Raw genomic sequence first — 230686 nt, forward strand, 5'->3', positions numbered from 1 at the left:
TGATCAAAGACAACGACGCGGCGTTCACGTCCATTTTCCAGGGCGCGGTGCGCTTCAACAATTATGTAGGCGTCTCAGTGGTGGCCGGCTTGTTCGGCGCCCAGGGCATCGCGCTGGCTGCCGTAGCCAATGCGGCCATAGTGCCGACAGTGAACATTCTGTGTGTACTGGTGTTCGCCCGCTACGGCACAGGGGGCGGAATGTCTGTGTGCAAGGTTGCCAGGCAAGTGGCACTTAACCCACTTGTTCTGGCCTGCTTCGCAGGTATAGCGCTTCAGGCGCTGGGGTTGGGCCTGCCGGTTGGCATCGAGCCGGTGATCAAGGCTTTAGGGCAAGCGTCGTTGCCGTTGGGCTTGCTTTGTGTGGGGGCTGCGCTTGAGCTGGGCTCTGTACGCAGTTGGTTTCGACCCGTCGCGTATTCATCGGTGGTCAAGTTTCTGATCATGCCGCTGATGACGCTGTGCGCTTGTCATGTGGTGGGGCTGGGCGGCAAGGCCGCCATCGCGGCATTGCTTTTCCAGGCACTGCCGACCGCCTCATCATCCTACATCATGGCGCGGCAGCTAGGCGGGGATGCGCCCCTGATGGCAGGAATCATTGCCAGCCAGACGTTACTTGCAGCAGTGGTTCTGCCCATTGCTGTGATCGTCTTGATCCCCTGGATCTGATACCAGAACTGGCACGGCCCCTCAAGCACAGAGGGTCTGCACATCGCCAGCCAACATACCCGGCATGTGATCCATCAGATGATGGATCCAGGTGCTGGTGCGCACATCCGTCTGCTGCCGGCTCGGATAGATCGCATAGATAGCACCAGGCCGAGCATGGTAACTTGGCAACACCTGGAGCAGACTGCCGTTGCGCAAACCCTCAGCTGCCGCATATGCCGGCAGCAAACCTATTCCCAACCCCGCCACGATCGCCGATCGCATTGCGTCTTCCGAATCAACCCGTAGTGGCGTCTGCGCCAGCGGCACCTTGACTGGCCCAGAAGGGCCGTAAAGCTGCCAATCATCAGAGTGCCGCGCACCATCACAAAAGCTGAGACAGGCATGCGCACGCAAATCCTGCGCACCTTCCAAGGGAGCATGGCTCGCCAGGTAGCCTGGCGACGCGCAGAGAATCGCGTCTACGCTACCCAGTGCCTGCACACAGTACGCCACCTGAGGCGGTGAGTTCTGCAACAGGATCGACATGTCATAGCCATCCTTGTACAGGTCTGGCAATCGGTTGGATAGCGTCAGCTTGAACGTGACCTCGGGATAGCGTTTACGGTATCGGGTGATCAGGTCCACCACGTAGTGCTGTCCCAACCCGTGCATCGCGTGGATACGCAACTCCCCCATCGGCCGGTTGTGCTGTTGCTGCACCTCGCTCTCGGCCGTGTCTACCAACGTAAGTATCTGCTCGCAGCGTGCCAGATACCGTTTGCCTGCTTCTGTCAGGGCGACACGGCGAGTGGTGCGATTGAGCAGGCGAATACGCAGGTGTGCCTCCAGTTGCGTGAGCATACGGGAGATGTTCGCCGTGCTGGTTTGCAGTCGTTCAGCCGCGCCCGTCAGGCTGCCCGCCTGGACCACGGAACGAAACGCGCGCATGAATTGCAGTACATCCATCGTCAGAGCCTCGAAGTGGGTTGAATATCATGTCGCTGTCGGGCGAGCCCTCGGTCCGCCCGTGCAAACACACAGCCCTAGCCGGGCACTGGCAACCAACGCCGAAAGCTGACCGCACCTTTGCCACTGAGTGGGCTCCATGAGAAGTCCCACGGTGGCGACGGCAGTTGCTTGCTGTCTTCAAGCGTAAATGCGCCAGCACGCGCCCCCTGCTTCCACTCCACCACCACCTCGCCCATCGGTTGCCAAGCCAGTACCAGGCCACGGGCTTGGGAAACATCACTGGCAACCCACAACGCCGCCGCTGCGACTAGAAAAGCTTCGATGTGCTTATCGGTAACCTGGGCCTTGTAAGGCGAACTCAGCAGCCAGCGGCAGACGCTGACGTAATAGGTCCAGTCCAGTGACGGATGATTCCGATAGGCCCAGGTCATGAAACGACGAAATAGCTCCAGACCTTCAGGAGGGTCCAGTTTGAGCAAGCTCGGACATACATCGAACAACGTATGCCAGTACGGCAGCAGGCGTGCGTCAAGATGCACGAAACTGCGGGCATTGCAGGGGTAATCGGGAAACGGCAACAAAAAATCACCGTTGCGAGCTGCATTACCGGGGACCGGCACCGCCGGAGAGGTCAAGGCGCGAGACATCGCGTGCTCCTGAAATCATTAGCCATCGGCAGGCTCGCACGTCAGCAGAACGCTGAAGGGCGACAACCTGTATTCACTTCGGATCAGAGGATTGATGCAGGCGAGGCGCGAGGGTTGATCGATGGCCAGTCATGACGGGGCGAACGGTGTTGACCGCTGGCCTGAGGGACCTCAGGAGAAATTTGTGGCAGCCAGCGCGAGAGCAGCAGGCTAGCCGTAATCGGCACCGGACCGTTTGCCTGAGAACAACAGCAATGCCCCGAGTCCGACACTTGCGAGGAACTGACCGGGTCCTTGTCTACCGCCAGATACTGCGCGCCACCGGAAGCGCAGTAACTGCCGGAAAGCAGTTGCACCAAGCTCAGCTCACCCGCAACACTGGCCACGGACAAGGCGAACACCTTGAACAACATCGCCATCAGCGCTGCTATCCATAAATTGTCCCAGGTGGTTTTACTCATGCCGCAGCGCTGCACTGTCAAACCACTCTCGGGCGGGAGTCAACGCGCAGCGCTAGACCCGCCAGTACTGGCGAGATAATCAGATAGTTCATGGCTCATGCCCTTGACAGCTGACGATCACCTGGGCGCACCACCTACGTTCTGACGGACGTGAAAATGGACGATCAGGCGCCCTGGAGCATGAGCAAAAGCTCGCTCCAGCACTCGAGTGCAGATAGTCTCAGAGAGGGGATGCGCGTGGGTTGGCCGAGGGCCAACAATATCGAGGCGGCGCCTCAGTGCGCACCTCAGCATTGATCAGGCGTCGATTGGCGCGTGCCAATAACCAGAACACGCCAAATAGAAACAGCAGGCAAAAAAAGGATGCCGAACACAACGGGCAAGCGAATGGGCTGCTCAATTCTTCGGTTACAAGCGCGCTACCCTCCTCGGCCTGGAGCGTCGAGGTGTCGCCACCAAGACTGCAGAACACACCGCTGATCCCTATCAAGGCAAAGCCCAGCGCCTGACCGTGCCCCAGCCCACAGGAAAACACATTGAACAGGACACAGAAATACAGTGCCCAGGTAGTGAGAGGACGGTGGGAGTGGTTGCGATTCATGGCACGGACTCTAGCACCGAAAGCGCTCAGGTTGAAGCACACCTCCTGAGCAACCTGGGTGCGACACCCTGCCACAGCCATCAGTCTTCGCTGCGGCCAGATGCCGAGTGGCGCATGGCGCATGGCGCATGGCGGGGCAGATTGTCGCAGTTGGTGATGCCTGGCACGGTCTTTAAAGTGACGCCGCCGTCGCATCGACGACTTTGCACCATTCAAGAATTTACTGCCAGCAAGCTCGCCCAGGACCTGAGCGCTTATTCCAGCAACCGGCGCCGAAAGGTGCCGTCCCGTGAGGCTTAAACATTATGAGCATGTTCGAGGCGTTGGACCTGGCCCGAATCCAGTTCGCATTCACTATTTGATTTCACATCCTTTTCCCTGCCATCACCATTGGCCTGGCCAGTTATCTAGCGGTACTTGAAGGCCTTTGGCTCAAGACCCAGCAAAGCGTTTACCGCGACCTCTACCACTTCTGGTCGAAAATCTTTGCCGTGAACTTCGGCATGGGCGTTGTCTTGGGCCTGGTCATGGCCTACCAGTTCGGCACCAACTGAAGCCGCTTCAGCGACTTCGCGGGTGCTGTGACCGGGCCGCTGCTGACGTATGAAGTACTGACCGCGTTCTTCCTTGAAGCGAGCTTCCTCGGTGTGATGCTGTTCGGCTGGAACCGCGTGGGCCGTGGCCTGCACTTCTTTTCCACGGTGATGGTGGCGATTGGCACACTGGTTTCAGCTTTCTGGATTCTCGTGCGTAATTGCAGTCACTTGACCACCTGTTTGCATCCGACGTGACCAGTCATTTGCATCGACTTGACCAGTCGCTCGCGTGGGGGGCTTGCCAGTGGCTCACCGGTAATCGTTGGCCTGTTCCTTGGATGTCCATGCCCGACCTAACTCAAGGCAATGGAACGTTGCGATGGAGATCGGGCATTTTGCCCACCACTACTCAAGCCTGCTCACCCTGCTCATGAGGTATTACTCAACGCAGGCACCGCCCGCGAAACCGCTGAAAAATGGAATATCCGCGCAGAGGACATGGATTACATCTACAACTCAGACAGCTAACTCTTAACGCACAGACCAAGCCCTCAATCGCTGTCTGTTGGATGATGGCTGCTCCGGCAGGCACAGCCAGGAACTGATCTCCCGCCGACCTAGAACTTGAAAGCGAGGCTCAGCTCAACGCTTCGTGGAGCACCGAGGTAGATCTGGGTCGCTGAATAGCCTGAGTACTCGCCATAGAACCTATCGGTGAGGTTGCGCCCGCGAAGCGTCAGGGTCGCATTCTTCATTTCATAGGCAATCGACGCGTCGAGCGTCGTGTAGCCCTCAACGAAATAGGTGTTGGCGGTGTCGGTGTAGAAGCCGCCTGAGTGCCTGACGTATGCGCCGACTGTGATTGGAACGGATTCGAAACGATAGATCAGTGCTGCATTGGCGGTTGTTCGTGGGACGTTGACCGGATGGTTACCGGAGCGGTCAGCACCGCCTGCCTCGACAAGCTCTTCGTAATGCGCATCGACAACCGAACCCCCGAGGTCGGCCCGCAGTTGCGAGGTGAGCTGTGCCGAGCTCGTCAGCTCAACGGCGCGCGAGCGCTGTTTGCCGCCCTGCACGGTCCAGGTGCTGTCGTTGGGATTGCGCGTCAGAATATCTTCGAGGTCGATCTGGTACAGCGCACCAGTCAAGCTTGTCCGTCCGTCAAACATCGACGCCTTGAAGTCCACTTCCACGGACCGGCCCTTGGAGAGGTCGAAGTCGCCGTTGGCCGAGGAAATGAGCAAAAGCGACGAGACCGGCGTTACGGCGGTGCTGTACTGCGCATGGAGTTGGATGTCAGGGGTCAGGTTGTAGACGGTGCCTAGGCGCCAAGAGAACGGGTCATACGTGGGGCGAAATTTCTGTGCTGTGCCCAGAGTTACGTCTTCCACCGTGCGGCGCAGATTGATGTCCTCATAACGCATTCCGCCAATCAGCAGCCAGTCGTCCGTGAGGTTGAAGGCGTCCTCGGCAAAGACGGCGGTGTTGTCCATATTCGACTGATACAGCACGTTGCGCCCTGCGCCCGGCCAGTTTTGCGCGGCGCTTGAGGGGAAGCTGCCCACGTCGGGATTCCACGGGTCTACTGATGTGGTGGTCCCGTTCTGCCATGGATTGTTCAGATCGGTGTAGCTATACTCTGCTCCCACACTGAACCGGTTCCGGAATCCGCCAATAAGCTGATCAGTGCTGGCCGAGAGGCGTTCGTTCCAGAACTGGTGGTCGTAGCTGACCCGCTGCACGGTTCGGTTGAACATCCCGGTGCCGGCGTTGTAGTTCTGCTCGGAAGAAACGAAGAACTCCCTGTGAGCGGTGTAGTAGCTGATGATGTTGTTGAGGGTCCAGTCTTCGCTCAGGCGGTAGTCGGTGGTCCAGCGCCATGACGTGCTGCGCGCACCGGAGTTGGCACCGTCAGGGTTGTAGTTGCTGCGTCGCAGCGACTTGTCGATCACCAGGCCATTCTTGCTGCTCACGATGCCACTAGGGTTGCGAGCCACAGACGCCGGCACCAGTAGGGAGCCGTTGTAGGTGGAGTCGTATTCGTCATAGTCATGATCAAACGCGAAGATCATCGACAGATCGTCGTTGGGTTTGAACAGCAAGCTTGCGCTGATGTTGAGCGTGGTCGTTTCCTGGTCATCGACGTCGTAGAAACCGTCCGAATTCACGTAACTGACATCAGCACGCAGCGCCATGGTGTCGTTGAGAGGCTGATTGACGCCGATCGCAGCCCGCTTGGTTCCGAAACTCCCGGTGCTGATCAATCCTTCGAGCTTCTGCTCGTCCAGGGTCGGCTTGCGTGTGACCAGGTTCACCGCACCGCCCAGAGAGCCCTCGCCATACAGGACAGACGCGGGGCCTTTCAGTACCTCAATCTTTTCGTACTTCCAAGTGTCCATGTCGCGTGTGGTGACGGTTGAGGCAGCCACCCGCACGCCGTATTGCATAACGTTCACGGTGTTCCCGGTGAAGCCGCGCATTGAGATGACGGCCGGGTTGCCTGGCACGTTACCCACGGTCACGCCTATCACGTCGGCGAACGCCTCTTTGGTGGTACGCAGCCCTTTCTACTGCATATCGGCCTGGGTCTTGGTCTCGATGGATGCTGGTGTTTCACGGGCGGTCAGGCCCAGGCGGCTACCCACGGCATTCGGGGTGTCCAGGTGCAGGCGGTCGTCAGCTTCATTGATCGGCTGACCACTCACTTGGGTCGCTGGAAGCTCAAGGTTGATGGTTGGTGCAGGTTCGGCAAGTGCGCTTTTGCAGGCCAGGGGAAGCAGGCAGGCAGCAGCGATCTGCACGGCAAGTCGCAAAGAGTTCATGGATCGTCTCGATGTAAGGTCGGAATACACGGTAGCCTCACCGATGGTGAGTGAGTTGCTCGAACGGGCCTTTACGACATCGAGCCTGCAGGTGGGGCGTGACTCATGGCTCCGGGGAATACCGGGACATCACGCGCAGCGAGACGCAGGGAAAACGGATTGCCGTAGCAGGTAGCGACGGCTCGAAGATACAGCCCAGTCTGACTCTGTGGGATGCCTGGGGTGTGGAAAAACAGTGAGCAATACCCGCAAGCATCCAGCAGGTCATGCAAATGGGCCTTTGAATGCCCATAACCATGCTCTGTGGCTGGCATGGCCATGCAGTGATCAGGCACCTCAGCGGCTGTTACACGCTGCACCCATGCGCTGCCCTGGCCGATCAGCGGCCCGAGCACCACTATGAGCATGGCGAAGATCGCCAAACTGATTCCAGGTTGGCGTCCTGCCATACGCATCAGATCACGGGGTTTCATCCGCCGTCCTGGCGGTGGTTGCCCGTTGGGTCAGAACCAGATCAAGGGCCAGCAGCAACACTAGGCTGCCCCCCAGCACAGGCAACGCATAACCGAGCAGCGCACCGACCACGATCAGCCCATAACGACCAGGCGTGGGGATCTCGCACCACGCTGTGAGGAGTGTTGGCTGACGTGCGATGACCGGCCGGCGCCGCCACCACATCAGGTAGCCGAGAATCACCATGAGCGCCAAGCCCAGGCCTGTCACTACCAGGATCAACTGATTAAGCGGACCGAACAGCAGCCCCATGTACACGTCGATTCCCCACCGCGTCAATTTGGCTGCGAGGGGATAATCCAAGAATCTGGCGTCGTCCACGACTTGCAGATTGTGTGGGTCGATCGATACAGCGTCGACCTGGGTCGGCAGGCCGGGCGCGATCTCCCTGACAATCCAGGCACTGGCATCATCCCGGCCCGGCTTGATCTCAACCTTGCCGGCGTTAATCCCCGCCGAGCGTGCACTGTTGAGCACACCGAGGAACTGCTTGGCCTGCTGAGGTGACATGGACATGTTCATGTCCATCGCGTGGTGATTGTGCTCAGCATGCTGGTCGACCACTGCGGGTGATGTTTTAGGGCCAAGAACAGTACTGACAGTAGGCGTACCCCAACCAAACTGCGCGCGTAGTACGCCGATGTTGCCACCTGCAAAGCGTGACCAGGTGAGTCCAGTCGCCGAGAAGAACAACAACCCCAGCAGCAACCACAAGCCGGCGGTTCTGTGCAGACTGCGGATGCTTTTGCGACGCCCCGTAGCCGCAGGGTTGGCCAGCCAAAGCGCCAAGCCGCCGAGAGCGGCGACCCACAGCCAGGAAGCAGCCAGTTCGCTATAAAGACGCCCCGGATCGCCGAGCAACAGGCTTCGGTGGAACTGATCTATCGCGGTTCGCAGCGGCAACACACCGCTGGTGCCATACACATTCAGCTCTCCCAGCACCTCTGCCGTGACCGGGTCGACGAACACCGCCCGGCTCTCCGACGCCCCGTGGCTGGCGTCAGTGAACATCACCCGAGTGGTATCGCCTGCGCCCGGAGCAGGTCGCACGGCGGTGATGACCGCATGGTGCCCTGCAGCGTGCTGGGCACTTTGAATTTGTTCGTCCAACGGTTTGGCTGGACCTTGGCGCGACTTTGCAAGACATCTGCGTACAGCACGCTTTCCAGTTGCGGGGTAAATGCGTATGCCTGACTGCTGGCCTGACGCTGCATAACGTTGCGCTGGCGAGTGACACTGCCGTTGTCGCTGCTGCGCAAGCCACTCCCGCACAAGAGAGCAAGGCGAGCTGGACGCTGGAGCCTCTGATCGTTAAAGGACAGCGTACGAGTTATAGCGAAGCCAATTCGACATCGGCCACCCGCACCGATACACCGGTGAAGGAAGTACCGCAGTCAGTCCAGGTTATTACCCGCTCACTGATCGAGGAGCAGTCCAGTGCCACCCTGGGTGATGCACTGCTCAATGTATCCGGCGTCCGTCCGACCAAGCCGGAGGAAACGCTGTTCACCCAGCCCATCGTGAGGGGCTTTCCAGCAGAAATTTACATGAATGGCATGCCCGCTTTCGGCGGGACAGCCGCCTATATTGATCCCACCAGCATGATGGGTGTCGAACGTGTGGAAGTGCTCAAAGGGCCAACCTCGACACTGTATGGCGGCGGCCTGGGTGCCCCGCTGGGTGGCCTGATCAACGTGGTGAACAAGCGCCCCGAAGCCAAGCCGAGCGCATTGCTGTCAATGCGAACCGGCAGTTTCGACACCATCAACCCGGCGATTGATCTAAACACACCAATCAACGACAACAGCGCTGCCCGTCTGACTGCCGAGTACCAGAAAAACGGCAGTTGGATTGACCAAGTCGAGGGTGAGCGCTGGTCTATCCAACCGAGCATTGCCTTCAAGCTATCTCCTGACACAGAGCTGCTGCTGCGCGGCCAGTACGACAAACGCAGCCAGTTGGAGTACTCAGGCCTGCCGGCAGAGCAAGCGCTGCGCGGGCAGATTGACCGCAATGCTTTTCCTGGTGCAGGCCGTGGTCAGCCGCATACCACCATCGAAAACCGCCTGAGCGCTGCGGAACTGACCCACCACTTCAACGACGACACGCGCCTGACCGTCACCGGTCAGTCTTACGAAATGCAGGCACGGGACTATGGCAGTTGGGCCTTGGGTGCAACTGATCGGTAGCGGCTCCGACGACCTACTCGATCTACAAGCTCTACCTGCCGGGCAGTGTTCGTGAAAGTACCCTGGACGCCAACTTGGCGTTCAACGTCGACGCGCTCGGTGGAAAGCATGAGCTATTGGTAGGGGCAACCTACGACAGCACGCACTTCTGGTCAGCGATGTCGGGTGCCGAGTATGTCGGTGAGCTGGATCTGACCAATCCCATCTATGACTTGGACTACGGTACGACCCCGCTGCTTTCGGCGGGCAGCGCAACGACGAATGATTACCGAGCCAGCGCGCTTTATCTGCAGGATCAGGCCACCTATGGACGCTGGCACCTCCTGGCGTCCTTGCGTTTCACAAGTATCGATCTCAAACAGGAAGGAGTTGTCGGCGATATCGACAAGCGATACCACCGTGCTACGCCACGGTTTGGCGTCACCTATGACTTGACCGACAGCCTGGCCCTGTATGCTGCCTATGCGGAAGGTTTTCGCGGTGCGTTCAACTTCACCGGGCTGGAGGCACCCAAGCCCGAGCTTTCCCGCAACTACGAAGCTGGTGTGAAACTCGCGTTCACCGATATTGGCCTGTCTGGCACCCTCGCGCTTTTCGAGCAGACAAGACGCAACGTTGCGACCCTCGACCCCGACCCGGCCAACGCGGTGATGGGCTATAGCGTGCAGAGTGGAGAACAACGGGCCCGCGGCTTCGAAACGTATTTGACCTGGGAGCCGACGCCAGCCGTGTCGATTCTCGCCAACTACGCCTATACCCAGGCCGAAGTCCACGAGGACAACTCCATTCCCGCGGGTGACGGCCTGCCAAGGGTTCCGAAGCACAGTGGTCGCCTGGCCGCTCGCTACCGCATTCTCGATGGCGCCGCCAAAGGCCTTTCTTTCGGCGTGGGCGTCACAGCGCTCAGTGCCCGCGAACTGACCCTGCCCAACACCGTATCAGTGTCTGGTTACGCGCTTCTCGACGCTCAGGCCTCCTACGACTTCGACCGTTGCAGCGTGTCGCTGTCGGGTGTGAACCTGGCTGGACGCAAAGTCTTCGAAACTTACCAGTACTTGGGCTCGCCATTGGTGCTGCGAACGCAGCCTCGCTCGGCGTACGTCACCCTTAGTGCTCGCTTTTAAGGACCTCGACATGATCGACAACCAACGCCGCAACCTGCTGCTTGGCGCCTTACTGGCCCCGCTGATGAGCAATTCTACCCTGGCCGCCAGTGCATCCGGGTCGATGCCCCATGCACATGCCATTCCCAGCATGGGATCCGAGATGGACAAGGTGAAGTGGATGGGCGATGAGCAGATCGGCATGCTGGTGTATCCCGGCATGACGGTAATGGATCTGATCGGCCCGCACTGCATGTTCGGCTCGCTCATGAGCGCGAAAATCTACATCATCGCCAAATGACTTGACCCGGTGACCAGTGATGCCGGATTGACGGTAATTCCAGACACGACCTTTGAAACCTGCCGGCGCGATCTGACCGTGCTGTTTGCACCCGGCGGCACCGACGGCACCCTGGCCGCTGCATCAGACCCAGCGACCCTGGAGTTCTTCGCCGACCGTGGTGCCCGTGCCAAATACATCACCAGTGTGTGCTCGGGTTCGCTGATCCTGGGGGCTGCCGGATTGCGCAAGAGTTACAAGGCTACCTCGCACTGGTCCTGTAGAGATGCGCTGGCCGGGTTTGGTGCAATCCCGACTGATGCGCGCGTCGTTCGCGACCGCAACAGGATCACCGGTGCAGGGGTTACCGCTGGTTTGGACTTCGGCCTCTCCATGGTGGCCGAACTGCGGGACCAGACCTACGCCGAGTGCGCACAACTGATGAGCGAGGACGACCCCGAGCCGCCGTTCAACGCAGGCTCGATGAAGACGGCCCCGGCAGGCGTGCAAATGGCAATGATCGATCTGGTGGCTGACTTCAGCACAAAAGCTGCAGCGCTCGCCGCAGCGAGTAAAGGATAAAGGTAGCCCTTTCACGAAAGACGCCTTTCGAGACGCAGATAGACAAAAGCCGGGGCGGTACGCCATCCCGGCTTTTGTTTGACCCGATGAAAAACCCTGCCAAGAGTAAAACACCGGATCAGGTCCAACTTAGCACGGCTTCCGAGCGATGCAGGCCTGCGACACCCTGCCGCACCGCTCATCACAATCTGCCGGACCACGTTCCCCCCGCACCTGTGCGGCTGGAGGTCGCACCTGACAGATCCCACTGCCCTCATAGATTCTGGATTTCCGAAAAAACTTGAGAAATTGGTCATGAAAAAAACACTGACGCTGCTTGTTTGCCTGGCAATCGCCAACCTGGCCCAAGCGGCTCAAGATCCGGAGACGGTATTCAACCGCTCCTGCCAGATGTGCCACAACGGCCTGCTGCCCATGGCGCCAAAGAAAGGCGACCACGAAGCCTGGAAACCTCGACTGGCAAAGGGCGACGAGGTGCTGATCAAGCACGTGACTGAGGGGTTCAACGCGATGCCGGCACGCGGTTTGTGCGTGGACTGTACGGCAGAAGACTACAAGGCTGTCATCGATTATATGTCCAGATAACCCCGGAACCGGTATCCCCCTGGCGGTCAGCTGCACTAGGAGCAACTCAGCTGCGGCAGGCTGTCGCACCTGGCGTAAACGCGAAGCATTGCTAAAGTGCCCCATCGCCCCCAACAGCAGCGGCCATCGAGCAATGGATATGCATCGACAAACAGAACGCCGCCGCTCAATAGCCTGGACGCTCTACGCCAGCCTTCTGTTCGCCGTGCTTCATTGCGGCCTCGGGCATGGCCAGGTAATCGGCCTGATCCCAAATGGCATGGGCGGAACGTTCTGCGGCCAGGGTGTAGCGACGCTCAATCCCAACAGTGTCGCCCCTTGGCTTGGCGACACCTTGGCAAGCGGCAGCACGATCGACTGTCCACTGTGTAGCCCCACCGGCCTTGCGTTCACATCTCGGCTTCCAGTCCCTCCCGTCGCCCACCTAGACAACGCGTTACCCCTCACCTTGCCCGTGGCCTGGCCGCGCCAGCTTTGGCTTGCAGCCAACCCACGCGCCTCACCTACAGAAGCCTGACCAAGGCTCATACCCAATCGTGCACCGAGCTTGATGACCATGGCGAATAGTCATGCGCACAAGACAGGCCCGTCACGGCTGTATTTCGCAACAGGAATATCCAGAGCATGAATAACAAAACACTTTGCTGCGCTGCCGCACTCGCCTTTTCCAGTGGAGCCACGCTGGCTCAGACCAACACGATGGAGTTGGCCGAAACCTCGGTGGTCGGCACCTCGGTCATCGATCAGAACAACGTCGACAGCTTCGGCAGCCTGACCACTGTGGTCGGCCAGGAGCAAATCCGCGACCTCAATGCCTTGGACCTGTCCTCGGCCCTGCGTCGCACACCTGGTGTGGTCGTATCGCGCTTCAACCCGGTCGGCTCGTTCGGCGGTGCCGAGGGTGGAGCCGTGTACATCCGTGGCATGGGCGCCAGCCGCCCGGGCAGCGAGATCAAAACCTACATCGACGGCGTGCCGTTTTACATGAGTGTCTGGGGCCACCCACTGCTGGACCTGCTGCCGATCAACGCGATGCAGAGCATCAGCGTTTACAAAGGCCCTCAGCCGCAGAAGTTCGGCAACACCTTCGCGGCCATCGACCTGACGCCCAAGGTCGCCGAACAGGGCGACAACCACCATGGGGAGCTGCAACTCACCGGCGGCAGCTTCCGCACGGCCACCGAACAAGCCAGCCTGATTGGCCGGGAAGGCGATTTCGATTACCTGCTGGCCCAAGGTGCAGCCCACTCCGACGGTGACCGCAGTGACGGTGATGGCCGGCTGAACAATGGCATGGCGCGCTTGGGTTATCGGCTGAATGAGAACTGGAGCAGCGGGTTGCTGCTGCTGCATGCCAACAACCAGGTCTCCGACCCCGGCCAGAAGGGCCTGCCGGAAACCAAGAATGGTGAGTTCAATACCCGCGGCACGCTCGCTTCACTGTCCTTGGCCCACAATCACGAATGGGGCGATGGCAGCCTCAAGGTCTACCACAACGAAGGTCGTGGCTCAGCCCTTGACCAAACCGGCCTGGACGGCGACACCATCAGTGATTTCACCCTGCAGGGCATTCGCTGGGAAGAGCAATTGCGCCCGTGGCAAGGCGGCGAAGTGGCCTTGGGCCTGGACATCGACGAGAGCAAGGGCGAGGTCCACTTCAAACGCATCGCCCCGGCGCCACAAGCGAAGTTCGACGCGCCCACTCTACGCGTGACGTCGCCGCACGTCGCAGTCAGCCATGCCTTTGCCCTAAACGATACCTGGACCCTGACCCCGTCGGCGGGCGTACGCACGTATGAGCACAACGTGTTCGACAACGCCACCGCCCCGCACGCAGGCCTGCTGCTGTCATCGAATAATGTCGAATTCCGCGCCAACGCCTCGCGCGGCATCAACTACCCCGGCCTGGAAGCCTCGGTGATGTCGAGCCTGATCCCGGCGCTGGGTGAAACCTGGAAGGACCTGAAGCCCGAGAAAGTCGACCACCAAGAACTGGGCGTGCGCTTCAACCCCATCGACAGCGCCACCCTGGACCTGGCGGTGTTCAAGGACAAGCTGCAGGACCGCTACCTGTTCGCCTTCCCGCCATCGGTGTCACGCCCGTCGTATATCAACCTGGGTGACTACAACATCAAGGGCGCCGAAGCCACCTGGCAGCAACGCTGGACCAGCAACTGGAGCAGCTTCGTCGGTTTCACCTGGCTCGATCCATCGCTCAAGACCCTGCCCTACGCGCCGCAGAAATCGCTGTCGCTGGGCACCACCTACGAGACCGGGCCTTGGCGCCTGTCGGCTGATGCGCAGTACCAGAAGGACATGTACGTGCTGGCCGAGGAACGCACCGCCGGCGCCAGCAACTTCTCCAAAGTCGATAGCTTCACCGTGGTCAACATGCGCGTGGGCTATGCCGTGCCGGCGCTGGGCAAGGTCGGCGAAGTGTTCGTCGCCGTGGAGAACCTGTTTGACCGTGATTACGCCTACCGCACCAACTACCCGATGCCCGGCACTTCGGCGCAATTGGGTGTGAAGATGGGCTTCTGAGGCCCGCCACCGGACGCTGCCGACAGCCGTCGGCAGCCTTACAAGGAACAAGCACATGAAAGCACCGATCCTTGCCCTTCTGCTGGCCTGCAGTCCGCTGCTGGCTGTGGCCGATACCGCCAGCGAGCAGCAGAGTATCCAGCAACTGATGCGACACAACTTCGAACGCCCAGATTCGCCGCTGGACGTGGGCCCGGTTACCGTGCAGGACGACTATGCGGTAGCCGGTTGGTTACAGGACCAGCGCGGCGGTCGTGCCCTGTTGCGCAAAGGGCCTCACGGCTGGCGCGTGGTGTTGTGCGCAGGCGACTCACTGCTCGACCCGGCGACCCTGCGCAGCGCCGGGCTCAATGAACAGGACTCGGCCCAGCTGAGCCAGGCAGTACGCCAGGCCGAGAGTGAACAGCCAATCGAGCGGGTCAAGCAGTTCGCGCTGTTCCAGGGCGTGGTCAAGGTCGACAAGGGCGCCGCTCACGGCAACCACTGATCCACATCTCCCAGGGCCGGCGGGCTCTGTCTGCTGGCCCCGCCCCTTACACCTGAAGATTTACGAGCTACCCCATGCGCACCTTTCCCCTTTTCGCGGCAGCACTGGCCAGCCTGCTGGCTGGCTGCGGCGATCCACATGACAGGCCTGAGCCTGGCGAACACTTGCCCGGTGGCGCCACCACGGTACAACGTGCAGACAAGGATGCCTTCTCGATGCCTGCCGCGAACCTCTCGCCCACCAGGCGGATGGACTTCTTCGTCGGCAACGCCTTCTTTCGCGGTAGCTGGCATACGGCTCGCGATGATCAACGAAAAGGCGGCCGAGTAGGCCTGGGGCCTTTGTTCAACACCGATGCCTGCCAGAGTTGCCATATAAAGGATGGCCGTGGTTTCCCGCCTGGGGAGGCCAGCAGCACACCTGCGCTGTCCTCGCTGGTACGCCTATCGATCCCACCGAGCGCCGAGCAAGCCGCATTGATTGAGCGCCTTGGCGTTGTCCCCGAGCCCACCTACGGGGCGCAACTACAAGATGAAGCCATAGACGGACACGCGCCGGAAGGTCGAGTCCAATTGCACTATGAACCCTACGCCATCAAGCTTGCCGACGGCCAAACGGTCACACTGCGCAAGCCTTCTTTCACCATCGTCCAACTGGGTTATGGTCCGATGCATCCTCAGACGCAAATGTCATTGCGCGTAGCACCGCCAATGATCGGGCTTGGATTGCTGGAGGCTATCAACGACAGCGACCTGGAGCAGAACGCTGCGCTTCAGTCTGAGGCCAGAGGCCCGGTGCGTGGCCAACTCAACAAAGTCTGGGACGACTTGCACCAGCAAACACGCATTGGTCGCTTTGGCTGGAAAGCCGGCCAGCCTACGTTGGACCAGCAGAATGCCCACGCCTTTGCTGGAGACATGGGGCTGACCAGCAGCCTGCTGCCCACCGACGACTGTACCGAGCGTCAATCCGCATGCCGCGAGGCGCCCCAAGGGGGATCCCCGGAAGTCAGTGACAAGATTCGCGACCAAGTGCTGTTCTACACCCGGACCCTAGGCGTACCTGCGCGCAGAGATGCCGAGTCACCCCAAGTGCTCAAGGGCAAGAGCGTGTTCCATACCGCAGGGTGCGCGGCCTGCCATCGTCCATCCTATGTGACCGGGGAACACGCGCTACCGGAGCTTTCCGGGCAACGGATCTTCCCCTACACCGACCTGTTGCTGCATGACATGGGTGAAGGGCTGGCCGATCACCGTGGTGAGTTCCTTGCCAATGGCCGGCAGTGGCGAACGCCGCCGCTATGGGGGTTAGGGCTGACCGCCACAGTCAGTGGCCATACACAATTGCTGCACGATGGCCGGGCCCGCGATGTGCTGGAGGCGATCCTGTGGCATGACGGCGAAGCACGTAAGTCACGCGATGCGGTGATCGCCATGGATCGCGGGCGACGCGAGGCGTTGCTGGCGTTCCTGAATTCGCTGTGAAGTTTTGCCTTTGGGCGACGACTGTATCGGACGGTTCCGGTCCCTGAGGCCGGCGCCTACCGTATAGGCCAGTAGCATCGGCATCAGTACGCTGGCCAAAATCAACATTAGCCCCAACGTCTTTTCGCCGCTTGCGGCATTCCAAACGGTCAAACTGGCCGAGAGCTGCACACTGGACGGAATGATGAAGGGAAACAATGCCACGCCGATGCTGCACAACATCATGACGATGGTCAGCCCACTGCCGACCAAGGCCATACCTGCTCGACCTCGCACAATACTGTAAAGGCTCAGGACCGTGCCGCTGAGGGCCAGCAAGGGTGCCAGGCAAGCCAAGGGCCAGGCGCTGAAGTTGCCCTGCCAGCCTGCATTGCCCGGCAGTACAACGCTCTGGCCAGGGCTGCACAGCGTATGGGAGTGGACTGATGCTGCAAGCCTGTAGCCGCGTATATCCGCCGCTAGCCACAGCGCAGCTGCAGTGAAACAGACCAGGAACACGACACCCGCACGCCATGCAATTCGGCGAGACACTTTGCGCAAGGCGTTACTACCGCGCAGCATCACCCAGGTGGCGCCTAGCTGGCAGAACATGCTTAGGCTGATGACTCCGAGGAGCAGTGCGAAAGGCCTGAGCAGACCAGAGAACGTACCGTGAAACTGACTGGCTGCCAGCGCGCAGCGACTGAATGGCAATCCGAGGAAAAGGTTGCCCAACACGACGCCGATCAGCGCGGCGGGTATCAAACCGATTACCAGAGCACTCCAAGCCCCGAACGGTCGCAAAGACGACCCGTTGGATTGGCGCAACAATAAGAGCACACCCATGAGGCCACCCCCTACGCAAGGTAGTAAGCCCAGCGATGGCCAAATCACCACAATCGCGGAACACAGGGCTAGCAGCCAGAACAAAGTAATGTGCTGAGGCCAGTTGAACGGTCGAGTCTGTTGCGAAATAGCAGCACTCTGCGCTGCCATGAATGGCGTCAGGACACGCGCCCCCAGGTCCAGACCTTCAAGCAAAGCAAAGCCAATCAGCAGACCACCGATCAATAGCCACCAGACAAATTTCAGCAGTTCGTAGTCCATGGCTGGACTCCCCAGCGTAAAAAAAGCGGCCCGCCAATGGACGGGCCGCTGTCGTGTACCTGTACTGCACCGTGGATGGGAAAACGGCATATCAGGCACTTGGAGATGCTAGGCGTTGACGGCGACGCCCCCAACTGCGACGCGCCGCCGCACCCTGGATAAAAACCCAATGATTTGCGTATCGGTGCGTTGGCACAGCACTGCATGCGGCAGAATGTCGCACAGCAGGTCTTTGCAATGACCGACATTACACAGGATTAACAGCCACTATACTTTCTCCTTGGCAAAATTAATGACGGGATTCCGTCATAGATAATCGTTTAGGAGTTTTCGATGAAATCGATCCCAAGTTTCGGTCTGGAAAAGAGCAAACGTCTGATAATCGGCCTATTGCTGGCCGGTTTTGGCACTGTCGCGCTGGCCGATGTCAAAGTCACGGTAGAACACGCCTGGGTCAGGGCCTCTGTACCCGGTCAAGCTGCCACTGGTGCCTTCATGCGTCTTACCGCTAGCGAGGACGCAAAACTTACGGCAGCGAGTTCTCCAGTGGCAGGTACCGTAGAAATACACGAGATGCATATGAAGGGCGATGTGATGAGCATGGCTCAAGTCGCAAGTATCGACCTTCCGGCAGGTAAACCGGTGTCGCTCGATACTCACGGCTATCACATCATGTTGATCAACCCGAAAGCGCCGATCGAAGCCGGCGCGACAGTGCCGCTGACCCTAACGGTCGTTGACGGTGGTGGCAAGCAGACCTCGGTCAAGGTCGATGCGAAGGTACGTCCTCTAGCCAGCGGCGAAGAGGACATGGCGCACTAAAAGTGCACTTTGTGGCCAAAATGCACCGGGGGCTGGCGAGCCTGACCCAACATGGGCATCTCCAGCCGCTGCTGTAGCACTTCGGTCTCTGCAGTTTCCACCAATTCGAGGATCAGTAGGCAACGCCTGTGATATCGCATGCCAGCCTCCGTCAAGGCAATCCGGCGTGTGGTGCGATTCAGCAGCCGGGTTGTCAGGTGAGCCTCAAGGCTGGAGAGTATTCGGGAAACGCTGGCAGTGCTGGTATCCAGGCGCTCAGCCGCACTGGTCAGGCTTCCTGCCTGGACAACGCAACTGAACACCCGCATGGCTTGGAGTACATCCATAGTCGCTATCTCGGTTGAATTCGAGTTCACAGGTAGAGTGGGGCTGCTGAAGGCTGCCCCGAGCGTGATCAAGGCTTAGCCGGGCACTGGTAGCCAGCGCCGAAACCGGCTCCCTCCCTTGGCTCTAAGCGGACTCCAGGAGAACTCCCAAGGTGGTGGTGGCAGGTCCTCTACCTCGTCCCACGTCGACATCAGCGGCCGTGCGCCAGACTTCCACTCCACTATTCGCTCGCCCATCGGCTGCCACGCCAGGACTAGTCCACGAGCCTGCGACACGTCGGTGGTTACCCACAGCGCTGCGGCGGCCACCATAAGCGCTTCGATATGTTCCTCACTCACCCGGGACTTGTATGGCGAGCTCAGCAACCAACGGCAGACACTGATGTAATACGTCCAATCCAGCGTCGGATGGTGCCGATAGGCCCAGGTCATGAAGCGCCGGAACAACTCCAAGCCTTCTGGTGGATCAAGCTTGAGCAGGCTCGGGCAGACATCGAACAAGGTGTGCCAATAAGGTAACAGGCGCGCATCAAGGGTGACGAAGCTGCGGGCATTGCAGGGATAGTCGGGAAACGGCAGAAGAAAATCGCCATTACGCGAAGCGCGAACAGCGGGCTCCAGCAGAGCGGAAGATGTCATGACACGAGTCATCGTGTACTCCTGGATACAGATAGCCTTTGACATGCCGGTGTCCCCGTTCAGGGGGCACGGCATGGGTTCCTTGTCAGGTCAGGCGATCAGCATCGGGGAGGCACGTGGGTTTATCGACGGCCAGCAGTGCCGAGGCGAGCATGCCAGAGCGACCCGCACCAGCGCGGTCGGCAATGCCTGGACAGGTGCCGTGGGCAAGACCAATGCGGCAGGCAACGGCGCCGGGCCTCCCTGCGCGCAGCAGCAGTGTCCAGGATCGGATGCCTTCGGGCTGAGGTTCCCATCCTTGTCTGCAAGCGCTGGCTGCACACCACCCGACGAGCAGTAGCTGCCCGCCAGCAGTTGGGCCAGGCTCAAGTCGCCCAAGGTGCTGGCCATAGGCAACGCCAGCACTTTGAGCAACATAGCCAGCAGTGCCGCGACCCAGAGGTTATCCCAGGTACGCGGGCGCAGGCCGCAGCGGTTCATATTCACGCCTCGGCAGATTGCGAGGGCGTGGAGATCCAATCAGGCATGATGGTTTCTCTCAAACGACGGTGATGTCAGCCGCCAGGTCCGTGAGGGATATGCCGCAGGCATACGCCACGGACCCGCCAACCGGAAAGCGGGCAGAGGCCCGCCCCAGCGCCAGGGCGCAGGCAGTGTCAGAGAGGGGAAGCGCGGGGGTTGGACGAAGGCCAGCAATAGCGGGGAGGCGCTTGGCTGCGGACCTCGCGAATGATCGGACGGCTATGGGCACTGGCCAGTAGCCAAGCGACACCGATCAGGAATACCAGTGAGAGAAAAGCCGCCGAGCCCATCGGGCAACTGAACGGAATGCTCAAATCCCCCGTCAGGGCGCTGTCCTGCTTGGCCTTCAGTGAGGCGATGTCGCCACCGAGGCTGCAGAAGGCACCACCGAACCCATTCAGCGCCAGCCCCACTGCCTGCCCGTGGGCAAGGCCACAGCCAAGCACATTGAACAGGACACAGAAGTAGAGTGCCAAGGCAATGAGGGGTCGGTTTGAAGGCGGACGGTTCATGGGCAGCGACTCTAGCATCTAACACTGCCAGCTTGAAGCTCGACCTTTGACTTGCACCCAGTGCGACAGAGCGCCACACCACAAGCCAATAGCACCGTAAAAGACCCACAGGCCAGTCGCCGGGACAGATTGTCGCAGTTGGCCTCATGGGGCCCAGTCAATACAGTGGCGCCGCCATGGCGATGGCACAACTGAACCTTCCTTACACCCCCGCGCAGAACCGATCAGGACCCGGCCCCTGCATCCAGAAACTGGCGCTCTTGCGCACTGCCCCCGTGAGGCTTCTCATCATCATGAACGTGCTCGATGCGCTAGACCTGGCTCGAATCCAGTTCGCCTTCACTGTTTCCTTCCACATTCTGTTCCCCGCCATCACCATCGGCCTTGCCAGTTACCTGGCAGTGCTCGAAGGGCTGTGGCTGCGTTCGAACCAGCAGGTCTACCGTGACCTCTACCACTTCTGGTCGAAGATCTTCGCCGTCAACTTCGGCATGGGCGTGGTGTCCGGCCTGGTCATGGCCTACCAATTCGGCACCAACTGGAGCCGCTTCTCCGATTTCGCCGGCGCCATTACCGGCCCGCTGCTGACCTATGAAGTGCTCACCGCGTTCTTCCTGGAGGCAGGCTTCCTTGGCGTCATGCTGTTTGGCTGGAACCGTGTCGGCCGCGGCCTGCACTTCTTCTCCACGGTGATGGTGGCGATCGGTACGCTGGTCTCAACCTTCTGGATTCTGGCCTCCAACAGCTGGATGCAAACGCCCCAGGGCTATGAAATTGTCGATGGCCGGGTGATTCCGGTGGACTGGCTGGCCGTCATCTTCAACCCATCATTTCCCTACCGCCTGATGCACATGGCCACGGCCGCGTTCGTTGCCACAGCGTTCTTCGTCGGCGCCTCGGCGGCCTGGCACCTGCTGCGTGGGCGTGACAACCCGGCCATCCGCAAGATGCTGTCGATGGCCATGTGGATGGCCCTGATCGTGGCGCCGGTGCAGGCGATCATTGGCGATTTCCATGGACTTAACACCCTCAAGCACCAGCCGGTGAAAATCGCGGCGATCGAAGGCCACTGGGAGAACAAACCGGGTGAGCCGACACCTTTGATCCTGTTCGGCATCCCCGACATGAAGGCCGAAACCACTCGCTTCAAAGTCGAGATCCCGGCGCTCGGCAGCCTGATCCTGACCCATAGCCTGGACAAGCAGGTGCCGGCGATGAAGGAGTTCCCGCCTGAGGACCGGCCCAACTCGACCATTGTCTTCTGGTCGTTCCGGGTCATGGTCGGCCTCGGCTTGCTGATGATCTTCGTCGGTCTGTGGAGCCTGTGGCTGCGCAAGCGCGGCACGCTCTACACCTCGCGCCCGTTCCTGTACCTGACGTTGTGGATGGGCCCGTCCGGGCTCGTGGCGATCCTCGCCGGCTGGTTCACCACCGAAATCGGCCGCCAGCCGTGGGTGGTGTATGGCTTGCAGCGCACCGCCGATGGCGTGTCGAACCATGACGCCACGCAGCTCAGCATCACCTTGGTGACGTTCGTGGTGGTGTACTTCGCCCTGTTCGGCACCGGCCTTGGCTACATGATGCGCCTAGTGCGCAAAGGGCCGAAACCTGGCGAGGGCGACCACCACACCCCAGGCGGCCCAGGCCAGCAACATACCCCGGCGCGGCCGCTGTCCGCCGCCGACGATTATCAGGCAGAGGTGAACTGACATGGGCATCGACCTTCCACTGATCTGGGCGGTGATCATCATCTTCGGCGTGATGATGTATGTGGTGATGGATGGCTTCGACCTGGGGATCGGCATGCTCTTCCCCTTCGTCAAGGACGAGCGTGACCGGGATGTGATGATGAATACCGTCGCCCCGGTATGGGACGGCAACGAAACCTGGCTGATCCTCGGCGGTGCAGCCCTGTTCGGCGCCTTTCCGCTGGCCTACGCGGTGGTGCTGGAGGCACTCTACCTGCCGCTGATCCTGATGCTGATCGGCCTGATCTTCCGGGGCGTGGCGTTTGAATTCCGCTTCAAGGCCAAACCCGCCAAGCGCCACCTCTGGGACAAAGCCTTCATCTGGGGCTCGCTGGTCGCGACCTTCTCCCAAGGTGTTGCCCTGGGCGCCTTCATCGAAGGCATCAAAGTGGTCGAGCGCAAATACGCTGGAGGTGCGCTCGACTGGCTCACACCGTTCAGCCTGTTCTGCGGGCTTGGCCTGGTGGTCGCCTACACCCTGCTCGGTTGCACCTGGCTGGTGATGAAGACCGAAGGGCCGCTGCAGCAACGCATGCACGATGTTGCCAGGCCCCTGGCGCTGGTGCTGCTGGTGGTGATCGCCGTGGTCAGCCTGTGGACACCGCTGGCCTACCCGCAAATCGCCGCCCGCTGGTTCAGCATGCCCAACCTGTTCTGGTTCATGCCGGTGCCGATCCTGGTACTGGTGACGTTCTACGGGCTGCTACGTGCCGTGGCACGCAACGCGCACTACACGCCGTTCTTGCTGACCCTGGCACTGATCTTCCTGGGCTATAGCGGCCTTGGCGTCAGCCTGTGGCCAAACATCATTCCGCCGTCGATCAGCATCTGGGAGGCCGCAGCGCCGCCGCAGAGCCAAGGCTTCATGCTGGTGGGCACACTGTTCATCCTGCCTATCATCCTCGGCTACACGTTCTGGAGCTATTACGTGTTCCGCGGCAAGGTGACCCATGAAGACGGCTATCACTAGGAGCCCAACGTGATGACACCCAGTGTGAAGCAACCGATGTGGCGCCGCCTTGCCTGGCTGATGCTGATCTGGGCAGGCAGCGTTGCAGCGCTGGGTCTGTTCGCTTGGCTGATCCGACTGTTCATGATGGCCGCCGGCATGCGCAGCCATTGAGCCCTCGCCGTGGTGCGCCTGCGACAAAAAAGCGCACCACGGAACTTGTACAGCCCGCAACGGATGCGGCTTAATACGCGCCACATTCGTTCGGGTGACTCATGCTTACACGTGCACGTGCACATCTTTGTCTGTTCGCCTGCTTCGCCGTGCTGTTCAACCTGCTGGCGATGCCGCTCGACCGTGCCTTGCAAACACCCCGTATCGACAGCCAATCGCTGATTTTCGGCAGCTTCTGCAGCTTGCACGGCGCGCAGAGCCTGCCCAAGTCACTGCTGGCCCAGCTCAAGGCCGGGCTGCCGCAACTCGATGATCAGCCGGAAATGAAACACCAGGCTGGCGACTGCTGCTGTGGCCATGCCGGGCATGCCTTACTGGCCAGCGACTACTATCGTCACCTGTTCCCCCGCTTCTGGCCCGATGCACTCCTGCTCGGTGACAGCCACAGGTTGCCACTGCCACGCGAGCAGTGGCCAAAGCTGAACCCCCGCGCCTCTCCCCTGGCCTGACCCGTCGCTGATTGCCAACGGCTGCGCCGTGACCTGCGGTGCGTAGCCCTGCTCGACTGTCTAGCCAGGAAACCTTTCATGCCTGCGTTGTATAGCACCGCCCGTGCGGTATTCCCGCTGTTTGCCCTTACCTGTGTTACAACCCTGACCCCTCTGTCGATGGCTGTGGCCGAGACGTTGCCCAGCCAAAACGCGACCTTGATCCTCGGAGCGGTCTCCGTGACCGGCACGCAGAGCGGCCCGCTGGCCACCAGCAGCGTGCTCAGTTCGGTGGACATCCTGGGGGGCGATATCCTCGAAAAGATGCCCGTGACCTACAGCTGGGAACTGTTCAGTCGTGCGCCAGGGGTGCTGTTGACCGAGTTCAACCAGGGCACCACCTCGGGCAAGTTGTCGTTCCGCGGTTTCAATGGCGAAGGCGAAGTGAACGCGGTGAAGCTGCTGATCGATGGCATCCCCAGCAACACCAACGACGGCAACATGCCTTTCATCGATTCGGTGTTCCCCTTGGACATCGACAGCATCGAAGTGGTACGCGGTACGAGCGACCCGCGTTATGGCCTAAACAACATCGCCGGTAACGTCAACATCAATACCCGCACGGGTGGCAACTACAACAAGGCGCGTCTGCGCTACGGCAGCTTCAACACCCGCGAAGTGCAACTGGCCAAGGGCATCGAGACCAGCAACTGGACACAGAACTACTTCTTCGGCCGGCAGCAGGTCGACGGTTATCGCGAGCATGGCGACACCGAGCGCTACAGCTTTGGCGGCAAGTGGTTCTACACCCCTGACAATGGCAGCTACCGCGTCGGGCTGATCGCGCGTCATTACGAGTCCGAAGCCCAGGAGGCCGGTTACCTGACCGCGGATGACGCCCGCCGCCATCCGCGCATGACCAATGACTACAACGCCACGGACAAAGGTACTCGGCGAATGAACCAGGTCAGCGTGCACTTCGACACCGACCTGGCCGAGACCCTGTCCTGGTCGGCCAAGACCTACCTCAACACCTATGACGACCGTCGCTGGACGCAGTACTGGCGCACCAGTTCACAGCAGGAGCGCGACACCTACGAGGATCAGTACGGCGCCATCACCTCGCTGACCTGGAGGCCAGAGGTGGACTGGTTGCATGCGTTTACCCTAGAGGGCGGCAGCGATATGCAGAAGCAGGAAAACCGTAGCGAGCGCTATCGCACCGTCAGTCGTGTGCGCCAAGCGCAGACCCGCTATCAGGACTTCGATTTCAATACAGTCGGGGCCTACGTGCAGGCCGAAATCGAGCCGATCGAGTCGTTGAAAATCGTCCCGGCGTATCGCGTTGACAAGATCAGCGGTGATTTCACCAACAAGATGACCGGGCAGGGCTACGACATCAACGACTACGGGCTGATCAAGCAGCCCAAGCTCAGCATTGTCTATTCGCCGTGGACGTTCGCCAGCGTGTACGCCAACTGGGGACGCACCTTCCAGGTCGGGACAGGCGCTGCCGCCTACAAAGTGCCGCCGCGCAACGAGGACCTTGCCCCATCGATCAACGAAGGCTGGGAAACCGGCGTCAAGTTCACCCCGTCCAGTTGGGTCGATGGTCGCGTGGCTTACTGGCGTCAGGACGCGACTGGCGAAGTGAGCCGTCGTCTGAACGACCCGAGCGGCGAGTCTGACAACGTCGGCGAAACGCGTCGTTGGGGGTACGACCTGCAGGTAAATCTGCATCCTGACGAGCGTACCGAGGTGTGGATGTCGTACTCCTGGCAGTACTCGAAGATCCTTGAGCCCAGCAGCGCGCTGCCTGGCAGCAAGGGCAAGGAAATCGACCACGTGCCGCACCACCTTTGGAATACCGGTATCAGTTACCAGGCCACCCCGGCGCTGCAACTGACAGCCTGGGCGAACGGGCAAACCAACTACTACCTGGAACGCGAGAACACGCAGGGCACCTATGGCGGCTACGTGCTGATGAACCTTGGTGCGACCTACAAGCTCAGCGAGACGATGAGCGTGGACCTGCAGCTGAAAAACCTGACCAACCGTTACTACGAGTATGTCTGGTTTGACCCAGATGGGGCGGATGCCTCACTGCACTCACCCGGTGATGGCCGTGCAGTCTATGCCGGACTGACCTTCGATTTTTGAGTGGTGGGCGCTTTCGGTTTTCACTGAAGCGAGCTATGGTTGGATCGGTCGAGGCTCTCGGTTGGAGCCTCGTCTGCGGTCAGACCGAATCCACTCAAGGGAATGAGCAATGCAACGACGTGACGTTCTGAAGGCTGTTGTAGGGACAGCTGCCGTGGCCATGACAGCTTCAGTGGTGGCTGCCACTGAAAACCATGAACATCACCATGATCACGGTGCCTCTGGAGTTAAAGAGTTCGCCGGTATCATTGATAGCAGCAGCCCTCGAAAGCGCACTTTCACGTAACCAAATTGCCGTTTGATCACCCGAAACGGTTGCTCAACCTTGGCCCGTGTCTGAGCTTTGCAGTACTCAATTTGGCGCTTGGCTTTGTAAAGCAGGCTGCGTTTGTTCAGCTTGGAATACGTGCTGCGGCGCGCGGCGACTTGCCAGATCACCTCACGATTTTCATGCTCTTCGCGCTTCTCGACACCGGTGTACCCGGCGTCTGCATACACCGCGTTTTCTTCGCCATGCAACAGCTCGGCGACCTGTGTGACATCGGCCACATTGGCTGCGGTGCCATGGACGTGATGAACCAGGCCGGATTCAGCATCGACGCCGATATGAGCCTTCATCCCGAAAAAATACTGATTGCCTTTCTTGGTCTGATGCATCTCGGGATCGCGCTTGCCTTCTTCGTTCTTGGTCGAACTTGGGGCATGAATAATGGTGGCATCAACGATGGTGCCCTGGCGCAACGACAGGCCTTTCTCCTGCAAGTAACCGTTGATGACCGCAAGGATCGCAGGTGCGAGTTGATGCTTCTCCAGCAAGTGCCGGAAATTCATGATCGTGGTGTCTTCGGGGATCGGCGCACTCAGCGTCAGGCGTGCGAACTGGCGCATAGGCGTGATTTCGTAGAGCGCTTCTTCCATGGCCGGATCGCTCAGGGAGAACCAGTTCTGCAACAGATGGATGCGCAGCATGGTTTCCAGCGGGTAGGGTTTTCTACCGCCGCCGGCCTTGGGATAGAACGGCTCGATCAGCCCCAGCAGCCCAGTCCAGGGCACGACCTGATCCATCTCGGCGAGGAAGCGTTCGCGGCGTGTCTGCTTGCGCTTGCCGGCATATTCGAAGTCGGAAAAGCTCATCTGGCTCATGGGTGGCTCGGATCAGGTGGTCAGGCGTATTTCAGCACATTTGGGGACTTGATCGGAGAATCCCTAAGGAAGGTCTGAAATACCCACCGATTTTTTGATGGGCTTACTACTTGAGGCTCAAAAAATCATAAATCGGTCGAAAATCAGACCTCTTTGTCCTTAATTCACAGGGCTTTCCTCTGGTCGCGCTGTTTCAGGGCTATTGGCCCGCATTACAGGCGCACCTCGCCCATACCCATCAACCGTTTTCGCACCATCCACAAGTTTGACAACGCGAACAACGTTGTCTGCTGCGCGATGTTTTTGCCAGACCACGAAAGCGCACTTTCGTATAATCAAACTGCTGCTTGATCACGCGAAACGGGTGCTCAACCTTGGCTCGCACCTGCGCTTTCGCATATTCGATCTTGCGGCGCATGTGCCCAATCAAACTCTTTTTTCCGTGTTTTTTACAGCTGCTTGGGCGAGCCGCAATCGACCAGATCATCTTGCGGTCCTGATGCTCGGGACGTTTGTCCACGCCGGTGTAACCGGCATCGCCACACACATAAGTCTCCTCGCCGTGCAGTAATTGATCGACCTGCGTCACGTCGGCCACATTCGCCGCCGTGCCCACCAAGCTATGCACCAAGCCCGATTCGGCGTCGACGCCGATGTGCGCTTTCATCCCGAAGAAATATTGGTTTTCTTTCTTCGTCTGATGCATCTCAGGGTCGCGTTTACCGTCCTTGTTCTTTGTAGAACTCGGCGCGTGAATGATCGTCTCATCGACCACCGTGCCCTGGCGCAACATCAGTCCACGGTCGCCCAGATAACCGTTGATCACACCGAGAATTCCGTTCGCCAGTTCATGTTTTTCCAGCAAGCGACGAAAGTTGAGGATCGTGGTTTCATCGGGAATCCGATCCAGGAGCAAGCCCGAAAACTGGCGCAGAATCGATGTTTCATAGAGCGCCTCTTCCATCGCCGGATCGCTGTAGCCGAACCAATTTTGCAACAGATGAACGCGCAACATCGCCATCAACGGATAGGTCGGACGGCCACCCTCACCCTAGGGATATGCGGCTCGATCAAGGCAATCAAGCCCTTCCAGGGCACCACTTAATCCATTTCGATCAGGAAACGCTCGCGGCGGGTCTGCTTACGTTTGCCTGCGTACTCGGCATCGGCGAAGGACATCTGTTTCATCGGGGCTCAACCGTTCGATTCGTGTGAGACGGGTATTTCACCAGAGTTGGAAGTCTTTTCAGAGTTTCCCTAATGGCGAAATTTATTTTGAAATCAAGGCCAAAAGCGACGTCAGCAAAGTCGTCGTTTGTAACAAGGCACGTTACCTTAATCAAAACCACAGGTGCCCGCTCACAACTTTCTACTTGGTCGGAAGATAATCATCAACTGACTTTACAGCAGCATAGCCAAATTCAAACGCCGCCATTATTGCAGCGTGCACGTGAGCCGCAGGTACATTCACCCCTCCGAACGAAACGTCGAGCGTAGCGCATGCATCATGCAACACGGTTACAGGGTAACCCATATCAACCGCAGCACGCACAACTGCATCAATGCACATGTGGCTCATTGCACCTACAATCACAAGACGCTGGATGCCCCTCGCATCCAGTTGTTTTTTTAGTTCAGTTTCCCTGAACGCGTTTATATGATTTTTAACGATTACCGCTTCTTCACCAGTCGGCGAAACCGCAGGCTGCGTCTCCACGCCATGGGAGCCTTTAATAAAAAACCCAGCAGCATTATCGTCAGACTCATGCCGAATATGAAACACAGGAAGACCTGTACTTCGGGCGTGATCAATTACCCGTCTGGCACTCGCCACAGCGGCTTCGATGCCGGACAAAGGCAGCTTGCCAGCTGGCAAGTATTCATTCTGAAGATCAACTACAACAATACCCGTCTTCATTTATTATTTCCAAAGTAGATTTGAAGTAAAAGCAAAGATCCTTGTACCAGCACAGTGGACCATAACTGCCATTGCAAAAACCAACACCACCACTAAATTCTATTAAAAGCTCAGCGACTCCCCGTCTGCTGGGATCTCTACGCGGGAAGCGATCCCTTCCTTCCTGACATAGGCACGCAATGCTTCTCGGGTTAAAGACATATGATTCACGGCGTCCATATGCACTGCAATAATACGGGAATTTTTCGCAGCTCGAGTCGCATGCAGTACATCTTCCTCGCCCATGATTATCGCCCCCTCATACCCAGTCATTAGTGCCTTGCCGGCGTTGAGCACAATAATGTCAGGGTTATATTTCTCGATGGCGTGATCTACCTCTTTACGCCAAATAGTGTCACCGGCAACGTAAAGGGTTTTATAGCCGGGCGCCTGGAAAACTACACCCATCGCTTGGCCCAACGCCTTTGCGAGCGCTGGCGTAGCATACATTTCGTCGGTGCCGTGCTGGCCACCTGTCTTGCTGATTTTGACCCCGCCAAATTCAACTTCACCCTCAAGCACACGCACATTCTTGAAACCTTGCGAACGAATGAGTTGCGCATCTTCTTCGTGCTGTGTGAACAACGGGATATCTTTAGGCAAGGTTTTTTGAGCAGCATCGTCCCAGTGATCAAGGTGAGTATGAGTGACGATGACCGCATCAACGCCAGAAACAACCTTGTCAGCAGGCTCAGGCAGATCAACCAGCGGATTGCGAAGGTTGCTGCGATAGGTCTGCTCAAACCCTGGGTAAGATCCCTTTTTGGCCAACATGGGATCGATCAGGAACGTAGTGCCCGCGTAGGTGATTTTTACCGTCGCGTTACGAATCTGCTGCATTTCTACCGAATGAGATGCACCAGAGTCTGGGGTAGCGGCTGCCTGAGCAAATGCAGGGGTATTGATCACACCACAAGCAAGACAAAGGGCCAAGGTGAGCGATTTCAATCTCATAAGACAATCCTCTGGGTTCTGGGGTGAACCTATTGTTGCCGGATACTCGAAGAGGCAACAGTGGCCTAAATGACATAATTCGATATAATCGGGCCAACATCCCACAAACAAAGGCTTGCCCATGCCCTCCCTACGCGTTGCTGTCCTGGCGTTCAATGGCGTAAGCCTGTTTCACCTGTCTGTGCCAGGGATGGTGCTAGGCACAGTCGAAACTTCCCCCGACGAGCCTCATTATGAAGTCGGCTACTGTGCCGAAGTACCCGGGATGGTGACCAGTGACCAAGAGCTTGGTATCGCAATAACCCATGGGCTTGAACTCATGCACGCCTCTGACGTAATCGTTATCCCAGCGTGGAGCGATCCTGCCATTGCTGCATCCCCACAGCTTGTGAAAGCGCTCCAACTCGCCAACACCGAAGGCAAACTTATTGTAGGTTTGTGTTTAGGTGCGTTCGTGCTCGGCGATGCCGGCCTGCTTGATGATAAAGAGGCGACGACTCATTGGATCGCCCGTGACGCCTTTGCACAACGCTTTCCAAAGGCTCGCTTCAGGCCCGAAGTGCTGTATGTGAGTGCTGACAACATCATGACCTCTGCAGGCACCATAGCGGCCATAGACTGTTGCCTGCATCTGATACGTCAGCGGCACGGTGCTGATGCTGCGAACCGCACAGCTAAATTACTGGTGACCCCCCCTCACAGACAGGGTGGACAGGCACAGTTTGTGGAGCGGCCTGTGCCGAAGTTGGCGTGCGCGACCCATTTGTCGGATGTACTGACCTGGGCGAGAGGCAATCTTTCCAGCAATTTGTCGCTTGATTCACTCGCAGAGGCCGCCAGGATGAGCAGGCGGACGTTTACCCGCCGTTTCAAGCAAGCAACCGGGAGTACCGTGTCCGCCTGGTTGAATGCTGAGCGAGTGGTAATGGCACAGCAGTTGCTGGAAACGACTGACTTACCGATCGAATGCATCGCGAGCGAAGCAGGTTTTGGAACGGCCCTCTCTTTGAGACAACAATTCAGCGTTCATCTGGGCACATCGCCTTCTGAGTATCGGCGGATGTTTTTTCGTGAGAGGAATCCAAAAGCATGAAGAAAGTGCCATAACAGCCGGCGATCACATGCTCCAGCCGCTGCGACACCCCGTCGCATGCATCTGCCCGGCACCGAATACGCTCGCTGAAATAATACGCCCACCGACGACCTGCGTCACGCCGTCGCGCCTGCGGTTTGCTACGTACTGCCAATAGACTCTCTGAGACCCGCAAAGCCGCTGGGCATTCGAGAGGAAAGCTGTGAAAGCAATCTGCTTGCATCTGTTGAATACCGCCACACCGCACTGGCTACGAGCCCCCATATCTCCCCTCCTCGCTCTCACGCTATTCGGCTTGCTCGCCGGTTGTGGTGACCCTGATGCCAAGCCAGAACCGGGCGAGCAAATGCAAGGCGGCAGCACCACTGTGCAACGATTCGACAAAGATGCCTTTTCCATGCCCTCAGCAAACCTGACGCCGCTAAGGCGCATGGATTTTTTCGTTGGCAATGCATTCTTCCGGGACAACTGGCACGTTGCCCGAGAGGGTGCACATCAGAATGCCCGTGTCGGACTGGGCCCGCTATTCAACACCGACGCCTGCCAAAGCTGCCATATCAAGGATGGCCGAGGCTTTCCTCCCGTCGAAGGCAGCAACCAACCCGCACGGTCGTCGCTGGTGCGCCTGTCGATTCCGGCAACCGGGCAGATCGAACAAATCGAGCGCCTCGGCGCCATCCCCGAGCCCACCTACGGGCTGCAACTGCAGGACAGGGCAATCGATGGCCATGCCCCGGAAGGCCGCATCCACCTGCGTTATCAGCCACATTCAATCACCCTGGCGGACGGTGAACGGATCACCTTGCGCAAGCCGCTGATCGATATTCGCGAACTTGGTTACGGTCCACTGCACCCGCAGACACAGATGTCGCTGCGAGTAGCGCCGCCAATGATCGGCCTAGGCTTGCTGGAAGCTATCCGCGAGATCGACATTGAACATAATGCCGTGCGGCAGGCGCAAACGGGTGGCCCTGTGCGGGGGCAGTTGAACCAGGTCTGGGACGACTTGCATCAGCGCACCACGATCGGTCGATTTGGCTGGAAAGCGGGCCAACCCAACCTGGACCAACAGAACGCACACGCTTTCGCAGGCGACATGGGCCTGACAACCCACCTGCTACCATCAGACGACTGCACCGAACATCAGATAGCCTGTCGCAAAGCGTTACAGGGCGGTACTCCGGAAGTCACCGACAAGATTCGCGCGCAAGTGCTGTTCTACACGCGTACCCTGGGCGTACCCGCCAGGCGCGGCGTGGATGAGCCCCAGATACTCGCAGGCAAGGGAATATTCCATTCCGTAGGTTGCGCTGCGTGCCACCGTCCGTCATACGTTACCGGTGAACACCCGGCACCTGAACTGTCCGAGCAACGTATCTTCCCCTATACCGATCTACTGCTCCACGACCTGGGCGAAGGGCTGGCCGACCACCGCAGTGAATTCCGGGCCGATGGTCGCCAATGGCGTACCACACCGCTGTGGGGCTTGCGCCTGACCGCAACCGTGAGCGGTCACACACAACTGCTGCATGATGGACGTGCACGCAGCGTGCTCGAGGCCATTCTGTGGCATGGCGGCGAAGCCAGCCAGGCGCGCGATGCCGTTATCACCATGGGCCAGAAGCACCGTGAAGCCCTACTGAAGTTTCTTGAGTCGCTGTAATCAGCGTAACGCCATTGAATGCAGTATGTCAGATCAACACTATCTTAAATTCAATTTTATTGATACGAATTAAAGCGAGCACGATACTCCGCCGGGGTGACGCCGACATGCTTGACAAACCGTCGAATGAGCGTTGACTCGTTGCCAAACCCGCAGCTTTTGGCTATCGATTTTAACGGGCTATTTGAAGTAACGAGCAAATCGCGAACCGCGTCCAACCGCAGCAACTCGACCATCTTGCTGGGTGTGCACCCTGTGCTTTCAGTATAACGTCGGGCAAAGGTTCTCTCACCCATGTTCATGAAGTTTGCCAGTACAGACACCGAAAGATCGCCACTTATATTATTATTTAACCATGCATGAAGATCTGAGAAATGACTGCTCTTGGATTGCAGTGCCAAGGAGGAACTAAACTGCTCCTGCCCCCCTGGGCGCTTCAAGAAGACCACCAAGTGACGCGCCACTTCGAGTGCCGCCGCGTGCCCCAAATCTTTTTCGACGATGGCAAGCGCCATGTCAATCCCTGAGGTCACACCTGCCGACGTCCATATATCACCATCATTGATAAATATAGGTCCTCGTTTAACCAGCACGGAGGGAAAAGCACTTTCCAATTCATCATAGGCTGACCAATGTGTCGTGACGTTACGGCCCTCCAGCTTACCGGCCGCCGCAAGCGCAAAAATGCCCGTACACACCGAGACTAAACGCTGGGCAGTGTTAGCATGCTCAACAAAGTGGGAGAAAAATCTTGAATCTTTGCAAAATTCCAGTATCCCTGGGCCGCCCGGCACAATCAGAGTATGCGCAGGTGGTGTTTGAGCATCTAAAATTTCAGCATTCATTGAAAATCCAGAAAACACCTCCGGAGTATCCTGTAGAGCAATTATCGACGCCGAGTAGGGCGGATGTGTAGAACGTGCCAAATAATTGGCTGCAACGAAAACCTCCAACGGCCCTGCTAGGTCAAGAAGACTAATTCCAGAATAAACAAAAAATTGTATCGACTTAATCTGCATTCATAGACACTCCAAAAAACGCCCATTGGCACGCTAGCAATCTTGATCACTTTGACTGAAATCGTCAATGTTTTGTCATTCACAGCAGCAAGGATTAATTTACCCTTTCTCAACAAGTCACGTTGACCGACCAATCACCAGGCATGCCGCCCCCTGACGAAGGTGCTGAACAGGCCTTACCCAGATGCTGACTCGGGCTGCTAGACCGTTTCGCAACGCGCGAAAATCTAACGACTTCCCTACAGCCAAGACTCGAGGTTGGCTTCATGTCGAACAGTATAAAAAACACCCTAGCGTTCAACGCAACTTCAGGTGGCTTCACCCTGCCAACGTCTGCACACAATATCATTGAGTTCGATGCACAAATGGATGAGAGCTTGCCCCTCGAAATCCTGCTTCTCTTAAAGAACATACAACAGGTATCGCCCAACTGTGCTGGGTGTACACTCAAAAAAACTCAACAGCCTTGGAATTGGATCATTGCATTCAATTGGCGTGACGCGACCTCCATGCAGCGTCATTTTTCCTCCCGTGCGCTGCAAATCCTTCTGAAGCTATTAGTTCCTAGGTGTTCCAGGCTGCCTTTCGGAGATACGTCAACCACCGTAGCGTAATGGCCCCACTCAGCATAGACCACCACGCCATGTGGCTGACCGCCCTACTCACACCTATACCTTCAACCAATAAAAATTACCGCTCCGTATACAGGCAAACATTTCATTCAATGCAGATATCAACCGCCCACCCAAGATGAGGCCAATAATGCTCCGCACACACACCCGCTTAAACTTTAACTCAAAAAACATATCGATCCTACTCAAGCCAATGTTAACTGCCGCGCTACTTTTAATAGTTGCAGGCTGCGCAAGAACACAATCTTATGAAGACACTTACAACACAGCTTCGGCCCCTAGTGAATTGCCGTCCGGTCCTATTGCCCTCGTCATGTCTGACTCTGCAACCGAAATGATCAGAGAATTGACCACCTACCATGATCATTTCAAAAAAGGCTGGGCGGCACACCTGTACACACAAGCCATACGCCAAGCATACGTCGAAACTTCAGACCCCGACTTGAGCTTGGCCGGCGTTACGTTAATTCTCAAAAAGCGCTTTGGTGAAGTATATAATTTTCAAACCTTTGAAGATGCCTCACGCAGCGGGTTGCCTCTCGTTGTAAAATTGGACATGAAAATTCGGCTTATCAACAATCGTTCGTCGGAACCGGCATCCCGACTCTCACTGGGCTTTTACACGCCAGATCAACGTCATCTGGGAACCGTTAAATCCAGCACCTGGCGCGTACTTACACCGTTATGGGCGCACAACAAACGTGAGCTTGAGATCGTAGCGGACATACGACAACAGGAAGTAATCCAACGGCAATCGCTTGAGTTACTTGAGCAACGCCTGATGCACATACCTATGGAAGGCGTTAGGGATAATCTGAAATAGCTGGGTATATTGGTCTATAGAACGGTCAGCACTTCAAACCGACGCACGTGAAAACCAGATCAATCCGCTTCGATTTATCAGGCCATCGATCACTGCAAAACGCGTCGCTGACCACGTCCCGAAAGCGGATTTCTTCATAGCCAAACTGGCGCTTGATCCCCCGGATCGATTCATTGATCTTGGTGCGAATTTGCGCTTTTACGCTCTCGATCTTGCGTATCGTTCTTACAAAGCGTTGCGTTTTCCTCACCGTGCAGCAGTCTGCCGACCGGACAAATTGCCGCAGCCCTCACACAGGTATATCCAGCCAACGGCGCAGACCAACAAGGCCGGACTGCATGATTGGTGACCAGGCGAAATCCCGATTTTCAGGTACTTGAAGAGGGATCGTTGCTGAGTTCTCCGGTGCGCCACCCTTCCACTGTAAAAGCATGAAGGGGCAACTGGAACAGACCAATACGATCCCTTGTACCCGGTTTGCATCGGTGGCGGCCCAGTGCGTGGCGGCCCAGGCGAGCATTGCTCGCAACTGGTTCTCGGTCACTGTCTCGGCGTAAAGGGACTGCAGCAACTATCGGCACAGACTGATCGGAAATGTCCAGTCGTGGCGTGGACCGACTGTTGAACCCAGGCAACCAACTGCGGGATCAATTCCTTGCCAGCAACCACGTCAAGTTCAAGAAGCGTCGGACAGCAGCGCAATAACAACTTCCGATAGTGCTCCCATTAAGCACGGCTGTAGTTCAGGTCATATGTCGGCGCCAGATAAAAGCACTGACCAACCTTGCGCCGTGCCAGACCCGCGTATTTTTCTTGCATAGTGAACTCACTCCACCTCGGCAATCATCAACTTTCACGTGCGCCGTGAACTGCAACGCAATTTTCACAAAAAATGCCATTGACCCACATCAATAAAAATCATCTTTTAGCTTATAAACTAGCAATAACAACCATTATACGTAACCGCGACGATCAGCCACACCATTCTATTGTCAAGCTGAACAATAGGGAACGCGAGTGGCTACGCGCACTGGAACGGCAACGTAGCGTCTATAGAGTCACTACGTGCGTCATTGCGTCGCACTTGAGCTGCAATAACGAAAAAAAATAGAATAGCTGTTAATAAAACACCCCATAGAAAGCAGCCAGAAAAAGTGCTTCCGATTATTGGTTTTTCGATAACCGAAGATACATCGAACGTTCTAGATAAACGCCAGCCGTGCCTTGCTATGAGATATGAAATGAATTGTCAGTGCTCGTTTTATCCGGTCATCTATCGGGACCTTCGTGTTTACTCGCCGAATCTATGTGTAGCAGCAAGAGCGAGAAAGCCATGTTAGGTCACCAAGCACCGCGCTTCGGAGCCATTCTGCAAACCTTCGCGGCATTGTTCTGGCTTGCTCAGGCAGCAGCTATCGCCTGGGCGGTTCAAAGCCTGCTGGAAAATCGTGGTATGGCCGCAGTCTGGCCGGCTGCGTTAACTGTGCTGTTGGTCGGCGTGATACGTAGCCTGGTCGAAGCCTGGGGCGGGCGAGTTCTCTACCGCAGCGCGCGGGCCCACATTTCCTCACTGCGCCACGATGCACTCATCAGCCTGGCAACCCGCTCACCACAGGATACCCAGCGCGCCAGCTCTGGCGAGGCAGCCAGCGTGCTGGCCGAGCAGGCAGAAGCACTGCTGCCGTATCTGCTGCGCTACCTGCCCGTGCAGCAACGCGTGATGATCCTGCCACTGCTGATTGCCGCTGTTACCACCTGGTTCTCATGGATGGCCGCACTGGTGCTGTTGTTCGCAGCCCCGCTGATTCCGATGTTCATGGCACTGGTCGGCTGGCAAGCCAAGGCTGCAGCCGAGAAGCAGTGGGTGGAGGCAGGGGCCATGAACGGGTTTCTCCTTGACCGCCTGCGCGGCCTCACAACTCTGCGCGCCCTGGACGCCGTCGAACATACCGCCGAGCGCCTGCAAAACTCGACCCAATCGTTGCGCAAACGCACCATGCGCGTGCTGCGTATCGCCTTTCTATCATCAGCCGTACTGGAGCTGTTTTCAGCGCTCGGGGTGGCACTGGTTGCGGTTTATGTGGGTTTCCACCTGCTTGGCTATTTGAACTTCGGGGCATGGGGCGCTCGCTTGAGCCTTGGCGAAGGGCTTTTCATTCTGCTCCTGGCACCGACCTTCTTCGAGCCGCTGCGCGAGCTATCTGCGGTCTGGCATGACCGCGCTGCGGGCACCTCGGCCATCGACGCGATGGTCCGCCTCACTGAGCGCGGCGTCTCATTGCCTGAGCGCAGAACAGCGCCGCCAGGCAGCGCCCTGCTGAGCCTCAGTGAGCTGGCCGTACAACACGCAGGCAACCAGCAGCCGGTCTTCAGGGGCCTGTCGCTCATCCTGCAATCAGGTGAGCACCTGGCTGTTACTGGCACCAGCGGTTGCGGCAAATCCACCCTACTGGCAACCATCGCCGGTTTGCTGCCGGTCAGCGCTGGCAACCTGAGCACCACACTCAAGCCCGGAGAAATCGGCTGGATCGGCCAGCGGCAACATGTATTCGCCGGCACCGTGCAAGCCAATATCTCGCTGGGCCGGCCTACTGTGGACAACGCTGCAGTGCAACAGGCTCTAACGCTAGCTCGCCTGCACGCGGTAGACCAGGCACACCCCCGGCAGATGCTTGGTGAGGGCGGCGTAGGCCTGTCCGGAGGCGAAGCGTTGCGCTTGGCTCTGGCACGCATCGCTGCCGACCCCTCGATCCAGCTGATTCTGGCGGATGAACCCACCGCCCATCTCGACCGTCAGACGGCTCGCGAAATCACTCAGGCACTGCTCGAACTGGGGCGCGGTCGCACGCTGCTCGTTGCCACCCACGATCCGGCGCTGGCGGCAGCACTCGACAGGCAGATGAGCCTCGATGAGCTCTGTCTGCCGCACCAGAACCCTCGGCGAACTGAAGAGCAGCTGCAGCCATGTTAAGTCCTCGTCTGTCCTCCTCACTGCGCAGTCTGCAACCGCTAGTGAGATTGTTCTACACGAAACACCGTAGCTTGCTACTGAGCGGTGCAGTGCTGGCCTGCCTGACAGTACTGGCCGGCATGGCTCTGCTCGGGCTGTCTGGCTGGTTCATCAGCGCCACAGCGATCGCTGGCCTAAGTGCTGTCACTGCCTTTGCCTTCGATGTGTTCATGCCGTCGTCCGGTATTCGTCTGTTTACCTTGCTACGCACTTTCGCCCGCTTCGGCGAACGCCTGGTCAGTCATGACGCCACCCTAGCGGTACTGGCCGATCTGCGTGTACGCCTTTTCCGTGGCTGGGCGGCACCGCAAGCAGCGCGCAAGCTCGCCCTGCGCCCCTCCAGCTTGTTGTATCGCCTGACCGGCGATATCGACGCTCTCGATTCGCTTTACCTACGCCTACTGATTCCCCTCGGCGCGGCATCGGTAGCAACGCTCGCTGCCGTCATCACCCTCGCGATGATAAAGGTGGAGCTAGGCATCGCCGTTTTACTGGCCATGGCCCTGACCAGCCTACTGATTCTGCAGCGCACCTGTACAGCAGCGCTGCGCCCGGCACGCCTGCGCGCGCACGCCGTCGAGTCATTGCGCAGTGGCACTGCTGACTTGGTAGCCGGGCAGAGCGAATTGCTGCTGGCCAACCGCTTGGGTGCCCAGTGCCAACATATAGAGCGCATCGATGCACGACTGGCTACTTACGATGATCAACTGCACCGTATCGATACCCGCGCAGTGCTGGGGTTTGGACTGCTTAGTCATTTGCTACAGGCGACCACTCTACTGGTTTGCGGCTGGCTGGTAGTCAATCAGGTGATCGCTTTGCCGGTAGCTGTGCTCGCTATTCTCGTCACCCTCGGCATGAGCGAGCCACTGGCCGCCTTGCGACGCGGTGCATTGGAGCTGGGCCGCACCACGCTGGCGGCAAGCCGCCTTGGCCCGCAACTGAGTAACCGTGATGATTGGAGAAAACTGCCGTCAGTCACGGAAAAGGGCTCGAATGCGTTCATCCTGGACAACATTAGCGCCCGCTATGAAGGCAGCAGCAACGACTGCTTGCACGGAATCGACATGCAGTCGCAGCACGGTGAACGCATCGCCCTGATCGGGGCAAGCGGCGCCGGTAAGTCATCATTGTTAGCACTGCTGACTGGCGAGCTGTCGTCACGCTGCGGCAGTTTTCAGATTGCCACGCACGGCTGGCTGACTCAGCGCACCGAGCTGTTTCAGGACAGCTTGCGTGACAACCTACGCCTGGCCAACGCCACCGCAAGCGACGAACAACTCTGGCAAGCCCTCGAAATTGCGGGCCTGGCCAATAGCATCGCCGATTGGCCGCACGGTCTGGACACACTACTGGGTGAGGGCGGCATCGGCCTGTCTGGTGGCCAGGCCCGGCGCCTGGCCCTGGCACGCTTGTTATTGCGCAAAGCCTCGGTATGGCTACTGGACGAGCCGACCGACGGCCTTGATGCGCTGACCGCCAACGACGTGCTGAATCGCCTGGACGAATACGGCCGCGAACACACCTGGTTGCTGGCCACTCACCTGCGCCGCGAAGCCCGGCTGGCCGAGCGTCTCATACAGATTGAGCACGGTCGCATTACTGCCGATCACCAACGTGGTAGCCGGGATTATGACGAGCTGTTGCGCAGCTTGCGCGACGACTGACATGCCCTCGACGAATTCACTACACCAAAGGAAACAGCCATGGACTTAGACATAGTCAGCCTGTCGCGACTGCAATTCGCGCTCACTGCGCTCTATCATTTTCTATTCGTACCCTTGACGTTGGGGCTGTCCATTCTGCTGGCCATCATGGAGACCATCTATGTAATGAGCGGGCGGGTCATCTGGCGGCAGATGACCAAGTTCTGGGGCACCCTGTTCGGTATCAACTTCGTCATGGGTGTGGCCACCGGCATCGTCATGGAGTTCCAGTTCGGCATGAACTGGAGCTACTACAGCCACTACGTCGGCGATATCTTTGGTGCGCCGCTGGCCATAGAAGGGTTGATGGCATTCTTTCTGGAAGCAACCTTCGTCGGCCTGTTCTTCTTCGGCTGGGACAAGCTCACACAGGTAAAGCACTTGGCCGTTACCTGGCTAATGGCGCTGGGTACCAACTTCTCGGCGCTGTGGATCCTGATCGCCAACGGCTGGATGCAAAACCCGGTGGGTTCCGAGTTCAACCCACAGACCATGCGCATGGAGGTCAACGACTTCTTCGCCGTACTCATGAATCCTGTAGCTCAGGCCAAATTCGTACACACTGTGTCGGCCGGGTATGTCTGTGGTGCGATCTTCGTAATGGGCATCTCCGCGTGGTACCTGCTCAAGGGGCGGCATGTCGACCTGGCCAAACGCTCTATGGCGGTTGCCGCTTCCTTCGGACTGGCCGGCTCGCTGTCGGTAGTGGTGCTCGGTGACGAGAGCGGTTACCTGTCTGGAGAACACCAGCAGATGAAGCTGGCAGCCATCGAGGCCATGTGGGAAACCCAGCCGGCACCGGCCTCCTTTACCGCCTTCGGCTTCCCCGACCAAGAGGCGCGCGAGACCCACTATGCGCTGCACATCCCCATCGTCATGGGCTTGATCGGCACCCGCTCACTGACAACGGAGATGCCTGGTATCATCGACCTGGTAATCAGCGCCGAGGAACGCATTCGGCGCGGCATCCTGGCTTACGATGCACTGGAGCAGATCCGTGCCGAGGGTTCCACAATCAGCATCTCGCCAGTGCTCAAAGCGATGTTCGAGAGTACTGGAGTCGATCTGGGCTACGCCCTACTACTCAAGCGCTATGTCGATGACCCGCGTCAGGCGACCGACGAGCAGATCAGAAAAGCCGCGTGGGACACCGTGCCACAGGTGGCCCCGTTGTTCTGGACGTTCCGCATAATGGTCGCCCTGGGCATGTTTTTCATCGTGCTCACCGCCGTATTCTTCTGGCTGTCCACACGCCATCGCGTGGATAAGCACCGCTGGCTGCTGAAGGTTGCGGTATACGCCATCCCGCTGCCATGGGTCGCCATCGAGTGTGGCTGGCTGGTTGCCGAATACGGTCGCCAACCGTGGGTCATCGAAGGCGTACTGCCAACCGCACTGGCGGTGTCCAGTCTCGGTGTAAAAACGCTGCTGCTGACCATCGCCGGCTTCGTGGCGATCTACACCGTGCTGCTGGTCATCGAGATGAAGCTAATGCTCAAGGCCATCAAGCACGGCCCAGAAGACGAGGCAGAGCAGCCTGAGGTCATGCAGCCAACGCTGGCTTCAGTCGCAACTCACCAACCTCTCCACTCGTCTGCGGAGTACTTCCATGATCCTGCATGAACTATTGAACTACGACACCCTGCGACTCATCTGGTGGGTATTGTTGGGCGTCCTGTTGATCGGCTTTGCAGTGATGGGCGGGTTCGATTTGGGCACCGGTACCCTGCTGCCATTCATAGCAAAAACCGATCTGGAGCGACGCGTGGTGATCAACGCCGTCGGCCCTACATGGGAAGGCAATCAGGTATGGCTGGTTCTCGGTGGAGGTGCCATTTTCGCCGCCTGGCCGCAGCTCTACGCCGTATCGTTTTCCGGCTTCTACCTGGCCATGTTCATCATTCTGGTGGCACTGATCATTCGACCGGTGGCGTTCAAGTACCGCAGCAAGCTCGAGTCGAAGGCTTGGCGCAACAGTTGGGACTGGGCGCTGTTCGTTGGAGGCTTCGTGCCCGCCCTGATCTGCGGTGTAGCGGTGGGTAACGTTATACAAGGCGTACCGTTTCGCCTGACACCCGAAATGTACATCTACTACGACGGCAGCTTCTTCGAGCTGCTCAATCCCTTCGCAGTGCTCTGCGGCCTGGTTTCGGTGAGTATGCTAGTCGCCCATGGTGCGGCCTGGCTGCGCATCAAGACCGACGGCGTGTTGGCTGACCGAGCGCGCACCATCGGCAGTATCGCCATGCTGACCACCATCGTTCTATATGCATTGGCCGGAGTAGCGCTTTGGCATTGGATCGAAGGCTACAGCATCACCTCAGTGATCAACACGACCGGCCCTTCCAACCCCCTGTTCAAGACCGCCGCTGTCAGCCAGCACGCTTGGTTCACCAACTACGACAGCAAGCCCTGGACATTACTGGCACCGGCTCTTGGTTTCGCCGGCACGCTGCTGGCCTGTCTGTTGCTGCGTGCCCGCCGCGACAATCTGGCGATGCTCGCCAGCAGCCTGGGTATCGCCGGCATCATCACCTCGGTGGGCATGTCGATGTTTCCCTTCATCCTGCCGTCTTCGGTCGATCCTCGCTTCAGCCTGACCGTATGGGACTCCTCATCCAGCCACATGACCCTGTTTATCATGCTGGTCAGCACGGCGATTTTCCTGCCGCTCATCGTGGCCTATACCACTTGGGTGTACCGCGTGTTATGGGGCAAGGTCGACGCCAAGGCTATTGAAGGTGGCAAGGGCCACGCTTACTGATCACTTGTTAAATACAGAGGTTTTCACATGTGGTACTTCGCTTGGTTACTCGGTCTGCCTCTGGCGGCAGCGTTCGCCGTACTGAATGGTATGTGGTTCGAAATGACCGAAGACAATACGGTACGTCGCGCCCTGAAGAGTGAAATACCTTCGGAAGGCAGCGCCAACAGCGACGCCAGTTAATGCAAGTCGGCCAGTCATCTGTGCACGCGTGTACAGGCGACTGGCATCCTTGACAATCATCCCAAATCATGGAGCCGAAAGCGGCTTGGGAATAGATAGGGCTGCCCCCCAGCCGCAACCTCATCAACACCTCCATGATTTCACCTGTCTCGCGCGATAGCGGACGATACATGAAGGGATCTCTCACTCTCTCGAAGCATCCGCACCTGAAGCTACCAACTATGGAATATCACATGGCAACGATGCCGCGGTACAGGTCGACTTCGGCCTGCGCCTGGGAGTCTTCAGCCGCCAGGCGTTCGCGCTGGGCGTCGAGCAGCACCAGGAAGTCCACAGTCACTTTTCACGCGCCGTGTGGTATGCCCAGGGATCTGGCCCTTGGCCTGGTCACTGCTGGTGATGGTTGGCATGGCGTCATTGCTGGCGTCATCGCGAATCGCCCGGGCCGCCCGCAGCCGGGCAAAGGCGACCCGCAGTTCGCGGTTGCCCTGCAACGACTGGGTCACCAGTTGGTTGAGGATCGGTTCCTCGAATTGCTGCCACCAGATGCCTTCAAAGTGTGCCCGGTCAAAATTCTTTTGCCCGGCGGCGCCATCGGTGGCGGCCGTGATATGGGCCGCTTCCCGGTTCTGGGTCTTGTAGTCCGGGCCCACGGCGCAGGCGCTCAGCGCCACGGCAACAGGCTCGGCAGGAAGACTCTCAAGCTCATTGCTGCGCCTCCAGTTTCGGGGCGCGGGCGGCTTTGCGAGCCTCACCGCGTTCCACATAGTTGCGGATCAGGACGTAGAACACCGGGGTCAGCAGCAGACCGAAAAAGGTCACCCCCAGCATCCCGGAGAACACCGCAACACCCATGGCGTGGCGCATTTCTGCACCAGCACCGCTGGAGAGCACCAAGGGCACCACTCCCATGATGAAGGCGAACGAGGTCATCAGGATCGGCCGCAGACGCAAGCGGCAGGCTTCCAGCACCGCAGCCTGAGGGTCTAAGCCTTCCTCTTGTTTGTCCTTGGCAAACTCGACGATCAGAATCGCGTTCTTACACGCCAGGCCCACCAGTACGATTAAGCCGATCTGGGTGAAGATGTTGTTGTCACCCCCCGACATGATCACCCCGGCAATGGCCGAGAGCAAAGTCATCGGCACGATCAGGATCACCGCCAGTGGCAAGCTCCAGCTTTCGTACTGGGCGGCGAGCACCAGGAACGCCAGCAATACGCAGAGCGGGAACACGAACAGCGCGGTATTGCCCGAGAGAATCTGCTGGTAGGTCAGGTCGGTCCACTCGTAGGTCATGCCGTTGGGCAGTTCCTCCTTGAGCAGCTTCTCGATGGCTTTTTCGGCCTGGCCGGAGCTGTAGCCTGGGGCCGCTGCACCGTTGATCTCTGCGGTGATAAAGCCATTGTAGTGCATCACGCGGTCCGGGCCTGAGGTGTCGTTGACCTTGATAAAGGTCGCCAGCGGGATCATTTCGCCTTTGTTGTTGCGCACTTTGAGCTGGCCGATCTGCTCCGGTTCAAGGCGGAACTGTTGCTCAGCCTGGACGTTGACCTGATAGGTGCGACCGAAGCGGTTGAAGTCGTTGGCATACAGCGAACCCAGGTAGATCTGCAGAGTGTCGAAGATGTCGCTGACGGCCACTCCGTGGGTCTTGGCTTTTTCGCGGTCGATAGCCGCATCGACCTGGGGCACGTTCACCGTGTAGCTGGTGAACAGCCCAGCCAGTTCGGGCACGCCGTGGCTTTTGTTGATGATGTTCATGGTTTCTTTGTACAGCTCGTCGTAGCCCAGGTTGCCCCGGTCTTCGATCTGCAGGCGGAACCCGCCAATGGTGCCCAGGCCCTGTACCGGCGGCGGCGGGAAGATCGCCATGTAGGCTTCCTGGATTTCGCCGAATTTGCCGTTCAGCGCACCGGCAATCGCACCCGCGGACATGCTTGGGTCTTTACGCTCGTCGAACGGCTTCAAGGTGACAAATATCACGCCGTTGTTCGTGCTGTTGGTGAAACCGTTGATCGACAGGCCCGGGAGCGCCGCGGTGCTTTCCACTCCCGGCTGTTTCAGGGCGATGTCGGACATGCGTTTGATCACGTCTTCGGTCCGGTCCAGGCTCGCGGCGTCCGGCAGTTGCGCGAAGGCGACCAGGTATTGTTTGTCCTGGGCGGGTACGAAGCCGGTTGGGGTATGGGCGAAGCCGAACCAGGTCAGGACCATCAGTCCTGCATACAGGAACAGTGCAATGCCACTGCCGCGAATCACTCGGCTTACGGTGCCAACATAACCGTGGCTGGCTTTCTCAAAGAAGCGATTGAACGGACGGAATAACCAGCCACCGAACAGTTTGTCGAGCGCTTTTGAGACGCGATCCTTCGGCGCGTTATGGCTACGCAGCAACACGGCGGCCAGAGCAGGGGACAAGGTCAGGGAGTTGAACGCCGAAATCACCGTGGAAATCGCAATGGTCAGGGCGAACTGTTTGTAAAACTGCCCGGTCAAGCCGCTTATAAAGGCCGCTGGGATGAACACCGCACACAACACCAGTGCCGTGGCAATGATCGGGCCAGTGACTTCGCTCATGGCTTTTTGAGTGGCTGGGAGGGGCTCTAGACCCAGCTCAATGTTGCGTTCAACGTTCTCCACTACCACGATGGCGTCGTCCACCACGATACCGATAGCGAGTACCAAACCGAACAATGACAGCGCGTTAAGCGAGAAACCGAACATGTGCATGACCGCAAACGTACCAATCAACGAAACTGGCACGGCCACCAGCGGAATGATTGAGGCTCGCCAGGTTTGCAGGAAAAGGATCACCACAAGGACGACTAGAATCAAGGCTTCGAACAGAGTGTGTACCACCGCCTCGATAGAGCCACGCACGAAGACGGTCGGGTCATAGGCGATGGCGAAATCCATACCTTGCGGGAAGCTTTTCTTCAGCTCAGCCATTTTTTCACGAACGTCGTGTGATATCTGGATCGCATTGGAGCCAGGACGCTGGAAGATTGGCAATCCTACCGCCGGATTGTTATTGAGCAAAGACCGCAGGGCGTATTGGTTGGATCCCAGTTCCACCCGCGCGATATCCTTCAGTCGTGTGATTTCGCCGTTATCGCCGGAACGAATGATGACCTTCTCAAACTCTTCTTCAGTGACCAGTCGGCCCTGGGTGTTCACCGACAACTGGAAGGCGGTCGCATTCGGGGCTGGTTGCGTGCCCAAGGCACCAGCGGCCACTTGACGGTTCTGCTCGCGAATTGCGGTCACCACATCGGTAGCGGTCAGGTCGCGCGACGCGATCTTGTTCGGATCCAGCCAGACGCGCAGGGAGTAGTCGCCCATGCCAAACAACTGCACATCACCCACACCGCTAAGGCGGGCCAGCTCATCCTTGATGTTGAGAATCGCGTAGTTGGACAGGTAGAGCATGTCGTAGCGTTTGTCCGGCGAGGTCAAGTGCACCACCATGGTCAGGTTCGGGGAGGCCTTGTCCACAGTGATACCGATGCGACTCACTTCCTCAGGCAGTTTCGGCTGGGTCCGTGTTACACGGTTTTGTACCTGCACCTGAGCGTTGTCCAGGTCGGTGCCCAAGGCAAAGGTGATGGTCAGGGTCAGCTTGCCGTCGGCGGTCGACTGCGATGACATATACAGCATGTTCTCAACGCCGGTGATGGCCTGCTCCAGCGGCGCCGCCACGGTTTCACCGATGACTTTGGGGTTGGCCCCTGGGAAGTTAGCGCGTACCACCACAGTTGGCGGAACCACTTCCGGGTATTCGCTGATCGGCAGTTGGAACAGCGAAATTGCGCCGGCGATCAAAATCAGCAGCGAAAGCACCGCGGCGAAAATCGGCCGTGAAATGAAGAATTGGGAAAAATTCATCGGAGTTGTAGTCTCTTAGCCGCTTGGAGTCGCAGTGCTGGTCAGTATCGCTGCTGTACCAGGCGCGCTTTTGCCGGGTTTGACCTGAGGCAGGTTGCTGGCTTCCAGTGCTTGTCGTTGTCGTGCCAGAGCGGCGAGGGTTTCCTTGCTGGCCATGGGGACGACTTCAGGGGTGACCGGCGAACCTGGACGCACCCGCTGCAAGCCCTTGACGATGATGGTGTCATCCTTGTTGAGGCCGCTGCGCACGATGCGCAAACCTTCGATCTTCGGCCCCAACTCGACGGAGCGGTACACGGAGTTGTTGTCGGCATCCATTACCAGTACGAACTTCTTGCCTAGGTCGGTGCCCACAGCTTCGTCGTTGATCAGCACGGCGGAGTAGGTGCCGCTGCCCACCAGCTTCAGGCGGGCATAGAGGCCTGGGGTGTAGGCGCCGTCGCTGTTGTCGAACACCGCACGGCCACGGATGGTGCCGGTTTTCGGGTTGACCTGATTGTCGACAAAGTTCATCTGGCCCAGGTGCGGGTTGCCGTCTTCATTGGATAGACCCAGGTACACTGGGGTGGTGGCACCGCGTTGGCCTTGGCGCGCGAGTTGGGTGTACTTGAGGAACACACGTTCGTCGGCATCGAAGTAGGCGTAGACCTTGTCGGTGGAGACCACGCTGGTCAGGGCCGTGGTATCGGCCGTGACCAGGTTGCCGGCGGTGATTTCCGCACGGCTGACGCGGCCACTGATAGGCGAGGTGACGCGGGTGAAGCTTAGGTTGAGTTTGGCCAGGTCCAGTTGCGCCTGGACTGCGCCAACGGCGGCGCGGGCTTCCTGGGACGCACTGGTGCGCGAATCAGCCAGTTCGGCGGAGATCGCGTTGCTGGTGCGCAGGCGCTCACCGCGCTGGGCTTCGTTTTCACTGCGAGTGGCGTTGGCTCGGCCTTGGGTGACCAGGGCTTCAAGGCGGCGCACTTCAGCCTGGAATGGACGCGGGTCGATCTGGAACAACAAATCGCCCTTTTTCACCAGGGCGCCTTCGGTGAAGGCCACTTGATCGATCTGGCCGGAAACCCGTGGGCGGATTTCAACGGTTTCCGGAGCTTCCAGGCGCCCGGTGAATTCGTCCCATTCATTGACCGGTTGCTCCAGCACCTTGGCCACACTGACTTTGGCAGCCGGCATGCTGGCGGCGGTTTCTGGGGCTTTACCGCAAGCGCTCATCACCAACACAGCCAGGGCCGCGAGTGGATAGCGCAAGAGTTTGAGTGAATGGCCCATGGTTCATAAACCCTGTAATTGTATCGATTGAAAATGATTACTCATGGACTCTTACCCCAGCAACAAACAATAAGCCATCCACTTGGAACTCCTGCCCTCTTCAACTAGCCCCCTCGCGGAGCTCTGGCATTTACATACCAGGACGCCAAGAAAATTCATAACTTCAGTACCATGAGCGCCATCAATTTCCGCTAGGACACCAATTTTTAGTCAGCTCCGAACTCGTCAAAGTCAAGAAAACAAGGACAACACTTCACTCTAGTTATTTCCCACAAACAAGAAACCAACGCGACAAGCAAAGCATAAACTTACGAAAACACTGTAACTGAACGCCTAAGCTAACAAGGGACAAAACATTGACGATTTCAGCCAAAATGATCAGAACCCTCACTCACTGCTGCCAAGAAACCACCAAACATGCCTGCCAAGCCCATACAGTTTATTACCTGCCCTGAAGTCAGCTGACTTGACTTAGCTGGCCACTTGACGCACTTATCGCCGCTAATTATCTAGCGCCTATTGATCAGAGGCCGTATTAGTTTTCCATCCTTGCGTTAACGACAACCAATAAGATACTTCCAAACCTCTCAGTTGACGCAGAAGCTCTGCAGCAAGAAACGTTGCCAGCACATACCTTGACAGCACCCAGAAGACCCGGCTTATATAATTCCTGCAAGGATCAAAAATTCTTCAGACGTTGCAATCCATGCAGATAAAGCCACCTGTTAGACTCAGTATGAACAGGCATATTTTTCCTTGCCGCGACCGGAAAGCTGGACAGAACGATAAGTTACTAATTATTGGTCTACCTACGATTAACTAGAAAGATTCCCTTTCGCGAAGATCAACCGCGGGCCAACATTTATTAATAATGGGAACGTATGGATATCCGCCGGCGCCACATAAGGAATTTATTTAGCGTTGGCATCATAAGAAGAGAATCTGGTCGACGAAAATTATCGTTCAACAGTTTGAAAGTCGATTGCAGATGTTAAGACCGAAAGCACTCCAGATCCTTTGCACGGTAGCGGGTGATACATCTGCTGGAAAGCTCAAACTGCGCAAGCTCCACTGCGTGAAATTCTCAGGCAGGCGTTGAAGCGCTTGATTGACCCTGTTTTGCACTGGTTCATCCGAAACCATGGGTGGGCGGCCCGAGGGCGGGGCATCTATCAGGTCGTCAGACGAGTACACCTTAAATCGGAGGCACCTTTTCGAAACCATCTGAACGGTCGTGCACAGGAGCTCTAAAATGCTTGCTCCACACTATCCATCGGCCCATGCAAGAACGATCCGTATACGCATTTGTTCATTACTAGGCACCTTTCGGATGACCAAGTGGGGAAGTCACTTCCGACGTTTTCTTGCATGATGATCAAATGCTTTGGAGGGTGTCCTGTTCTGGGCATGTGCTCTACCCCATTGATAAGATGGCAACGAAAGCACTAGGAGCATTTTGAGATTCCACACCAAGTGAAAAAACAGGGGCGATGGAAGAACTCCACTGGCTACTCACCCCATGTCCCACAAAGACGTCGAGCAAGAAACGCATTGATCGCCACTATCGCAGCGATCATGGCTTTCTATTTCCGCAATCCGAAGAACAATCTAACCTAAAAACTTTCAATCTATCATCACATTCCCCTCCATCAAGACTGACAGATAGTAATTCACTGGAAACCCACCCTTGGATGATCAATATGGAGGCTGCATCATGGTCTCGCACAAAAATTTCTATCGACCAATTGAGGTGGCAATACTTTGGTCTGGACTCGCTGACCACGAAAAAGAAATCCTAAAACAGACCCTTACGCGCCCTGATGACCTTCTTAAATTATTTCCTCACTGGCCATCTCTTCAAACCTACTCTGAACGAATATATGACGCCATCGCTTGCCACCAGCTACCTGCCACATATTTGAACCGCCCAATAACTTCAGATACGGAATTCGAAAAAGCCTATCTTTCCATTCGCCACTCGGACCTGAGAATATGGGTAGAGTGTTATTACCCAGACGACAAACCGATTTTCTTATTTGGCAACGAGACCGACCACTCCCACTGCATCAGCATCGGTGCACATTTAGCTTTAAAAGCAGAATTAGAAGCTTCAGACCGCGAATTACAAAAAACCCGGAAAAATCTAGAAAATCTGCATGCTAATTCTGCGCAACAAAGAGAAAACCCCGAGTCCCCCCAACCTCAAACGGGAACACCTGGATCATACCTAGAGCAGTCCAACTCGATACTTTATGTCATTATTGGCGCTCTGCTAGATGTTAGCATCGGCAAGTCAGATGATGGAAAGGTTCAATCTATTTATAGCACTCAAACGATTCTAGTTGAAACGGTAACCAACCGTTTTTCTAATGTTCAAGGCCTAAGCAAACGGACCCTTGATCGGAAATTTGCAGAAGCGCGCCGTCATTTGGCTCAGGCCATACGGGCCTAGAACCAAATTGCCAGGCAATAGCGCACATTGCCTGGCAATGACTTTCCGCCCGAGCAGACCTTCACTGACTGTCACATCCCACTGCGCACCACATGGTGCTACGGAGTGACACCATGCAACCGACCAGCTCTGCCCCTCGGACTGCAGACCGCCACATCATGCGCCGCGATGAAGTGGAGCAGAAGACCGGCTTCAAACGTTCGCACATCTACAACCTGATGAAGGCCGGCCAGTTCCCGCAATGCCGGCGCATTGGCACCCGCGCCGTCGGTTGGGATTCGCTGGAAATCGAGCAGTGGGTTCAGGATCGACTGTCAGTCAGGGAGTAGCGCCATGCACGTCCTCTCACTGATTTCGACCAAGGGCGGCGCGGGCAAGACCACTGTCGCCGCCAACCTGGGCGGAGTACTCGCCGATGCAGGCTTTCGCGTATTGCTGCTGGACCTGGACAGCCAACCGACGCTGTCCAGCTACTACGCCTTGTGCGCACCTCGTGAGGCCGGCAGCTACGAGCTCATCGCCCAGGGTCTCACCGCGCCTGAGCAGGTCATCTCCACCACTGTCATTCAACATCTGGACCTGATTGTGTCCAACGACCGCGCCGGGCACATCAGCACCCTGCTCTTGAATGCCGCCGATGGCCGCTTGCGTTTACGCAACCTGCTGCCGGCCTTACAGGATCAATACGATGTGCTCATTGTTGATACTCAAGGTGCACGCAGCGTCGTGGTCGAGATGGTCATCCTCGCCTCCGATTGCGCCCTGTGTCCGGTCCCACCGGAGATGCTCGCCGCGCGCGAGCTGCGCCGTGGCACCCTGGGGCTGCTTGACGAATTGGAGCCCTACCGCTACCTGGGGGTGGCGTTACCATCGGTGAAGCTGTTGCTCAACCAGGCCAACGCCAACCGTCGCGATACCCGCTTGATCATGCAGAGCCTGCAAGCATCCTTTGAGGGCGATCCCCATGTCAGCGTGTGCACCACGGTCATTCCCGACCGCGTGGCCTATCCCAACGCCGCCTCGCTGGGACTGCCCGTTCACCGAGTCGAGCCCGTCCCGCCATCCGGTAGCCGCGGCCCTTGCGCCGCTGAGGTGATGCGCGCCCTGGCCCGTGAGTTGTTCCCACAGTGGACCGAGCAGCTGGTCGAAGCGGGCGCGCAAATGCCCGGTCAACCATCAGCAACCGAATGCCGGCTGATCCGTCGCGGCTGATCGGAGGATGTGTGATGAAACCGCCGACCTCCGAAGACATCACGCGTCAACTGCAGCAGGCGCACTTCCCGCAAAAACACGACCGTGAGGCAACGGTAGTGCCGATCGGTGACACACCGATGGTGGTCAGTCTCGAGCAATTGCGCCCCTACGAGCTCAACCCACGCATTGTCCGCAACCCGCTGTATAACGAGATCAAAGCTTCGATCCGGGAACGCGGCCTAGACCAGCCCCCTGCTATTACCCGCCGCCCGGAGGAGTCACACTTCATCATCCGTAACGGTGGCAACACGCGGCTGAGCATCCTCGGTGAACTCTGGCAAGAAACCCGCGAGGAGCGGTTCTTTCGCATCCATTGCCTGTTCCGGCCTTGGCAATCCGAAACCCATGCCCTGCTCGGGCATCTGACCGAAAGTGATTTACATGGCCAGCTCACATTCATCGAGCGGGCATTGGCCGTGGCGAAACTTCAGGACATGTTTCAGGAATCGGACAGCCCCCTTAGCCAGCGCGAGCTCTCCTCACGCTTGAGCCAGGATGGTTATCCCATTTCCCAATCCCATATCAGTCGCATGTTCGACGCGCTGGAGCACTTGCTACCCGCCATTCCACAGGTACTGTATGCGGGTCTCGGCAAACCCGCTATCGATCGTCTGATGACGGTAAGGCGTCGCGCCGAATCGAGCTGGAACCGGTACTTCGGTGACGACCAACAGTTCACGCTGCTGTGGCTGGAAGTGCTTTCAGCGTTCGACGGTGAAACACCCGAGCTGGATGCGAGCGAGCTGCAGGACGAACTGATTGCCCAGATGGCGGTGGCCCTACAGCAGACACCCCGTCTGCTGGCCTTGGAAATGCACCAGGAGCAACACCTTTCGCCTATCATGTCGCCCGCTCCTCAACCGGTGCCGCAGGATCTAGCAAGCAAGCCTGTGGAGTCGCCACCTCCCCTTGAGGTCGCGTTTGGAACAGCCACTGAGTTGCCCAGCCCAGATCCGGCAGATTCTGACAGTGATCCCTCGCTGGTGGTGGAACCACGCCTGCCCCACATTCGCCAAGCGTTGAGCGATGAGCCGCCCTCTGCGAAGCAACCCGATGGTGGGAAAGTGGTTCAGCCGCAGGTGGGCTCACCTCCATCGTCCCCCGCTTCGCCGGATGACATCCCCATCTTGCGTGCACGCTGTGCCGAATTGGCGGCCAATCTGGCCGATTATGCTGATGCCGCGGCCTTGGTCAGCCCGCACCCTGATGGACTCGGATTCACGTTGTCACCTGAACACAGCGATCGGCTTAGCCCGCGACACACCGGCATTCAGCTGATCCTCTCGGCCTTGCTACGCCTCCAGGATGATGTGAGCTGGAGCCAACGCCAGCAGTTGCCAGCCGCGTTGTTTGGTCAACTGCTGATCGGCGTCTACGACCTGCCCTTTGCCGAGCGCCCTGCCCTGACCGTGGGCCTCGAACGACTCCCCGATGCACAGCTGGAGCAGCTGTTCACGCTGATCCGCCACGCTCGGCAGTTGATCGAGCTGACGCTGTCGTCCACTCGTTAACGTGAGGAGCTGCCTCATGAGCACGACCTTCAATCTGTTGAACCATGCCATGTTGAATCAGGTGCTGCATGAGCTGCGCCATGGCCGCCTGCAACGCTGCAAAGCCCTGGGCCTGGCCGACGAGGACATCGAAGTGTTGCAGTCGCTGCCGCCGACCACCCTGTCGCACCTGGCGCATTCGTCGATCGCCTGGGTCGAGGTCAAAGTCGACACCACCGTGCTGCGCCGCTTGATTGTCCAGGCTGAACGCGATGAACAGAACGAGCGCTTGATAAACCGCGCGCTCAAGCTGGGTGCGAGCTCCAACATCATGTACCGCTGCTTCGGCCTGGACCATTCGGAAACCGCACTGCGGCGCCGCGTGCTGAAGATCGGGACCCACCGCGGCCGCCCGGTTCAGCTCAGTGAGGCGCAGGAACATGCGGTGTGGAACCGCTGGAGCCAGCTCCGGGCGGAAGATCCGGACAACGATCCGCTGGACACGATGATGATGCTCGCCGAGGAGCAGCAGATTAGCCTGACCCTGGTCTGGCAACAGGTCGAACTGTACGGAGGTGCCCCATGCTGAGCTTCTACGAGGTCGATTGGCAGGACGTGGTGCGCCAGTGCTATGAAGCACTCCGGCGGCGTAACGAGTGGCAGGCCGCGCAAGCCAAATTGGCCGCTGCCACCGAGGAGGCGCCGCTGCGCACGATCTACTACGGCGACAATAATCCGTTGCCGCAGGCCTTGCTGCTCGACCGTCGGCTGACGCCCTTGGAGCGCAACACCTGGCAGGTATTGCGCTGGTTGATCACCGAGCGCCAGGTTAAAACACCTCGCTACCAAGACCTGCAGCCCTACCTCGCAACCAGCCCCTGTGGCACCCAGGCATCGCGCGAAACCATCGCCCGTGCACTGAACGTCTTGCGGACCACCCGCTGGCTCAGCCTAGTCGACCGCTCTCGCGATACCCAAGGTTGCCTGCGCGGTTGCGTCTACGTGCTGCACGGTGATCCGCTGACCCCGGCCGAGCAGCTCGAGCTGGACACCGGCTATGCGCAACTGCTGCAGCAGAACCTCACCCATGCCGCCAAGGGCGTGCGTGATGTGGCGCAGCATGTGATCGGAGAAATCCTGGCCGACCCACAGGTCGCCCAGGCGGACAAGGACAAGGTCCATTCGACTTCCGTCGCGGCGCAGCAACAGGCGCTACCTTTGATTGACGCGGAGGATTCCGAACGCAGTCAAAACCTCCCCGTTCGGAATGCAGGCAACGCAGCCATCGAATCCGAACGCAGCAGCCATACCCCGATTTCCGCTGGGGTTCGGAATGCTGACGCCGGCCGTACAGTACAGAAAGACAAAAGCAAAAAAAGTACGGTACTGGCGCAGGTGGAGTTCGGTCGAGCGCGATGGCCGGAGGATCTACCGCTCAACCCGACCGAGCGGCGCATGGCCACCCAGGCGATGCGTCAGCTCGAGCCTGAACAGCAACAAGCGGTGATCAACGAAGCGGCGGTGCGCTGCGCTCGCGGCGAGATCCGAAAACCGGTCGCCTACTTGATGGGTTTGATCAAGCGCGCCTGCCAGGGCGAATTCACCCTCTGGGCAGCCCGCGCCGACGCGACAACGCCTGCGGCTGCGCCCTCACGCGCGTCAAGGCCGGAGTCAGTGTCGACGCCGGCCAGCGAACGGCCACGCCGCAGCGATCCGCGCACCGCCTCGCCACTCGCCCTCTCCTGCCTGGAGGAACTGAAGCAACGCTGTCGCGGCCTCGGTTCTGCGTCATAGGCGCTGGACGTCTGTGGATTTGATGCCACTGCCATCATATCCATACAGGTCCACTACCGGTAATGCGAGCAGCCCAGCTTCACGTTAATCCCCCTCGGCCTTCACCGTTCAGCCCATCGTCAGCCTCACTTCGACGGCGAGGTACTGGCGATGGCCGATCACTACCAGCTCAACCTGGGCTCCTTGCGCAGCAGCATCACCCTCACCCTGCACACTCATCACGCGGCGCGACTGTGGCAGGGCCGTAGCCGCGGCGACGGGGTGCACCCGATTCTGGGCATGCCCGGCTACATCGCGGTGACTAACCTGCTCAAACAGGCGAGTAGCCAGGACGATCCGTACGCCGACTGGTTCATGCTGCAGTTGGAAGAAAAGCTGCTACAGGCCAAGGCCCAGCTACGCACACTGACCCAGCAGGTCAGCCACGTCGAGCGCGCCCTGCCGCCTCAGGTCGATGTCGGCGACAACCTCAACATCCACCCCGTCACCCTGCCGCTGTTCATCGGCAGCCAGCTGGGCTTTCTCGCGATCTATTTGCTGACCGACTACGACGTCCTGGTCCGTCGGGTACTGCTCGCCCACCACACCGCGCTGATCGGGCGCATGGACATGGAATCCTGGATCGATGGTGGTGCGCATGTCCTGCGCAGCCTGTTGGGCCTGGCACAGCAGTACCGCGTGGCCGGCGTCAGCCGGGATGACATGGCTGCCAACAACGCCCGCGCGCGCGAGGCCATCGACAAATTCGGCCTGCCGCCGCAGGACATTCTGGAAGGGTCCCGTCGTTCCCAATTCGCCCCACCGATCGCCCGCAGCGCCGCTGCAGCGGTGACCGAAGCCCTCGAAGCGCCAGAGGCCGAGCCCCCGCCCACACCGGATGCGCCAGTCGACGGAGGTGACGTATGACCCTCGCTGACGCAATTGCCCGACGTTTGTCTGCAGAGGCCTATCGCGAGTTTGCACAAGGTACCTCCCTAAAAGGCCTTTTAAAGCCTTTTAAGGGTAAGGGGGAGCTGCAGCAGTTCGCCGGGACGATCCTGCGCCTGCGCACCCAGGTCGCCGAATTGATGGGCGTGATGCTGGCGATCATGGCGCAGCCCCCCTTCTCGCTGCTGGACCTGCGACTGGTGGTGCAGCACAGCGCGACCGGCACCGATTTTTTGCGCTGGCGCAGCCCAGACTTTCAGCGCATGGGCGTGGCGGTGTGGCAGGAGGCGATAGTTCATCCGCGGCTGCATACCGAGCTGCGGCAGGCGCTGTATCAGCTGGAGACCAACCGCGTAGTGCTGAACCTGCAGATGAGCAGCCTGCAGTCGCTGTATCGCCAGGCCATCGCCGGTGCCAGCAAGCTCGAGGTCGCCGAACTCGCTCTTTCCCGTTCCCCCACCGAGGAGTAGCACGCATGAGTACGTTCTTTGTTGGCGAAGGCAATATCGGCAGCGTTCCGGAATTTCAGGAGTTCAACAACAACCCAGAGGAACCACGGCGCCTGTTGCGCTTGAACGTGTATTTCGACAATCCGGTGCCGCGTGAAGGCGGCTACGAAGATCGTGGCGGCTACTGGGCCCCAGTCGAGCTCTGGCACCGCGACGCCGAACACTGGAGCACCCTGTTCCAGAAAGGCATGCGCATCCTGGTCGAGGGCCGGACGGTCAAGGACGAGTGGGAAGACAGCGAGGACAATGCGCGGGTGACCTTCAAGGTCGAGGCTCGGCGTATTGGCATCCTGCCGCACCGCCTGGCGTCGGTGTCCATGCGCGAGAAGGCACAGGAAAACGCCGGTTCCGGGCGCAAGGGGGCCGGCAAGAAGGCGTCGCGCAAGGCCGGCTGAACGCATGGTACTCAGTGGAATCACCGCCCGCAGCGCGATATCGCTGGACCTGTGCAACCTGCCCGGCGGGCAACCCCGACGCCTGCTGGGCTTTTACTCTCGCTAGGCTTTCCCCCGTTGGGCCCCCTGCAACAACTGCGACACCTCCTCCAAGTACTGGTCCAGGGCAAGGATCGCCCGCCAGTGCGCCGGACTTTCCTGGACCCAGTCGATCAACCTGGCGCGCGCCTCGAGGCTGTCCGGTTCCAGGTGGGTGGCCATGAACAGCTCATAGGCCTTGATCGCTAGTGCATCCACCTCACTCTGGTTTGATCCGTGCAAATCACAGCCTCCGTGTGGACAGGCGGGTCATACAGCTATTTTTGTGGTCGTTCATATCTTTGGGTGGTTGGTCAACCATATGGGTCGAATTGGAGAGCGTCCCCGTTGCCAGTCAAAGAGCCTAGCCCACATCACATTGGCCGCCAGTTGGCGGAGTATCGTCTCGCCCGTGGTCTGACCCAAGCGAAGGTAGGCGAGTACCTGAAAATCTCCGGTGAAGCTGTGTCGCGACTCGAACGTGGCCAGGTTGAGCTCTCCGTGAGTAAGCTGCTGCAACTGGCCGACCTTTACGGTTGCCCCGCCGATGAGCTGCTACTGGCCATCAGCCCTCGCCCCCAGGACCAGGACGTGCAGATCACGTCGATCATCAAGGCGCTGGGCGAAGCAGATAAGCAGTTTGCCTTGGAGTTTCTGCAAACGCTGGCCACCCACCTGGCGCAGCGCAAGTAACCGTCTGCCGGATCTCGCTGCACACCAACAGGAGCACGGCGGCTTCGGATTATCGCTGGTGCTCCCTCCCCACGCCGCCACCCTGTCGGTACCCACCGAGAGGGCCTGCGTATGCGCCTGTTTATCTGCGAAAAACCATCTCAAGCTCGTGATATCGCCCGGGTGCTGCAGGCCAGTCGGCGTGCCGACGGCTGCCTGCAAGGTGCGGGGGTCACCGTCACCTGGTGCGTTGGCCATCTGTTGGAAACGGCGCCCCCTGAGGCCTATGGGGACTACAAGCGCTGGTCACTGGACGATCTGCCCATCATCCCAGTGCGTTGGCAACTGGTCGTCAAACCTAAGGTCGCCAGCCAACTGAAGGTGATTAGCCAATTGCTACGCACCTGCAGCGAGGTGGTGATCGCCACCGACGCCGACCGCGAGGGCGAGATGATCGCCCGGGAGATTCTCGAACGCTGCCAGTACCAGGGGCCGGTCCTGCGCCTGTGGCTCTCGGCCCTGGATGACGCCTCGATCCGTCGGGGCCTGGGTAGCTTGCGCCCGGGCGAGCAGACCTTGCCGCTGTATCACTGCGCGTTGGCCCGCTCCCGCGCGGACTGGCTGGTGGGCATCAACCTGAGCCGGTTGTTCACCGTGCTCGGTCGCCGTGCCGGTGTCGACGGCCTGCTACCGGTCGGCCGGGTGCAGACCCCGACGCTGCGTCTGATGGTCGAGCGCGATCGAGCCATCGCGAGCTTCGTGCCGCAACCGTTCTGGCCCGTCGACGCTCAGCTGGAAGTCGACGGCACGAACTTTCTGGCCCGCTGGCAGCCGCCCGCCACTGTCTGCGACGACGCTGGGCGCTGCATCGACGAGGTAGCCGCACAGGCAGCAGCGCGACGTCTGCTCCAGCAGGGGTCAGTCAGGGTCCACAGTGTGGAGGTCGAACACGTTCGTGAAGGCCCACCGTTGCCCTTTGATTTGGGCACCCTGCAGGAGGTCTGTTCAGCCAAGCTCGGGCTCGGTGCGCAGGAGACCCTGGGGGTCGTCCAGGCGCTGTACGAGACCCATAAGGCGACCACCTACCCCCGGACCGACTGCGGCTATCTTCCCGAGAGCATGCTCAATGAGGTACCGCGTGTCCTTCACGCCCTGGCGGCGGCCATGCCTTCACTGGGACAAACGCTGAAAGACGTCGACCCCTGCCGCCGCTCCCGGGCCTGGAACAGCGGGAAAATCACCGCGCACCACGGCATCATTCCCACCGCTGTTTCGCTGGACCTGGCGCAGCTCTCCGAGCGTGAACGGGCGGTGTACACGTTGATTCGCGCCCGCTACCTGGCGCAGTTTCTGCCCGAGCATGAGTACCTGAAAACCCAGGCGCTGTTGCACAGCCAGGCTGATCAGTTACTCGCCCGCGGCAAGCAGATTTTGAACCTTGGCTGGAAAGCGGTGATCAACGAAGGTGATGGTCACGAACCAGTTGCGCAGGCCCAGCGCCTGCCCGCCCTGCGTGAGGCGGGAGCGCTGACATTGATTGACGCGACGGTCAACGCGCAGCGCACCCAGCCGCCCAAGGCCTACACGGAAGGCACCTTAGTCAAGGCCATGAAAACCATCGCCAACCAGGTAGACGACCCTCGGCTCAAGCAGACGCTCAAGGACAGTTGCGGGCTCGGCACCGAAGCCACCCGCGCCGCCATCATCCAGGGCCTGATCGATCACGGCTACCTGATCAAGAAAAAAAGTAGTCTGGCCGCCTCGGCGGCGGCACATACCTTGATCGAAGCGGTGCCACCGGAGGTCGCCGACCCGGTGCTGACCGCGCTTTGGGAACAGGCGCTGGACCGCATCGAGTCAGGGCAACTGAGCGTCGAGACCTTCCTCGCCAAGCAGGCAGAGTGGCTGACCCGGCTGGTGCGCAGTCACGCCTCGCTCAGCCTGCGCCCGCCTCCCAGCAAGGGGCCCTTCTGTCCGGTGTGCCGCAGTGCCATGCGTCAGCGCAAGGGTCGCACCGGCAGCTTCTGGTCCTGCACCCGCTACCCGGAATGCAAGGGCACCAAGCCGGTGGCGAAACCCAAGCAGGGGGAAAAACCGTGACTTGACTAGGCATCATAGCGCTGGTGTAGTGAAGGTGCCCTTCGCCACGAGGCGATCCAAGACCGATTCGCTCCGGGCAGCTCGGTCAGACTCGTAGAGTTCGGAGCCACACTTCACTGCATCTTCGGATGGCTTCACCGCGTTCCCAAGTTGTCCAGGTGGATGACCCGTGCGGCTTGTGCCAGGCCTCAGGGGTCATCCGCTTCGGCGACGATGTTCAGCTCCGGTGCCCGCCGGCGAAACACTGGGCACCTTTTGTGCGCGGATGCGTGCCAGTTGATTCCGACCCAGACCACGACAAGGGTCGGGTGATCCAGGTGGATCAACCGCGGAAGTTTTGCGACGAACTTCGCTGGTAGGTTGCCGGATCAAGGGTGGTCCAATTCTTCCTAGCCTGATGACCGTCGGGCTATTTTTTCGCCTTCGCGAATCCACTGAACTCCACCGCTTTCCACCCGCCCAGATCGCCTGCAATCCACGGTTGACGGGACTTTACCCGCGTTTTATAGATGAGCTGCACACCGCTGTCGTTGACAGCGTTAAGGTAGCCAGAACCTTCGAGGCTACGCCCATTTCGGGTGGTTCTCCCCAAGTGCGATGCGCGCTCGGCAGCTCGCACGGTCACCGTCCCCTCGGTGATGAGCGCTCTCTACACCGAACCACGTTTTTGCACGTCCCCCTTGCGGCACTCACCCGCCGCCAGGGCCGGTGGCTGTCCGCGTTTCTGCTAAACAGGAGCTCTATCATGACGACTGCAAGCAATAACGCCCCCACCACCTACTTCAACCTGCACACCCAAGGCATTGGTTACCTGAACCGTGTTCGCGAAGTCCCGGTACGCCGCGGCCAAGCCTTCATGGCGTGTGACATCGCCGCCTTGCACGGTGCCTCGGACGACGTCGAGTACACCCGCTTCGACTGCAAGGTCGCCACTGGTGAAGCCGACCGGCTGATCCGTGAACACCTGGAAGACGTCCGTGCAGACCGCAAGGTCCTGATCGCGTTTCGCATCGGCGACATCTGGGTGGATCCCTTCCTGTACGAGAAAGGCGAGCGCAAGGGGCAACCCGGCGCCAGCCTCAAAGGCCGCCTGATCTTCATCGAGTGGATCAAGGTCGATGGCCAGCTCAGCTACCGTGCGCCCGCTCGCACCGCCGCTGCCGCCGCTGCTGAGGGAGCTGAGCACGCGGAGACGGATGGAGATAAGGCAGACACTGACGGTGACTCCGATCAAGGTCAGCCAACCCCGACCGCCGCGCGCAAAACCACCGCAGCTCGGCAGTCTGCCTGAGGCAGTTTGACCATCAGCAACAGGCGCTCCCAAGAGCGCCTGTTGCTCACTCACGTCGGAGGTCGCCATGGAAAGCTTCTGGCTCTGTGAGGACTGCCTGCAGGCGGTTGCCTACGACGACTTCAGCGCGCTGTCGCTCTACTACAGCGAGGCTGAGGTTGAACAACGCATCACCCATATGCGTACCGAACTGCAGGCCTTGCTGCCCCTAAGCGCCGATTTCGATCCGCACACAGGCGCAGGCATTCAGGCCTTTTCCACCCACCCGTGCGAGGTCTGCCACAGCCCGCTGCACGGTGCGCGTCATCGTTTTACACGTCTGTGACTCACCTCTCTCACCAGCCTGGGGCACTCCCCCAGGGGTCGCTCCGTCTCCCACGAGGAATTGCCCATGAACACTGCCCACAATCGGGTCGAGCGTCTCAACCCTGCATTGGCCCAGCGTGCCCGCGAGGATGCGCTGCTGACCGAAGCGCTGGAGTTGCTGGATCAACGTTATTTCCAGCGCGGCGAGCAACTGATCTCACCGAGCGATGCAGCGTCCTATCTGAAACTGCAGCTCGCACCCTATCACCACGAGGTGTTTGCGCTGCTCTGCCTGGACTCGCATCACCGCGTGCTGAGCTTCGACATCCTCTTCACTGGCAGCATCGACGGTGCCTCCGTGTACCCGCGCCAGGTCGTCGTCAAGGCACTCGAGCACAACGCCGCTGCGGTGATTTTCAGCCACAACCACCCCTCCGGTTGCTCGGAACCGAGCGGCGCCGATCGGGTGCTCACCAATCGCCTGGTTGAAGCCTTGGCCTTGGTTGAAGTGCGTGTGCTGGACCACATTATCGTCGGTGAAGGCACGCCGCTATCTCTGGCCGATTACGGCTGGATCTGAAGATTTCCACCACTTGAGGGGTCACCGCCTGTACGTGGTGACCTTCGCATTTTGGAGCGCCATCATGTCCACTCTTCCCAATCCCTTCCTCCGCGGCTTCCTGGACCTGAGCTACGAACGCGTGGTGCAGATCAGCTACGCCGACGATTGCCCACCCTGCTACCGCTCTCTTCACCCTGCGCTGCATGACCTGCCGGATGACGGCATCAATTTCCAGCCGTGCCTGTTCGATGATGACTTCGCGGTGATCACCGACGGCGAAAGCGTGCCCGAGTTTGTCCGTATGCCGTGCCCTGCCGACGGCACCGTCAGCCAGGTGCTCTATCAGGTCACAGGGCTGCACCATGGCCGCCGGCAACACGTCAGCGATCTCCCCAGCGAAGAAGCTGCACAGCACTTGATTGAGCGGCTGTCATTCGCCACCGGGCACTACAGCCGCAGTTGGGAGATCAGCAGTGCGCACCTACCAGCAGATGAGTTCGAGTTCCTGCACGTGTGCGCCCGGTGTCGCTCACCGTCGGGTTACTTCGAGTGCTTCGAGCTGAGCAGCAACAACGCGGTGGGCTGCAAGCTGTACTCGACGCCCTGGCTCAAAAACATTGCTGCGGGCGGCAGCTACTGCAGTACCGAGGAAGTGACTGCACGTCTGCACGCAGATCATGTACCACCGGTGCTGCGGCGCCTGCTGTTGCTGGCCGGTGAGGCCGACACCCGCCTGCTGATCTTCGACCCCGACGCAACGCCACTTCCCGAGTTACCCATGTTCACCGACGATTGACCTCAAGGCGCCTCCGGGCGCCTTTTCCATGGTTGCGCCAGCATAATTCGGTCGGCGAAGTTCGATTTTTCAGTGGGGGCGCGCGCTGGCTTTCCGCCAAGGTGTCGGCATCTTTTGTCGAGACCTGGTCATGCATACCCCCACGCTCTTCACGTTCGGACTGATGCTCACGTTGCTGGGCTGCAGCACGCCGCCACCAGCGCCCGCCCCTGCACCACCCGCAACAGTCCCGGCCACAGTGGCCAAGCCAAAGTCCCCGGTACCCGCCTGGGTCCGACAGGACCGCTACACCCTGGCCAGCACCAGGCCAACGCTGGAGCAGCTCCAACCGCTGTATCAGCTGATCAACGTCCAGATCGCCCCCGCGTTGCACACGACGGTCGGTGAAGCGTTGCACCACGTGCTACAGCACTCAGGCTACTCCCTCTGTCCCGACAACCCTACCGTGGCGCGGTTATTCCGTCGCCCCTTGCCTGCCGTCCATCACGACCTCGGACCGATCTCGCTGCTGGATGCCTTGACCATCATTGGCGGCCCCGCCTGGCAGCTGGACATTGATCCGGTCGAGCGGAGCGTGTGCTACGCCCTGCGCCTGCCCACGCCCGAACCACCGTTTTCGACACTGGAGATCGCACCATGAAGGTTCACCATTTTCAGGCTTTGGTGATCGGCGCCCTGTGCCTGGGTGCTGCCGTTCTCTCGGCCGAAACCTACAACCAGCACCAGCAACTGGCTGAACTGCAGACCGCCGCACGCAATGTACCGGCCGACCCTGGCCCGTCACTGCGTCGCGATATCGGGGAATTGCGCACCAAAATCACCACCCTACAGCCACGAGTCGCGGCCCTGGAAGACCTCCAGCACCAGCAGACCAGTGCGCAGGCAATGCTCGGCCAGCAACTCGACGAGTTGGCGACCTCCGTCAAGGTGTTTCAATCGGTACCGCCAGGACCGAGCAGCGCCGATCTGACCGCCCTGACGCAACGCATGAGTGCGGCAGAAGCGGCACTCGAGAAGCTGTCGACCGCTCCTAAGGTGCCAGAAGCTACCGATGCATCCCAATCTGCCTCCATCCGCGAAAAATCAAAAGCCAAGGCGCCGCAGCCACCCTTCATCCTGCAGAGTATCGAGACGCGCGGCACCATCAGGTTCGTGACCGCGTTGCCTGCCGGCGCCCACGCACTGTCCACCGTGCACCTGCTCCAGCCCGGCGACAGCTTGAACGGCTGGCAGCTACGAACGATTGGCGAGGGCCAGGCCGTGTTCCACGTCCCGGGCCATGGCGATCGCACCCTGCCCATCCCGTGAGGAGGTGAACGTGCATAGGTACTCCGCGGTTGCGCTCATCTTGTTGCCAGCTTACGTGTTCGCCGACCAAGGCTCGAGTGTCGCCAAGCATGTTGACGCTCAGGTTCAGTTTAGCGAGCAGTCGCCGCTGGCACGGCAGCCGTCTGCAGCAGACCAGGCCAAGGCCTGGGGCCTGACAGATGACGAATGGGCCACGTTTGAGCGCCTGCAGACCGGCCCCCGCCATTACTGGTCGCCGCAACTTGACCCGCTCACCACCCTGGGTGTCGAGGCCAACTCGGATCAGGAGCGGCAGCGCTACGCCGAGCTGCAGGTCCGTCTGGAAGCCAAGCGTGCCGAGCGCGAACTTGCCTACCAGAAGGCCTACTCCGCGGCCTGGGCACGGCTGTTTCCAGGTCTGCAGCCCATGCAGGGCATGAGCGACGATGCCGAACCCTCGAACAGCAGCCGTACGGCGCTTTTCGTGGAAGACAAATGCGCCGCCTGCGTGACCAGCCTCCAGCAATGGCTGCGGGCCGGGGCGCGGCTGGATGTGTACCTGGTCGGCAGCCAAGGCAACGATACGCGGTTGCGCCAATGGGCGCAGGGTGCAGGTATTACCGCCACACAGGTCAGCGGCGGCCAGGTCACCTTGAACCATGACCGCGGCCGCTGGTTTGCCCTGGGCGCCAGCCGGCCCCTGCCAGCCCGCTATCAGCAGGTGGATGGAAAATGGCAGCGCGTCGACTGATTCTCGCCCTGGCGATGGTCGGGGCGGCCAGCGTTCACGCAGATACTCTGCCGCCGCCGGCCTATCAATTGGCGGCCGCGCGTGCCGGTATCCCCGCCTCGGTGCTGTTCGCCATCGCCCTGCAGGAAAGTGGTACACCGCTGCGCGGACAGCTTATGCCCTGGCCGTGGACCCTGAATGTGGCGGGTTCACCACTGCGGTTTGCCCGACGCGGCCAGGCCTGTGCCGCACTGAGGGAAGCGCTCAGTCGCCACGACCCCAAGCGCATTGATGTCGGGCTGGGACAAACCAACCTGGGTTATCACCCGGACCGCTACCCGAGCGCTTGCGATGCCCTCGATCCCCGCACCAACCTCGCTGTCACCGCCGAGCTGTTGCGCGCGCACTTTGCCGATACCGGTGATTGGGTTGTCGCCGCCGGCCGCTATCACCGGCCTGCCGGTGGTCCTCCTGCGGCGCACTATCGCCGTCAGTTCACCCGTCACTGGCAGCGCGTCCAGCCCGTCGCGACGGCCCCCGGACGGACACAGCCATGAGCTGCTTGCGCTTGGTGGCCCTGGCCCTCTGCCCTTGGCTGTCGTTTGCCGCGAGCGCTGAGTCCAGCAGCCTACCCGCCCCCTCCACGCTGAACTGGGTGCTGCCGGTGCGCAGCGCTCTCCTTTCGCCAGGCACCGTGCCGCCCAGGGCGTTGAGCCTGCCCGGCATGACGCCGCTGTTCCTGGTTGGCCAGGACACCACTTCCCTGGAGTGGCTGTCGCGACACGCCCAGGCGCTACAAGACTTGGGCGCCAACGGGCTGGCGGTCGAAGTAGACAATGTGCAGGCGCTGCGTCGCATCCAGACGGCAGCGCCCGGGCTGAACATCTGGCCAGTCAGTGGTGACGACATTGCCGAACGGTTGGAGCTGGACCACTACCCGGTGCTGATCACGCCCACCAACCTGCAACAGTGAGGGTACTTCATGGGCGAGCATGCGATGGAATCCCTGCTGCGACCGGCGGTGGAACTGTACACCGTGGGTCTCTGCGCCGGTGCCGGTGCGCTGTGCCTGCATTCACCCTGGGCCGTGGCCCTGTCGCCTGAGGTAGGGGCTGGCATGGCCCTGGCCTACACCGCGTTCGGTCTGAAGCGGCTCAACGAAGCGCGGATCGTCCTGCGCTACCGGCGCAATATCCGCCGCCTGCCGCGCTATTCGCTGACCAGCCGGCAGATTCCGGTGAGCAGCAAGCGCCTTTTCATGGGCCGCGGCTTCCGCTGGACCCGCCTGCACACGCAGCGCCTGCTCGAAGCTCAGGACCCGGCGCTGGCCCGCTATGTCAACCAGTCGACTGCCCACCAGTGGGCGCGACGCATGGAACAGCTACTGGAGAAAGCCCCACCGGTACTATCACTGCTGCCTCGCCTGACCGCGTGGGACAGCCCGTTCAATCCGGTGCGTCCATTACCTCCGGTAGGCGGCTCGCCATTGCTGCACGGCGTCGAACCGAAGGAGCAGGAAGCCAGTCTGCCGCTCAGCGAGCGCGTTGGACATACCCTGGTGCTGGGCACCACACGGGTGGGCAAGACTCGCCTGGCCGAGGTGTATATCACCCAGGACATCCATCGACCGAGCCGGGAAGTGGTCATCGTCTTCGACCCCAAGGGCGACGCCGACCTGCTCAAGCGCATGTACGTCGAGGCGCGGCGCGCTGGCCGCGAGCACGAGTTCTATGTCTTCCACCTGGGCTGGCCGGAGATCTCCGCACGCTACAACGCCATCGGCCGCTTCGGGCGCATTTCGGAAGTCGCTACCCGGATCGCCGGCCAGTTGAGCGGTGAAGGCAACTCGGCGGCTTTTCGCGAGTTTGCTTGGCGCTTCGTCAACATCATCGCGAGGGCGCTGATTGAGCTCGGTCGCCGCCCGGACTACCTGCAGATCCAGCGCCATGTGGTGAACATCGATGCGCTGTTTATCGAGTATGCCCAGCATTTCTTCGCCCGCCATGATCCGCTGGCCTGGGAAGCGATCGTGCAGATCGAAGGCCGCTTGAACGAGAAGAACATTCCGCGGCATATGGTTGGCCGGGAAAAGCGCGTCGTTGCCATCGAGCAGTACCTGACCGCCAAGCGCATCTTCGACCCGGTAATGGACGGCCTGCGCTCTGCCGTGCGCTACGACCGCACCTACTTCGACAAGATCGTGGCGTCGCTGCTGCCACTGTTGGAAAAACTCACCAGTGGCAAGACTGCACAACTGCTGGCCCCGAATTACTCCGACCAGGATGATCCGCGACCGATCTTCGACTGGCTACAGGTCATCCGCAAACGCGGCATCGTCTACGTCGGCCTGGACGCGTTATCGGATGCCGAAGTGGCCGCCGCAGTCGGTAACTCGATGTTCGCCGACCTGGTCTCCGTCGCCGGCCACATCTACAAACACGGCATCGATCACGGCCTGCCCGGCTCCTCAAGCGCAGCGGACAAGGTGCCCATCAACCTGCACGCTGACGAGTTCAACGAGTTGATGGGCGACGAGTTCATCCCGCTGATCAACAAGGGCGGCGGTGCCGGTATCCAGGTCACGGCCTACACCCAGACCTTGAGCGACATCGAGGCACGTATCGGCAACCGGGCCAAGGCCGGCCAGGTCATCGGCAACTTCAACACCCTGCAGATGCTGCGCGTACGGGAAACCGCCACCGCTGAACTACTGACCAACCAGCTGCCCAAGGTCAACGTGCAGACACGCACTTTGGTCTCCGGAGCGACGGACACCGCCGATCCGGATGCCCGTACCGACTTCACCTCCTCTTCGCAGGACCGGGTCACCACCACTGCCGTACCACTGATCGAACCGGCGCACATTATCGCCCTGCCCAAGGGCCAGATGTTCTCGTTTCAGGAAGGCGGGCAACTGTGGAAGGTGCGCATGCCGCTACCGAAACCGGCCAGCGATGATGCTATGCCAGAAGACCTGCAGACCCTGGCGGCGCGTATGCGAGAGTCCTATAACGCCAATGCGGGGAGTTGGTGGAGTAACGCGGGAGGCGCACCCACGGCAGATTTCGATCCCGAGATGCCTCCACCAGGGCGCAGGCACGCGCCGTAAGCGACCAAGTACTGCGGAGCCCCTATGCCGACCACTCCAGTCAGCCAACCTCCTGCGCAAAAACGTCCGGGGCTGATCTTCGGCACGCTTGAGCTTTGTCTGCGGCTGCTCGGTCTGCTGTTCGCTTCGCTGATTTTCTCCATCATCCTGGAGTTCGTGGGCATGGTCTGGTTCTGGCCCGAGCAGGGCTGGCATCACAGCCATGCCATGTGGCTGAGTGAGCTGGGATGGCTAAGCGATCACTTCAAAAACTCGCTGCTCGTGGAGGAACCCGCGCAAGCCACCGCTAAAGTGCTTCAGCACTTGAGCGATTGGGTCGTGGTCCGCACCGGCTGGGCGCATTCAGACACTCAACTGAAACTCCTAAGTCATGAAGTCTCGGTGCAGGGTCAGTTTGCTCAAGCGTACGTTGTGCTGCAGGACTACCTATTGGCCGCCCTATTCACCGTATTCACCTTCGTCGTGCGCCTCGCCGTCCTCACCCTAGCCACGCCGCTATTCCTGCTCGCCGTGATCACCGGCGCTGTCGATGGCTTGATGCGCCGAGACCTTCGCAAATTCAGCGCCGATCGCGAGAGCAGTTTTGTCTACCACCGAGCGAAGCGGACATTATTTCCATTGATGGTTAGCCCATGGGTGATCTACCTTTCCCTACCTTGGACACTCAACCCCATCTGGGTCTTAGTGCCTTGTGCAGCACTGCTCGGCTGCATGGTGGCGATCACAGCTGCTACCTTCAAAAAATATCTCTGATAAATGGACTGCAGTATCAGAGCTCGCACTATCCCACAAATTCGGATTTTTCCACTCACTGTTCGATGATCCATTCAATGTGGGACGTGCTTTGCATACCTACTATTCCAGCGTTAACAAAACACACTTCAGTGTGTGCTGGCCACAACGCTAGAAAGACAGTGCTGGAACTTCTCCACCAACACGTCGATTTCCTCGGCACTGATCGTCAATGGCGGCAGGAACCGAACCACCGCACCATGCCGCCCGCCCAGTTCGAGGATGACGCCCTCGCGCAAACACTGCTGCTGCAGGGCCTTGGCCAGTGCGCCATCTCCAGCCGGCACCCGTGCCTGGCCCGGCGCCGTGCAAACGAGCTCCACACCGACCATCAGACCGCGCCCACGGACATCGCCCATGCAGGCAAAGTCGCGCTGCACCTCGCGCAGTCTCGCCATCAGATGCTCGCCCAGGCGCTCGGCATTGGCCACCAGGCCCTGCGCCTGGATGTAACGCAAGGTCGCGGTACCGGCGGCCATCGCCAGCTGGTTTCCGCGGAACGTTCCGGCGTGGGCCCCTGGTTTCCACACATCGAGGCTGTCGCGGTAAACCACTACCGCCAACGGCAGGCCGCCGCCGACAGCCTTGGAAATCACCAGGATGTCCGGCTCGATGCCGGCGTACTCGAAGGCGAACATCCGCCCGGTGCGCCCGATGCCGCTCTGCACCTCGTCGATGATCAGCGCGACACCGTGCGCCTGGGTCAGCTTGCGCAGGCCCTGGAGCCAGCGCGTCGGCGCCGGAATGACGCCGCCCTCGCCCTGCACCACTTCCACCACCACCGCCGCCGGCAGCGATACGCCGGACTCCGGATCGGTCAGCAGTTGCTCGATGTAGCTGAGGCCGGCGTCCACCCCAGCCTCACCGCCAATACTGAACGGGCAGCGATAGTCATAGGGGTAAGGCAGCACCTGCACATCAGGCATCAGCGAACCCGGCAGTTGCTTTGGCCCCAGGTTGCCCATCAGGCTCAGGGCGCCGTGGGTCATCCCATGGTAGCCGCCAGAGAAGCAGAAGATCCCCTTGCGGCCAGTGGCGATCTTCGCCAGCTTAATCGCCGCCTCGATGCCGTCAGCGCCGGTCGGCCCACAGAACTGGATGCGTGCCTGGGCGGCGAAGGCCGGCGGCAAGGCATTGAACAGGGTCTCGACAAACTCGTCCTTGACTGCGGTGGTCAGGTCGAGGGTGTGCAGCGGCACACCGCTGTCCAGGGTCTCGCGCATCGCCGCCAGGGTGCACGGATGGTTGTGGCCAAGCGCCAGGGTTCCAGCGCCCGCCAGGCAGTCCATGAACAGTTGCCCACGGCTGTCGAGAACATAGAGACCGTGCGCCTCCTTGAGCGCCAGCGGAATGCGACGCGGGTAGGAGCGAGCATTCGACTCGCGCGCAGCCTGCCGCTCCAGCATTGGCTCAGCCTCGAAACTGCGGGCGGGTTGCTGGCGAAAATGCGCCAGGCTGAACAGAGGGAACTGAACATCTTCCATGGATGAACTCCTCGTCTGCATGTAATCAGCGCTGGCCGCCGGATTGAAGGGCAACGCGCAGACTCAGCGGACGCATGTCCGTCCAGTGCTGCTCGATCCAGGCCAGGCACTGGGCCTTGTCCCCCTGCTGGCCAACCGCGCGCCAGCCTTCAGGCAGGGCCTTGTAATCCGGCCAGATCGAATATTGCTCCTCATGATTGACCACCACTACGAACCCGCTTTCAGCCTTTTCCCAACTCATTTTCTATTCCTTGGACAAGAGTTTTTTCATGGATCCCGGCTGCCCGATTAAGGCCCAGTCGAGGCGCGCTACGAAACGTGCGAATGCTAATAAATAGCATTAACACTTGCCATATCTTTCGTATATATTTCGCCGGCGCCCGGTGGTCTACCCACGATGGCATTTGGCTGTGACAACTAAGAGAACAAAGGAGCAAGCTCATGGGACGAGGTGTCGGGCAGAACAATGGCCTGTCGGTGCAAGCGCTCATGCCAGACCGCAATCTGCCGCTGCTGGTCAAGCCGGAGCAGCCCGGCGCATGGAGCATCGAGGCATTGCATGCACTGGCCGACGAGTGCCTACATGAAAGTGGCGCCCTCTTGCTGCGGGGTTTCGATGTGCTGGGTGAACAGTCGTTCCAGGCACTGGTACGCAGCTTTGGCCACCCGTTGCTCAACTACGAATTCGGCTCCACCCCGCGCAAGGCAATCGAGCAGGGGGTGTACACCTCCACCGAATACCCCGCGCACCAGGTCATCCCGCTGCACAACGAGCAGTCGTATACCTTGCAGTGGCCGATGAAGATCTGGTTCCACTGTGTCCAGCCCAGTGCAGAGGGTGGCGAAACACCGATCGCCGACAGCCGGCAGATCTACCAGCAGCTCGACCCCACCCTGCGCCAACGTTTCAGCGACAAGCGCCTGATGTACGTGCGCAACTACGGCAATGGCCTCGACCTGCCCTGGGAACAGGCCTTCAACACCGAGGACCGCGCCGTCGCCGAGGCTTACTGCCGGGCCAACCAGATCGCCTTCGAATGGAAGGACGACGGCGAGCTGCGCACCCGACAGGTGTGCCAAGCCACCGCTCGCCACCCTGTCACGCAAGACTGGGTATGGTTCAACCAGGCCCACCTGTTCCACGTCTCCAACCTGCCGCCAGCGGTGCGTGAAAGCCTGCTGGCCGTGGTCGACGACCCGCTCGACCTGCCGCGCAATGTGTATTACGGCGATGGCAGCGAGCTGGAGGAAAGCGCGCTGGCAGAAATCCGCGGTGTACTGGAGCAATGCACCGTGCGCTTCCCCTGGGAACAAGGCGATGTGCTGATGCTCGACAACATGCTGGTGGCCCATGGCCGCGCCAGCTTCAAAGGGCCACGGCAAGTGATCGTGGCCATGGCCGAACCGGCTCAGGAGTGACCCAGGATGACGACCTCCCATTCGCAGCACGCCGCCAGCACCGGCCAGCAGGCGCTGTGGCAGTACCACCAGCTCAACCCAACCAGCCCGGCATACAACATGGTCGCCGCCCGCGAACTGCGCGCCGACCTCGACCCCGCCACCCTGTGCCGGGCGTTCGCACGGGTGGTCGAGCACTGTGAAACCCTGCACTGCGGCTACCGCGAGCAGAACGGCGTTGTGTTCATGTACCACCCCGGGCAGGTCCGGGTGAACGCCAGCGTCGAGCACAACGATAGCCTGGACAGCAAAGGCGTCGCCGACTGGATCGAACAACACGCCGACCAGCCGTTCGACCTGGCCGCGGCGGACATCTGCCGACTGCGCCTGCTGCAGTGCCAGGGGCGTCTGTACCTGTGCATGGCCGCCCACCATATCAGCGGCGACTTCCTCAGCGTCGAATGGATGCTCAAGCTGACCTTCGCCGCCTACCATGCCGAACTCACCGGCGAGCCGCTGGTGCTGCCCCAGGCCGGGCTGTACTTCGACTGGCTGGACGAGCAACGCGAACTGCAGGCCGAGCACAAGCTCGGCGCGGCCGCCGCCTACTGGCGCGAGCAGCTCACGGGCAACCCGACGGCGCTGACCCTGGCCGCCGACCGCCCTCGCCCACGCACGCCCGGCTTTGCCGGCGGCGAAGTCGAATTACTGCTGGACCAGGCCCGCAGCGACCAGCTGCGCCAGTTGGCCGAGGCGCATGGCGTCAGCCTGTACGTGGTGCTGGCGACCCTGTTCCAGGTATTCATGCACCGCTACACCGGCCAGGACGATTTCCTGATCGGCACGCCGACCATGGACCGCCACAAGGCCCGCTACAAGGAACTGATCGGTTTCACCCTCAACAGCCTGCCGCTGCGCGCCCGTTTCGGCCATGCCCCGAGCCTGGCCGACTGCCTGCGCGACACCGCCCAGCAACTGCGCGAAGCCCTGCGCCATCGCCGCTACCCGGCGGCGCTCCTGCAACAGGAGGTCGCCAGCGGCCCCCTGTTCCACTGCATGATGACCTACATGCCAAGCCGGCGTGACGATGCCTTCGCCGACTACAGCGTACGCGAGCACCTGTTCACCCAGCGTGGCGCCGCCAATGAACTGAACCTGCGCTGGCAGGACGACGGCATACAATTGCTGGCGCAGTGGCGCTATCGCAGTGACCTGTTCGATGCCGAACGTATCGCCCGCCTGGCTGAAGACTTCGCCTGGTTCGCCGGCAACGCCCTGGCGCACCTGGACGCCCCCGTTCACCAGTTGCCCGCAGCGCCACCGGCCAACAGCGCGCGTCGCGCCGGTGCCTGCCAACCGCCGGCCTTCGCCACTGCCACGGCCGCCTTCGATCACCAGGTCCGCAACCACGGCCAGCGCACCGCCCTGCGCGATGCCGACGGCAGCCTGAGCTACGCCGAACTGGACCAGGCCGCCAGCGCGCTGGCCGAGCGCTTGCGTGAAGCGGGCGCCGGCGCCGGTCAGATCATCGCCATCACCCTGCCCCGCAGCCGCGCACTGATCACCGCCATGCTGGCCAGCTGGAAACTCGGCGCGGCCTACCTGTGCCTGGACCCAACCCTGCCCACCGCACGGCAGCGGCAATTGCTCGAAGACAGCGCCGCCAGCGTGCTGATCGACCCCACCCACACGCTGCACGGCCTGGCCCGCAACGCCAGCGTCGCAAGCGCTGATGCGCACCCGCTGCAACTGGCCTACCTGATCTACACCTCCGGCTCCACCGGCACGCCCAAGGCGGTGCGGGTGACCCAGGGCAACTTGATCCACTACGCCGAGGCCGTGCTCAAGCCATTGGCCCTGAGCCCTGACGCCAGCCTGACCGCGCTGGCCAGCGTCGCCGCCGACCTGGGCTACACCGCCTGGTTCGGCGCACTGCTCAGCGGCCGCACCCTGCAGTTGATCAGCGACGAGCTGGCCAGCGCCCCGGAGGAACTGGCCCAGTTCCTGGCGAGCAACCCGGTCGACTGCCTGAAGATCGTGCCCTCGCACCTCGGTGCCCTGCTCGCCGTGGCCGAACCGCAACGCCTGCTGCCCCGCCAGTGCCTGGTACTCGGCGGCGAAGGCCTGGACCTGGCCCTGATCAGGCGCATCCAGGCCCTGGCCCCGGGCTGCCGGATCGTCAACCACTACGGTCCCACGGAAAGCACGGTCGGCTGCCTGACCCACGCCGTGCAGGACGACGCCCCGAGCCTGTCCGGGTTCGCCCCGGTCGGCCAGCCGCTGGACAACGTCCAGGCCCAGGTGCTCGACCAGCACCTCACGCTGCTGCCGCTGGGCAGCATCGGCGAGCTGTACATCGGCGGCGCCGGGGTGGCCGACGGCTACCTGGGCCAACCGGGCCTGACGGCCCGCCAGTTCATTCCCGACCCGTTCTCAGGCTTGGGCCAGCGCCTCTACCGCACCGGCGATCGCGTGCGCATGCTGGCCAGCGGCGCCATCGAATTCCTCGGCCGGATGGACGACCAGGTCAAGATCCGCGGTTTCCGTGTCGAACCCGGCGAGGTCGAGGCCTGCCTGCGCGCCTGTGCCGGGGTGCGCGAAGCGGCGGTGCTCGCCCGTGCCCTCAACGAAGGCGAAGCACCACGGCTGATCGCCTACCTGGTGGCCGAGCCCGGGCTGGACCATGATCGACTGCGCCGGCAACTGGCCGAACAACTGCCCGAGCCGCTGGTGCCCAGCCTGTACCTGGAGCTCGACCGCCTGCCCCGCCTGGGCAACGGCAAGGTCGACCGCCACAACCTGCCACTGCCGACCCCGGGCCAACCCGCCGCGCAGCAGCAAGACGCCCCACGCGACCCGGTCGAAGCAGTGTTGCTGACACTGTGGCGCGAAATTCTGGACAAGCCGACACTGTCGATCCATGACGATTTCTTCGCCCAGGGCGGCGACTCGATCATGGCGCTGCAACTGATCGCCAAGGCACGCAAGGCCCAGCTCAAGTTCACCCCCAAGCATTTCTTCGCCCACCCCACCATCGCCCGCCTCGCGGCCACCCTGGACTCGCCGCTCAAGGCCCTGGAGGCGCAATTGCTGGCGGTCTGGCGCGAGGTGCTGGAGCGCCCGGACATCGGCCGCGAGGATGACTTCTTCGGCGTTGGCGGCGACTCCATCATCGCCCTGCAGGTGATCGCCAAGGCCCGCAAGCTGGGCGTGAAATTCAGCCCGAAGGAACTGTTCGCCCACCCGCGCATCGACGCCCTGGCCCTGCTGGTCAGCCAGCGCCAGCCGACACAGCCCGCCCCCGTCACGCCAGCGCCGGCAACACCAGCCAGCGTCTCGGTGTCGCTCGGCGCCGACCAGCGCCAAGCCTTGCAACCGCTGGTCGGCACAGCCCTGGAAGACGCCTACCCGCTCTCGCCGTTGCAGAAAGGCCTGCTGTTCCACAGCCTGCTCGAAGGCGCCAGCGGGGTGTACGTGAACCAGCTGCAGGCCGAGCTGCAAGGCCCACTGGACGCCGAGCGCTACCTGGCCGCCTGGCACGCCACCTTCGCCGCGCACCCGCTGATGCGCACGGCGATTCTGTGGCAAGGGCTGGACGAACCGATGCAAGGCGTGTGCAGTGAACTGACCCTGCCGGTGCAACGCCTGGACTGGAGCGCCCTCGACGCGACGCAGCGCCAGCAGGCCCTGGACGCTTACTGCCAGGCCGACCGCGCACAAGGCTTCGACCCACAGCGCCCACCGCTGCAGCGGGTGGCGCTGATCTACCTCGACGCGCAGCACAGCTGGCTGATCTGGAGCCGCCACCACCTGATTGCCGACGGCTGGAGCTCGGTGATGCTGATGGAGGAAATCCTGGCCCGCTACAACGGCCTCGCCGTGCCATCCCGCCCGCCCTACCGCGACTATATCGCCTGGCTCGCGGCGCAACCGGCCGAGCACAGCCTGCAGTACTGGCAGCAGCACCTGGCGAACTTCGAGGGCGTCGGCAGCCTGCCGGCCCTGAACCCGGCCGAGCCCGTCACCCCGCGCTACCACAGCCACAGCCTGCGCCTGAGCGAGGCCCACAGCCGCCGCCTGAATGACCTTGGCAAGGCCTGCCGGGTCACCCTCAACACCTTGATGCAAGCCGCCTGGGGCCTGCTACTGGCCCGCGGCAACAACCACACCGAGGTCATGTTCGGCGTCACCAGCAGCGGCCGCCCGGACGCACTGGCCGATGCCGGGCAAATGCTCGGGGTGTTCATCAATACCCTGCCGCTGCGCCTGCGCACGGCCCCCGACATGGCCCTGTGCGACTACCTGCAACAGGTGCAGGCGGTCAGCGTGGCCATGCGTGAGCACGAGCAGACGCCACTGGCGCAGATCCTCCAGCAGCACCCTCGCGGTGCCGGTCTGTTCGATACCCTGCTGGTGTTCCAGAACCTGCCGGCGCTCAGCGAACGGCAGTTGCAGGCTGGCGAACTGACCTTCAAGGTCCTCGACAACCTTGAGCAGACCAGCTACGGCCTGACCGTCGAAGTGCTGCCAGGCCGTTGCCTGGAAGTGCTGTTCAGCGCCGACGCCCAGCGCCTGCCCGCCGTCGCGCTGGAGCGCCTGGGCGATGACCTGCTGAACCTGCTGCAGGCGCTGGACTGCCCGCCGGACACCCGCCTCGAGCAGCTCACCACGCTCAGCCCGGCACAGCATCGACGCCTGCTGGACTGGGGGCTCAACCCGGCCGACTACAGCCTCGAACACAGCTGGGAAGCGCGGGTGGCCGCCCAGGTCGCGGCCCACCCCGAGCGCATTGTCGCCCGCTGTGCCGAGCAGTCGCTGACCTACGCGCAACTGTGGCAGCACTCCGAACGCCTGGCCCGCGGCCTGCAGGCCCTCGGCGCGCGGCCCGACCAGCCGGTGGCACTGCTGGCCGAGCGCGGCATCGAATGGTTCTGCCTGATGGTCGCGACCCTGCGTGCCGGCTGCGCCTGGCTGCCGCTGGAGCCCTCGCAGCCGCCGGCACGCTGGCAACAGGTACTGGCGCGCCTGGAAGCGCCACTGGTGGTCTGCAGCCAGGCCTACGCCGAACCCCTGGCCTCGGTCTACCAGGGCCACCGCGCACTGCCTGCCGACCTGCTGGAGATGAGCGCCACCGGCATGCTGCCGAGCGAGCCGGCGCGCGCCGACCAGCTGGCCTACGTGCTGTTCACCTCCGGCTCCACCGGTCAACCCAAAGGCGTGATGGTGCCTCGCGCCGGCATGCTCAACAACATGCTGGCCAAGCTGCGGCCCCTGGGCCTGAACGCCGACGACGTGATCGCCCAGACCGCCCCGGCCTGTTTCGACATCTCGGTCTGGCAGACCCTCACCGCACCGCTGTTCGGCGCCTGCGTGGAGATCATCGGCGATCATCTGGTCCGCGACCCGCAGGCGCTGCTGCAGCTGGTGCGCGAGCGCCGGGTCAGCCTGCTCGAACCGGTGCCGGCGCTGCTGCAGGCGATGCTCGAAAGCCTCGATGGCCAGCCGCTGCCACTGCCGCACCTGCGCTGGGTACTGCCCACCGGCGAGGCGCTGCCGGTCGCCACCGCTCAGGAATGGTTCCGTCATTACCCGCAGATCCCGTTGATGAACGCCTACGGCCCGGCCGAATGCTCCGATGACGTAGCCTTCCAGCCGCTGTACCAGGCCCCTGGCCAAGGCGCCAACGTGGCCATCGGCCGGCCCACCGCCAACAGCGAGCTGTACGTGCTGGGCCACGACCTGCAACCGGTGGCCGACGGCGTGGTCGGCGAACTGGCCATCGGCGGTATCGGTGTCAGCCGCGGCTACCTGGCCGACCCGGCACGTACTGCCGCCAGCTTCATCCCCAACCCGTTCGGCGCGCCGGGCAGCCGCCTGTACCTGAGCGGCGACCTGGCCCGCTGGGACGCCGACGGCGTCCTGCAGTACCTGGGCCGCAAGGACTTCCAGCTCAAGCTGCGGGGCTTCCGTATCGAGCCCGGCGAGATCGAGGCGCACCTGGAGCGCCACCCGGATGTGCTGCGCGCCATGGTCAGCCTGCAACACCTGGGCGGCAGCGACATGCTGGTTGGCTACTGGCAGGGACGCAGCGGCCATCAGCTCGATGACAACCTGCTGGCCCAGCACGTGCGCGACAGCCTGCCGGCGTACATGGTGCCGTCGCTGTGGGTCGCCATGGACACCTGGCCGACCAACGCCAACGGCAAGGTCGATCGCAAGGCCCTGCCGCCACCGTCGCTGCAACAGGCCGAGGTCGAACCCCTGGCCAGCGAAAACGAGCGATTGCTGGGCGAGCTGTGGGCGACGCTGCTGCCCGCCCAGCCACTGGGGCGCAACAGCCACTTCTTCGAGGCCGGCGGCCACTCGCTGCTGGCCACCCGGCTGATCGCCCGGGTTCGCCAGCGCTGCGCCCTGGAGCTGCCGCTGCGCAGCGTGTTCGAGGCACCGCTGCTGTGGCAACTGGCCGCCCGCCTGGATGCCCTGGCCGCCGAGCCGGCCCAGGCCACGGCGGGCCCGCAACTGCTGCCGGTAGCGCGCCAGGCGCACATGCCGCTGTCGCTCAGCCAGCAACGGCTGTGGATGGTCGATCGCCTGCACGGCCCGTCGGCGGCCTACAACATGGCCGCCAGCCTGACCCTGGACGGGCCGCTGGAAATGCCCGCGCTGCGCGCCACCTTCAATGCCCTGCTGGCGCGCCACGAAGTGCTGCGCAGCAGCTACCAGGACATCGACGGCGAGCCGATCACCCTGATCGCCGAACAGCTGGAACTGGACGTCACCCTGCGCGATCTCAGCGCGCTGGACGACGCCCAGCGCCAGCAGGTGGCCGAACAGGAAAGCCTGGACAACCTGCGCCTGCCATTCGACCTGCGCCAGGCCCCGCTGATCAGGGCCCGGGTGCTCAAGCTCGGTGAGCAACAGCATCTGCTGTTGCTGGCCCTGCACCACATGGTCGCCGACGGCTGGTCGGTGGGCGTGCTGGTCAACGAGTTCAGCCAGCTGTATGCCAACCTGCGCGAGGGGCGCCAGGCACCGTTGCCGGCGCTGCCGGTGCAGTACGCCGACTACGCGGCCTGGCAGCGCCAATGCCTGCAAGGCGCCGCACTGGAGCGCGAGGTCGACTTCTGGCAGGGCCAGTTGCACGACGCGCCCCAGGTGCTGGCCCTGCCCAGCGACTGGCCGCGCCCGGCCCAGGCCGACGCCCGCGGCGCCGCCAGGGCGCTGGAAATTCCCGCGCCACTGCTGGCCCGCCTGGAAGCCCTGGCCCTGGCCGAAGGGGTGAGCCTGTACATGCTCCTGCTGGCCAGCTTCGAGCTGCTGCTGCACGCGGTCACCGGTGCCGACGACCTGCTGCTGGGCACCGACGTCGCCGGCCGCGAGGAGGCCAACCTCGAAGGCCTGATCGGCTTCTTCGTCAATGTCCTGCCGCTGCGCTCGCGCCGGCTGGCCGGCGAAAGCCTGCGCGCGTTCCTCGGCCGCACCCGCGACACCTGCCTGCAGGCCCTGGAGCACCAGGCGCTGCCGTTCGACCGCATCGTCGAGGCGCTGCAGGTCCCGCGCGAGCGTAGCCGCAACCCACTGGTGCAGGCGCTGTTCGTGCTGCAGAACACCCCCGAGGGCGACTTCTCGATCCCAGGGCTCGAGGTGCGCATGCGGCCTGCCGCCGAACGCACCAGCAAGTTCGACATGGCGCTGTTCCTCGAGCGCCACGGCGAGGTCATGCGCGGCGACTGGGTTTACGCCCGCGCCCTGTTCAAGGGCGAGCGCATCGACGCACTGATCGACGCCTGGCTGAACCTGCTGCAACAGGTGGTCGACCAGCCCCACGCCGCCCTTGCCCATTTCACCGTCACGCTGCCCACCGTGGAGACACCGGCCTTGGCAAAACCAGCCCCATCGTCCAGCAAGCTCGACAAACTGAAGAAACTCCCGGCCCGCGCCGCCGCGCCCCGGCCACTGATCCGCACCTCGGCGCTGCAACCCGGCCGCGAGTTCCCGCTGCTGATCGAGCCCGTGGCCCCGGACCTGGACCCGGTGGGTTGGGCGCAGAGCTCCCGCGACCTGATCGACACCCTGCTGTGCCAACACGGTGGCCTGCTGTTCCGCGGTTTCGCCCTGGACGACCCGAAAGCCTTCGAAGCCTTCGCCGAAGCCATTCACCCCGGCCTGTTCGGCGGCTACGGCGACCTGCCGAAGAAGGAAGGTGGGCGCAACATCTACCGCTCCACGCCTTACCCGGAGCGGGAAATGATCCTGTTCCACAACGAGAGCTCGCACCTGCCCCGCTCGCCGCGCAAGCAGTGGTTCTACTGTGAGCAACCGTCGCCGGTCGGCGGCGCCACGCCGATCGTCGACTGCCGCGAGCTGTACCGGCAACTGCCGCCGGAGCTGGCCGAAGCCTTCGAACGCAAGGGCCTGCTGTACGTGCGCACCTTCACCGAGCGCCTGGACGTCAATTGGCGGGAGTTCTTCAAGACCGACAGCCGCGAGCAGGTCGAGGACCTGTGCCGGGCCAGCAACACCGAGTTCCGCTGGCTGGCCAACGACGAACTGCAAACCCGTACCCGTTGCCCGGCGGTGATCCGCCACCCGCTGAGCGGCGAGCGCAGCTTCTTCAACCAGTTGCAGCTGCACCACACCTTGTGCCTGGAGCCCCAGGTACGCGAAGACCTGCTCAACATGGTCGGCCAGGAGCGTATGCCGCGCCAGGTGTACTTCGGTGACGGCAGCCCGATCGACGACGCCAGCATGGCCCTGATCGGTCGCCTGTACGAAGCCTGCGCGGTGCGTTTCGACTGGCAGCGCGGCGACGTGGTGATGCTCGACAACCTGATCGCCGCCCACGCCCGCGACCCGTACGAAGGCCCGCGCAAGATCGCCGTCGCCATGGGCGACATGCATGAACCGGCCCAGCTGGCCGCCCGACACACCGCAATGGAACTGCAGGATCAGACCGCGCAATGAACCACACCCTGGATTTGAGCCACGACCTACCCCTCAGCGCCGAACAGGCCCTGGCCGTGCAGCACGGCCGCGCGCCCCTGCAGCTGGGCGTCAACCTTGCCGGGCCCCTGCAGCCGGGCCGCCTGCACGAAGCCTTGCTGCAGGTGATCGAGCGCCACACCAGCCTGCGCGTGGCGCTGCGCCCATCGACCCTCTACCGCAGCCTGCGCCAGAGCGTGGTCGCCAGCACCCTCGACTGGCACCTGCTGGACGCCGGGCAGCACGCCGAGGCCCAGGCCCTGGCCGCCCAGCCGCTGGCCATCGACCAGGGTGCCCTGGTGCGCGCTGTCCTGCGCCAGCAGGGCCCCGAACAGTGGCGGCTGGACCTGTACGTCGCCACCTGCGCCAGCGACCGGCTGAGCCTGCAGAACCTGCTCGGCGAGCTGGCCGCGCTGTATGCCCAGCCCGATGCGCCACTGGAGGAAGCCTTCCAGTACAGCCAGTACGTCGAGTGGCGCAACGACCTGGACGCCGATGAGGAAGCCCCCGCCGGGCGTGCCTACTGGGCCGGCCTGCGCCTGGAACACCTGGCCCCGGTACGCCTGGGCAGCCTCGCCGAGGCCTCGCCGCAGGCCCCTGGCAACGCCGTGCAACAGGCCCTGCCCGAAACGCTGCAGGCACAGTTGCAACAACTGGCCGAAAGCGCCGGGCAAGCACTGGATACCGTGCTGCAGGCAGCCTGGTGGGCGCTGCTGGCGCGCATCGGCGGCAACGCCGAGTTCATCGCCGGCTGGCAACAGGACTGCCGCTTCGACTATGAGACCCTGGCCAACGGCATCGGCGTCTACGAGAAGATCCTGCCCCTGGCCCTGGCACCTGCGCTCGACCAACCCTTCAGCGCCTGGCTGCAACGCCTGGCCGAACAGCTCGAAAGCCATGCCCAGCAACAGGAGTACTGGAACGTCGCCGACACCACGCTGACGCTGCAGCGCACCGTCGGTTTCAACCTGGTGCGCCACAGCGCGGCGTTCGCCAGCGGCGGCCTGCGTTGGTCGGTCGATACCCTGCCCGGCGCCGATTCGGGCTTCGAACTGGCGCTGCAGGTAACCCTCGACGCCCAGGGCCAGCTGCAGCCACTGAGCCTGCAGTCACCCACCGCGCAGTACCCCGAGGCCGACCTGCGCTGCCTGCTGGAGCAGTATGCACAGCTACTCGAAGCACTGGTCGAACAGCCACGCCAGCGCGCCATCGGCGAACTGCCACTGAGCCCGGCGGCGCATCAGCGCCTGCAGCAAAGCCTGCGCGGCCCACAGCGCGACTTCGGCAGCCGCCCGCTGATCGAGCGCCTGGCCCACTGGGCGCGGCACAGCCCCGACGCCCCGGCGCTGATGGCCGCGGGGCAGACCTTGAGCTATGCCCAGCTGCATGCGCAGGTCGAGCACCTTGCCGGGGTGCTGCAGGCGCGCGGCATCGGTCGCGGCGCCAACGTCGCGCTGCTGCTGCCACGCTCGGCCGAGCTGCTGCTCGGCCTGCTCGCCGTGCTGCGCGCCGGCGCCGCCTACGTACCACTGGACCCGGCCTGGCCACAGGCGCGCGTCGAGCGGATCCTCGCCGACGCCCAGCCGCAGCTGTTGATCGGCGGCCCGCAGGGCAACGCCCTGGCCGAGCTGCTCCAAGCCCCCGCCGCCGCACCGGCCGACCCTGACATCAGCCTGGCCGATGCCGCCTACCTGCTGTACACCTCCGGCACCAGCGGCGAGCCCAAGGGCGTGCTCATCGAGCACGGCCAACTGCTCAACTACACTGCCGCGGTCAGCGAAGCGCTCAGCCTGGCGCAGTGCCGGCGTTTCGCCCTGATTTCCTCGGTGGCCGCCGACCTTGGCAACACCACCCTCTACGCCGCGCTGTGGACCGGTGGTTGCCTGGTGCTGGCCGACGACCAGGCCAGCCGCGATGCCGCCGCCTTCGCCCGCTATCTCGAAGCCGGGCAAGTCGACTGCCTGAAGATCGTGCCTTCGCACCTGGCGGCGCTGCTCGAAGGCCAGCAGGCCTGCAGCCTGCCCCAGGTGCTGATCCTCGGCGGCGAGGCCTGCCCCGGCAGCCTGCGCCAGCGCATCGAACAGCTGGCGCCGGGCAGCCGCGTGCACAACCACTACGGCCCCACCGAAACCACCGTGGGCGTGCTGTACAGCCTCGACCAGGGCTACAGCCCACGCGCCCCGCTTGGCCTCGAACACGCCCTGGCCAACACCTGGGTGCGCCTGCTCGAAGCCACGCCGGCCGGCCTGCAACCGGCCCCGCTCGGCGCCCTGGGCGAGCTGTACATCGGCGGCGCCCAGGTCTGCCGTGGCTACCTGAACCGCAGCTCCGATGCCTTCATCGACGACCCGCTGCAACCCGGCCAGCGCCTGTACCGCAGTGGCGACCTGGCGCGCCTGTCGGCCAGTGGCCAGCTGCAACTGGCCGGGCGCAGCGACAAGCAGATCAAGATCCGCGGTTTCCGCGTCGAGCCCGGCGAACTGGAAGCGGCCCTGGCCGCCCTCGAAGGGGTCAGCCAGGCCGTGGTGCAGTTCCACAACGCCAGGCTGCTGGCCTATGCCGTCAGCCAGCGCGACAGCGCCGCGTTGCTCGGCGAACTGCGCACTCGGCTGCCCGACTTCCTGGTGCCGGCGCAACTGCTGTGCCTGGCCGAGCTGCCACGCCTGGCCAACGGCAAGGTCGACTTCGGCGCGCTGCCGAGCGCCGACAGCCAGGCCAGCGAGCGGGTCGAGCTGCCACCGCGCGACGCCCTCGATGCGTTGCTCGTCGACCTCTACAAGGAGCTGCTCGAACGGGCGGCCCTGAGCATCGACGACAGCCTGTTCGACCTCGGCGGCCATTCGCTGATCGTCATCAAGCTGTGCACCCGCCTGCGCAGCCTGCTGCAACTGGAAGTGGCCCCGGCGCTGGTGTTCGACCACCCCAGCGTGGCGGCGCTGGCAGATGCCCTGCGCGCCCAGGAAAGCCAGCCAGGCAAGCTGCTGAAGATCGCCGAGCTGCGTCGCATGCTGGCGGCGATGTCGCCCGAGGAACGCGCCGCCCTGCAGGCCCGCGCCCAATCCGCCGCTGCGCCAAGGAGCTGATGCCATGCAACTCGACCCCCAGCAACTGGCCGAGCGTATCGCCAGGCTCGCCCCGGAAAAACGCCAGGCCTTCGCCGCGGCCCTGGCCGCCCAGGGCTTCGCCCTCAGCCGCCTGCCAATCGTCGCGGCCAGCGAACCTGGCCCGCACCCACTGTCGTGGGCGCAGCAGCGCCTGTGGTTCCTGCATCGCCTGGAGCCGTCCAGCAGTGCCTACAACATGCCGGCGGCCCTGCACCTGCGCGGTCACCTGGACAGCGCGGCGCTGCAACGCAGCTTCGACCAGCTGATCGAGCGCCACGCGATCCTGCGCAGCACCTTCGACGAAGTCGACGGCCAGGCCCGCCAGACCGTCCACCCGCAGTTGCCGATGCCCCTGGCCCAGGTGGACTTTTGCGCGCTGCCCGCCGAGCAGCGGGCCGTGCGCCTGCAACAACTGATCGACGCCGAGAGCAACCGCCCCTTCGACCTGCGCCAGGGGCCGCTGCGCGGCCTGCTGGCGCGGCTGGACAGCGATGAGCACGTGCTGATCCTGTGTGCCCAGCACATCGTCGCCGACGGCTGGTCGCTGGGCATCCTGGTCAAAGAACTGACCGCCCTCTACAGCGCCGCCCTGCAAGGCCGCGACAGCGACCTGCCGGGCTTGCCGATCCAGTACCACGACTACGCAGTCTGGCAGCAGACCAGCCTGAGCGACAGCGCGCTGGCGACCGACCTTGCCTACTGGCGCGAGCAGCTGGGCAGCGAACAGCCGACCCTGGAGCTGCCCACCGACCACCCACGGCCCCGGCAGCCGAGCGGGCGCGGCACGCGTCACCAGCTGCGCATCGAGGCGCCGTTGTGCCAGGCCCTGCGCGAGCTGGCCCAGGCCCGTGGCACCACCTTGTTCAGCGTGCTGCTGGGCGCCTTTAACGTGCTGCTGTACCGCCTCAGCGGGCAGACCGACCTGCGCGTCGGCGTGCCTGTGGCCAACCGTACCCGGGTCGAGACCGAGGGCCTGATCGGCTGCTTCATCAACACCCTGGTGCTGCGCTGCCAACTCGACGGTCGCCAGCCCTTCAACGCCCTGCTCGACAGCATCGAGCAGACCCGCCGCCAGGCCCTGGCCCACCAGCAATTGCCCTTCGAGCGGCTGGTCCAAGCCCTGGAACCCGAGCGCCAGCTGCAGCACTCGCCGCTGTTCCAGGTGATGTTCAACCTGCTCGACGGCCAGACCCCGCGCCGCCTGCAACTGCCCGGCCTGGAGATCGACGAGATCGAGCGCGAGCAGCTGACCGCGCATTACGACCTGGTGCTCAACGTCGTCGAGCGCAGCGACGCCCTGGAAGTCACCTTCACCGGCAATGCCGACCTGTTCGAACACGCCACCCTGGTCGGCCACGGCCACAGCTATGCCACCCTGCTGCACAGCCTGGTGCAGGCGCCCACGGCTCGTATCGCGCTATTGCCGCTGTACGACGGCGAGCAACAGCAGCGCCTGCTGGCCGACTGCCAGGCTTCGCTGGCGCTCGGCCCACTGCCGGAGCTGGTGCACCTGCGCCTGGCCGCGCAGGCGGCCGAGCAGCCCGAGCGCATCGCGCTGATCCACGACGACAGCACCTGGAGCTACGCCACCCTGCAACAGCGTGTCGAGCTGATCAGCCGCCACCTGCTGGCCCTGGGCCTGCCCGCCGAAGCGCGCATCGGCCTGTGCCTGCCGCGCGGCCTGGACATCGTCGCCGCGGTGTTCGGCACGCTCAATGCCGGGCTGACCTTCGTGCCACTGGACCCACAGTTCCCCGGCGAGCGCCTGGCGCACATGATCGACGACGCCGATATCCGCCTGGTGCTGGTCACCCCAGAGACCCAGGCGGTCATGGCGCCCTACCAGCGCCCGTGCCTGGACGTCACCGCCCTGGACGCCACGGCGCCAGCACTGGCCGGGGTACCGAGCACACGCCCGGTGCAGCGCGAACAACTGGCCTATGTCATCTACACGTCCGGCTCCACCGGCAAGCCCAAGGGCGTGGCGGTCACCCACCGCTCCCTGGCCGGCTACAGCGAAGTCGCGCGCGCCTACTACGGGGTCGCTGCCGACGACCGGGTGCTGCAGTTCTCGACCTTCAACTTCGACGGCTTCGTCGACCAGCTGTTCCCGCCGTTGGTGTGCGGCGCGGCCCTGGTGGTGCGCGGCCCGGAGCTGTGGGACAGCGCCGAGTTCCATGCACGCCTGTACCGCCACCGGATCACCGTCGCAGCCTGCCTGACCACTGCATACTGGTTCCAGCTGGCCCAGGATTTCGCCCGGCAGCCGCACGCGGCCTACGGCGAGCTGCGCCTGGTCAGCGTCGGCGGTGAAGCGATGCCCAGCGCCGGCCTGGATGCCTGGCGCAAGGCCGGCCTGGCCGCGGTGCGCCTGCTGAACATCTACGGCCCCACGGAAATCACCGTGGTCTCCAGCATCCAGGACTGCAACGCGCTGCTGCAGCGCGACCCACTGCCACTGCAACTGCCGATTGGTGCGCCGCTGCGCGGGCGCGCCTACTACCTGCTGGACCGCGACGACAACCTCACCCCGCCGGGCGTCCCTGGCGAGCTGTGCGTCGGCGGCGAGCTGCTCGCCCGCGGCTACCACGACGTGCCCGGCCTCACCGCCGAGCGCTTCTGCCCCGACCCCTACGGCCCGCCCGGCAGCCGCATGTACCGCACCGGCGACCGTGCCCGGCGCCTGGCCGACGGCACCTACGAGTACCTCGGGCGCATCGACCAGCAGGTCAAGCTGCGCGGCTTCCGTATCGAACTGGGCGAGATCGAGTCGCGCCTGCGCAGCCACCCTCAGGTGCGCCAGGCCCTGGCGCTGGTACGCGAGGACCGTCCCGGCGACCGCCGCCTGGTGGCTTACCTGGTGTACCACGAGCAGGCCCCGCAAGCCGCCGAGCTGCGCCAGCATCTGGCCGCGCAGTTGCCCGACTACATGGTGCCCGCCGCCTTCGTGACCCTGGCGCAGATGCCCATGACCCCCGGTGGCAAGCTCAACCGCGCCGCCCTGCCGGCACCGGACTACAGCGCCCAGGGCAGCAGCCAGCGGGCGCCGCAGAGCGAGCGCGAGCAACAGTTGCTGGCGCTCTGGCAGAACGTGCTGGGGCAGCAGGCGATCGCCATGGACGACAACTTCTTCGCCATTGGTGGCCACTCGCTGCTGGCCGCGCAACTGGTTGCGCGCATTCGCCTGGAGCTGAACCTGGAACTGCCCCTGCGCAGCCTGTTCGAGGCGCCGACCATCGCCCAGCTGGCGTTGCTGCTGGACAACGCCGCGCCCAGCCGCCAGGCACCGATCACCGTGGCCGCGCTGCCGGCCGATGGCCGCCGGGTGCTGTCCCACGCCCAGCAGGGCATGTGGCTGGTACAGGCGATGCAGCCGGACAGCGCGGCCTATCACATCCCCAGTGCCGCGCGGCTGCTCGGCCAGCTCGACCTGCCCGCCCTGCGCCAGGCCTTCCAGCACCTCGGCCAGCGCCACGAAGCGTTGCGCAGCAGCTTCCACGAACAGGACGGTACGCTGCATGTGCGCGTACAGGACACCCTCGAACTGCCGTTCGAGCTGCATGATCTGGGCCCTGTGCCCGAGGCCGAACGCGAGGCCAGCGCCAAGCGCCTGCTGATCGAACTGGCGACGCGCCCCATCGACCTGCGCCAGGCACCGCTGCTGCGCCTGCACCTGGTCCGCCTGGACGAGCGCCAGCACCTGCTGTTGCTGGTGATGCACCACATCGTCTCCGACGGCTGGTCGATGGGCGTGCTGGTGCGCGAGCTCAGCCAACTCTACAGCGCGGCCCTGAGCGGCAGCGCGACGACCCTGGCGCCACTGCCGATACAGTACAGCGACTACGCCGCCTGGCAACGCCAGCAGCTGGCCAGCACCCAGCAAGCCCACCTGGGCTACTGGCAACAGGCCCTGGGCGAGCCCCTGCCGCCGCTCGAACTGTTCAGCTATCGCCCGCGCCCGCAGGTGCTCAGCGGCCAGGGCGCACGGTTGTCGTTCCAGGTCGCCGCGGCCCCGGCCCAGGCACTGAAACAGCTGTGCCTGGGCCATGGCGCGACCTTGTTCATGGGCCTCTTGGGGGTGCTGCAACTGAACCTGTACCTGCACAGCGAACGCGCCCAGGCGGTGATCGGCACCGACGTGGCCAACCGCGAGCACAGCGAGACCGAGGGCCTGGTGGGCTTCTTCATCAACCAGCTGGCGCTGCGCGTCGATGTCGGCGGCAACCCCAGCTTCAACGCCCTGCTGCAACGCCTGCGGCCTCAGGTGCTGGAAGCCTTCAGCCATCAGGCGTTGCCGTTCAACACCTTGGTGGAGGTGCTCAACCCGCCGCGCAGCCTGGCCTGCAACCCGCTGTTCCAGGCCAAGCTGGTGCTGCAGAACCACCCGGACGGCGCCCTTGAGCTGCCGGGCCTGACGATCGCGCCCGAACGCATCGAGCATGGCCAGTCGCAGCTGGACCTGCACCTGAGCGTGGAAGAAAGCCAGGGCAGCCTGGCCTGCACCCTGAAATACAGCACCGACCTGTTCGAGGCCCACAGCGCCGAAGCGTTTGCCGCAGCCTTCGTGAGCCTGCTCGAACAGCTGGTCGCAGCCCCTGAAGTACCCGTGCAGACAGTGGTCGAACCGCTGCGCCGGCAGCTTCAGGAACAACGCATGCAGCACGTGAGCGCACGCAGCGAACAGAGCCTGGCCCGCCTGGGCAGCAGCCGTCGCCGCGCCCGCATCAGCACCGACTCTATGGAGGGATAAGACATGAACGGCCCCGCGATTGCCAAACTCGGCGGCATGCGCCGCAAAACCATCCGTGTGGATGAAGACGCACTGGTCCATTTCACCCCGCTCAACCCGGGCAGCACCTACACCGCGGTGTGCGAACCGGCCGGCCCCGGCATCAGCCTGGTGGCCTGGGCCGAGGCCAACCGTGAGCTGATCGAGCGCAAACTGCTCGAACACGGTGCGCTGCTGTTTCGCAACTTCCAGGTGGACAACGCCGAAGCCTTCGACAACTGCATCAGCGCACTGTCAGGCGGCGCCCTGGAATACAAGTTCCGCGCCTCGCCGCGCACCCAGGTGGACCCGCGCCTGAACATCTACACCTCCACCGACTACCCCAAGGACCAGCGGATCTTCCCGCACAACGAACACTCCTACTCGCCGGTGTTCCCGCTGAAGATCTTCCTGTGGTGCGATATCGCGCCGCTGTCCCGCGGCGAAACGCCGATCGGCGACACCCGGGCGATCAGCCAGGCCATCGACCCCGAGGTGCGCGAGCGCTTCGCCCGCCTGGGCATCATGTACGTGCGCAACTATGGCGACGGCTTCGGCCTGCCCTGGCAGACCGTGTTCCAGACCGAGGACCGCGCCCAGGTGGATGCCTACTGCGCCAGCGTCGGCATCCAGACCGAGTGGAAAGCCGACGGCCGCCTGCGCACCCGCCAGGTAGGCCCGGCCCTGGTGCGCCACCCGCGCACCGGCGAGACGCTGTGGTTCAACCACGCCACCTTCTTCCACGTCAGCACCCTGCCGGCCAGCGTGCGCGATGCGCTGCAGGCCGACTTCGCCGATGACGACCTGCCGCAGAACACCTTCTATGGCGACGGCAGCCCGATCGAGCCGCAGGTGCTGGAACACCTGCGCGGTATCTACCTGCAGCACATGACCGAGTTCCCCTGGCGCCACGGCGACGTGCTGCTGCTGGACAACATGCTCTCGGTGCACGCACGCAACGAATACGACAGCCCCCGACGCATCCTGGTGTCGATGGCCGAAGCCCTGAACAGCACGGACGTGGCGCTCAAGCCCTGACGCGCCCCCACACGGTTCACGGTTTTCGACTCTGCCCCCTATTCAAGGCCTCCACATCATGTCCAGCATCGCCATCGAGGGCTTTCGCCCCGCCCTGCAACAAAACGCTCACTGGTCCCATGCCAGCGGGCGCGACGCCACCCTGTTCCTGACCTTCAGCCTGCCTGAGGGCACCGACCCCAGCCGCCTGCGCACGACCCTAGAGCAGGTGCTGGAGCAGCACGAGATCCTGCGCACCCGCCTGGTGGCCAGCCCCGGCATGCAACTGCCGGTACAGGTCATCGCCGAGCAACTGCTGATCGACTGGCGCGAGGTCGCCGACGACCTGCCCCAGCACGCCCTGCACAGCTTGCTGGGCGCGGCATTGGCCGAGGCCAGCCTGGCCGTCGCGCTGACCCAGGCAACGCCGCCACGGGCCTGCCTGGCGCTGCCGGCGGCCAACGCCGACCACACCACCCTGCAGCTGCTGTTGCAGCAATGGCAGGCGCTTTACCAGGGCCTGCCAGCGGACGAGGAAGCGGTGCAGTTCGCCGATTTCGCCGAATGGCAGTTCGAGCACCTGGGCAGCAGCGACAGCGACGCCGGGCGGGCCTTCTGGCAGCGCCAGCAGGCCGACGCCGCCGACCAGTACCTGGTGCAGCACCCGTTCCAGCGCGGCGAGGCCGCGCTGCCGGCACAGCCAGCCTGCCTTGCGCGCACCCCGGACGCGGCCTTCCAGGACCACATCGGCAGCGCCCTGGCCGGGCTCGACGCTCCGGCCGAGGCGCTGTTCGGCTGGTGCTGGGCACTGCTGCTCAAGCGCCACCTGGGCCAACCACAGGTGCTTCTGGGCTGGGCCCACGATGGTCGCAACAGCGCCACCACGAACGCCCAGGGCCCCTACGGCAAACGCCTGCCGCTGCACCTGCAGCCGGACGACCAGGACACCCTGGCCAACGCCCTCGCCGGCTTCACCCAGCTGCTCGAACAGGCCCGCACCTGGCAGGAAGAATGGCCGGCCCAGGCCCAGGACACGCCCTTCGGCTTCCGCCTGCGCCAGCCGCTGGCCTCGGCCTGGCCGGTGCTGGCGGTGCACGGTGAAACCTGTGCCCATGCCCTGTTGCTGGAAGTCCTGGAACAGCCCGAAGGCTTTGCCTTCCACCTGCACTACGATGCCGCCCGCCTGGACGCCGACGCCGCCGGGCTGCTACTCGACCAGTTCCTCACCCTCGCCCTGCAGGCCAGCGCCGCCAGCCAGCGCGCACTGGGCGAGGCCTCGGGCATCAGTGCCGCGCACCAGGACTGGCTCGCGGCGCTGAACCGCACCGAGGTGCGGCAACAGACCCCGGCGCTGCTGCACCAGCTGTTCGAACAACAGGTCGCCGCCCGGCCAGAGGCCATTGCCGTGCGCCACGGTGATGCGCAACTGAGCTACCAGGCACTGGAGGCGCGGGCCAACCAGCTGGCGCACCAGCTGCGCGACGCCGGCCTGGCGCCGGGGCAGGCCGTGGGCCTGTTCATGGGCCGCGGCCTCGACGCGATCGTCGGCATCCTCGGCATCCTCAAGGCCGGCGGCGCCTACCTGCCGCTGGACCCAAGCTACCCGGCCGAACGCCTGAGCGACGTGCTCGAGCAGACTCGCGCCAACCTGCTGCTGAGCCTGAGCAGCCTGGAGACACAGCTGCCCAAGGGCGACTACCGCACCCTGTGGCTCGACCGCCTCGCCGAGCACGACCTGCCCACGCAGCGTCCGCAACCGCTGAACGACGGCGACAGCCTGGCCTACCTGATCTTCACCTCCGGCTCCACCGGCCGGCCCAAGGGCGTGATGGTGTCGCACCGCAATGCCGTGCACTCCACCGCCGCACGCCTGCTCGCCTACCAGGAGCCGCTGCAAGCCTTCCTGCTGGTGTCGGGGCTGGCCTTCGACAGCTCGGTGGCCGGGCTGTTCTGGACCCTGGCCCAAGGCGGCGAACTGTGCCTGCCCCAGGACGACCAGGTGCAGGACGCCCTGGCCCTGGGCCGACTGATCGGCGCCCGGCGGATCAGCCACACCCTGATGCTGCCGTCGCTGTACGGGCAGGTGCTGGAACAGGCCGCCGACCAGCTGGGCAGCCTGCGCTGCGCCATCGTCGCCGGTGAAGCCTGCCCGGCCAGCCTGGCCCGCCAGCACCGCCAACAGTGCGCCCAGGCGCAGCTGTACAACGAGTACGGGCCGACCGAGGGCACGGTGTGGTGCAGTTACTACCGCGCCCAGGGGGACGAACAGGGCGTGCTGCCGATCGGCAAGGCGATCGCCAACATGCAGATGTATGTGCTCGACGCCCAGCTGCGCCCGGTGGCCGCCGGCGTCAGCGGCGAAATCTACCTCAGCGGCGCCGGCATCACCCAAGGCTACCTGGGCCGCCCCGACCTCACCGCCGAGCGCTTCCTGGACAACCCGCTGAACCCGGCCGGCAGCCTGCTTTACCGCAGCGGTGACCTGGGCCGGGTCAACGCCCAGGGCGACATCGAGTTCCTCGGCCGCATCGACGACCAGGTGAAGATCCGCGGTTTCCGCATCGAGCTGGGCGAGATCGAGGCGCGCCTGCTCAACCACCCAGGCGTGCGCGAGGCCGCCGTGGTGGCACGCGCCAACGACACCGGTGACAACGAGCTGGTCGCCTACGTGGTCGCCCGCGATGCCTGCCCGGGCGCCACCGCGCTGCAGGCGCACCTGGGCCTGCAGATGCCGGAGCACATGGTGCCGAAAACCTATGTGATGCTGGCGGCCTTCCCCCTGACCCCCAACGGCAAGCTCGATCGCAAGGCCCTGCCGGCACCGGTGCGTGAGCGCCGGGCCAGCTACCGGGCACCGGCTACCGAGCGCGAAGCCACGCTGGCGGCGCTGTGGGCCGAGGTACTCGGCGTTGAACAGGTGGGCCTGGACGACAACTTCTTCGAGCTCGGCGGCCACTCGCTGACCGCCACCCGCCTGGTTTCGCGCCTGCGCAGCAGCCTGGGCCTTGAAGTGCCGGTGCGAGCGCTGTTCCAGCACCCGACCCTGGGCGCGTTCGTCGAACAGGCCCTGCCCCGGGCCGAGGCGTCGACACTTCCACCGATCCGTGCGCAGCGCCGCGAAGCGCCAGTGCCACTGTCCTATGCCCAGGAGCGCCTGTGGTTGTTCGACCGCCTGCACCCAGGCAGCACCACCTACAACGTGCCCGAGGCCGTACGCCTGCGCGGTGCCCTCGACCTGCCGGCCCTGGAGCGCTGCTTCAGCGTGCTGCTGCAGCGCCACGAAAGCCTGCGCACCACCTTCGCCCTGGACGGTGACCTGCCGGTGCAGCGGGTGCGAGCGGCCGAGGACTTCGCCCTGGGCCTGATCGACCTGGGCCGGCTACCCGAGGCGCAGCGCAGCGCGCGCCTGGGCCAGGAACTCCAGGCCCAGGCCGCGCACCGTTTCGACCTGGAGCACGGGCCGCTGTTGCGTGCCGGCCTGGTGCGCCTGGCGGACGACGAACACGTGCTGTGGCTGACCCTGCACCACATCGCCTTCGATGGCTGGTCGATGCGGGTCTTCACCCGCGAACTGATCGCCCTGTACAGCGCCTTCAGCCACGGCCAGGACTCGCCGCTGGCAGAGCCACAGTTGCAGTACGCCGACTTCGCCCAATGGCAGCGCCGTGAGCTGAGCCAGGCGGCGCTCAAGCCGCAGCTGGACTTCTGGCTGGGCCACCTGGGTGAGGACCGCAGCCTGCTGCAGTTGCCATGCATGCTGCCGCGCCCGGCCCTGCCCAGCCATCGTGGCGCCGAGCACAGCCTGATGCTGGGCCCGCAACTGGCCCAGGCCCTGCACGCCTACAGCCGCGAACAGGGCTGCACGCTGTTCATGACATTGCTGGCGGCATTCAACGTGCTGCTGGCAGGCCATAGCCAGCAATCGGCGATCCGCATCGGCATCCCCATCGCCAACCGCCATCACCAGGAGCTGGAGGGGCTGGTCGGCTTCTTCGTCAACACCCTGGCGCTGCGCACCGACCTGGCCGGCAACCCGCGTTTCGACAGCGTCTTGCACCAGGTGCGCGACAACCTGCTGCACGCCCACGCCAACCAGGACCTGCCGTTCGAGCAACTGTTGCAGGCCCTGCCCGGCGCCCAGCAGCACAGCGTGCCGCTGATCCAGGTGATGTTCGACCTGCACCAGGAGCGCAACCTGCGTTCGTCGGCGTTCGGCGACCTGAGCATCGAGCCGCTGAGCGAAGACCACGGCAAGCGCAGCACGCTGTTCGACCTGATGCTGGATGTCAGTGAGCGTGAGCAAGGGCTGATCGCCACCTTCACCTACAGCACCGACCTGTTCGAACCTGCCAGCATCGAGGCCCTTGGCGAGGACCTGCAGGCCCTGCTCGAAGCCCTGCCCGGCCAACCCGCGCCGTCGTTCGAAGCGCTGGTGCAACGCCTGCGGCCACAGCCGGCGGCGCACGCCGGGCAGCAGCCCGAGGCCCGGGAGCAAGTGGCGCAGCTGGTGCGCGAGGTGCTGGAACTGCAGACGCTGGATGAGCAGGCGCACTTCTTCGAGGTAGGCGGCAGCTCACTCAAGGCCGTGCTGCTGTGTGCCCGCGTACAACAACTGTGGGGCACCCAGGTACCGGCCCACCTGGTGTTCCTCAACCCACGCCTGGACGACCTGCTGAACGTGCTGAGCCGCTACAGCCACGCCTGACCCTGACCCGCCCGCTGGCCAGGGCCAGCGGGCGGGCTCAACGGCAAAAGCACCGGCCCAGCCGGTGCAACCAGGGCTTGCGCCAGCACAACAACAGGCTCACGCCCAGGCCACAAGGCACCAGGGCCAGCACCCAGAACAACGTCCCCATCGCCAGCCCCAGGCCGGCCTGCCCCACCAGCCATGCCAGGCCCGATGCCAACAACGCTGACAGGCGCAGCGTCCGAGTACCGGGGAACGCCTGCGGCTGCATCACTTGCCGCCAATGGCCGGCCTGACTCAGGGCCAGCAACGCCAGGCCCAGCGTCTGCAGACCCAACCCCACCCCGCTCGCCAACCACTCAGGCATCCTTGACCTCCGCCAACCTGCGCACAGCCGCGGCGCGCCGCCGCAGGCGCCAGCCCAGGCCGCCCGCAATCAGGGCGCAGGCCAGCAGTGCCAGATCGACACCGGCCACCGCCCACAAGCCCTGGCTGAGCGCTCGCCACGGATGATCACCCGTGCTCCAGGCGTTCGACAGCACGGCCAGCAGCGCCAGCGCGCTGATCGCCATGCACTGCGTCGCCCACGGCGCACGGGCCTGCGCGCAACGGCCAATCACCCACAGCGCGTGCAGCCCGGCCAGCAGCCAGGCGGCGAAGAACACCCGCACCTCCCACTCGGCACGCCCGCTCAAGGCCAACGGCAGCCAGCGGTTGGCCACCAGCATGGCCAAGGTGGCCAGGGGCATGCCGGTGATCAGCACGCTGCACAACAGGGTCACCGACATCCCGCCCGGCTCCCGGGCAGGCTGCTGCAGGCGGCGCTTGGCCAGCCAGTACAGCAGGCCGCTGGCAAGCATCACGCAACCGCTCAGGCCTGCGAAGAAGTACAGGGCGCGCAAGGCGGGCTGGTGGAAGTGCGCCACGTGCAGCCCGGCCAGCACATCCAGGGTCGCGGCCGCTGGCGGCAGCCGCGATTCATGCAGCAACCGTGCGCTGGCGCCGTCGAAGTACAGGGTCTGCCCATCCAGGCTCAGGCGGTCAGCCAGGCTGCGGCTGACCTCGACATAGGCATTGGCGTCACCGGGATGCCAGACCCTGACGAACGCAGGCTCACCACCGCCCCAATGCTGGCGGGCCTGGGCCAGCATGCCGTCGAGCGAGGCCATTGGCCCTGGGGTGCCCGTCGCCGGGCGGCTGTAGGCGGCGTTGGCCTGCACCGCGAACTGCCCGGCCTGGCCTGGATACAGCGCATCGATGGCCGCCGGCAGGTACAGCGGGAACAGGATCAGCAGGCCGCTCAGCAGGATCAGCGCATGAAACGGCAAGGCGAACACGCCGGTCAGGTTGTGCAGGTCGAGCAACCGGCGGGGAGCCTTGTCGGCACGCAAGGTGAACAAGTCCTGGAACAGCCGCGCATGGATGCACACGCCGGCGATCAGGGCGATCAGCCCGACCATCGCGGCCAGGCCCAACAGCCGGGCACCGAGGTTCCAGGCATGGATGTTCAGGGTGTAATGAAGACGGTAGAAAAAGTCGCCGCCACGGCTACCGGCGGCGGCCAGCACGCCGTCGCCGCCAGGCTGCAGAAAGCGGCTGAAGCCTTCGCGCTCGACGCTCCAGGCCTGGAAGCGCAGCAGCGGGCGGCGCGCATCGGGCAACTCGACGTACCACTGCAGCAGCGCCTTGCCCTCGCTCAGGGCAGCCACCCGTGGCAGCACCTGCTGGTCCAGCGACAGCGGCGCGGGCGCCGGCGCCACCCGCAGCGCCGGCAGCATCCAGCTGTCCAGCTCGCGGTCGTACAACGCCAGGCTGCCCATGAAGAACGCGACCAGCAGCAGCGCGGAAAACCCCAGGCCCAGTACCCGGTGCGCCCACAGCATGGCCTGGCGGACACTGTCGAACATCAGCTCGCCCCCGCCAGCGCGCGCAGCGTCGCCAGCATCACCAGCGACACAGCGGCCAGGCACAGGCTGTTGCGCACCAGCCGTCGCGCGCACAACAACCAAAGCACCAGTGGCGGATAGAGCACGAAGGCGGCGATAGAGCTGCTCAGCACCGCCTCGCTGGGCGCTTGCCCAAGCCAGGCCAGGGCCAGCGCGGCCAGGGCGCTGAGTGGCCAGATGAACAGGTAGGCCAGCAGCAAGGCCAGCAGCAGCCACAACCCGCGCTGTCGGCCCCGGACGCTTGCCTTGTGTGACGCCGGTCGTTTCACCCTGTTCTCCTCGTTGCTTCACGGTGTTTCGACGCCCCAACAAACACGCCCCCGCCGGTGCCCTGCTGGATCAGCTGGGCACCGGCGGGGGCGTGCTTGCCGAGCATTGATGCTCGGCAGCGGCGCCGACGCAGTATGCCGGGCGGCGCCGCTGCTGTCGCGGGTCAGAACTTGGCGCGCAAGGTCAGCGATACCGCGCGAGGGTCACCGAAGATGTTCCCATCCTGGAAGGTGTTGATGCGCTGGTAGTACTTCTTGTTGGTCAGGTTGGTGCCGAGCAGGTCAGCCGACAGGTTCTCGTTGATCTGGTAGCCGATACCTGCGTCGTACAACGCGTAGCCGCTCTGCTGCAGCTTGGTGCCTTCCATGCCGATGCCGGGAACGTGCAGCTTGTTGTAGGTTTCGCTGACAACGCTCACGCCGCCCTGCACGCTCCACTTCTCGAGCTCGCCAGGCAGCTTGTACAGGGACCAGACCCGCAGCATGTTTTTCGGCAGGTAAGTCTGCAGCTGCTCGTTGGGGCTGTCGTAGCGCTTGTAGGTGTGGGTGAAGTTGGCGGTGAGGAACCAGTCAGGCGTCATCTGCCCGGTCACTTCCAGCTCGTAGCCACGGGTACGCGCCTTGCCACCGGCCACCACGGCCCGCGAGTTCGGGTCGTTCATGTCGGGGATGGCGCGGTTCTCTTCCTCGATCTGGAAGGCCGCCAGCGAGGCATTCACCGCGCCGTCGAGGAACTCACCCTTGATGCCGAGCTCGTGCTGCTTGCCTTCGATCGGCTCGATGATGTTGTTGTTGATGTCCAGGTTGCTGACCGGCTGCGGGTTGAACACCTCGGCGTAGTTGGCGTACAGCGAGTAGTTTTCGTTCAGCTCGTAGATCAGCCCGTAGAACGGGGTGAACTTCTGCGACTCGCTCTGGCTGGCCTTTTCCGACGGCGAGCCGGCCTCTGGCTGGTGCTGGCTGCGGTGCATGTCGAGCCAGGTGACACGGCCGCCCAGGACCAGGGTCAGCGGGTCGGCGAGGCTGATGCGCATGTTGCCGTAGACCGCCTTGGAGCGGGTGTTGGCGACGTTGGTCGGCAGGCGGTCGGCATCCGGGAACGCCGGGTAGCCGAAGCTCGGCTGCGGGTCGTAGAGGTCCACGTCACCGAGGAAGCTGGAGAAGTAGCCGCCGTTGGAGGCGAACTCCGAACGCGAATAGTTGGTCCCCACCAACAGCTTGTGTTCACGACCGAACAGGCTGAACGGGCCGTCGGCGTACAGGTCGACTTCGTCCTGTTTCTCGCGGTAGTCGAACATGATCGAGTTCATCGACACCAGGTTGTCGGCCGGGTCGATGCCACCGCCATTGCGGGCGTAGGCCTGGGTCAGGTCGTAGTTGTTGTCGGCGTGGCGCACCGACAGCTTGGTCTTCCAGTCGCCGCCGAGCTGATGCTCGAGCTCGGTGAACACCGCGGTGCTCCAGAAGTAATCGCGGTTCCAGTTGGCGCCGTAGAAATTCTTGCGCGAGACGTCCGGCAGCGACATGGCCGCTTCGCCGGCGGCGTTGGTGTAGCGGAACGCCGGCAGCGAGCGCTGGGCGCCACGGATGTCGGTGTTCTGGTTGCTGGCACCGATGGTCCAGACGGTGTCCGGGGTCAGGTCGATGTCGACGATGCCGTAGGCCTGGCTGGTCTCACGCTTGCCGCTGCCATCGTAGGGGAACGCTGTCTTGTTCTCGCTGAGCACCAGGCGGCCACGGATGTTGCCGGCTTCGGTCAACGGCCCGGTGACATCGACCATGCCACGGTAGGCGTCCCAGGAGCCGGCGCTGATTTCTGCCGATACCGCCGCGTCAGCCTGCGGGCGCTTGCGCACCAGGTTGATGCTGCCACCCGAACCACCGGCGCCGGTCAGGCTGCCGGACGGCCCCTTGAGCACTTCGACGCGGTCGTACATGGTCAGGTCCGGCGACAGGAAGATCCGGTTGTCCATGGTGGTCGGCGTGCCGTCCAACTGCAGCGAGGTGATCTCGAAACCGCGCGAGAAGAAGCTCAGGCGGCTGGCGTCGATGCGCTGCACGGTCACACCGCCCACTTTGCCCAGGGCATCCTCGAGGGTGTAGAGGTTCTGCTTCTGGATGCGTTCCTGACCGATGACGTTGATGGTCTGCGGCACTTCCTTCAGGCGCAGCGGCACCTTGGTGCCCACCGAGACCGTCGGCGCTTCGGTCTGCATGCCGACGATGGTCTGGTCAGGCAGTGTGATGGACGCCGGCGGCGCCTTTTCCTCGGTGCTTTCCTCGGCCCAGACCGCCGGGGCGAGCAGCATGCCGCTGCTCACCAGCGGCACCAGCAGCCAGTTACCCGCCTTGCCTGGCTGGCGCCCCTTTTCAACTTGACTCATATCGCAAGCTCCTGTGCATGGCCTTTTTCGGGCCATTATTTTTTTAAGTGTTGTGCTATGAAAATCGCGCGCCGGTCACACCGGCGCCGGCAGTTCGCTGGACGCGCCTGCCCCGCTGCCGAGGGCAACAGGGTCATAGGGATAGAGCTGGCCGCCGTCGCACTTGAGCACGCGGTCGGCAATGGCGAAGTAGTGATCGTCGTGGCTGATGGCGATGATGGTCTTGCCCTGCGCCTTGAGCTCGGGCAGCAGCTCGCGGTAGAAGAACGCCCGGAAGCCCGGGTCCTGGTCGGCGGCCCACTCGTCGAGCAGCAGGATCGGCCGCTCCTCGACCAGCGCCACCAGCAGGGCCAGGCGCTTGCGCTGGCCCTGGGACAGGCGGGTGGTGGACAACCCGCCCTGGGCGTCGATGCTGACCTTGCGCTGCATGCGCAGGCGCTCAAGCCAGGCCTGGGCCAGTTGCGGGTCGAAATCGCCCTGGGGGCCGACCAGGCGCTCGAACAGGTAGAAGGTGGAGAACACCGTGGAGAAATGCGCGCGGTACCAGTCGCGCAACGCCGGGGTGATCGCCACGCCTTGCAGCTTGAGGGTGCCGGCACTGGGTTCGTAGAGGCCGGTGAGCAGCTTGGCCAAGGTCGACTTGCCGCTGCCGTTGCCACCGACGATGAACAGGATCTCGCCCTTGGCGATACTCAGGTTCACCGGCCCCAGACGGAAGCCATATTCGTCGGCCTGGTGCGGGTAGTCGTAGCTCAGGGCCTGCAGCTCGAGCATCGGCTGGCCGCTATCGACCTCGCCGCCGCTGGCCGAGGGTGCCTCGCGGTAGTCGGCGAAGGCCAGGGTCTGGATCTTGGCCAGGGACACGTTGCCGGCCACCAGGGTCGGCAGGCTGCCGATCAGGTCGTTGAGCGGCATGCGCAGGAACATCAGCACCAGCACGAAGGCGCCGATCACCCCATTGCTCACCCCCAGCCAGGTGCCCGTGGCGAACAGCCCGCCGGCCAGGGCGAGGATCAGCGCCACGGTCCAGTTCAGGCTCAAGGTCCAGTAGCGGTCGGCGTGCACCTCGTTGCGCCGCGCGTATTCGGCCGCCGGTTGCAGGTCGAGGGTGTAGAAGCGCTCCTTGCGCTGGGCATTGAGGGCCAGCTCGAATCGCCCCTCGATGGCACCCTGGTAAGCGGCATACAGGCGATCGTCGGTTTCCCGCACGCGCGTCATCAGTTGGCGCATCTTGGCGAACCAGCCATGGGCCAGCCAGGTGCCCAGGCCCAGGCCAACCGCGCAGATCAGCAGCAACTGCCAGGACAGCCAGGCCATGTACAGGCAGCCCCCCAGCATCAGGACCAGGTTGTAGAACACGAACGGCATGCGGTTGAAGGCCTGGCCAATACTGACGATGTCCTTGCTCAGGGTCGCGTACAGGCTGGCTTCGCCGATCTTTTCCAGTTGCTCGATGGAGGTGTCCAGCAGGCGCTTGACCATCTGCAGGCGCAGTTCGTAGACCACCCGGTGGCCCAGGGCCGTGAGCAATGCCTGGGAACCGAAACCGCAACCGAACAGCAGCACCAACAGGCCGAAGAACTTGGCCCCCAGGGCCGGGTTCATGCTGACGCTGCCGGCGATCAGCCGGTTGATCTCGTTGATCAGGCCGATGCCGGCCGCCGCGCTGATCAGGCTGGCCAGCAAGCCCAGGCTGAGCAGGGCGCGATGACGCTTGAGTAGTGATAGAAACAGGGTCATGCGAAATCCTCGGGGTGGCCTGTGCAATGGCCCAAATGGTTCACTCGAAGGCGAGCAGCAGCTTTTCGATCTCGGCCAGCTCATCGACGACCGGCGTGGCGCAGGCCTGCTCGATCACCGTGGCCATGTCGGCCAGCACCGGATTGGCGAACAACTGGGCCAGGGCGACCTCACAGGCGAAGTGCTGGCGGATGCGCGCCTGGATCCTCACCAGTTGCAGGGACTGCGCCCCCAGGCGGAACAGCTCGGCGCGCGGGGCGATGGGCCAGATACCGAGCACCTCGCGCCAGATATGCGCCAGGCCTTCCTGCCATGGACCGGCCAAGGCTTCGTCATCAGCTTCGCCGGCACCCTCCCACTCGGGCTCGGGCAAGGCCTTGCGGTCAACCTTGCCATTGGCATTCAGGGGCAGGCTGCCCAGGATCACGAACGCGCTCGGCACCATGTAGGCCGGCAGGCGCTCGCGCAGCTGCTGCTGCGCCCAGGCGCTGTCGAACGCGCCCGCGCCGTGGCACAGATAGGCCACCAGCAGTTCCTGGCCTGCCGGCGCCCGGCACAGGGTGACCACCGCCTGGGAGACACCCGGCAGGGCCACCAGCGCGCTTTCGATCTCACCCAGTTCGATTCGGAAACCGCGCAGCTTGACCTGGAAGTCGCTGCGCCCGAGAAACTCCAGGCTGCCATCTTCGCGCAGGCACGCCCGGTCGCCGGTGCGGTACAGGCGGCTGCCGGCCCCGCACCCCGGCGCCAACGGCTGGACGAAGGGGTTGGGCACGAAGGCGGCGGCGGTAAGCTGCGGACGGTCGGCGTAGCCACGGGCCACGCCGGCGCCACCGATGTACAGGTCGCCCGCCACACCCACCGGCTGCGGCTCGAGGTAGTCGTCGAGCACATACAAGCGGTTGTTGGCCAGCGGTCGGCCGATGGGCAGGATCGCGCGGGTGACGGCTTCGACGGCCTGTACCGCCGACCACACAGTGGTCTCGGTCGGGCCATAGACGTTCAGCAGGCGTACCTGGCGGGCCAGCAGGCGCTCGGCCAGCTCGGCCTTGAGCGCTTCGCCGCCGCACAGCAGGCGCAGCCCGGCCCAGGCCGGCGAGTCGTGCTCGACCAGCATCTGCCAGGTGGCTGGCGTGGCCTGCATGACACTGATGCCGTGGCGCTGCATCAAGCCGAGCAATGCGCCCGGGTCGAGGCTATCCGCGCGGCTGGCCAGCACCACGGCAGCGCCATGCACCAGCGGCAGGAACAGCTCCAGCCCGGCGATGTCGAAGCCCAGGGTGGTCACCGCCAGTAGCCGGTCGGCGGCGCTCAGTTGCACATGGGCCTGGATGCCATGGAGGAAGTTGACGAACGCCTCGCGCTCGATGTCGACGCCCTTGGGGCGCCCGGTGGAGCCGGAGGTATACAGGGTGTAGGCCAGTTGCCGAGGGTGTACCGGCAGCCCGAGGCCGCTCTGGGGCAGCCGTGCAAGCTCGCTGTCCAGGGTTTCCAGCAGTACCACCCGGGCCGTGCTGCCCACCACCTGCCGCAGGTTCGCCCGGGTCAGCACCAGCCGAGGACGGGCCTGGCCAATGATGTCGCTGTTGCGCGCGGCCGGTTGGCCGGGGTCGATCGGCAGGTAGGCGCCACCGGCCTTGTGCACTGCCAGCAGCGCCACCAGCAGGTCGGGCTCGCGCTCCAGGCAGATCCCCACCCGCTCGTCGCAACCCACCCCATTGGCCACCAGCCAATGGGCCAGGCGGTTGGCCCGGGCATCGAGGTCGGCGTAGCTCAGGGTCTGCTCGCCGCAGATCAGCGCACAGCGCTGCGGCGCGGCCGCGACCTGGCGCTCGAACAGCGCCAGCATGTCCTCGCCCGGTACCAGTGCCTGCTCGCTGGCGTTCCAGCCGTCGAGCTGGCGGGTGCGCTGGGCCGGATCGAGCAGCGGCAACTGCCACACCGGGGTGTCGGGCTGGTTCATCAGGCCGTCGAGCAGCAGGCTGTAGCCGGCCGCGAGGCGTTCGATGGTCGCCGGGGCGAACAGCTCCAGGCTGTATTCCAGCTCACAGAAGATGCCGTCGGGGCGTACCGCGGCATCTAGGGTCAGGTCGAACTTGGCGCTGTCCTGCGCCGGCAGGACACGCTCGATCTGCAGCCCCGGCAAGCTGAAGTTCACCGCCGCGCCGCTGCTGAGGTTGAACATGGCCTGGAACACCGGGGTACGGCTGGCGTCGCGCTCGACGTCGAGGTGTTCGAGCAGCAGCTCGAACGGCATCTCGGCGTGCTGCAGGGCGTCGAGGGACTCCTGGCGCAGCCGCTCGCACAGCATGCGGCCGGTCAACCGCGGGCCCAGGTCAACGCGGTAGACCAGGGTGTTGACGAAGAAGCCCAGCAGCTCGTCGAGCTCTTCACGGTTGCGCCCGCCATGGGGCACGCCCACCGCGAAGGCCTGCTGGCCGCTATGGCGAGCCAGCAGCAGTTGCCAGGCCGCCAGCAGGATCACCAGGGCGCTGCTGCCGCTGCTGCGGCAGAAGGCCTGGACCTGCTCGGCCTGCGCCTCTGGCAGTTGCCAGCGCAGGCGCTGCCCGCGCAAGCCCTGCTGCGCGGGGCGAGGGAAATCGGTGGGCAGTTCGAGCACCGGTACCTGGCTGCCCAGGTAGTGTTTCCAGTAGTCAAGGTCGGCCTGGGGCCCGGCGCCCCCCAGGCGCTCGCGCTGCCACAGCGCGTAATCGATGTATTGCACCGCCAGCGGCGGCAGGCGCGGGGTGTCGCCGCGCAGCGCCTGGGCATAGGCGCTGGCCAGGTCGGCCACGAGGATCGGGTTGGACCAGGCGTCGCTGACGATGTGGTGCATCTTCAGCAACAGCCCGTGACAGGCGGCGTCATAGCGGATCAGCTCGACCTTGAGCAGCGGCGCCTGGGACAAGTCGAAGGCAATGCCATCCTCGATGCTCAGCAAGCCCTGCAGATGTTCGCGCCGCTCGGCTTCAGCCACACCTGGCATGGCCCGCTCGTGCAGGACGAACACGGCCTCGGCCAGCAACTCCTGGCGCGGCTCGCCATCGACCTCGATGAAGCGCGTGCGCAGCACCCCATGCCGCTCGACCAGGGCGCTGAACGCCTGGCGCAGGGCCTGGACGTTCAGCTCGCCGTTGAACAGGAAGGCACGGGCAAGGTTGTAGGCAGTGGAAAGCGGCGCCATGCGCTGCAGGAACCACAGGCGTTGCTGCGCGAAGGAAAGGAGCTGCGGACCGTCATGGGCGCGCGATACGAGCGGGTCTGGCTGCGCCTGGACATCGCTTTGCAGGAGGGCAAACAACGCTTCATCAAGATTGTCCATCGGCGCTCATACTTCCTTATAAAAACCGACCAGCTATTTGTGCGCGAGATGTTATTCGCAAATGATAATTGATGTCAATTGAGTAAAATACTCACTACCTCTGCTGCCGCGCAAGGCGCTTCTAGCCACTCCTGCATCGTATACAACCACCTAGACGAGTCCTGTGCCTCGCCTATCACCATCATCACATTTAAAAATGAAGGGACCGTTTTTCATTTAACGCATGTCTGAAAGCAGTCTGCCAACTCAAGGTAAATACCAGATCCCCAGAAGGATTTTGCCATGAGACCTCCCTGCCTATTGCTCATATGCTCAGTACCACTTGGCGCCTTCGCTCAAGACATTCGTGAAAATTCGGATTTTGGCTTGATGCAGCGGCAGATCGATGCCATCGAGCTGTTGGCCGATCGAGCTCGTAGCAGCGCTACCGGTGCTGACCGAGTTCGTTATCGCTTCGACTATCCCAGGTTAACGGCAGACTTGGAGCGCGTCCGGCACGGGATCAGCAAATACCTGTCCCCCTCACGCGCACAGCCGGCCGATCTGGTCGAGCTGACCGGTGATTACCGGACTGAAACACCTGACTCGGGCCCTTCCCATGAGCATGACTGACGCCCAACTCAGAGCGTTCTCCGCCGTGGCCGGTTTTACCCCGCAGCTTAGCTCCGTGCTTTGGCGCTCATCGGTGTTGGTGCTCGCGTTGCTCTGGTGCGCCTGGGCGCTGTGGACCGGCTACCGCGGTTGGGCCGCTGGCAACGTCACGTTCGGTGCACTCGGCGGTAGCACGCTACGTCTGACACTCGCGCTGATCGTGCTGATGTTTTTCATGCTGTCGTAACCCGGAGACCGTGCCATGAAACTCTCCCACCATTGCCACCGCCCGCTCATCCTGCTGCGGGATTCCTGTTCAAAAGCCCTGTTCGGCGGCCTGGTTTTGCTGAGCTCGACGTTCGCCTGGGCCGACTTGCCGACCATGGAGGCACCTTCTCGGGGGGAAGGTTCGGGCCTGATCGATACCATCAAAAACTACGCCTACGACGGCGGCATCCTGCTCGGCCTGCTGATCGCCACCCTCGCCTTTCTCGGCGTGGCCTGGCATTCGCTCACGGTCTACGCCGACGTGCAGAACCAGCGCAAAACCTGGAAGGACCTCGGCGCCGTGGTCGGCGTCGGCGCGCTGCTGGTGGTGGTGATCCTGTGGTTCCTCACCAAAGCCGCGACGATTCTGTGAGGTCATCATGTCCGACACTTCTGCCACCCTGCCTGACGGCACGCTGACCTTCCTTCCGGAGCGCCTTAACCGTGATCCAGCGGTCCTACGCGGCCTCACCAACGACGAGATGTGGGTCGCCCTGATCATGGGTGCCGCGCTGGGCATGATCCTTGGTGCGCCGCTGGCGGTGGCTACCGCCTCCATCGCCACCCTCCCCACCTGCATGTTCTTGTGCATGGCGTTGGTGTTGCTGGGCGGCGGCAAGCTGCTGCGACGGGCCAAGCGCGCCCGCCCGGAAACCTGGTTGTACCGGCGCCTGCAGTGGCACCTGGAGGTGCACTGGGGCATCGGTTCGCACCAACTAATCCTGCATTCGGGGCCGTGGACCGTGCGCCGGACCCGCCGGCATAGGAGGCCCAACCCATGAGCCGCTTCCGCAACAAGGTGGATGCGCAGCAGGCGCATATTTTCAGCCTGCGCCTCGCCGCGGCAATCCTGGCACTGCTGTGCTGCGGGCTGTGGTACGGCTGGCAGGCCGCGCCCTCCGAGCTCACCATTCACGTACCGCCTGATCTGCGCTCAGGCAGCACGCGAAAGTGGTGGGATGTACCGCCAGAAAACATCTACGCCTTCGCCCTATACATCTTTGGCCAGCTCAACCGCTGGCCCACCGACGGTGAGGTCGATTACCACCGCGCGATCTTTGCCCTGCAGCCCTACCTGACACCAGCCTGCAAGACGTTCTTCGACGGTGATTTCGAATACCGCAAGGCTGCCGGCGAACTGCGTGGCCGGGTCCGCGGCGTATACGAGGTGCTGGGCCGCGGCTACAGCGACGACCCCGACCTGCGGGTGAAGCAGCTGGATAAGCACAGCTGGCTGGTCAAGCTCGACCTCAATGCCGACGAGTACTACGCCGCCGAGCCGGTGAAGCGCGTGGTAGTGCGCTATCCGCTGCGGGTGGTGCGCTTCGACGTCGACCCTGAACGCAACAAGTGGGGCCTGGCGCTGGACTGCTACGAAGGCACACCGCAGAAGCTGACGCTGCCGGGAGGTGCGTGATGATGCGTGTCTTGATCCTGATATTGGTGACGGCCAGTGTCTGGTGCTCAGCGGTCGGAGCCGTCGAGGTCAAATACTGGGACCGCCTGCCATTGGCCGTTCCGCTCACGGTGGGCCAAGAGCGTGTCTTGATGCTCGATGAAGACGTTCGCGTCGGGATGCCCAATGCGATTACCAGCAAGCTTCGCGTGCAGTCCGTCGCGGGTACGGTGTATCTGCGCGCCGCCGAAGCACTCCCCCCTACCCGGCTGCAGCTGCAGTCGGTAAAGACGGGCGACATCATCCTGATCGATATCGAGGCGCTCGAGGGCAGCGAGACGCTGGAACCGGTCAAGATCGTGGCCCAGGTTCAGGTGCCGGACGCGGAGAACAAGAAAGATGCAGCACCTTCGGCGACGCCAGTACCGGTAGTGCTGACTCGCTATGCCGCGCAGAACCTCTATGCGCCTCTGCGTACCGTGGCGCCATTGCCGGGTGTACGGCGCGTGCCGCTGACCGACTCCATCGCGTTCAGCACCTTGCTGCCCACCGAGCGGGTTTCGATCAAGGCACTTGCTGCGTGGCGGTTGGGCGATTACTGGGTAACGGCGGTGAAGATCGTGAACCGCGGCCCCAGCAAGGTCACGCTGGACCCGCGTCACCTTCAGGCTACGCTGTACGCCGCGACGTTCCAGCACGCAGACCTTGGCCTCGCCGGCACGCCTGAAGACACCACCGTGGCCTACCTCATCACCCGCGGAAGCGACCTGAAGCACGCCATGTTGCTGCCCCCGCCAAAACCGGAGGCTGCCGATCATGAAAGCTAACAGCCTGCTGAAGTGGTTGGTACCCGGGGTCCTGATGGGCATCGTGCTGATCATCTTCAAATCTTGGATGGCTGCTCCGGACGGCCAGCCCGCTCATGATCCAGACAAGACCACGCTCAGCGCGGAACAGGCCAAGGCCCTGGGCATCGCGGGCGACACCCCACGCGACACCGTAGCGACGCTGATCGGCCAGGTCAAAGCGATGCGCAGTGAGATGCAGACGCTGAAGAAAGGCAACGATGCGCTGCAGACTGAGAACAACCGGCTGCGCTCGCGCGAAGGCAATATCGACACGCGCATCCAGAGCACCTTAAGCAACGTCACCCAGCAAGTCACCGAACAGCGCCAGCAGGCCAACGATGCCCGGCAAAAGGCCGAGCAGCAGCACCGCGAAACCCAAGGCCTGCTGTCCCGGCTCAAGGACCAACTCACCAACAAGCCGGCCGCGAAGTCAGATGTGCCCGCGGGCTTTGGCCTTGAGCCCGGCGACGAGCAACAGTTTTCGGGGGCTCAGCAGCCAGCTGACGCGATGCAGTGGATCGAGCCGTCGAATGCGCGCGCCGGCCAGGGCGACGCCAGCAAAGCTGACGGACCACTGTCATCGCTAACGTCGACGTTCAAAGACCTGCACGGCCTGGACAACAACGCCATCGATCGTGGCCAGGACCGTTTGCGTGCCGTCGCCAAAGGTGAGCGTGATCTGGAGAACATCCAGGACCGCGCCGAGGGCGCCAAGCCCGTCTACACCCTCCCTGAAAACTCGACGCTGATGGGCTCGATCGCCATGACCGCGCTGATTGGCCGGGTACCGGTAGACGGCACCGTGAACGACCCTTATCCGTTCAAGGTGCTGGTGGGCCCGGACAACCTCACCGCCAACGGCATCGACCTGCCGGACGTGGTCGGCGCGGTCATGAGCGGCACCGCTGCCGGCGACTGGACGTTGTCCTGCGTGCGCGGCCAAGTCGAGTCGATCACCTTTGTCTTCAGCGACGGGACCGTCCGCACGGTGCCACAGCCGCAGAAGGTCGTTAGCCGAAATCGCAGCAGCGCCCAGACCTCGGACACCGAGAAGATCCGCGGTGGGCTGGGCTACATCTCCGATCCCTACGGCATTCCCTGCATCTCCGGGGAGCGCCGCTCCAACGCCCAGCAATACCTAGGCAGCCAGAGCCTGATCACCGCGGCCGGTGCCGGCTTCGCTGCGGCCCTGGGCAGCGAGCAGACCAACACCTCGTTCATCAACTCGGCCGGCGGCAGCCTGGGCTTGACCCAGAACAGCGGCAACAGTGCGCTGAACTCAGTCATCAGCGGTGGCATTGGCGATATCCGTGAGTGGATCAACAAGCTCTATGGCGAAGCTTTTGCCGCCATCTACGTGCCGCCCGGGGCGAAGGTAGCGCTGCATCTGGATCACGAGATCAGCATCGACTACGAGCCGAAAGGCCGGAGAGTGAACCATGAAAGCCCATCCGTTTCGGTACTGGATCTGGATTAGTCTACTGCTCGCCCTGCACCTGAGCGGCTGCTCCACCAGCAAGGAGGAAATGCTACCCCACGGCGATCAAACCATGCTGGACATCTGGAACGGCGGTGGCTCCGTCGGTTCCCAGCAGCAATTGCAGGAAGCGCGTGGCGAACTGCGCCGTCCGGTGCTCGACCCTGAGCGCCTGATAGGCAACCAAAGCGCTTACACGCGAACGGCTGCCAACGAAATCCGCGCCCAGTTCCCGCGCCTGCCCAACCCGGACCTGGTCATGTACGTGTACCCGCACCTGGCGGGTACCCAGCAGAGCCCGGTGCCAGGCTACTCGACCGTGTTTCCGCTATACGAAAAGGTCCAGTACGCGCTGCCCGGCGAACGCCTGGACGATCTGTGATGGCCGATGACGCAAGTCGCGACCCGCCACGCTGGAAGCCCTGGCGCGCTGCACAGCGCCGACGCGCGAGGCTTGCCGACGAGGCCACCCAGTACGCACACAGTCCCAGCTTTGCCGATCACCTGCCTTGGGTCGAATACCTCGAGGACGAGCAGTGCTTTCTGCTCGACGACAACCGCTCGGTGGGCGCGGTGTTCGAGTTGCAGCCAATCGGGACCGAAGGTCGTGAGCCCGAGTGGTTGATGGCGGCCCGCGACGCGCTGGAGGATGCGCTGCAGGACAGCTTCGACGAACTGGACCAGGCGCCCTGGGTGGTGCAGTTCTTCTGCCAGGACGATAGTGACTTTGCCCCGTTCCTCGAACGCCTGGAGCGCTACATCGCGCCAAGGGCTCGCGGCACACCGTTTACCCAAGCCTTCCTCGCTTCGATGCAGCGTCACCTCGACGCCATTGCTAAACCGGGAGGGCTGTTCGACGACCATGTCGTGTCACACCTGCCCTGGCGCGGCAGCAATCGGCGGATTCGCCTGGTGGTCTACCGCTGGCTCGGGGACCAGAGTGACGAAGACGGGCAGAGCCCGACTCAGCTGCTGAGCCGCACCTGCGACCGCCTGCTGGCCTCGCTGCAGGCCTGCGGGGTCAACTCTCGACGGTTGAACGGCCGCGACTTCTACGCCTGGTTGCTCCCCTGGTTCAACCCTTCCCCAACCCTCACCGACGAATCTCCCTCGTCGTTCTATCGACGCGTGCCCTATCCGGAGACGGACTACGGCGAGGAGCTGCAGCTGCCATTCGACCACGACTTTGCTGAGCGGCTGTTCTTCCAGGAGCCACGCTCCGTTAGCGAACAGGGCTTATGGTACTTCGATCAACAGCCACACGCCGTGATGGTGGTCGACAAGCTGCGCAGGCCGCCGCATATCGGCCAACTGACCGGCGAGACGCGAAAGGGCGAAGCCTTGAACGCCTTGTTCGATCAATTGCCCGAGCAGGCGGTGATGAGCCTGACCTTGGTGATCACGCCCCAGGATGTGCTCGAGGAACAGCTGAACCGCCTGGCACGTAAAGCCATCGGCGAGAACCTTGCCTCGACCCAGACCCGCCAGGACGTAGAGGAAGCGCGCGCGTTGATTGGGCGCCAGCACAAGCTGTATCGCGGCACCTTGGCGTTGTATCTGCGCGGTGCGGATGAACAGCAGCTGCGCCAGCGCTCGGTACAGGCCGCCAATGTCCTGCTCGGCGCCGGCCTGCAGCCAGTGCGCGAGGGCGATGAAGTGGCTGCGTGCAACAGCTACCTGCGCTGGCTGCCGATGGTCTACAACCCGCTCCGCGACACGCGCAATTGGTACACCCGGCTGTTGTTTGCCCAGCATGTCGCCAACCTGCTGCCACTCTGGGGGCGCAGCGTCGGCACCAGCAATCCAGGCATCACCTTTTTCAACCGTGGAGGTGCACCGCTGTCATTTGACCCGCTGTCGCGCTTCGACCGCTCCATGAATGGCCACCTGCTCTTGTTTGGGCCGACCGGCGCTGGCAAGTCAGCTACCCTGGTCTCGATCCTGATGCAGGTCATGGCTGTGTACCGGCCGCGGCTGTTCATCGTCGAAGCGGGCAACTCCTTTGGCCTGCAGGGCGACTACTTCGCCACGCTCGGTTTGTCCGTCAACAAGGTGCAACTTAAACCCGGCAGTGGCCTGAGCCTGGCGCCGTTTGCCGATGCTCGCCGGCTGATCGAGCATCCGGACCAGGTGGCCAGCCTGTCGACCGAAGACCTGGATGAAACGGCGCCGGACAGTGATGAGCAGCGCGATGTGCTGGGCGAATTGGAGATCACCGCGCGGTTGATGATCACAGGTGGTGAAGCGAAGGAAGAGGCACGCCTGACCCGCGCAGACCGCAGCCTGATCCGCGAGTGCATCCTTGATGCCGCCCAGCACTGCGCAGCGACCGAGCAACAGGTGCTGACGAGACATGTCCGCGATGCACTGCGCCAGGTCGCCAGCGACGCCCATTTGCCTGACAAACGCCGGGAGCGCGCCCAGGAGATGGCCGAGTCCATTGACCTGTTCTGCCAGGGTTTTGAGGGCTCCCTGTTTGACCGGCCCGGCACGCCCTGGCCAGAGAGCGATGTGACGATCGTCGACCTCGCCACCTATGCGCGTGAGGGTTACGAGGCGCAGATGTCGATCAGCTACATCAGCCTGATGAATACGGTGAACAACCTTGCCGAACGCGATCAGTACCTGGGTCGGCCGATCATCATGGTCACCGACGAGGGTCACATCATTACCAAGAACCCGCTGTTGGCCCCCTTTGTGGTCAAGGGCACGAAGATGTGGCGCAAGCTGGGCGCCTGGTTCTGGCTGGCCACACAGAACCTGGCCGACTTTCCCGACGCGGCACAGACCATGCTCAACATGATCGAGTGGTGGATCTGCCTGAACATGCCGCCGGCGGAAATCGAGGAAATCGCTCGCTTCAAGAAACTCACGCCGGCTCAGAAGGCGCTGCTGCTCTCCGCGAGCAAGGCCTCGGGCAAGTATACCGAGGGCGTGGTCCTGTCGAAGAACCTGGAGACACTGTTCCGCGCAGTGCCGCCGAGCCTGTACCTCGCCCTGGCCATGACCGAGCCCGAGGAAAAAGCTCAGCGCTGGCGATTGATGGAGGAGCACCAGCAGTCTGAGCTGGAGGCCGCCCTGCAGGTCGCAGCGGAGATCGATCGCCTGCGCGGCATGTCATGAACGACACAGCCTGAGCCGTTCGTGGCCCGTCTGCTTAGCAAACATCGATAAGAGTACATTTGTACTCTTTCGCTATTTTACTCACCTCACGCTGCTGAACCAGGCGCCAGACGAAACCGATCACCCCGGGCTCGGTTTGTCCGTCCCTCTCCAGTGCCGGATCCGGGATGCTGAAACTTGGCGCATGGACGCACACCGCTACCACCTGCCGAGCGTTGCCCATGAACGTGACCGCCTCTACCGCCTGCAGATCACCGAAGCCCAAGAAGACCGGCCGAAGTCGTGCGCTCACTGCGGCGGTTCTGCTCATCGCCACCGAGCAGTGCCTGGCACTGACCACCCCGACCATTATCGCTTCGGTCACTTCGCTGCAGTGCCTGGAGTACCGGGTCGTCGGTATCTGCTACTGGCTGCTCTGCACGCCGTTCGGCTGCACAGTGCGCACCTCCCCGAAGATCCGTCACTTCATTCCCGAGCTGGTGGTGTCGAGTTACGCCGACACCGGCGCCAACCCTTGGAGCGAGATGTCGGCACTTTCGACACCGACGCCAGCGTCACAAGGGGGTGGCAACCTGATCACGCCTTCGCCGCAGCGCGATAACCTGCCACGGTTCAAGAATGTCGACGCCATCGGGCACCCTGGCGGAGCTGCCCTGACGGCCTTGGCGCACACGTTTGGCTATGCCTGCCCAAGCGGTGCCGTGCCGTTTGCACCCTATTACCTCAGCACGCTCGACCCGCTGGCGTGGCGCCAGGCCATTCCCGAATCTGTCTACCCGCAAGCACTGGTTCCGGGCATGCGCGAGATCGGCAACCAGGCACTCGGCGACATGTGGGGTAGCGTCTACCCACGCCACGGTTTTCTGGTGCAGCCCGACGATTTCAAGGCGGCTGCCGTAATGGCCCAGCGCGCCAGCGACTTCATCACCCGCGCTGGCCAGCCGCATGTCTACCTACCGCTGCAGCCAATGCCTGCTCCCGGCTACTGGCCGCCGCAGCCGGTAATGGAGAACAACGTCAACAACCACCGCTGGCAATTGCTCACGCCCGTGATCCAAAGCACCTGCGCCATCTTCCCCAGCCCAACGATCCAGAGCGCCGACGGCGCCTATGCCTGGTCGCTGTGGCGGCCATACCGCTGCTGCCAGCGCATGGGCCAGACCTTCCTGTTCAGCATCGATTTTGACGGAGGCCAATGATGAAGACCCTCTCGCTCGGTCTGCTGTGCTTCCTCGTCTATGCCGTGGGCCACGCCGCCGAGAACGGCTACCACCTTGGTGACCAGGCACCGGTCCTAGACGACCGGGTGATGTACACCATCGGCGGCGGTTCAGCGGCAGGAGCGCCCTCCTCGCTCTACCGACCCAATGGCCTTGGCGTGGGCATGTCTTGGCGCGCCAACATGATGTGCGGAAACATGAACCTCTCGAACACCCTGCAGAACCAGCTCAATGGCGCCACCCAGGGCTTCCAGCAGATCATGGGCAACGTCATTCAGAACGCCACACAGGCGGTGATGTCGCTGCCGGCGATGATCATCCAGCGGGCCAATCCCGGGCTGTATGAGCTGCTGAGCAATGGTGTTCTGCAGGGACGGATCGACTTCGACCGATCCAAGCTCACCTGCCAGGCAATGGCGGCGAAGATGGCCGACAAGGTCGACCAGGCCGGCTGGGGCGCGCTGGCACAGAACCAGGAGATGCAACACAACCTCGAGCAGTCCGGCGGTGACGCCGTGACGGCGGTGAAGGACACCGAATCGAACAACGGCAACAACGGCGTCAGTTGGGTCGGCGGGCAGAAAGCCGGTGGCAACGGCCAGCAACCCATCCGGGTGACGTCGGACGTGGTCAAAGCCGGCTACAACCTGCTGCACAACCGGGCGGTCGAGGACACCTCAGCTCTGGGTTCGAGTTGCCAGAATGGCGCCATCTGCCAAGCCTGGTCGAGTCCCGAGGAGGCCTCCGATTGGGCGACGCGTGTGCTCGGGGAAACTGAGGTGGAGACTTGCGACAACTGCGAGACGCTGCGGGTAACCGCCGGTACCGGCCTGTCGCCGTTGATCCAGGAAACCTACACGGAAAACCTGGAAGGTTTGCAACGCATGGTCTCAGGCGCCGAGCAACCCACCCCGGAGAACCTCGGCAAAGTCTCCAGCCCGTTGCTGCAGGTCTCTCGCGGTGTCATTGAGGGGCTACGCGACGACCCCGACCAAAACTTGCTCGCCCGGCGCCTGGCCAGCGAAACCGCGCTGTCGAGCGTGATCTACAAGGCGATGCTGCTGCAGCGCACGCTGTTCGCCGGAAGTCACGAGCCCAACGTGGCTTCGGCGCAGCCCGCCACCAACGCCCTCAACAGCAACGTCGAAACGCTGGAGCGCGAGATCCGCCTGCTGCAAACCGAGCTACAGGTACGCCAGTCGCTGGCCACCAACACCGCCAGCCTGGTCCTCGATCGCCACGCCGGCGGTGCCGACGCCTCGCGTAGCATCGATCAGCGTGATCCGGAGCCAAACCGTTTGCGCCGAGCCGAACAGGAGAAGAGCACGCCATGACTTCATTATCGGTGAGGTTCACGCTCGCGCGTGTACTGCTGATGCTCGGTGCCATGCTGGGCATTTTGTTGATTGCTTGGATGGCGCTGCACCTGTCCGTGACCCAGCTGAAGTGGCTCGAACCAGCGCGAGCGTCAGCGCCTTACTTCGCGTGCTGGCGCGCGCTTTTGTACACCCTGATTTTTGCCGGTTGGGCGGCAGCGTTGCGCAGGCGGCCCACGCCAGCAGATCAACAACGACTGAAGCGCCTGGGATTGATCGGCTTCAGCTCGATCATCCTGGTCGAACTGTCTCGCGTGTGAGGTGCAACCATGAACATGAGCACCAACAGCTACCTCGAGTATTACCTTTCGCTGCTGGCCTGGATCATCAATAACGGCATCTGGAATACGCTGGCGGACACCGGGCTGTTCGCCGCTCCGTTCGGCGCGATCATCCTGCAGGAATGGCTGTCGGCCCGTCAGCAAGGCGCCGACGAGGGCAACAAGGGGCTGTTGTCGATCCCGCGCGTCGAGAACCGGCTGTGGATGAGCTACGTGGTCATATTGTTTGGCTGCATGCCGTTCTTTCCGCTCAACCTGTCCTCCGTGAGCTTTGACGACGCTGCGAGTCAGCGGTGTGGCGTGTCCATGGCCAAGCCCGCGGACACGGCTTGGGGCACAACCTTCAACACCATTGGAGAGAAGTCAGCGAATGTCCCGGTGTGGTGGTTCCTGGTGCATGCCATGAGCAAAGGCATCACCGCCGCCGCGACCGCGTCGATCCCCTGCGCACCTGACATCCGTGCGATGCGCATGGAGATCAACAGCTCGCGGTTCAACGACCAGGTACTGCTGCAGGAGGTCGCCGACTTCACCCGAGACTGCTACGGCTTTTCGCGCTCACGGCTGTTTACCAATCGGCCCGATTTGGACGAATCCCAGAGCTACGACGCGTCCTGGATTGGCTCGACCTACCTACTCAACACACCCGGCTACTACGATACCGATCGCTCACGAATGCCCAGGCTCGATTGGCCATACGACGAGACGAGAGATACCTCCCTGCCCCAGCTCGACAACGGCGCTGGTTATCCCACCTGCAAGCAGTGGTGGAGTGATGCCACAGTCGGACTGCGCGATCGCCTGGTGGCCGAGGTCGATCCCTCGCTAATGTCGCAGCTGCGAGGCTGGCTGACCGGGCGCACTTCTACTGAGATTGAAGACGCCACCCTGCGCGAATTGGTGAGCCCACGGCAGCAATCGTTGAGCATGGCACCTGGACAGGTATTCCAAGACTACGGCAGCAGTGCACGGGGCGGCTCGCTGACACAAGGGCTCAACAATTTGGCCACCAACACTGGTCTGGCCCTAGGCTCATTCAGCAATTTCCCGGCCATGAATGCGCTGCGAACAGCCTTGCCGATGGTTCAGGCCTTCCTGATCATGGGCACGATCATCAGCTTGCCACTGGTGCTGCTGATCAGCACCTACCAGTTGAAGGCGCTCATGACGATCACGTTTGCGCTGTTCACCCTACATATGCTGACGTTCTGGTGGGAGCTTGCGCGCTGGATCGATTCAAGCATGCTGGAAACGCTATACAACCAGGTCTCAGCCACAGACCAGGCACTGTTGTCGTTGCCGACAGCAGGATTCATGGATGGGACGGTCACCGGGCAGGTGATCGAGTACGTGATGGGCGCAATGTTCGTGGTGCTGCCGATGTTTTTCCTGGGCGCGATGAGCTGGGCTGGTTACAACGTTGGTAGTAACGTTCAAAGCTTACTCACTCAGGGCGCGGAGAGCGCCAAGCTTCAAGCCGGGAAAGGATCATCTCAAGTCATCGGGGGCCTTCGAAAGCTCAAGTAAAAATCAACGTAGTGACCCGTGGTCGTCATACATTTCAGGATACTTGAAACGATGACGAGGGTGACTGACTTCAAAGATATCAGGCTCATCATCTGATGCACTTATAGGCAGTGCCGCGATTGTCCAGAGAACAAGCATCCCAATCGCGAGGAAGAGCGCAACTGACGCAACCGCGAGGACAAGGAGCAACTTGAAAATCTGCAACCCTAATTGTCGATACTTGAAAGGCACTGCAGCTAATGCACTGGAGTGCAGCACCATACTTTCGATTCGTTTCGCCATCCGGCCAGTTCCAACCGCAGCGCGTATGCAAAGCTTGCCGATGCCGGTCCGTCCGGAACTGGCAGGAGCTAGAGTCGACATTTGATCACCTCCCTAGCCGTCACTTCGCTCGAAACTGAGCCGCTACAGCTAATTTGGATCCAAGCCTTAGCTTACTCCTCTGTCGCTGATTTCCATGACCGTTGATCACCTGGGTGTCGCCGATTATCGCCGGTGGCGCTCAGTGGACCTGCGCCTGAAACTCATACGAAAAGCACCCTTGACGCTATGTCGGTTCGCTTGTTAAACCAATTGTGCAATCGCTGGTTTTCCAGCATCCCAGGTAGCCGTAACCTTTGAGGCTACGTCACGTACGTGATGGTTATCCCCAAATGCGATTCGCGTTCGGCAGCTCGCATGGTCGCCGTTCCCCGGTGATGAACGCCTTCTAATCCCCTTAGCTCTCTGAGCCCGCGTCTTCGACGCACCTAACCCAATCCATTCCAGTGCTGGGAATTCTCCCGCATGGGTGGCATTCCTCCGCACATTTTGGAGGATCTCATCATGCTGCGTTTCACAGGTACTGAACTTCACGCCGTGTTAGCAGAGGCCGGTATCAACGGTTGCAGAGTGATATTGGTCAAAGACCACGGCGTCTACCTCATGTCAGAGGTTGGCGAAAGCAAGCCGGATGGAGGTGGGCGTAAACGCGTGGCCTACGCCACCGGTTGCAACCCTGCCGTCGACGACTTCGACGCCTGGTGGAATCGCGCCTGCGATGAATTTGGCGGCGATGATTTTGCCGAGTACTTTGACATCAATGATCCCGTTCTCGCCAGCCTTCGCGGCACTGCAGGATCGCTAGTGGTGGAGGCCACCTCCACCCACCTGTACCTGGCCGCCGAGGTTGATCCTGCGGGAAAAGCTTGAACGTAAAAGCGAGCACTTCGCGCTTCCCGAGAGGCACCTAACGGGCCTTTCGGGAGGCACTACACACTACGTTCAAACTGAGTGGAGACCCCCGCTGGTCAGGAATTCAAGGCCGATAGTCTTCCTTGGAACGCCCTGGATAGACCCGTTCAAAAGAGGTCAGGATCGGAGATTGACCCCACGTTCAGGCGCGTTTTAATGGACGGACGCTCCCTGCTCAGCGGGTTGATCGGATCGGGCCAATCCACACCAAACCTCAGAAAGGGGACGCGGAATCTGCTAACCGGAGGCCACCATGTCCAGGATGAACCACCTCTCCACTGCCATTGTGCTGAGCCCAGGTGTCTGGCGGCAGTTCATTGAACCTGCCACAGGCGAGGAGCCGGTTGGACAGTCCGCACTGCGCTTGGCAGAACTACTCAATAGCGCGCTGACCTCTGCACCGCTTGCCCTGCACCGTCCCATAGAACTGCAACTCGACCTGCTGAGCAACGGCACTTCAGAAATTGCCCATCTGCCGCAGCTTCAGCTAGCTCGTGTCATACCGCGCAGCGGCCCGGCTTTTTTGCTCATCCGACTGCCTGATGAGAGCGCGGTAGACATCGCCGCCCTCTGACCCACTCAGCACCGTCACTGTCCCCTCTACCCCCACCGGGAACCCTTCCCGGCCGGGCAGCGTTCCCCCTTCACGACCGGAGAACGCCATGTCCGATATCTACCTGGACGTCACCAACAAGATCGTCAGTGCTCTGAGCCAGGGCGTGATCCCCTGGATCAAACCTTGGACCACCACAGGTACGAGCGCTGACTCCCCATTTCCCATCAACGCCATTACCCGGCGGCCCTACGCCGGTATCAACGTTCCACTGTTGTGGGCTGAGGCCCGCCTGCGAGGATTCACCCAGGATCGCTGGCTGACCTTCAATCAGGCACGTAAGGCTGGCGCCCATATACGCAAGGGCGAGCAATCCACCCTCGCGGTACTGTACAAACCGATGAGCAAGGAGGCGCATGACGAGGACGGCCAGGTCGTTCGCGATGAACAGGGCAACATCAAATTGGTGCAGTTCGCACTCCTGCGCACGCACTGCCTGTTCAACGTCGAACAGACCGACGGCTTGCCTGATGAGGAGCCAGCCTCCGCTGAGCACACCGAGCCCGCGACCTTCATCGATCATAAACCGGCCGAGCAACTGCTGGTCGTCAGCGGGGCGCGCATCGAGCATCGCTACAGCGATGACGCGTTCTATCAGCCGATTCGTGATCTGATCCAATTGCCTATGAAAGCGCAGTTCGAAGACGTCGGCAGCTACTACGCAACGGCTCTGCATGAGCTGACGCACTGGTCGGGCCACCGTACGCGTCTGAACCGTGAAGGTATTACCGGCGGGCATGCATTCGGTTCTACGGCGTATGCCTTCGAGGAGCTGGTCGCAGAAATGGGTGCCGCGTTTCTCTGCGCACACACCGGTACCACAGGTGAGTTGCGTCACGAGGAATACCTGGCGTCCTGGCTGAAGATACTCAAGGAAGACAAACGAGCCATTTTCCGCGCCAGTGGTCAGGCTCGGGAAGCCTCTGAGTACCTGTTGGCCTTGCAGTCTGATCAAGCCACGGATACACCCGCACGTCTCACCGCGTGATTCCACTCACCCAGCAAAAAGGCCCCTATCCGGGGCCTTTGTTGTATCTGCTGCGCGGCAGCCGCCGCCGTCAGGAAGCCAATGATTATTGCAGCCAGCTCTCGACGGTGTCCGAGCCGTGCTCCTGCTTCCACTGTTTGAGGATCTTGTGGTTACCGCCCTTGGTTTCCACAACCTCACCGCTCTGCGGATGCTTGTAGCGTTTCACCTCGCGAGGCTTGCGCTGGCTGCTGCTGGACGCACTTGCGGTCGCAACGCTCAGGCCCTTGGCCGGATCCAGAATGCTGATCACCTGGCGCAGGCCCATGCCGTACTCTTCCAGCAAGGCTTTGAGTTTCTGTTCAAACTCGATTTCCTGCTTCAAACCGGAGTCGTTTTTCATGGCATCCAGCTGTTGCAGCTGCGCGGCCAGTTGCGCTTCCAGTGCTTTGAACTCGGCAAGTTTGGACATGAATGATGTTCCTAGGTGTGGGACAAGTGCTGGGATAATAACTGAGACTGCGGATTTAGCCGAGAGTTTACGTATAGCGCACGCGCTCTTGCGATGCGCCGGTTAAAACGACCTCGCCTGGTCGCTCAATCAGACAAGTGCTGACACAGGTGCGCCACAAGTTGCCTCGGGTTTGCGCTGTTCCCGATCTTGAACACAATATCGCGCTGGCTGCGCGGTAGCTTTTTCGCACAGCGCTTGGCCGCAGATCGGATAGCCGCATCCGTGCCGTGAATTCGATCGGCCAGTAACACGATCAATACCGCATCACTCAACGTCATCCGCGCCCCTGCTCTAGCAATCATGCCGGGCAGTCTACGCCCTGAACAAAGGGTCCGCTATTCCGATGGGCTACCGATCCCGATGGACCTGGCTTCGAATTATCACACGCGTGAAAAGGGCCAAGGCGGTAAAGGGTAACGGCGGCAATGGAAGGGAGCGCAAGGGTAAGAGCTTTATCCGAAAAGGCAAAAGGACCTCCCGAACGAACAGCAGGTCATGCGATGAAACGCTGGTGGCTAACATTTCAAAAAGGTGAGGCGGCAGAGCCCACCCCCACGCCCATCGCCGAGGGCTTCATGCTCCCCCAGTCGGCCGAATCTCTACTCGCCGCCGATCACCGGAGAAAGCTGCTCGAACGCATCTGGCAGTACACGGCCCTCTCCGAAGCGCAGTTTGATCGGCTCTACCACGAGCCCATCCGCCGCTACGCCCGCTACGTACAGCAACTTCCGGCCAGCGAAAGCCATCATCACGCCTATCCCGGGGGCATGCTCGATCACGGTTTGGAGCTCGTGGCCTGCAGCTTGAAGCTACGCCAATCCTATCTGCTTCCCAGCGGTGCTGCACCGGAAGACCAAGCCGCTCAGGCCGATGCCTGGAGCGCTGCGATTGCCTATGGCGCTCTGCTCCATGATGTCGGCAAAATCGCCGTCGACCTGCAGGTCGAGTATCGGAATGCCGAACGCTGGCACCCATGGCACGGACCGCTGAGCCATCCCTACCGTTTCCGCTACCACCCAGGCCGCGATTACAAGCTGCACGGCGCCGCGGCAGGGCTGCTATACACGCAGATCCTATCGCCCGCCTTGCTCGACTGGCTCAGCGATTACCCCGAATTGTGGAGCCAATTGCTGTTCCTGCTCGCCGACCACTACGAGCACGCTGGGACCCTCGGGGAATTGGTGCTGCAGGCTGACCGTGTCTCCACCGCGCAAAACATCGGTGGCAATCCTGCGAAGGCTTTGCAGGCGCCCAAGCACTCCCTGCAGCACCACTTGCTGACGGGGCTGCGTCACTTGGTCAAGAACGAGTTCAAGCTCAACCAGCCCGGCGCGGCCGGCTGGCTGACCGATGAACACCTGTGGTTGGTCAGCAAGACCACGACCGACAAGCTGCGCGCGCATCTGCTGGCTCAGGCCGTGGACGGTGTACCCACCTCCAACATCGCCTTGTTCGATGAACTGCAGTCTCATGGATTGGTGGAGGCGACGCCGGAAGGCAAAGCGATTTGGAACGCCGCGGTGACAGACGGTGACTGGCAGCATCGCTTCACCTTCCTTCGCCTGCAGCCGAGTCTGATCTGGGCCAGTGAACCGAGGCCAGACTGCTTTCAAGGAACGGTTGATCCGATGATGGAACATCCTCTGCCGGCCGGTGAAACCTGCGAGTCAGCTTTGGATCGACCGCAACCAACGCTGGAAGAAAAACAACCCGTACCCGAGTACCCGAACCAGGATTTTGACTATCTCGACGATTTGATGGGCATGTTGCAAGAACCGAGCGAGGTCGAAACTGGACCAAGCGCGGAAAGCCTGCAATCCGCCACTACACCACCCAAAGATGCTGAGGGGCTGGCCTTCCTCGAATGGCTGCGCAAAGGAGTTCTCAATCATCGCTTGGTGATCAACGACAGCAAGGCCAAGGTCCATACCGTGGAAGATACTTTTTTCCTGGTCACGCCTGGCATTTTTCAACGCTACGCAGCAGAGCACCCAGGCTTCGCTGACGCAGACTCTAAGAGCGATGCCTGGCGGCGCATACAACGTCAATTTGAGAAGCTGCATGTACATTTGAAGATGCCCAATGGCCAGAACATTTGGACATGCACAGTTAGAGGCCCTCGGAGCGCAAGCTCGTTGAATGGCTACTTGTTAAGCGACCCCAGAACAATTTCAGGAGAGCCTCCTGCCAACAATCCTTTTTTAACGTTGATGAATTGAGCTCCTTACGCGCTTTGAAATAAGTGTCCGAAACGGCATGATGATTAGCGTTAAGGGCCCTTGTGCCGTCAAGCGAAGCGCGCAGGCCTGGATGGCCAAATATGTGAAAGCAGAAAGGCGTTCCAGGGCCGATTTAGGCAGTACGCCGAGGCTCGATTCAAGATAGCCTGACCGAGAAGCGGCGGGCCCTTCAACACGCCGGCAGCTCAGCGCCAATCCTCCGCTAGGCTAGTTCCACTAAGATGGAAAAACGATTGAGCAACTCGGCTGAGGACATTTTGCCATCATCGGCTGTAGAATCTTCCCTCGCCGCGATTTCCGGTTGGCACTATCCACTCATGCCAGCTGTAACTCGTACGTCTTAGCTGGCAGCACCAACCATTCTCAAGGAAGCAGTCTGGCATGTCCGAAACGCTGAAAATCAAAATCGACTTCGCCGAAAAGCGTCAGCGTCCGGCAGAGGTCTTCCAGGCGATGAGCGGCTACATTGAGGCCTACCAAGCACTCGGCCAAGTGTTGGTCAATGCGCTAGGAGATCCGGAAGACTTCGCGCTACAACTCGAGTGCGTTGAGGCGGGTTCAGTTGCTAGCTTCATCAAAGCTGTGCCTGGTCGGCTCAAAGAGTGGATGTCCTCCGCAATCATTGAGTCGGGCTTCACACTCGCTGATACCCTCTCAGGAGTTGAGAGTACGGCCACTGAAGGCGAGGTCGATGCAATCGCATCCGTACTTGAGAACGAGCTGACCAAAACTGATAACCCGCAGATGATCCACCCTAAAATCGACAGGAAAGAGCTCGCGTTCGCCCTCCAGAAGTTCTCTGAGGCCAACAAGAAGCTTCTGCCGGACGAAACCGTCCTAACGTCCCTGGCGGATACAGAGAATGTCACCCCCATCAACACACACTGGCGTTTCAACGCTAACCCAAAGAATATGTTTCTTGGGATTACAACAAGCTTTAACGGCACAGATCGGCTTTACGTGCGCGCCCCAGTGAACATAGGCAAAGGCGCTTGGTCGATGGTAAGTGTTACAACAGGCAGCCGGTACAACGCCAACATTATTGATGTAAAGTGGCTTGATGACTATCAAAATGGCTTGGTTCGAGCCATCGGACCGAAGGATGTCATGGAAGCTGAAGTTTCGTTTCAGCTCTACACCCCACCTCCTGGCCAAGGCAAACCGTATATATCAAATGCCAAAATTGTGAAAATTATTGACATCCATCGAAACGTGGGATTGCAACATGAAACAATACCCTTACTCTAAAGAGCAGAAAGCAATCCTAGCAGAGCTGTGCTCTGAATACCTTTTTATCGTAACTCCATTCGTTTTTTTGGTAGCGATAAAACTATACGCTTACTCATGGAAAGATATATTCCTAGCTGCAGACTGGTCGCTGGTATCATGCATTATATTTGGTCAAGTCGCGGTAAGGACATCCCGCGCCGCCATTAAAAACCGCACAGTAGATGATCGACACTTCTCCTGGTACTCATCCAAACGTTTCTTTTTGGTAGCCATGTCCCTGTTGGTCTACTTTGGCATGATCGCTAAACCTACATTGTGCCTTGGATTTGGACAGCTTGGACTGTTCGCATTAGCAAGCTTTTTTCATTTCAAAGATGGCGTTGCTGCGAAAGCGATCGAACACAGAACCGTGACTACTGCGTGAACACATCCTCCACGACAAATCTTCTCTTTGAAGATCCGAGAAAAACTTCGAGCCTGCCTCAAAAGGCCACCCAACCTTAATAGTTGTCGAGTGGCTTATGGCTGAGATCTTTGCGACACTAAGGGCGATAAAATTTAGTGCGAATTACAATCTCGGCGCCCTCCAAAAATCTGCATAAACCGACCTTATCCAATTGTTCTATTGCTGTCCATTCGAGGCAGTTAGCCATTACCTGAAAATCGACGTCAGGGTCCGAGCGCCTCTCCCTGAGAACCGCGCTCGAACCTTGATAATTTCGCCTCACCTAACCAAGCGTATTTTCAGTTTTCTCGCATCGATGCTAGATAGCCATCACCAAATCAGTACGGTACTAGGCGGGCGAGGCCGTCAGCCCAGTCATCCCATGTGGTAACGCCTTTGGCCAAGTCAATCATCTGCTCTATGTCGATCCCACGGTTCATGGCTTCTGAAACCTGCTGATCAAGCCAATGAGATTTCAAGTTTTTGAGCCGCTTGCGCAGCACGCCGGCAAGATACGCTCGCCTTCCTGATAGAGAACCTTGAAGCTTGACGAGCATCTTCGACAGTGCCGGCAGCTCGTGGTCTGTTTCAGGATTGAATTCGGGGCTTCTCATCAACGCATCCAAGCCCTGCAGAAAGCGGGCTGCGCCGTAACGATTCGCCAACGCTCGAACACGCTCCTCGCCAAGCTCAGTAAGATAACGAGGATGTAGGAAGTCGTTATAGGCTCGGACAGCGACCTCATGTGCGGCTGCGGGCGATATCCGTTCCGCGACCTTCGCCGTGACTTTCAGCAGCGCCAGCTGCAAGTAAGCCAGATCACTTCCGCTCAACTCAGAGATCGCACCCTCGACGCCGGCAAGTGGGCCGCTGACAGCCACCGGCAAGCCTTCACCGGCTAACCTCCGGTCCAAAGGTAGGTTCAGAGGGATGCCCCAATCCTTGAACACTGACTCAATGGTGGCTTTGACCTTGGGTTCAAGCGACAGAAGCTCTTCCCTGATCGTGGGCACAAATCGATCCCACGGGACAACACACTCTTCGCTGTCAAAGGGAGGGTAGTCACTCTCTTCGGAAGCCCTTTTCACCAGGTACTTAGCAAACGAATGGACGTTCACAAGGTGATGGCAGTCAGCCCTCTCAATCCAATAGAAATCGTCGTCGGAGAGGGACGCTTCAAACAAATCACATAGGTCCTGGGAATGAGCTGTAAGCTCCTCCTGGCTCAAGAAATCTCTGCATTTTTGGAGGAACGAGTTTCGCAGCGCGCCTACGGGCATGGCCTTTACCAAGCGCTCACCCAAGACAGCCTCCCAAGGGGCAGAGCTTCCCCAGCCACCGATGTGGGACGTTCGCCCTGACAGTAGAAAATTGAAAAAGGGCTCTGCTATGCGTGGGAGGTATAGGACGCTATCAGAAGGCCCGTCCGCGGGCATGGTCTCAGCGAGGGCATATACCACTTGCTGATCCTGTCTTTTTAACGCAACAGCCAAGCGAACATCAGGCCGAGCCTGGCTGACGGCCAGGAGATCTTCGGGTAGGCAATCCAGCAAATCAGGGTCGCCTGACTCAACCATCACTGCAGATACTGTTGGCTCAAGGTCCTGATCGTCCCTATAACGGCGGCACAATTCGGCTAGTACTGATTTGGCCTTCTGAGTGTCCCGGACGATCATGGCTGCGGAAAAAAGCACAGACAGCACTGGTGTGTTGTTAGCAGAGACAGCCGAAACCATGTCCCGGAGGGCCCGAACTTGAAGCTCTGATCGATCTCTGTAGTAGCAGTACATCCGGCTACACAGCTCAAGAGTTTCGTGAAGAACTGAACCCATATTTTTGAGCACTGCAGAAGCCGACGACTGGATAGCGATCATTGCCGGTGTCTCACAGCCACGCTGAAGGGATTGGTACCAGCAGCCAGCTATCAGTCCTTCACGGAGCTTGGGCCAGGAATCCATATCCACAGCGCACTGCAGGATTTTTGCAAGTCGCTCTGACAACTCTTCATTGGGAGTCGTGTAGGGGAATCGGCCGCGATCATAAGCCCACAGATGCAAAGCCAACCCCCAAGGTGTAGCGAGTCCAACATCGTCATCTAGAACGGAGTGAAAATCCCTCTGGCCACCGCAGTACAGACTGTATGCGAGCTTCTCCTGCCGATTCACATTGCCGAACTCAAGTGCTCGGTAAGCCTCAGCCGCCTCAGTGAACCGGCCACTGATCAACAGTCGATCAGCTTCGGCCTCAGACCCTACCCCGTGAACATCAGTGCCACTGTTTCTCGCGGAGATCAATTCAGGAAGCGACAGCAGCGACGGCAAGGTACGTGCAGGCATACAGTGTGTACTCGGGGCTGGAATCCTCGCAGTAGTCTAACGATTTCAGGCCGCACCAGTCATCAATTCCAACTCGGTCTACTCGGTTTGATCAAACATGCTTGGCTGGAAAGCAGAGGTGTGTATCTGCTGCCCCATATAAAGCTGACCAGCGGGTTTAACCGCTTAGCAATGAGCTAGCGCCCAGATCGGGTCTCCCAGGTGGCCAGCAGGAACATAGCCATTGAGCCCGCCAGATTTACAGCCAGCTCAGCGTGCCGGGGCGCCGCTTTAGCACTGCTTCTGCCCTTCCCATGTGCATCGCTGAGGCGATTCCTCAATGCCCCCAGCCCCTCGACCACTGCAGTGCAACCGCCAAGGATCTGCTTGAAAATTACCTCTTCATGCTGCGCTTTTGTCAGGTTTAGCAGTACTGCAGTTTGCTTGTAGAGCTTGTTCAGATCAGGATTCGCTTCATGCTCCGTCTCACCCGCTTCGTCCAGGATATGCTTGCACACAGACTCCAAGAGCGTGCGAGCCATGGTGATAGCCCCCTCAGGATCTGAAGCCCGACGCTCGATTGCTTTAGTCCAGGCAACCCGCACATGCTCGGCGTCAAACCGGCTCATCGCATCCGATACCGCAGCATCAGACGGATGCACATCGCCTGACTCTGCGTACTCCACGAGTGCTCTGAACTCATCCCAAATGAAAGTTCTTCGTTCGGCGTATGATGGATACTTCGGCTGAATGAACCCCCAGAACTGATCCAGATTACGGTACCGCTTCACCCAAGCAGGAACGAGGGAAGCAGCCCGCGGAACGTCCAAGACGCTCTGCCGATAGAGTGGATAGTCACGCTCATCATCGTTGTTACCGTTCCCGGTCGCACGATTGATGTATATCGACTGCAAGGCGTCTACATCGTCTATCAGAGACACTGGCGTTCATCCCTCCAATACAGCTTCATGCTGGTGATCGAGCTGAGGTGCCATAGTGCTTCCCCGCGTTGATTCCCGACCGAGTACCAGTACGGGCTGGCCCGCTCAGTCGAATACCCTGAAGGCAGAAGGGCAGGCTCTAGAAGTCAGATTGAATATCTTCTGCAGAGAGCGGCCCTTGGTCTGCAGAAACATCGGATTCAAGGGCGTAATCCCACTCATCCTCTTGATCGTACCAGTCACCTGTATCTACCATCACGGAGTTTTCGACGAACTCTAGCCTCTCAGGATCAGGATTGGGCGTTTCGCACGTTAGCTCACAAGTGAAATCGAAGGATTGGTCGAGTTCTGCGCCATCCCCATTTCGAAGATCTGAGTTTGAACCCCACTGTAATGTTACGCCGACGGTGCCGCTTACCTTAATGTGTACAGCGTCGCAGGTGATGTGCGATACCTCATGCGAGTCGACGTAGACCTCTTCGAGAGAATAATGGGTGGCCAGTTCGTCTACTGCATCCAAGCTGTCGGATACGACCTGATTGACTGCTGCCTCGCTGATTATCACGTCTGAAAGACGCTCGGCTACTGCGGCTCTGCACTCCTGAATGCAACCCATCAATCCTGCCACGGCTTCGATTGTTTCCCCCGAAAGGCGATCTATATCGTCATCCTCCAGCTGGAAGACTTCTGGCGTGATATGGACGTACTCATTCAATCGGATCACTGCGTCTCGCAGATTTTCGTGCTCGGGATTGAAATCCAGGCCAAGTCTTCTTTCCACATAATGGTTTGATAGACCGCCTTGGGTGGCGTACACGCACCGTTCCACTCTCGTGACCTGATGTACCACCTCTTTTGATTTCGCTTTCCACCATATGCATTTTTGGACGTCCTCATCTGGGGCGAGGCGAGCAAGCGTATGGCCCATCAGTTCGCGCATGGCGAAGGCGAAATTATGGAAGCGCAGCTTGTTGCGACGGTCTTCCAGGTTAAACATCGCTGCTTCATACAGGTCTCGCTCAAACTGCGAGTCACCCAGCAGCTTCAAAATCCGTTCATCCATCGCGGGTCCTCACCTAACCGAATTTTCTGCCCTAACATCCTATAATTGGTCTTCAACTGATCGGAGCGTGAAAGTGTGAAGCGAACCATCATTTGCTTAGCCGAAGCCGAGGCACCGCTGATACGGCAAGGGCATGAGGCCATTCGACAGTTGCAGACCGCGGAGGAAACTGGCTTGCTACAGCATGAGATAGAGCATCTAGCATCTTCGCCTAGCCTCTCAAGCTGACTGCGCGGCAGAGGAGGATCCACACGGGCTCTCGCTCCTGAGTAACTTCAGATCAGTGTACCGTTCCGTCGCCCCTACCAAAGGCTTTCATTTGGTAGTCAGTCACAGCCTGGAACAGAGACTCGGCAATCATACGTAACCGCTCCACCTCGACTGCGGGCGCGCCAGTATCCAACGCTTCGTGATACTGCTGCATTGCCTCAACTGCATCAGTGTAGGCTTGGTGATCAGGTGGCAAAATCTTGGGCAGCTTTTCCATCAGCACCTCGAAGTCAGTTAATCGATTCGGACAGACTGCCGGCTTCAAGCAATTGGAAATCCACTACCGCGTGATAAAGGGAATCGGCCAACACTCTAAGCCGCTCGATTGTCTCTGGAGATGCCCCGCTATCTTGCGCAGCCTGATGCGCCCTTATCGCATCAAGGGCGTCGCGCAGTAGCGGCTCGCCGGCTTTGGCCATACCTTCCAAGGTTCGCTTCATGCGCTACCCATTCTGCACTGTCAAGCCATTATAGAGCGACAGCGACGGTGTGATGACAGGCATCGACCCAAGGCTTTGTGCTCACCTGTTCAGGCCTTATCGCGGCAAACCGGTTCCCACCGGAGTGTCACCAACTCCAGACCAGCACCAGCACCAGCACCTGTGGGAGCCGCGCGTGTCGGCGATGGGTCGCGAAACGGCCCTAATATTCAGGCGCCGGGTCGATAGCTGCCGGCAAGAGCCAAGCACACCTAAAGCTGCCTTGGAAAAAACGCCCGCTTCCTAACATGAGTTATTTGGCTCCATGAAAACAGCAAGCCCATCTCAATCCGCAGCAAACCAGTAAAAGCCACACTGATAATGGGGGACCAGTTGGGGGACCAAAAACACGCAGGCACAAAAAAGCCCTGAAAAATCAGGGCTCTAATGAAAAATGGTGGCGGAAGCGTAGAGATTCGAACTCTAGGATAGTTGCCCATCGACGGTTTTCAAGACCGTTGCCTTAAACCACTCGGCCACGCTTCCAGCTGGTTTTGCGGCGGCAATAATACCTTAATGTAACAAGCTGTCAAACTCTCTGTGTCGCGGGTTGCGGCAGCTCTGGTATGCTCCAGCAACCATACGTTTCATTCGCCAGGCTTCAACGCCTGGGTACACACCAAAGGAGTGTCGCCATGCGCGAACAGGATTACGCCGTCCACCACGGCCAGCAGGTCGAGCAGCAGGAGATCAGCAAGGTCCTGCGCAACACGTACAGCCTGCTGGCGCTCACCCTCGCCTTCAGCGGCATCATGGCCTTCGTCTCGCAGCAGATGGGCTTTCGCTATCCCAACGTGTTCGTCGTGCTGATCGGCTTCTACGGCCTGTTCTTCCTCACCGCCAAGCTGCGTGATTCGGTCTGGGGCCTGGTATCGACCTTCGCCCTCACCGGCTTCATGGGCTTCATCCTCGGCCCGATCCTCAACCGTTACCTGGGCATGAGCGGTGGCGCCGAAGTCGTCAGCTCGGCATTCGCCATGACCGCGCTGGTCTTCGGCGGCTTGTCGGCCTATGTGCTGATCACCCGCAAGGACATGAGCTTCCTCGGTGGCTTCATCACCGCTGGCTTCTTCGTCCTGCTGGGCGCCGTGCTGGCCAGCTTCTTCTTCCAGATCAGCGGCCTGCAACTGGCCATCAGCGCCGGCTTCGTACTGTTCTCGTCGGTCTGCATCCTGTTCCAGACCAGCGCCATCATCCATGGCGGCGAGCGCAACTACATCATGGCGACCATCAGCCTGTACGTATCGATCTACAACCTGTTCATCAGCCTGCTGCAGCTGTTCGGCATCATGGGCCGCGACGACTGATTCAAACCCGTCGAGCAGCCAGGAAAAGCCCGCTTCGGCGGGCTTTTTCGTGGCCGATGAAAACGCCGCACAAACTGACCTTTAAGTCAGCTTCATCTGCGATTGTGACGCTATCTTCCTAACCTCTACCCCTATCGGGATTCAGCCCGTAGAATGCGCTCCTTTTTTCTTCCGGGGCAGCATTTCCCATGAGTTCACACGAACACGGGCCGGGCGCGGCGGCGCCTGCCAACGAACTGGTCCTGGGCCTTGAGGACAAGCCTCGCCTGTTGATCGGCCTGCTGGCGGCACTGCAGCACCTGCTGGCGATCATCGTGCCGATCGTTACCCCAGGGCTGCTGATCTGCCAGGCGCTGGGGGTCTCGCCTCGCGATACCAACCTGATCGTGTCCATGTCGCTGGTGATCTCCGGCATCGCCACTTTCGTGCAGTGCAAGCGCTTTGGGCCGTTCGGCGCCGGTTTGCTGATCGTGCAGGGCACCAGCTTCAACTTCGTTGGCCCGCTGATCGCGGGTGGCGCACTGATGGTCAAGCAGGGCACGCCAGTAGAAGGCGTGATGGCGGCCATCTTTGGCGTTGTCATTGCCGGTTCGTTCGTAGAGATGGGCGTTTCGCGCATCCTGCCCTTCGTCAAACGCCTGATCACCCCGCTGGTCACCGGTATCGTCGTGCTGATGATCGGCCTGACCCTGATCAAGGTCGGCCTGATCAGCATGGGCGGCGGTTTCGGCGCCATGGCCAACGGCACCTTCGCCAACGGCGAAAACCTGCTGCTGTCGGGCGTGGTGCTGGCAATCATCGTCATCCTCAACCGTATCCCGGTGGTATGGATGCGCAGCTGCGCCATCGTCATCGCCCTGGCCGTGGGCTATGCCCTGGCCGGCTACCTGGGGCGCCTGGACTTCACCGGCATGCACCAGGCCGCGTTGTTCCAGGTGCCGACGCCGCTGCACTTTGGCGTGAGCTTCTCCTGGGCGCTGTTCATTCCGATGCTGGTGATCTACCTGGTCACCTCGCTGGAAGCCATCGGCGATGTCACCGCCACCAGCAAGGTCTCGCGCCAACCGGTCGAAGGCCCGGTGTGGATGCAGCGGATCAAGGGCGGGGTGCTGGTCAACGGCGCCAACTCGCTGCTGGCCGGCGTGTTCAACACTTTCCCCAGCTCGATCTTCGCCCAGAACAATGGCGTCATTCAGCTGACCGGCATCGCCAGCCGCCATATCGGCATCTGGATCGCCGCCATGCTGGTGCTGCTGGGCCTGTTCCCCAGCGTTGCCGGGGTAATCCAGGCGGTGCCGGAGCCGGTCCTGGGTGGCGCAGCCATGGTGATGTTCGGTGCAGTCGCCGCATCGGGTATCAACATCCTCGCCAGCACTCGCCTCGACCGCCGGGCCCTGCTGATCATTTCCGTGTCGCTGGCCCTGGGCCTTGGCGTGGCTCAGGTGCCGGAGTTCCTCGCACACATGCCGGCGGCGCTGCGCAACGTGCTGGAGTCGGGCGTCGCCACCGGCGGCATCTGCGCCCTGGTGCTCAACTGGTTCCTGCCGGAGAGCAAGGAACAGGCTTGACCGATCACGGCCTTGCAGACCGAGCCCGCGCCCACCAGCGCGGGCTTTTTGCTTTATCATGGCCGCATTCCTTTACACGGGTTTTCCATGAAATTCGCCATTGCGGTCTTTTCCCCGGCGCATGCGCCCTCCTCGCGTCGCGCCCTGCGCTTTGCCGAGGCGGCGCTGGCCGGCGGGCATGAAATTGCTCGGCTGTTCTTCTACCAGGACGGGGTGCACAGCGCCTCGGCCAATATCGTCGCGCCGCAGGATGAACTCGACGTGGCCAAGCAATGGCGCGCGTTCATCAGCGAGCACCAGCTCGACGCTGTGGTGTGCATTGCCGCAGCCCTGCGCAGGGGCGTGCTCAATGAAGAAGAGGCCAACCGTTACCAGCGCCCGGCCGTGAACCTGCCGGCACCTTGGGAGCTGTCCGGCCTGGGCCAGTTGCACGAGGCCGCGCAGGATGCCGACCGCTTGATCTGCTTTGGGGGTGATTGAAATGGCCAAATCGCTTCTTATCATCAGCCGCCAGGCGCCGTGGAGCGGCCCGTCCGCCCGTGAAGCCCTGGATATCGCCCTGGCCGGCGGCGCCTTCGAACTGCCGCTGGGCATGCTGTTCCTAGACGACGGGGTGTTCCAGCTGGCTCAAGACCAGCACCCGGACGTCCTGCAGCAAAAAAACCTGGCCGCCAACCTCCAGGCCTTGCCGATGTTCGGCGTCGAGGAGCTGTTCGCCTGCGCTCACAGCCTGGCCCGCCGCGGCCTGGACAGCACCACGCTGGCTTTGCCCGTCGAGGTTCTCGACGATGCCGCACTGGCGGCGCTGATCGCCCGTTTCGACCAGGTGGTAACCCTCTGATGACGACCCTGCACGTAATTGCCCACTCGCCTTTCGCGGACGAGCGCCTGGCCAGCTGCCTGCGCCTGCTCGGCCCTCAAGACGCAATATTGCTGTGTGGCGACGCCACCTATGCGCTCAAAGCCGGTAGCGAGCCCCTGCGCGCCCTGCAAGCCGCCAACCTCGAACAGCGCCTGTACGCCCTTGGCGAAGACCTGCAAGCCCGCGCCCTCACCAGCCCACTGGCCAAGGCCGTGGACTACCCGGCCTTCGTCGAACTCACCCTGCACTACGACAAGGTCAACAGCTGGCTATGAGCACCCTGACTGTCGGCGATCGCGCCATCGCCCTGGACAAAGACGGCTTTCTGGTCGACCTGCAGGACTGGTCCCACGAGGTCGCCGAATCACTGGCTGCCCGTGAAGACATCGCCCTGACCACCGACCACTGGGAAATCCTCGAGCTGTTGCGCCAGTTCTACGCCGAGTACCAGCTGTCGCCAGCCACCCGCCCGCTGATCAAGTACACCGCGCTCAAACTGGGCACGGAGAAGGGCAACAGCCCGCACCTCAACCGCCTGTTCAATGGCACTCCCGCCAAACTTGCCGCCAAGCTGGCGGGCCTGCCCAAGCCGACCAACTGCATATGAACGCACCTCGCCCGCTCACCCTGGAAACACCGACCGAACACCCCTTCGCCGAATTCGTGCGCATCCTGGGCAAAGGCAAGCGCGGCGCCCGCGGCCTGACCCGCGAGGAGGCCCGCGCAGCCATGACCCTGCTGCTTGAGGGCAAGGTCGAAGACACCCAGCTCGGCGCCTTCCTGATGCTGCTGCGGCACAAGGAGGAAAGCGCCGAGGAGCTTGCGGGCTTCACCGAGGCGTTGCGCGCCCACCTGCAGGCGCCACGCATCAACGTCGACCTGGACTGGCCGAGCTACGCCGGCAAGAAGCGCCACCTGCCCTGGTACCTGCTGGCGGCCAAGTGCCTGGCCGGTAATGGCGTACGCATCCTGATGCACGGCGGTGGCGCCCACACGGCCGGGCGCCTGTACACCGAACAACTGCTCGGCCTGCTGGACATCCCGCTGTGCCGTGACTGGGCAGGCGTTGCGCAAACGCTGGACAATCGCCAGCTGGCCTTCTTCCCGCTGCAGGACTGGGCGCCGCAGTTGCAGCGCATGATCGACCTGCGCAACACCCTCGGCCTGCGCTCACCGATCCACTCGCTGGCCCGGGTGCTCAACCCCCTCGCCGCGCGCTGCGGCCTGCAGAGCATCTTCCACCCCGGTTACCAGGCCGTGCACCGCGAGGCCAGCCGGCTGCTGGGCGACCACGCACTGGTGATCAAGGGTGACGGTGGCGAGATCGAGATCAACCCGGATGTCACCAGCCATCTCTACGGTGCTTCGGCCGGCGCTGCCTGGGACGAGGAGTGGCCTGCCCTGAGCGCCCAGCGCCACGTGAAGCCCGCCAGCCTGCAGCCGGAGCACCTGCTTGCCGTCTGGCGCGGCGAAGCCGAAGACAGCTACGGCGAAATGGCCGTGGTCGCGACCATGGCCCTGGCCCTGCGTGGCCTGGGCCAAGACCGCGAGCTGGCGTTCAGTACCGCCCGCGCCTACTGGGCCGCCCGTGGAAACATCAAATAAACAGATCTGTTAACCCCACTCTTTGCGCTATTCGTTCGAACGCTTTGCTCTAGACTGAGCTCCAACGACAAACACTTTGTTCCGAGGAGCTCCAGCATGGGCCTTTTGATCGATGGCCGCTGGCATGACCAGTGGTACCAGACCAGCAAGGACGGCGCCTTCCAGCGCGAGAATTCGCAACGACGCAACCCGCTGCCCGCCCCCGAAGCCGGCCGCTACCACCTGTATGTGTCGCTCGCCTGCCCCTGGGCCCACCGCACCCTGATCGTGCGCGCCATCAAAGGCCTGGAGCCGCTGATTGACGTTTCGGTGGTCAGTTGGCTGATGGGCGAGCATGGCTGGACCTTCGACCAGCAGGAAGGCTCCAGCGGCGACCACCTCGATGCCCTGCAGTACCTGCACCAGCGTTACACCCAGGACGACCCGCACTACACCGGTCGCGTGACGGTGCCTGTGCTGTGGGACAAGCAGGAAAAACGCATCGTCAACAATGAGTCGGCCGAGATCATCCGCCTTTTCAACTCGGCATTCGACGAGCTGACCGGCAATACTCTGGACCTCTACCCAGCGCCGCTGCGCAGCACTATCGATGCACTCAACGAGCGCATTTACCCGGCAGTGAACAACGGCGTCTACCGCGCAGGCTTCGCCACCACACAGGAGGCCTACGAAACGGCGTTCGACGAGGTGTTCAATGAGCTGGACTATCTGGAAGGGCTACTGGCTCGCCAGCGCTACCTGGCCGGTGAATACCTGACCGAAGCCGACGTACGCCTGTTCACCACGCTGGTGCGCTTCGATGCGGTGTACCACGGCCATTTCAAGTGCAACCTGCGCCGCCTGAGCGACTACCCGAACCTGTCCAACTGGCTGCGCGAGCTGTACCAGTGGCCGGGGGTGGCGGATACGGTGAGCATGGAGCATATCCAGAAGCACTACTACATGAGCCACAAGACCATCAACCCGAACGGCATCGTGCCCAAGGGGCCACTGCAGGACTTCAGTCAGCCCCATGACCGGGAGCGGCTGCCGGGCAAAGGCATCTGGCAGAGCAAATAAAGACCCCACGTGGGAGCGGGCTTGCCCCGCGATAGCATCACAGCGCAGGGCAATGTTGCCGCTGCTGTCGCCATCGCGGGGCAAGCCCGTTCCCACGAGGTGCTACAGAGTGCTCAGGCGTTTTGCGAACCTTCGAACCACGCCAGCTTCTCGCGCAACTGCACCACTTCCCCGACAATCACCAGGGTCGGCGCGTGCACTTCATGCCGGGCCACCAGTTCAGGCAAGTCGGCCAAGGTACCGGTGAACACCCGCTGGTTGCGCGTGGTCCCCTGCTGCACCAGCGCTGCAGGGGTACTGGCCGCACGGCCATGGCGAATCAACTCGGCACAGATGGTCGGCAGCCCCACCAGCCCCATGTAGAACACCAGGGTTTGCGCAGGCGCCACCAGATCGTGCCAGGGCAGGTTGCTGGTGCCATCTTTCAGGTGGCCGGTCACGAAGCGCACCGACTGGGCATAGTCGCGGTGGGTCAGCGGAATACCGCCGTAGGCGGAACAACCGCTGGCTGCGGTGATGCCAGGCACCACCTGGAACGGGATACCCTGCTCGGCCAGCTCCTCGATCTCTTCGCCGCCCCGGCCGAAGATGAACGGATCACCGCCTTTGAGCCGCAACACACGCTTGCCCTGCCGGGCCAGATCGACCAACAGGCGGTTGATCTGGTCCTGCGGCACACTGTGGTCGGCGCGGCGCTTGCCGACATAGATACGCTCGGCATCGCGTCGGCACATCTCGATGATGGCGGGAGCCACCAGCCGGTCGTACAGCACCACGTCGGCCTGCTGCATCAGGCGCAGGGCACGGAAGGTCAGCAGGTCCGGGTCACCCGGGCCGGCACCGACCAGATACACCTCGCCCCCCTGCTGCACCGGTGCGCCGTCGACCATCGCCTGCAACAGGCGTTCGGCCTCGGCACCCTGCCCGGCCAGCTGGCGCTCGGCGATCGGCCCCTGGAACACGTTCTCCCAAAAGCCGCGGCGCTGGTTGACATCAGGGTACAAGGCCTTGACCTTGTGCCGGAAACGCGCGGCCAGGCCAGCCAGCTCGCCATAGGCGGACGGGATCCAGGCCTCGAGCTTGGCGCGAATCAACCGCGCCAGCACAGGGGCGTCGCCACCGCTGGAGACCGCCACCACCAGGGGTGAGCGATCGACGATGGCGGGGAAAATCACCGTGCACAAGGCCGGCGCGTCAACCACATTGACCGGCAGGCTGCGCGCCTGCGCATCCGCCGAGACCTGGGCATTGAGCCCGGGGTCATCGGTGGCCGCGATCACCAGCCGACAGCCGTCCAGGTCCGACGGCTGATAGCCGCGCACCAGCACCTCGCCACCGCCCTCACGGGCCAGTGCGGCGAGCTGGCCGTCTACGTCCGGCGCCACCACCCGCAGCGCGGCGCCGGCATCGGCCAGCAGGCGCGCCTTGCGCAGGGCGATCTCGCCACCGCCGACGACCAGTACGTGGCCGCCCTGCAGCTTATGGAACAGCGGCAGGTAATCCATCTCAGCGAATGACCTCGACGCCACCCATGTACGGCTTGAGCACCTCCGGTACACGGATCGAGCCGTCGGCCTGCTGGTAGTTCTCCAGCACTGCCACCAGGGTACGGCCTACTGCCAGGCCGGAACCGTTGAGGGTGTGCACCAGCTCCGGCTTGCCGGTTTCCGGGTTGCGCCAGCGCGCCTGCATGCGGCGGGCCTGGAAGTCACCGCAGTTGGAGCAGGAGCTGATTTCACGGTACTTGTCCTGGCTCGGGACCCACACTTCCAGGTCGTAGGTTTTCACCGCGCCGAAGCCCATGTCGCCGGTGCACAGCGCCAGCACGCGATACGGCAGCTCCAGCAGCTGCAGCACGCGCTCGGCGTTGGCGGTCAGGCCTTCCAGGGCTTCCATGGATTTTGCAGGCTCCACCACCTGGACCATCTCGACCTTGTCGAACTGGTGCTGGCGGATCATGCCGCGGGTGTCACGGCCCGACGCGCCGGCCTCGCTGCGGAAGCATGGGGTGTGGGCAACCAGCTTGAGCGGCAGCTGCTTGGCGTCGAGGATCTGGTCGGCCACCAGGTTGGTCAGCGACACTTCGGCAGTCGGGATCAGGTAGAAATCGGCCTCGCCTTCGCGGCTGATCTTGAACAGGTCTTCCTCGAACTTCGGCAGCTGGCCGGTGCCCTGCAGGGCCGGGGCCTGGACCAGGTACGGGGTGTAGTGCTCTTGGTAGCCATGCTCGCCGGTGTGCAGGTTGATCATGAACTGCGCCAGGGCGCGGTGCAGGCGGGCGATCGGGCCACGCAGCACGGCGAAGCGGGCACCGGACAGCTTGGCCGCCGCCTCGAAGTCCAGGCCACCGCTGACTTCGCCCAGGGCCACATGGTCCTTGATCTCGAAGTCGAAGGCCTGCGGCGTGCCCCAGCGGCGCACTTCGACGTTGTCGTCTTCGCTGGCACCGACCGGTACGCTGGCGTCCGGCAGGTTGGGGATGGTCAGCAGGATGCCGTCGAGCTCCGCCTGGATGCCGTCCAGCTCGACCTTGCCGGCGGCCAGCTCGTTGGCCATGCGCTCGACGTCTGCCATCAACGGGGCGATGTCTTCACCCTTGGCCTTGGCCTGGCCGATGGACTTGGAGCGAGCGTTACGCTCGGCCTGCAGTTGCTCGGTACGGGTCTGCACCGCCTTGCGGCGCTCTTCCAGCGATTCGATGCGCGCGACATCCAGGCTGAAGCCACGGGAGGCCAGGCGGTCCGCCACTTCCTGAAGTTGGCCGCGTAACAGTTTGGAATCGAGCATATCGTTCTCTCGTTATAGGTAGGTGTTGGTTCAGAATCGGGTAAGGGTGAGGCCGGCCCAAGTCGCAAGCAGCCCGCCCACCACACTAATACCGGTATAGCCCAAGGCCAGTGGAACCTGCCCGCTTTCGAGCAGGCGCACGGTATCCAGGGAAAAGGAAGAAAAGGTGGTCAGGCCACCGAGAAAACCGACGATCAGCCCAGCGCGCAGCTCCACCGGCACCATGGGTTTGTGCAGGAACAGGCCGTACAGCAGGCCGATCAGCAGGCAGCCCACCAGGTTGACAGCCAGCGTACCGAGGTAGAAATGCTTCGGCCAGTTGGCAGCGACCCAGTTGGAGGTGGCAAAACGCAGCAGGGTGCCAGCGATGCCGCCGGCACTGACGGCGGCGATGAGTGCGATCACGGTTTTCTCCGTTGGCGGGGGCTGGTACGGTCGAGCTCGGCCAGGTGACGCAGCTTTTCGCCGATCTTAAGCTCCAGCCCACGTGGCACCGGCTGGTAGTACTGGCGCGGTTCCAGTTGTTCGGGGAAATAGTCCTCACCGGCGGCATAGGCATCCGGCTCGTCGTGGGCGTAGCGGTATTCCTCGCCGTAGCCGAGCTGCTTCATCAGCTTGGTCGGGGCATTGCGCAGGTGCAGCGGCACTTCCAGCGAACCGTGCTCGGCCGCTTCGCGCATGGCCGCCTTGAAGCCCACGTACACCGCATTGCTTTTCGGTGCGCAGGCGATGTAGGTGATGGCCTGGGCCACCGCCAGCTCGCCTTCCGGGCTGCCCAGGCGTTCCTGCACGTCCCAGGCCGCCAGGCACAGGCTCAGGGCACGCGGGTCGGCGTTGCCGATGTCTTCACTGGCCATGCGCACCACGCGCCGGGCGATGTACAGCGGGTCGCAGCCGCCGTCGAGCATGCGCGCGTACCAGTACAGCGCGCCATCGGGGTTGGAGCCACGCACCGACTTGTGCAGCGCCGAGATCTGGTCGTAGAACGCCTCGCCGCCCTTGTCGAAACGTCGACGGCTGTCGCCGAGCAGGCTTTGCAGCAGCTCGACGCCAATTTCACCGCCATCGTCGGCCAAATCCGAGGCGTTCTCGAGGAAGTTGAGCATGCGCCGGCCATCGCCATCGGCGGCGGCCATGAGCATCTTGAAGGCCTCGTCGCCAACCCGCAGGTTGCGCTTGCCCAGGCCGCGCTCCTCGCTCAGCGCACGGTCGACCAGTTTGCGCAGCGCCGCTTCGTCCAGGCTCTTGAGCACATACACCCGCGCCCGCGACAACAAAGCGTTGTTCAGTTCGAACGAGGGGTTCTCGGTAGTGGCACCGATGAAGATCAGCGTGCCGTCCTCCACATAGGGCAGGAAAGCGTCCTGTTGCGACTTGTTGAAGCGGTGCACCTCGTCGACGAACAGGATGGTGCGCCGGCCGTACTGGCCGGCCTGCTGCTTGGCCACCTCGACCGCCTGGCGAATCTCCTTCACCCCGGCCAGCACCGCCGAGACCGTTTCGAAGTGCGCATCGCAGAACTGCGCCAGCAGCCGCGCCAGGGTGGTCTTGCCCACCCCGGGCGGCCCCCAGAAGATCATCGAATGCAGCGCACCCTGCTCCAGCGCCTCGCGCAGCGGCTTGCCGCGCGCCAGCAGATGCTCCTGGCCAACGTACTCGTCCAGATTGGACGGGCGCAGCCGGGCGGCCAGGGGCTGGGCGACGGGTTCGCTTCGAAACAGGTCCATCACGGGCTCCGCTTACTCCTTGATGACGTCCGCGCCTTTGGGGATGTCGAACTTGAAGGTGCTGTCCGGCACCGCCTGGTTGGCCTTGACGCCATTGAACAGGATATTGGTGCGCTGGCCGACACTGTCGGTCAGTTGCATGTCGTTGATCAGGCCCTTGCGGAACGAAACGAGCAGCGAATCGAACAAGGTGTCCTTGGTCTTGGGCTTGAGGGTGAAGTTCATGACTTCGCCCTGCTCCTTGGAGGTGATGTCGAAGCTCTGGCTGATCTTCGACACGTCACCGGACAGCAGCAGCGCCGGGGTCTGGTTCAGACGCACGTCGAGCTTCTTGATGGTGGCCTGCTCCAGGTCCGGGTCCCACAGGGTGACGTTCTTGCCGTCGGACACCACCACCTGCTCTTGCGGTGCATTGGTGTGCCAGTAGAACAGGCCCGGGCGCTTGACGGTCATCTTGCCGGAGGTTTCCTGCAGGTTGGCACCATCGGCGGCAAGGGTCAGCTGGGAAAAGTTGGCTTCAATGGTCTGCGACTTCTCCAGCAACTGGGTCAGGCGCTGCACATCCTGCTCGCCGGCATGGGCCGACAGAGTGCCCGCAGCCAGGGCAGAAACCAACAGCATGCGAATCGCGCGCATGGAAATCCTCGTAGAACAGTGGGTGGGCCGGGCACTTCGTGTGCCCGGCAGGGTGATCTTCAATCGCGTGGGCCGCCCGGGGCAATCACTTCCCGCGAGCCGTTGCTGTTCATGGGGGTGACCACACCGGCCATCTCCATCGACTCGATCATCCGCGCGGCGCGGTTGTAACCGATCTTCAGCTTGCGCTGAACCGCGGAAATCGATGCCCGGCGGCTTTCCAGCACGAACTGCACGGCTTCGTCGTAGAGGGCGTCGGCTTCCGGGTCGTCACCGTCGCCACCGCCGCCGCCACCGCCGTCGAAGCCGCTGCCGGCCTCCTCGACGCCATTGAGGATGTCGTCGTTGTAGTCCGGCGCACCGCGCAGTTTCCACGCCTCGACCGTGCGATGCACCTCGTCGTCGGAAACGAACGCGCCATGCACACGGATCGGCAGGCTGGTGCCCGGCGGCATGTACAGCATGTCACCGTGGCCCAGCAGCTGCTCGGCGCCACCCTGGTCGATGATGGTCCGCGAGTCGATCTTGCTCGACACCTGGAACGCCATGCGGGTCGGGATGTTGGCCTTGATCAGGCCGGTGATCACGTCCACCGATGGGCGCTGGGTGGCCAGGATCAGGTGGATACCGGCGGCACGGGCCTTCTGGGCGATACGGGCGATCAGTTCTTCAACCTTCTTGCCGACGATCATCATCATGTCGGCGAATTCGTCGACCACCACCACGATGGTCGGCAGGGTCTTCAGCGTCGGCGGTTCGTCATCCATGCTCTCGCGACGGTACAGCGGGTCGTGGATGACCTCGCCGGCCTCTTGCGCGTCCTTGATCTTGCGGTTGAAGCCGGCCAGGTTACGCACACCCATGGCCGCCATCAGCTTGTAGCGCCGCTCCATCTCGGCAACGCTCCAGCGCAGGGCGTTGGCGGCGTCCTTCATGTCGGTGACCACCGGGCACAGCAGATGCGGGATGCCTTCGTAGATCGACAGTTCGAGCATTTTCGGGTCGATCATGATCAATCGCGCGTCTTCCGGGCCCGACTTGAACAGGATCGACAGGATCATGGCGTTCACACCCACCGACTTACCGGAGCCGGTGGTACCGGCCACCAGCAGGTGGGGCATCTTCGCCAGATCGGTGATCACCGGCTTGCCGCCGATATCGTGGCCCAGGGCCAGAGTGACCGGCGACTTGTTCTCGTCGAACTGCGGCGACGACAGCACTTCGGAGAAACGCACCATCTGGCGGTTCTCGTTGGGGATCTCGATACCCACGGTGGTCTTGCCGGGGATCACTTCGACCACCCGCACGCTGGTCACGGCCAGCGAACGCGCCAGGTCCTTGGCCAGGTTGGCGATGCGGCTGACTTTCACGCCCGCGGCGGGCTGGATTTCGTAACGGGTAATCACCGGGCCCGGGTGGATCGAATCGACAGAGACTTCGACGCCGAACTCTTTCAGTTTGATTTCCAGCAAGTGGCCGACACCAGCCAGGGACTCCGGCGAGTACTCGATCTTCTTCTGCTCGGCCGGGTCGAGGATGGAAATCGAAGGCAGCGTGCCTTCCACGGCGCTGTCGACGAACAGCGGCGCCTGCTTCTCCTTCATCACCCGCTTGCTCGGCTCGGGCGCTTTGACCTGTGGTGGCGGCATGTTGATCACCGGGGCCGGCTGCTGTTCGCGCTGGGCCACATGCTTGGTCAGGGCGTCGTCGCGCTCGATGATGCGCTCACGGGCCTTGATCTGCTCGCGCTTGTCCGGCACTACCGGGGCAACCACTTCATCGACCTGCTCGTCCACTTCACGCAACTGCGCCACCAGGCGCTTGCGCTCGTTGCGCGCCTCCCACCAGCGGTTGGCGGCACCTTGCACCAGCTCGAACAGGTCGAGGGTAATCTTGCCGGTGACGTCCATCACCTTGAACCACGACAGGTCGGTGAACACGGTCAGGCCGAACAGGAACAGCGCAATGAACATCAGCGTGCTGCCCTGCACGTTGAGCAGGTTGCGCGCCAGATCCCCAAGGCTTTCGCCCAAGGCTCCGCCGGCGGAGAACGGCAGGCTCTCCGAAGGGTGGAAGTGGATATGCGCCAGCGCCGCGCCCGACAGCACCAGGAACACCAGGCCGATCAACCGCCAGGAAAACAGCCAGCCACTCCACTGCCAGGGCTGGTGACGCTCGCGGAAGATCTGCCAGGTTTTGATCGCCAGCAGCAGCGGGAAAATGTAGGCGAAGTAGCCGAGCACCATGAACAGGATGTCGGCGAAGTAGGCACCGGCACGGCCAGCGGCGTTCACCACCTGGTCGGCGTTGCTGGTGTGGCTGAAGCCAGGGTCGGAGGTGTCGTAGGTGAGCAGCGCCATCCACAGGTACAGGCACAGGGCACCGACGGCGATCAACGCACCTTCCTTGAGGCGGTAATGCAGCTGTTGCCGCCACAGGGGCACAGGCAAGGGGGCTGGAGTTGCGGTGGATTTCTTCAAAACGCGTCTATTCCTGCGCGAATAGTGATTGGCCGGTGACTGGCCAACAAATCACTACTTTTAACATTACTGCCCGCCAGCCGCCATGGCGGCACGCCGTTTCGGGCGTGAACGGGGGCTACTTTCATTTGCTTGCAATTTGAGCATGCATTTTCTTTTGTGACAAAGGCTTATGCTGTGTTTTTGCACAGGTGTGACAACAAAGACGCCGGATGGTGCCAAGCAACCGAAATATAGGCCATCTGACCAGACGCATTCGCGGGTGAACCCGCTCCCACATGTATTGCGCTCCTGCAAGAAGACAGTTGCCCCCACAGACGACTCATAGCCTGTGGGAGCGGGTTTACCCGCGAAGCAGCCCCCGCCAATTGACCCTGCCAAGCTCACACGCCATGCTTGTCACCCTCCCCTCTCCCGCCGTTCAGGACGACGATGCTCACCTGGCTGACCCGCGACTCGCTGACCTTCCCGCCCCTGGAAAAAGCCTTGCACGACCCCAACGGCCTGCTGGCCGCTGGCGGCGACCTCACCCCAGAGCGTTTGGTCGCAGCCTATCGCCACGGCTGCTTCCCCTGGTACCAGGATGGCCAGCCAATCCTCTGGTGGGCGCCCGATCCACGCACCGTGCTGTTCCCTGACGAACTGCACGTTTCGCGCTCGCTGGCCAAGCTGATCCGCCAAGGCCGCTACCAGGTCAGCTTTGACACCGACTTTGCTGCCGTAATTGCCGCCTGCGCCGCGCCACGCGATTACGCAGACGGCACCTGGATCACCGACAACATGCGAGCCGCCTACTGCGAACTGCACCGACGCGGCATCGCCCACTCGGTGGAGGTACGCCAGGACGGCGAGCTGGTGGGCGGCCTCTACGGGCTGGCCATGGGCCGGCTGTTCTTTGGTGAATCGATGTTCAGCCGTGCCGACAACGCGTCGAAAGTGGGCTTTGTGGCCCTGGTCGAGCACTTGCGCGAGGCCGGTTTCGTCCTGATCGACTGCCAGATGCCGACCAACCACCTGCATAGCCTGGGCGCCCGCGCCATCAGCCGGGCGAACTTCGCCGAACATCTGGCCAGGCACCTCGATGCCCCCAATCATGCCACCTGGGTTCGCTAGGCGAGTTCCCGGAGCTGGCTTACACTTAGAAACAACGTCTCACCGAAGGGGTTGATCATGACAGAGCTGGCGCGGTTGAAGTTCTATGCCACTCAACCCCACTCCTGCAGCTACCTGCCGGACGAACAGGCCACCACGCTGTTTCTCGACCCGAGCCAGCCGATGGACGTGCACGTGTACGCCGACCTGTCGGAAATGGGCTTTCGGCGCAGCGGCGACCATCTCTATCGCCCGCATTGCCAGCACTGCAATGCCTGCGTACCGGCGCGCATTCCCGCTGCGCGCTTCATCCCCAATCGCCAGCAACGGCGCATCCTCAAGCGCAACGCCGACCTGACCGTCACGGCCGCACGCCCGGCGTTCAAGGAAGAGTATTTCGACCTCTACCGGCGCTACATCGAGCAGCGCCACGCCGATGGCGACATGTACCCGCCAAGCCGCGACCAGTTCGCCACCTTCCTGGTGCGCGACCTGCCGTTCTGCTGGTTCTACGAGTTCCGCCTCGATGGCCGCCTGCTGGCCATCGCGGTCTGCGACCTGCTGCCCAACGGCCTGTCGGCGGTGTACACCTTCTACGAGCCCGAGGAAGAACGTCGCAGCCTAGGCCGCTATGCCATTCTCTGGCAGATCGGCGAAGCCCTGCGGCAAAACCTCGATGCCGTCTACCTTGGCTACTGGATCAAGAACTGCAAGAAAATGAACTACAAGACCCAGTACCGCCCCATCGAACTGCTGATCAACCAGCGCTGGGTCAGCCTCAACTGAAAGCATTGGCTTGAAACACAATTTTCGGGCATAATCCACGCCACTTTTTTTGCCCGGTGCAGTTACGCGTCGGGCCAACTCTGGACACCGAGGGCTTTACTGCATGTCGAAAGAAGACAGCTTCGAAATGGAAGGCACTGTCGTCGACACCCTGCCCAACACCATGTTCCGCGTGGAGTTGGAAAACGGGCACGTCGTTACCGCGCATATCTCTGGCAAGATGCGCAAGAACTACATCCGTATTCTCACTGGCGACAAGGTCCGCGTCGAACTGACGCCGTACGACCTGAGCAAGGGCCGCATCACCTACCGTGCGCGCTAAGCTCCAGCCATAAAAAAGCCCGGCCATGTGCCGGGCTTTTTTATGGGCCGTGAAAAGCATCGCGGGGCAAGCCCACTCCCACGCTCGGTATTGAACCAAGTGTGGGAGCGGGCTTGCCCCGCGATGACGTTTACGCCACCTCTGCCGTGGTCTCGTAATCGAACACCAACTCACCGTCGCGCAGATCGATGTGCACCACACCGCCATGCTCGGCCAGCTCGCCAAACAGGATCTCTTCGGCCAGCGGCCGCTTGATCTTGTCCTGGATCAGCCGCGCCATAGGCCGTGCACCCATCTGCACGTCGTAGCCCGAGGCCGCCAGCCAACCGCGCGCGGCATCGGTGACTTCCAGCAGCACGCGCTTGTCCTCGAGCTGCGCCTGCAACTCGATGAGGAACTTGTCGACGATGCTCTTGATGGTCTCGTGGGAGAGACGACCAAACTGGATGATGGTGTCCAGGCGGTTGCGGAACTCCGGCGTGAAGCTCTTGCGGATGACCTCCATCGCGTCGGACGAGTGATCCTGGTGGGTGAAGCCGATCGAGGCCCGCGCGGCGGTTTCGGCGCCAGCGTTGGTGGTCATGATCAGGATCACGTTGCGGAAGTCGGCCTTGCGCCCGTTGTTGTCGGTCAGGGTGCCGTGGTCCATCACCTGCAGTAGCAGGTTGAAGACTTCCGGGTGAGCCTTCTCGATTTCGTCGAGCAGCAGCACACAGTGCGGTTGCTTGGTGATCGCCTCGGTCAGCAGGCCACCCTGGTCGAAACCGACGTAGCCGGGCGGCGCACCGATCAGGCGCGACACGGTATGCCGCTCCATATACTCGGACATGTCGAAGCGCACCAGCTCTACACCCAGCGCCTTGGCCAGCTGGCGGGCGGCTTCGGTCTTGCCCACGCCAGTGGGGCCGGCAAACAGGAACGAGCCGACTGGCTTGTCCGGTGCTTTCAGGCCCGCTCGCGACAGCTTGATCGCGGTGGCCAGCGAATCAATGGCCGGATCCTGACCAAATACGGTCAGCTTCAGGTCGCGCTCCAGATTGCGCAGCAGCTCTTTGTCGGAACTGGTGACGTGCTTCGGCGGAATCCGCGCGATCTTGGCAACGATGTCCTCGACCTGCGGCACCTCGATACGCTTGACCCGGCTGGCTTCCGGCTGCAGGCGCTGGTAGGCACCCGCCTCGTCGATCACGTCGATGGCCTTGTCCGGCATGTGCCGGTCATTGATGTAGCGCGAAGCCAGCTCTGCAGCTGCACGCAGTGCCTCATCACTGTACTCGATGTTGTGATGGCTCTCGAAACGCCCCTTCAAGCCGCGCAGGATGCCAACCGTGTCTTCCACCGAAGGCTCGGTGACATCGACCTTCTGGAAACGCCGCGCCAGGGCGCGGTCCTTCTCGAAGATGCCACGAAACTCCTGGAAGGTGGTCGAGCCGATGCAGCGGATATCTCCCGACGACAGCAATGGCTTGAGCAGGTTGGAGGCATCCATCACCCCGCCGGAAGCTGCACCGGCACCGATGATGGTGTGGATCTCGTCAATGAACAGAATGGCCTGCGGACGTTTTTTCAGCTCGCCGAGCAGCGCCTTGAAGCGCTTTTCGAAGTCGCCGCGGTACTTGGTACCGGCCAGCAGCGCACCCAGGTCGAGCGAATAGACCACGCTCTGGGCCAGCAGGTCGGGCACCTGGCCATCGACGATGCGCTTGGCCAGGCCTTCGGCGATGGCGGTCTTGCCCACCCCGGCCTCGCCGACCAGCAGCGGGTTGTTCTTGCGGCGACGAGCGAGGATCTGCGCAACGCGCTCGACCTCCTGCTCGCGCCCCACCAGCGGATCGATACGCCCGGCACGGGCCAGTTCGTTCAGGTTGCTGGCATAGGCGTCCAGCGGATTACTGGACGACGAGGTTTCGCCACCCTCCTCGTCCTGCATGTCCTGGTCGTTGTCGGTGTGCGAGCCATGGCCCGGCACCTTGCTGATGCCATGGGCGATATAGTTGACCACATCGATGCGCGCCACGCTCTGTTGCTTGAGCAGGAACACCGCCTGGCTTTCCTGTTCGCTGAAGATCGCCACCAGCACGTTGGCGCCGGTCACTTCACGTTTACCGGAACTTTGCACATGGAACACGGCGCGCTGCAGCACCCGCTGGAAGCCCAGCGTCGGTTGCGTTTCACGGTCCTCGTCATGCACGGGGATCAGCGGCGTGGTCGAATCGATGAACTCCTGCAGGTCATGCTTGAGCTTGTCGAGATTGGCGCCACAGGCGCGCAGAACGGTCGCGGCAGCCTCATTGTCAAGGAGTGCCAGCAGCAGATGTTCGACGGTCATGAACTCATGACGCTTCGAACGAGCCTCCTTGAAGGCCAGATTGAGGGTGACTTCGAGCTCGCGGTTTAACATAGCTTCACCTCATACCCAAGTGGTCGGCGATTAACCGTCCTTCTCGATTTCACAGAGTAGCGGATGCTGGCTTTCCCTGGCGTATTGGTTGACCTGCATGGCCTTTGTTTCGGCGATGTCCCGGGTAAACAATCCGCACACTGCCCGCCCTTCGGTATGGACGGTCAGCATGATCTTGGTCGCCAGCTCGCGGTTCAGATTGAAGAACGTCTCGAGCACTTCGACGACGAAATCCATCGGTGTGTAGTCATCATTGAACAAAACCACCTTGTACATCGGTGGCGCCTGCAGGATAGGTTTGGCCTCCTGCACCGCAAGGCCGGCACCGTCATCCTCATGCCCGTCCTCATGGGACTGCGGGCGGTCCTGATTGAATGTTAGTCGAATCTCACTGGGTACATGCATGGAAAGAATTTCATCATGATCGACAGGTTAAGGTTGTGAGTTGACCGCGCAGGCCCCTGTCGGCGCGGGCGCCGGCTGACCTTGACTATCGGCAAAACGGTGTTACAACCAATAAGAACCCACCGTGGTCGATAAAGATCCGCGCAGTCAACCAGATTTTTCGCAAGGTTCGTATGCGGATGACGTGGATGATACTCCAGTGATGGAGTCCTTTGCAGAGGGACATAGGGATGGCAAGCGGTAAAGTCAAGTGGTTCAACAATGCCAAGGGCTACGGATTCATCAATGAGGACGGCAAGACCGATGATCTGTTCGCCCATTACTCCGCCATTCAGATGGATGGGTACAAGACACTCAAGGCCGGGCAAACCGTATCCTTCGACATCATCCAGGGCCCCAAGGGCCTGCATGCGGTGAACATAGCCAACGCCACCGCCAGCAGTGCAGGCACCAGCACAGGCAATGCTGCCCCGGCCGTCCCGCTCCAAGCCTGACCCCTGCTTACTGCCGGTATACGAAAAAACCGGCCGCTTCTTTATAACGAGGCGGCCGATTTTTTTGCCCGCCTTACATGTGCTTGATCATTGCCTCGCCAAAACCGGAGCTGCCGACCAGCGTCGCACCGTCCATCAGGCGCTCGAAGTCATAGGTCACCGTCTTAGCCGCAATCGCCCCGTTAGTGCCCTTGATGATCAGGTCGGCGGCCTCGGTCCAGCCCATGTGCCGCAGCATCATTTCGGCAGACAGGATCACCGATCCCGGATTGACCTGGTCCTTGCCTGCGTACTTGGGCGCGGTGCCATGGGTAGCCTCGAACATGGCCACGGTATCCGACAGGTTGGCCCCCGGCGCAATGCCGATGCCGCCCACCTCCGCCGCCAGCGCGTCAGACAGGTAGTCACCATTGAGGTTGAGCGTGGCGATCACGTCGTATTCGGCCGGGCGCAGCAGGATCTGCTGGAGCATGGCATCGGCGATGGCGTCCTTGACGATCACTTCACGACCGGTCTTGGGGTTCTTGAACTTCATCCACGGGCCGCCGTCCAGCAGTTCGGCGCCGAACTCGTCACGGGCCACTTCATAACCCCAATCCTTGAACGCACCTTCGGTGAACTTCATGATGTTGCCCTTGTGCACCAGGGTCAGCGACTTGCGATCGTTGTCCACCACATACTGCAGGGCCTTGCGCACCAGGCGCTTGGTGCCCTCCCTGGAAACCGGCTTGACGCCGATACCGCAATCCTGATCGAAACGGATCTTGGTAACGCCCATTTCCTCCTTGAGGAACTTGATCACCTTGTTCGCTTCGGGCGAGCCGGCCTTCCACTCGATACCGGCGTAGATGTCCTCGGAGTTCTCGCGGAAGATCACCATGTCGACGTCACCCGGCTTCTTCACAGGGCTGGGCACACCCTGGAACCACACGACAGGCCGCAGGCACACGTAGAGGTCGAGCTGCTGACGCAACGCCACGTTGAGCGAGCGAATACCACCACCGACCGGCGTGGTCAGCGGCCCCTTGATCGACACTACATAGTCTTTCACCGCATCCAGGGTTTCCTGGGGCAGCCAGGTGTCCTGGTCATACACTTGCGTGGCCTTCTCGCCGGCATACACCTCCATCCAGGCGATCTTGCGCTTGCCGCCGTAGGCCTTGTGCACGGCTGCGTCCACCACCTTGATCATCACCGGCGAAACGTCCACGCCGATACCGTCGCCTTCGATGTAGGGGATGATGGGGTTGTCGGGAACATTGAGCGAATGGTCTGCATTGACGGTGATCTTGCTGCCGTCAGTCGGAACCTTGATTTTCTGGTATCCCATGCTGCACTACTCCGCTTTTCGCTGGTGTGATTGAAAAACGCGCGATGCACTGAGCCTAAACCAGGATTGCCGAGCTGCAAGCTGCAAGTTTCAAGCGGCAAGAGACGAGCTGTTCTTGCAGCTTGCAGCTGACAGCTCGAAGCTGCCGCCCTGCGGCATTGCGCCACATTGCCCCTACGTCTTTGGTCTTATAAATGGCGCGATCGCACTTGACCTTGCTGAATCGACCAAAGGGTTTGATATACTGCGCCGCGACCGCAGGGTCATCGGGGCGAATCCCAGGAAAATGCGGACCGCCCTTGGCCATGAATGGCCACGAAGCCTGGGCTGTTACCGCACCCCAGCACTTGACGCTCGACTGATGCATCCACCATCACCGCTCGCAGCCTCTCGACTTTCCGCTCATGGCGATGCCAGGGCGAAGCGCCTACCCTGCGCACCTCGAGACTCGAGTACGCTCAGCACATAGAGAGTTAACCCGCATGCCCACCCGTTCCAAGATCATCTACACCTTCACCGACGAAGCCCCCGCCCTCGCCACCTATTCGCTGCTGCCGATCGTCGAAGCGTTCACCGCTTGCGCCGACATCGCCGTCGAAACCCGCGACATCTCCCTGGCCGGCCGCATCCTCGCGGCATTCCCGGAGCAACTGGGCGCCCAGAAGCAGGTAGCCGATCACCTGGCGGAACTGGGCCAGCTGGCCACCACCCCTGAAGCCAACATCATCAAGCTGCCGAACATCTCCGCTTCGGTTCCGCAGCTCAAGGCCGCCATCAAGGAACTGCAAGCCAAGGGCTTCAACATTCCTGACTACGCCGACGAGCCGGCCAGCGCCGAAGAGAAAGAATCCCGCGCCCGCTACGACCGCATCAAAGGTTCGGCTGTGAACCCGGTACTGCGCGAAGGCAACTCCGACCGCCGCGCGCCGCTGTCGGTCAAGAACTACGCCCGCAAGCACCCGCACAAGATGGGCGCCTGGGCCGCCGACTCCAAGTCGCACGTTGCCCACATGACCCAGGGCGACTTCTACGGCAGCGAGAAAGCCGCACTGATCGAAGCTGACGACAGCCTGCGCATCGAGCTGGTCGGCAAAGACGGCAGCACCACCGTCCTGAAAGAAAAGACCGCGGTCAAGGCCGCCGAAGTCATCGACTGCGCCACCATGAGCCGCAAAGCGCTCAAGGCCTTCATCGCCGAGCAGATCGCCGATGCCAAAGCCTCCGGCGTGCTGCTGTCGGTGCACCTGAAAGCCACCATGATGAAGGTCTCCGACCCGATCATGTTCGGCGTGATCGTCGAAGAGTTCTACGGCGACGTGCTCAACAAGCACGCCGCAGCCCTGGCCGAAGTGGGCTTCAACGCCAACAACGGTATCGGCGACCTGTACGCCCGCATCAAGGACCTGCCAGCTGACAAGCAGGCCGAGATCGAAGCCGACATCCAGGCCCTGTACGCCGTTCGCCCGGCCCTGGCCATGGTCAACTCGGACAAAGGCATCACCAACCTGCACGTACCAAGCGACGTCATCGTCGACGCCTCGATGCCAGCGATGATCCGCGACTCGGGCAAGATGTGGAACACCGCCGGCGAGCTGCAAGACGCCAAGGCCGTGATCCCGGACCGCTGCTACGCCGGCATCTACCAGGCCACCATCGAAGACTGCAAGGTCAACGGCGCCTTCGATCCGACCACCATGGGCAGCGTACCGAACGTTGGCCTGATGGCGCAGAAAGCCGAAGAATACGGCTCCCACGACAAGACCTTCCAGATCAAGGCCGACGGCGTCGTGCGCGTGGTCGACGGCAAGGGCCAGGTCGTTCTGCAGCAGGAAGTCGAAGCCGGTGACATCTTCCGCATGTGCCAGACCAAAGACGCGCCGATCCAGGACTGGGTCAAGCTGGCCGTCAACCGCGCCCGCCTGAGCAACACCCCGGCAGTGTTCTGGCTGGACCCGGCCCGTGCCCACGACGGCGTGATGATCGAGAAGGTGCAGAAGTACCTGAAGGATCACGACACCACTGGCCTGGACATCCGCGTCCTGGCCCCGGTCGACGCCATCAAGTTCTCCCTGGCCCGCATCCGCGAAGGCAAGGACACCATCTCGGTGACCGGCAACGTGCTGCGCGACTACCTGACCGACCTGTTCCCGATCATGGAGCTGGGCACCAGCGCCAAGATGCTGTCGATCGTCCCGCTGATGAACGGCGGTGGCCTGTTCGAAACCGGCGCCGGCGGTTCGGCACCGAAGCACGTGCAGCAGCTGGTCGAAGAGAACTTCCTGCGTTGGGATTCGCTGGGTGAGTTCCTGGCCCTGGCCGCCTCGCTCGAGCACCTGGGCGACACCTACGCCAACCCGCGCGCCAAGGTCCTGGCCAACACCCTGGACCAGGCCACCGGCAAGTTCCTCGACACCAACAAGTCGCCTTCGCGCAAGGTCGGCGGTATCGACAACCGTGGCAGCCACTTCTACCTGACCCTGTACTGGGCGCAAGCCCTGGCCGCCCAGAGCGACGACGCTGCCCTGCAGGCGCGCTTCGCCCCACTGGCAAAAACCCTGGCCGAGAACGAAGCGACCATCGTCGCCGAGCTCAACGCCGTTCAGGGCAAGCCGGCCGACATTGGTGGCTACTACGCCCCGGATGCCGAGCTGACCGCCAAGGTGATGCGCCCAAGCCAGACCCTGAACAGCGCCATTGCCGCCCTGTAAGGCTCGCTTGACGTAACAGCACAAACCCCGGCCACGCACCGGGGTTTGTGCTTTTTCAGCCACAAGTTTCAAGCTGCAAGCCACCAGTCAAAGCAGTCCGCGTACCGCTTCGACTGGTGGCTTGCAGCTTGAAACTTGTCACTTAGGGAGAGAATCGACCGTGTCCTGGCAACCCCACATCACCGTCGCCACCATCGTCGAGCACGACGGCAAGTTCCTCTTCGTCGAGGAGTTCAAGGCCGGCCAGCACGTCTTCAACCAACCCGCCGGCCATCTCGAAGCCAACGAGACCCTGCCCCAGGCTGCCCTGCGCGAAACCCTGGAAGAAACCGCCTGGGAAGTCGAGCTCACCGGCGTGGTCGGCATCTACCTCTATACCGCACCGAGCAATGGCGTCACCTACCAGCGCATCTGCTTCGCCGCCCGGCCTGTGCGCCACCACGAAGACCTCGCCCTGGACACTGACATCGTCCGCGCCGTGTGGCTGACCCGCGACGAGTTGCTGGCCGACCCCGCCCGCTGGCGCAGCGAGCTGGTGCCGCGCTGCCTCGACGACTACCTCGCAGGCCCGCTGCACAGTCTCGAACTGCTCCGCGACTGACGCCACGCCGCGGGTTTGATAGAATCCGCGCTTTTCCCCCTGATACACACCGGTAGCCATGACCAGCCCAGCACTCAAAGACCCCGCCAAGACCCGCGTCATCGTCGGCATGTCCGGCGGCGTGGACTCTTCCGTTTCCGCCCTCCTGCTCATCGAGCAGGGCTACCAGGTGGAAGGTCTGTTCATGAAGAACTGGGAAGAGGACGACGGCACCGAATACTGCACCGCCCGCGAAGACCTGGCCGACGCCCAGGCCGTGTGCGACCGCATCGGCATCAAGCTGCACACCGCCAACTTCGCCGCCGAGTACTGGGACCACGTGTTCGAGCACTTCCTCGAAGAATACAAGGCCGGCCGCACGCCCAACCCGGACATCCTCTGCAACCGCGAAATCAAGTTCAAGGCGTTCCTCGACTACGCCCTGTCGCTGGGCGCCGACCTGATCGCCACCGGCCACTACGTGCGCCGCCGCGACACCGGCACGATCACCGAACTGCTCAAGGGCCTGGACCCGAACAAGGACCAGAGCTACTTCCTGCACGCCGTCGGCGGCAAGGAAATCGCCCGCACGCTGTTCCCGGTCGGCGAACTGGAAAAACCCGAAGTGCGCGCCATTGCCGAGAAACACGGCCTGGCCACGGCCAAGAAGAAGGACTCCACCGGCATCTGCTTTATCGGCGAGCGCCGCTTCAGCGACTTCCTCAAGCAGTACCTGCCGGCCCAGCCCGGCGAAATCCAGACCACCGACGGTGAAGTGATCGGCCGCCATCACGGCCTGATGTACCACACCATCGGCCAGCGCCAGGGCCTGGGCATCGGCGGCCTCAAGGATGCCGGCGACGAGCCATGGTACGTGCTGCACAAGGACCTGACCCGCAACGTACTGGTGGTCGGCCAGGGTAACGAGCACCCGTGGCTGTTCTCCCGTGCCCTGCTGGCCTCGGAAATCTTCTGGGTCAACCCCATCGACCTGAGCAGCCCGCGCCGCCTCACCGCCAAGGTGCGCTACCGCCAGGGTGACCAGCACTGCACCCTCGAGCAGAGCGAAAACGGCTACCGCGCCGTGTTCGACGAGCCGCAACGCGCCGTCACCCCCGGCCAGTCGGTGGTGTTCTACGACGGTGAAGTGTGCCTGGGCGGCGGCGTGATCGAAATCGCCGAGCCGTGGAGCCCGCGCGCATGAGCAACCTGCAGGAGCAATTGATCGCCCTGGGCGGCGTGTTCCAGGCCGCCGTGCTGGTGGACCGCATCGCCCGCACCGGCCAGGCCAGCGAAGCCACGCTGGGCTGCATGCTCGGCAGCCTGCTGGTGCGCGACCCCAAGGACACCCTGGAAGTGTTTGGCGGCGACGACCTCAACCTGCGCGACGGCTACCGCGCGCTGGTCGGCGCCCTGGAGCGCGACCCCAGCAGCCTGCAGCGCGAACCGCTGCGCTATGCGCTGTCGATGCTCGGCCTGGAACGCCAACTGGCCAAGCGTGGCGACCTGCTCGACACCATCGGCAACCGCCTGCCGCAGATCCAGTCCCAGGCCGAGCATTTCGGCCTGGTTCACGATAACGTCATCGCTTCCAGCGGAGCCTTGTACCAGGACACCCTGAGCACCCTGCGCCAGCGCATCCAGGTGCACGGCGACATGCGCTTCCTGCAGCAAGCCAACAACGCCTCGAAGATTCGCGCCCTGCTGCTGGCCGGCATCCGCGCCGCGCGCCTGTGGCGCCAGCTGGGCGGGCACCGCTGGCAGTTGGTGTTCAGCCGACGCAAATTGCTCAACGAGCTGTACGGCATGATGCAGGGATAAGCTGCAAGCTCTAAGCTTCAAGCGGCAAGTAAAGGCGATACAGCGTACTGCTTCTACTTGCCGCTTGTAGCTTGCAACTCGCCACTGCTTTTTTCATGTATGATATGCGCCCCCCAAAAGCCTGACTGTCCGAGAACACCCCATGCAGCTCTCTTCGCTCACTGCGGTTTCCCCTGTAGACGGCCGTTACGCCGGCAAAACCCAGGCCTTGCGCCCCATCTTCAGCGAATTCGGCCTGATCCGTTTCCGCGCCCTGGTCGAAGTGCGCTGGCTCCAGCGCCTGGCCGCCCATCCGCAAATCGGCGAAGTGCCGGCGTTCTCCGCCGAAGCCAACGCCGTGCTGGACAGCCTGGCCACTGATTTCAAGCTCGAGCACGCCGAACGCGTCAAGGAAATCGAGCGCACCACCAACCACGACGTCAAGGCCATCGAGTACCTGCTCAAGGAGCAGGCCGCTCAACTGCCTGAGCTGGCCAAGGTCAGCGAGTTCATCCACTTCGCCTGCACCAGCGAGGACATCAACAACCTGTCCCACGCCCTGATGCTGCGCGCTGGCCGTGATGAAGTGCTGCTGCCACTGATGCGTCAGATCGCCGAAGCGATCCGCACCCTGGCCCACACCCACGCTGCCGTGCCGATGCTGTCGCGCACCCACGGCCAGCCGGCTTCGCCGACCACCCTGGGCAAAGAGCTGGCCAACGTCGTCTACCGCCTGGAGCGCCAGATCGCCCAGGTAGCCGCCGTGCCGCTGCTGGGCAAGATCAACGGCGCCGTGGGCAACTACAACGCCCACCTGTCGGCCTACTCGCAGATCGACTGGGAGCAGAACGCCCGCGCCTTCATCGAAGACGAGCTGGGCCTGGTGTTCAACCCCTACACCACCCAGATCGAACCGCATGACTACATCGCCGAGCTGTTCGACGCCATCGCCCGTTTCAACACCATCCTCATCGACTTCGACCGCGACGTCTGGGGCTACATCTCGCTGGGCTACTTCAAGCAGAAGACCGTCGCCGGCGAAATCGGCTCCTCGACCATGCCGCACAAGGTCAACCCGATCGACTTCGAAAACTCCGAAGGCAACCTGGGTATCGCCAACGCACTGTTCCAGCACCTGGCCAGCAAGCTGCCGATCTCGCGCTGGCAGCGTGACCTGACCGACTCCACCGTGCTGCGCAACCTGGGCGTGGGCTTCGCCCACAGCGTCATCGCCTACGAAGCCAGCCTCAAGGGCATCGGCAAGCTGGAAGTCAACGAAGCCCGCATCGCCGCCGACCTGGACGCCTGCTGGGAAGTCCTCGCCGAGCCGATCCAGACCGTGATGCGCCGCTTCAACATCGAGAACCCCTACGAGAAGCTCAAAGAGCTGACCCGTGGCAAGGGCATCACTCCTGAAGCGCTGCTGACCTTCATCGACGGCCTGGACATGCCGGCCGACGCCAAGGCCGAGCTCAAGCTGCTCACGCCTGCGACCTACATCGGTAACGCCGTGGCCCAGGCCAAACGCGTCTAAGCTGACCGTCGCGTTCAACGCCCGGCCTGGCCGGGCGTTTTTATTCCCGTACAAAAATTACGTTTTATCAATAGGTTGAACATGAATTCTGATACTCCACTGCAACTGCTGGGCGGCCTTACGGCCCGTGAATTCCTGCGCGACTACTGGCAGAAGAAGCCCCTGCTGGTGCGTCAGGCCTTCCCAGACTTCATCAGCCCGATCGACGCCGACGAACTGGCCGGCCTGGCCCTGGAAGAAGAAGTCGAGTCGCGCCTGGTGCTCGAGCACGGCGAGCGCCCGTGGGAGCTGCGCCGCGGCCCGTTCGCCGAAGACTCCTTCAGCGACCTGCCCGAGCGCGACTGGACCCTGCTGGTCCAGGCCGTGGACCAGTTCGTGCCGGAAGTGGCCGAGCTGCTGGAAAACTTCCGCTTCCTGCCCAGCTGGCGTATCGATGACGTGATGATCAGCTACGCCGCCCCCGGTGGCAGCGTCGGCCCGCACTTCGACAACTACGACGTGTTCCTGCTGCAAGGCGACGGCAAGCGCAACTGGAAAGTCGGCCAGATGTGCAACAGCGACAGCCCGCTGATCGACCACGCCGACCTGCGCATCCTCGCTGACTTCGAACAGAGCGACGAGTGGACCCTGGAGCCAGGCGACATGCTCTACCTGCCACCGCGCCTGGCCCACTACGGCGTAGCCGAAGACGAATGCCTGACCTACTCGGTAGGCTTCCGCGCGCCGAGCGCCGCCGAAGTGCTGACCCACTTCACCGACTTCCTCGGCCAGTTCCTGCCCGAAGAAGAGCGCTACAGCGACGCCGACGCCCAACCGGTCAGCGACCCGCACGAGATCCAGCACGACGCCCTCGACCGCCTCAAGGCCCTGATCGACAAGCACATGTCCGACAAGGACCTGCTGCTGACCTGGTTCGGCCAGTTCATGACCGAGCCGCGCTACCCTGAGCAGGTTGCCGGTGAAGAACTGAGCGAGCAGGACCTGGTCAACTACCTCGAACAGGGCGCCGTGCTGATCCGCAACCCAAGCGCGCGCATGGCCTGGTCCGAGCTCAACGACGACCTGATGCTGTTCGCCAGCGGCCGTAGTTGCCCACTGCCGGCCAAACTGCGCGAACTGCTCAAGCTGGTGTGCGCCGCCGATGCCCTGCACATCGACAACCTTGGCCAGTGGCTGCAGGACGAAGACGGCCTGATGCTGATTCAGCAACTGGTCATGCAAGGCAGCCTGGGGTTCGCCGATGAATAAGATCAGCGTTCGCCTGGCCGACTGGCACAAAGACAACGCCGACATCCACCGCATCCGCAGCGCCGTGTTCATCGCTGAACAGCACGTGCCGCCAGAGCTCGAGTTCGACGCCGAAGACCCTACGGCCGTGCATTTCCTGGCCATGGAAGGCGAATACCCGATCGGCACCGCGCGCCTATTGCCCGACGGCACCATTGGCCGGGTGTCGGTGCTCAAGGACTGGCGCGGCCTACACGTGGGCGATGCGCTGATGCATGCGGTCATCAGCGAGGCGCAGAACCGCGACCTCAAGCAGCAGATGCTCAGCGCCCAGGTGCACGCCACCCCCTTCTACGAGCGCCTGGGATTTCGCGTGGTCAGCGAGGAGTTCCTCGAGGCCGGTATCCCGCACGTCGACATGGTGCGTGATTCGCGCTGAACCGCCTGAGTAACGCCTGGGGCCGCCTTGCGGCCCCAACCCCCTCGATCACGGCTTTCTTCCTGCCTGTTATTGCGAAATGGCCTACAGTGAAATACTGTATGCACATACAGCAAAACAAGGAACAGCCCGTGGCCAGCACCTCCGCAGCAACGCCAAGCAGTTATGAACAACTGGGTCAGCGCATCCAGAAGATCATCAACAGCCCAATCGCCCAGCGCAGCCGCGCCGCCTTGATCTTCCGCCTCGAACAGGAAACGCCCGAAGACTGGGACACCCTGCTCGCAGAAATCGCCGAGAACGACAACGTCACCCTCGCCCACCGCGATGACGGCGGCGTGCAGATCTTCTGGACCGTACCGCAGGAAGACTGACCGCCCATGAGAGTTCTGCTTTACACGGCCACCTGCCTGCTACTGACCACCCCGCTTGCCCACGCCGACGCCCCGCGCACCTTCCAGGAAGCCAAACAGGTCGCCTGGCGCCTGTATGCGCCGCAATCCACCGAGTTCTACTGCGGCTGCAAATACAACGGCAACAAGGTCGACCTGGCGTCCTGTGGCTACGCGCCGCGCAAGAACGCCCAACGCGCCGCGCGCATCGAATGGGAGCATATCGTTCCGGCCTGGCAGATCGGCCACCAGCGCCAGTGCTGGCAGAGCGGCGGGCGCAAGAACTGCGCGCGCAATGATGTGGCCTACCAGCGCGCCGAAGCCGACCTGCACAACCTGGTACCCAGCATTGGTGAAGTGAACGGCGACCGCAGCAACTACAGCTTCGGCTGGCTGCCAGTGCAGCATGGCCAGTACGGCAGCTGCCTGACCCAGGTCGACTTCAAGGCGAAAAAAGTCATGCCGCGCCCGTCGATCCGCGGGATGATCGCGCGCACTTACTTCTACATGAGCCAGCAGTACGACCTGCGCCTGTCGAAACAGGATCGCCAGCTGTTCGAGGCGTGGAACAAGACCTACCCGCCGCAGGCGTGGGAACAGCAGCGCAACCAGCGGGTTGCGTGCGTGATGGGCCATGGCAACGCATTCGTCGGGCCGGTCAACCTCAAGGCCTGTGGCTGACGGCGCTCAGCCCAGTGTTTGCAGGTAGGCGCTGGCCTGCTGATAGCGGATCAGACGGGCGAGATCCGCCGGGCCCGGGCAGGCGATGCGCGACAGGTCGCTGTTGTCGGCCAGGTCGGCCAGCTTCACTTCGCGGGCCAACGGGTCGACGCCCAGGCGGATGACGAAGGCTTCGTAGCTTTCGCCTTCGCGCCGACTCAGGGCCAGCAGCGCAGCGAGTATCTTCAGCGGGAAGCCTTCGCGGGCAAGGTCGGAGAGGGTGAACGGGGTGTCTTCCAGCACATCGTGCAGCACCGCGACGATCCGCTGCTCGGGCGTGGTCACCCGCGCCATCACCCGCAGCGGATGGAGGATATAGGCCGCCCCACCCTTGTCGTACTGCCCTTCATGGGCCTTTATGGCCAGCGCGATGGCACGTTCCAGCGTTGCCATGTGGCTCTCCTGCTCAGCGTTCGCCCCCTCAGCATAGCCGGTAAAAATGTCCTTCGACATCAAGGCCCTGCCAAGGGTAAGCCACACGCAACATGACAGCTTCTTGACGCTCCTGTCAGCGCTCGACACCGTGCTGGATGACCACCGAGTCGGTCCCAAGCTTGGCCATTACCTCTGCCTTGCGCGCATCGGCCTCGGCCTTGCTCGGGTACGGCCCGATCAACACCACCGGCTTGCCCTCGCGGTATTCGACCCAGGACGGGATGCCCTTCTCGATCAGGCGCGCGGTCATGTCGGTCAGGGCGCCCATGTTCGGCCCTTGGATCACTTCCACATCCCAGCCTTCCGGCGCCGGCTGGTCAGCCAGGGCCTCGGCGCGGCGCTGCAGCTCGGCGCCACCGCAGACTTCGCGGATGCGCAGGTCGTTGCCGGTTTCATCGATGATGATCTGGTACTGGCCGTCGCGCTTGATCGCCACGTAGCTGCGATACGCCTCGTACTGCCCGGCATCGTCCTTGCCACGCACTTGGCCGCAGATGGAGCCCTGGGTGTCGAAGCGCACATTGGCGAACTTGGCCGTCTTGGGGTTTTTCAGGTGCTCAGCCACCTGGTTGTGTACCCCTTCGACCTCGTTGTTACAGCCCGCCAGGGCCAACACCGCCATTACCACAGCCAGTTTGCGCACGCGTGTACCTCCAGATTCGAAGGGGCGGATTCTAGCATGACCAATGCTTGAGTCCGGGGGTTATCCCGCCACCGCCGGCTCATCGCCGGCTGACCATCGCGACAATGGTCGCCTGCAATTCCTGGCGGGCGGCTTCAGGCGCAAGCTCCCCGCAGGCGGCGGCCTGCGACAGTGCCTCGGCAGCCCCGACCAAGGCCCGCAAACCAGCGGTATCGATGTCGCCACTTGCGGCAAACGGCGCCAGCGCCTGCCGGCACTTGTCGAGAAACGGCCCCTCATAGACGCGTTTGAGGGCCTCCATTTCCGGTGAGCCCGCCAGCGCCGCGCTGACCCCGGGAATCTCCCGCCCCTGGCTCATCACGCAATTGACATAGGCGTCGGCGATCACCTGCGCCCGCCCTGCCAGGTCGGCCGGGCCGCCGGCCAGGGCGCTGTCGAGCATGGCGGTCTGGCGGGCGTCGTACTCCTGATACAAAGCCACCAGCAGCCCGGTGCGGGTCTCGAAGTGGTCATACACCACAGGCTTGGTGACCCCGGCCTGTTCGGCCAGCCGACCCAGACTCAAACCTTCGGTACCCTCTTCGCGCACCAGCTGCCAGGCCACATCGAGCAACTGACGGCGGCGCTGCTCACGTGAAAGGCGCTTGCGCGAGGGGGTCTTGTCATCGCTTGACATCGCTTACCTACCAAAAGTAACTTACCAAAAGTAACTTACCGCGAGTATATAGCGCTCACGGTTTTCCTGCACACCTTGATGGAGTCTTCGCCATGCATGCCCTGATCGTCATTGGTCACCACGACCCAGCATCCCTCACCCACACGCTCGCCGGGCAGATCGCTGCCGGTTTGCACGCCGTCGGCCATACCAGCGAGTTCGCCGACCTGGGGGCCGAGCAGTTCGATCCGCGCTTCGGCTTTGCCGACCACGCCGTGCACCGGCGCCAGGCTGCGGCCCCGTCAGACGTGCTGGCCGAGCAGGCGCGCATCGCACGGGCCGACACCCTGGTGCTGGTCTACCCCATCTACTGGTGGTCGCTGCCAGCCTTGCTCAAGGGCTGGGTGGAGCGGGTGTTCAGCAATGGCTGGGCATTCGACTACCACGCCGACGGCAAGCTGATCAAAAAGCTCGATGGCCTGACCGTGCACCTGGTCGGCGTGGCCGGGGCCGACGCTGGCACCTTCGAGCGCCACGGCTACAACCAGGCCATGGCAACGCAGATCGAACACGGCATCTTCGACTACTGCGGCGCCGAGGTGCTCAGCACCACGCTGCTCACCGACAGCGAAATCCAGGACAACTGCGCCAACCTCGAACGCGCACGGCAACTGGGCGAGCGGCTGTTCGAAGGCCATTTCGCCCTCGCCTGAGCCGCACTGCCTGGGGGCGGCAGCCCACCGCCCCATTGCAGCAACCCGAGCGACCCGGCTACTATTGAGAACGATTTTCACTAACACTCTGGAAACCGGTCGTTGGACAGCACTTCAACCCGCAAGCTGGGCTTCTTCTTCAGCGACCACCATCGCTGGCTGCTGCAACACATCAACAAGCGCCTGCGCAACCGTGCCGACGCCGAGGACACTGCCGCCGAAGCGTTCTGCCAGATGCTCGGCGCGCGGGTCGACCCAGACAGCATCCAGCAGCCCCGCGCCTACCTGTCGACCATCGCCCGCCGGCTGATCTTCGACCGTCACCGTCGCCGCCAACTCGAACAGGCCTACCTGGACCGCCTGGCCCTGTTGCCGGAGCCAGTGGCCCCTTCGGCCGAGGAACAACTGCTGCTGCTCGAGGCGCTGGTCACCATTGACCAGGTGCTCGATGGCCTGCCGGATATCGTCAAGGCGGCCTTCCTCTATAGCCAGCTCGATGGCCTGAGCTACGTCGACATTGCCGCCAAGCTGAACCTGTCCGAGCGCACCGTCAGCCGCTACATGAAGCAGGCGCTGCGCCAATGCTACCTGTGCGAGCTGCAGCCATGAGCCGCCAAGTGCTCGACAGCATCAGCGAACAAGCCATCGACTGGATGGTGGAACTCAACGCTGGCGGCCATGACGCCAGCCTGCCCGCGCGCCTGCAGCACTGGCTGGGCCAGGACCCTCGGCACCAACAAGCGTGGGACTTGCTGCAACAGCGCCTTGGCCGCCCCTGCGCGGTACTGCGCGGCCTCGATGCACGCGCCCCCGGCCAGATCGAAGCGACCCGCCGCCTCCTGTTGCAACCCACCCGCAGCCGCCGCGACGTGCTGCGCACCATGGCCGGGCTCGGCCTGCTGGGCGGTGGGCTATGGGCCGGCTGGCGCAGTGACGCGGCCCTGGGCTGGCGGGCCGACCTGCATACCGTCAGTGGCCAGCGCCGCAGCTTCACCCTCGACGATGGCAGCCGCCTGAGCCTCAACAGCCACAGTGCGGTCGACGTGCTGTTCGATGCCGGCCAACGCTTAGTGGTATTACGCCGCGGCGAGCTATTGATCCAGGTCGCGGCCGACCCGCAACGCCCGCTGCGGGTACGCACCGCGCAAGGCCAGGTGCAGGCCCTGGGCACGCGCTTCCTGGTCAGCCAGGAGGCAAGCTCGACCCGTGTGGTGGTGCTGCAGCACAGCGTGCGCGCCAGCCTCGCCGACGGCCGCCAGCTCGACCTGCAGGAAGGCCAGGCCGCATTGCTGCGCAGCAGCGGTATCGAACTGCTCGCGCAGGAACAACGCCAGCGCGCAGCCTGGCTTGAAGGCCGCCTGGAGGTGCTCGACGAGCCGCTGCATCAGGTGATCGATGCCCTGCGCGACTACCAGCCCGGTTTCATCCGCCTGGCTCCCGAAGTGCGCAGCCTGCGCGTACAAGGCGTGTTCCCGCTGGATCAGCCCCGGGAGGCCCTGCAGGCCCTGGGCGAAACCCTGCCGATCCGCATCGAACACTACGGCCCGTGGCTGACCCTGATCAGGCCGGCGGCTGCGGGTTGAAAATATTTTTGAAAATCATTCGCAAAGGTGTCCGGTTTTCATTTCTCGTTGCACCTAACTCCTGACAGCCAACTTCAAACTCGGGAGAACACCGTGCACAACCTATGGCCCCGCGCCCTGCCCCTCGTCATCGCCCTGAGCAGCCTCAGCGGCTTTGCCCAGGCGCAGACTCAGTCGTTCAACCTGCCGGCGGCAGACCTGGCCACCACGCTCAACCGCATTGCCAGCCAGAGCGGGCACATCATCGCCCTGGAACCCGGCCTTGTGCGCGGCAAGCAGGCCCCGGCCGTGGTCGGTGAAATGAGTGCCGAACAAGCCATGCAGGCCGCCCTGGCCGGTAGCGGTCTGCAACTGCGGGTGACCGCCAGCGGCCACTTCAGCGTGGCGCCGGCCAGCCTGGAGGGCAATGCGCTGGAACTGGGCAGCACCAGCATCAGCGACAACTACCTGGACGCCACCAGTGAAGGCAGCGGCAGCTACGCAGCGCGCGCCGTCACCCTCGGCAAGGGCGTGCACACGCTCAAGGAGATCCCGCAGTCGGTCACCGTCATCACCCGCAAGCAGCTGGACGACCAGGGCATCACCGACCTGCAGGACGCCGTCAACCACACCACCGGCCTGGTCGGTGCCCAAGGTATCGGCCCGGGCGTGGTCATCACCTCGCGCGGCTTCCAGATCGACGACTGGCAGTACGACGGGGTGCCGATCCAGCGCAATAACTACTCGCTGGGCAACTGGGCAACCCAGGACCTGGTGTTCTTCGACCGCGTGGAAATCCTGCGGGGCGCCTCCGGCCTGCTGCAAGGTACCGGCAGCCCAGGTGGCGCGATCAACCTGGTGCGCAAGCGCGGCCAGGCCACCCCGACCGTCGCCCTGACCGGCAAGGCCGGCTCCTGGGATCACTACGGCCTGCAGCTGGACGCCGGCGGCCCGTTGACCAGTGATGGCCGGGTACGTGGGCGCGTGGTGCTGGACGAAGACCAGAGCGACAGTTACATCGATTACCAGTGGAGCAAGAACCACTCCCTGTACGGCGCCCTGGACATCGACCTGAACGACGCCACTACCGTGGGTGGCGGCATCAGCTACAGCCGCCAGCAGTCGCGCCCGATGCTGCGCGGCATCCCCCGCTATGCGACCGGCAAGGCGGTGGACCTGCCCCGCTCCACCTACACCGGTGCGCGCTGGAGCCGCGCCGAGACCGACGTCACCACCTACTACCTCGACCTCGAGCACCGTTTCAACGACGACTGGACGTTCAAGACCGCCGCCGTGCGCATGGACGAAACCAATACCTCGACCCACCAGCGCGTGCAGACCATCGACCAAGGCCTGGCCCCCGATGGCACGGGCGTCAGCTATGCCGACTGGATCACCGACTTCCACAACACCAAGCTCGGCCTGGACATGAACCTGGTCGGGCATTTCGATACCGGCTCCGTGGCCCACGAGGTGACCCTGGGTGGCAACTACGCCAAGCTGAAGTCCGACGATGCCTATTGGCGCAACTTCGTCGACGATCCCGACGACAACATCTTCGCCATCGATCACAACCGCCCGGAACCTAGCCGCGACAGCCTGCTCGCCGGCGACATGGGCCGCGCCAACCGCGCCAGCTACGACATCCGCCAGAAAGGCCTGTATGGCGCCTGGCGCGTCAAGCCGGTGGAGGACCTGACCCTGGTGCTCGGCGCGCGGGTCAGCTGGTTCGACTATCGCTGGGATTCGACCGACTTCAACGGCCCGAACGAGCCCGGCAACCAACACCCGACCAGCCGCATGACCGAGACCGGGCAGGTCACGCCTTATGCCGGCTTCGTTTACGACCTGACCCGTGAATGGGCCTGGTACGCCAGCTACACCGATGTGTTCGTGCCGCAGACCGAGCGCGCCGTGGGCAACACGCCGCTCAAGCCGGTGGTGGGCAGCAACTACGAGACCGGCCTGAAAGGCGAACTGCTCGACGGCCGCGTCAATGCCTCGCTGGCCGTGTTCCGCTATGACCAGGAAAACCGCGCCGTCACCGACGTCGCCTCGGGTTTTGCCTGCGATGACTGGTACTGCTCGACCGCTGCAGGCAAGGTGCGCAGCCAGGGCGTCGAAGCCGAGGTCAGCGGCGAAGTGCTCAGCGGCCTGCAACTGTTCGCCGGCTATACCTACAACACCACCAAGTTCCTCGAAGACCCGGACAACAAGGGCCGTGTGTTCAGCCAGTGGACCCCCAAGCACATGCTGCGCGCCTGGGCCGACTACACCCTGCCGCTGGACGGCCAGCGCTGGAGCACCGGGCTGGGCTTCACCAGCCAGAGCCACACCCTGGGCTACGAGCGCAACTATGAAGTGGCAGGCTACACGGTCTGGAGCGCACGCCTGGCCTACCAGCTGACGCCCGAGGTGAACCTGGCGGTCAATGCCAACAACCTGTTCGACAAGAAATACTGGGTGGCCGGTTTCAACCAGCTCAATGGCAGCAACAACTACGGTGAGCCACGCAACTTCATGTTCACGGTCAAGTACACGCCGCAGTTCTGATCCGCCTCAATCCGCCAGGGGCCACTCGGCCAGCGGCCAGTACTGGCCCTTGCGCGACTCGTACAAGGTGAAGCTGCGCGCCGCCAGGAAGAACTCCGGCGCTTGCGCCGCCTCCGGCAGCGGCCCGCGAAAGTCCCGTGACAGCGTCAGGTGCGGCCGGTACTCGCGCACCTGCGCCTCGATACCCAGCGGCAGCACTGCCTGCTGCAGGGCATAGACCAACTGGCGCAGGGCCGCTGGCGCCTGCTCGGGCTCAAGCACCAGGGCGCTCGCCCGCGGCCACACCTGCAACCGGTCAAGCACCACCCGCAGCGGCGCATCCGGGCGCTGCAACGGCTCGACGGCGGCGCACACCGCCGGCACCAAGGCCGCATCCACATCCCCCAGGAACAACAAGGTCACATGGAAGTTGTCCGCCGGCACCGGCTTGCCGCTGCGCAGATTGAGGCAACGGCGCCACTGGGCGATGGCGCGGCGCTGTCCATCACTGACCGAAAGGGCGAAGAACAGGCGCTTGAAGGGTGCGCCGCTGGGGCGGGATTCCTGGACCATAGGGCGTTCCTTGTCAGAAGATTGGGGCAATCCAAAACACAAAGTGCATGGAAAAAACCAGTTGAATCGTTTGCGCAAGCTGTAGGCCATTACACCTAAGTCGCCCGGAATTTACGTAACAATAAGTACAATCCCTGACGATGTTTGTTTATGCTGGCGGGCTTATGCCATGGCGCATGGCCATTTTTTAGACAAGTAACCGTCCATGAAAATTGCACTCGTACTGATCTTCGTCCTCTCGATCGCCTATGTTCACCTGCGCGGTCGGGTTCGTCACAAGCTGACCCGCCAGTTGGGCGACCACTCCAGTTTCCTCGCCCCGGTCAACAGTTTCCTTTACCTGTTCTCCAGGCTCCCGGCCAAGCCCTACCTGCCGGTCGAGGCGTTCCCCGAACTGCAACCGCTCAAGGACCACTGGCAGGAGATCCGTGCCGAGGCCCAGCAACTGCTGCATGCCGGCGAGATCAAGAAGTCCGACAATTACGACGACGTCGGTTTCAACTCATTCTTCAAGACCGGCTGGAAGCGCTTTTACCTTAAGTGGTACGGCGAGAGCCACCCCTCGGCGATGAGCCTGTGCCCGCGCACCACCGAGCTGCTGCAGGGTATCGGCACGGTCAAGGCGGCGATGTTCGCCACCCTGCCACCGGGCGCCAAACTGGTACGCCACCGCGACCCGTACGCCGGGTCTTACCGCTACCACCTGGGCCTGGACACCCCTAACGACGACGGCTGCTACATCGATGTCGACGGCGAGAAGTATTCGTGGCGCGACGGCGAAGCGGTGATGTTCGACGAGACCTACATCCACTACGCCGCCAACACCACCGAGCACAACCGCATCATCCTGTTCTGCGACGTCGAACGCCCGCTCAAGTACCGCTGGGCGAGCGCCTTCAACCGCTGGTTCAGCCGCAACGTCATGGCCGCCGCCGCCGCGCCCAACGATGCCAATGACAAGACTGGCGGCATCAACCGCCTGTTCACCCGCATCTACAAGATCCGTGAACGCGGCAAGGCGCTGAAGAAACGCAACCGCATGCGCTACTACCTGGAAAAGTGGGTCGTGGTCGCAGCACTGGTGCTGGTGTTCATCTACATCTGACCGGGCAGCGCCGTACGTACACCATCGCGGGGCAAGTCGCATCGGCGCACCGCCGCTCCCACGCCAGACCTCATTGCATGGGGCACGTGGGAGCGGGCTTGCCCCGCGATGTTTTCACCAGATGAAAACACTCTCCCCATCATCGACTAGCCTGAAAGCTCCCCCGACCAACCTGACAAGGTGAAGACGATGAGCATGATGGACTGGGACGCCTACCGTAAGCAGTTGATGGCCGGCATCGGCGATCTCAAGCAACTGTCTCCCGACACCGTGGCCGGCTACATGACCGCCAGTGGTGCCGGGGCCAAGACCAATCACCTGGACGCCAAGACCCGCGAGCTGATCTCCCTGGCCGTGGCGGTGACCACCCGCTGCGACGGCTGCATCGCCGTGCATTCGCAGCAGGCGGTCAAGCACGGCGCCACCCGCGAAGAAATCGCCGAGGCCCTCGGCGTGGCGGTGGCGATGAATGCCGGCGCCGCCCTGGTGTACTCGGCCCGGGCCCTGGATGCGGTCGGCAAAGCCAGCAACTAGCCCCTTCACGGCGCCAGCGCCCTTGCGCGCCGGCGCCGCGACACCCAGACTTGGCGGCCCAGCCCGCGCAGGAACCGCCATGATCCACATCCGCCCCATGACCCCGGAAGACTTCCCGCGCTTCTGGCCGACCTTCCAGGCCATCGTCCAGGCCCGCCAGACCTACGCCTTCGACCCCGCCCTGAGTTACGAGCAAGCCCTGGCGCTGTGGCTTGAAGCACCGCTGCGCACCCTGGTGGCCGAAGAAGACGGCGAGCTGCTCGGCTCCTACTACCTCAAGGCCAATGCCGCCGGCCCCGGCGCTCATGTTGGCAACTGCGGCTACATGGTCTGCGAGAACGCCCGGGGCCGCGGCGTGGCGCGGCTGATGTGCGAACACTCGCAGAAGCTGGCACGCCAGGAAGGCTTGCTCGCCCTGCAGTTCAATTCGGTGGTGGCGACCAACGAGGTGGCCGTGGCGCTGTGGCACAAGCTTGGCTTCGAGACGGTCGGGCGCCTGCCCCGGGCCTTCCGCCACGCCCAGCTGGGGCTGGTGGACTGCCTGGTGATGTACAAGTGGCTGGCCGATGAACCGGTCGTGGAAAAGCCACCCCTGCTGATCGGCCGCAAGAACATCGAAGCACGGGTGTCACGCCGGCGCGGTCGCTGAAAGCATGGATTAGCTGCGACACCTGTCAGGCCTTATCGCCGGCAAGCCGGCTCCCACAGGGTAATGCCGGACTACTGTGGGAGCCGGCTTGCCGGCGATGAGGCCCGCACGCCAAGCACACAACCCCTTGACCCACATGATCTTTCCCTTCGCTCCAACGCTTGACTGACTCTCCGCGCGATGGTCAGATGCGCGCCAGTTTCAGGTGCCCTACGCCGCCGTGCGCAGGGTGAAACGGGAAGCCGGTGCGTCGCTCCATGCGACAAGTCCGGCGCTGCCCCCGCAACGGTAAGCGAGCGAACCCTTCGACACACCACTGTGCGCCAGCATGGGAAGGTGAAGGCTTCACGACCCTCGCAAGCCCGGAGACCGGCCTGAGGCTTCACTTGGCAACCCGCGGTGGGCGGGCGCAGGCCGGTATCCGTGCGCGTGCCTGCGTGCGCGGTTCGCCTTTTGCGTGTTTTCCACCGGGATCCATTCATTCCTGCAGCAGTGGAACGACATGTCCCGTATCAGCAAGCGTTACTCCCTGGCGGCCTGCCTGGCCGTCGCCCTGCCGGCCCAGGCCGAACAGCAGACCACCCTCACCCTGCCCTCCACGGCCATCACCGACAGCCGCGATGCGCAAACCGTCGACCTGGCCACCCCGACCCAGGCCGGTTCACGCCTGAACCTCAGCGCCCTGGACACCCCCGCCAGCACCAGCAGCCTCGGCGAAGCGCAGATCCAGCAGCGCAACAACCTCACCGTGCAGGATGCGGTAACCCGCTCGCCGGGCATCACCTTCATCGGCACCCCCGGCGATGGCGGCACCGGCCTGTCGGCGCGTGGCTTCAGCGGGCAGAACTCGGTGATGACCCTGTTCGACGGCGCGCGCCTGTATACCGGTGCCGGCACCCAGACCTTCCCGGTCGACCCGTGGATGGTCGAGCGCATTGATGTAATCCGCGGCCCGGCCTCGGTGCTGTACGGTGAAGGCGCCACCGGCGCGGTGGTCAACGTGATCCCGAAAAAGCCCTTCGCCGGCGAGATCAGCAACCACCTGCGCCTGGGCTATGGCTCCTGGGACCGTCAGCAACTGGGCCTGGACAGCGGCGGCAGCCTGAGCGAGCGCCTGAGCTACCGCGTCACCCTCAACCAGCAGGCCGGCAACGGCTACATCGACCGCACCGACTCGCGCAGCCTGGCCCTGAGTGCCGCGCTGCGCTTCGATGCCAGCGACGACCTCAGCTTCACCCTCGCCCACGAGCGTGGCGATGCACAGCCGGCCAACTACTACGGCACGCCGCTGATCGACGGCCATCTGCGCAGCAGCCTGGCCAAGAAGAACTACAACGTCAGCAACGACGTGCAGCGCTACCATGATGAGTGGACACGCTTCACCACCGACTGGGCCATCAACGACAGCGTCTCGGCCAGCAACCAGCTCTACTTCATCAAGAGCCGCCGCCACTGGCGCAACGCCGAGCAGTACGCCTGGGACGCCGACAACGGGGTGGTGCAGCGCGGCAGCTTCCTCGAGATCAAGCACAACCAGGAGCAGATCGGCGACCGCCAGACGTTCACCTTCGATCACACACTGTTCGGCCTGGCCAGCAAGACCGTGGTCGGTGCCGAGTACAACCGCATCCGCTTCAACATCGACAGCAACTGGCCCTACGACGACGGCAGCACAGACCCGCTCGATCCTTGGCAGCCCACGCCCGGTGCCTTCCATAGCGCCAGCCTGACCCAGCCGCAGTCGCTGTCGAGAACCAGCACCTTCGCCCTGTTCGCCGAAAACCGCACCCAGCTCACCGAGCGCCTGTCCCTGGTCACCGGCATTCGCCGCGACCAGAACCACATCGACCGCAGCAACTTGCTCGACGACACCCGCGGCGACCGCAGCATGCAGGGCGGCAACTGGCGCGCCGGGTTGGTGTTCGCCGTCACCGACGACCTGTCGTTGTACGGCCAGTACTCCACCAGCGAAGACGGCGTCGGCGACCTGATCACCCTGCGCCCCGAGCAGCGCCTGGACCTGACCGAAGCCAAGCAGACCGAGTTGGGCCTCAAGCAGCGCTTCTGGGAAGGCCGTGGCGAATGGACCCTGGCGGCCTATCACATCGTCAAGGACAAGCTGCTGGTCAGTGACCCGCTCACCCACACCAAGCAGCAGGCCGGCCAGCAGACCTCCGATGGCCTGGAGGCAAGCCTGGAACTGGCGCTGGGCAATCAGTGGCAGCTGTCGGCCAATGCGGCGCTGGTGCGGGCGAAGTACGACGAGTTCGACGAAGTGAGCGGCGGCATCGCCTACGACCGCTCGGGCAACCGCCCCACCGATGTGCCACGGCGCACCGCCAACCTGTGGCTGAGCAAGGGTTTCGGCCAGGCCGTCGATGCCGGCATCGGCCTGCGCTACGTCGACCAGCGCTATGCCACCACTGCCAACGACCAGCAGGTGCCGGGCTACACCGTGGTCGATGGCAACATCGGCTGGCAGGTGCTGCCGGACGTGCGCCTGGGGCTGCAGGTGAACAACCTGTTCGACCGTGAATACGCGATGTCGGCCTACAGCGGCGAGCAGTGGCTGCTGGGCGCGCCGCGTTCGTACTTCGCCACGGTCGATTACCGCTTCTGAGCCAAGGGCCTCTTCGCGGGTACTGTGCAATCCTGGGGGAATGCACGGCCCCTGTGGGAGCGGGTTTACCCGCGAAGATGACACCTCGCTGCCTGGCACGGGCTATGCCCGTGTTCGCGGGTAAACCCGCTCCCACAGAGCGGCGGTGCGCCGATGCGACTTGCCCCGCGATGAGGCCGCCGGTGCTTGTACATCACCGCGCAAGCTGATCGACTAGGGCAAGCCCCCGCCCAAAGCAGCATGCCATGACCGATATCCCGCAAATCCCCGAGCCGCCCGTGCATTCGCTCGACCAGCCGCATACCGTGCTGTTCCTTGCCTATCCGCAAATGGGCCTGCTCGACCTGACGGGCGCCCAGACGGTGTTCTGGGCCGCAACCAAAGCCCGCGCCGAACGCGGCTTGCCCGGCTACCGGGTGGTCACCGCCAGCCTAACCGGTGGTCTGGTGCCCACCGCAGAAGGGTTGGCGGTCGGTACCGAACCTTTGCCGCCCTGGTTGCACGAACCGCTGCACACACTGGTGGTGCCGGGCGCCCCGGAGATCGTCCGCACCCTCCCCGAACACGGCGAACTGGTCGACTGGCTGCGCCTGGTCGCCGCCCGCGCCCGGCGCACCGCCTCGGTGTGCAGCGGCACCTTCCTGCTGGCCGCCGCCGGCCTGCTCGACGGCCGCCGGGCGGCCACCCACTGGGCCATGTGCGACGCCCTGCACCAGCGCTTCCCGGCCATCGAGGTGGATGCCGAATCGATCTTCGTGCAGCAGGACCAGGTGTGGACCTCCGCCGGGGTAAGCGCCGGCATCGACCTGGCCCTGGCCCTGGTCGAGGCCGATTGCGGCCGCGAGGTGGCCATGCAGGTGGCGCGCGAGCTGGTGGTGTTCCTCAAGCGCCCCGGCGGGCAGGCGCAATTCAGCGAGTTGCTCAAGGCCCAGGGTGAGGACAGCGCCGTCTTCGACGCCCTGCACCTGTGGCTCAACGACCACCTGGGCGACCCCCGCCTGAGTGTCGAACGCCTGGCCGAGCAGGCGCGCATGAGCCTGCGCAACTTCACCCGGGTGTACAAACAGAAGACTGGCCGCACCCCGGCCAAGGCCATCGAACTGTTCCGCCTGGAAGCCGCCCGCCGCCTGCTGGAGAACTCCACCCAGCACATCGAGCAGATTGCCCGCCACTGCGGCTTTGCCAGCGAGGAACGCATGCGCCAGGCGTTCCAGCGCCACCTGGCAGTCACCCCGCGCGACTACCGCGCGCGCTTCGCCCGCAGCGTGCCGCTGGCCGAAATCCAGGGTTCTTTGGCCTAGGGCGCAACGCCGGCCACGCTTAGCATCCTTGCTGCGTCAACCATCCTCATCGCGGGGCAAGCCCGCTCCCACAGTGCCGTGGGAGCGGGCTTGCCCCGCGATGGGCCACAGGTCGGACCAGGCCCCACCCAGCAGCACCAGGCGTACCCTTTTCCCACTGCCGTGCCCGAACCGACAATTCCAACTATCCGCGGTATTCGGAACCTCCAGGAGCACCCTCATGAAACAGATCCTGATCATTGGCGCAGGCTTCGCCGGGCTGTGGAGCGCCCTGGGCGCCGCGCGCCAGCTTGACCTGCACGGGCGCGACGACGTCGCCATCACCGTGCTCGCCCCCCAGGCCGAGCTGCATGTGCGCCCGCGCTTCTACGAACCCGAAGTGCACACCATGGCCGCGCCGCTGCAGGCGCTGTTCGATGCGGTCAATGTGCGCTTCGTCAAAGGCAGCGCCAGCCACATCGACGAAAAAAACCGTCAAGTGACCTACCGCGCGCCCGGCGGCATCGAGTCGAAACTGAGCTACGACCGCCTGATCATGGCGTGCGGCAGCCTGCTGAACCGCCCCGACATGGCCGGTATCGAGCATGCCTTCGATGTCGACAAGATCGACTCGGCGTCGCGCCTTGAACAACACCTGAAATCCCTCGCCGGCCGGCCAGACAGCCCGGCACGCAATACCGTGGTGGTGGCCGGCGGCGGCTTCACCGGTATCGAGACCGCCACCGAACTGCCGTCGCGCCTGCACAAGATCCTGGGTGATCGCGTGAAACCACGGGTGATCGTGGTCGACCGCGGCCGGACAATCGGCGCCGCAATGGGTGACGGCATCCGCCCGGCCATCGAGCAGGCCAGCGCGCACCTGGGCATCGAATGGATCTGCGGTGCCACGGTGGCCTCGGTGGATGATGGCGGCGTGATGCTCGACAACGGCCAGCGCATCGACGCCAGCACGGTGATCTGGACCGTCGGATTCAAGGCCAACCCACTCACCGAACAGATCAGCGGTGAACGCGACCGCCAGGGCCGCCTGCACGTCGACGGCAACCTCAAAGTCATCGGCAATGAGGCGGTGTACGCCGCGGGCGACGTGGCCTACGCAGCGTGCGACGAGGTCGGCAACCATGCGGTGATGTCCTGCCAGCACGCCATCCCGCTGGGCCGCTATGCCGGCAACAACGCCGCCGCCGAACTGATCGGCGTGGCGCCGATGACCTACAGCCAGCCCAAGTACGTCACCTGCCTGGACCTCGGCGCCTGGGGCGCGGTGTACACCGAAGGCTGGGAGCGCACGGTGTCGCCGCCGACCGACAAGGCCGAGGCCAAGGTGCTCAAGCACCAGATCAACTCGATCTGGATCTACCCACCAGCTGCGGATGATCGTGCGGCGGCGCTGGCGGCGGCTGATCCGCTGATCCCGGTGGCCTAGCCAAAGCCAGCGCGGTCACTGTAGGAGCGGCCTTGTGTCGCGAAAGGGCTGCAGAGCAGCCCCAGCAATCTTGAGCTCAGTCTACGATCCCGGGGGCGCTGCGCGCCCCTTTCGCGGCACAAGGCCGCTCCTACAAAAGGGCAGCGTCAATCACTGGTCATTGATATCAGCTATGCATCCAATGCATTTGCCCCTCGCGCCGAACCCATGGCATAGATGCTCGATCAAGCCTTCCAGGAGTTTCCGCGCATGAGCAAGCACCCCTACGTCCCGCCCAAGGTCTGGACCCACGAGGCACCTTCCGGCGGCCAGTTCGCCAGCATCAACCGCCCGATCGCCGGCCCGACGCATGACAAACAGCTGCCGCAGGGCTTGCACCCGCTGCAGCTCTATTCCCTGGCCACCCCCAATGGCGTCAAGGTGACCATCCTGCTCGAAGAATTGCTGGCCCTGGGGCATACCGGCGCCGAATACGACGCCTGGCTGATCCGCATCGGCGAAGGCGACCAGTTCGGCAGCGGCTTCGTCGGGGTCAACCCGAACTCGAAGATCCCCGCCCTGCTCGACCGCAGCGTCGAACCGCCGGTACGGGTGTTCGAGTCTGGCTCGATCCTGCTGTACCTGGCCGAAAAATTCGGCGCCCTGCTGCCCAAGGATCCGGCCAGTCGCACCGAAAGCCTGAACTGGCTGTTCTGGCAGATGGGCTCGGCGCCCTACCTGGGCGGTGGTTTCGGCCACTTCTATGTGTACGCGCCCGAGAAGTTCGAGTACGCCATCAACCGCTTCACCATGGAAGCCAAGCGCCAACTCGACGTGCTCGACCGTCGCCTGGCCGAAAGCAGCTACCTGGGTGGCGACCAGTACAGCATCGCCGACATCGCCGTATGGCCGTGGTATGGCCAGCTGGTACGCGGCAACCTGTATGGCGCCGCGGAGTTTCTTGCGGTGCACGAATACCCCAACGTGCAACGCTGGGCCGAAGCCATCGCGCAACGCCCGGCAGTACAGCGTGGCACCCGGGTGAATCGGACCTGGGGCGATGAAGCGAGCCAGGTTCCCGAGCGCCATTCGGCGGCCGACCTGGGCTGATCACAAAGGGCCGCTCAGCCACGCTGGGCGGCCTGGATACAATGGTGGCACTTTGCCCTAAAGTTCCTCGCCTTGCAGCCGTAATCCTTGTTCAGCCTTTCTCTCGCACAAGGATTTACCGGCTTGAAGCAATTCCTTAAATGCACCGTCCTCGCGGCCATGCTGTCGATGGGCGGCTGCGTGTCCTTCCAGGTCACCGGCCCCATCAACGCCCCTGTCCACCCCGTCGCCGTCACCAGCCCGCGCACCGCACAGGTCGCCGATGTCACGGTGTCCGCCCCCGGCCTCGACCAGGCTACCCGCGAGGCCATCAGCCGCTCGCTGACCAAAGACCTCGACCGCTACGTGGACAAGGCCGGCTATTTCAAGTCGGTCAGCGAGTACCCCACCCGCCTGGGCGAACAGGACGTGGTGCTGAAGTTCGACTTGACCTCGCTCAAGGGCCGTCGCGCGCCGCACCCTGGCTATTTCCCCGGTGCGCTGCTGACCCTGACCCTGTGGATCTGGGTCAACGGCCCGATCTACGTGGACAGTTTCGACCTGGCCGGCGACCTGGTGATCGTCGACCGCGACGGCGTCGAGCTGGCCCGTAGCAAGGACCAGATCACCTTCAAGCACAACGTCGGCCTGTACGGCGGCGACTACTGGGCACCGACCATCATGGGCGGCAAACAGCTGTCGCTGCTGGTCGGCGAGTTGCTGGACAGCGCCACCGTGCAATTGGCAAAACGTTAAATCAGGAATCGATACATGAACGTGCTTAAACAAGGATTGCTGCTCGGCGCATTGCTGCTCGGCGGCTGCGTCTCCTACTCCACCGGCGACCTGGCCCCGGTCGGCACCTGGCCGCCTGCGGCCAGCAGCGAAGCGGCCAAGCCCAGCGCCTACCTGCGCACCACCGCGCTGTACCAGGTCAACGACAATCCGGCCACTGCCGCCGCCGGCGCCCACGCGCAGATGTGGGAGAAGGCCATCAGCGAGACCTACCAGGAATCCGGCCGTTTCACCCAAGTCAGCACGCGCAAGGTCGAATCGGACCTGTACGCCGAATCGACCCTGACCAACCATGAGCAGTTCGTCATGGCCTCGGCGTTCATCACTGGCTTCACCTTCTTCATCATTCCGTCCACGGCGAAGAACACCTTCACCCTGCAGACCGTGTTCAAGGACAAGGAAGGCAAGGAAGTCGGGCGTATCAGCAAGAGCGAGTCGGTGCGCACCTGGATGCAACTGGTGCTGATCGTCGGCCTGCCGTTCCAGGCCGACACCCGCGACGTGGTCCGCGAGCTGGCGCGCAGCACCCTGGACGAAGCGGTGCAACGCAAGCTGCTGTAAGCGACCGGGCAACTGAAGTGAGCCATTCGCCGGCCTTGTCGGCGAATGGCACCAGCGCAATACCCACGCCCAGCACAATGCTGCGACGCAACGAAGCATTTCCCCACTGCATGCCTGCTCCGGCAAAGCCTTCTTGCTACACTCGCCGCCATGATTTTTCCACCTGCACAACTGTGGTGACAGCATGATCGAGGTAACCGAGGTTTCCATTGCCGAGCTGCGCGACGCGCTCGAGTCTGGCCGCACGACAGCGGTCGAGCTGGTCAAGGCCTATCTGGCGCGCATCGACGCCTATGACGGCAAGGACACCGCCACCGCACTCAACGCCGTGGTGGTGCGCAACCCTGAAGCGCTGAAAGAGGCCGAAGCCTCCGATGCCCGCCGGGCCCGTGGCGAAGTCCTCGGCCCGCTGGACGGCATCCCCTACACCGCCAAGGACAGCTACCTGGTCAAAGGCCTGACCGCCGCCTCTGGCAGCCCTGCCTTCAAGGACCTGGTCGCCCAGCGCGATGCCTTCACCGTCGAGCGCCTGCGCGCCGGCGGCGCCATCTGCCTGGGCAAGACCAACATGCCACCGATGGCCAACGGCGGCATGCAGCGCGGTGTGTATGGCCGCGCCGAAAGCCCGTACAACGCCGCCTACCTGACCGCGCCGTTCGCCTCCGGCTCGTCCAACGGCGCCGGTACCGCCACCGCCGCCAGTTACAGCGCCTTCGGCCTGGCCGAAGAGACCTGGTCCAGTGGCCGTGGCCCTGCCTCGAACAATGGCCTGTGCGCCTACACCCCGTCGCGCGGGGTGATCTCGGTGCGCGGCAACTGGCCGCTGACCCCGACCATGGACGTGGTCGTGCCTTATGCCCGCACCATGGCCGACCTGCTGGAAATCCTCGACGTGGTGGTGGCCGACGACGCCGACAAGCGCGGCGACCTGTGGCGCCTGCAGCCATGGGTGCCGATCCCCGCCGCCTCCAGCGTGCGCCCGGCCTCGTACCTGGCGCTGGCGGCCGATGCAGCCTCGCTCAAGGGCAAGCGCTTCGCCGTGCCGCGCATGTACATCAACGCCGACGCCGAGGCCGGCACGTCCGAGAAACCGGGCATCGGTGGCCCCACCGGCCAGCGCATCAACACCCGTGCCAGCGTGATCGAGCTGTGGAAGCAGGCGCGCCAGGCCCTGGAAGCGGCCGGTGCCGAAGTGGTCGAAACCGACTTCCCACTGGTGTCCAACTGCGAGGGTGATCGCCCCGGCGCACCCACCGTGTACAACCGCGGCATCGTCAGCAAGGAATTCCTCCATGACGAGCTGTGGGAACTGTCCGGCTGGGCCTTCGACGACTTCCTGCGGGCAAACAACGATCCCAAGCTCAACCGCTTGGCCGACGTCGACGGCCCGCAGATCTTCCCCCACGACCCAGGCACCCTGCCCAACCGTGAGGATGACCTGGCCGCCGGCATGGACGAGTACGTCAACATGGCCAAGCGCGGCCTGAAGACCTGGGACCAGATCGCCACCGTGCCGGATGGCCTGCGCGGCCTGGAGCAGACCCGCAAGCAGGACCTGGAAGACTGGATGGACGCCAAGGGCCTGGACGCGGTGCTGTTCCCCACCGTGGCCGATGTCGGCCCGGCCGATGCCGATGTAAACCCTGCCTCGGCGGATATCGCCTGGAGCAACGGTATCTGGGTGGCCAACGGCAACCTGGCGATCCGTCACCTGGGCGTGCCAACCGTGACCGTGCCCATGGGCGTGATGGCCGATATCGGCATGCCGGTAGGCCTGACCTTCGCCGGCAAGGCCTACAGCGACAACAATCTGTTGAAATTCGCCGCTGCCTTCGAGGCGACCGGCTCGCGCCGCATGATCCCGCCGCGTACGCCCAAGCTGTCCTGACCGACTGACATCGCGGGGCAAGCCCGCTCCCACGAGATTACCTTCGTGGGAGCGGGCTTGCCCCGCGATGCTTTCTACCCCGCTGGAATAATTCAACAAGGCATGCAAAAATCAACTAACTGTTGATAATGCGATGCCACCATGACGCCTTCCCAAGAGCGCCAGCTCACCCTCACCGTACTCAAGGCCACCCTTCAGGCCTTGGGCAGTGTTGTCCCGCGCAACGTCGAAATCCTCCTGCATGACCTCGACCACCCCGAACACTCGGTGGTGGCCATCGTCAACGGCCAACTCTCCGGGCGCCAGGTCGGCAGCCCGATCCTCGCTGCCCCCGAACAGGACCAAGGCTTCAAGGCCTTGATGCAGGCTGCCAATGGCCAGCCAGGCTGCACGCCTGTGGTACTGCCCGACTACCCCACCACACTCAAAGGCCGCAACCTGCGCAGCGCCACGGCGATCTTTCGCGACAGCGGCGGGCACCCGTTTGCCAGCCTGTGCGTGAACACCGATGTCACCGGCCTCGATGCCGCCATGGCCTTCCTGCAGCACTTCCAGCCACTGGGCGCCACGCCCGCCCCGGCCATGAGCAGCGAGCCCGCCGACATGGCCGTGCTGATGGCCGAGATCATTCACGACTCGCTGCAGCGCAGCGGCCAGGGCCGGATGAACAAGCAGGCCAAGGTCGAGGCGGTGCGGGTGATGCAGGAACGCGGGCTGTTCATCGTCAAGGGCGGTGTGGAGAAGGCCGCCGAGGCCCTCGGCGTGACCCGCTACACCATCTACAACTACCTGGAGCAGCTGCGCGGCGAGCACGCGCCGGCTGCCCGCGACTAACAATCTGGAGTTCCCATGCCACTGCACATCCAAACCCCGCTGATCGAATCCCGCCCCCTTTCGCTGAGTGCCGGCCGCCCGGTGTGGCTCAAGCTCGAGGCCCTGCAACCCTGCGGCTCGTTCAAGCTGCGCGGGGTCGGGCATGCCTGTGAAATACACCGGGCCCGTGGCGCGCAACATTTCGTCTCGTCGTCGGGCGGCAATGCCGGGCTGGCGGTGGCCTATGCCGGGCGCAAGCTGGGGCTGCCGGTGACCGTGGTGGTACCCGAAACCACCACCGAGCGGGCCAAGGAGCTTTTGCTGCTCGAAGACGCCAAGGTCGTGGTGCACGGCAGTTCGTGGCAGGAGGCCAACGCCCATGCCCAGACGCTGCTGGGGCCGGACGATGCATTCATCCACCCCTTCGACGACCCGCTGCTGTGGGCCGGCCATGCCAGCATGGTCGACGAAGTGGCGGCGACGGGCTTCAAGCCCGATGCCGTGGTGCTCTCGGTCGGTGGCGGCGGGCTGCTCAGCGGTGTGGTCGAAGGCCTGCAACGCAATGGCTGGCACGACGTGCCGGTGCTGGCGGTGGAGACCGACGGCGCGGCATCGCTGCATGCGGCCATGGCTGCCGGGCATACCGTGGAGCTGCCGGGCATCCAGTCGGTGGCCACCTCGCTGGGGGCCAAGCGGGTTGCCGAGCAGGCGCTGGCCTGCAGCCGTAGCCACACCGTGAATAGCCACCTGGTCAGCGACCGCGAAGCTTTGCAAGCCTGCGAAAGGCTGCTGCGCGATCACCGGGTGCTGGTCGAACCGGCCTGCGGTGCGGCGCTGGCGTTGCTGCAGCGGCCAGAGGTGTTCCAGGCCTACGGCAATGTGCTGGTGATCGTCTGCGGTGGCGCGACCGCAACACTGGAGCAGATCCGCGCCTGGCTGGAACAGGTGGCCTAGGCCCTGCTCGCGGGTACAAGCCCATGGCAGGCCAACCGGGTATCGCTATATACTTTTCAACATAGCGATTCAGAAGTCCTGCCTCAGCCATGTCCAGTATCCGTGACCGCAACCTGCAACTGATCCTCGAAGCTGCCAGCGAAGAGTTCGCCCAACACGGCTTCGCCGCCGCCCGGGTCGAGGCCATCGCCACCCGCGCCGGCCTGCCCAGGGCCAATGTCTTCTACTACTTTCGCAAGAAGCAGCAGCTCTACACCGCCGTGCTGGACCTGGTGATGGAGCCCTTGCTGCTCGCTTCGCGCAGCCTTGCGGCCGAGGCCCATCCAGAGCACGCCCTGCCCCGCTACTTCAAGGCCAAGGCCGAGGTCGCCCGCCAGCACCCCCATGCCACGCGGGTCTGGCTCAAGGAAATGCTCCACGGCGGCCAGCGCCTGCCTGGCGAGCGCAGCGAGGCCCTGCGCCACAGCGCCCGGCAGAACCTCGCCTGCCTTGCGCAGTGGATGGAGCGCGGCCTGATTGCCCGGACCGCGCCGGAGCATCTGCTACTGTTCCTCTGGTCCACGCCCCTGGCCAGTTTCCGTTTCGGCGAGGCGCCCGGCAGCTCGGCGCAGCTCAAGCCGACGCGGGCGTCGACCCAGGCGCTGGCCGACCTGTTCCTGCGCGGCCTGCGCCCGGAGGCTAAGGTGCCGAAGTTGATCGCTATATAAAAAAATCATAACGAAATACACCCTGATGAGGAGTACCGGCATGACTGCCACCAACACTGCAAAGGAAGCTGTGGGTGCCCCCTATCAGCTGGACCTGATGAAACATGCCCAGCGCATGACTTGGCAGGCCGTCGAGCGCATCGCCCAGGGCATCCGCCCCGGCATGCGCGAATCCGAGGCCCGCGCACTGGGCCAGCAAGTGCTGGAAGCCTTGGGCATGCAGCGGATCTGGCACCCCACCCACATCCGTTTCGGCGCCAACACCCTGAAGACCTTCAAGCAGCGCTCCGAGGGTGACCCTGTGCTGGGCGCGGACGACATCTATTTCATCGACATGGGCGTGGTCTGGGAAGGCCATGAGGGCGATGCCGGCACCACCTTCGTCACCGGCAACGACCCACAGAAGATCGCCTGCGCCGCAGCGGTGAAAACCCTGTTCGACGAGGTCCAGGCGCACTGGCGCAGCCAGGGGGTGACGGGCATCGAGCTGTACGATTTTGCCGCCAAGCGCGCCCGGGAAATGGGCTGGAAGCTGAACCTGGAAATCAAGGGCCACCGCGTCAGCGACTTCCCCCATGCCATCTACCGGGCCGGTGACCTGGGCGCTTTCGACGGGCAGCCGGGCGCAGGCTTGTGGATCCTGGAAGTCCAGATCGCCCACCCCGAGTTGCCCTACGGCGCGTTTCACGAGGACTTGCTGGCCTGACCTGCCTTGATCGAAGCCGGGGTGAGCAAAGGGATTATCTCAGGCATCACCCCATCCGCACCGACCTCGATCAGCGCGAGGGTCACCGGCAGGCTGAACCGCCGCGGCCCGGCGCTGCCCGGGTTGAGATACAGACAGCCGTCCCGCTGTTCGATCAGCGGTTTGTGCGAATGTCCGGTGATCACCCACTGCACGCCCTCGTCCAGGTGCGCCGGCACATCGGCCAGATCGTGTACCAGCAGTACCTGCCAGCCTTGCACCTCGAACCTGTCCACGTCCGGCAAACCCTGGGCCCAGGGCAACGCCACGTCATTGTTGCCACGCACCACGCGTAGCGGTGCCAGCGCCGCAAGCGCCTCAAGCACCTGTGGCTTGCCGATGTCACCGGCGTGCACGATCAGCGCGCAGCCCTCGAGCGCCGCCAGCGCTTCGGGGCGCAGCAAACCATGGGTATCGGAAATAACGCCAACTTTCATTGCCCGCGCCTCGCTACCGGCCTTTGATCAGGATGGTCATATTCGTCTGTTTCAATAGGGCCGTTGCACCCCAAGCGCTCCCCTGCAGTGGGCCCCGGGCCACCGCATGATGGCGCTTTGTATAGGCAATGAGCGGCGACTCGGACGAAAAGCACCTTGCGCCCTTTCGAACTGTGGCAAGTGAAGGCACAATGCGTGTCCTTTTTTTGGCCGGCCTGGCCGGGGGCCTTTAAATGATCAAGACGCCGTACTACCTCATCGATAAAACCAAGCTGCTGAGCAACATGGAGAAGATCGCCTACGTGCGCGAACACTCCGGTGCCAAGGCCCTGCTTGCCCTCAAGTGCTTCGCCACCTGGTCGGTGTTCGACCTGATGCAGCAGTACATGGACGGTACCACTTCGTCCTCGCTGTTCGAGCTCAAGCTCGGCCGCCAGAAGTTCGCCGGCGAAACCCACGCCTACAGCGTGGCCTGGGCCGACGATGAAGTCGAAGAGATGCTCGAAAACTGCGACAAGATCATCTTCAACTCCATCGGCCAGCTCGAGCGCTTCGCCGAGCAATCCGAAGGCAAGGTGCGCGGCCTGCGCGTCAACCCGCAGGTGAGCAGCTCCGACTACCTGCTGGCCGACCCGGCGCGCCCGTTCAGCCGCCTGGGCGAGTGGGACCCTGAGAAGATCGAGAAGGTGATCGAGAAGATCTCCGGCTTCATGTTCCACAACAACTGCGAGAACGGCGACTTCGGCCTGTTCGACAAGATGCTCAGCCACATCGAGGAGCGCTTCGGCCACCTGCTGCACAAGGTCGAATGGGTCAGCCTCGGTGGCGGCATCCACTTCACCGGCGAAGATTACGCGGTGGACGCCTTCTGCGCGCGCCTGAAGCAGTTCTCGCAAACCTACGGCGTGCAGGTGTACCTGGAGCCAGGCGAAGCGGCCATCACCAACAGCGCCTCGCTGGAAGTGACCGTGCTCGACACCCTGTACAACGGCAAGCACCTGGCCGTGGTCGACAGCTCGATCGAAGCGCACCTGCTCGACCTGCTGATCTACCGCCTCAACGCCAAGATGGCCCCCAACGATGGCGCGCACACCTACATGGTCTGCGGCAAGTCGTGCCTGGCCGGTGACATCTTCGGCGAGTACCAATTCGACAAGCCACTGGCCATTGGCGATCGCCTGTCGTTCGTCGACACGGCGGGCTACACCATGGTCAAGAAAAACTGGTTCAACGGTTTGAAGATGCCGTCCATCGCGGTCAAGCAACTCGACGGCAGCGTCGAGGTAGTGCGCGAGTTCGGTTTCGAAGACTACGTTTCGAGCCTGTCGTAAGACGGGCTTTCATGAAGGAGAGCAGCTGAATTGAAGAAGAACGTTCTTATCATTGGTGCAGGAGGTGTCGCCAAGGTGGTGGCCCACAAGTGCGCACAGCATAACGACGAACTGGGTCGTATTGCGATTGCGTCACGGAACATCTCCAAATGCCAGGCCATCATCGACAGCGTCAAGGCCAAGGGTAGCCTCAAGGTACCCGCCGACATCCAGGCCTTCTCGCTCAACGCCCTCGATGTCGAGGCGACCAAGGCACTGATCCGCGAGACCGAATCGCAGATCGTGATCAACGTCGGTTCCGCCTTCCTCAACATGTCGGTGCTGCGTGCCTGCATCGATACCGGTGTCGCCTACCTGGACACCGCGATTCACGAAGAACCGGGCAAAATCTGCGAAACCCCGCCCTGGTATGGCAACTACGAGTGGAAACACCTCGAGGAATGCCAGCAGAAGAACATTACCGCCATTCTTGGTGTCGGCTTCGACCCGGGTGTGGTGAACAGCTACGCAAAACTTGCGCAGCAACAGTATTTCGACCGCATTGATTCGATCGACATCCTCGACGTCAATGCCGGTTCCCACGGCAAGTACTTCGCCACCAACTTCGACCCGGAAATCAACTTCCGCGAGTTCACCGGGCAAGTATGGAGCTGGCAGAACAGCCAGTGGACCAGCAACACCATGTTCGAGGTCAAGCGCACCGACGACTTGCCGGTGGTGGGTTCGCAGAACCTGTACCTCACCGGCCACGACGAAGTGCACTCGATCTCGAAGAACCTGAACGTACCGAACGTGCGCTTCTGGATGAGCTTCGGCGAGCACTACATCAATGTGTTCACCGTACTGAAGAACCTGGGCCTGCTCAGCGAGCAACTGGTGAAAACCGCCGAAGGCCTGGAAGTGGTGCCGCTCAAAGTGGTCAAGGCCGTGCTGCCCGACCCGGCCTCGCTGGCCCCGGGCTACACCGGCAAGACCTGCATCGGTGACCTGGTCAAGGGCACCAAGGACGGCCAGCCGCGCGAAGTGTTCATCTACAACGTGGCTGACCACGAAGAAGCCTACGCCGAGACCGACAGCCAGGGCATCTCGTACACCGCCGGCGTGCCGCCAGTGGCTGCTGCCCTGCTGGTCGCCCGTGGCGAGTGGGACGCCGGCCGCATGGTCAACGTCGAGGAACTGCCGGCCGAGCCGTTCCTCAAGGCGCTGGACGTGATGGGCCTGCCGACCCGCGTCAAGGATGAGAAAGGCGACCGTCCCTGGGACGCCTGATCATTCGAGACCAGATGCGCCCTTCAGGGGCGCATCTACTTCCATACTCCCGCCATCGGTAAACACCAGCCAGTTTGCCATACCGTTTGACCCGCATATAAACTCTTGTGTTCGACATACAGGAGTATCTTGCGCATGGAAAACACAACGAAATCTATAAACACTCACATCACAGAATATCTAGACTACTATCTAGCACACTCCAATCCGCGCTTCGCTGTCATGCTCAATGGCGACTGGGGCATAGGCAAGACTCACCTACTGCGCACCTACCTTAGCAAACACTCAAGCGAAACCTACGCCTACGTAAGTCTTTACGGGCTGAACTCATTCAGCGAAATCGATGAACTCATTATTACCGACGTCCACCCGGTTCTCGACGGCAGCCTTGTAAAGGCTATCGAAAGCCTGGGAAAATCAACGCTGGCTTACTTCAATCTGCAGACTGACCTTGGCCGCAAGCTACTGTTCAACAGATACAAGAGGCCAATTTACATATTTGATGACTTGGAGCGTTGCGGCCTCGCACCGGAAAAAGTGCTTGGCTACATAAACCAGTTCGTCGAACACGAAAACAAGAGAGTCATCATAATTGCCAATGAGCAGGAATTTGGCAAGAACGAAAAATATCTCAGATACCGGGAAAAACTAATTGGCAAGACACTTTCTGTGTCCTCCCCCCTGAATGATGCCTTGGCCTCATTCATTTCAGATCACGAGACACCGCATTTCAAAGACTTCATCACACCGCAGTCCGCACAAATCAAGCAGCTTTATAAGCTTTCCGGCATCAGTAGCTTGCGCATACTGCAGCAATCCCTCTGGGATTTCGAACGCCTATTCAACACGCTTAGTCCGGCGCACCAGAATCATTCCGGCGTGCTGCAGCATTGCCTGGAGCTCTTCTTCCCGCTTTCCTTTGCCTTCAAGGCCGGTCATTTGAGCGAGCAGGATATTCAGTCACGGCCACAAGACTCCCCTTTGAAAAAATTCGCCCGAGCACTCGCTGACGGAGAAGAACTGACCGGTTTCGAAAAACTAGAGAAGCAGTACGCCGGCTTTAATCTACGTGACCGGATACTCAGCAATCAGGACCTTGCCAACACGCTAGCGAAGGGCCTCTTCAAGCCAGCAGAGATCGAACATTCCATCACTCAGTCACGCTTCTTCCGCGAAGACTCCGAAACAGCACTTGAAACCCTATCCAATGCATTCAGCCGAAGCGAGGAAAAATTCCAGATCGCCCTCGCCAAATTCAACATCGAGTATCAGAAATTCACCTTCACAAGTATCGACGACATCCTGTCCAGTTTCAGCACCCGCGTCTGGCTAGCCAAGCAGCGATTTATCGAAGACACCCCCGATAACGTCATTGAGCAGGGCAAGGCATACCTTGACCACCAATACGAAAAACGACGTCTATCGCCCTTGAGCGAGTTCCACCTGACAGATCGGCAGTACAGCTTTTTCAACGGCCGCTTCCACAACTATTCCCGGAATGACGCGGAATCCAAAGAGTGCAGGGCGTTTTTTGACTACTATAAAGATTTGACTGGACGCATCATAAACGACTCCTATCAACAGATCACCGAGGCATTATTAACAGATATGCGGACGGACTCCGACCGCTACGTGTGGAAAATCTCCTTTGCCAGTGCCAATAGCGACGACCATGTTCCCACCCAGGCATTGACAACAATTAACCCTCTCGCCTTCACTGAAACGCTTCTTTCTCTTCCCAACGAGCAACAAATCACCGTATTGACAGCATTCTCACGACGCTACAATTTCTCAACCATAGACCTAGGTGCGGAGCGTCCATGGCTATACGCCTTGAAACAGCAATTGGAGAGCGCCAGACGCACGCGATCACATTTCGATCAACAACGCCTCAGCAGCAACATCGAACACTATCTCATGCCACATATTGGTAATTTTTATCAGCCAATAAACAACTGATACACCTCGCATTTCTCCGGAGCACAGTACGACGGCCTATACCGACTCACCGTGCTCCGGCCTCATGCATCAGGCTATTTGCGTGCCTCCAGAATCAGGTTGAACGGTGTCTGCGTCGCCCGCCGGAACCTGCTGAACCCCGCTTCCTCGAACACCGCCCGCAAGCGTGCCTCCCCCGCCTGCGCCCCCAGCCCCAGCCCAACCTCCTGCGACAGTGAATTGGGCGTGCAGATGAATGTCGACGCGGCATAGAACAAGCGCCCCACCGGGTTGATATTGGCATCCAGGCTGTCCTCGGCGAACGGCTCGACCAGCATCACCGTACCGTCATCCTTCAACGCCCTGTAGGCATGCCGCGCAGCACCGACCGGGTCGCCCATGTCATGCAGGCAATCGAAGAAGCACACCAGGTCCAGATCGTGGCCGGGGTAGTCCTTTGCCGACGCCTGCTGGAAGCTCACCTGCCCGCCCACTCCGGCATCCCGTGCCCGTTCGGTGGCGGTGGCCACCGAAGGCGCGTGATAGTCATAGCCGACAAAATGCGACTGTGGAAACGCCTGGGCCATGACAATGGTGGAGGCACCGTGACCGCAGCCCACATCCGCCACCTGCGCGCCGGCCTGCAGCTTGCTGACCACGCCTTCCAGCGCCGGCAGCCAATCGGCCACCAGGAAGGTGCGATAGCCCGGGCGGAAAAACCGTTCGGTGCCACTGAACATGCACGGGTGGTGGTCACCCCAGGCCAGCGCGCCATCGCCGCGCATGGCCTTCACCAGCTTGTCCTTGTCGTGGAACAGCGCCGCCAGCACCGCCGCGCCGCCGGCCATGTAGGCCGGCGAGTCTTCCAGCGCCAGGGTCATGGCCTGCTCTTCGGGCAGGGTGAAATTGCCTTGATCGTGCACCACGTAACCCGCCGCGGCCTGGCCATTGAGCCATTCGCGCACCAGCCGGGGCTGGCACCCGGTGCGCTCGGCAAGCACCTCGGGGCTGACCGGCTGGCTGTCGGCCATCGCCCGGTACAGGCCGAGCTCGTCGCCCAGCACCACGTTGGCCAGGGTCGCCGCGGCGCCCATGTCGCCCACCAGCTTGCCCATGAATTCGTGAAGCCTTGCCTCGTCCATGACCTGACCTCCTCTGCTCAGAAGGCCACCGTCGACGAAGTCCGGTCCGGGGCGGTGGTCGGATCGATGATAGGCCCACAGCAGAACCGGGCCCGGGCTTTAAGTCTAGACCCGCCTGCGCTATCTTCGCCGCGCTGCCGGCACACCCGCCACTACCGGACGGCCGCACCCGTGCAGCAAAGGAATTGCCACCATGTTCTCCAGCCGTACCCTCGTCCTTGTCCTGGGCGTTGCCTTCATCATCATTGACCAGTGGGTGAAGCTGATCGCCCTGGTAGCCCTCGATAACCACAGTTATGTCCTGGGTAACCAGAGCATCTGGCTCGATCTGGCCCTGAGCCTCAACCCCGGCGCCTTCCTCAGCCTGGGTGCCGGCATGCCGGCGCTGCTCAAGCAACTGATCTTCGTGGTCGCCGTGGGCGCGGTGTGCTGCTGGGCCAGCGTCTGGGCGTTCAGGCACTGGCAGGCGGCGCCGATCAAGGCCTTCGCCGCCTGGTTCATCGCCGTGGGCGGGCTGTCCAACTTGATCGACCGGGTGTTTCGCGAGGGGCATGTGGTCGACTACCTGGTGCTCAACATCGGCACGCTGCACACCGGCGTGTTCAACCTGGCGGATATCGCCATCATGGCCGGCGCAGCGGTGCTGATGGTGGATGCCCTGACCAGGCCAGCCAAGCGCTGAGCAACCACCGGTGCGCCGGCCTCAGCGCTTCGAGCACCGTTACTTCCGGGCTCGCGCCAACTGCTCCAGCAGCGCCTTGGCCAAGGCCTTGTCGGAGAACGGGTTCTGCCCGGTGATCAGTTCGCGATCGACCACAACATGCGGCTGCCAGGCCTCGGCATAGCTCATGCTGCCACCCGCGCCGGCCATGGCCTTGGCCGGGTAGAACTGCAGGCGCTCACCCTTGAGTGAACCTTCGAACACCTGCTCCTCGGGGTCGGAGAAGATGGTCATGCGGTAGCCCTGATAGCTCCAGTCGCTGGCCGCCGGGGTTTCGCCACGGGCCAGGGCGGCGCGATAGGCCGCCGGGTCCTGCTGGGCCGACAGCAGCGTGATCGGGCCATGGCAGATGGCGGCAGTGGGCTTGCCGGCCTGATGGAAATGGCGCAGCAAGGCACCGACCTCTGGGTTGTTGGCCAGGTCGATCAGCGGTGCATGGCCGCCCGGGATGAAGATCCCGGCGTAGCGATCAAGGTCACCGGCCAGCACTTCCTTGACCGACAGCGTGTCATGGATGCCCGGCAAGCCCTCGACCACCTGCTGGATGCGCTGCATCTCGGCCTTGTCGCCGCCGAAATACATCGGGTCGATCGAGCGCTCATCCACCTGCGGCGCATTGCCCTTGGGCGTGACCAGCACCAGCGCGTAGCCCGCCTTGAGCAACTGGTCGGCAGGCACGCCGAATTCGTTGAGGTAATAGCCCGTGGCGTATTGCTTGCCATCCTGGAGCGCCAGCTGGTGTTCGCTGGACAGCAGCACCAGCACTTCGCCCTTGGGCGCGGCGACGGCAGCACCGGCCACCAGTGCGCTGGCCAGGGCGATGGGTGTGAAGATTTTCATGCAGATGTCCTGATCAGTTGAAGGGTGCGAGGTTCAGTGGGCGGGCCAGTTGGACCCGGGTCGGCGCGGCCAGCCACGCGCCAGTGGCGGCGCGGTAGGCCTGGTAATGAGCGCTGTTGCGATGCGCCTCGACCGCAGCCTCATCGACGTACAGCTCGAACAGCTCGAACGCCAAGGGCTCACCCTCGCGGACAAACAGGTCGTAGCGCAGGTTGCCGGGCTCGGCACGGCTGTGTTCAACCATCAGCTGCAGGGCCTGGGCGGCTGCCTGATAGTGCTCGGGGCTGGGGTGGATCGTGGCGAAAATGGCGATGGACATGGGTATGTTCCGTGCAGGTTCGAATTGACTGGGCCCATGCTAGCCATCGCGTTAGGATTCGATAATTCGAAAGCTTTTATTGCTGCGATTCAAAATATGAATATCACCAACAAAGACCTCAACCTGCTGCACCTGTTCCAGGTGCTCTACGAGGAACGCAACGCCTCCCGCGCCGCCGAGCGCATGGCCCTCAGCCAGCCGGCGCTGAGCCACAAGCTGAACAAGTTGCGCCACCAGTTCGGCGACCCGCTGTTCGTCCGCGCGCCACGCGGGCTCACGCCTACGCCTCGAGCCCATGAACTGGCGCCGCAGGTGCAGGTGTTGATTGGTCAACTGCAAAGCTTCTTCGAGCGCTGCGATGGCGAAAACTTCCTCGCCCGCCCTGCCCGCCTGCACCTGTACAGCACCGACTACCTCGAGCAGACGCTGCTGCCCAGGTTGCTGCCGATCCTGCGCAGCCAGGCACCAAACCTCACCCTGGTCACCCACAACACCCGTGGCGAATTGCCCCGCGAGGCGCTGGAGAAAGGCACCTGCGACCTGGCCATCGCCGGTTTCTACACCGGCCTGCCAGACACCTTTCACCAGCAACGGTTGCATGGCGAAGACTTCGTGGTGCTGGCTTCACGGGGCAACCCAAGGCTGACCGACGGCTTGAGCCTTGAGGCCTTCGTGGCCTGCGAGCACCTGATCACCACCCTGACCGGCGACCTCGACGGCCGTGTCGACCGCGCCTTGCGCGCCCTGGGCCATGAGCGGCGGATTGTCGCCGGGCTGTCCAGTTTCATCGCCCCGACGCGACTGGTCAGTGGCACCGACCTGTTGCTGACTTGCCTGCGCTCCCTGGCCGTCGATGCGCTGGAGCGCGACGCCGAACTGTGCATCCACCCGCTGCCGCTGACGCTGCCACAGGTGGAGGTGATGCAGATCTGGCATGAACGAACCCATGCCGATCCGTTGCGGCGCTGGTTCCGTCAGCAGGTGCGAGAGGTGGCGGCGCAGGTGGGTGCGTAATACTGCTGGATGCGCTACGGCCCATCGCCGGCAAGCCGGCTCCCACTCCGATTGCGCATGGCTTGAGCTCAGCGCGGTCGAGGTGGGAGCTGGCTTGCCAGCGAAAAGACCGCAAAGCGGTCGCAAGGCTGAGTCAGGGCGCGGCAACCTCACTGGCCGGCGCCAGCTGCAGCACTGCACTGGTGTAGTCCCACTCCTCCTGCACCTTGTCCGGGTGTTCGTTCAGGCGGATGCCATACGACGGGATGATCTGCCTGACCTTGGCCTGCCATTCGGGCGTGGCCAGCTTGTCCTTGAACACCTTGCCCAGCAGGTCGAGCATGATCGGTGGCGCGGTCGAGGCCCCCGGCGAGGCGCCCAGCAGCCCGGCGATGCTGCCGTCCTTGGAAGTGACGATCTCGGTACCCAACTTGAGCACGCCACCCTGGTTCTCGTCCTTCTTGATGATCTGCACCCGCTGCCCGGCCTGCCACAGGCGCCAGTCCGCAGGCTTGGCCTCGGGGAAATAGGTCTGCAGCGCGGCAAAGCGATCATCGTCGGACTGCAGCACCTGGCCGACCAGGTACTGCACCAGGTCGAACTCGCGCACCCCGACCCGCACCATGGGCCAGGTGTTATGGATCGTGGTGCTGCCCAGCAGGTCCAGCAGCGAACCCTGCTTGAGGAATTTGGTGGAGAAGGTGGCGAACGGCCCGAACAGGATCATCCGCTTGCCATCGAGCACCCGGGTATCCAGGTGCGGCACCGACATCGGTGGCGCACCGGTGGCGGCGATGCCGTAAGCCTTGGCCATGTGGCGTTGAGCGATGGCCGGGTTGTCGGTGACCAGGAACGAGCCACCCACCGGGAAGCCGGCATAGTCCTTGGCCTCGTCGATGCCGGACTTCTGCAGCAACGGCAGCGCGGCGCCGCCGGCACCGATGAACAGGAACTTGGCGTCGGTGGCGGCGGTGCTGCCATCCTTGAGGCTCTTGTACTCGACGTGCCAGCTGCCATCGTCGTTACGGGTGATGTTCTCGACCTCGGTGGACAGCTTGAGGTCGAAGTTCGGCCGGGTCTGCAGGTAGCCCACGTACTGGCGGGTGATCTCGCCAAAGTTGACGTCGGTGCCGATCGGCGTCCAGGTCACCGCGAGCTTCTGGTTGGGGTCGCGCCCTTCCATCATCAGCGGCACCCACTTGGCGATCTGCGCGTGGTCTTCGGAATACTGCATGGGCTTGAACAGCGGGCTGGCCTGCAGCGCCTCATAGCGTTTGCGCAGGAAGCGGATGTTGTCATCGCCCCAGACGAAACTCATGTGCGGGGTGGTGTTGATGAACGAGCGTGGGTTCTTCAGCACCCCCTGCTTCACCTGCCAGGCGAGGAACTGCCGGGTGATCTGGAACGATTCGTTGATCTCCACCGCCTTGCTGATGTCGATCTTGCCGTCCTTCTCCGGCGTGTAGTTGAGCTCGGCCAGGGCCGAGTGCCCGGTGCCGGCGTTGTTCCAGCCGTTGGAGCTTTCTTCGGCTACCTTGTCCAGGCGCTCGACCATTTCCATCGACCAGCCAGGCTCCAGCTCGTTGAGCCACACGGCGAGGGTGGAACTCATGATGCCGCCGCCCACCAGCATCACATCGACCTTCTTCGTGTCCGCCGCCTGGGCGCTAGCCAGGCCCAGTACAACGATGAGGCCGGCCAGCCCCCATCTGCTTCTCTTGGTGATTTTCATGGTCGCTCCCGCGAGTCGCAGTGCGTCCCGCTCCGATGCCTACCCGTGCCCACCTGCCCATGCGCCCAACATGGCCCATGACCAGTGCATTCGGCAGCAAGCTTAGCTGACTGGGCTGCTCGGGTAGGGAAAGCCGCGATGTTGAGGCAAGTTCTGTTGCAAAGTACGAGATGCTTCCACGATGCTTGATGGCTTTGAAGACCACAGCACAGGCCATGGACAAGGACATGCATTGATGGACATTTTATGGATCCCGCTATTCATGGTGCTGATTGCGTTCCTGGTGGTGGCCTCGGTGATCGATCATCGGCGACGCAAGCAGGGGTTGCTCGCCCTGCGCCAGCAAGGTTTCGAGTACATCTTCAATGGCAAAGGCAAAACGTACCTGGCATTCAACCTGTCTGAGGCCACGATCCGCATCGGTAACTTCGGCACAGCGCAGTGTATGCAACGCCCGGTCAGCATCATTTCGCACTTTGAGTGGAAATGGGTCGAGCAGAACGCCGCCAAACGGGAGAACCGCTTCGTGTTCTTCCTCTGCGACCTGGATATTTCCATGCACGAAGTCTTCTACAGCGCCAACGAACGCCTGGCCGAAGTCGAATGGGCCAAGCTCCAGGCGGTGTACAACCATGCTATCTCCTACCAGACACAGGTAATCGAGCAAATGCCAAGAACCGACACCTACGATCTTTTCATTTCCCACGCCAGCGAAGACAAGGAAGCCTTCGTCCGCCCCCTGGTCAACGCGTTGCAGGCACTGGGCCTGCGAGTATGGTACGACGAGTTCACGCTGGAGATCGGCGACAGCCTGCGCCGGTCCATCGACCATGGCCTGGGTAATTCGCGGTTTGGCATCGTGGTGCTCTCTCCTTCGTTCTTTGCCAAACAATGGACCCAGTACGAGCTTGACGCCCTGGTCAACCGCTCCATGTCCGGCGAGAAAGTGGTCTTGCCCATCTGGCACGACGTGCAGCACCCGGAAGTTGCCCGTTACAGCCACAGCCTGGCAGACAAGGTTGCATTCTCATCGTCGGCGCTGAGTATCGATGAAATGGCGACGGCGTTCCTGCGCGTTGTACAGCGCGAACTGCACTGAAAACACCGCGGCGTATTCACGACACTTGTCTTCTCGACGCCCTATCAATACTGTATGCATGAACAGCACTCATAAGGCATGTGCATGCAACTGATCGCCAAACTCGGCATCCTCGCCGACGCCGCCAAATACGACGCTTCCTGCGCCAGCAGCGGCGCGCCCAAGCGCGGTTCGCGTGGCCGTGATGGGCTGGGCGCCACCGACGGAACAGGCATCTGCCACAGCTTCACCCCCGACGGGCGCTGCGTGTCGCTGCTCAAGGTGCTGCTGACCAACTTCTGCCTGTACGACTGCCAATACTGCGTCAACCGCCGTTCCAGCAACGTGCCGCGGGCACGCTTCAGCCCTGAGGAAGTGGTGCGCCTGACCCTCGATTTTTACCGGCGCAACTGCATCAGCGGGCTGTTCCTGAGCTCCGGGATCATCCGCTCGGCCGACTACACCATGGAGCAATTGATCCGGGTGGCGCGCCTGCTGCGCGAAGAGCACAACTTCCGTGGCTACATCCACCTCAAGACCATCCCGGATGCCGACCCGCTGCTGATCGAGGAGGCCGGGCGCCTGGCCGACCGGCTCAGCGTCAATATCGAACTGCCCACCGATGCCAGCCTCCAGCGCCTGGCCCCGGAGAAGCAGGCCAGCACCATCCGCCTGGCCATGGGCGTGATCCACCAGGGCCAGCAAGCGGTGGCCAACGAGCCTCGGGCGCCGCGCTTCACCCCCGCCGGGCAGAGCACCCAGGTGATCGTCGGCGCCGACGCCACCGACGACAGCACCCTGCTGCGCAACGCCGAATCGCTGTACCAGGGCTACGGCCTCAAGCGCGTGTACTACTCGGCCTTCAGCCCGATCCCCGACAGCCCCGCCAGCGTGCCCCTGGCGGCCCCGCCACTGCTGCGCGAGCACCGCCTGTACCAGGCCGACTTCCTGTTGCGCGGCTATGGCTACAAGGCCGGCGAGCTGCTGGGCGCAAGTGGCAACCTGGCGCTGGACATCGACCCGAAACTGGCCTGGGCGCTGGCCAACCGCGAGGTGTTTCCGCTCGACGTCAACCGCGCAGAACCGGCGCTGCTGGCGCGCATCCCCGGCATCGGCCTGCGCAGCGTGCAACGCATGGTGGCCCTGCGTCGCGAACGGCGGATCCGCTACGACGACCTGATTCAGCTGCGCTGCGTGCTGGAAAAAGCCCGCCCGTTCATTGTCACCAGCGACTACCGACCGGCCCAGGCCGAACTGCGCAGCGGGCTGTTGCGCGAGCGCCTGCGCGAACCCCAGGCCCCCGTGCAGATGGGGTTGTGGGGGTGATCGCGCTCGATTGCGACGACTGCTTCGCCACCTGGCGCGACCAGGCCAGGCGCCTGCTCGGCCACGGTATCGACCCGGCCGAAGTCACTTGGAGCCAGGGCCCGATGGACGACCTGCTGGCCGTCCCGGAGGCGCTGCCCGAAGGCCCAGGCCCCTTCCATGCCCGGGTGCCGGCGGCCTTGCTGGCCCAATTGGAGCAGGCCGGGCGCTACCGCGGTGAACAGCGCTGGAACCTGCTGTACGAAGTGCTCTGGCGCGTCGCCCACGGCGACCGCACCGCCATGCTCGCCGGCGACCGCCTGGGCAGCGAGCTGCAACGGCGCATCAAGCAGGTCGGCCGCGAAGCCCACCACCTGCATGCCTTCGTGCGCTTCGTGCCACTGCCTGCGGCGCTGGCCGAACACCTGCAGCTGGACCTGGTGGCCTACCACGAACCGGCCCACGACATCCTCGACAGTGCCAGCGGCCACTTTGCCGAGCGCCTGGGGCGCCAGCGCTGGCTGATCGCCACGCCCCGCGACGGCGTGCGCTACGACGGTGCGTCGCTCGAATACCAGCGGCGCTGCCCCGAAGCCTGGCAGCAGTGGGCGCGCACTGCCGAAGACCCCGACGCCGAGCTGTGGCTGACCTATTACCGCCACACCTTCAACCCGGCCCGGCTCAACCCCGACGCCTTGCGCCAGCATCTGCCCGGGCGGTTCTGGCGCCACCTGCCGGAAGGGCCGCTGATTCCGCAACTGGTGGGCCAGGCGCGCCACGGCAAGCAGCGGGATGGCCAGGCACGGGAAGTGGCGCAACAGCGTGGCAAACAGATCAGCGCCAGCCCCGCACGGCCTGTCAGGTCGCCTACCTCCGAGGCTTGAGCAGCGTGCGTTAGCCCTGCAAAAACCATTCGCCCGAATGGCAATTGTGAAAAATACGTCAAATTTATATCCGGCCGGGCTATGACCAGGCGAGGAATCCTGACAGACTTATTGCTAATCATTCTCATACGTACTAGCAGTAAGGATAAAGCCCGGCATGTCTCCGCTTCGCTTGCCCCGCCGCTTCACGCCCACGCGCAACCTGCTGGCCATGGCTGTCTGCATGGCCTCCCTGCCCCTCGCCGTCGCCGCCGAACCGCCGCAAACCGATGCACCGGCCGTGCTCGAACTGGGCGCCACGGCCATCAACGACAGCCGTCTGGGCAGCACCACCGAAGGTTCGCAGTCGTACACCACCGGAGCCATGTCCACGGCTACAAAGCTGCCGCTGACCATGCGCGAAACACCCCAGTCGGTGACCGTGATCACGCGCCAGCGCATGGACGACCAGGCCATGACCAGCATCAACGATGTGGCCAAGTACACGCCGGGCCTGTTCCTCAACCAGTCCAACGGCCCGGGCCGCCAGACCTACACCGCCCGTGGCTTTGACGTCGACAACATCATGTACGACGGCATCCCCAGCGCGTACACCGGCTGGGTGGTCGGCGCCCAGCCTAACCTGGCGATGTTCGACCGGGTGGAAGTGGTGCGCGGCTCCACCGGCCTGGTCACCGGCGCCGGCACCCCCTCGGCCGCCATCAACCTGGTGCGCAAGCGCCCATTGGCCGAGCAGAAAGTCACCCTGACCGGTGCCGCCGGCAGCTGGGACAACTACCGCGGCGAGCTCGACGCCTCCAGCCCGCTCAACGACAGCGGCACCCTGCGCGGCCGAGTGGTCACCTCATACCGCGACGCCAACGGCTTTCGCGATGGCCAGGAAGAAGATCACGGCCTGTTCTACGCCATCACCGAAGCCGACCTGAGCGAAGACACCACCCTCACCCTCGGTTTCTCCCACCAGAAGGACAAGACCAACTTCTTCTGGGGCGCCATCCCCACCGACCTCGGCGGCCATCACCTGGACGTGTCGCGCTCGTACAACCCGGGCACCGACTGGGAGAACAAGGACCAGGAGATCAACACCCTGTTCGCCGAAGTGCGCCACCGCCTGGCCAACGACTGGAAGCTGCAGGTCAACGCCAACTACAGCGAGCAGGACGCGCTGTTCCGCGGCTCGTACCAGTCGCGCTGGAACGCCGCCAAGACCCTGAGCCGGACGGTCTACCAGTCGAAACACGACGAGAACCAGCTGGGTCTGGATGCCTTCGCCAGCGGCCCGTTCCAGGCTCTGGGCCGTACCCACGAACTGGTGGTCGGCGCCAGCAAGCGCCTCTACGACATGAACCAGGACAACTACAGCCCGTACAACACCGACTACCCCCTGGGGGGCGGCAAGCCCGGCTTCGTACACACCAGCAACAACCGCTACCTGATCAATCAGGAAGGCGTCTACAGCACCACCCGCCTGAGCCTGGCCGACCCGCTCAAGCTGATCCTCGGCGGGCGCCTGGACTGGTACGACTACGACCAGCGCGACAACGACGCCGGCGACTACAAGGTCACCCGCAAGGTCACCCGCTACGGCGGCCTGATCTACGACCTGGATGACCACCACTCGGTCTACGTCAGCTACACCGACATCTTCACCCCGCAGGACGGGCGCGACGGCTCCGGCAAACCGGTAACGCCGATCGTCGGCAAGAACTACGAGGTCGGCATCAAGGGCGAGTACTTCGACGGCGCACTGAACGCCAGCCTGGCCGTGTTCCGCATCGACCAGGAAAACCGCCAGGTCGAGGTGAAACTGCCGGACTGCCCGCAACTGAGCTGCTACCAGGCCTCCGGCGAGGTGCGCAGCCAGGGCATCGACTTCGAACTGCAGGGGGCGCTGACCGAGCAGTGGCAAATCGGTGGTGGCTATACCTATGCCCGCGTCCACACCGTCAAGGACCAGAACAACCCGCAGAACATCAACAAACCGCTCAACTCCGACACCCCCGAGCATCAGTTCAAGCTGTACACCACGTACCGCTTCCAGGGCCCGCTGGAAAAACTGCGCGTGGGTGGCGGCGTCACCTGGCAGAGCCGCATGTACAACGACATCGCCCTGGCCGATGGCAGCAGCTACCGCTTGATCCAGGGCGCCTATGCGGTTACCGACCTGATGGCCGGCTACCAGGTCAGCCCGCAGCTGGACCTGCAGCTCAACGCCAACAACGTGTTCGACAAGCATTACTACTCGTCGATTTCCGAATCGGTGGACTACGGTGGCGACACCTTTGGCGACCCACGCAACTTCATGCTGACCGCCAAATACAGCTTCTGACATCCGCAGGCGCATGGATGCGCCGCTCCCCAGCTCTGTCGCCAGGCGTGGATACAAACTCTCTACCCGGTTAGACTCCGCGCCTTTTCCAGCGAGCCCGCCCATGGCCAGGATTACCGGACGCAACGCCACCCTCTGCGGCCTCGCCGCGATCCTGCTGTGGAGCACCGCCTCGGGCCTGATCCGCAGCGTCAGCCAGCATTTCGGCGCCATTGGCGGCGCGGCGCTGATCTACACGCTGGGCGCGCTGTTGCTGCTGGTATTGCTGGGCAAGCCACGTTTGCGCAAGGCCTCGCCCTGGTACCTGCTCGGCGGCTCGGCGCTGTTCGTCGCCTACGAGATCTGCCTGTCACTGGCGCTGGGCTATGCCCTGGACAGCACCCAGGCGATCCAGCTGATGGTGGTCAACTACCTGTGGCCGAGCCTGACCGTGCTGCTGGCGATCGTGATGAACCGCCAGGCGGCGCGCTGGTATATCGTGCCAGGCACCGCGCTGGCACTGCTCGGCATCCTCTGGGTGGTGAGCAGCGATGGCCTGTCGCTGGCCAGCGTGCTCGCCAACATTCGCTCCAACCCATTGGGCTATGGCCTGGCTGCCAGCTGCGCGATCACCTTCGCGCTGTACTGCAACATCACCCGCCGCTACGCCGACGGGCAGAACCATGTAGTGCTGTTCTTCCTGCTCACCGCGGCGGTGCTGTGGCTCAAGTACGCCATCAGCGCAGAAACACTGCCGGCCTTCAGTACCGGCGCCAGCCTGGAACTGCTTGGGGCGGGCCTGTCCATCGCCGGCGGCTACGCGTTGTGGAACTTAGGGATCCTGCGCGGCAACCTGACCCTGCTGGCCACCGCCTCGTACTTTGCCCCGGTGCTGTCGTCGGCGTTCGCCGCGCTGTGGCTCGGCGCGCACCTGGCCCTGCAGTTCTGGCAGGGTGCGTTGCTGGTTACCCTGGGTTCTTTGCTGTGCTGGCAGGCGACCCGCCAACCTCGCTCGGGCGCCTGACGGCGAAGCGGCACACCTGCCCACCGCGCAGCATGCATTCCAGGTGCTGCGCCTCGCCGCCCCCCAGGGCGCCGATCAGCGCCAGGTCCAGTTCGCACACCGACGGGTGCGCCTTGGCCAGGTGGTGGAACACGCAATTGTGGGCGACGATCTCCGGCTCACCGGAGGAGCGGAAGAACACCGCCGCTTCATAGCCGGCCTGGTTCATGTGCTGCACGATCCGCGCCTCATCGACCACCTCATGCTCAAGGTCGGCAGCCAGCTTGCGCCCCAGGCCACGCAACAGCGCCAGCAAGGCGTCGCTGCCAAGCAGGCCGGCGACCTCATCGATCAGCAGGTTGGCCAGCAGGGGGTACTGCCGCGGGAACAGCTCACGGGCCTGCTCGGTGAGCTGATGCAGTTGCTCCGGCCGGCGCCCAGTGGGCCGGGTGGCACCGCGTTGCACCAGGCCGTCGCGCTCCAGCGCCGCCAGGTGCTGGCGCACCGCGGTACGGGTGATCGCCAGCGCCTGGGCCAGGTCATCGATGCTCATGCCCGCAGGCTGGTGCAACAGCGCATACAGCAGGTCACGCTGGGTACGGCCCAATCCTTCCAGCATTGGCGCAGGCTCCTGTTCAGAATTTGTCGGGGAACTGCTTGACCAACGCCCCGGCCAGGGCGTCGGCCAACACCAGCATGTGTTGGCGCATCATCTGCCAGGTCTGTGCTTCACCGGCGTAGTCACGGGCCGCCAGCTGGTCGATCTGTGCCACATGGTGACCGCCATGGGCGCTGAGCAGGGTCAGCAAGGTCGGTTCGGGCAGGTAGGGGTTGGCCTTGGCCAGGAACCCTGCGATGGCCTTGGCGTTGCCCGACAGCTCGTTGACCGCCGCCTGCTGCCCGGCCTTGTCCTTGGCCACCGTGGCATCGCTGTAATGCTTGACCGCGCCCCAGTGCCCGGCCAGCAGCTTGAGCATCTGCTCCGCCGCCGGTTGGCCATACAACGGCGCCAGGCTGTTGGCGATGGTGGTGGCATTGCTCACCACCTGCCTGGCCGCCGTGTCGGCCTGGGCCTTGTTGCCGGCCTGGTTGGCAACGGCGTAGTTGCGCACCCAGAACACATGCTCGACCCACAGATCGCGCAACGCCAGGCGCGTGCTCAGTGCGGCAGGCTCGGCGGCGGGCGCATCGGTGCTGGCCAAGGCCTGGTTGAAAAGCGGCTGCGCGCACAGGGCGAGCAACAGCAGTGCAGCAATCTTGATGTTCATGACGACACCCTCGAAGTGGATGACCCCCAACAAGGGTAATTTAAGCATCAAAATATGTTTTTATTGGCCGAAGCGCTGGATTCGGACCAATGGTCCACGGCTCATCCCTTGATGGCTTTCTCGATGGTTGCGATGTCGATCTTGCCCATGTCCATCATCGCCTCCCAGGCCCGCTTGGCTGCCGCCCGGTCGCTGCCAGCGACGGCCTGGGTCAGCACGCGCGGGCTGATCTGCCACGACAGCCCCCATTTGTCCTTGCACCAGCCGCACACACTCTCCTGACCGCCGTTGCCGACGATGGCGTTCCAGTAACGATCGGTCTCCTCCTGGCTGTCGGTCGCCACCTGGAACGAGAACGCCTCGCTGTGGCTGAACGCCTTGCCGCCGTTGAGGCCGATGCAGGGGACGCCCATTACCGTGAATTCGACGGTGATCACATCGCCCTGCTTGCCTGACGGGTAGTCGCCGGGGGCCAGGTGTACGGCGATCACCTGGCTGTCGGGGAAGGTTTGGGCATAGAAGTTCGCGGCCTCTTCAGCGTCGTGGTCGAACCAGAGGCAGATGCTGTTCTTCGGGGTCATGGTCGGGGTTCCCGGGGCACGAGGTCCCACGAGTCTAGCCCCCCTGCCCGCCCGCACTGGCGGTGCGCGATCAGCGGCCGGCCAGGGGGATCCACAGGTCAACGTAACCGCCACCGTGAATCGGGTCGAAATCGGCGCTGTACAGCTCGAACTCCGGCGCATCGGCCGCCTGGTAGCCGGACGCCGGCAACCACTGATTGAACACGGTGTAGACCGTCTGGTGGATCATCGACACATGGCCCTGGTGGCGGAACACCGCATAATCCCGCGCCGCCAGCCGGAAGTGGCTGAAGTTCGGCGGCAGGTCGCCGGCGCGGGCCACCTCGACCCCGGCGATGTACTCGAAACTGCCGTCGTCGCCGGGGTTGCAGCACACCCCGTAGGTGGCGTCGCCGACCTGGCCGGGCACACGCCCGACGTAGGGGTCGAAAGCCTGCCACAGACCAGGGATGCCTTCGTTGCGCTCGAAGGTGAAGCGCCCGCCGAGGCCGGCGATGATGAAGGCATCGCGGTGTTCGAAACGCGGTTCGGCAAGCGGGATGAAGTCGAGGGTTTTCATGCGCAGGGGCTCCAGCAAGGCAGAGGGGTCGTGGGCCTGGCCGCGCAGCTGGCTCGGCGGCATGCCGAACAGCTCGCAGAAGGCCCGGGTGAACGCTTCGTGAGAGCTGTAGCCAGCCGCCAGCGCTACTTCAAGGATGTCCGGGCAGCCACCGCGCAGGGCCTGCGCGGCACGGCTCAGGCGCCGGGCCCGCACATAGCGCATCACCGGCCAGCCGGTGGCGGCGGCGAACTGGCGTGCCAGGGCGAACGGCGAAAGCCCGAAGTGCCGAGCGACACGGCCCAGATCCAGGTCGGTGTCCAGGGCCGTCTCGATGTACCACAGGATGTGTTCGATGCTTCGCATTCCCTTGCTCCTCAGTCAGCGCCGCCACACTACCAAGGGTGTTGGCGGACGACTTGATCGTTCTTGCGCGTAGTCATCGCAACCTGTTTCAGCGAGCCTGTCCTTCGGCTCGATGCTGACTGAAGGCCAGGTGGTAACCGTTGCAGTCACGCACCCCGAACTCTCGCGAACCGTGCGCCATGTCCTGCAACGGCCAGGCGATGTCGGCTCGCTGCTTGACTTGGGCGAAGTAGCCCTCGACATCATCGATGATCAGGTAAAAGGTGCCGGAGCAGGCCACCGGCTGCTGCCACAGGTCCTCTTGGGTGAACACCAGTGTGCAGTCATGCAGGCGTGCGGTGAGGGTCGACTGCGCACTGTCGCTGACACTGAAGCCGAGCACGTCGCGGTAGTAGTCGCGTGTGCCTTTCAGGTCGGTACAACGCACAAGCAGGGCAATGGGCATGCTGGCCTCGTCGATGAAATCCATGTGCTGCGGATCATCACTGTTAACACCCCAGGCGACAAGGGCTGGCAGCGGGCAGCGATAGTGGCACAATGCCTCGTTTGCCACCTGCCCCTATCAAGGAGGATTCATGTTGTCGCGCTCCATCCCGGCCATCCTGACACTGGCCGCCACACTGCTGCTCGGTGCCTGTGCCACAGCCCCGCAGCCCCCCGCTCCACCGCTTGGCCCCGTGCTGCCGAGTACACCGCAACGCAGCCAATGGATCGAACAGACCCTGGCCAAGGACCCGCTCGTCAAGCCCAAGGACAAACCGGCTGTCTATCCGAACAGCGACGAGACTGTGGCCAAGCTGCGCAAAGAGCGCAACCTGCCTGTGCCGGATGAGTATTGGGCACTGTACAAACAGAACCTCGACACCCTGCGCGCCGACATGCAACAGCAGAAGGTTACCGGGCGCGCCGCCTACATCGCTGTCTACACCGACCAGCTCAACCGCGCCGACGACCAGACCCTGCAACGCCTCGCCACTGCGCCCGACAGCCTGGACAAGGCCAGCAGCCGGGCCTGGACCCAACGCATGGTCGATCGCCTGCTGACCTACATGGCGGATGACAACAAGGCCACCGTCACTACCCTGCAAAATCACATGCAACGCATGGCACTGATGGACCGGCAATACAAGATCTGCGCGCTGTACAGCGACTGCTGGGACAAGCCACCGTCCAAATGACCTGGCCGGCGCCAGGTTTGACGCCGGGCGCCGCAGCGTTCAAGGTCGGTGCTGCACAGAGCAACCCAGCCTTTCCCTGACGCGGAGACCGCCATGCATTTCGACCTGATCCAGACCCTGAGCCTGGCCGGCAAGCCGGATGTGCCCAACGATGACCGCCTCGGCTGCGCCGAGCGCCATGCCTGGGTCATCGACGGTGCCACCGACCTCGGCCCAGCCGGCCTGCTCGGCGAGCGTGGTGGTGCGGCCTGGCTGGCGGGCGCGGCGCAGCGTGCCTTCGCTGGCGCTTGCGGGCCTTTGCAAGGTATCTGCGAGCAGGTATTCGACACCCTGGCCAAGGACTACGAGCAAGCCCGCCAACGCGTGCCGCTGGCCCCGTGGGAGCTGCCCCGCGCGGCCTTCGCTGCCGTGGCCCTGGAGGGCGACGAGCTGGTCTGCGCGCACCTGGCCGACTGCGTGGTGCTGCACCGTAGCGCCCAGGGCGTTGCCTTCCTCACCCCGGCCCCCGACCGCGAGGCCGAACGCGCCGAAGCCGCCGCCCTGGGCCCCGGCACCGGCGCCTTCGGTGTGCGCACACCGGCGGTGCTGGCCGACCGCCGCGCCGCCCGCGAACGGCCGCGGGCCGTGCTGGGTGTCGAACCCGAACAGGCCCGCGCCGGCACCGGCTACAGCCGCACCCCGGTAGCCAGGGGCGACGATGTGCTGCTGATGAGCGACGGCTTTGCCGCACTGTTCGACACCTACCGGGCCTACGACCCGGGCGCATTCATCACCCGCCTGCTGAGCCACGGGCTGGCCGACCTGGCCCAGACCCTGCGTGGCATCGAGCAGGACGACGCCGCCTGCGTGCGCTACCCGCGCTTCAAGATGAGTGACGATGCGTCGGCGATCTGGTTGCGGGTGGGCTGAGGCGACCACTGCATCATCAAGAAATGCCCTACAACAATTTGGGAAGCACTCAGGCGTTTGTGGCTTCACACCGTAATTCGCTTCCCTATGATTTCCCCAACGACGCTAGGTACCGTAGTCCAGGGGAGATTCAAGCTTGTCGGAACTTGAAAAAAAACTGCAGCACCTGACCGCAGAACAGATCGAAGTACTCTACGCGCAGTATCTCGCTGGCGAAAAAGTTTCCGTGCTGCTCGATCGCTATGCCATCGACCTGAAACCCACCCAGCTCATCAAGGCCCTGCCACCCCGACTGATCGAAGACCTCATCTGCCCATACTGCAACACGCCGCTGTTTCAGCGCCGCCCCGCCAAGTCCGCCCTGGGTGGGGCAAAGCAACCGGCGTTCTGCTCGCGCTGCGAGCACCAGCACCACTTCCCCTACTATCACCGCCCCCCTCAGGCGTGCCAGTGCAGCCCTTGCCAGCTGGCACGGGAGCAGGCGCGACTGCAGCGTGAAGCTGAGTTGCGCCAGCGCGTGCAAGCGTTCCATGGGCTGGAGGCTGTTACCCCTGTGCCATTTTCCAGCTTGAGCCTGACCCACAAGCTGCAACTGATGGCGTTGTTCGAAGCCCGCAGCGATTGGCGCCTCGACTGCCTTCTACCGGCACGGGCGGTGAAAGGTGATGCCTGCATCGCCCCGTCAGAAGCGATGGAGCAGGCAGTTCTGCAGTCGCTGCGCGAGGCAAAAGTGTTGATGGTTGATCCGACGTCGCCGCTCGATGCCTTCGATTCGGGGCCTACACCCACGCCCCGGTTCGATAGGGTCTACTGGCGGGTCAATGTCAGCTTGGGCGACGGGCAACGCACGAACCTCGCCGACTTGTACCGCGCCATCCATCGCGAACTGTCGCGCGGCCCCATGCCCGCCTGGCGCGAAGAGATTGCCGAGGCCATCCACACCCTCGCCTTAGAAGAGGTCTACGGCTATCTGGAAAGCTACTGCGCTGAACACAGCCTGCCCTTCCAGGCGTGGAAGAAAGGCCGTGAAGTCATCGCGCAGCTGCTGGAAGAGCTACCGGTATGCCAGGTCTGGTACCTCGCCAAACTGGCTGTGAACAATGCAGTCGTGTATTTCAACAAGGGCTCGGTGAGCAAGACCCAAGCCAGCAATGGCATCCCCAACAGCATGCTGGCGCTGGGGCAAAAGGCCGTGGAAGGTGCATGGACAACAAAATGGCACAAGCACAGCGTCAGGTCTCCCCGCTCCGGATTCAGCAAGGCCCTCCACGACCTGCTGCTCAAGCATGACGACTACGGTCGCGAGCGCAGGATTGGCAATTACATCACGGCACTACCGAGCGCAGCCTACGGCCCCGGCACTGCCGAAATCTGCTGCAGTGCCTGCGGTTCCCTGGCCATTCATGTGCAGACGAAGGTCAATGAGACCATCGTCAACTGCAAGGACTGCATGGCGAGATCGTTGCTCCCCACCGATGGCCATCGCCACCTTCAGTAGCAAAAATCACCTGCAATTCATGCGCGCCCAGAAAAGGACTACACGAAAAACGGAAAGCATGAAGTCGATCGCGGGCAAAGTCGGACTCAAAATGTTTCCGCGAACTACAAGAACAGCGGAAAAACTCCCGCTTCATCGACTCATGTACAAGGAAGCACGCAATGCTGATCCAGCCCCTCCCCTCCCACGGCCCTTGGGACCAAGGCATCAGCCTTGACCGACATACCGTGTTCAGCACCCCCATCGGCCTGAACGCACAGGGCCACATGCAGTTTGAGATCCTGCGCACCGACATCGGCGAGGCGCTGTTTCAGCTCAAACATCGCGACGACTACCGGCAGGTCGCCTTCCTCGCTCGTTCGGTGGCCGCCGCCTTGGCCGGGCAACGCTTCGACCTGGTCATCCCCATGCCCGCCAGCAGGCAGCGGCCCTGCCAGCCGGTCCACGAAGTGGCCAGGCAAGTGGCGGTGTTGCTGGGCAGCACCTACAGCGATCAGCTTTTGCTGAAGACCTGGCCCACCGCATTGATGTCCGACCTCGCCAACTATGAACAACGGGCCGAGGCACTGGCCGGCTGCTTCATCGTCAACGACACCCTGCGCCATAGCGCCGATGTGTTGCTGCTGGACGACCTGGTCGACACCGGTGCCTCGCTGGAGGCTGCCTGCACCGCCCTGCGCGAATGCGCCAGCATTCGCAGCATCTCGCTGGTTGCTCTGACGCGCCGGCACTGAACAGGCAAAAAAAAAGCGCCTCACGGAGGCGCCAAAACATTCACCTGTAACCAAAGGAGCGCGTGGGCTTCTAAAGGTGAATTCGATTGTTCACAGAATCGACAGCGGGTATTCGACGATCAGCCGCACCTCGTCCAGGTCAGACTCGAACGCCGTGGCCCGGGTGGTGGCCTGGCGCACCCGCAGTGACAGGTCCTTGGCCGCGCCGGTCTGCACCACGTACTTGACCTCGATATCGCGCTCCCAGCGTTTCTGGTCGGTGAGCGGGTCGCCGTTGCCGTCGCGGCGCATGTAGAAGGCGTTGGCGTTGCTGTAGTCGGCGTCGCTGCCACGCCCGTAACGGGTCATGAAGGTCAGCCCCGGCACGCCGTAGGTGGCCATGTTCAGGTCGTAGCGCAGCATCCAGGAACGCTCCTTCGGCGAGTTGAAGTCGCTGTACTGGATGGAGTTGTCGAGGAAGATCGAATCGGACTGGCGCAGGTAGTCGAAATCATCGTCGCCGTTGTTGCGCTGGTGGCTGAGCGCCAGGGTGTGGGCGCCGTAGCGCACGCCGAGCTTGGCGCTCCAGATATCGTTGTCGAACTGGCCGAGGCGCTGACGGCCTTCGTCCTTGGCGTTGTAAAAATTGAACCCGCCGATCAGCGCCAGCTCGTCGCTGAGCGGCCAGGTGACACTGGTGCCGGCGTAGTACTGGTTCCACACATCCTTCAGGCGGCTGCCGAACAGGCTGACGCTGACGTAGTCGTTGATCGAGTAGTCGCCACCGCCGTAGGCGATCCAGGGCGAATCCACCGGGCCGCCGTAGAAGGTCACGAAGTTGTCGCGCAGGTCGCTGGACACCGGCTGGCTCATGGCATGCAAGCGCCCGCCTTGCAGGGTCAGGCCCTTGAGGCTGGTGTTTTCCACGGTCACGCCACGGAAACTCTCCGGCAGCAGGCGCGAGTCGCCGGCGGCCACCACCGGGTTGGCCGGGAACACATCACCCACCCGCAGCACGGTGTCGTACAGGCGCAATTTGGCGGCGCCGCCGACCTTGCTGTACTCGTCCCGGGCCTGGCCGTCGCGGTCCACTGGCAACACATCGAACGAGCTGCGCCCGCCATTGCGCCCACCGCCGGTGTCGAGTTTGAGCCCGAGCATGGCGAAGGCATCCAGCCCCACGCCCACGGTGCCCTCGGTAAAGCCGGACTCGAAGCGGGTGATGATGGCGTGGGCCCAGGCCTCGGAGTAGCCGTTGGCGCTGTCCTTGCCGCTGTTGTAGGTCGGCGCCGGGCCGTCGCGGTGGTCACGGTTGAAGTAGAAGTTGCGGTTGAGCACATTCAGGCGGCTGCCTTCGATGAACCCCTCTTGCTGCGCGTCGCCGGCCCAGGCGGCGGGGCCGGCCATTGCCACCAGGGCGGCCAGGGAAAGTGTCGGACCGTTTCTCATGCGATGCTCCTTCGCTGCGGCTGTTGTAGTTGTACGGCCTCGGCGCTGGAGCGTCCCTGGTCTGGCCAGATGCGCGTGCACCCAGCCCCTTCGGCCGAGGCTGATGCTCGCTGCTGGCGGATAACGGCAAGGTGATGGGCGGATTACAATTGCGTCATGCGCGCACTTGCGTCCGGCATTGGGGATGCTGGGTTAACAGGCACTTGAGGTGGGTGTGGCTTGCGGGACAGGAGGGCTTGCTTCAGCGCTTCAGAGCAGAGCGATAGGCCGCCGCGCCTTCGCGCTTGCCTACCGCCACCACCAGCACAACGACTCGCTGATCCTCTACCCGATAGACCAGCCGATAACCTGAGGACTTGAGTTTGATCTTGTAGTGGTTGGGCAAGTCGCGCAGCGCGTCCGCTGGCCCCCTGGGCAGTACCAGCCGCTCACGCAGTTTCTTCTTGGCTTGCTCACGCACGGTATGGCCAAGTTTCTCCCACTCCTTCAACGCAGAGGGCAGAAACTCGAGCTTATAGGTCATCCAGCTTCACCGGCACGCCCTTCTCGTGCGCACGTGCCTTGACCAATTGCGCCAGCTCGATGTCTTCCAGTTGCTCCATCATCGCCTCATAGAGTTCAGCGGGCACCATGTAGCCCATGACGCGATTATGATTGAGCACTGCCACTGGCTGCCCCTGTGCACCTGCCATGACAGCCGTGGGATTCTTCTTCAATTCCGAGACGCTGACGGTGATGTCGGCGAAGATGTTCTGCATGATCAAGCCCTCAATGAAGGGCTAGATTTTGGTCTTTATTTAGGGCTCATTCAAGTCGTACAGGTCGCTTTCCAATATCAGCAAACGACACTTCGGGCCCGCCACAATGACGCAGTCCCTCCCCCCCCGTCACCTGGCATTTCTACCAGTAGACACGCGCCAGCCCCTCCCGAAACATGCCAGCTGCCGGCCCGAAGGGAGTGCCCGCCATGCAAAGCGCCACGTTGTTCTGGAAGGTTGCCAATGGCGACCACCCCTGCCCACATGCGTCTTCGCTGCTGGGCTGGGAGTTCATCTTCTATGAGCCGGACAAACGCCAGGTCCGGGTGCGCTTTCATGCCTCGGCTTCGTTGACCACGCCGCTGCAGTGCATCCACGGCGGCATGCTCGGGGCCATGCTGGATGACTGCATGGGCGCGGCGGTACTGGCCGCCCTCGGCCCTGAAGAGGTGGCGCTGAGCGCCAGGCTCGAAACCCGCTTGCTGGCCCCGGCCCTACCGGGCCACCTGGCCGGCGTGGCCAGGGTCACCCGGCGCATCGGCAAACTGCACTACACCAGCGGTGAGCTGCACGCCGAGGACGGTACGCTGCTGGCGACTGCCAAGGCCTGCTACAAGGTCATCCCCATGCCGCCGGGCGGGGTCTTGCAGGGTGCCGTCGAGCCGGGGTGACGCCCTTGCCGGGCATGGGCCTGGCCATACCTTGCGCATCTGTAACCCTGGCGTCATGCCCCTGTTGGCTGGTGCTGGCTAGCCTGGGCTTCGAAACCTCACCCCTTTCGGAGGCCCACCATGCTACGACTGACCCTGAGCGCCGCGTTGCTGGCGCTGTCCCTCTCGGCCCAGGCCACTGGTTTTACCAGCCGGGCAAACGAGCAACTGCTGGAGGACCACCAGCAAGCCGTGGCCGCCTACGCGGCAGAGCGCGCCAAGCCCATGCCGGAGATCGTCGACTACCGCTACGGCATGCGCCTGGACGTTGCCCGCCTGGTGCGCCAGTCAGCCGACCCGCGCAACTGCAACGTCGTGCCCCGCCTGATGACTTACGAGGACAGCCAGGGCGCCCTGCGCACCGTGCGCTACGTGATGCAGTCGCAGTGCATCAACAACAAATGACTGGCTGGCCTCAGGCGCTGACGCGCCCGCGTGGTACCAGGTTGCGATAGCCCAGCCACAGCACGCTCAACAGCAACACGCCCAGCAGCACCATCAGCTCAACGCTGTAGCGTGCCACCAGCGCCGAAAAGCCGAGCACTTCGCGGTACACCTGGATATCGGCGCTGCCGTCGGCATGCCGGATGCTGATGCCGCCCTGACGGACCTGCGAGTAGTCAGTGTCGAAATACACCCATATCCAGCTCTCGCCCGCCGCTTCAATACTGGGAATTTCGATAAGGTTGGTGGGCGCCTCCAGCAGGGTATCGTTGCCAGCGGCGTCGCGAATCTGCACCAGGCCCTTGGCCGGCAGGCGGATCTGCACGGCCTGCAGCGGGCGCTGGCGGTGGTTGAACAGTTCGATCAGCAGCCCGGTGCGGTGGTCCACCAACCCCGCCTCGAATGGTTTGGCGAACAGCTGCAGGTACGGCGCCTGGGCCAGCTCCACCAGCTTGTCGACCTGCGGGTCGGCGAGCGCGCCGTTGCCGATCTCGCGGACCAGCCCATGCAGGCGCTCGTACTTGAGCAACGCGTTGGCCGTGCTGATACGTTCGCTGAACTGGCCCGGGTAGGTAAGGTGGGCGTAGGTCAGGCGCGCTTCGAGGCGGTTGTCGTCACGCAGCAGGGCGTAAAGCGCGGTGGCGATGACCGCGATGACCAGCAGGCCCGCGAGGGCTTTACCGACTTTTTCCCAGCTCACCTTGGGGTTCCTTGTACTGCAGGGTTGGCGACAGGCAATGGCGGGCAAGGGTGCCAAGAAGCAGGGGCCGGGGCAAGGCATCTTTGCCTTGGCTGGCCCCTTGGTCGCAAGGCCGGCTCAGCCTCTGCTCAGCAACCCCGGCACCGCCACCACCAGCATCGCCACGCCCGACAGGGTCAGCAGCCCCAGCACGATCCGGCGAAACGCCAGCTCGCTGATGCCCAGGTACAACCGTGTGCCGAACAGGGTTGGCAGCAGCATCGCCAGCGCCACCACGGCAAACGACGGCAGCAGCGCCGCCGTCACCAGCCCGCTGCCGATGTAGGTGAGCAGGGTCACCGCCAGCATCGACAGGTTGAAGTTCTGGATCACCGCGCGCTGGGTGTCGCGCTCGAAGCCGCGCAAGGTGCACCACAGTGTCGGCACGGTGCCGGTGAAACCGCCAATACCGCCCAGTACCCCCCCGACCATGCCCACCGCGCCATCGGCCAGGCGCCCGCCGCGCAACCTGGGCAGGCGCGGCGCCAGCAGCATCAGCGGGCACCACAGCACCAGCAGGCTGCCGAACACCGCCTTGAACCACAGCATGTCCAGGTAGGGCAGCACCCACACCCCCAGCGGGATGCCAGCCAGGCCACCGAGCACGAAGGGCCACAGCAGGGCCCAGCTGAACCCTCGGCGCACACTGAACACGGCGATCAACTGGCCGCTGAGGCTGCCGAACACGGTCAGCACCGCCGCCGCCTGGGGTTCCAGGCCCCAGGCCCAGAACGACATGGCCACCATGCCGAAGGCAAAGCCCGACAAGCCTTGGACGAAACCGGCAACGACAGCGCCGAGGGCGATCAGTAACAGCGGGTCCATGAACACTCCGTACAGGTGGCCAGTGGGGCAGCATTCCCCACCCATCAATGGGTGACTATCCCCAGGTTTGCGGCGAAGCCTGAGCGTATCGCGTTCGCATCTTTTGTAACATCTTGAAATATCTGGCCCTTGGCCACATTGCCGTTGGCACAGCCGTTGCTCATCCCACCTACAGGGCACGGCGCCACCCCGAGGGTGGGCAACAGATGCCCGTTGCACAACACGGGGCATACCGCAATGAAGAAACCAGCTGCAACATCCCTACAGGTGTTCAGGTTGTCCTCAGTCACGGCGCTACTGCTCAGCTTCGGGCTGGTGGGCGCGGTAGCCGGATCATTGGACGACGTCAGCCAGCCACCGCCCGGCGACCCTTCCGCCTACAGCGACCCACCCGCCGACCCGGTGGCCGCGGCAGCGGCGCTCGAAGCGCTGAAAAGCATGCCAGAAGCCAACGAAGGCTCGCTGGAACTGAGCAATGGGGTTTACGGCGACCGCTCCACGGTAACCACCGACAACGTGCTGCAGCCAGCGCAGCAGACCTCGCGCAAGTACCCCACCAACGGCAAGCCCAGCCCGTTGTTCGGCGCCGAGCCGTTCACCCAGCAACTGCTGCTGCTCGAAGAGTTCGGCCCGGAAAAACTCGACCCGGCCACCCCGCCCTACCAACTGACGTTCCCGCCACCCATCCTCGGCCCGGCCCCCGCCCAGGACCCTGACATCGTTGCCCGCAGCAGCCCCAACGGCAACGCCCTGGAAGCCTTCCTCACCCAACCCGGGCTGACGCCGTTCCCGTCGCAGTATGCCAACGTGCTCGACCGCAACCCGTGGAAGGCGCAGATCGAGATGTTCCTCAACCGCAATTCGGTAGGCTCGCCCGCCGAAGGCCGCCCACCAGGAAAGGGCTGGTCGCACCAGCGCTGGAACGAGTTCTACCCGCAGGCCGCGTTCAAGACCGCGCAGGCCGGCGCGCGCATCAACCAGGGCCTGCGTGACCGCAAGCAGTTGCACGGCTACAGCAAGGGCGAGTTCGGCCCCGGCGGCCTGTACTACCAGACCTCGGACATCCCCACCACCCTGGGTACCACCAAGGGCATCGACACACGCTTCCACCCGAAGATGCCGCTGCAGAACCACAAGGCGCTGTGGACCTTCGACGGCACCTTCCCGATCAAGCTGCTGATGGTGCGCTACGGCCAGCCGGTGCTGATGCGCCATTACAATGCGCTGCCGATCGACCCGTCGGCCAACAACGGCTTTGGCCTGCACACCATCTCCACCCACGAACACAACGGCCACTCGCCGGCGGAAAGCGACGGTTTCGCCAACGCCTACTTCTTCCCCGGTCAGTACTACGACTATCGCTGGCCGATCCAGCTGGCCGGCTACGACACCATCAACACCCGCGCCCAGGACCCACGGGCCGCCTTCCCCTGCTCGCCCGGCGAAACCCTGTACGTCAATGACAGCTCACCGGGCCTGAAGACCTGCGAGAACGGCAGCATCAAGATCCGCGGCGACTGGCGCGAAACCATGAGCACCCACTGGTTCCACGACCACATGCTCGATTTCACCGCGCAGAACGTCTACAAGGGCAACGCGGTGATGATGAACTACTACTCGGCCATCGACCGCGGCAACGAAGCCCTGCAGGACGGCGTCAACCTGCGCTTCCCCAGCGGCAGCGCAATGCCCTGGGGCAACCGCGACTACGACGTCAACCTGGTGGTCGCCGACAAGGCCTGGGATGCCAATGGCCAACTGTGGTTCAACCCGTTCAACACCGATGGCTTCCTCGGTGACCAGATCCTGGTCAACTGGCAGTACCAGCCAAAGCTGAAAGTGCGTGCGCGCAGCTACCGCTTCCGCATCCTCAACGGCTCGGTGTCGCGCTACTTCAAGTTCGCCATCGTGCGTGAGGTGGCCGGCAGCAGCGGCGAGTTCAAGGGCCCGAGCGGCTCCAATGTGTCGTACAACCGCGTGCCGTTCCACATGATCGGCAACGACGGCAACATCATGGAACACGCGGTGCCGTTCGACGGCAGCATGGACCTCAACGGCGACGGCGACCGCCAGGACAACAACGGCATCCTGCCGCTGCAGGGCATCGCCGAGCGCTATGACATCATCGTCAACTTCGCCAAGAACGGGATCAAGGCCGGCGACAAGCTGTACTTCGTCAACCTGATGGAGCACGAGACCGGCAAGGGCCCGAAACAGCCCATAGCCCTGGCCGACATCCTGTCGGAGAAGTACAAGGCGGTGATCAAGCAGACCAACAACGGCCCGGAATGGGACAAGGGCGACCCGGCGGTCGGCAAGTTCCTGCAACTGCTGGTGCAGCCTTACAGCGGCCAGGACGTGAGCATGGACCCGGCCCTGTATGAACCGGCCAAACCCGGCAAGGCCGAAGGCCTGGTGATGATCCCGCTGACCATCAACCCCGGCAACGCCGCCGACCAGACCAAGCTTGCGGCCGCGCGCCACCGCGAGTTCATCTTCGGCCGCTCGGACGGCACCGACAGCGCGCCCTGGACCATCAAGACCGACGGTGGCTTCGGCTTCAGCATGGACCCACGGCGTATCAGCGCTGCTCCGCAACTGGCCAGCGAGGCGACTGCCGCCGGCTTCAGCGGCGACGGCACGCTCGAGGTGTGGAAGATCAAGAACGGCGGCAACGGCTGGAGCCACCCGGTGCACGTGCACTTCGAGGAAGGCGTGATCCTCAGCCGCGACGGCAAGGCGCCGCCGGAATGGGAGAAGTGGGCGCGCAAGGACGTGTATCGCATCGGCCCGGACAAAGACTCATCCGAGGAAGTGGAAATGGCCATCCGCTTCCGCGAGTTCGCCGGCACCTACATGGAGCACTGCCACAACACCCAGCATGAAGACTCGTCCATGCTGCTGCGCTGGGACATCGAGCACCCTGGCCAGTTCCAGCTGATGCCAACGCCCCTGCCCGGCTGGGATGGCGTGCAGTACGTCAACTCCGCCGCCCTGCCGACCTTCCGCAAGGCCGACGGCGACGGTGGTGGCAATGAAGACCCCGGCAACAAACCGCCCGTGGCGGTGAACGACAGCGCCGCCACCAGTGCCGGCAAGCCGATCGTGCTCAACGTGCTGGCCAACGACACCGACCCCGACGGCAACCTGCCGCTGACGGTCAGCGGCCTGGCCCAGCCCGACTCGGGCATGGGCACGGTGAGCAGCAACGGCACCCAGGTGACCTACACCCCGCCGGCCACGGTGGCCAGCCCGTTCACCGCCAGCTTCACCTACCTGGCGCGTGATGCCAAAGGCCTGGAGTCGCTGGCCCCGGCCACGGTGAGCATCGCCGTATCGCCCGCCGTGCAGGCCGACACCGTGGTGGTCAGCAGCGCCAGCGTGCAACTGCGCAGCAACAGCCGCTGGACCTGGGAAATCGTCGGCACCACCAGCGTGGCCAGTGGCAACAGCATCCGCGTCAGCACCAACACCACCAGTGGCCCGCTCGACCTGGGCCTGGCGACACTGACCGCCAGTGGTACCGGGGCACGCTGGAAGCTGTCGGTGACCACCACCGGCAGCGGCCCGGCCTCGCCACCGGCGGTGACCGTGAAGTCGGCGCTGGGGCAGACCGTGACCGCACCGTTGAGCATCAAGTGAAGTAGAAACCGTGGGAGCGGGCTTGCCCCGCGATGACGCCAGCCCAGGCAACACCGTTGCCCAGGCTCGGCCCATCGCGGGGCAAGCCCGCTCCCACGAGCCCAGGCCTTGTCACACACCCAAGAGGGTAAAACCATGCCCCGCACCTGGCGCCTGCTGCTCCCCCTGCTGATCATCCTCAGCCTGCCCTGCGCCCTGCCCCCGACCCGCGCCAGCGCTGACCCCGACACCCCCTGGGGGGCCAACTATTTCCCCAACATCCCCCTGCTTACCCAGGACGGCAAACAGGTACGTTTCTTCGACGACCTGATCAAGGACAAGGTAGTGGCCATCAACTTCATCTTCACCGGCTGCGGCGACTCCTGCCCGGTGGAAACCGCGCGCCTGCGCCAGGTGCAGAAGCTGCTGGGCGAACGCGTCGGCCAGGACATCTTCTTCTACTCGATCAGCATCGACCCCTACAACGACACCCCCACCACCCTCAAGCGCTACGCCGAAAAGTTCGCCATAGGCCCCGGCTGGACCCTGCTCACCGGCGAGGCCGCCGACATCGAACAACTGCGCCGCAGCCTCGGCCTGTATATCGAAGGCCTGGAAAACGGCCGCAGCAAAGACCACAACCTGAGCCTGATCATTGGCAACCAGAGCACCGGCCGCTGGATGAAAGCCTCGCCCTTCGAAAGCCCGTACATCCTCGCCGACCGCCTGGCCAACAGCCTGCACAACTGGAAGACCGCCAGCGCACAGAACCTCGACTACACCCAGGCGCCGGCCATTCGCCCGCCCAGTGCCGGCGAGCAGCTGTTCCGCACCCGCTGTTCGTCGTGCCACACCGTTGGCGAGGCCGAACGCGGTGCCACCGGCGGGATCGGGCCGGACCTGCTGGGGGTGACCCGCCAGCGCGACGAAGCCTGGCTGAAACGCTGGCTGATGGTGCCGGACCAGATGCTGGCCGAAAAAGACCCGCTGGCCATGTTGCTGTACCAGCAGTACAACCAGCTGGCGATGCCCAATATGCGGTTGGGGGAGACGGAGGTGACGGCGTTGCTGGCGTATCTGGAGGAGGAGACGACACGGGTTCAGGGGGTGGTGGGGCGATAGGGTCAGGGTTCACCGTGGCGCTTGAAGGTGGGGTCCCATTTGCGGCGTAAGCGGATGGGGGAAGGGATCAGCCCGGGGATGATCCAAAGATGGTAGAGAATCATCGGGATCGACAGCCAGACGATCCAGGGGTGTTCCTGTACGGTCTCGACGGGGAGGCCGAATCGTTCATATTCACCAGGGAAGACATGGAAGAAGTAAAAAACCGCAAAGCCAATGTTGTAGAACGAACCGAATACCGCTTTGCCCTCGGTCAGATTGATTCCGGAAAAAAAGAACCAGATAAGCATTGACGATGACAGGCTCCAGCACACGACAAGAAAAAACGTCAAGGCAGTCATAAGCACCCCACGGCGTTACCTCAAAATATCCATGTCTCTTTTCCAACGGAAGCAATTCACATTATTGTTCCGGAATTGCGCAACGAAATGAAGCACGGCAAATGCGCAAGCAAACCAGAACACATGGGGATGACGCTCGATGATGTCAGGGCGTTGATATACATAAAAATATTTATCCAGAGCACTCACGGAACAATGCATGAAAGCCAGGATAAAATTGTAGAAAATCACAGCACCATGCCTCCCGCCCTCCTCGCCTCGCTTGGTTACGCAGCACCTTAGAAACCGTGACCCGGCAAGTGCCACAAAAGAAAAAGCAATATAAAACCACAACATTGCATCACCCTCATCAAGTTTCACTAATTACAGCCAATCATCCCAGCCGCGTTGATTCAGCCTTACCTCTGGACAACCCAAAACAGCGAACATTATTTTTTGCCACGATGCCATACAGATGAATGAACATAAATACGAAGGCCAACCAAGTGATCATGGGATACCTTTCTGAAATTTCTGGCCACTGGTAGAAAAACAAATAGGTATCACGCATAGCAATATCCTCATGCAAAAGCATGAGGGCAAAATTGTACATACAAATATAGAAATTTAACCGCCTCTCTTCACTCGGCCGGGTCAAGAGGCACCGAAGTGCTCTCGACACACCAAGCCCCAATACCCCAAGAAGAACATACAAAAACATCAACCCTCCTACAACAGCCCTAGTTCACTCTTAACGCAATCAATTAGTCTCCGCCAAAACAGGCGAAAAGGCATACGCAAAGGACTATCCTTTATTCCACTCCACCCAGATCAACTCCCCCATCAAAACATCCACACCAAGATCCAGCGTGCCAACTTCCTTACCCATGACTTAGCAGTAGCGCTTCACTTTTTTCTGAACCACCTTTTTGGCTCCCACGGAACGGGTAGTGCGAAACAATGGAGCCACATTCCGGCCAAGCACAGCCAAGCCGCCGCGGGATTTTCATTAACATACTCAGGATAGTAACCCACAAATAAATAATAAGACCGCTCCATTATCCTCATGTAATAAGTAACAAAAAACAAATTAAATACAACTAAAAACCAGAACTTCCAAGTAGAGAAGCGCCTACCCGAAAACCTACCCCTTAGAGAGTACGAAATCACCAACCCCGACAACACACACGCTCCAAATAGCCAAACACTCACTCCTTATTCCACTCTACCCAAACAAACTCACCCGTCATAACATTTACACCCAACTCGAACATTATTAGACCCTCACCTGCAACCTTGTAAGCACGAACCTTGTCAGATCTGATGTAGCGAAATAGCTTTCGAGCCGCTGGACTAATTACTAATCGCCCCATACCGAATCCAGACAAGAGGATATCTGTGATTCCGTATACAACATTGCCATGCGAAGCCTTCCCTCCCAGCGCTTTGGCTACTTCCTGATAACCCTTTCTAAGTGGACCGACCGTATCGGTTTTCCCCTGATAAATATTTTTGCCATTTTCATAAATTGCATTGATCCCATGCTGCACGAGTGCGCCCCCTCCCAAAGCACACGCAACCCCTGCAGTCAGCTTGCATACAGCGACACCACCTGCAACCTGTAATACTCCAGCCGCCAACCCTGCAACCAGTTTTGAATATTGAACAAACTGATCAGCCAACTCGGCATGTTCTTTCCTTATTTGAACCAGCCCTTGCTCCGGCGTTTTCCTCCCCGTCCGAACATCCTCCACAATGCCCTTCCCGACATACGCCATCTCCTGCGTAAACTGCAGCCGCAACATGCCGTCATCCAGGCACCGCGCGGCAACTTCGCAGGCATATTGCGTCAGCCGCGCCGCGGCATGGCTGACCTCCCAGAAGTCGTCGTCCCACGGAACGTCATGCTCGCTGCGCCCGCTCATTCCTCGCCCCAGGTTGCATACCCGGTTGTTCCGGCCACATGGTGCACCCAGGAGATATCCCGGTAGCGCAGCGCCAGATACTCCTGCGGCTCCTGCTCGTTGAGCAGGACCGCGTGGGGCATGGCAACGTTCTGCTGGACGATCACCGCCCCGCCGAGTCTCACCGAGTAGTATTTTTCCTGGAGGCCCGCAGCGCTGGTGCGGAAGAACTGAATGTCGCATTCGACCCGCTCGCCGCTGTCCAGCGCCTGGGCCAGAAGCGGGGTGGCCTTGTCGACAAACTTGGTGAGGTAGACGGGACGGTGCAGCGCGCGCTGCGTGTTGTCGGCATTGGTGAGGCCATGGTCGAAGGCCAGCACCATGATTTCATCCCTATGCCCCAGTTGGCATTTGTTGCCAATGGAGTCCTGGGTGGAACAGCCCGCCGAGATCAAACCCTGCAGCGAACCTTTGATCGACATATATCCGTGATAAGCCATGTTACGAACTCCCTGTAAAAGGCTCGCAATCTAATGGCGCTCGGTGCAGTTGTATGTCGGACGCGTCCGAAAAGACGCGATTGAGAAGTTACCAAGTACGTCAGACATGCTGGACGCACTCAGTCACTTACTCGGCAAAACTGCCTGCCAAACGGCTTGACCCTCACACGCGTCGCGCTCCATGCTCAGCCGCTTCCACCCACGCTCAAGGAACGACTGCATGAAGCTGGAAACACTCGCCATCCACGCGGGCTTCAGCCCCGACCCGACCACTCGGGCCGTGGCCGTGCCGATCTACCAGACCACCTCGTTCGCCTTCGACGACACCCAGCACGGCGCCGACCTGTTCGACCTGAAGGTGGCCGGCAACATCTACTCGCGCATCATGAACCCCACCAACGACGTGCTCGAACAGCGCATGGCCGCCCTCGAAGGCGGGGTCGGCGCACTGGCCGTGGCTTCGGGCATGGCCGCCATCACCTACGCCATCCAGACCGTCGCCGAGGCCGGCGACAACATCGTCTCGGTGGCCAAGCTTTACGGCGGCACCTACAACCTGCTGGCCCACACCCTGCCGCGCATGGGCATCACCACCCGCTTCGCCGCCCATGACGACATCGCCGCCCTCGAAGCGCTGATCGACGAACGCACCAAGGCGGTGTTCTGCGAGTCCATCGGCAACCCCGCCGGCAACATCGTCGACATCGCCGCCCTGGCCGCCGCCGCCCACCGCCACGGCGTGCCGCTGATCGTCGACAACACCGTGGCCACGCCGATTCTGTGCCGCCCGTTCGAGCACGGCGCCGACATCGTGGTGCACTCGCTGACCAAGTACATCGGCGGCCACGGCACCAGCATCGGCGGCATCGTCATCGACTCGGGCAAGTTCCCCTGGGCCGAGCACAAGGCACGCTTCGCCCTGCTCAACACCCCCGATGCTTCCTACCACGGCGTGACCTACACCGAAGCCTTCGGCGCTGCCGCGTTCATCGGCCGCTGCCGCGTGGTGCCGCTGCGCAACACCGGTGCCGCGCTGTCGCCGTTCAATGCCTTCCTGATCCTGCAAGGCCTGGAAACCCTGGCCCTGCGCATGGAGCGCCATACCGAGAACGCGCTCAAGGTTGCCCACTACCTGCAAGGGCACGAGCAAGTGGCATGGGTGAAGTACGCCGGCCTGTCCGACCACCCCGAGCATGCCCTGGCCCAGCGCTACACCGGCGGCAAGCCGGCCTCGATCCTGTCGTTCGGCATCAAGGGCGGCCAGGCCGCAGGTGCACGCTTCATCGACGCGCTGCAGTTGGTGGTGCGCCTGGTGAACATCGGTGACGCCAAGTCGCTGGCCTGCCACCCCGCCTCCACCACCCACCGCCAGCTCAACGATGAAGAACTGGAAAAGGCCGGCGTGCCACGGGACATGGTGCGTTTGTCGATCGGCATCGAGCACAGCGACGACATCATTGCCGACCTGGCCCAGGCGCTGGAGGCCAGCCGCGGCTGATTCACCCGCGCCCCACCCAATGCCGACGGCGGGCGCACCCATGGCAACTGCGGATACCCAGGCAATGACCCTGTTCTACCTGAAACTCATCGTCACGCCGCTACTGATGTGGGCCGTGTCCCTCGCCTCGCGGCGCTGGGGCGGCCTGCTCGGTGGCTTGCTGTCCGGCCTGCCGATCACCTCGGCGCTGGTGATGACCTTCCTGTGCCTGGAGCAAGGCACGGCGTTCGTCCTGGGCGCGGTGCCCGGCGCCCTCGGCGGCCTGGCGGCGGTGCAGGCCACCTACGCCATCTACCTGTACATCACCCGCCGCTTCGGCATTGCCAGCGCCGTGCCGCTGGCGCTGCTGTGTTATGGCGTGGCGGCCTATGCCTTCACCCATTGGGGCAGCCTGCCCCTGTCGATTACCGTGGCCCTGCTGCTGATCGCCGTGCTGATCCGCGCCAGTGGCCGCGAACCCAGGCCCGACAGCCTCGCCCAACCCCGCCACCGCTATTGGGAAATCCCCCTGCGCATGGTGTCCGCCACTGGCCTGCTGATGGTCACCACCAGCTTGGCCAGCTGGCTCGGGCCCGCCGCCAGCGGGATGCTGGCGCCGATCCCGGTGATCGCCTGGCCGTTGGTGGTGTTTGCCCATGTGCAAAGCGGGCGCGCCGGAATGGCGATGATGGTGCGCGGCAATGCGATTGGCGCGGTGGGGGTGATTGCGTTTTATCTGATCGTGGCCGGGTTGCTGGAGCCCATCGGCATTGCTGCGACCATGGGGCTGGCCGTGGTGGTGGCGGTTGTGTTGACCGTGGCGTTGGCGACGGTATTGCGCCGGCGCGGGGCCTGATCCGCTCGGGCCGGTTTCGCCCATGAAAAAGCCGCTCCCGGTGCTCCGGAAGCGGCTTTGTCGTTTAACGGTCGAGGCTTATTTGTCGCCTTGCTCTTTGATCGATGGCAACTGCCCCTCGATCATTACCCTGGCCAGGCCGCTGAGGTAGAAGGTCGCGCGCATCAGCGTCTGCGCCTCGCGTGGTTTGGCAAGTGCCTGCTGGGTAAGCCCGGTGACGCAGCCCAGGATGACTGAAGCCTCCTCCAGTACCTCGCGCGTCTGCAGCCCCGGCGTGGCCTGCACCCAGTGGCGTGTTGGCATCTGCTTGCCCCGTTGGGCCAGTGCGATGACGTTCAGTTTCTGCCGCTCCTGCGATTGCTCGTCCTTGTCCATGCGCTTACCCCCTGTCAACGACGGCAACGGCCGCAACCGGCCACCCGCCCAGTGGAAAAAAAGAGCCCGCCGCGCGTCCCCCTCCGGGGCCTCCGTGCCTCACCGCACGATCCTTGTGCAGTGCGCTGATCTGAAGGCCCGGCCAACCCCGGACGGTGAAACACGACGAGCAGGGCGAGACTAGTCTTGCAGATTCACTATCTCAACAGGCTAAGGCCTGAAAAAGGGCTGTCAGGAAATGGACTACATGAATAGCAGAAGAAATCCTGTAGGACCTACGAGATCAGCTTGCATCACTGTGCGTATTGGCCCTCTTGCACAGCCGCTTGCCACCCCGTGGAAACGGTTTGTGGCCAATGCTGTCGAGCCGTGAGTTTTGCACGTAGCTTCTGCTTACTTCTGCAGCTCTGAAGTTAGATTCAGAACGGATCAGTTGTACTCAGGTACTGGGGAAGAAGCCTGGAGAAGGTCGGCGAAAGCATCGGGCATTGCGCCTTTCTTGAGCATCGCCTTGAAAACCGTATAGACATCAGTGCGAGCGCCAGCCTTGCGTAGGGTCGCCTCGTCATTCAGCCATGCGTGGATGATGCTTTTGGGAACGTCGCCTCGGTACTGGAAGAAAAGGCGATAGCGGTTGGGCAGCCCGGCTTTGACCCTGCGCCAGTGCCGACAGTCCTTACCCAGAGTGTTGCCTTGAACGTAAGCCTTCGCACCTGGATCTGCCGGTACGCGCTCCATGATAGAGGCATCGACTTTTTCCAGAAGCTTGTAATGGGGATGGTTATGGAATCCGTCTGGATCATCGGCTGCCAGACATTCCGCTTCGACAATCAATGCTTCAAAGCGGCTGAGAAAAAGCGGATGACCAAACAGTGCCCATTCGTTGACTAGCGTAATCATCCCTGGCTGCATCACTCAACCTTCAAGCAGCTCGGTACGCTCGCGATTCGCTTGCGCTTTGGCCCGAAGGTGACTCATACGATTCAGCAACGCTGACGGGATGGGCTGGATCCTTTCCGGATGCTCTGATATGTCAGCATGCACAAGCTCAAGAAAGGCTTTTTTGGCCTCCTGCGCTTCGCGCTCGGCGGCCAGGAAAGCCACCTTTACCCTTGACTTGGACATGTTCTGCTCCTGTTCTCGCCCCTGCGACAGCTACCGCATATGCGGCCTGACGAAGGCAATAATACAGCAGAAGCAGCCATGCGAACCTTGGGCAAGCCCATCGTTACAGGTTTCAGAACGGTACTACAATCCCGGCCCGCGGATGCCCGAGTTCGGCAGCGAACGGTTAGCCCTTTTGGCACAGGCTCTTGTACCCGCGCAGGCCTATATTTTGACCAGAACCTCTGTTGCCGGGAGCTGCAGCATGAACATCGATTGGGTCAACTTCACGCCTTGGGCGTCATTGGCCGGAGGCGCCTTGATCGGCCTGGCCGCCAGCCTATTCATCCTGGCGAATGGCCGTATCGCCGGCATCAGCGGCCTGCTTGGCAGCCTGATCCAGGGCGATGGTGAGGGCCGCAGCGAGAAGGCGCTGTTCCTGCTCGGCCTGGTGCTGGCGCCGGTGCTGTGGGGGCTGTTTGCCGTATTGCCCAAGATCGAGATCCACGCCGGGTGGCCGGCGTTGGTGATTGCCGGCCTGCTGGTAGGTGTGGGCACCCGCTACGCCGCAGGTTGCACCAGTGGCCATGGCGTCTGTGGCGTGTCCCGGTTGTCACCCAGGTCGATGCTGGCCACCTTGTGCTTCATGGCGACCGGGTTTGCCACGGTGTTTGTCATCCGCCATCTGCTGGGGGCTTGAACATGCGCAAGTTCACGGCCTTTCTCGCAGGGTTGGTCTTTGGCTTCGGTCTGCTGCTGGGGGGCATGACCAACCCCGCGAAGGTGCTGGCGTTTCTCGATGTGGCCGGGGTCTGGGACCCCAGCCTGGCGTTGGTGATGGCAGGCGCCATCGCGGTGGCGGCCGCCCCGCTGAACTGGGCGCGCACGCGCAAACAGTCCTTGCTCGGTGCGCCCATGCAGTTGCCCGTCAAGCGCACACTGGATGCCCGCTTGATTGGCGGCAGTCTGGTGTTCGGCGTGGGTTGGGGGATTGCCGGTTTCTGCCCAGGGCCGGCGGTGGCGTTGCTGTCTACTGGGCGGTGGCAGGTGCTTGTGTTCGTGGTGGCGATGCTGGTTGGCATGTATCTGTTTGCCAAGCTGGAGAGTCGACGCGGCGCTTGAGCGAGTTATCGATTTCCGGGGCGCCATCACATGAGGGTCATGTCGCCCGAAGACACCTTCGGGCGTGTTGCTTCTGCTCTATTCGCCCCGCAAGGCCGGGGCCATCAAACCGTGGTTCGCATCCTGGACCAGCGCCTTGGCCATGCCGCTGAGGTAGTGCATCGCCGTCAGTAGCGTGGGCAGGTTATCCGTTTCCACCATCGCCAGGTCACTGATCTTGTGCACCGCACACATCAGCACGGTCGCCTGCTCCACCGCATGGTCCAGCGGATGGCCCGGCACTACGCGGAACAGTGGGGCTTGCACACCAGCCTCCCCGCCTTCGCCGAAATGGCCGACGCCGGTGGTGGCGAGTTGCTTGATGCGTGAGGTTTGCGATTCCTTGTCCATACCACTCCTCCTGCGGCCCCGCGAACGGCGCGGGGCCTGATCGGTGAACATCTAGGGCGAGTACGAGTTCGCCGGGTCAGTGTCGGGATTGCACGCGGCTTAGCGCCACTTCCACCAGGGTGTGGGCGCTGTCGATTTCGTGGATGGCGGCGAGGGTCAGGACCTGGGCTGGGGGTTTGGTGTGGAGCGGGATGGACTGCTGGCTGACGGTCAGGGCGCAGACTAGGTATTCGGAGATTTGGACCAGGAGGTCTTCGAGGGTTTGGGTGGTGTAGCGGTCGTGCTGGGGTGGGTCGGGTCACCCTCGACCCCTACTGCTACTTCCCCTCCAAGACAGTGTTCTACATTTGCCCCTGTATCATCCAGGCCATCTAACAGTTGAGCGCGCAGGCGGCCCGGTACGAGGCTACCGCGAAACCCGCATTACGGCGCTGTGCGACACTCGCATTCGATCCAGGTGGTGGGTTGTAGAAGACGAATAGGTCAGCAGCCTGCTGCCGACACGCTTACCCGTGCACCCGCACGGACAATGTCCCCTTCATGGCGCGAGTTGCTCCATGAACACAACGCGCCCACCAGAATCCGCTAAAGGCCAGAGGGAGCCAAACTATAAATGGGGGACCAGATGGGGGACCAAAAACGACCAGACACAAAAAAGCCCTGAAAAATCAGGGCTTTGATTAAAAATAGTGGCGGAAGCGTAGGAATTCGAACTCTTTCGATTACACCGCCTGATTTGTCCCTGCCGATTGTCCGCTATCGACCCTTTTGCCGTCCTTCGCGGAGCATAGCTACCGGCTAAGACCCGCCACTCATGTCGCCTTCCAGCCCCTATTACACATTATCCAAGCAGCCCAGAATAGGCGAAAAAAGACCGGTAGCGTCCACAAAAGCCATATCATGCAAAAGCGAGACGAGAAGAAACCCACCCAGCCCCCATCTGGGCATATAAGAGGATGCCATTAACGGCACTGGAGGCTGAGGTGTGTGCCCCAACTCCGGATAATATCCGGATAACTTTCTCCTAGCCTGAGACGGCACGCTGATCTGCGATGACTTTACGGGGTAACAAGCCGGTTTTGAGCAAGTCAGCAATGAGGTCAGCTCCATGACCCAGACGCGTGGGCCAATGGCGCAGTTACCAGCACAGACCAGTTAATCAGCCCCTTGAAACCGTCCCCCTGGAAAAACAGATTTCACCTACTCGGTGATTTTCCCACGAGGATCGTCAATGTGCTGTTTAGCCACATCGTAACGAATGCCCTCTCTATCCAGGATACGGACGTTTTTCACAACCGTGGCCAGCGCCGTGAGGAAAGACTCCGAGTTTTCATGGCGCTCGTAAGCTTCTTCATCCGCCCAACCTTCAGTCAAATGGAAATTGTTCGGGTTGCTCAGATCCTGCGCAAATGCGTAGTAAATGCAGCCTGACAGTTTCTGGGCCGCCAGCATCTCGGGGATCACCGCGTCGATGAAGGTCTGGCGGTCGTCGGGATGAACGCGGTAGTACGCACTTACGAGAATCTTGGTCGGCAGCGTCTTGTCGTGGTCGGATGCAGCTGCAGGATGAATGTTTTGCATATCCATACTCCTCAGAGAACAGGTCAGGCGTTGGTAACGGGGGCGAAGGCATTGGCGGCAGCAACGGTGTCCATCGACTCACGCAGTAACTGGATCTTCCCGTCACGCGCGACCAGGCGGCCCGCGTAGGATTGTCGATAGACTCGCCCTGTCGCTGGCACCAGCGCTTCGACGTCGTATTCAGCGAACGCTTGCTCCGGCGTATCGATAAGGAAACGGATACTCCGGAATTTAAAGCCGGGGACTTTTGCGAGCAGGGAAGCGATAAAGGCTTCAATCTGCTCCGGGCCTTGGACTCGGTGGGGGATGCCCAGAGATTTGAGGTATGGAATTTCCAGTGCACCCTCCTCGGCAAACAACTGAGCGGCGGCGCGAGGATTCTGAATGGTGTCCAGGTAGGTCTGGAAAAGTTGTACGGCGTCTTTCATCGACAGGGGCCTTTGGTAAGTTGATTTCCAACGTCATTCGCTTGGGGTGAGTCAACGTTACTGAAGCCCTGGCCGCACGAAAATATCAAAGATTGAAAGCCATCATTTCATTTTTGAACATCGCCTAATGAGTCATACCCAGGTGCCCAGCGCCACGCCGGCTCGGACAAGTGTTCAAAGAAGAAATCGGAAACCGCTCTGATCTTCACTGGCCGGGTTCGTGCAGACGGCGTCACGAAGTACAAACCACCCCGCGTCATGCTCCACTCCGGGAGGATTCTTTCCAGGCGCCCATCCATCAGGTATTCACTCGCGATGAACTCAGGCAGTTCGGATATGGCCATCCCTTCTAGCAACAAGGGGATCATTGCATCCGAATTCGTGACCCGCAGAGGCCCGGTAGGCACGACATCCTCTTCAACTCCAGAGGCATGCGTGAACCTCCATACCTGCGTCCGGGCGCGGTAGGCGTAGCTCAGGCAAGGCACACTTGCCAGCTCTCGGGGGTGTTGTGGCCTTCCGTGCTTGTTGAGGTAGGCCGGTGAAGCGACGAGAAACTGGGTTACCGCACACAGCTTTCTAGCCACCAGTGATGAGTCTGGCAGCGCCGCGATTCTCAAGGCAGCGTCAAAACCATCCGCGATCAGGTCGACCGAAGCATCGGACAAATGCAGGTCTACCGAGAGTTCTGGATATTGCCGGATAAGTTTGGGCATCAAGGGCGCGACCCATCTCAAGCCGAACGACATGGGGATCGCAAGGCGAACCAGGCCGCGTGGTCGAACGGAGAGCTCCATTGCCTCACCTTCTACCTCTTCGGCCTGCCGGTAGATTTCGCCAGCCTTGCCGGCCATGCTCTGACCGAACTCGGTCAATGAAAGTTGTCGAGACGTGCGGTTGAACAGACGCCCCCCCAGTCGCTCCTCCAGTCGAGCTACGGCCCTGGACACGGTGGGCACCGAAACGCCCATGACTCTGGCAGCGGCAGCGAACGAGCCCTCTTCAGCTACCTTGGCGAACATCGCCAAACCTTCAAAATCCGGAAGTTTGCTCATTTCATTTCTGCAACGATGAGTTTCTGACAATTCTATTTTGGTTTCTTCTTGTCGTCGATACGCTTCTCCCACCGCAACATTTCAAACATTGGAGAACGCTCATGACTGGCAAGCTTGTAAACAAAATCGCAATCGTGACTGGCGGAACCTCAGGCATCGGGCTGGCAACCGCGAAGCTTTTCGCTCAGGAAGGTGCGCGGGTATTCATCACTGGGCGCCGCCAGACGGAGCTGGACAACGCCGTCGCACTGGTTGGCAACGCAGTAGGGGTTCGAGTGGATTCCTCTAAGCCGGACGAACTCGATGCCTTGTACCAACAAGTCGCTGCAGCGCACGGGCGTATCGATGTGTTGTTCGCAAACGCAGGGGGTGGCTCGATGTTGCCGCTGGGAGACATCTCTGAAGAACACTACTACGACACATTTGATCGTAACGTCAAAGGTACGCTGTTCACTGTTCAGAAAGCGCTGCCACTTCTGGCTGAAGGCGCTTCGGTGATTTTAACCGGTTCCACTGCTGCCAGCTCGGGCACGCCCGCATTCAGTGTGTACGCGGCCTCCAAGGCTGCAGTACGTGCCTTCGCCCGTAACTGGATCCTCGACCTGAAGGATCGCAACATCCGGATCAACACCATCAGCCCCGGCGCTACCCGCACGCCGGGCCTGGTAGACCTTGCCGGCCCGGACGCAGCTCAGCAGCAAGGCCTGCTGGATTACCTGGCTTCGCAGATTCCCTTGGGACGCGTCGGAGAGCCTGAAGAGATTGCCAAAGCCGCTCTTTTCCTGGCGTCCAGCGATGCCAGCTTCGTCAACGGTGCCGAACTGTTCGTCGACGGCGGCCAAGCGCAAATCTAACCCGCAAAGGCCGCGAGCAATGCGGCCTTCCCTTACTGTTCCAGGGTCTTCTCATGAACGTTGTAAAGCTCACCCTTATCGCGCTATCCGTAGCGTTCACCTCTTGGGCTCAAGCCGCTTCATCCAGCACCATCTCAGTGCCATCAGGCGCACTGGAGGTATCAGTTATCGACCATGTGGGCATGAATGTTCCAGACGTCGATGCTGCGATTCACTTCTTCGCCGATCTCGCGGGCGCCAAAGTCATCTCGGACATTCGCCCTGGTGCCATCCCGGCAGAATGGAAAACACAGTTTCGCTGGCACCCATCCAGCGAGCTGCAGCGCTTCGCCATGGTGCAGCTCGACGGCGGCGCGAAAGTGGAGTTGTTCCAATATCGGGGCCCGGACATCAACCCTGAACACCCACACGAGGACGATAGCGGCGCCAGCCACTTTGCACTCAAAACTAACGATATCGCGCGCAGCCTTGCCCTCGTCAAATCCAAGGGTTTGAAAGTACTGAACGAGCCGATTACCAATCCTGACGGTGTGCAGTGGTTCTATTTTCTGACGCCGTGGGGTTCGCAAATGGAGCTTGTGTCCATGACCACAAAGTAAATCCTCGCCTCTCCCCCCTTCAACTAGCACCTGGCTCATTCCATGGCGGATTAGGTAACGCCCATCAAAGAATCCCGTTGATTACGTAAGCCTACCGCAAGCAGCTAACATTTTGACCAGTCGATCGAACCGAACAGCAACAAAACCAAGGACATCCATCATGGCAATCGATGCAAACTTCAACGGCATCACGAACACGTCCACACCTTATTCAGTATCGGAGCGCCCTGAACCCGTTGCGTCAAAAGACGACTCAACAACCACCGGTTCAATTAGCGTAAAAGCAGAAACACGGGCCGGATCCGAGACGGGAGCTGGCACGTCCAAAAAAGACATACTGGAAAAACTGCAAAAGCAGATCACCGAAGCGGCGAAGCGAATCCAGGAGCTGCAACAACACCTGCAGCAAGCTCAATCTGGTCAAGCATCCAGCGAGGAAAAAAATGCGCAGGCGGCAGCGATCCAAGCCCAGATTTCGAGTGTAACGGCAAACATGATGGCGATGCAGGCAACAATGATCACGCTGCAAAACTCCGTCGACACAACTGCCTGACTCACAAGCAGTTGTTCGTCAAGCTGACACTTCGATACTCATGTCGTGCCAAATGGCTGTCCCGTCATCACGGGCAGCCAGTGGTTGCGCTGTCAGCTTTCGTACTGATTAAAGCACTCAACCGCAAACGCCCGGTTACCCACACGCTCACCCAGATGCTCATCTCATGGGGCTATCTTCAAAGCAGCCATTCCCCCCGTGGGCCAGGTACGAAAAGAGTAGGGCTGATTGATAGCTGCCTGCTTGAGCACCCTTTTTAAGCTAGAGGTACGCACATATCTTCCTAGCCGCCACAGCCCAAAGATAACGCAGCTACGACCAGGCAAATGAGCAAATTCCCCAGTACCTGACCAAATTGGAAAGGAGTTAAATATCCTTTAAATGCGGGTAACGCTGTTTTGAAGGTCGTGGTTGCAATGTAAATCCACACAAATACAGATGCTGTATAAATGGGCAGTGAGACAGAAAGCCGAGATGCCTTGTTGATGATCATTTGCTTCCTTGCAGGCTGACTAGGACAGCCCATGGTAAAGGCTTGGCGATCCAAGTCCAGCATGCAAACCATGCAGACCCGGGTCGAGTTCACCGGAGAAGACATCGACCGCTCGCAATGGATTTTCATCGATGATGAAGTCGTCCAAGCTCCCAGGCAGCAACGTAACCTGCGTCCTAGCCTCACCCTCGATGGATCGTTTCATGATTACCCCCACGACCACGACGACCGGAAAGGTTAGACAGCAGAGGGGGTGCTAACACAGCTTGGAGCGAAAACGGTCATTGAAGATTCACTGGTGCGAGCATGTGCCCATTAACTCATATAGTTAGACGCTCTTGAGAAGCGCTCACTTACGGATTTTGATGTGCCAACCAGCACCCGAAATACAATCGACATCTCGGTGGGGCAAAAAGTGGGGCAAAATTGCTAACCAGTGAAAAGCGGTCAAGCATAAAAAAATCCAGCCACCGCTAAGTGACTGGATTCTTTGGAGTTTTTTGGTCGGGACGGAGTGATTCGAACACTCGACCCCTTGCACCCCATGCAAGTGCGCTACCGGGCTGCGCTACGCCCCGACATCATTCTCGATACCGCTGAGAACGTTGATGAATCTACCCTAACCTTTTGATTAATGAAAGCTTTTTTTCAAAAATTTCCATTCATCGGCAAACGGGTCACTTCTTCAACACCACCAACACATCCTCCAACTCGGCAATCATCTGCCGAATCAGCTGCTTGTACTGGCTGGAATCATCTTTGACCTCATCACTGGAGAGCCGCAACCGCGCCCCGCCAATGGTAAAGCCCTGGTCATACAGCAAAGCGCGGATCTGGCGGATCATCAGCACGTCTTGGCGCTGATAATACCGCCGGTTGCCACGGCGCTTCACTGGGTTGAGCTGCGGAAACTCCTGCTCCCAGTAGCGCAGCACGTGCGGTTTTACCGCACAGAGCTCGCTGACTTCACCGATGGTGAAGTAGCGTTTGCCCGGGATGGGGGGCAGCTCGTCGTTATGGCTTGGTTCCAGCATAGGCCTCTACCCGGGCTTTCAGCTTCTGCCCTGGACGAAAGGTGACGACGCGGCGAGCGGTGATCGGGATCTCTTCCCCTGTCTTGGGGTTGCGGCCCGGCCGCTGGCGTTTGTCGCGAAGGTCGAAGTTGCCGAAACCGGACAACTTGACCTGCTCGTTATCTTCAAGCGCATGCCGAATTTCTTCGAAAAACAGCTCGACCAGCTCCTTGGCCTCTCGCTTGTTGAGCCCCAGCTCCTCGTACAGCCTTTCGGCCATCTCAGCTTTCGTCAGAGCACCCATGCCGTTATTTCCTTAACGTGGTGTTCAACCTTTGTTCGAGCGAGGTGAGGATATTTTGCAGGGTTTCGTTCACCTCATCGTCGTTAAGAGTGCGCGATGGATGTTGCCAGGTCAAGCCGACGGCCAGGCTTTTTCTATCAGGATCAATGCCTTTACCTTGGTAGACGTCAAACAGCCTGAGGTCTGTGAGCCATTCGCCGGCATTGTCACGAATTACTTCAAGCACCGAACTGGAAGCCACATCGCGGCCTGCGATCAGAGCCAGGTCACGGCGGGTTTCCGGGAACTTGGACAGTTCGCTGAACTTCGGCAGGCGACCTTCCACTACATCGCCGAGCACCAGCTCGAAGACGTACACCGGGCGGTCGAGGCCGAGGGTCTTGGCCAGTTCCGGGTGGATGGCGCCGAGGTAGCCGACTTCCTTGCCGTCGCGCTCGATGCGGGCGGTTTGGCCTGGGTGCAGGGCTGGGTGCTTGCCGGCGACGAAGCTGAAGTCGCTCAGGGCGCCCGAGTAGCCCAGCAGGGCTTCCACATCGGCTTTAACGTCGAAGAAGTCGATGCCGTCACGGCCGTTGGCCCAGCCTTCGGGCAGGCGGCTGCCGGTGACGACGCCGGCGATCATCGGCTGCTGCTTGAGGTCACCCAGCTGGCCGACGAAGCGCAGGCCGCTTTCGAACAGGCGCACGCGGTCTTGCTGGCGGTTGAGGTTGTGCTGCATCGCCTTGACCAGGCCCGGCCACAACGAGGCGCGCATGGCGGCCATGTCGTTGGAGATCGGGTTGGCCAGCACCAGCGGCTCGACGCCTGGGGTGAACAGCTCGAACAGTTTCGGATCGATGAAGCTGTAGGTGATGGCTTCCTGGTAGCCGCGGGCGACCAGCAGGCGACGCAGGTTCGGCAGCTCGCCGCGGGTCTCTGGCTTGCCCTGGGGCGCCAGACGCGCCTGCGGGTAGCGGACCGGCAGGTTGTTGTAGCCGTACAGGCGGGCCAGTTCTTCGATCAGGTCGACTTCCAGGCTGATGTCGAAGCGATGGCTTGGCACGGTAACAGTCCACTGCCCTGCCCCATTGGCGCTGGTTTTCAGCTCCAGGGCATTGAGCAGTTGCTCGACCTGGGCGGCGTCCATCTGCAGGCCGAGCATCTGGGTGATGCGTT

The 230686-nt window shown here is 62.3% G+C and carries 211 protein-coding genes, 2 tRNA genes, 6 pseudogenes and 1 riboswitch (2 of these 220 cut by a window edge); of the genes and pseudogenes, 135 read left to right on the forward strand and 84 right to left on the reverse strand.

All coding sequences use genetic code 11. The features are described 5' to 3' along the window. A protein-coding gene (locus tag EJA05_RS17320) for an AEC family transporter (RefSeq protein ID WP_407692102.1) crosses the window boundary here: on the forward strand, positions 1–668 show its 3' portion. It extends 208 nt beyond the left edge of the window; only the last 668 of its 876 coding nucleotides appear in the window; its start codon lies beyond the left edge, outside the window; the stop codon is at positions 666–668. A 21-nt stretch (positions 669–689) separates the two neighbouring features. Here the strand turns inward: EJA05_RS17320 and EJA05_RS17325 are convergent, their stop codons facing one another. The 4 genes from EJA05_RS17325 to EJA05_RS17340 all read right to left on the reverse strand — a co-directional run bounded on the left by EJA05_RS17325 (position 690) and on the right by EJA05_RS17340 (position 3328). Beyond that, positions 690–1616 carry a LysR family transcriptional regulator gene (locus tag EJA05_RS17325; protein WP_125859173.1) on the reverse strand — a complete coding sequence of 309 codons (927 nt, stop codon included), beginning with the start codon at positions 1614–1616 and terminating at the stop codon, positions 690–692. Positions 1617–1693: 77 nt separating this feature from the next. Continuing rightward, a complete protein-coding gene (locus EJA05_RS17330) occupies positions 1694–2266 on the reverse strand; it encodes a putative natural product biosynthesis protein (RefSeq protein ID WP_125859174.1) in 573 nt (190 codons plus the stop codon). A gap of 83 nt (positions 2267–2349) precedes the next feature. Beyond that, on the reverse strand, positions 2350–2727 hold the full coding sequence (locus tag EJA05_RS17335; protein ID WP_223811845.1) for a DUF2946 family protein: 378 nt from the start codon (positions 2725–2727) through the stop codon (positions 2350–2352). A 220-nt stretch (positions 2728–2947) separates the two neighbouring features. Continuing rightward, positions 2948–3328 (reverse strand): DUF2946 domain-containing protein, encoded by a 381-nt coding sequence (locus tag EJA05_RS17340; RefSeq protein ID WP_125859175.1) that lies wholly within the window; start codon positions 3326–3328, stop codon positions 2948–2950. 305 nt (positions 3329–3633) lie between these two features. Between EJA05_RS17340 and EJA05_RS17345 the strand changes: the two are divergent. Next, positions 3634–4083: pseudogene (locus EJA05_RS17345) on the forward strand (cytochrome ubiquinol oxidase subunit I); the annotation flags it as partial. Positions 4084–4481: 398 nt separating this feature from the next. Here EJA05_RS17345 and EJA05_RS17350 read toward each other — a convergent pair. From EJA05_RS17350 to EJA05_RS17365, 4 genes are all read right to left on the reverse strand, one after another. Then, on the reverse strand, positions 4482–6428 hold the full coding sequence (locus EJA05_RS17350) for a TonB-dependent receptor (protein ID WP_125859176.1): 1947 nt from the start codon (positions 6426–6428) through the stop codon (positions 4482–4484). A 6-nt stretch (positions 6429–6434) separates the two neighbouring features. Then, entirely contained in the window at positions 6435–6689 is a 255-nt protein-coding gene (locus EJA05_RS17355; protein ID WP_125859177.1) for a hypothetical protein, read from the reverse strand. Positions 6690–6760: 71 nt separating this feature from the next. After that, positions 6761–7162 carry a DUF2946 domain-containing protein gene (locus EJA05_RS17360; RefSeq protein WP_125859178.1) on the reverse strand — a complete coding sequence of 134 codons (402 nt, stop codon included), beginning with the start codon at positions 7160–7162 and terminating at the stop codon, positions 6761–6763. Continuing rightward, on the reverse strand, positions 7149–8312 hold the full coding sequence (locus tag EJA05_RS17365) for a PepSY-associated TM helix domain-containing protein (RefSeq protein ID WP_190305999.1): 1164 nt from the start codon (positions 8310–8312) through the stop codon (positions 7149–7151). The genes EJA05_RS17360 and EJA05_RS17365 overlap by 14 nt, the downstream gene beginning before the upstream one ends. Before the next feature lie 26 nt (positions 8313–8338). Between EJA05_RS17365 and EJA05_RS28465 the strand changes: the two genes are divergently transcribed. The 8 genes from EJA05_RS28465 to EJA05_RS17400 all read left to right on the forward strand — a co-directional run bounded on the left by EJA05_RS28465 (position 8339) and on the right by EJA05_RS17400 (position 16453). Beyond that, the gene (locus EJA05_RS28465; RefSeq protein ID WP_223811846.1) at positions 8339–9391 is read left to right on the forward strand and encodes a TonB-dependent siderophore receptor; all 1053 of its coding nucleotides are present in this window, start codon (positions 8339–8341) and stop codon (positions 9389–9391) included. Positions 9392–9465: 74 nt separating this feature from the next. After that, on the forward strand, positions 9466–10515 hold the full coding sequence (locus EJA05_RS28470) for a TonB-dependent siderophore receptor (RefSeq protein WP_223811847.1): 1050 nt from the start codon (positions 9466–9468) through the stop codon (positions 10513–10515). Positions 10516–10525: 10 nt separating this feature from the next. Continuing rightward, positions 10526–10795, forward strand: a complete 270-nt coding sequence (locus tag EJA05_RS28475) for a hypothetical protein (protein WP_223811848.1) — start codon at positions 10526–10528, stop codon at positions 10793–10795. A 9-nt stretch (positions 10796–10804) separates the two neighbouring features. Continuing rightward, on the forward strand, positions 10805–11356 hold the full coding sequence (locus tag EJA05_RS17375; RefSeq protein ID WP_223811849.1) for a DJ-1/PfpI family protein: 552 nt from the start codon (positions 10805–10807) through the stop codon (positions 11354–11356). 294 nt (positions 11357–11650) lie between these two features. Further along, positions 11651–11941, forward strand: a complete 291-nt coding sequence (locus tag EJA05_RS17380; RefSeq protein ID WP_125859179.1) for a c-type cytochrome — start codon at positions 11651–11653, stop codon at positions 11939–11941. Between the two features lie 624 nt (positions 11942–12565). Then, positions 12566–14482 carry a TonB-dependent receptor gene (locus tag EJA05_RS17390; protein ID WP_125859181.1) on the forward strand — a complete coding sequence of 639 codons (1917 nt, stop codon included), beginning with the start codon at positions 12566–12568 and terminating at the stop codon, positions 14480–14482. A 55-nt stretch (positions 14483–14537) separates the two neighbouring features. Continuing rightward, a complete protein-coding gene (locus EJA05_RS17395; RefSeq protein ID WP_125859182.1) occupies positions 14538–14969 on the forward strand; it encodes a copper uptake system-associated protein in 432 nt (143 codons plus the stop codon). Positions 14970–15043: 74 nt separating this feature from the next. After that, positions 15044–16453 (forward strand): di-heme oxidoreductase family protein, encoded by a 1410-nt coding sequence (locus EJA05_RS17400; protein ID WP_125859183.1) that lies wholly within the window; start codon positions 15044–15046, stop codon positions 16451–16453. Here EJA05_RS17400 and cydB (EJA05_RS17405) read toward each other — a convergent pair. Beyond that, positions 16382–17539 carry a cytochrome d ubiquinol oxidase subunit II gene (gene cydB, locus EJA05_RS17405; protein WP_125859184.1) on the reverse strand — a complete coding sequence of 386 codons (1158 nt, stop codon included), beginning with the start codon at positions 17537–17539 and terminating at the stop codon, positions 16382–16384. The genes EJA05_RS17400 and cydB (EJA05_RS17405) overlap by 72 nt on opposite strands. A 333-nt stretch (positions 17540–17872) precedes the next feature. Here cydB (EJA05_RS17405) and EJA05_RS17410 point away from each other — a divergent pair, with 333 nt between their 5' ends. Then, positions 17873–18361, forward strand: coding sequence for a copper chaperone PCu(A)C (locus tag EJA05_RS17410; RefSeq protein ID WP_125859185.1), 489 nt, complete (start codon positions 17873–17875; stop codon positions 18359–18361). Between the two features lie 80 nt (positions 18362–18441). Here the strand turns inward: EJA05_RS17410 and EJA05_RS17415 are convergent. The 4 genes and pseudogenes from EJA05_RS17415 to EJA05_RS17430 form a co-directional block, all read right to left on the reverse strand. After that, positions 18442–18687: pseudogene (locus tag EJA05_RS17415) on the reverse strand (LysR family transcriptional regulator); the annotation flags it as partial. A 75-nt stretch (positions 18688–18762) separates the two neighbouring features. Next, a complete protein-coding gene (locus EJA05_RS17420) occupies positions 18763–19338 on the reverse strand; it encodes a putative natural product biosynthesis protein (protein ID WP_125859187.1) in 576 nt (191 codons plus the stop codon). A gap of 78 nt (positions 19339–19416) precedes the next feature. Next, on the reverse strand, positions 19417–19806 hold the full coding sequence (locus EJA05_RS17425) for a DUF2946 family protein (RefSeq protein WP_125859188.1): 390 nt from the start codon (positions 19804–19806) through the stop codon (positions 19417–19419). A gap of 176 nt (positions 19807–19982) precedes the next feature. Then, complete coding sequence (locus EJA05_RS17430; protein ID WP_125859189.1) at positions 19983–20360, reverse strand: DUF2946 family protein; 378 nt, start codon at positions 20358–20360, stop codon at positions 19983–19985. Positions 20361–20653: 293 nt separating this feature from the next. Between EJA05_RS17430 and EJA05_RS17435 the strand changes: the two genes are divergently transcribed. The 5 genes from EJA05_RS17435 to EJA05_RS17455 all read left to right on the forward strand — a co-directional run bounded on the left by EJA05_RS17435 (position 20654) and on the right by EJA05_RS17455 (position 25879). Then, complete coding sequence (locus EJA05_RS17435) at positions 20654–22069, forward strand: cytochrome ubiquinol oxidase subunit I (protein ID WP_125859190.1); 1416 nt, start codon at positions 20654–20656, stop codon at positions 22067–22069. Position 22070: 1 nt separating this feature from the next. Next, complete coding sequence (cydB, locus tag EJA05_RS17440; protein ID WP_125859191.1) at positions 22071–23078, forward strand: cytochrome d ubiquinol oxidase subunit II; 1008 nt, start codon at positions 22071–22073, stop codon at positions 23076–23078. A 12-nt stretch (positions 23079–23090) separates the two neighbouring features. Beyond that, positions 23091–23231, forward strand: a complete 141-nt coding sequence (locus EJA05_RS17445; protein ID WP_125861344.1) for a DUF2474 domain-containing protein — start codon at positions 23091–23093, stop codon at positions 23229–23231. A gap of 101 nt (positions 23232–23332) precedes the next feature. Then, entirely contained in the window at positions 23333–23740 is a 408-nt protein-coding gene (locus EJA05_RS17450) for a DUF2946 family protein (RefSeq protein WP_125859192.1), read from the forward strand. A gap of 78 nt (positions 23741–23818) precedes the next feature. Next, on the forward strand, positions 23819–25879 hold the full coding sequence (locus tag EJA05_RS17455) for a TonB-dependent receptor (RefSeq protein WP_125859193.1): 2061 nt from the start codon (positions 23819–23821) through the stop codon (positions 25877–25879). 258 nt (positions 25880–26137) lie between these two features. Here the strand turns inward: EJA05_RS17455 and EJA05_RS17460 are convergent. From EJA05_RS17460 to EJA05_RS17475, 4 genes and pseudogenes are all read right to left on the reverse strand, one after another. Next, positions 26138–27022: pseudogene (locus EJA05_RS17460) on the reverse strand (IS5 family transposase); the annotation flags it as partial. A gap of 212 nt (positions 27023–27234) precedes the next feature. Further along, a pseudogene (locus tag EJA05_RS17465) lies at positions 27235–28210 on the reverse strand (IS5 family transposase). Between the two features lie 181 nt (positions 28211–28391). Next, positions 28392–28940, reverse strand: a complete 549-nt coding sequence (locus EJA05_RS17470) for a cysteine hydrolase family protein (RefSeq protein WP_125859195.1) — start codon at positions 28938–28940, stop codon at positions 28392–28394. 102 nt (positions 28941–29042) lie between these two features. Then, on the reverse strand, positions 29043–29933 hold the full coding sequence (locus tag EJA05_RS17475) for an MBL fold metallo-hydrolase (RefSeq protein WP_125859196.1): 891 nt from the start codon (positions 29931–29933) through the stop codon (positions 29043–29045). 121 nt (positions 29934–30054) lie between these two features. On the opposite strand from EJA05_RS17475, the gene EJA05_RS17480 reads away from it, so the two are divergent. Both EJA05_RS17480 and EJA05_RS17485 read left to right on the forward strand, forming a co-directional pair. After that, a complete protein-coding gene (locus EJA05_RS17480) occupies positions 30055–31026 on the forward strand; it encodes a GlxA family transcriptional regulator (protein ID WP_125859197.1) in 972 nt (323 codons plus the stop codon). A 211-nt stretch (positions 31027–31237) separates the two neighbouring features. Further along, positions 31238–32689 carry a di-heme oxidoreductase family protein gene (locus EJA05_RS17485; protein ID WP_407692103.1) on the forward strand — a complete coding sequence of 484 codons (1452 nt, stop codon included), beginning with the start codon at positions 31238–31240 and terminating at the stop codon, positions 32687–32689. A 56-nt stretch (positions 32690–32745) separates the two neighbouring features. Here the strand turns inward: EJA05_RS17485 and EJA05_RS17490 are convergent, their stop codons facing one another. Next, complete coding sequence (locus tag EJA05_RS17490) at positions 32746–33708, reverse strand: GlxA family transcriptional regulator (RefSeq protein ID WP_125859198.1); 963 nt, start codon at positions 33706–33708, stop codon at positions 32746–32748. Between the two features lie 762 nt (positions 33709–34470). Between EJA05_RS17490 and EJA05_RS17495 the strand changes: the two genes are divergently transcribed. The 6 genes from EJA05_RS17495 to cydX all read left to right on the forward strand — a co-directional run bounded on the left by EJA05_RS17495 (position 34471) and on the right by cydX (position 42826). Next, positions 34471–35163 (forward strand): hypothetical protein, encoded by a 693-nt coding sequence (locus EJA05_RS17495; protein ID WP_125859199.1) that lies wholly within the window; start codon positions 34471–34473, stop codon positions 35161–35163. 1333 nt (positions 35164–36496) lie between these two features. Continuing rightward, entirely contained in the window at positions 36497–38134 is a 1638-nt protein-coding gene (gene cydD, locus EJA05_RS17500; protein WP_223811850.1) for a thiol reductant ABC exporter subunit CydD, read from the forward strand. A gap of 89 nt (positions 38135–38223) precedes the next feature. After that, a complete protein-coding gene (locus EJA05_RS17505) occupies positions 38224–39840 on the forward strand; it encodes an amino acid ABC transporter ATP-binding/permease protein (protein WP_223811851.1) in 1617 nt (538 codons plus the stop codon). A 39-nt stretch (positions 39841–39879) separates the two neighbouring features. Beyond that, positions 39880–41502 carry a cytochrome ubiquinol oxidase subunit I gene (locus EJA05_RS17510; protein WP_125859202.1) on the forward strand — a complete coding sequence of 541 codons (1623 nt, stop codon included), beginning with the start codon at positions 39880–39882 and terminating at the stop codon, positions 41500–41502. After that, complete coding sequence (gene cydB, locus EJA05_RS17515; RefSeq protein ID WP_125859203.1) at positions 41489–42643, forward strand: cytochrome d ubiquinol oxidase subunit II; 1155 nt, start codon at positions 41489–41491, stop codon at positions 42641–42643. Before EJA05_RS17510 ends, cydB (EJA05_RS17515) begins: the two co-directional genes overlap by 14 nt. 27 nt (positions 42644–42670) lie before the next feature. Further along, a complete protein-coding gene (gene cydX / locus EJA05_RS28830; RefSeq protein ID WP_125859204.1) occupies positions 42671–42826 on the forward strand; it encodes a cytochrome bd-I oxidase subunit CydX in 156 nt (51 codons plus the stop codon). Positions 42827–43055: 229 nt separating this feature from the next. Here cydX and EJA05_RS28835 read toward each other — a convergent pair. The 4 genes and pseudogenes from EJA05_RS28835 to mexE all read right to left on the reverse strand — a co-directional run. Next, positions 43056–43163, reverse strand: a pseudogene (locus tag EJA05_RS28835) (hypothetical protein); the annotation flags it as partial. Beyond that, positions 43162–43535: pseudogene (locus EJA05_RS17525) on the reverse strand (TolC family protein); the annotation flags it as partial. The pseudogenes EJA05_RS28835 and EJA05_RS17525, both read right to left, overlap by 2 nt. Beyond that, positions 43532–46711: an efflux RND transporter permease subunit gene (locus EJA05_RS17530; RefSeq protein ID WP_125859205.1), complete on the reverse strand. Its 3180-nt coding sequence runs from the start codon at positions 46709–46711 to the stop codon at positions 43532–43534. The gene EJA05_RS17530 and the pseudogene EJA05_RS17525, both read right to left, overlap by 4 nt. 15 nt (positions 46712–46726) lie before the next feature. After that, entirely contained in the window at positions 46727–47983 is a 1257-nt protein-coding gene (gene mexE / locus EJA05_RS17535) for a multidrug efflux RND transporter periplasmic adaptor subunit MexE (RefSeq protein ID WP_125859206.1), read from the reverse strand. Between the two features lie 1714 nt (positions 47984–49697). Between mexE and EJA05_RS17540 the strand changes: the two genes are divergently transcribed. From EJA05_RS17540 to EJA05_RS17580, 9 genes are all read left to right on the forward strand, one after another. After that, a complete protein-coding gene (locus tag EJA05_RS17540) occupies positions 49698–50435 on the forward strand; it encodes a hypothetical protein (protein ID WP_125859207.1) in 738 nt (245 codons plus the stop codon). Between the two features lie 113 nt (positions 50436–50548). After that, positions 50549–50764, forward strand: a complete 216-nt coding sequence (locus EJA05_RS17545; RefSeq protein WP_125859208.1) for an AlpA family transcriptional regulator — start codon at positions 50549–50551, stop codon at positions 50762–50764. Positions 50765–50768: 4 nt separating this feature from the next. Then, positions 50769–51647 (forward strand): ParA family protein, encoded by an 879-nt coding sequence (locus EJA05_RS17550; protein ID WP_125859209.1) that lies wholly within the window; start codon positions 50769–50771, stop codon positions 51645–51647. Between the two features lie 14 nt (positions 51648–51661). Further along, a complete protein-coding gene (locus EJA05_RS17555) occupies positions 51662–53200 on the forward strand; it encodes a ParB family protein (protein WP_125859210.1) in 1539 nt (512 codons plus the stop codon). Positions 53201–53216: 16 nt separating this feature from the next. Beyond that, positions 53217–53768: a DUF2857 domain-containing protein gene (locus tag EJA05_RS17560; protein ID WP_125859211.1), complete on the forward strand. Its 552-nt coding sequence runs from the start codon at positions 53217–53219 to the stop codon at positions 53766–53768. Then, a complete protein-coding gene (locus EJA05_RS17565; RefSeq protein ID WP_125859212.1) occupies positions 53762–54973 on the forward strand; it encodes an STY4528 family pathogenicity island replication protein in 1212 nt (403 codons plus the stop codon). The genes EJA05_RS17560 and EJA05_RS17565 overlap by 7 nt, the downstream gene beginning before the upstream one ends. 150 nt (positions 54974–55123) lie before the next feature. Continuing rightward, positions 55124–55879, forward strand: a complete 756-nt coding sequence (locus tag EJA05_RS17570; protein ID WP_125859213.1) for a PFL_4669 family integrating conjugative element protein — start codon at positions 55124–55126, stop codon at positions 55877–55879. Next, entirely contained in the window at positions 55876–56370 is a 495-nt protein-coding gene (locus EJA05_RS17575; protein WP_125859214.1) for a DUF3158 family protein, read from the forward strand. The genes EJA05_RS17570 and EJA05_RS17575 overlap by 4 nt, the downstream gene beginning before the upstream one ends. A gap of 5 nt (positions 56371–56375) precedes the next feature. Continuing rightward, positions 56376–56804 carry a single-stranded DNA-binding protein gene (locus EJA05_RS17580; RefSeq protein ID WP_125859215.1) on the forward strand — a complete coding sequence of 143 codons (429 nt, stop codon included), beginning with the start codon at positions 56376–56378 and terminating at the stop codon, positions 56802–56804. A 102-nt stretch (positions 56805–56906) separates the two neighbouring features. On the opposite strand, the gene EJA05_RS17585 is transcribed toward EJA05_RS17580, so the two are convergent. Beyond that, positions 56907–57101: a hypothetical protein gene (locus EJA05_RS17585; protein WP_223811852.1), complete on the reverse strand. Its 195-nt coding sequence runs from the start codon at positions 57099–57101 to the stop codon at positions 56907–56909. A gap of 129 nt (positions 57102–57230) precedes the next feature. Here EJA05_RS17585 and EJA05_RS17590 point away from each other — a divergent pair, with 129 nt between their 5' ends. From EJA05_RS17590 to EJA05_RS17650, 13 genes are all read left to right on the forward strand, one after another. Next, entirely contained in the window at positions 57231–57575 is a 345-nt protein-coding gene (locus EJA05_RS17590; RefSeq protein ID WP_125859217.1) for a helix-turn-helix domain-containing protein, read from the forward strand. Positions 57576–57686: 111 nt separating this feature from the next. Then, a complete protein-coding gene (locus EJA05_RS17595; protein ID WP_125859218.1) occupies positions 57687–59654 on the forward strand; it encodes a DNA topoisomerase III in 1968 nt (655 codons plus the stop codon). 745 nt (positions 59655–60399) lie between these two features. Next, positions 60400–60945 (forward strand): STY4534 family ICE replication protein, encoded by a 546-nt coding sequence (locus EJA05_RS17600; protein WP_125859219.1) that lies wholly within the window; start codon positions 60400–60402, stop codon positions 60943–60945. Between the two features lie 67 nt (positions 60946–61012). Beyond that, entirely contained in the window at positions 61013–61270 is a 258-nt protein-coding gene (locus EJA05_RS17605) for a hypothetical protein (protein ID WP_125859220.1), read from the forward strand. A 66-nt stretch (positions 61271–61336) separates the two neighbouring features. After that, a complete protein-coding gene (locus tag EJA05_RS17610) occupies positions 61337–61831 on the forward strand; it encodes a JAB domain-containing protein (protein WP_125859221.1) in 495 nt (164 codons plus the stop codon). A 64-nt stretch (positions 61832–61895) separates the two neighbouring features. Continuing rightward, entirely contained in the window at positions 61896–62609 is a 714-nt protein-coding gene (locus tag EJA05_RS17615) for a DUF5983 family protein (protein WP_223811853.1), read from the forward strand. 238 nt (positions 62610–62847) lie between these two features. Beyond that, positions 62848–63249 carry a PFGI-1 class ICE element type IV pilus protein PilL2 gene (pilL2, locus tag EJA05_RS17620; RefSeq protein WP_223811854.1) on the forward strand — a complete coding sequence of 134 codons (402 nt, stop codon included), beginning with the start codon at positions 62848–62850 and terminating at the stop codon, positions 63247–63249. Then, on the forward strand, positions 63246–63917 hold the full coding sequence (locus EJA05_RS17625; RefSeq protein WP_125859223.1) for a hypothetical protein: 672 nt from the start codon (positions 63246–63248) through the stop codon (positions 63915–63917). Before pilL2 ends, EJA05_RS17625 begins: the two co-directional genes overlap by 4 nt. Next, positions 63889–64647: a TIGR03759 family integrating conjugative element protein gene (locus EJA05_RS17630; RefSeq protein ID WP_125859224.1), complete on the forward strand. Its 759-nt coding sequence runs from the start codon at positions 63889–63891 to the stop codon at positions 64645–64647. Before EJA05_RS17625 ends, EJA05_RS17630 begins: the two co-directional genes overlap by 29 nt. Further along, a complete protein-coding gene (locus tag EJA05_RS17635) occupies positions 64629–65183 on the forward strand; it encodes a lysozyme family protein (RefSeq protein WP_125859225.1) in 555 nt (184 codons plus the stop codon). Before EJA05_RS17630 ends, EJA05_RS17635 begins: the two co-directional genes overlap by 19 nt. Next, complete coding sequence (locus EJA05_RS17640; RefSeq protein WP_125859226.1) at positions 65180–65599, forward strand: integrating conjugative element protein; 420 nt, start codon at positions 65180–65182, stop codon at positions 65597–65599. The genes EJA05_RS17635 and EJA05_RS17640 overlap by 4 nt, the downstream gene beginning before the upstream one ends. A gap of 9 nt (positions 65600–65608) precedes the next feature. Further along, positions 65609–67735 carry a type IV conjugative transfer system coupling protein TraD gene (gene traD / locus EJA05_RS17645; protein WP_125859227.1) on the forward strand — a complete coding sequence of 709 codons (2127 nt, stop codon included), beginning with the start codon at positions 65609–65611 and terminating at the stop codon, positions 67733–67735. Between the two features lie 24 nt (positions 67736–67759). Then, a complete protein-coding gene (locus EJA05_RS17650) occupies positions 67760–68488 on the forward strand; it encodes a TIGR03747 family integrating conjugative element membrane protein (protein WP_125859228.1) in 729 nt (242 codons plus the stop codon). A gap of 128 nt (positions 68489–68616) precedes the next feature. Here the strand turns inward: EJA05_RS17650 and EJA05_RS17655 are convergent, their stop codons facing one another. Together EJA05_RS17655 and EJA05_RS17660 are read right to left on the reverse strand one after the other, a co-directional pair. Then, positions 68617–70032: a diaminobutyrate--2-oxoglutarate transaminase gene (locus EJA05_RS17655; RefSeq protein ID WP_125859229.1), complete on the reverse strand. Its 1416-nt coding sequence runs from the start codon at positions 70030–70032 to the stop codon at positions 68617–68619. Between the two features lie 4 nt (positions 70033–70036). Next, the gene (locus EJA05_RS17660; RefSeq protein WP_125859230.1) at positions 70037–70252 is read right to left on the reverse strand and encodes an MbtH family protein; all 216 of its coding nucleotides are present in this window, start codon (positions 70250–70252) and stop codon (positions 70037–70039) included. A gap of 200 nt (positions 70253–70452) precedes the next feature. Here EJA05_RS17660 and EJA05_RS17665 point away from each other — a divergent pair, with 200 nt between their 5' ends. From EJA05_RS17665 to EJA05_RS17690, 6 genes are read left to right on the forward strand one after another with little or no spacing between them, the layout of a single operon-like run. Beyond that, positions 70453–71430 carry a TauD/TfdA family dioxygenase gene (locus tag EJA05_RS17665; protein ID WP_125859231.1) on the forward strand — a complete coding sequence of 326 codons (978 nt, stop codon included), beginning with the start codon at positions 70453–70455 and terminating at the stop codon, positions 71428–71430. 6 nt (positions 71431–71436) lie between these two features. Then, positions 71437–80373, forward strand: a complete 8937-nt coding sequence (locus EJA05_RS17670; protein ID WP_125859232.1) for a non-ribosomal peptide synthetase — start codon at positions 71437–71439, stop codon at positions 80371–80373. Further along, on the forward strand, positions 80370–83474 hold the full coding sequence (locus tag EJA05_RS17675; protein WP_125859233.1) for an amino acid adenylation domain-containing protein: 3105 nt from the start codon (positions 80370–80372) through the stop codon (positions 83472–83474). The genes EJA05_RS17670 and EJA05_RS17675 overlap by 4 nt, the downstream gene beginning before the upstream one ends. Positions 83475–83478: 4 nt before the next feature. Continuing rightward, the gene (locus EJA05_RS17680) at positions 83479–88245 is read left to right on the forward strand and encodes a non-ribosomal peptide synthetase (RefSeq protein WP_125859234.1); all 4767 of its coding nucleotides are present in this window, start codon (positions 83479–83481) and stop codon (positions 88243–88245) included. Positions 88246–88248: 3 nt separating this feature from the next. After that, on the forward strand, positions 88249–89301 hold the full coding sequence (locus EJA05_RS17685; protein ID WP_125859235.1) for a TauD/TfdA family dioxygenase: 1053 nt from the start codon (positions 88249–88251) through the stop codon (positions 89299–89301). Between the two features lie 58 nt (positions 89302–89359). After that, positions 89360–93985 carry a non-ribosomal peptide synthetase gene (locus EJA05_RS17690; RefSeq protein WP_125859236.1) on the forward strand — a complete coding sequence of 1542 codons (4626 nt, stop codon included), beginning with the start codon at positions 89360–89362 and terminating at the stop codon, positions 93983–93985. A 37-nt stretch (positions 93986–94022) separates the two neighbouring features. On the opposite strand, the gene EJA05_RS17695 is transcribed toward EJA05_RS17690, so the two are convergent. The 6 genes from EJA05_RS17695 to EJA05_RS17720 form a co-directional block, all read right to left on the reverse strand. After that, positions 94023–94334, reverse strand: coding sequence for a DUF3325 family protein (locus EJA05_RS17695; protein ID WP_104961196.1), 312 nt, complete (start codon positions 94332–94334; stop codon positions 94023–94025). Continuing rightward, positions 94327–95874 (reverse strand): PepSY-associated TM helix domain-containing protein, encoded by a 1548-nt coding sequence (locus EJA05_RS17700; RefSeq protein WP_104961195.1) that lies wholly within the window; start codon positions 95872–95874, stop codon positions 94327–94329. The genes EJA05_RS17695 and EJA05_RS17700 overlap by 8 nt, the downstream gene beginning before the upstream one ends. Continuing rightward, positions 95874–96182, reverse strand: a complete 309-nt coding sequence (locus tag EJA05_RS17705) for a hypothetical protein (protein WP_125859237.1) — start codon at positions 96180–96182, stop codon at positions 95874–95876. The genes EJA05_RS17700 and EJA05_RS17705 overlap by 1 nt, the downstream gene beginning before the upstream one ends. Before the next feature lie 164 nt (positions 96183–96346). Next, complete coding sequence (locus tag EJA05_RS17710; protein ID WP_104961193.1) at positions 96347–98566, reverse strand: TonB-dependent siderophore receptor; 2220 nt, start codon at positions 98564–98566, stop codon at positions 96347–96349. Positions 98567–98641: 75 nt separating this feature from the next. Next, positions 98642–100306 carry a cyclic peptide export ABC transporter gene (locus EJA05_RS17715; protein ID WP_125859238.1) on the reverse strand — a complete coding sequence of 555 codons (1665 nt, stop codon included), beginning with the start codon at positions 100304–100306 and terminating at the stop codon, positions 98642–98644. A gap of 40 nt (positions 100307–100346) precedes the next feature. Continuing rightward, entirely contained in the window at positions 100347–103628 is a 3282-nt protein-coding gene (locus tag EJA05_RS17720) for a non-ribosomal peptide synthetase (RefSeq protein ID WP_125859239.1), read from the reverse strand. A 282-nt stretch (positions 103629–103910) separates the two neighbouring features. Here EJA05_RS17720 and EJA05_RS17725 point away from each other — a divergent pair, with 282 nt between their 5' ends. From EJA05_RS17725 to EJA05_RS17790, 13 genes are all read left to right on the forward strand, one after another. Beyond that, the gene (locus tag EJA05_RS17725; RefSeq protein WP_125859240.1) at positions 103911–104240 is read left to right on the forward strand and encodes an integrative conjugative element protein, RAQPRD family; all 330 of its coding nucleotides are present in this window, start codon (positions 103911–103913) and stop codon (positions 104238–104240) included. Then, positions 104227–104466 carry a TIGR03758 family integrating conjugative element protein gene (locus EJA05_RS17730; protein ID WP_125859241.1) on the forward strand — a complete coding sequence of 80 codons (240 nt, stop codon included), beginning with the start codon at positions 104227–104229 and terminating at the stop codon, positions 104464–104466. The genes EJA05_RS17725 and EJA05_RS17730 overlap by 14 nt, the downstream gene beginning before the upstream one ends. Before the next feature lie 15 nt (positions 104467–104481). Continuing rightward, a complete protein-coding gene (locus tag EJA05_RS17735; RefSeq protein ID WP_125859242.1) occupies positions 104482–104859 on the forward strand; it encodes a TIGR03745 family integrating conjugative element membrane protein in 378 nt (125 codons plus the stop codon). A gap of 7 nt (positions 104860–104866) precedes the next feature. After that, positions 104867–105268, forward strand: a complete 402-nt coding sequence (locus tag EJA05_RS17740; RefSeq protein ID WP_125859243.1) for a TIGR03750 family conjugal transfer protein — start codon at positions 104867–104869, stop codon at positions 105266–105268. Then, a complete protein-coding gene (locus EJA05_RS17745) occupies positions 105265–105903 on the forward strand; it encodes a PFL_4703 family integrating conjugative element protein (RefSeq protein ID WP_125859244.1) in 639 nt (212 codons plus the stop codon). The genes EJA05_RS17740 and EJA05_RS17745 overlap by 4 nt, the downstream gene beginning before the upstream one ends. Beyond that, positions 105903–106709 (forward strand): TIGR03749 family integrating conjugative element protein, encoded by an 807-nt coding sequence (locus tag EJA05_RS17750; protein WP_125859245.1) that lies wholly within the window; start codon positions 105903–105905, stop codon positions 106707–106709. Before EJA05_RS17745 ends, EJA05_RS17750 begins: the two co-directional genes overlap by 1 nt. Then, on the forward strand, positions 106699–108207 hold the full coding sequence (locus EJA05_RS17755; RefSeq protein WP_125859246.1) for a TIGR03752 family integrating conjugative element protein: 1509 nt from the start codon (positions 106699–106701) through the stop codon (positions 108205–108207). The genes EJA05_RS17750 and EJA05_RS17755 overlap by 11 nt, the downstream gene beginning before the upstream one ends. Further along, a complete protein-coding gene (locus tag EJA05_RS17760) occupies positions 108170–108589 on the forward strand; it encodes a TIGR03751 family conjugal transfer lipoprotein (protein ID WP_125859247.1) in 420 nt (139 codons plus the stop codon). Before EJA05_RS17755 ends, EJA05_RS17760 begins: the two co-directional genes overlap by 38 nt. Then, a complete protein-coding gene (locus EJA05_RS17765) occupies positions 108589–111330 on the forward strand; it encodes a conjugative transfer ATPase (RefSeq protein ID WP_125859248.1) in 2742 nt (913 codons plus the stop codon). Before EJA05_RS17760 ends, EJA05_RS17765 begins: the two co-directional genes overlap by 1 nt. 221 nt (positions 111331–111551) lie before the next feature. After that, a complete protein-coding gene (locus tag EJA05_RS17775; protein ID WP_125859250.1) occupies positions 111552–112529 on the forward strand; it encodes a TIGR03756 family integrating conjugative element protein in 978 nt (325 codons plus the stop codon). Next, the gene (locus tag EJA05_RS17780) at positions 112529–113884 is read left to right on the forward strand and encodes an integrating conjugative element protein (RefSeq protein WP_125861349.1); all 1356 of its coding nucleotides are present in this window, start codon (positions 112529–112531) and stop codon (positions 113882–113884) included. Before EJA05_RS17775 ends, EJA05_RS17780 begins: the two co-directional genes overlap by 1 nt. After that, entirely contained in the window at positions 113881–114186 is a 306-nt protein-coding gene (locus tag EJA05_RS17785; RefSeq protein WP_125859251.1) for a hypothetical protein, read from the forward strand. The genes EJA05_RS17780 and EJA05_RS17785 overlap by 4 nt, the downstream gene beginning before the upstream one ends. Positions 114187–114195: 9 nt before the next feature. Then, complete coding sequence (locus EJA05_RS17790; protein WP_125859252.1) at positions 114196–115734, forward strand: conjugal transfer protein TraG N-terminal domain-containing protein; 1539 nt, start codon at positions 114196–114198, stop codon at positions 115732–115734. Positions 115735–115737: 3 nt separating this feature from the next. On the opposite strand, the gene EJA05_RS17795 is transcribed toward EJA05_RS17790, so the two are convergent. Next, on the reverse strand, positions 115738–116097 hold the full coding sequence (locus tag EJA05_RS17795; RefSeq protein ID WP_125859253.1) for a hypothetical protein: 360 nt from the start codon (positions 116095–116097) through the stop codon (positions 115738–115740). A 462-nt stretch (positions 116098–116559) separates the two neighbouring features. Between EJA05_RS17795 and EJA05_RS17800 the strand changes: the two genes are divergently transcribed. From EJA05_RS17800 to EJA05_RS17810, 3 genes are all read left to right on the forward strand, one after another. Further along, positions 116560–116925, forward strand: a complete 366-nt coding sequence (locus EJA05_RS17800) for a DUF3085 domain-containing protein (protein WP_125859254.1) — start codon at positions 116560–116562, stop codon at positions 116923–116925. 295 nt (positions 116926–117220) lie between these two features. After that, positions 117221–117541 carry a hypothetical protein gene (locus EJA05_RS17805; protein WP_223811855.1) on the forward strand — a complete coding sequence of 107 codons (321 nt, stop codon included), beginning with the start codon at positions 117221–117223 and terminating at the stop codon, positions 117539–117541. A gap of 88 nt (positions 117542–117629) precedes the next feature. Then, positions 117630–118568, forward strand: a complete 939-nt coding sequence (locus EJA05_RS17810; RefSeq protein ID WP_125859255.1) for an ArdC family protein — start codon at positions 117630–117632, stop codon at positions 118566–118568. A gap of 85 nt (positions 118569–118653) precedes the next feature. Here the strand turns inward: EJA05_RS17810 and EJA05_RS17815 are convergent, their stop codons facing one another. Together EJA05_RS17815 and EJA05_RS28485 are read right to left on the reverse strand one after the other, a co-directional pair. After that, on the reverse strand, positions 118654–119019 hold the full coding sequence (locus tag EJA05_RS17815; RefSeq protein WP_125859256.1) for a histone-like nucleoid-structuring protein, MvaT/MvaU family: 366 nt from the start codon (positions 119017–119019) through the stop codon (positions 118654–118656). A 125-nt stretch (positions 119020–119144) separates the two neighbouring features. After that, positions 119145–119339, reverse strand: a complete 195-nt coding sequence (locus tag EJA05_RS28485; RefSeq protein WP_089230088.1) for a DUF7740 domain-containing protein — start codon at positions 119337–119339, stop codon at positions 119145–119147. 222 nt (positions 119340–119561) lie between these two features. On the opposite strand from EJA05_RS28485, the gene mobH reads away from it, so the two are divergent. The 3 genes from mobH to EJA05_RS17835 all read left to right on the forward strand — a co-directional run bounded on the left by mobH (position 119562) and on the right by EJA05_RS17835 (position 122955). Next, positions 119562–121280: a MobH family relaxase gene (gene mobH / locus EJA05_RS17825; RefSeq protein ID WP_125859257.1), complete on the forward strand. Its 1719-nt coding sequence runs from the start codon at positions 119562–119564 to the stop codon at positions 121278–121280. 402 nt (positions 121281–121682) lie between these two features. After that, positions 121683–122549 carry a hypothetical protein gene (locus EJA05_RS17830; protein ID WP_125859258.1) on the forward strand — a complete coding sequence of 289 codons (867 nt, stop codon included), beginning with the start codon at positions 121683–121685 and terminating at the stop codon, positions 122547–122549. Continuing rightward, positions 122527–122955 carry a hypothetical protein gene (locus tag EJA05_RS17835; RefSeq protein WP_125859259.1) on the forward strand — a complete coding sequence of 143 codons (429 nt, stop codon included), beginning with the start codon at positions 122527–122529 and terminating at the stop codon, positions 122953–122955. The genes EJA05_RS17830 and EJA05_RS17835 overlap by 23 nt, the downstream gene beginning before the upstream one ends. A gap of 359 nt (positions 122956–123314) precedes the next feature. Here EJA05_RS17835 and EJA05_RS17840 read toward each other — a convergent pair whose 3' ends face one another. The 6 genes from EJA05_RS17840 to EJA05_RS17865 all read right to left on the reverse strand — a co-directional run bounded on the left by EJA05_RS17840 (position 123315) and on the right by EJA05_RS17865 (position 128530). Continuing rightward, the gene (locus EJA05_RS17840) at positions 123315–125312 is read right to left on the reverse strand and encodes a hypothetical protein (protein WP_125859260.1); all 1998 of its coding nucleotides are present in this window, start codon (positions 125310–125312) and stop codon (positions 123315–123317) included. 176 nt (positions 125313–125488) lie between these two features. Continuing rightward, a complete protein-coding gene (locus tag EJA05_RS17845; RefSeq protein WP_125859261.1) occupies positions 125489–126232 on the reverse strand; it encodes an abortive infection family protein in 744 nt (247 codons plus the stop codon). 139 nt (positions 126233–126371) lie between these two features. Continuing rightward, positions 126372–127295, reverse strand: a complete 924-nt coding sequence (locus EJA05_RS17850; RefSeq protein ID WP_125859262.1) for a pPIWI-associating nuclease domain-containing protein — start codon at positions 127293–127295, stop codon at positions 126372–126374. A gap of 280 nt (positions 127296–127575) precedes the next feature. Then, the gene (locus EJA05_RS17855) at positions 127576–127782 is read right to left on the reverse strand and encodes a hypothetical protein (protein ID WP_190306000.1); all 207 of its coding nucleotides are present in this window, start codon (positions 127780–127782) and stop codon (positions 127576–127578) included. A gap of 13 nt (positions 127783–127795) precedes the next feature. Continuing rightward, positions 127796–128005 (reverse strand): hypothetical protein, encoded by a 210-nt coding sequence (locus tag EJA05_RS17860; RefSeq protein ID WP_125859263.1) that lies wholly within the window; start codon positions 128003–128005, stop codon positions 127796–127798. Between the two features lie 437 nt (positions 128006–128442). Beyond that, a tRNA-Ser gene (locus EJA05_RS17865) sits at positions 128443–128530 on the reverse strand. Between the two features lie 149 nt (positions 128531–128679). Between EJA05_RS17865 and EJA05_RS17870 the strand changes: the two genes are divergently transcribed. The 8 genes from EJA05_RS17870 (at position 128680) to EJA05_RS17905 (ending at position 134445) form a co-directional block, all read left to right on the forward strand. Next, a complete protein-coding gene (locus tag EJA05_RS17870) occupies positions 128680–129351 on the forward strand; it encodes a Bax inhibitor-1/YccA family protein (RefSeq protein WP_125464643.1) in 672 nt (223 codons plus the stop codon). Between the two features lie 188 nt (positions 129352–129539). After that, positions 129540–130919, forward strand: a complete 1380-nt coding sequence (locus EJA05_RS17875; RefSeq protein WP_125859264.1) for a nucleobase:cation symporter-2 family protein — start codon at positions 129540–129542, stop codon at positions 130917–130919. Positions 130920–131006: 87 nt separating this feature from the next. Further along, positions 131007–131399, forward strand: coding sequence for a sulfurtransferase complex subunit TusD (gene tusD, locus EJA05_RS17880; protein ID WP_125859265.1), 393 nt, complete (start codon positions 131007–131009; stop codon positions 131397–131399). Between the two features lies 1 nt (position 131400). After that, complete coding sequence (gene tusC / locus EJA05_RS17885) at positions 131401–131760, forward strand: sulfurtransferase complex subunit TusC (RefSeq protein WP_125859266.1); 360 nt, start codon at positions 131401–131403, stop codon at positions 131758–131760. Continuing rightward, the gene (gene tusB / locus EJA05_RS17890) at positions 131760–132056 is read left to right on the forward strand and encodes a sulfurtransferase complex subunit TusB (RefSeq protein ID WP_125859267.1); all 297 of its coding nucleotides are present in this window, start codon (positions 131760–131762) and stop codon (positions 132054–132056) included. Before tusC ends, tusB begins: the two co-directional genes overlap by 1 nt. Then, positions 132053–132388, forward strand: coding sequence for a TusE/DsrC/DsvC family sulfur relay protein (locus tag EJA05_RS17895; RefSeq protein ID WP_125464648.1), 336 nt, complete (start codon positions 132053–132055; stop codon positions 132386–132388). The genes tusB and EJA05_RS17895 overlap by 4 nt, the downstream gene beginning before the upstream one ends. After that, complete coding sequence (locus EJA05_RS17900) at positions 132385–133386, forward strand: glycosyl transferase family protein (RefSeq protein ID WP_125859268.1); 1002 nt, start codon at positions 132385–132387, stop codon at positions 133384–133386. Before EJA05_RS17895 ends, EJA05_RS17900 begins: the two co-directional genes overlap by 4 nt. 96 nt (positions 133387–133482) lie before the next feature. Further along, the gene (locus EJA05_RS17905) at positions 133483–134445 is read left to right on the forward strand and encodes a glutathione S-transferase family protein (RefSeq protein ID WP_125859269.1); all 963 of its coding nucleotides are present in this window, start codon (positions 133483–133485) and stop codon (positions 134443–134445) included. Positions 134446–134558: 113 nt separating this feature from the next. On the opposite strand, the gene cysG is transcribed toward EJA05_RS17905, so the two are convergent. Genes cysG through ftsK form a run of 6 tightly spaced genes read right to left on the reverse strand, consistent with a single transcriptional unit; the run spans position 134559 to position 142075 of the window. Further along, positions 134559–135950: a siroheme synthase CysG gene (gene cysG, locus EJA05_RS17910; protein ID WP_125859270.1), complete on the reverse strand. Its 1392-nt coding sequence runs from the start codon at positions 135948–135950 to the stop codon at positions 134559–134561. Position 135951: 1 nt separating this feature from the next. Then, positions 135952–137232, reverse strand: coding sequence for a serine--tRNA ligase (gene serS / locus EJA05_RS17915; protein WP_125859271.1), 1281 nt, complete (start codon positions 137230–137232; stop codon positions 135952–135954). A gap of 30 nt (positions 137233–137262) precedes the next feature. Then, positions 137263–137637 carry a fluoride efflux transporter CrcB gene (crcB, locus tag EJA05_RS17920; RefSeq protein ID WP_110993205.1) on the reverse strand — a complete coding sequence of 125 codons (375 nt, stop codon included), beginning with the start codon at positions 137635–137637 and terminating at the stop codon, positions 137263–137265. After that, positions 137634–138959: a replication-associated recombination protein A gene (locus EJA05_RS17925; protein WP_125464653.1), complete on the reverse strand. Its 1326-nt coding sequence runs from the start codon at positions 138957–138959 to the stop codon at positions 137634–137636. The genes crcB and EJA05_RS17925 overlap by 4 nt, the downstream gene beginning before the upstream one ends. 12 nt (positions 138960–138971) lie before the next feature. Next, a complete protein-coding gene (lolA, locus tag EJA05_RS17930; RefSeq protein WP_125859272.1) occupies positions 138972–139595 on the reverse strand; it encodes an outer membrane lipoprotein chaperone LolA in 624 nt (207 codons plus the stop codon). 59 nt (positions 139596–139654) lie between these two features. Then, the gene (gene ftsK / locus EJA05_RS17935; protein ID WP_125859273.1) at positions 139655–142075 is read right to left on the reverse strand and encodes a DNA translocase FtsK; all 2421 of its coding nucleotides are present in this window, start codon (positions 142073–142075) and stop codon (positions 139655–139657) included. A gap of 432 nt (positions 142076–142507) precedes the next feature. Between ftsK and aat the strand changes: the two genes are divergently transcribed. The 3 genes from aat to infA all read left to right on the forward strand — a co-directional run bounded on the left by aat (position 142508) and on the right by infA (position 144275). Next, the gene (gene aat / locus EJA05_RS17940) at positions 142508–143188 is read left to right on the forward strand and encodes a leucyl/phenylalanyl-tRNA--protein transferase (RefSeq protein WP_125859274.1); all 681 of its coding nucleotides are present in this window, start codon (positions 142508–142510) and stop codon (positions 143186–143188) included. Positions 143189–143245: 57 nt separating this feature from the next. Next, entirely contained in the window at positions 143246–143953 is a 708-nt protein-coding gene (locus EJA05_RS17945; protein ID WP_125464656.1) for an arginyltransferase, read from the forward strand. Positions 143954–144056: 103 nt separating this feature from the next. After that, entirely contained in the window at positions 144057–144275 is a 219-nt protein-coding gene (gene infA, locus EJA05_RS17950) for a translation initiation factor IF-1 (RefSeq protein ID WP_002553999.1), read from the forward strand. A 130-nt stretch (positions 144276–144405) separates the two neighbouring features. Here infA and clpA read toward each other — a convergent pair whose 3' ends face one another. After that, entirely contained in the window at positions 144406–146676 is a 2271-nt protein-coding gene (gene clpA, locus EJA05_RS17955; protein ID WP_125464657.1) for an ATP-dependent Clp protease ATP-binding subunit ClpA, read from the reverse strand. 30 nt (positions 146677–146706) lie between these two features. Then, complete coding sequence (gene clpS / locus EJA05_RS17960; protein WP_028692390.1) at positions 146707–147081, reverse strand: ATP-dependent Clp protease adapter ClpS; 375 nt, start codon at positions 147079–147081, stop codon at positions 146707–146709. 230 nt (positions 147082–147311) lie between these two features. Here clpS and cspD point away from each other — a divergent pair, with 230 nt between their 5' ends. After that, positions 147312–147575, forward strand: a complete 264-nt coding sequence (gene cspD, locus EJA05_RS17965) for a cold shock domain-containing protein CspD (protein WP_125859275.1) — start codon at positions 147312–147314, stop codon at positions 147573–147575. 73 nt (positions 147576–147648) lie between these two features. On the opposite strand, the gene icd is transcribed toward cspD, so the two are convergent. Further along, positions 147649–148905: an NADP-dependent isocitrate dehydrogenase gene (gene icd, locus EJA05_RS17970; protein ID WP_125859276.1), complete on the reverse strand. Its 1257-nt coding sequence runs from the start codon at positions 148903–148905 to the stop codon at positions 147649–147651. A 482-nt stretch (positions 148906–149387) separates the two neighbouring features. Between icd and EJA05_RS17975 the strand changes: the two genes are divergently transcribed. From EJA05_RS17975 to EJA05_RS18015, 9 genes are all read left to right on the forward strand, one after another. Next, entirely contained in the window at positions 149388–151613 is a 2226-nt protein-coding gene (locus EJA05_RS17975; RefSeq protein ID WP_125859277.1) for an NADP-dependent isocitrate dehydrogenase, read from the forward strand. A 160-nt stretch (positions 151614–151773) separates the two neighbouring features. Further along, entirely contained in the window at positions 151774–152214 is a 441-nt protein-coding gene (locus tag EJA05_RS17980; protein WP_125464661.1) for an NUDIX hydrolase, read from the forward strand. A 58-nt stretch (positions 152215–152272) separates the two neighbouring features. Next, positions 152273–153397 (forward strand): tRNA 2-thiouridine(34) synthase MnmA, encoded by a 1125-nt coding sequence (gene mnmA, locus EJA05_RS17985; RefSeq protein WP_125859278.1) that lies wholly within the window; start codon positions 152273–152275, stop codon positions 153395–153397. Then, complete coding sequence (gene hflD, locus EJA05_RS17990) at positions 153394–154014, forward strand: high frequency lysogenization protein HflD (RefSeq protein ID WP_125859279.1); 621 nt, start codon at positions 153394–153396, stop codon at positions 154012–154014. The genes mnmA and hflD overlap by 4 nt, the downstream gene beginning before the upstream one ends. 142 nt (positions 154015–154156) lie before the next feature. Then, positions 154157–155527: an adenylosuccinate lyase gene (gene purB / locus EJA05_RS17995; RefSeq protein ID WP_125859280.1), complete on the forward strand. Its 1371-nt coding sequence runs from the start codon at positions 154157–154159 to the stop codon at positions 155525–155527. Positions 155528–155608: 81 nt separating this feature from the next. Then, positions 155609–156775, forward strand: a complete 1167-nt coding sequence (locus tag EJA05_RS18000; RefSeq protein WP_125859281.1) for a ribosomal protein uL16 3-hydroxylase — start codon at positions 155609–155611, stop codon at positions 156773–156775. Further along, positions 156768–157193, forward strand: a complete 426-nt coding sequence (locus EJA05_RS18005; RefSeq protein WP_125464665.1) for a GNAT family N-acetyltransferase — start codon at positions 156768–156770, stop codon at positions 157191–157193. Before EJA05_RS18000 ends, EJA05_RS18005 begins: the two co-directional genes overlap by 8 nt. Positions 157194–157324: 131 nt before the next feature. After that, complete coding sequence (locus EJA05_RS18010; RefSeq protein ID WP_125464666.1) at positions 157325–157567, forward strand: DUF1654 domain-containing protein; 243 nt, start codon at positions 157325–157327, stop codon at positions 157565–157567. Between the two features lie 6 nt (positions 157568–157573). Next, a complete protein-coding gene (locus EJA05_RS18015) occupies positions 157574–158266 on the forward strand; it encodes an endonuclease (protein ID WP_125859282.1) in 693 nt (230 codons plus the stop codon). Positions 158267–158272: 6 nt separating this feature from the next. Here the strand turns inward: EJA05_RS18015 and EJA05_RS18020 are convergent, their stop codons facing one another. The 3 genes from EJA05_RS18020 to EJA05_RS18030 all read right to left on the reverse strand — a co-directional run bounded on the left by EJA05_RS18020 (position 158273) and on the right by EJA05_RS18030 (position 160059). Beyond that, positions 158273–158698 carry a GTP pyrophosphokinase gene (locus EJA05_RS18020; protein WP_125859283.1) on the reverse strand — a complete coding sequence of 142 codons (426 nt, stop codon included), beginning with the start codon at positions 158696–158698 and terminating at the stop codon, positions 158273–158275. A gap of 115 nt (positions 158699–158813) precedes the next feature. Then, complete coding sequence (locus tag EJA05_RS18025; protein ID WP_125464669.1) at positions 158814–159383, reverse strand: SPOR domain-containing protein; 570 nt, start codon at positions 159381–159383, stop codon at positions 158814–158816. A gap of 79 nt (positions 159384–159462) precedes the next feature. Further along, positions 159463–160059 (reverse strand): TetR/AcrR family transcriptional regulator, encoded by a 597-nt coding sequence (locus EJA05_RS18030; protein ID WP_125859284.1) that lies wholly within the window; start codon positions 160057–160059, stop codon positions 159463–159465. Between the two features lie 92 nt (positions 160060–160151). Between EJA05_RS18030 and EJA05_RS18035 the strand changes: the two genes are divergently transcribed. The 4 genes from EJA05_RS18035 to EJA05_RS18050 all read left to right on the forward strand — a co-directional run bounded on the left by EJA05_RS18035 (position 160152) and on the right by EJA05_RS18050 (position 164866). Next, complete coding sequence (locus EJA05_RS18035; protein WP_125859285.1) at positions 160152–160751, forward strand: NAD(P)H-dependent oxidoreductase; 600 nt, start codon at positions 160152–160154, stop codon at positions 160749–160751. A gap of 102 nt (positions 160752–160853) precedes the next feature. Then, positions 160854–161360, forward strand: coding sequence for a sigma-70 family RNA polymerase sigma factor (locus EJA05_RS18040; RefSeq protein WP_110993183.1), 507 nt, complete (start codon positions 160854–160856; stop codon positions 161358–161360). Then, complete coding sequence (locus tag EJA05_RS18045; protein WP_125859286.1) at positions 161357–162334, forward strand: FecR family protein; 978 nt, start codon at positions 161357–161359, stop codon at positions 162332–162334. The genes EJA05_RS18040 and EJA05_RS18045 overlap by 4 nt, the downstream gene beginning before the upstream one ends. A 93-nt stretch (positions 162335–162427) precedes the next feature. Next, the gene (locus tag EJA05_RS18050; RefSeq protein ID WP_125859287.1) at positions 162428–164866 is read left to right on the forward strand and encodes a TonB-dependent siderophore receptor; all 2439 of its coding nucleotides are present in this window, start codon (positions 162428–162430) and stop codon (positions 164864–164866) included. A 6-nt stretch (positions 164867–164872) separates the two neighbouring features. Here the strand turns inward: EJA05_RS18050 and thpR are convergent, their stop codons facing one another. Beyond that, a complete protein-coding gene (thpR, locus tag EJA05_RS18055; RefSeq protein ID WP_125859288.1) occupies positions 164873–165418 on the reverse strand; it encodes an RNA 2',3'-cyclic phosphodiesterase in 546 nt (181 codons plus the stop codon). Between the two features lie 205 nt (positions 165419–165623). On the opposite strand from thpR, the gene lpxO reads away from it, so the two are divergent. The 14 genes from lpxO to EJA05_RS18130 all read left to right on the forward strand — a co-directional run bounded on the left by lpxO (position 165624) and on the right by EJA05_RS18130 (position 180545). Then, entirely contained in the window at positions 165624–166523 is a 900-nt protein-coding gene (gene lpxO / locus EJA05_RS18060; RefSeq protein WP_125859289.1) for a lipid A hydroxylase LpxO, read from the forward strand. A gap of 189 nt (positions 166524–166712) precedes the next feature. Continuing rightward, complete coding sequence (locus EJA05_RS18065; RefSeq protein WP_125859290.1) at positions 166713–167057, forward strand: carboxymuconolactone decarboxylase family protein; 345 nt, start codon at positions 166713–166715, stop codon at positions 167055–167057. A 79-nt stretch (positions 167058–167136) separates the two neighbouring features. After that, entirely contained in the window at positions 167137–167706 is a 570-nt protein-coding gene (locus EJA05_RS18070; RefSeq protein ID WP_125464676.1) for a GNAT family N-acetyltransferase, read from the forward strand. Between the two features lie 186 nt (positions 167707–167892). Next, positions 167893–168098, forward strand: a riboswitch (cobalamin riboswitch). Positions 168099–168208: 110 nt separating this feature from the next. Continuing rightward, positions 168209–170326 (forward strand): TonB-dependent receptor, encoded by a 2118-nt coding sequence (locus EJA05_RS18075; protein WP_125859291.1) that lies wholly within the window; start codon positions 168209–168211, stop codon positions 170324–170326. 245 nt (positions 170327–170571) lie between these two features. Then, positions 170572–171627, forward strand: coding sequence for a GlxA family transcriptional regulator (locus tag EJA05_RS18085; protein ID WP_125859292.1), 1056 nt, complete (start codon positions 170572–170574; stop codon positions 171625–171627). Between the two features lie 220 nt (positions 171628–171847). Next, on the forward strand, positions 171848–173053 hold the full coding sequence (locus EJA05_RS18090) for an NAD(P)/FAD-dependent oxidoreductase (protein ID WP_125859293.1): 1206 nt from the start codon (positions 171848–171850) through the stop codon (positions 173051–173053). Between the two features lie 249 nt (positions 173054–173302). Further along, positions 173303–174142, forward strand: a complete 840-nt coding sequence (yghU, locus tag EJA05_RS18095; protein WP_125859294.1) for a glutathione-dependent disulfide-bond oxidoreductase — start codon at positions 173303–173305, stop codon at positions 174140–174142. 159 nt (positions 174143–174301) lie between these two features. After that, positions 174302–174877 (forward strand): hypothetical protein, encoded by a 576-nt coding sequence (locus EJA05_RS18100; protein WP_125861355.1) that lies wholly within the window; start codon positions 174302–174304, stop codon positions 174875–174877. Between the two features lie 15 nt (positions 174878–174892). After that, positions 174893–175477, forward strand: coding sequence for a hypothetical protein (locus EJA05_RS18105; protein ID WP_125464682.1), 585 nt, complete (start codon positions 174893–174895; stop codon positions 175475–175477). A 184-nt stretch (positions 175478–175661) separates the two neighbouring features. After that, a complete protein-coding gene (locus tag EJA05_RS18110; protein WP_125859295.1) occupies positions 175662–177365 on the forward strand; it encodes an amidase in 1704 nt (567 codons plus the stop codon). A 141-nt stretch (positions 177366–177506) separates the two neighbouring features. Further along, entirely contained in the window at positions 177507–178199 is a 693-nt protein-coding gene (locus tag EJA05_RS18115) for a helix-turn-helix transcriptional regulator (protein WP_125859296.1), read from the forward strand. 15 nt (positions 178200–178214) lie between these two features. Then, a complete protein-coding gene (locus EJA05_RS18120) occupies positions 178215–179132 on the forward strand; it encodes a pyridoxal-phosphate dependent enzyme (RefSeq protein WP_125859297.1) in 918 nt (305 codons plus the stop codon). An 89-nt stretch (positions 179133–179221) separates the two neighbouring features. Continuing rightward, a complete protein-coding gene (locus tag EJA05_RS18125) occupies positions 179222–179839 on the forward strand; it encodes a TetR family transcriptional regulator C-terminal domain-containing protein (RefSeq protein WP_125859298.1) in 618 nt (205 codons plus the stop codon). Between the two features lie 40 nt (positions 179840–179879). Then, positions 179880–180545, forward strand: a complete 666-nt coding sequence (locus EJA05_RS18130; RefSeq protein ID WP_125859299.1) for a M24 family metallopeptidase — start codon at positions 179880–179882, stop codon at positions 180543–180545. Here EJA05_RS18130 and EJA05_RS18135 read toward each other — a convergent pair. Then, the gene (locus EJA05_RS18135) at positions 180524–181021 is read right to left on the reverse strand and encodes a metallophosphoesterase family protein (RefSeq protein ID WP_125859300.1); all 498 of its coding nucleotides are present in this window, start codon (positions 181019–181021) and stop codon (positions 180524–180526) included. The two genes, EJA05_RS18130 and EJA05_RS18135, sit on opposite strands and share 22 nt — an antisense overlap. A 233-nt stretch (positions 181022–181254) precedes the next feature. Here EJA05_RS18135 and EJA05_RS18140 point away from each other — a divergent pair, with 233 nt between their 5' ends. The 3 genes from EJA05_RS18140 (at position 181255) to EJA05_RS18150 (ending at position 185580) form a co-directional block, all read left to right on the forward strand. Next, positions 181255–182352: a carboxynorspermidine decarboxylase gene (locus EJA05_RS18140; protein ID WP_125464690.1), complete on the forward strand. Its 1098-nt coding sequence runs from the start codon at positions 181255–181257 to the stop codon at positions 182350–182352. Between the two features lie 30 nt (positions 182353–182382). Further along, positions 182383–183621: a saccharopine dehydrogenase family protein gene (locus EJA05_RS18145; protein WP_125859301.1), complete on the forward strand. Its 1239-nt coding sequence runs from the start codon at positions 182383–182385 to the stop codon at positions 183619–183621. 135 nt (positions 183622–183756) lie between these two features. Beyond that, positions 183757–185580, forward strand: coding sequence for a P-loop NTPase fold protein (locus tag EJA05_RS18150; protein ID WP_125859302.1), 1824 nt, complete (start codon positions 183757–183759; stop codon positions 185578–185580). A 74-nt stretch (positions 185581–185654) separates the two neighbouring features. Here the strand turns inward: EJA05_RS18150 and EJA05_RS18155 are convergent, their stop codons facing one another. Next, positions 185655–186701 carry a class I SAM-dependent methyltransferase gene (locus EJA05_RS18155; protein ID WP_125859303.1) on the reverse strand — a complete coding sequence of 349 codons (1047 nt, stop codon included), beginning with the start codon at positions 186699–186701 and terminating at the stop codon, positions 185655–185657. 193 nt (positions 186702–186894) lie between these two features. On the opposite strand from EJA05_RS18155, the gene EJA05_RS18160 reads away from it, so the two are divergent. Then, complete coding sequence (locus tag EJA05_RS18160; RefSeq protein WP_125464693.1) at positions 186895–187383, forward strand: signal peptidase II; 489 nt, start codon at positions 186895–186897, stop codon at positions 187381–187383. A 39-nt stretch (positions 187384–187422) separates the two neighbouring features. On the opposite strand, the gene EJA05_RS18165 is transcribed toward EJA05_RS18160, so the two are convergent. Continuing rightward, entirely contained in the window at positions 187423–188262 is an 840-nt protein-coding gene (locus EJA05_RS18165) for a type 1 glutamine amidotransferase domain-containing protein (RefSeq protein WP_125859304.1), read from the reverse strand. A gap of 13 nt (positions 188263–188275) precedes the next feature. Further along, positions 188276–188581: a putative quinol monooxygenase gene (locus EJA05_RS18170; RefSeq protein WP_125464695.1), complete on the reverse strand. Its 306-nt coding sequence runs from the start codon at positions 188579–188581 to the stop codon at positions 188276–188278. Positions 188582–188677: 96 nt separating this feature from the next. Here EJA05_RS18170 and EJA05_RS18175 point away from each other — a divergent pair, with 96 nt between their 5' ends. After that, a complete protein-coding gene (locus tag EJA05_RS18175; protein WP_125859305.1) occupies positions 188678–189595 on the forward strand; it encodes a LysR family transcriptional regulator in 918 nt (305 codons plus the stop codon). A gap of 133 nt (positions 189596–189728) precedes the next feature. Here EJA05_RS18175 and mqo read toward each other — a convergent pair whose 3' ends face one another. After that, positions 189729–191306, reverse strand: coding sequence for a malate dehydrogenase (quinone) (gene mqo, locus EJA05_RS18180; RefSeq protein WP_125859306.1), 1578 nt, complete (start codon positions 191304–191306; stop codon positions 189729–189731). Positions 191307–191541: 235 nt separating this feature from the next. Here mqo and EJA05_RS18185 point away from each other — a divergent pair, with 235 nt between their 5' ends. The 5 genes from EJA05_RS18185 to yddG all read left to right on the forward strand — a co-directional run bounded on the left by EJA05_RS18185 (position 191542) and on the right by yddG (position 197905). Beyond that, a complete protein-coding gene (locus EJA05_RS18185) occupies positions 191542–192405 on the forward strand; it encodes a toll/interleukin-1 receptor domain-containing protein (protein WP_125859307.1) in 864 nt (287 codons plus the stop codon). Between the two features lie 84 nt (positions 192406–192489). Next, on the forward strand, positions 192490–193710 hold the full coding sequence (locus EJA05_RS18190) for a putative DNA modification/repair radical SAM protein (RefSeq protein WP_125859308.1): 1221 nt from the start codon (positions 192490–192492) through the stop codon (positions 193708–193710). After that, positions 193701–194573: a TIGR03915 family putative DNA repair protein gene (locus EJA05_RS18195; RefSeq protein WP_125859309.1), complete on the forward strand. Its 873-nt coding sequence runs from the start codon at positions 193701–193703 to the stop codon at positions 194571–194573. The genes EJA05_RS18190 and EJA05_RS18195 overlap by 10 nt, the downstream gene beginning before the upstream one ends. A 157-nt stretch (positions 194574–194730) precedes the next feature. Beyond that, entirely contained in the window at positions 194731–196902 is a 2172-nt protein-coding gene (locus tag EJA05_RS18200; RefSeq protein WP_125859310.1) for a TonB-dependent siderophore receptor, read from the forward strand. A 103-nt stretch (positions 196903–197005) separates the two neighbouring features. After that, entirely contained in the window at positions 197006–197905 is a 900-nt protein-coding gene (yddG, locus tag EJA05_RS18205) for an aromatic amino acid DMT transporter YddG (RefSeq protein WP_125859311.1), read from the forward strand. Here the strand turns inward: yddG and EJA05_RS18210 are convergent. From EJA05_RS18210 to EJA05_RS18230, 5 genes are all read right to left on the reverse strand, one after another. After that, on the reverse strand, positions 197847–198503 hold the full coding sequence (locus EJA05_RS18210; RefSeq protein ID WP_125859312.1) for a helix-turn-helix transcriptional regulator: 657 nt from the start codon (positions 198501–198503) through the stop codon (positions 197847–197849). The genes yddG and EJA05_RS18210 overlap by 59 nt on opposite strands. A gap of 16 nt (positions 198504–198519) precedes the next feature. Further along, positions 198520–199152: a hypothetical protein gene (locus EJA05_RS18215; RefSeq protein WP_125859313.1), complete on the reverse strand. Its 633-nt coding sequence runs from the start codon at positions 199150–199152 to the stop codon at positions 198520–198522. Between the two features lie 101 nt (positions 199153–199253). Continuing rightward, positions 199254–199733: a VOC family protein gene (locus EJA05_RS18220; RefSeq protein ID WP_125859314.1), complete on the reverse strand. Its 480-nt coding sequence runs from the start codon at positions 199731–199733 to the stop codon at positions 199254–199256. Positions 199734–199803: 70 nt separating this feature from the next. Beyond that, positions 199804–200637 carry an AraC family transcriptional regulator gene (locus EJA05_RS18225; protein WP_125859315.1) on the reverse strand — a complete coding sequence of 278 codons (834 nt, stop codon included), beginning with the start codon at positions 200635–200637 and terminating at the stop codon, positions 199804–199806. Between the two features lie 88 nt (positions 200638–200725). Beyond that, a complete protein-coding gene (locus EJA05_RS18230) occupies positions 200726–201106 on the reverse strand; it encodes a VOC family protein (RefSeq protein WP_223277154.1) in 381 nt (126 codons plus the stop codon). A 106-nt stretch (positions 201107–201212) separates the two neighbouring features. On the opposite strand from EJA05_RS18230, the gene EJA05_RS18235 reads away from it, so the two are divergent. From EJA05_RS18235 to EJA05_RS18250, 4 genes are all read left to right on the forward strand, one after another. Then, positions 201213–201815, forward strand: a complete 603-nt coding sequence (locus EJA05_RS18235) for a hypothetical protein (RefSeq protein WP_125859316.1) — start codon at positions 201213–201215, stop codon at positions 201813–201815. A gap of 93 nt (positions 201816–201908) precedes the next feature. Then, positions 201909–202724 carry a protein phosphatase 2C domain-containing protein gene (locus tag EJA05_RS18240; protein ID WP_125859317.1) on the forward strand — a complete coding sequence of 272 codons (816 nt, stop codon included), beginning with the start codon at positions 201909–201911 and terminating at the stop codon, positions 202722–202724. A gap of 136 nt (positions 202725–202860) precedes the next feature. Further along, positions 202861–204222 carry a hypothetical protein gene (locus tag EJA05_RS18245; RefSeq protein WP_125859318.1) on the forward strand — a complete coding sequence of 454 codons (1362 nt, stop codon included), beginning with the start codon at positions 202861–202863 and terminating at the stop codon, positions 204220–204222. A gap of 161 nt (positions 204223–204383) precedes the next feature. Then, entirely contained in the window at positions 204384–204956 is a 573-nt protein-coding gene (locus EJA05_RS18250) for a ComF family protein (protein WP_125859319.1), read from the forward strand. A 90-nt stretch (positions 204957–205046) separates the two neighbouring features. Here EJA05_RS18250 and EJA05_RS18255 read toward each other — a convergent pair whose 3' ends face one another. The 3 genes from EJA05_RS18255 to EJA05_RS18265 form a co-directional block, all read right to left on the reverse strand. After that, complete coding sequence (locus tag EJA05_RS18255) at positions 205047–206384, reverse strand: OprD family porin (RefSeq protein WP_125859320.1); 1338 nt, start codon at positions 206382–206384, stop codon at positions 205047–205049. Between the two features lie 241 nt (positions 206385–206625). Continuing rightward, positions 206626–206907: a type II toxin-antitoxin system RelE family toxin gene (locus tag EJA05_RS18260; protein WP_125859321.1), complete on the reverse strand. Its 282-nt coding sequence runs from the start codon at positions 206905–206907 to the stop codon at positions 206626–206628. After that, complete coding sequence (locus EJA05_RS18265) at positions 206897–207142, reverse strand: type II toxin-antitoxin system prevent-host-death family antitoxin (protein ID WP_125464712.1); 246 nt, start codon at positions 207140–207142, stop codon at positions 206897–206899. Before EJA05_RS18265 ends, EJA05_RS18260 begins: the two co-directional genes overlap by 11 nt. A gap of 209 nt (positions 207143–207351) precedes the next feature. Between EJA05_RS18265 and EJA05_RS18270 the strand changes: the two genes are divergently transcribed. Further along, the gene (locus tag EJA05_RS18270) at positions 207352–207813 is read left to right on the forward strand and encodes a PaaI family thioesterase (RefSeq protein ID WP_190306001.1); all 462 of its coding nucleotides are present in this window, start codon (positions 207352–207354) and stop codon (positions 207811–207813) included. 120 nt (positions 207814–207933) lie between these two features. Continuing rightward, positions 207934–208257: a DUF2790 domain-containing protein gene (locus tag EJA05_RS18275; RefSeq protein ID WP_125859323.1), complete on the forward strand. Its 324-nt coding sequence runs from the start codon at positions 207934–207936 to the stop codon at positions 208255–208257. Between the two features lie 10 nt (positions 208258–208267). Here EJA05_RS18275 and EJA05_RS18280 read toward each other — a convergent pair whose 3' ends face one another. Both EJA05_RS18280 and EJA05_RS18285 read right to left on the reverse strand, forming a co-directional pair. After that, positions 208268–208996 (reverse strand): hypothetical protein, encoded by a 729-nt coding sequence (locus EJA05_RS18280; RefSeq protein WP_125859324.1) that lies wholly within the window; start codon positions 208994–208996, stop codon positions 208268–208270. A gap of 117 nt (positions 208997–209113) precedes the next feature. After that, positions 209114–209860, reverse strand: coding sequence for a sulfite exporter TauE/SafE family protein (locus EJA05_RS18285; RefSeq protein ID WP_125859325.1), 747 nt, complete (start codon positions 209858–209860; stop codon positions 209114–209116). Between the two features lie 237 nt (positions 209861–210097). Here EJA05_RS18285 and EJA05_RS18290 point away from each other — a divergent pair, with 237 nt between their 5' ends. After that, entirely contained in the window at positions 210098–213502 is a 3405-nt protein-coding gene (locus EJA05_RS18290) for an Ig-like domain-containing protein (RefSeq protein WP_125859326.1), read from the forward strand. 135 nt (positions 213503–213637) lie between these two features. Next, positions 213638–214603 carry an SCO family protein gene (locus EJA05_RS18295; protein WP_125859327.1) on the forward strand — a complete coding sequence of 322 codons (966 nt, stop codon included), beginning with the start codon at positions 213638–213640 and terminating at the stop codon, positions 214601–214603. Between the two features lie 2 nt (positions 214604–214605). Here the strand turns inward: EJA05_RS18295 and EJA05_RS18300 are convergent, their stop codons facing one another. From EJA05_RS18300 to EJA05_RS18310, 4 genes are all read right to left on the reverse strand, one after another. Then, on the reverse strand, positions 214606–214944 hold the full coding sequence (locus tag EJA05_RS18300) for a hypothetical protein (protein WP_125859328.1): 339 nt from the start codon (positions 214942–214944) through the stop codon (positions 214606–214608). Between the two features lie 373 nt (positions 214945–215317). Beyond that, positions 215318–215494, reverse strand: a complete 177-nt coding sequence (locus EJA05_RS28280; protein ID WP_190306002.1) for a hypothetical protein — start codon at positions 215492–215494, stop codon at positions 215318–215320. Positions 215495–216131: 637 nt separating this feature from the next. After that, positions 216132–216848, reverse strand: coding sequence for a DUF4225 domain-containing protein (locus tag EJA05_RS18305; protein WP_125859329.1), 717 nt, complete (start codon positions 216846–216848; stop codon positions 216132–216134). Further along, positions 216845–217327 (reverse strand): Hcp family type VI secretion system effector, encoded by a 483-nt coding sequence (locus EJA05_RS18310; protein WP_125464721.1) that lies wholly within the window; start codon positions 217325–217327, stop codon positions 216845–216847. Before EJA05_RS18310 ends, EJA05_RS18305 begins: the two co-directional genes overlap by 4 nt. Before the next feature lie 220 nt (positions 217328–217547). Between EJA05_RS18310 and EJA05_RS18315 the strand changes: the two genes are divergently transcribed. Both EJA05_RS18315 and EJA05_RS18320 read left to right on the forward strand, forming a co-directional pair. Next, on the forward strand, positions 217548–218825 hold the full coding sequence (locus EJA05_RS18315; protein WP_125859330.1) for a bifunctional O-acetylhomoserine aminocarboxypropyltransferase/cysteine synthase: 1278 nt from the start codon (positions 217548–217550) through the stop codon (positions 218823–218825). A 64-nt stretch (positions 218826–218889) separates the two neighbouring features. Further along, positions 218890–219660 (forward strand): hypothetical protein, encoded by a 771-nt coding sequence (locus tag EJA05_RS18320; RefSeq protein ID WP_125861357.1) that lies wholly within the window; start codon positions 218890–218892, stop codon positions 219658–219660. Positions 219661–219738: 78 nt separating this feature from the next. Here EJA05_RS18320 and EJA05_RS18325 read toward each other — a convergent pair whose 3' ends face one another. The 3 genes from EJA05_RS18325 to EJA05_RS18335 all read right to left on the reverse strand — a co-directional run bounded on the left by EJA05_RS18325 (position 219739) and on the right by EJA05_RS18335 (position 221160). Then, the gene (locus tag EJA05_RS18325) at positions 219739–220035 is read right to left on the reverse strand and encodes a DUF3077 domain-containing protein (RefSeq protein ID WP_125859331.1); all 297 of its coding nucleotides are present in this window, start codon (positions 220033–220035) and stop codon (positions 219739–219741) included. Positions 220036–220464: 429 nt separating this feature from the next. Next, positions 220465–220935 carry a type II toxin-antitoxin system YhaV family toxin gene (locus EJA05_RS18330; RefSeq protein WP_223811856.1) on the reverse strand — a complete coding sequence of 157 codons (471 nt, stop codon included), beginning with the start codon at positions 220933–220935 and terminating at the stop codon, positions 220465–220467. A gap of 15 nt (positions 220936–220950) precedes the next feature. After that, a complete protein-coding gene (locus EJA05_RS18335; RefSeq protein WP_125859333.1) occupies positions 220951–221160 on the reverse strand; it encodes an AbrB/MazE/SpoVT family DNA-binding domain-containing protein in 210 nt (69 codons plus the stop codon). 244 nt (positions 221161–221404) lie between these two features. Here EJA05_RS18335 and EJA05_RS18340 point away from each other — a divergent pair, with 244 nt between their 5' ends. Together EJA05_RS18340 and EJA05_RS18345 are read left to right on the forward strand one after the other, a co-directional pair. Beyond that, complete coding sequence (locus EJA05_RS18340; protein WP_125859334.1) at positions 221405–221839, forward strand: YeeE/YedE family protein; 435 nt, start codon at positions 221405–221407, stop codon at positions 221837–221839. Positions 221840–221841: 2 nt separating this feature from the next. Continuing rightward, positions 221842–222261 (forward strand): DUF6691 family protein, encoded by a 420-nt coding sequence (locus EJA05_RS18345; RefSeq protein ID WP_125859335.1) that lies wholly within the window; start codon positions 221842–221844, stop codon positions 222259–222261. 78 nt (positions 222262–222339) lie between these two features. Here EJA05_RS18345 and EJA05_RS18350 read toward each other — a convergent pair whose 3' ends face one another. The 4 genes from EJA05_RS18350 to EJA05_RS18365 form a co-directional block, all read right to left on the reverse strand. Continuing rightward, complete coding sequence (locus EJA05_RS18350; RefSeq protein ID WP_190306003.1) at positions 222340–222651, reverse strand: DUF3077 domain-containing protein; 312 nt, start codon at positions 222649–222651, stop codon at positions 222340–222342. A gap of 1200 nt (positions 222652–223851) precedes the next feature. Then, on the reverse strand, positions 223852–224232 hold the full coding sequence (locus EJA05_RS18355) for a putative quinol monooxygenase (RefSeq protein ID WP_125859337.1): 381 nt from the start codon (positions 224230–224232) through the stop codon (positions 223852–223854). Positions 224233–224255: 23 nt separating this feature from the next. Next, the gene (locus EJA05_RS18360; RefSeq protein WP_125859338.1) at positions 224256–224660 is read right to left on the reverse strand and encodes a nuclear transport factor 2 family protein; all 405 of its coding nucleotides are present in this window, start codon (positions 224658–224660) and stop codon (positions 224256–224258) included. Positions 224661–224767: 107 nt separating this feature from the next. Next, positions 224768–225715 carry a LysR family transcriptional regulator gene (locus tag EJA05_RS18365; RefSeq protein WP_125859339.1) on the reverse strand — a complete coding sequence of 316 codons (948 nt, stop codon included), beginning with the start codon at positions 225713–225715 and terminating at the stop codon, positions 224768–224770. Positions 225716–225816: 101 nt separating this feature from the next. On the opposite strand from EJA05_RS18365, the gene EJA05_RS18370 reads away from it, so the two are divergent. The 3 genes from EJA05_RS18370 to EJA05_RS18380 all read left to right on the forward strand — a co-directional run bounded on the left by EJA05_RS18370 (position 225817) and on the right by EJA05_RS18380 (position 227721). Beyond that, positions 225817–226569 carry an SDR family NAD(P)-dependent oxidoreductase gene (locus tag EJA05_RS18370; protein ID WP_125859340.1) on the forward strand — a complete coding sequence of 251 codons (753 nt, stop codon included), beginning with the start codon at positions 225817–225819 and terminating at the stop codon, positions 226567–226569. A gap of 53 nt (positions 226570–226622) precedes the next feature. Continuing rightward, on the forward strand, positions 226623–227168 hold the full coding sequence (locus EJA05_RS18375; RefSeq protein WP_125859341.1) for a VOC family protein: 546 nt from the start codon (positions 226623–226625) through the stop codon (positions 227166–227168). Between the two features lie 160 nt (positions 227169–227328). After that, the gene (locus EJA05_RS18380; protein ID WP_125859342.1) at positions 227329–227721 is read left to right on the forward strand and encodes a hypothetical protein; all 393 of its coding nucleotides are present in this window, start codon (positions 227329–227331) and stop codon (positions 227719–227721) included. A gap of 283 nt (positions 227722–228004) precedes the next feature. Here EJA05_RS18380 and EJA05_RS18385 read toward each other — a convergent pair whose 3' ends face one another. From EJA05_RS18385 to pheT, 5 genes are all read right to left on the reverse strand, one after another. After that, entirely contained in the window at positions 228005–228214 is a 210-nt protein-coding gene (locus EJA05_RS18385; protein ID WP_125859343.1) for a hypothetical protein, read from the reverse strand. A gap of 501 nt (positions 228215–228715) precedes the next feature. After that, positions 228716–228792, reverse strand: a tRNA-Pro gene (locus EJA05_RS18395). Positions 228793–228891: 99 nt separating this feature from the next. Further along, the gene (locus EJA05_RS18400) at positions 228892–229248 is read right to left on the reverse strand and encodes a MerR family transcriptional regulator (protein ID WP_125859345.1); all 357 of its coding nucleotides are present in this window, start codon (positions 229246–229248) and stop codon (positions 228892–228894) included. Beyond that, positions 229229–229531, reverse strand: coding sequence for an integration host factor subunit alpha (gene ihfA / locus EJA05_RS18405; RefSeq protein WP_009394049.1), 303 nt, complete (start codon positions 229529–229531; stop codon positions 229229–229231). The genes EJA05_RS18400 and ihfA overlap by 20 nt, the downstream gene beginning before the upstream one ends. A 4-nt stretch (positions 229532–229535) precedes the next feature. Then, on the reverse strand, positions 229536–230686 hold the end of the coding sequence (gene pheT, locus EJA05_RS18410; RefSeq protein WP_125859346.1) for a phenylalanine--tRNA ligase subunit beta. Its footprint extends 1231 nt past the window's final position; the window shows 1151 of its 2382 coding nt (coding positions 1232–2382); the start codon falls outside the window, past its right edge — the gene reads right to left on this strand; its stop codon occupies positions 229536–229538.

It is taken from the genome of Pseudomonas oryziphila (assembly GCF_003940825.1).
GTDB classification, from domain to species: domain Bacteria; phylum Pseudomonadota; class Gammaproteobacteria; order Pseudomonadales; family Pseudomonadaceae; genus Aquipseudomonas; species Aquipseudomonas sichuanensis.

Bases quoted from the DNA above. Each gene is read 5' to 3' on its own strand.
- traD (WP_125859227.1), top strand. From the start codon at position 65,609: ATGGGCGAGCATGCGATGGAATCCCTGCTGCGACCGGCGGTGGAACTG.
- EJA05_RS18310 (WP_125464721.1), bottom strand. From the start codon at position 217,327: ATGGCTTATCACGGATATATGTCGATCAAAGGTTCGCTGCAGGGTTTG.
- EJA05_RS18320 (WP_125861357.1), top strand. From the start codon at position 218,890: ATGACCCTGTTCTACCTGAAACTCATCGTCACGCCGCTACTGATGTGG.
- mnmA (WP_125859278.1), top strand. From the start codon at position 152,273: ATGACCAGCCCAGCACTCAAAGACCCCGCCAAGACCCGCGTCATCGTC.
- EJA05_RS17355 (WP_125859177.1), bottom strand. From the start codon at position 6,689: ATGAACTCTTTGCGACTTGCCGTGCAGATCGCTGCTGCCTGCCTGCTT.
- EJA05_RS17430 (WP_125859189.1), bottom strand. From the start codon at position 20,360: ATGAACCGTCCGCCTTCAAACCGACCCCTCATTGCCTTGGCACTCTAC.
- EJA05_RS18090 (WP_125859293.1), top strand. From the start codon at position 171,848: ATGAAACAGATCCTGATCATTGGCGCAGGCTTCGCCGGGCTGTGGAGC.
- EJA05_RS18200 (WP_125859310.1), top strand. From the start codon at position 194,731: ATGTCTCCGCTTCGCTTGCCCCGCCGCTTCACGCCCACGCGCAACCTG.
- EJA05_RS17765 (WP_125859248.1), top strand. From the start codon at position 108,589: ATGGCCGATGACGCAAGTCGCGACCCGCCACGCTGGAAGCCCTGGCGC.
- EJA05_RS18375 (WP_125859341.1), top strand. From the start codon at position 226,623: ATGAACGTTGTAAAGCTCACCCTTATCGCGCTATCCGTAGCGTTCACC.
- EJA05_RS18325 (WP_125859331.1), bottom strand. From the start codon at position 220,035: ATGGACAAGGACGAGCAATCGCAGGAGCGGCAGAAACTGAACGTCATC.
- EJA05_RS28485 (WP_089230088.1), bottom strand. From the start codon at position 119,339: ATGACGTTGAGTGATGCGGTATTGATCGTGTTACTGGCCGATCGAATT.
- tusD (WP_125859265.1), top strand. From the start codon at position 131,007: ATGAAATTCGCCATTGCGGTCTTTTCCCCGGCGCATGCGCCCTCCTCG.
- EJA05_RS18365 (WP_125859339.1), bottom strand. From the start codon at position 225,715: ATGAGCAAACTTCCGGATTTTGAAGGTTTGGCGATGTTCGCCAAGGTA.
- EJA05_RS17635 (WP_125859225.1), top strand. From the start codon at position 64,629: ATGGCAGCGCGTCGACTGATTCTCGCCCTGGCGATGGTCGGGGCGGCC.
- EJA05_RS17790 (WP_125859252.1), top strand. From the start codon at position 114,196: ATGAACATGAGCACCAACAGCTACCTCGAGTATTACCTTTCGCTGCTG.
- EJA05_RS18110 (WP_125859295.1), top strand. From the start codon at position 175,662: ATGATCGAGGTAACCGAGGTTTCCATTGCCGAGCTGCGCGACGCGCTC.
- EJA05_RS17810 (WP_125859255.1), top strand. From the start codon at position 117,630: ATGTCCGATATCTACCTGGACGTCACCAACAAGATCGTCAGTGCTCTG.
- EJA05_RS18015 (WP_125859282.1), top strand. From the start codon at position 157,574: ATGAGAGTTCTGCTTTACACGGCCACCTGCCTGCTACTGACCACCCCG.
- EJA05_RS17830 (WP_125859258.1), top strand. From the start codon at position 121,683: ATGTCCGAAACGCTGAAAATCAAAATCGACTTCGCCGAAAAGCGTCAG.
- EJA05_RS18150 (WP_125859302.1), top strand. From the start codon at position 183,757: ATGGAAAACACAACGAAATCTATAAACACTCACATCACAGAATATCTA.
- EJA05_RS18265 (WP_125464712.1), bottom strand. From the start codon at position 207,142: ATGCAGAACATCTTCGCCGACATCACCGTCAGCGTCTCGGAATTGAAG.
- EJA05_RS17715 (WP_125859238.1), bottom strand. From the start codon at position 100,306: ATGACCCTGTTTCTATCACTACTCAAGCGTCATCGCGCCCTGCTCAGC.
- EJA05_RS17380 (WP_125859179.1), top strand. From the start codon at position 11,651: ATGAAAAAAACACTGACGCTGCTTGTTTGCCTGGCAATCGCCAACCTG.
- EJA05_RS17330 (WP_125859174.1), bottom strand. From the start codon at position 2,266: ATGTCTCGCGCCTTGACCTCTCCGGCGGTGCCGGTCCCCGGTAATGCA.
- EJA05_RS17550 (WP_125859209.1), top strand. From the start codon at position 50,769: ATGCACGTCCTCTCACTGATTTCGACCAAGGGCGGCGCGGGCAAGACC.
- EJA05_RS18330 (WP_223811856.1), bottom strand. From the start codon at position 220,935: ATGATTACGCTAGTCAACGAATGGGCACTGTTTGGTCATCCGCTTTTT.
- EJA05_RS18005 (WP_125464665.1), top strand. From the start codon at position 156,768: ATGAATAAGATCAGCGTTCGCCTGGCCGACTGGCACAAAGACAACGCC.
- EJA05_RS17905 (WP_125859269.1), top strand. From the start codon at position 133,483: ATGGGCCTTTTGATCGATGGCCGCTGGCATGACCAGTGGTACCAGACC.
- EJA05_RS17400 (WP_125859183.1), top strand. From the start codon at position 15,044: ATGCGCACCTTTCCCCTTTTCGCGGCAGCACTGGCCAGCCTGCTGGCT.
- EJA05_RS17605 (WP_125859220.1), top strand. From the start codon at position 61,013: ATGGAAAGCTTCTGGCTCTGTGAGGACTGCCTGCAGGCGGTTGCCTAC.
- yghU (WP_125859294.1), top strand. From the start codon at position 173,303: ATGAGCAAGCACCCCTACGTCCCGCCCAAGGTCTGGACCCACGAGGCA.
- EJA05_RS18105 (WP_125464682.1), top strand. From the start codon at position 174,893: ATGAACGTGCTTAAACAAGGATTGCTGCTCGGCGCATTGCTGCTCGGC.
- EJA05_RS18130 (WP_125859299.1), top strand. From the start codon at position 179,880: ATGACTGCCACCAACACTGCAAAGGAAGCTGTGGGTGCCCCCTATCAG.
- EJA05_RS17670 (WP_125859232.1), top strand. From the start codon at position 71,437: ATGACGACCTCCCATTCGCAGCACGCCGCCAGCACCGGCCAGCAGGCG.
- EJA05_RS17855 (WP_190306000.1), bottom strand. From the start codon at position 127,782: ATGGAAAAGCTGCCCAAGATTTTGCCACCTGATCACCAAGCCTACACT.
- EJA05_RS18175 (WP_125859305.1), top strand. From the start codon at position 188,678: ATGAATATCACCAACAAAGACCTCAACCTGCTGCACCTGTTCCAGGTG.
- EJA05_RS17640 (WP_125859226.1), top strand. From the start codon at position 65,180: ATGAGCTGCTTGCGCTTGGTGGCCCTGGCCCTCTGCCCTTGGCTGTCG.
- yddG (WP_125859311.1), top strand. From the start codon at position 197,006: ATGGCCAGGATTACCGGACGCAACGCCACCCTCTGCGGCCTCGCCGCG.
- EJA05_RS17745 (WP_125859244.1), top strand. From the start codon at position 105,265: ATGAGCCGCTTCCGCAACAAGGTGGATGCGCAGCAGGCGCATATTTTC.
- EJA05_RS17975 (WP_125859277.1), top strand. From the start codon at position 149,388: ATGCCCACCCGTTCCAAGATCATCTACACCTTCACCGACGAAGCCCCC.
- mobH (WP_125859257.1), top strand. From the start codon at position 119,562: ATGAAACGCTGGTGGCTAACATTTCAAAAAGGTGAGGCGGCAGAGCCC.
- EJA05_RS18190 (WP_125859308.1), top strand. From the start codon at position 192,490: ATGCAACTGATCGCCAAACTCGGCATCCTCGCCGACGCCGCCAAATAC.
- EJA05_RS18260 (WP_125859321.1), bottom strand. From the start codon at position 206,907: ATGACCTATAAGCTCGAGTTTCTGCCCTCTGCGTTGAAGGAGTGGGAG.
- EJA05_RS17665 (WP_125859231.1), top strand. From the start codon at position 70,453: ATGGGACGAGGTGTCGGGCAGAACAATGGCCTGTCGGTGCAAGCGCTC.
- EJA05_RS17395 (WP_125859182.1), top strand. From the start codon at position 14,538: ATGAAAGCACCGATCCTTGCCCTTCTGCTGGCCTGCAGTCCGCTGCTG.
- EJA05_RS17850 (WP_125859262.1), bottom strand. From the start codon at position 127,295: ATGGATGAACGGATTTTGAAGCTGCTGGGTGACTCGCAGTTTGAGCGA.
- EJA05_RS17570 (WP_125859213.1), top strand. From the start codon at position 55,124: ATGGCCGATCACTACCAGCTCAACCTGGGCTCCTTGCGCAGCAGCATC.
- EJA05_RS17730 (WP_125859241.1), top strand. From the start codon at position 104,227: ATGAGCATGACTGACGCCCAACTCAGAGCGTTCTCCGCCGTGGCCGGT.
- EJA05_RS17625 (WP_125859223.1), top strand. From the start codon at position 63,246: ATGAAGGTTCACCATTTTCAGGCTTTGGTGATCGGCGCCCTGTGCCTG.
- EJA05_RS17710 (WP_104961193.1), bottom strand. From the start codon at position 98,566: ATGAGTCAAGTTGAAAAGGGGCGCCAGCCAGGCAAGGCGGGTAACTGG.
- EJA05_RS17425 (WP_125859188.1), bottom strand. From the start codon at position 19,806: ATGAACCGCTGCGGCCTGCGCCCGCGTACCTGGGATAACCTCTGGGTC.
- purB (WP_125859280.1), top strand. From the start codon at position 154,157: ATGCAGCTCTCTTCGCTCACTGCGGTTTCCCCTGTAGACGGCCGTTAC.
- EJA05_RS17800 (WP_125859254.1), top strand. From the start codon at position 116,560: ATGCTGCGTTTCACAGGTACTGAACTTCACGCCGTGTTAGCAGAGGCC.
- EJA05_RS17455 (WP_125859193.1), top strand. From the start codon at position 23,819: ATGCCTGCGTTGTATAGCACCGCCCGTGCGGTATTCCCGCTGTTTGCC.
- EJA05_RS17340 (WP_125859175.1), bottom strand. From the start codon at position 3,328: ATGAATCGCAACCACTCCCACCGTCCTCTCACTACCTGGGCACTGTAT.
- EJA05_RS17760 (WP_125859247.1), top strand. From the start codon at position 108,170: ATGAAAGCCCATCCGTTTCGGTACTGGATCTGGATTAGTCTACTGCTC.
- EJA05_RS18370 (WP_125859340.1), top strand. From the start codon at position 225,817: ATGACTGGCAAGCTTGTAAACAAAATCGCAATCGTGACTGGCGGAACC.
- clpS (WP_028692390.1), bottom strand. From the start codon at position 147,081: ATGCATGTACCCAGTGAGATTCGACTAACATTCAATCAGGACCGCCCG.
- EJA05_RS17510 (WP_125859202.1), top strand. From the start codon at position 39,880: ATGGACTTAGACATAGTCAGCCTGTCGCGACTGCAATTCGCGCTCACT.
- EJA05_RS17720 (WP_125859239.1), bottom strand. From the start codon at position 103,628: ATGGACAATCTTGATGAAGCGTTGTTTGCCCTCCTGCAAAGCGATGTC.
- EJA05_RS18125 (WP_125859298.1), top strand. From the start codon at position 179,222: ATGTCCAGTATCCGTGACCGCAACCTGCAACTGATCCTCGAAGCTGCC.
- tusC (WP_125859266.1), top strand. From the start codon at position 131,401: ATGGCCAAATCGCTTCTTATCATCAGCCGCCAGGCGCCGTGGAGCGGC.
- EJA05_RS17675 (WP_125859233.1), top strand. From the start codon at position 80,370: ATGAACCACACCCTGGATTTGAGCCACGACCTACCCCTCAGCGCCGAA.
- EJA05_RS18385 (WP_125859343.1), bottom strand. From the start codon at position 228,214: ATGATCATCAACAAGGCATCTCGGCTTTCTGTCTCACTGCCCATTTAT.
- EJA05_RS18035 (WP_125859285.1), top strand. From the start codon at position 160,152: ATGCATGCCCTGATCGTCATTGGTCACCACGACCCAGCATCCCTCACC.
- EJA05_RS28280 (WP_190306002.1), bottom strand. From the start codon at position 215,494: ATGCGTGATACCTATTTGTTTTTCTACCAGTGGCCAGAAATTTCAGAA.
- EJA05_RS17545 (WP_125859208.1), top strand. From the start codon at position 50,549: ATGCAACCGACCAGCTCTGCCCCTCGGACTGCAGACCGCCACATCATG.
- EJA05_RS17450 (WP_125859192.1), top strand. From the start codon at position 23,333: ATGCTTACACGTGCACGTGCACATCTTTGTCTGTTCGCCTGCTTCGCC.
- EJA05_RS17495 (WP_125859199.1), top strand. From the start codon at position 34,471: ATGCTCCGCACACACACCCGCTTAAACTTTAACTCAAAAAACATATCG.
- EJA05_RS17780 (WP_125861349.1), top strand. From the start codon at position 112,529: ATGAAGACCCTCTCGCTCGGTCTGCTGTGCTTCCTCGTCTATGCCGTG.
- EJA05_RS18345 (WP_125859335.1), top strand. From the start codon at position 221,842: ATGCGCAAGTTCACGGCCTTTCTCGCAGGGTTGGTCTTTGGCTTCGGT.
- EJA05_RS17805 (WP_223811855.1), top strand. From the start codon at position 117,221: ATGTCCAGGATGAACCACCTCTCCACTGCCATTGTGCTGAGCCCAGGT.
- clpA (WP_125464657.1), bottom strand. From the start codon at position 146,676: ATGTTAAACCGCGAGCTCGAAGTCACCCTCAATCTGGCCTTCAAGGAG.
- EJA05_RS18210 (WP_125859312.1), bottom strand. From the start codon at position 198,503: ATGCTGGAAGGATTGGGCCGTACCCAGCGTGACCTGCTGTATGCGCTG.
- EJA05_RS17785 (WP_125859251.1), top strand. From the start codon at position 113,881: ATGACTTCATTATCGGTGAGGTTCACGCTCGCGCGTGTACTGCTGATG.
- EJA05_RS17390 (WP_125859181.1), top strand. From the start codon at position 12,566: ATGAATAACAAAACACTTTGCTGCGCTGCCGCACTCGCCTTTTCCAGT.
- EJA05_RS18355 (WP_125859337.1), bottom strand. From the start codon at position 224,232: ATGCAAAACATTCATCCTGCAGCTGCATCCGACCACGACAAGACGCTG.
- EJA05_RS18340 (WP_125859334.1), top strand. From the start codon at position 221,405: ATGAACATCGATTGGGTCAACTTCACGCCTTGGGCGTCATTGGCCGGA.
- cydX (WP_125859204.1), top strand. From the start codon at position 42,671: ATGTGGTACTTCGCTTGGTTACTCGGTCTGCCTCTGGCGGCAGCGTTC.
- EJA05_RS17630 (WP_125859224.1), top strand. From the start codon at position 63,889: ATGGCGATCGCACCCTGCCCATCCCGTGAGGAGGTGAACGTGCATAGG.
- EJA05_RS17475 (WP_125859196.1), bottom strand. From the start codon at position 29,933: ATGAGATTGAAATCGCTCACCTTGGCCCTTTGTCTTGCTTGTGGTGTG.
- cydB (WP_125859184.1), bottom strand. From the start codon at position 17,539: ATGGACTACGAACTGCTGAAATTTGTCTGGTGGCTATTGATCGGTGGT.
- EJA05_RS18275 (WP_125859323.1), top strand. From the start codon at position 207,934: ATGCTACGACTGACCCTGAGCGCCGCGTTGCTGGCGCTGTCCCTCTCG.
- aat (WP_125859274.1), top strand. From the start codon at position 142,508: ATGCTCACCTGGCTGACCCGCGACTCGCTGACCTTCCCGCCCCTGGAA.
- EJA05_RS17335 (WP_223811845.1), bottom strand. From the start codon at position 2,727: ATGAGTAAAACCACCTGGGACAATTTATGGATAGCAGCGCTGATGGCG.
- EJA05_RS17750 (WP_125859245.1), top strand. From the start codon at position 105,903: ATGATGCGTGTCTTGATCCTGATATTGGTGACGGCCAGTGTCTGGTGC.
- EJA05_RS18250 (WP_125859319.1), top strand. From the start codon at position 204,384: ATGCTGATCCAGCCCCTCCCCTCCCACGGCCCTTGGGACCAAGGCATC.
- EJA05_RS17680 (WP_125859234.1), top strand. From the start codon at position 83,479: ATGCAACTCGACCCCCAGCAACTGGCCGAGCGTATCGCCAGGCTCGCC.
- cydB (WP_125859203.1), top strand. From the start codon at position 41,489: ATGATCCTGCATGAACTATTGAACTACGACACCCTGCGACTCATCTGG.
- EJA05_RS18230 (WP_223277154.1), bottom strand. From the start codon at position 201,106: ATGGATTTCATCGACGAGGCCAGCATGCCCATTGCCCTGCTTGTGCGT.
- EJA05_RS28475 (WP_223811848.1), top strand. From the start codon at position 10,526: ATGATCGACAACCAACGCCGCAACCTGCTGCTTGGCGCCTTACTGGCC.
- EJA05_RS18185 (WP_125859307.1), top strand. From the start codon at position 191,542: ATGGACATTTTATGGATCCCGCTATTCATGGTGCTGATTGCGTTCCTG.
- EJA05_RS18155 (WP_125859303.1), bottom strand. From the start codon at position 186,701: ATGGACGAGGCAAGGCTTCACGAATTCATGGGCAAGCTGGTGGGCGAC.
- EJA05_RS17600 (WP_125859219.1), top strand. From the start codon at position 60,400: ATGACGACTGCAAGCAATAACGCCCCCACCACCTACTTCAACCTGCAC.
- EJA05_RS18220 (WP_125859314.1), bottom strand. From the start codon at position 199,733: ATGACCCCGAAGAACAGCATCTGCCTCTGGTTCGACCACGACGCTGAA.
- thpR (WP_125859288.1), bottom strand. From the start codon at position 165,418: ATGGTCCAGGAATCCCGCCCCAGCGGCGCACCCTTCAAGCGCCTGTTC.
- EJA05_RS17725 (WP_125859240.1), top strand. From the start codon at position 103,911: ATGAGACCTCCCTGCCTATTGCTCATATGCTCAGTACCACTTGGCGCC.
- EJA05_RS17840 (WP_125859260.1), bottom strand. From the start codon at position 125,312: ATGCCTGCACGTACCTTGCCGTCGCTGCTGTCGCTTCCTGAATTGATC.
- EJA05_RS17575 (WP_125859214.1), top strand. From the start codon at position 55,876: ATGACCCTCGCTGACGCAATTGCCCGACGTTTGTCTGCAGAGGCCTAT.
- serS (WP_125859271.1), bottom strand. From the start codon at position 137,232: ATGCTCGATTCCAAACTGTTACGCGGCCAACTTCAGGAAGTGGCGGAC.
- EJA05_RS17835 (WP_125859259.1), top strand. From the start codon at position 122,527: ATGAAACAATACCCTTACTCTAAAGAGCAGAAAGCAATCCTAGCAGAG.
- EJA05_RS18000 (WP_125859281.1), top strand. From the start codon at position 155,609: ATGAATTCTGATACTCCACTGCAACTGCTGGGCGGCCTTACGGCCCGT.
- infA (WP_002553999.1), top strand. From the start codon at position 144,057: ATGTCGAAAGAAGACAGCTTCGAAATGGAAGGCACTGTCGTCGACACC.
- EJA05_RS18075 (WP_125859291.1), top strand. From the start codon at position 168,209: ATGTCCCGTATCAGCAAGCGTTACTCCCTGGCGGCCTGCCTGGCCGTC.
- EJA05_RS18360 (WP_125859338.1), bottom strand. From the start codon at position 224,660: ATGAAAGACGCCGTACAACTTTTCCAGACCTACCTGGACACCATTCAG.
- EJA05_RS17560 (WP_125859211.1), top strand. From the start codon at position 53,217: ATGAGCACGACCTTCAATCTGTTGAACCATGCCATGTTGAATCAGGTG.
- EJA05_RS18030 (WP_125859284.1), bottom strand. From the start codon at position 160,059: ATGTCAAGCGATGACAAGACCCCCTCGCGCAAGCGCCTTTCACGTGAG.
- EJA05_RS18400 (WP_125859345.1), bottom strand. From the start codon at position 229,248: ATGCTGGAACCAAGCCATAACGACGAGCTGCCCCCCATCCCGGGCAAA.
- EJA05_RS18065 (WP_125859290.1), top strand. From the start codon at position 166,713: ATGAGCATGATGGACTGGGACGCCTACCGTAAGCAGTTGATGGCCGGC.
- cysG (WP_125859270.1), bottom strand. From the start codon at position 135,950: ATGGATTACCTGCCGCTGTTCCATAAGCTGCAGGGCGGCCACGTACTG.
- EJA05_RS17870 (WP_125464643.1), top strand. From the start codon at position 128,680: ATGCGCGAACAGGATTACGCCGTCCACCACGGCCAGCAGGTCGAGCAG.
- EJA05_RS18170 (WP_125464695.1), bottom strand. From the start codon at position 188,581: ATGTCCATCGCCATTTTCGCCACGATCCACCCCAGCCCCGAGCACTAT.
- EJA05_RS17650 (WP_125859228.1), top strand. From the start codon at position 67,760: ATGCCGACCACTCCAGTCAGCCAACCTCCTGCGCAAAAACGTCCGGGG.
- EJA05_RS18100 (WP_125861355.1), top strand. From the start codon at position 174,302: ATGCTGTCGATGGGCGGCTGCGTGTCCTTCCAGGTCACCGGCCCCATC.
- EJA05_RS18140 (WP_125464690.1), top strand. From the start codon at position 181,255: ATGATCAAGACGCCGTACTACCTCATCGATAAAACCAAGCTGCTGAGC.
- EJA05_RS17775 (WP_125859250.1), top strand. From the start codon at position 111,552: ATGAACGTGACCGCCTCTACCGCCTGCAGATCACCGAAGCCCAAGAAG.
- EJA05_RS18295 (WP_125859327.1), top strand. From the start codon at position 213,638: ATGCCCCGCACCTGGCGCCTGCTGCTCCCCCTGCTGATCATCCTCAGC.
- EJA05_RS18165 (WP_125859304.1), bottom strand. From the start codon at position 188,262: ATGAAAATCTTCACACCCATCGCCCTGGCCAGCGCACTGGTGGCCGGT.
- EJA05_RS18160 (WP_125464693.1), top strand. From the start codon at position 186,895: ATGTTCTCCAGCCGTACCCTCGTCCTTGTCCTGGGCGTTGCCTTCATC.
- EJA05_RS17690 (WP_125859236.1), top strand. From the start codon at position 89,360: ATGTCCAGCATCGCCATCGAGGGCTTTCGCCCCGCCCTGCAACAAAAC.
- EJA05_RS17580 (WP_125859215.1), top strand. From the start codon at position 56,376: ATGAGTACGTTCTTTGTTGGCGAAGGCAATATCGGCAGCGTTCCGGAA.
- icd (WP_125859276.1), bottom strand. From the start codon at position 148,905: ATGGGATACCAGAAAATCAAGGTTCCGACTGACGGCAGCAAGATCACC.
- EJA05_RS17900 (WP_125859268.1), top strand. From the start codon at position 132,385: ATGAACGCACCTCGCCCGCTCACCCTGGAAACACCGACCGAACACCCC.
- EJA05_RS17660 (WP_125859230.1), bottom strand. From the start codon at position 70,252: ATGAGTTGGGAAAAGGCTGAAAGCGGGTTCGTAGTGGTGGTCAATCAT.
- EJA05_RS17555 (WP_125859210.1), top strand. From the start codon at position 51,662: ATGAAACCGCCGACCTCCGAAGACATCACGCGTCAACTGCAGCAGGCG.
- EJA05_RS18335 (WP_125859333.1), bottom strand. From the start codon at position 221,160: ATGTCCAAGTCAAGGGTAAAGGTGGCTTTCCTGGCCGCCGAGCGCGAA.
- EJA05_RS18270 (WP_190306001.1), top strand. From the start codon at position 207,352: ATGCAAAGCGCCACGTTGTTCTGGAAGGTTGCCAATGGCGACCACCCC.
- EJA05_RS17490 (WP_125859198.1), bottom strand. From the start codon at position 33,708: ATGCAGATTAAGTCGATACAATTTTTTGTTTATTCTGGAATTAGTCTT.
- EJA05_RS17895 (WP_125464648.1), top strand. From the start codon at position 132,053: ATGAGCACCCTGACTGTCGGCGATCGCGCCATCGCCCTGGACAAAGAC.
- EJA05_RS17470 (WP_125859195.1), bottom strand. From the start codon at position 28,940: ATGAAGACGGGTATTGTTGTAGTTGATCTTCAGAATGAATACTTGCCA.
- EJA05_RS18215 (WP_125859313.1), bottom strand. From the start codon at position 199,152: ATGAACATCAAGATTGCTGCACTGCTGTTGCTCGCCCTGTGCGCGCAG.
- tusB (WP_125859267.1), top strand. From the start codon at position 131,760: ATGACGACCCTGCACGTAATTGCCCACTCGCCTTTCGCGGACGAGCGC.
- EJA05_RS17700 (WP_104961195.1), bottom strand. From the start codon at position 95,874: ATGTTCGACAGTGTCCGCCAGGCCATGCTGTGGGCGCACCGGGTACTG.
- EJA05_RS17755 (WP_125859246.1), top strand. From the start codon at position 106,699: ATGAAAGCTAACAGCCTGCTGAAGTGGTTGGTACCCGGGGTCCTGATG.
- EJA05_RS17925 (WP_125464653.1), bottom strand. From the start codon at position 138,959: ATGGACCTGTTTCGAAGCGAACCCGTCGCCCAGCCCCTGGCCGCCCGG.
- EJA05_RS17530 (WP_125859205.1), bottom strand. From the start codon at position 46,711: ATGAATTTTTCCCAATTCTTCATTTCACGGCCGATTTTCGCCGCGGTG.
- EJA05_RS17945 (WP_125464656.1), top strand. From the start codon at position 143,246: ATGACAGAGCTGGCGCGGTTGAAGTTCTATGCCACTCAACCCCACTCC.
- EJA05_RS17325 (WP_125859173.1), bottom strand. From the start codon at position 1,616: ATGGATGTACTGCAATTCATGCGCGCGTTTCGTTCCGTGGTCCAGGCG.
- EJA05_RS18300 (WP_125859328.1), bottom strand. From the start codon at position 214,944: ATGACTGCCTTGACGTTTTTTCTTGTCGTGTGCTGGAGCCTGTCATCG.
- EJA05_RS17540 (WP_125859207.1), top strand. From the start codon at position 49,698: ATGGTCTCGCACAAAAATTTCTATCGACCAATTGAGGTGGCAATACTT.
- EJA05_RS17615 (WP_223811853.1), top strand. From the start codon at position 61,896: ATGTCCACTCTTCCCAATCCCTTCCTCCGCGGCTTCCTGGACCTGAGC.
- EJA05_RS18350 (WP_190306003.1), bottom strand. From the start codon at position 222,651: ATGGACAAGGAATCGCAAACCTCACGCATCAAGCAACTCGCCACCACC.
- EJA05_RS17815 (WP_125859256.1), bottom strand. From the start codon at position 119,019: ATGTCCAAACTTGCCGAGTTCAAAGCACTGGAAGCGCAACTGGCCGCG.
- EJA05_RS18315 (WP_125859330.1), top strand. From the start codon at position 217,548: ATGAAGCTGGAAACACTCGCCATCCACGCGGGCTTCAGCCCCGACCCG.
- mqo (WP_125859306.1), bottom strand. From the start codon at position 191,306: ATGAAAATCACCAAGAGAAGCAGATGGGGGCTGGCCGGCCTCATCGTT.
- EJA05_RS17480 (WP_125859197.1), top strand. From the start codon at position 30,055: ATGCCCTCCCTACGCGTTGCTGTCCTGGCGTTCAATGGCGTAAGCCTG.
- EJA05_RS17655 (WP_125859229.1), bottom strand. From the start codon at position 70,032: ATGCAGACGAGGAGTTCATCCATGGAAGATGTTCAGTTCCCTCTGTTC.
- mexE (WP_125859206.1), bottom strand. From the start codon at position 47,983: ATGGGCCATTCACTCAAACTCTTGCGCTATCCACTCGCGGCCCTGGCT.
- EJA05_RS17445 (WP_125861344.1), top strand. From the start codon at position 23,091: ATGACACCCAGTGTGAAGCAACCGATGTGGCGCCGCCTTGCCTGGCTG.
- EJA05_RS18290 (WP_125859326.1), top strand. From the start codon at position 210,098: ATGAAGAAACCAGCTGCAACATCCCTACAGGTGTTCAGGTTGTCCTCA.
- EJA05_RS18225 (WP_125859315.1), bottom strand. From the start codon at position 200,637: ATGCGAAGCATCGAACACATCCTGTGGTACATCGAGACGGCCCTGGAC.
- EJA05_RS18070 (WP_125464676.1), top strand. From the start codon at position 167,137: ATGATCCACATCCGCCCCATGACCCCGGAAGACTTCCCGCGCTTCTGG.
- EJA05_RS18380 (WP_125859342.1), top strand. From the start codon at position 227,329: ATGGCAATCGATGCAAACTTCAACGGCATCACGAACACGTCCACACCT.
- ihfA (WP_009394049.1), bottom strand. From the start codon at position 229,531: ATGGGTGCTCTGACGAAAGCTGAGATGGCCGAAAGGCTGTACGAGGAG.
- EJA05_RS18255 (WP_125859320.1), bottom strand. From the start codon at position 206,384: ATGAGAAACGGTCCGACACTTTCCCTGGCCGCCCTGGTGGCAATGGCC.
- EJA05_RS17875 (WP_125859264.1), top strand. From the start codon at position 129,540: ATGAGTTCACACGAACACGGGCCGGGCGCGGCGGCGCCTGCCAACGAA.
- hflD (WP_125859279.1), top strand. From the start codon at position 153,394: ATGAGCAACCTGCAGGAGCAATTGATCGCCCTGGGCGGCGTGTTCCAG.
- cspD (WP_125859275.1), top strand. From the start codon at position 147,312: ATGGCAAGCGGTAAAGTCAAGTGGTTCAACAATGCCAAGGGCTACGGA.
- EJA05_RS18115 (WP_125859296.1), top strand. From the start codon at position 177,507: ATGACGCCTTCCCAAGAGCGCCAGCTCACCCTCACCGTACTCAAGGCC.
- EJA05_RS18135 (WP_125859300.1), bottom strand. From the start codon at position 181,021: ATGAAAGTTGGCGTTATTTCCGATACCCATGGTTTGCTGCGCCCCGAA.
- EJA05_RS17860 (WP_125859263.1), bottom strand. From the start codon at position 128,005: ATGAAGCGAACCTTGGAAGGTATGGCCAAAGCCGGCGAGCCGCTACTG.
- lpxO (WP_125859289.1), top strand. From the start codon at position 165,624: ATGAAAATTGCACTCGTACTGATCTTCGTCCTCTCGATCGCCTATGTT.
- EJA05_RS17410 (WP_125859185.1), top strand. From the start codon at position 17,873: ATGAAATCGATCCCAAGTTTCGGTCTGGAAAAGAGCAAACGTCTGATA.
- EJA05_RS18285 (WP_125859325.1), bottom strand. From the start codon at position 209,860: ATGGACCCGCTGTTACTGATCGCCCTCGGCGCTGTCGTTGCCGGTTTC.
- EJA05_RS17735 (WP_125859242.1), top strand. From the start codon at position 104,482: ATGAAACTCTCCCACCATTGCCACCGCCCGCTCATCCTGCTGCGGGAT.
- lolA (WP_125859272.1), bottom strand. From the start codon at position 139,595: ATGCGCGCGATTCGCATGCTGTTGGTTTCTGCCCTGGCTGCGGGCACT.
- EJA05_RS18020 (WP_125859283.1), bottom strand. From the start codon at position 158,698: ATGGCAACGCTGGAACGTGCCATCGCGCTGGCCATAAAGGCCCATGAA.
- EJA05_RS18240 (WP_125859317.1), top strand. From the start codon at position 201,909: ATGCATTTCGACCTGATCCAGACCCTGAGCCTGGCCGGCAAGCCGGAT.
- EJA05_RS17420 (WP_125859187.1), bottom strand. From the start codon at position 19,338: ATGACTCGTGTCATGACATCTTCCGCTCTGCTGGAGCCCGCTGTTCGC.
- EJA05_RS17685 (WP_125859235.1), top strand. From the start codon at position 88,249: ATGAACGGCCCCGCGATTGCCAAACTCGGCGGCATGCGCCGCAAAACC.
- EJA05_RS18045 (WP_125859286.1), top strand. From the start codon at position 161,357: ATGAGCCGCCAAGTGCTCGACAGCATCAGCGAACAAGCCATCGACTGG.
- EJA05_RS17435 (WP_125859190.1), top strand. From the start codon at position 20,654: ATGAACGTGCTCGATGCGCTAGACCTGGCTCGAATCCAGTTCGCCTTC.
- EJA05_RS17610 (WP_125859221.1), top strand. From the start codon at position 61,337: ATGAACACTGCCCACAATCGGGTCGAGCGTCTCAACCCTGCATTGGCC.
- EJA05_RS18085 (WP_125859292.1), top strand. From the start codon at position 170,572: ATGACCGATATCCCGCAAATCCCCGAGCCGCCCGTGCATTCGCTCGAC.
- EJA05_RS17740 (WP_125859243.1), top strand. From the start codon at position 104,867: ATGTCCGACACTTCTGCCACCCTGCCTGACGGCACGCTGACCTTCCTT.
- cydB (WP_125859191.1), top strand. From the start codon at position 22,071: ATGGGCATCGACCTTCCACTGATCTGGGCGGTGATCATCATCTTCGGC.
- cydD (WP_223811850.1), top strand. From the start codon at position 36,497: ATGTTAGGTCACCAAGCACCGCGCTTCGGAGCCATTCTGCAAACCTTC.
- EJA05_RS18305 (WP_125859329.1), bottom strand. From the start codon at position 216,848: ATGAGCGGGCGCAGCGAGCATGACGTTCCGTGGGACGACGACTTCTGG.
- EJA05_RS17360 (WP_125859178.1), bottom strand. From the start codon at position 7,162: ATGAAACCCCGTGATCTGATGCGTATGGCAGGACGCCAACCTGGAATC.
- EJA05_RS17595 (WP_125859218.1), top strand. From the start codon at position 57,687: ATGCGCCTGTTTATCTGCGAAAAACCATCTCAAGCTCGTGATATCGCC.
- EJA05_RS17565 (WP_125859212.1), top strand. From the start codon at position 53,762: ATGCTGAGCTTCTACGAGGTCGATTGGCAGGACGTGGTGCGCCAGTGC.
- EJA05_RS18120 (WP_125859297.1), top strand. From the start codon at position 178,215: ATGCCACTGCACATCCAAACCCCGCTGATCGAATCCCGCCCCCTTTCG.
- EJA05_RS17795 (WP_125859253.1), bottom strand. From the start codon at position 116,097: ATGTCGACTCTAGCTCCTGCCAGTTCCGGACGGACCGGCATCGGCAAG.
- EJA05_RS17695 (WP_104961196.1), bottom strand. From the start codon at position 94,334: ATGCCTGAGTGGTTGGCGAGCGGGGTGGGGTTGGGTCTGCAGACGCTG.
- EJA05_RS18235 (WP_125859316.1), top strand. From the start codon at position 201,213: ATGTTGTCGCGCTCCATCCCGGCCATCCTGACACTGGCCGCCACACTG.